This is a genomic window from Pontibacter sp. GD13 (assembly GCF_058216355.1).
In genome coordinates this window covers 1-166,883 of the sequence record NZ_JBYZMQ010000010.1, presented here as the reverse complement: position 1 = coordinate 166,883, position 166,883 = coordinate 1, and the positions used below count along the sequence as shown (strand labels likewise).

The following is a 166,883-nucleotide window of genomic DNA, read 5'->3' as shown; positions in this document are numbered from 1 at the left end:
ATGCTCATCTGTTCAATCTTTTAGCCTGTAAAGACAACAAACAAAAGAAGCATATAAGTCAGGGAACAAAAAAACAGCCCCCATACAAAAAATGGTCGGAATTTCTTCCGACCACTCCTGGTTTTGGCCCCTCTCTTTTTATAAAACTGCAACAGGCGGTTCCCCCTGTTTAAACAGGTACAATGCTTCAGTGCTACTGCGGGTTTTGCTCCAGGAGTTTCAGCAGGAAAGCGTACTCCAGGGCAGTTTCTTTGTAGCGCTCAAATCGGCCGGAGGCGCCGCCGTGGCCTGCTTTCATGTTTGTGTGGAGCAGCAGCAGGTTATCGTCCGTTTTCATGTCGCGTAGCTTGGCTACCCATTTGGCAGGCTCCCAATACTGCACCTGCGAATCGTGTAGGCCGGTGGTTACGAGCATGTTCGGGTATTTTTTGGCCTCCACATTGTCATAAGGAGAGTAGGACAGCATGTAATCATAAGCCGGCTTCTCGGCAGGGTTGCCCCACTCATCAAACTCACCCGTTGTTAACGGAATGCTGGTGTCCAGCATGGTTGTCACCACATCCACAAATGGTACAGCCGCAATTACCCCCTTGTATAGGTCCGGACGCATGTTCACCACAGCGCCCATGAGCAAACCTCCTGCGCTGCCACCCATGGCAAACAGCTTGTCCGGGTTGGTGTAGCCCTGGGCGATCAGGTATTCGGAGGCGTCCACAAAGTCAGTGAAGGTGTTTTTCTTCTTCATCATTTTGCCTTCCTCGTACCATTTGCGTCCCATTTCCTGACCACCTCTAATATGGGCGATGGCATATACAAAACCACGGTCCAGCAGGCTGAGGCGTACCGAACTAAAGCCGGGATTGGTGCTGTATCCATAGGAACCGTAGGCGTACTGCAGGGTAGGGTTGTTGCCGTCCAGCTTTATACCTTTTTTGTAAACCAGCGAAATCGGAATTTTGGTGCCGTCTTTGGCGGTAGCGTAAATGCGCTTGGCTTCGTAGTTCTCCGGGTTAAAGTCACCTACAACCTCCTGGCGTTTTTTCAGCTCCTGCTGCCTGGTGGCCATGTTATAATCGTAGGTAGTGTTCGGGGTGGTCAGCGAGCTGTACTCGTAGCGCAGGGTCTTGCTGTCGAAGTCCGGGTTGGTGCTGATGTTGGCCGTGTAGGCTTCCTCATCGAAGTTGATGTAGTAGTCGGTTTTAGGGTCGTTCCACTTCTTTATCCGGATCTGGGCAAGGCCGTTCTTGCGCTCCTGCAGGGCCAGGTAATCCTTAAATATCTCGATACCCTCCAGCAATACGTCCTCGCGGTGCGGGATCACATCTTTCCAGTTGGCTTTGCCCGGTTTGCTGACAGGGGTCTGCATCAGCTTAAAGTTTGTGGCGCCGTCCTTGTTTGTCACGATATAGAACTTATCGCCAAAATGGTCCACGCTGTACTCCAGGCCCCGCTCACGTGGCTGAATTACCTTAAAAGTGCCGTTCGGGTTATTCGCGTCCAGGTACCTGTACTCGTTAGAAAGTGTGGAGCCCGACCCGATGATAATGTATTTGTCGGACTTGGTTTTGTATACATAGGTGCCAAATGTTTCGTCGGCCTCGTGGTAAACTTCCTTGTCCTGTGAGGAGGGGGTGCCCAGGGTATGCTTAAAGATTTTGTAAGAGCGCAGTGCCGGGTCTTTCATGGTGTAGTATACCGTTTTGTTGTCGTTGGCCCAAACAGCGCTTCCGGTCGTGTTCATGATCCTGTCGGGTAATAATTGCCCTGTGCTCAGGTCCTTGAACCGAATGGTATACTTGCGGCGGCTCACTGTGTCTTCGCCGAAGGCCAGTAAGTTATTGTTGGGGCTCACGTTCATGCCGGCTGCCGCATAATAGGTTTGTCCCTCGGCGCGTTCGTTTGCGTTCACCATTATCTCTTCGGGGGCGGTGAGGGTTCCTTTTTTACGGGCATAGATCGGGTATTCCTTTCCTTCCTCGAAGCGGGTGTAATACCAGTAGCCATCATCCTTGAAAGGAACCGACGCATCGTTTTGCTTGATGCGGCCCACGATCTCCTGATACAGTTCTTGCTGCAGCTCTTCGGTATCGGCGAGCACTTTTTCGGTATAGTCGTTTTCGGCGTTCAGGTACGAAATGACTTCCGGGTCTTCGCGCTGGTTCATCCAGTAGTAATTGTCGGTTCTGGTATCGCCGTGCATGGTGAGCTCCTTTGCTACTTTTTTAGCAACCGGTGGCTGCGGAAGCGCGGAGTTTGTGGGTTCTGCAGTAGCTACGGTAGCAGTCTGTTCTGCGGTAGTAGTGCCGGTATCAGCTGTTTTGCTAGAACTACAGCTTGTGGCCAGCAGCAGCGGCACTGTAACTATGACGGAGGCAAATCCTGTCAGTTTCATTCGTTTTTCCATATGGTTTTATTTTTATACTTGAAAACGCGGACTACATCATCGCAAAGCTAAAATAAGCATTAAATGGGAGAAATAAATTTATAAAAAGTTATGCATGCAGCGTATTGTTTTTTAACTTGATGCATCACCTTTTCACAAACTCAAACTATGGCTACGCAAGAACAATTTGAAAGTGCAGTAGAAAGATCAAAAACTTTAGCAGAGCGTCCTTCTAACGATGTGTTATTACAACTTTACGCCTTGTTTAAACAGGCAACGGAAGGTGACGTGAACACGGAACGCCCGGGAGGATTCGATTTTAAGAACATCGCCAAATGGGACGCCTGGAAAAAGCAGGAAGGCAAGACTGAAGATGAGGCGCGCGATGCATACGTAACGCTGGTGGTGCAACTGGCCGGATAGGCGCGTTAATGAATCTTAAATGGCAGGAAAGCAACGGGTGAAAAGCCTGTTGCTTTTTTTGTGCTTTCGCTTATAACTGCCATCGATTTAGGGGCTTGGTAAAAATGTCTTTGCAAACACTTTTACTACCCTATTTCTTTCGTAGTTCTTTAAACCCTAAACAGCTTCATAGAAAAGAAGCTGTAGGTGCAATAATCAAACTACACAACCAGGCGAGGAGGTATGGAAATGCAAATAAGAATATCTTATATTTTTTATAGAATAGAGCTAAAAAATATATTAATTGTATATGTTATAAAATTATGGCGCAGAACTGTCATTTATTTTGGCCCGGGAAATCTAAATCTTACTTTCTCTGCAGAAAAGTTTTCATTGGAATAGCAGTATCCCACTTAGATCACCTTTTTTGAAACTATTAAAAAATATAAAGTATGAAACCATTAAAATGTATGACTCTGGCCTTGTGCATCCTATCCTTCGTTTCGTCGGGCTGTGAAAAAGAGAATAAGATTCTGGCAACAGAAGTATCGTTGCCAGAAGAGTGCAGATTTGAGCAACGAAAAACGCTGGGAAATCTGAGCGATGAGAAGGGAACTATAACTTTTGTTAAAGACCAAAACCTCTATCTTATTTCCAAAGAGAAGGCTGATAGTTCCATAGCCTTTAGTTCACTGCTGCCATGCAATCTTCCCGAAGATCTTAAAAAGTCTAATCAGAAAATAGTTTTTAGCGGGGAGATAAAAGAAGCATATGCATGGGAAGATTTTGCGGGACAACCTTTTAAGCTTACAAAAATAGCTCCTTCAAACAACTAAACACACCATTCAAGAACTTCAAACTGATCAAAAAACAAACTATTCAGAAGCAGCCGCTCACTAATTTTCTTAAAAACGAAGCGATAAGCATAAGAACTGTTTCGCTCCGCTTTAATAAAGTATAAGACCTGCCTTTGCTGCTTGGCCTGCATTCCTGCATTTTTGCTCCTGTTGCGGCTGTCCTTTGCTTTTCTCAACGCATCGCACGCCCTGGCAGCCTGTCGATTTCTATACCCGTGACCTGTTTTAGAATAGACTTCTTCTTGAGGTATAAATCATGGTTTATCCTTGTTAAAGCTACCTACAGTGCACACAGCCATTTGGCAGAGGTCTTAAAGCCTAAGAATATGTTATAACATCAATTTAATATAAAAAATATTATACAAAATAGATGTTCTCACGTATAAGGGCAATGGTATAAAGCAGCGCCATGGTACTTTCATTCACCATAAACCTTTGATTATGAAAAAAAACTACTCCCTTAGGGTACTCCTCTTCTTAATGATGGTGGTACCCTTTTCTGTTTTTGGGCAAACAACTGTACGGGGTATCGTAACCGATGCAGGCAAGGGCACTCCTTTGCCTGGGGTAAGCGTGGTGGTTGTAGGCACTACACAGGGTACTTCTACCGATGTGAATGGCAGTTACACCATTCAGTTGCCCACCGCTTCGGGCAAGCTCACCTTCTCTTACCTGGGTTATGTTTCGGAAACCTATGATGTGGGGCCGGCTGTGAATGTGCTCAACGTAGAGATGAAAGAGCGGCTTACCAGTTTGAGTGAGGTGGTTATTACAGGTTTGGCTACCACTGTAAAGCGCACCAACGCTGCGAATGCCGTTTCATCGCTCAACACCCGTGAGATTACCGGTATCACAACCCCGCAAACTGTTGATGGGGCCATCAGCGGGAAACTGGTAGGCGCCAACGTGGTGTCTAACTCTGGTGCGCCGGGTGGGGGTATTGCCATGAAGCTAAGGGGCATAACGTCTATTTTCGGAAACGCACAGCCTCTCTTTGTCGTGGACGGCATCATCATAGACAACTCCTCGATTTCGGCTGGCTTGAATGCCATAACGAATGCGGCAGGGGGGGGGAGCTCCTCTAACCAGGACAATGCCTCGAACCGTATTGCGGATCTGAACCCGGCAGACATTGAAAGTATAGAAGTGTTGAAAGGTGCTTCAGCCGCCGCCATCTATGGCTCGTTGGCCTCTGCCGGCGTGGTGCTGATCACAACGAAGCGTGGGGCAGCCGGGAAAACTCTGGTTGATTTCTCGCAGGACATAGGCATCACAACCATCTCTAAAAAGTTAGGGATGCGTACCTTTACCGAAGAACGTGTGCTGAAATCCTTTGGAGCCTCTGCTGTTCCACTTTTTCAGGAGGCACAAAGCCAAAACAGGTTTATTGATTATGAAGAGGAACTGTACGGGAACACCGGCCTGTTGCTAAACTCCCGGCTTAACGTGAGCGGAGGTACTGAAAAGACGCGTTTCTTTGTGGGTGGCCTGATCCAGGATGAGGAAGGCATTGTGAAGCACACAGGTTACGAGAAAAAATCACTGCGCTTTAACCTGGACCACGTGCTCTCAGACAGGTTTGATTTCAGTCTGACCTCTAATTATATCAACTCATCAGCCGACCGCGGCCTGACCAACAACGATAACGCAGGCGTGTCTTTTGGCGTGGCACTTTCATCCACCCCAAGTTTTGTTGACTTGCGGCCCGATGCCAATGGCGTTTATCCGAACAACCCGTTTGCCGCCTCTAATTTCCTGCAAACCCGCGACCTGATCACGAACAATGAATCCACGGATCGCTTTATCGGGGGCATCACCCTGAACACCAAATTGCAAAGCAGCGAGATGAGTAATACCAAACTGGTGATCCGGAGCGGCCTGGACTTCTACAACCTTAGAACGCGGGCCTTTTTCCCCTCCACGCTGCAGTTTCAGTCTAACGGCAACGGTACCAACGGTGCCTCCATCCAGGGCAATACCTTTAACCTGAACACCAACTATGCGGCCTTTGTAGTTAACTACCTGTCGTTGTCGGACAACAACCTGAACCTTACCTCCACAGCAGGGGCCACGCGCGAGAATTTTAACCAGGATAATATCCTAAATGTGGCGACTGAGCTGATCGGGGTGCAGACAAACCTGGACCAATCGGGAGCGGTACAGGTTTCGCAAAACAGGTTGATTGTCAGGAACAAAGGCTTGTTCTTTCAGGAGGAAGCCAACTACAGAGACCAGATCATTGCCACAGCGGGCTTACGACTCGATAAATCTTCTAACAACTCTAACGTTAACGAGTTTCAGACCTTCCCGAAAGCCTCCCTGGCCCTGAACCTGGGTAATTTCGATTTCTGGCAGTGGGAAGCGATCAACTTATTTAAGCTGCGTGTGGCATACGGCGAGTCGGGCGGTTTTCCGCCTTTCGGGGCCAAGTATACTTCGTTTACACCGTTTAACATTGGCGGCGAGCCGGGCCTGATTCCAGCCACCCAGCAGGGTAACAGCGACATTAAGCAGGAGCGGCAAAAAGAACTGGAGGCCGGGCTGGATTTTGCACTGTTAGACAACAAGGTAATCTTTGAAGGAACCGTGTACAAGAAAACTGTAGAGGACCTGATCCTGTTCCGAAACATTGCGGGTTCCTCTGGCTTCTCGACACAGGTAGTGAATGGCGGTGAGCTGCAAAACAAGGGTTTAGAGCTGGCCGTTACCGTAATACCCGTAGAAAGCCCAAATTTTAAGTGGAACTCACGCATCAGCTACTGGTTAAACCGCTCAGAGATCACGAAGCTAAACGACGATGTGCCGCCTTTCCCATTAGGTGCTTTCGGTACAACGCTCGGCACCTTTTTTATTGAAGAAGGCGAGTCTGCCACACAAATTGTAGGCATTCGGGGTGATGAGGGCGTGGTGAAACTGGGCGATGCCAGCCCGGACTTCCAGATGAACTTCCACAACTTTATCACCGTGAAGCAGAACTTCACCTTCTCCTTTTTACTGCACTGGAAAAAGGGTGGCGAGAATATTAACCTGACAGAGCTGTTAACGGATTTAGGCGGAACCTCCCCTGACTTTGACGATGATGACAACGGAGACGGGGTAACCAATGCGCAGGAGCGAATTAATGCCCTGGGCGTTTCTGCCGAGTCTTTTGTGCAGGACGCCTCTTACCTGCGTTTGCGTGAGGTGGGCATGTACTACTCCCTTCCGCAACCTGCCTTACGCAGTATTTTTGGCACCTTGGTGCGGGAGTTAAAGGTTGGGGTGTCGGCCAACAATGTTTTCGTGATCACCGATTACCGCAGCTATGACCCTGAGGTATCTAACTTTGGGGCCAACGGACTCTCCACGGGAGTGGATGTAACCCCCTTCCCAGCCTCCAGGAGAATGTTCTTCCACTTTATGATCGGCTTCTAACTTTAATTAACTGAGATATGAAGAATAACCTAACTATAACAAGATGTAAGCAGGTAATGAGTGTACTAGCGCTGGCACTGTTCCTGCCTGCCTGCGAAATTGATAATATCCCGGATCCCAACAACTCCACTATCGAGTCAGTACTGGAGAATGCATCCAGAGCCGACCTTAATAATCTAGTGGTGGGTACCGAGGCTGCCATGCGCATTGACATCGGTACTTATTACGACGACGTAGGTGTGGTTGGGCGCGAGCACTACCGCTTTTCAGGGGCAGACCCGCGTTTTACTTCCGATCTGTTAGGAGCCGGGAGCGCGACCCTGGATAACAACACCTTCTACACCACACGTCCGTGGAATGCCCGCTACCGTGCCGTGAAGAACGCCAATATCCTGATCGCTGCAGTAAACAACACCTCGCAGGTTTCTGATGAGGTAAAGCAGGGGTACCTGGGGTTTGCAAAAACCATTAAAGCGCACCAGCTGCTCATGAACCTGACCCTAATGAACGAGAACGGAATACGCATTGATGTGGAAGACCCGAATAACCTGGGTCCTATTGTGAGTCGCGAAGTAGCTTTAACCGCTATATCCGGTTTACTGGATGAGGCACAGGTTCATCTGCAAAACGCCGGGAACAGTCTGGCGTTCCCACTGTCAAGCGGCTTTAATGGTTTGATCAGTAACCCGGCTGTTGGCCTGGTGCCATCAGACTTTTTGAAGTTTAACCGGGCACTCGCTGCCCGCGTGGCGGTGTACAGAAATGATTTTAATGCGGCGCTCACTTTCCTGGACAATTCATTTTTTGAGCTTACTAAAAATTTCGACAAAGGGGTTTATTATGTTTTCAGCAACGGACCCGGAGACATACTCAACCCCTTGTTTTTTGCTCCAAATGCGGCAGGGGAGATCCGCCTGGCCCACCCGAGTTTTGTAACGGATGCCACCCCGGGAGATGACCGCTTGTCAAAAGTTTCGTTGCGTACTACGGCGGCTACGCAAAGTGGCTTAACCAGTCAGTACGATGTGGCAGTTTACAAAACAAACCAGGATCCAGTGCCGATCATCCGGAACGAGGAGTTGATCCTGATCTATGCGGAGGCTAAGATTCAAACAGGAGACTTGCCTGCGGCAGTTACTGCGCTCAATTTGATCCGGACGGGCCATGGCCTGCAACCCTATGCAGGGCCGGTAACGATGGATGCGCTGATCACAGAGATGCTACGCCAAAGGCGCTATTCCCTGTTCTTTGAAGGCCACCGCTGGATTGATCTGCGTCGCTACAACAGGCTGGACCAATTACCGATTGACCGGGTGGGTGACGATGTGTTCACCAGCTTCCCAATTCCATTCAATGAGGGAGGGGCTTAAAAAAAGCAAGTAGAGAAAAGTAGTTAAATAGAAGAGGGGCTTTTCAGCCCCTCTTCTATTTAGATTTCCATCGGTATCCGCAGTTGTAGCAGGTATGTTTCCTGCTCAGGAAAGGCAGCGGGAAACCAAGCAGCAGAAAGCTGATGGAAAAAACAGTTTTGTTGAATTTCTCTTCCGCCACATTGTCGGAGGCGCAGGCCGGGCAGGTGATTACTTCGGGGTGGTCCTGCACTGGCGGGGCCAGTTCAATGGTGTCGTAGTCGAACAGGGTATTGCCGTCCTGAATGCTGGAAAGTATGGTACGTGCTTCCAGCACGTCGTTCTCCGTCACTTTCAGCTTCACGCCGCCAATGGCCACAGAATAAAAGGGCTGCGCGCCTATAATGTTCTCATCGCCTAAAAAACACAGAATTCCATCCGCTTCCAGACGCCCTTTTGCTATGTGGGCCTCTGTCGGGTTATTGAATGCGGCAATAGTTATCAGGCGCTCCCCCATGCAGGATAATTATTTTTTAGGAGGAAGGTCAAAAGCCTCCGCTTCATGCTCAAAGTGGCCTTTGTGGGAGCCATCGCAGAAAGGCTTGTTGGCCGATAAGCCGCAGCGGCAGATAGACACCAGCTCGCGGCCGCCTAAACCGTATACATTTCCGTTTTTGTCTACAATCTCAAAGTCGCCTTCTACACGCAGAGAACCATTGTTATTTACCGTAAGCTTCGTTTTTGCCATCTTATATTCTATTAAGTATTAACAAATATACTGAAATTAAAGCATTGGTGCGTGCGGGCAGCCAGCAGAAACTCCGGAAAACAAAACAGGCACCCCGAAAGGTGCCTGTTAAACCAATGTGCTGTGAATGCTTATTTGCTATACACGTAGTTGAATGTTTCGCGGTCGCCGTTTGGTTTTGTAACCGTTTGGCTCACCGGGTATCCATTTTGATCATACTGGTAAGAATACGCATACTTGTATGTTTTTTTGCTGCCATTCACGCTGGTGGAAGCAGCAAGCAAGTTGTTCGGGCTGCTGGCAGTGCCGGGCTCCGCAAACTCATAAAATGGGTTGTGGCTGGCATCAAACGAGAAAGTAGTGGTAGAGAAAAGCTTCTCCTGCCCTTTATCGTCAATTACAAACTGCTGCTCTTGCGTAAAGTTGCCGTTTGGCAGCACCTCATAGGTCGTAAACGACTTGGCTACGCCAGCTGCATCAGCAGATTGCGTGCCTTCAAATACTGTTTTCTTTGCTAGCTTGTTGTCTGAGGTGTACTCGAACTTGTTGTAGGAATTATACTCTACTTTACCGCCGTTAAAGTAAGCGGTGGTGGTGGTGGTTAACAGCCCTTTGTCGTTGTACACAAAAGCTTGCTCTGCTAATACAGCATGGTTGCTGCCTGCGTGTGTGGTGGCTTTGATCAGCTTGCCTTTAGCGTCGCGGGTAAACCTCTCGAAGCTCTCTAACTTGCCCGTTGCCTTGTCGAAATGATTCACCTGGCTAAGTTGTTTCCCTGCAAAATTAAAAGACGACACCTCCGAAGAGTCTGCCAGGATCTGTGAAATAGCGCCTTGCTCAAATTCCGGCTCCAACGATTCCTGCTCCTTTTTATCACAAGAGCTAAAGGCTACCACGCCAAACATCAGCATGGCAGGTAAAAATTTGTTTTTCAATCTCATTTGGCTAAATGTTGAAAAGTTTAAAAAATACAACCTAACAGCCACCTGCTGCTGGTAGGTTGATGTGAAAACGGAGATAGGGGAAGAATAATTGCACTTTGTGAAAAAAAATTAACTGTATGCTAGGGTTGAATTTTAAAAGACAGGGGGTTGTATCCAAATAAAAATTTGAGATTCAGGTGTTTAAGCTTGTAGGTGAAGGGGGTTGAAAAGTTTAAAAAAAAATATTTTATACAAGAATATAGGACTAAATATATTTTAAAGCCTTGTATTGTGTTAATTTAGACTTGCACTTTTAGCGATGTTTAACAACTCATCACCGGCATCTATGTCGTGGCGCAGCTGATCCGAAAAGTTAACCGCAATCCGCAAAGCCTTCAGGCCCTGTACGCCCTGCAGTTCTTCCAGCTCTAATCGCTCTACATGCTTGGCAATGTAGCCCTCAGACTGCAGAAACTCAATGTAACGCATGTATTCTTCCGCCTCCTTTTGTTGCGTATACACTATGGCGATCTTGCCGGGTTGTGTCAGGCGTTCTTCCGTTCCGCGCACCAGCGCCTTATCAATCCGTTTTTTGATGATCTCGTAGCGGATGTTATTTGCGCCTTCCACATCAAACTTTTTCTCATCCAGCCTGAAACGAATAGAGATCGGGTCGCTGTGGATAAGTATCAGCTGCGTTATTTCGAGGGGCAGTTTTAAGTTGGCCCTGAGTTTCTGGATGCGTCGCGCCACTTCACAGGTTAGCATTAGTTGCCACAGACGCATGTTACGCAGGTAAATTGTTTCAAAGTTGCCGTTGTTCAGTAAACTGGCACCAATGTAGATGTTATACTCCAGGCCATCGGTTTTATACTTTTCAAAGTAGTGCGGAAAGGTCTGCTGGGCTTTCTCTTCTTCGCGGTCCAGGAAGGAAGAGATGGTTTCGTTGATCAGGTATAGGCTTTCCTCGTAGGCTTTGCGCTTGTTGTACACCACCTTGTAAGGGTTATTAATGGCAGAACGGTATGCGTCGATAGCGAGGGAGGCAGCCGGATTTTTCTTGCTGAAATGCTCGAACAGGGGCTCTACCTCATGGCGCAGGAAGCTCAGGATAATTCCTTCATCATCAGAGGCCAGCTCATGCATAATGTTTTGTGAGAACTTATCTATTTTATAGATCAGCTCATCCAGAATTGGGAGTGGCAGGCTATCCTTAACAGCCAGTATGACTTCTTTGGCCAGTACTAACTGCTCCAGCAAATCGCCCTGAATTGCCTTGTTACGCTCTGTTGCAGAGCCTCTTATGTCGGAGGCACCATAGAGCGGGTAAATGTCCCTGAAAACAATGGGTTCTATCTCTGGTGCAGCGCTGCGCTCCATCTTCTCTAGAAGGTTGATAGCAGCCTGGGTAAAACGCCACTCCACGATCGGGTGTATGGCGGTATATTTCTCTTTGATCACATTTTGAATACTGCTGCGCAACTCATCCAGGCTTCTGTTCATGGCCAGCGCAAAAAGGGGCAGCACCTCCTTCAGCTTGATGGTGGACAACGCATTCAGTTCTCCCGGAATAGGGGAGGCCAGCTCCATCAGGCCGATGGTTTTGCCCTCATACTCAAGCGGGGCAATGATGAGATTGCGTATGCCTGCCTCCAGCAACTGGTCTTCTATCTGGGTAGGGTTCGGAAAAACCTTCAGGTCCTCTACCACAATGGTATGTCCTCTTCGGATAACAGGCTCGTAAATGGAGCCCCTTAAATCGGCCAGGCGCAGGTCGGAGTTGTGGGTCAGGATAAGCCCGTTCCATATTTTGCGGGCATACGTGGTGTCGAACTCGCGCATGGCAGGGCAAGAAGCGAAACCCAGGCGGATTCCCGGCAGCTCGAAGAGCACCCGTAGTTTTTGCTGCAAACTCTCAAACCCCTCCTCCGTAGACACCGAGTCGCGGTCCAGCAGTTCAAAGCGCAGCGAGGAGATGGTTTCTTCGTTGGTGACTTCCGTGAAGTCGTAAATGGCAAAACCAGAGAACTCGAAGTTTTCCGGGGGCAGCTTCTCCATCCACAGGTCCAGGTTGTTGTAGCGGTTGATCAGAAAATTGATCTCCTGTGCTTTCAGCTTTTTTAGCTCACCCTTGGCCTTTACCTGCATAAACTTCAGGTCGATGCTGAGCTTGTAGTGGCGCTCCAGGTTCGTGAACTTGTCTTTGATCGTAAATATGAAAGGCTCGTCGACGGTGAAGTTTGCGTTGTAAAATTTATCCAGGATGATGGTGTAGGCAGACAGGGTAAGCCGGAACAGGAGCGTTTTGTTATCCAGGTTAAGTTTCTCAGAATAGTTGTTGCCCCCCAGCAGCTTTAATTCTTCCAGGCGTGGGGTGGCATAAAAACTTTCGAAGTGAAAAGGAACCACTACCGCTTTCAGGTCATTCTCCCAAAGAGCGCCCGGAAAAATGTCCTCCATCAAAATATCGATCGTTTCGATGTGCTCCTCGATCAGCGACACATCCTTAATGGAGCCGATCAGTTCGGGCCGCTTACGCAATAAGTCAGCTAACTCCAGCACCCGGGCCACATTACAGCTCGGGTCGGTTTCAACCTTGTCTTCCCAATAGGAAATAAGCGGAGCAAGACTCAATGCGGTTTCGAATGGAAATTCATCCACACTCAGAATAATCTCGTCGTTGTTGGTGATGGAAACGACAGATTCGTGGAAGCTGCCTTTGTGGTGTTTGTTCATACGGGTCTTTAGGCTTTTGCAGGCAACAGGAATAAGCGTCCTGTGTATAGCAGCATGTAAGCGCGCCTGGTTTTCTTAAGCCTATAAACGTAACTTATCCCCAAAAGATAACGAAGGTCGGATTAAGTAAGTATTAAGTTTTTGATATTCTGTTGATTAGGTAAAGGTTCAATGGTTTATACTTTTATTTTCCTGCACTAAATATCTTTGTGGCACAATATTTATAAGAAGTATCGTTGTTGAGCTATGTTAGGATGCCTTAAGATGAAACTAAAAAAGATGAGAAAATGGGCGCTTGCCCTGGCTTTAACCGGGGTAACACTCGGAGCACAGGCACAGGCAGATGCACCCGTGGAGAGGAACCTGGCCGCCTTTCGAGCCTGGGTGCAGCGCACCTCCGCCCAGGCAGACAGCACCATGAAGCGCGAATGGCCTACCGTTAAAAAAGAGTACAAGGAGCTGACCTACTCACTTGATCAGAACACCAAAAGCATGACAGAAAGCTCGCGGCAAGAGTATGCCGACATGAAACAACGCTACAAGGAGTGGGAGGAGCGCAATGAAACCCGAAAGGAAGTATACCTGGAGGGAAAGGAACTGGAGCGTTGGGAGCGTACCCTGACCGGAACCACGCACATTGGCAGAATAAAACCGGCTGCGCTACGCGATGCCTTTGCGCAGGCCATAGCGCATACCCGCCAGGACAGGCGCAACTGGAGCCTGCGTGACTGGGACTATGCAGAGTTTGTGCTAGGTGAATTGCAGACGCGCAAAACAGAAGTGCTGGATAGGTTAAATAACGGCGATAAAATCAAAATAGCAGCCCTCCAGGTGGAGTTCGTTACGCTTAAGAAGAGCCGAGAGGCCAGGGATGCCTATCAGGAGATGCGGGAAGAGAAAAAGTAAAGTATACTTTAAGCAGAAATCCCCGGTAACCTGATGGCTGCCGGGGATTTGTGTTTATATGGCGTTCTGGCCTTTTGTTCCGCCAGATTGGTCTTCGTTTTCATTACGCCCCTGGTCCGGACTCTTATTCTGTTTCTGATCGGTAAGGTGGCGATTCTCTTTTACATCGTTCTTGTCCCGGGCTTCGGGCTTGCTCTGCTTGTTGCGGTCTTGGTTGTGTCCTTTTGTCATAGCTTGGTTTAGTTAATGGTTACTTGTTTGTACGGGGCGTTGGTAATGGGGTTAAATGAATCAGCGAAAAGGCGCCTTTGCCGGGGGCAGTGCCTTGTGGATAACTGGTGGGGAAGTTCTTAGGCAAGCGTCACCTGTTTGTGTTAAAAAAAGCTATTTTTGTAACCGGCTTTTACTAAAAACCTCTTATCACCATGCACATTGCAATTGTAGGCAATATTGGCGCTGGCAAAACAACCCTTGCCACCAAGCTTTCGCAACACTTTAAGTGGGACCTGTACCTGGAAGCGGTAGAGAACAACCCGTACTTAAAGGATTTTTATGACGACATGGAGCGTTGGTCCTTCCACCTGCAGGTATACTTCCTGAACAGCCGTTTTAACCAGGTGCAGGAGATCAAAGCCAATGGGAAGAGCGTGATCCAGGACCGAACCATTTACGAAGACGCGCACATTTTTGCAAAGAACCTGCAGCAGTCAGGTTTAATGAGCACCCGGGACTATGAAAACTACCTGTCCCTGTTTGAGTCGATGATCAAAATGGTGAAAGCCCCTGATCTGATGATCTACCTAAAAGCCGACCTGCCTAAGCTGATCGGGCAGATAGAAAAGCGTAACCGGGATTATGAGAACAACATCCGGATCGATTACCTGCGTAACCTGAATGAGCATTACAATACCTGGATGAGCAACTACGATCAGGGAAAACTGCTTGTGATTGATGTAAATAACATGGATTTTGTCGCCAACCCCGAGGATCTGGGCTTAATTATAGAGAAGGTGCAAGCCGAACTGTTCGGACTGTTTTAATTTTCGAGCAGTTTAACTGAAAGCTATTTGCCCCTACATATGTGTGGCTAAACATCACTAAAACTGATCATAGAAAGAGATGAGGTCCTTGTGGGCTTCATCTCTTTTTTTGTTAGGGCTGCGCTTAAAAGGCGTTCTGCTTTCACTCCAGCCCAAATTTTACTACCTTCAATGCCTGAACCAAACTAACCAAAATGAAATCACGCCATATTCTTTTTGCCTCGGCACTAGCGGCAGCCTCGTTTGGCTGCACCACTACCACAACAGAGGGTGAAACCTCCACTACCGCTGTCCAAACTGACGATACCTTGCAACAGAAACTCGACATGTACACCACTGTGCGGTTAACGGCGGATGTAAGCAGCTTAAGCGCGAATGAGAAAAAGATGATCCCGCTACTGATTGAGGCCGGCGACATTATGAACAAGCTGTTCTGGTACGAGGCCTACGGCCAGCGCGACTCGCTGCTGGCAACCCTGGATAGCGAAGCTACAAAACGCTTCGTGCAGATAAACTATGGCCCCTGGGATCGGCTGAACAACAATGAGCCCTTTATTGCAGGGGTAGGACCCAAGCCGGATGCGGCAAACTTTTACCCGGTCAATATGACGAAGGAAGAGTTTGAGCAGGCCAACCTGAAGGATAAAGCCAGCCAGTATACGTTCCTGCTGCGCGATGCCAGTGGCAAACTGATCACGGTGCCCTACCATGTGCAGTTTAAGGATGAGGTGAAGCGCGCTTCGGACCTTTTAAAGCAGGCTGCGAGTTTAGCGGATGATGCTGGACTGAAGAAATACCTGAACCTGCGTGCCGAAGCCCTTTTAACAGACAATTACCAGCCCAGCGACCTGGCCTGGATGGATATGAAGAACAACAGGGTGGATGTGGTGATCGGCCCCATTGAAACCTATGAGGATAAGTTGTTCGGCTATAAAGCGGCGCACGAGGCCTACGTGTTGATAAAGGACATGGAGTGGAGCGAGCGCCTGGCCAAGTATGCGGCCTTTCTGCCTGAACTGCAACGCGGCTTGCCTGTGCCTGCCAAGTATAAAACAGAAACCCCCGGCACCGATTCTGACCTGAACGCTTACGATGTGGTGTTTTACGCCGGCGACAGCAACGCGGGCAGCAAAACGATTGCCATTAACCTGCCAAACGACGAAGAAGTGCAGCTGAAGAAAGGCACCCGCCGTTTGCAGCTTAAAAATGCGATGCGCGCCAAGTTCGACAAGATCATGGTGCCCATTGCGGAGGAGCTGATCGTGGATGACCAGCAGCAGCACGTAACCTTCGACGCCTTCTTTGCCAACACCATGTTTCATGAGGTGGCGCACGGACTCGGCGTGAAGAATACCGTGAACGGGAAAGGCACGGTTCGCGAGGCACTTAAAGAGCATGCATCTGCCCTGGAAGAGGGAAAGGCAGATATCCTGGGCTTATACATGATCACGCAGTTACATGAGAAAGGCGAAATAGAAGGAAACCTGGAAGATTATTATACTACCTTCCTGGCGGGTATTTTCCGCTCGGTGCGTTTCGGGGCAGCCAGTGCCCACGGCAAGGCGAACATGGTGCGCTTCAACTTCTTTAAAGACAACGGGGCATTTCAGCGCGATGAGCAGACAGGCAAATACAGGGTGGATTATGCCAAAATGCGTGCGGCCATGAACAAGCTGTCGGAAAAGATACTGACGCTGCAGGGCGAGGGGGACTACGCCGGTGTAGGAGATTTGTTGAATCAGCAGGGCCAGGTAAGCCCTACCTTGCAGGCCGACCTGGATCGTTTGTCTAAAGCTAATATCCCGGTAGACATCGTGTTTGAGCAGGGGGCCGATGTGCTCGGGTTGTAAGCCTGTTTAGGAAATTACTAAAATTAGAATCTATATGGTTGTTCAGGCATAAGTTCGTCAAGCCAGGAGTTAACAATTGTGGTAGTTAAACTTGCGGCCAGGCAGCCAGTTTCGCAAAGGTGTTTTGCTTACGCCGGAGGCTTTACTGAAGCTGCTGCTACGATGCTGGAAAGAGTTGGACTTGACCTAAAATTAATATTGAACTCATGGCTAGTCGGCTGATAGTTATATGATTACCCTCATGAGCAGTTAAATAATTTAAAACATTTTTTCATTAGTAAACCAGCCATTCCCTTACGGGGTGGTTGGTTTTTTTTTTAGTTAAGGGAAAGTGGAGATAGGATACCAGGGAAGATTGCAAAAAGTCCGAAAACCTAGGGTTTGGTAAGGGAGTATGATTAATCTTGCGGAATTGATTATAAATCAGTTGTTTAACCTATATTATACTTTTAAACCAACCATGAGAGATTTTTTTGAATTTAACAGGAACAGCCCCGAAGAAAGATTGGAGCGAAATAAATTATATCCGGAACTATCGCGTTTTCACATTGCATTGCGCGAAGAGATGGGGGAGGATGAGTATCAGGCCTATTACCGTGCCGAAGAAGCAGAAACGAAAAACCGCAACGTGATATTATACCAAAATACCAATCAATGGATTCAAAACCTGCCCGGGTAATGCCTTGGGGCAATTACAACTAACAAGGCAAGCAGTATCTCTGTTTGCCTTGTTAGTTACTGCTCATAGCCTTATACGTGCTCTAATACCAGGTTTGCGCCTTCTTCACCTACCAAAGATCCGATGGCCACCCCCATGCCGCCCATGCGCACCGCACAGCTAACCCGCTCCGATACGTGCCTGACAAGCGTAGTTTTTTCACTGCCTACACCCATTATGCCGCTCCAGCGGTGCGCTACCTCAAAGGGCGTGTCCGGAAGAATAACCTGGTGAAGTAACTCCTCCAGCTTTTGCTGCACAAGTTCCGTGAGACCAAGCACAGTAGTTTGTTCTGTTACGAAATCGAGGTTTCGGCCCCCGCCGAACAGCACCCTGTTGCCGATGTTCCGGAAATAATAATAGCCGCAATCGTAATGGAAAGTACCTTTTATTTTTAGCTTGTCGATAGGTTTGGTGATAAGCACCTGCGCCCTGGCGGGCACAACAGAAAGGCCGGGTATCAGTTTGGCTGCGAAGCCATTGGTGGCTACCAGTGCGGCTTTGGCTCGCAACGTGACGCCTTGTTGTGTGGTGGCTGTTATGCCGGTGCTCTCGTCATGCAGCTGCAGTATTTCCAGCCCGTTCAGCACCAGTACACCCATGGCCTGCGCTTTCTGGGTGAGCGCCAGGATCATCTTGCCGGTGTCGATCTGCCCTTCGGCAGTGCTCTCTAGCAAATGGGCAACCTGCCGGAACCCAAAATCAGGAATTTTGCCGTCAGCCTCGCGAAAAACGGCAGGCTCGCCCGTAATGCCCTGCAGCTGTTTGTTTAGATAAGGCAGCTTGTCCAGGCAGGAGTGGTACAGTTCGGCCTGGGTACTCTGGAAAAGCTCATACCCGCCCCAACGGTGGAAGTCGATGGTGATGTCTCCGAGGCGCTGCCGCAAGCGTTCCAAGCCCTTCCAGCGACGCTCTACTAACTTAAACACCTCGTCTTCGGAATGGTGCGCCAAGTCATCAAGCAGCTCTGACGGGCTTCCGAAGCAGGCAAAGCCGGCATTCTTGGAGCTAGCCCCCGTGGGCAGTAAGCCGCGCTCTGCAACCACCACCTTCAAACCGGGCTGGGCACTTTTTAGGTGCAAAGCAGCGCTGAGCCCTACAATGCCGCTGCCAATAATCAGGGCATCTATGTGGCCAAAGTATGTTTCTTTCTCCCAGAAGCTGAATTCCATCATCTAGTTATCGTGGCGGATATAATCGTGGGTGTAATGGCGTGCTGTCTGTTCGTCGAGCATCTCAAAATGGGTCAGCATGATCTCGCGTTCGCCGCTGTTCAGGCCCCTTACAAAAAGCCCTTCAGGTGTTTCGTAAACCGAATAATTATGCCTGCCGAAAGGATAGAGGTTGTTGCTTTTTAAGGTGGTGGCGTGTGTGAGGTCAACCTGCTGTCCGCTGGCCGTGTTCACGATAAATTTATTCTTGTTCGTCATGGGTGCAATCTAATAAAATCCTGCTTAAAATTTGGCTGATCTCCTCGGCCCGGTGTAACACCATCAGGTGCTCCCCCTTGCTTATCTTTATAATGTCTGGCCTGTCGTGGAGCGGCAGCACCAGGTCAGCGGTGCCGTGTATCTGTAGCATGTTGTCAGGAAGCGTATTCTGTGGCCAGTCGAGTAACCGGCCCAACGACCAGCGCAAATACTTTTCGTGTATCCTAAAGAAAACTGATTTCAGCATGCGCCTTTCGTAAGGAGTATGGGCCCCAAAAATGAAGGGCGCCACCGGGTAGGTGTTCTGGAGCAATTTGAAAGGGAGATACCTGTACAGCAGGGTCTTGCCTGCCAGTCGGTAGTACCAGGGCAGGTCCTGGCGAATGGCCAGGCTCGAAATAAGAATTATTTTACGTACAGGTATAAGCTTGGCAATTTCAACTGCCACCGGCCCTCCAAACGAATACCCGACAAGTATGGGTTCAGGGTGCTGGATCTGGGGCAAAAGCCGTTGGGCATAGGCCGTCAGCGATTCCTGCACGTCCAGCGGCTCAATCCATTTTATTTGAAACTGGGGCAGGTGCTCAGGCAATTTTAGAAACTGGAACATGCGCCAGTCGGCCCCCAGCCCGCTAATAAAGTATACCGTGTTCATAGCACTGTACCTACGGATAATGAGGCAAAGGTATAGGCGCCGCTGTAATTTACCCTTCTCCAAACAGCGTACAGGATACAGCTTTCCATACTTTGAGGGCCTTTTTTCATGTCATTTAGTCCTTTTTAATGCTTTCAGCACAGTTTTTTTATGCCCGAAAGATAGATAAAACAGGATTATGCCGTTTATCAGATCTTTTGAGCTGTTCGCGGATAATTTTAAGCAGTTGGTATAAAACAGTAGTAATTAGTGTAACAGTACCTTGCATTACAAAGTACTATAGAGTAAGTTTGTTACATCAATAAATCATTAACCACTAAATAATTACCGTCATGAAAATTATCATCTTATTATTCGCCATTATGTTCGGTTTCGGAGCAACAGTTAAAAAATCCGCTGACGATAGCAAGGAGCTTCAGGCAAGAAAGGAATTAAACGAGTATAAAAACTACCCTAACTTATTGCCGGAAGTAGAAATTGTTGCTGAGAAGCTTTAAGAGACTCCTAAACGAAAAAAAGTTTAATCATCAAAAAATATAAAGCTATGAAAATTTTAGTGTTGTTATTCGCCGCTTTCCTGGGTTTCGGTTTGGCAAGTCAGGAGGCCGTATGTGTACATGCACCCGAAAAATTAATCGCGAATGCAGATCAGGTCTCCAGCTATCAAGCTCCTGTTCTGGATGTGGTTTTAGACACAGTAGAAATTACAGTGCATGCGCCGCGCACTGTAGCAGGTTTGTAACCAGGTCATGCTGAACTTATCTTTCGAGCAGAAGGCAGGCAGTAAAGAAATCATGCCGTATCGTCAGCATAGTCCTGTCTCGTGCGCGCCTCCCGGGCATGGAGTGAATCTGAGTGCCAGAGGGCTTTCCAGCCGCCACCGTAGCTTCCGCTAATTTTACCCTTTACCAGTGCCAGACCTAATACCAGCACTCCCACCGCCATGTCGTTAACAATGGCCGTTGTATCGGAATATCCCAGCACCCAGGGAGCCAGGAGCAGCCAGGCCGCTAGCGGCAAGTTGTAGAGCCTGACCACACGCGTGGGTTCCCACCAGGAGATGACGGCGAACGAAGCTATAACCGGCCCCACGATATGATCATTGTCCGCGATGCTACCCCCGAAGCCAAAGATGCCCGGAGAAGCCATTAACCATATACCCAGTATAGCGTTTATTATTTGTGCCCACATGTTATTTCACTTTTTCTTGTACACTCCTATAACCCCAGAATGCTTTCCAGGTTGATACATCTGAATCTTTTACGCGCTTCATGTATTGCAGGCTGGCCAGCATCTCATCCATGGCCGGGCCAATCATTACAATAGAGATGGCTGCAGAGCAAAGACAAAGGGTACACCAGGCATCATATAACACAGGCTGCAGGATGACGAGCAGGATACTGATAAAGCCTAAAGGCCCGACGGCCAACCCGAACATGATCACGATCCAGGGCATGGTACGCCACCTGCGGGTGCCTCCAACAGCTCCGGTAACGGCATCCAGCAAATAGCCTATGGCGCCAAGGGCGGCATCTGGTATGGGAAGCAGCCTCGATGTGGCAGAGGTGAGGATTTCCGTGCTCCCGTTTCCAAAAAAAGGATCCCAGACATGGGGGAAAACATGCAGCTGGAAAAGCGCCAGGTAACTGGCAATGGCCACACCTACCAAGGCAAGCAGTACAATGGGGATGCGCTGCGACCAGGTGGCAGGGTTATAACTCCAGCCGGGTGGGATGCCTTCTTCTGTCATAAACTTTATTTTATCCTGAAATAAGACCTTTCGAATTTATGAGAAGTAGTACGGCTATTGCTAGCTTGCGTTCAGATGCAGGCGTTTAGCGAGTGTGAAACCACTTTTTTTGTTGAGATATATCCTCTTAAATTAGGTAACCCAAGTTGCGCTCTTTAAGATACTCTGACGGTGTAAACCCACCCCTACCCCTCCGAGGAGGGGAATCGTTCCCGGTTTTTGAAGTCATGCTGTAGCAAAGGTGGCATTAAATTAGGGTGCTATTCTGTGAATTCGTCTGCACATGGATCCATGATCGGTGCTTAGTCTTTATCAAAGTATAATGGCAGCGTAATCAAAGTAGAAGGGCAGCGTGATTCCCCTCCTCGGAGGGGTAGGGGGTGGGTTAATCGCAAGGCAGGTTTTATGATATGCGTTTTTTGTACTTCTTCCTTGTGGGAGAAGACCAGAGGAGGTTTTGACGTTAGCAGGAAAAGCAAGTGCGCAAAATCGTGCTAGTCACAAACCTTGGCGTGCACCGGGCAGGTAGTAAGCCAATGCAAGGCTTCTTTTTTGCTAATGAAGTTTTGGATTTCAAGGTTATGCTCCAGGCGCAGGTAAAGGTCTCGGGCAGACAGCTTACTAAACATATTGTGCGAGTAAACATGCGCAAAGCAGCGGAGCCCGGCTTCCCGGGCTTTGGGTAGCCATTCGTACTCAAGCCAGTCATTGGCCTCCTCCCAGTCCCCGCTTGCCTCCAGCTTGTCGTTCAATAAACGTTGGTTAGAGTGTTTATGCATCAGGTCTAGGTATACCTTAGCACCCGTTATCACGTTGTCAGCTGTGATGTGGCCAAACCACTTAGCCTCGATGTAGGCTTTTTTGTAAGTAAACATCAGGTACACTACACCGTCAGGGTGCTTTAGCAGAATTGGGTGCGGCCAGATGGTGATCAGTTCACGGAATTCTTGATAGTATATTTCCATCACACGGGGCTTTAAAACGACTAAAGCAGTGAAACGCCTGCAGGCTGTATACGTGCTTTTCGTTTGAATGTGGGTGCGAGGGAAGAAGAATTTTACGCCTTAGGCGAGCAGATTTGGATACCGATATATACGCCGTCGTCGCGTAATTCTACGGGGTGTAGCAAAGCATTGCGTGTGCGATACGAACATTCGCGGCCATTGGTAAGGTTAAACCGGTAACTGTGCCAGGGGCAAATCACCTCGTTCAGGTAATTGGTGGTGCCCCGGCTAAGCGAATAACCCAGGTGCGGGCAGGCATCATCCAACGCAAAGAAACCTGTGGGGGTGTGAGCGAAGCAGACAGCGCGCCCCTCCAGTTCAAGCCGAACCAGTTTTCGGAGGGGTACCTGCTCTTTGGCTTCTGCTATAGATCCGAATACCCGATGCCATACATGTGTTGGTTGCGTATCAGACATATGAATAGAACTTTTATAAAGCCTTATCGCTTCCAAACGTTGTTTAACGCTCTCGCAGGCTTGTATCTACCGATTCAGGTATACGGCTACGCTACCCGAAGGATCTTTTCAGCCATTACAGCATTTCGTATACTTTCTTCCGCCTTGTAATGGGAAAGGTAATCGCCACGCTTGGAAACATGCGTGCGCGACTCCTGTATCAGCACCACCTTAGCGCGCTTGCCAACTGTTATGATGCCGATGCCACGGCGCTGGCAAAGCTTCAATAAAAAACTGGCCAGGCTGTTATTCCGGAAGTTCAGACTGCTGGTAGAGATGCCCAGCCATTTTTCATTAGATTTATGTTTCTTCAGCTCGTCCACCAGGCGCTGCACCTTGCGCTTCAGCAGGTTCTTCTCAGCAAAGGAATGAACAAAATACCCCATCAACGCTATTACAAAAGGAAGCACCCACAAGGCAAAAATATTCTCAGTTTGGGCCATGAACAGAAACGTAGTAACCAGCAGCACCAAGGGTGTAAAATACCGCACCTTGCTCAAGCCATTCTTCTTGTAGTTAGTTAGTAAAGTGGCCAGCTCCTGTGTATGCTTGTAAGTAACAGAAGCCAGGAACACAGAACTGTCCCTATCTCTAAAGGCTAAAAGGCCATCCACCAATTCACCGCTTTTAGTTTTATCAGCTTTACTGATCAACACATTCTTCGCACCTTGCTGCGAGGTGTAATAGTTCTGCAGGAATTCAAATGCAAAGTCCTCTATTCTACTTTCTTGAGAGCTGGACATAAATACTAAACGTGAAGTTTTATCCTTATAAAGCCAACAGTGAAGTTACAGGAAAAATCATCGACTCATGTAATAAGTGATAAGTGCTCCGGTTCAAACCAGGCCAAATAAGCATATGAAGTATAAAAATACAGAATTTTCTTAATAGGCTACAAATATACTGTTTATTGAATATAAATGCAATCTATTACAATAATAATCATGCAAAGCAGGGCTGGAAAGGCCTCATAATTCTTTTTACACCACGAAATAATAATTAATAGCGCGGCATTATACCTGGGTGGGGTTGAAGGCTTCTTCAGGCCCGGCTTTTACTGTTTGTCATTTCAAGAAGGCTTTCTGTCAGAAAGGAGAGCGTCAATGAAGGCAATCCGGCTTGATTTTTTTAGCTTTACATACAGCTGTGTAATTGACTGCTGTATCGAGCTGTAAAGAGAAGAAATATTCTATGAAAAGATTTGCTTTATGGATGTGGTGCCTGTTGATGCCAGTTCTGCTATTGCTGCAGACCGGAACCTTACAGGCCCAGTCGCCTGCTAAAACGTCGTCGGCTAAACTATTACAGGACCTTAAAAAGCTGAACGTGCTGGGCTCTGTGCTGTATGTGGCTGCCCATCCGGATGATGAGAATACCCGCCTGATTGCCTTCATGGCTAACGAAAAGCTCTACAACACCGGTTACCTATCTGTAACCCGGGGCGATGGCGGGCAGAACCTGGTGGGGCCGGAGATACGCGAGGGCCTGGGTATTATCAGAACGCAGGAGTTGCTGCAGGCACGCCGGACAGATGGCGGGCACCAGTTCTTTACCCGGGCCAACGACTTTGGCTATTCTAAAAATGCTGAAGAAACCTTCACCATCTGGGACAAACAGAAAGCCCTGGCGGATATGGTGTGGGTGATCCGGAAGTTCAGGCCCGATGTCATGATCACGCGCTTCCCACCCGACGAACGAGCGGGCCATGGGCAGCATACAGCCTCGGCCATATTGGCCGAAGAGGCCTTCTCGGCGGCTGCCGACCCCAAGCGCTTTCCGGAACAGCTCAGGTATGTGGCGGTGTGGCAGCCCAAAAGGATGTTCTGGAACACCGGCGTTTGGTCGTTTGGGAGCCAGGCTGAATTTGAAAAATATGCGGATAAATTACTGAAACTGGATGTGGGCGTGTATAATCCCCTGCTCGGCAAATCGTATGGAGAGATAGCCGCCGAAAGCCGCAGCATGCACAAAAGCCAAGGGTTTGGGGCCTCGGCCTCCAGGGGCACTTCGCCTGAGTATTTCCAGTTCACCAAAGGCGAACCGGCCACCAACGACCTGTTCGAGCACATTAACACCACCTGGAGCCGCGTAAAAGGCGGGGATAAAGTAGAGAAACTCATCAGCCAGGCCATTGCCGCTTATAAACCCGCTGATCCGGCGGCGGTTGTACCCACCCTGTTGGCAGCAAAGAAAGCGCTGGACAAACTACCCGACAGCTACTGGAAGCGCGTGAAGCAGGAAGCGCTCCTGGACGTGATCCAAAATGCCATGGGCTTATACCTCGAGGCCACTGCCGCAGATTTCGCGGCGGCCCCGGGCCAGGCAGTGCGCGTACAGGTCGAGGCGATCAACCGGTCTGCTGTGCCGGTTAGCCTGCAAAGTGTTACCTATGGCTTTGCTTCACAGGATACCAGCCTCAACAAGCAACTGAGAAACAATGAATCGCTTACTTTTAGCAAAACAGTTACCCTACCAGCCGACATGCCGGTCTCCCAGCCGTACTGGCTGTTTCAGCCCGGTACGCTGGGCATGTTCGCCATCCCGGATCAGCAACTAGTCGGGATGCCCGAGAATGCCCCCGCCGCACAGGTTAACTTTCACCTGCTGGTGGCAGGTGAGCCGCTTCAAGTAAAGGTGCCCGTGGTGTACAAGCACACCGATCCGGTAGAGGGCGAGGTATACCGGCCTTTTGTTATCACGCCTCCCGTGTTTGTGAACATCTCGGAGCAGGTGTACATGTTTGCTGATCAGAAACCCAAGCAGGTACAGGCGCGGATAAAAGCTGGAAAAGCAAACATAGCTGGTTCTGTAATGCTGCAAATGCCGGCAGGCTGGCGCTCCGAGCCGGCCTCGCTTGCTTTTAAGCTGGCAACCAAGGGCGCCGAGCAAAACATGGCCTTTACAGTTTATCCGCCGCAGGGGCAACAGGAGGCAGAGCTTCAAGCCATTGTGACGCTCGAAGGCCGCCAGTATTTGCAGGGCCTGAAGGAGATCAGCTACAGCCATATCCCTGCGCAGGCTACTTTCCCGGTAGCCACGGCCAAAATTGTGAAGCTAGACCTCAAAAAGCAGGGGCAGAAGGTGGGTTATGTGATGGGTGCCGGAGATGATGTGCCCGCCAGTTTGCAGCAGATCGGCTTTGACGTAACCCTGCTGAAAAACGAGGACATGCGCCTGAGCTACCTGCAACTGTTCGACGCGGTTATTCTGGGCGTGCGCGCCTACAACACCGTAGAGCGCCTGAAATATCAGCAGCCCGTTTTAATGGAGTATGTCAAGCAGGGGGGCAACCTGATCGTGCAGTACAATACCAACCACAGCCTGGTGGTGGACAATGTGGGCCCTTACCCGCTCAAGCTCTCCCGCGACCGGGTAACAGTAGAAGATGCTGCAGTGCGCCTGCTTCAGCCTGAACACCCCGTGCTGAACACGCCGAATAAAATCACCTCAAAGGATTTTGAAGGTTGGGTGCAGGAACGCGGCTTGTACTTCCCTAACGAGTGGAGCAAGGAGTACGAGGCCATTCTTTCCTCCAACGACCCCGGCGAACCTGCCCGTGACGGCGGCCTGCTGGTGGCAAAGTATGGAAAAGGAAACTACATCTATACAGGCTACTCGTGGTTCAGGGAGCTGCCAGCCGGAGTGCCCGGCGCCTACCGCCTGTTTGCCAATATGATCTCTTTGGGAAAACAAGATGGGGCCACAAGCGGAAAAGGCCGAGATGCCGTGAATTAACCTGTATGCTTCATTTTCAGGACCAGCTGACGGGGCGTAAGCTGGCTAAAAGCAGGAGGTGCTTTTCTCAACTCCTGACCCGTGTCATGCTGGCCTTCTAAAATTACCGTGCCCTTTACAAACAACATGAAAGATAATCTACCTGTGGATGCGGAGGCTCCTATCGAAAAGCCGCCCTTTTTTAAAAGCTGGACCGGTATGTATTGGCTTGTGCTGGGCAACCTGGCTTTCCTGATCCTGTTGTTTTATACCATCACGAAGCTCTACGAATGAGAACTCTGGACTGGATCGTGCTGCTTGGCACCTTGGGCTTTATTGTAAGTTATGGTGTTTGGAAAACCCGGGGCAGTAAGGATATTGAAGGCTACCTGAAAGGCGATAACAGCATGAAATGGTGGACCATCGGCCTCTCCATTATGGCGACACAGGCCAGTGCCATTACCTTTCTTTCTACCCCCGGCCAAGCCTACGAGGACGGAATGCGCTTCGTGCAGTTTTACTTTGGGTTGCCCATTGCGATGGTGATCATCTCCATCACGGTGGTCCCTATCTTCTATCGGCTCAATGTATTCACAGCCTACGAGTTACTCGAGAACCGTTTCGACCTGAAAACCCGTTCGCTGGCGGCTTTGCTCTTCCTGGTGCAGCGGGGGCTGGCCGCCGGCATCACCATCTATGCGCCCGCTATTATCCTATCTACGATGCTGGGCTGGAGCCTGACGATCACGAACCTGGTCATCGGCCTGCTGGTGATCGTGTACACCGTGTCGGGAGGCACCAAAGCGGTGAGCGTAACCCAGAAGCAGCAAATGGCTGTGATGATGGGCGGCATGATCATAGCCGGCATTATGGTGGTGCGTTTCCTGCCCGATAACGTAAGCTTTGGCGATGCCGTGGCCGTGGCCGGTAAAATGGGCAAGATGAACGTGGTAGATTTTTCTTTTGACTGGGACGATCGCTATAACTTCTGGTCAGGGTTAACAGGGGGCTTGTTTCTGGCATTATCCTACTTCGGTACCGACCAGAGCCAGGTGGCGCGTTACCTGGGCGGTAAGTCGGTGGGCGAGAGCCGGCTGGGGCTGATCTTTAACGGACTCCTGAAAATTCCGATGCAGTTCCTGATCCTGTTTATCGGCGTGATGGTTTTTGTTTTTTACCAGTTTAACGAACCCCCGGCGTTCTTCAACGAAGCCGCGAAAAGCAAAGTGCACGGCACTGCCTTTGAGCCCGAGCTCAGAGAGCTCGAAACACAGTATACCGCTGTTTTTAAGCAAAAGCAGGAAGCGGTACAAGGGCTTGTCGCAGCCCTACGAACCGAGAACGATGCCGCAATCTTGGCCGCGGAAGGTAAGGTGACAGCGCTAACAGCCACGGGGAAAGCAGTGCGCGAGAAAGTAAAAGGCGTTATTAAGAAGGCCGTTCCCGAAGCAGAGACCCGCGATACGGATTACGTGTTTATCTCCTTCGTGATGAAGTACATGCCGGTTGGCCTGGTCGGCTTGCTGCTGGCTGTTATCTTCTCGGCGGCCATGTCGTCTACGGCTTCGGAGTTAAACGCTCTGGCTTCCACTACCGTGGTGGATATATACAAGCGCTCTGTTAACCAAAAAGGCGATCCCACACATTACCTGCAGGCCTCTAAGCTATTTACTGTCGGTTGGGGTTTGCTGGCCATACTTTTCGCCACCTATGCCTCCCTGCTCGATAACCTGATACAGGCGGTTAACATCATCGGATCCATTTTCTACGGCACCATCCTGGGTATATTCCTGGTGGCATTCTATTTTAAGCGCATCAAAGGGAATGCCGTGTTCTTTGCCGCCCTGCTTGCGGAATTGGTGGTGCTTTACTGTCACTTTTACACCGAGATCGCCTTCCTGTGGTTCAATGTTATCGGGTGCGGCTGTGTGATCTTGTTTGGGTTTATGCTGCAACCATTTATAGGAAAGCGAGGGGCGGGAAGCTAGTTGTTTAAAGGAGTCGTCGCACCACACCGGCATTCTAAGAAACGATGTAAACGCAAACTTACCTGGGTTTTTGCGCCGCTACAATGTACACCAGGCTGCCTCCCGCCGAAACATATTCCTCGTTTTGCAATTTCTGCTTCAGGGTAATTTTATTGTAGAGCAGGTTTTGCCAGTAGGCATCGAATTTTTCCTTCTGGCCGCCCCCGGCCATGTAGTAGTTCAGGTTGTCCTGGTAGTCGTAGCCCATGGCCTCGGTTTCTATCCACTGCATCATCTGCTCCACGCGCAGCATTTTCTCCTGGGTGTCGTATGGCGGGATAATGGCCAGGGCTTTGTCCGAGATCCATACTTTAACATCCTGCAGGCCGGCCTTCAGAAAAAGATCAGGAATCACGTCGCCCAGCGAGTTAAAACCCTCGCCTAACTGCTTCTTGCCTTTCTCGATGCGCAGCTTTATCTCCAGCACATCCAGCATGCCCTCCACGTTATAATCTGTTTCGCCGTAGCGGTCAAACATCAGGTTGGGTACCAGGTTGTTGGGCTCCAGGGCCACTACCCAGCCGCCGGGCCGGGTTACGCGTATCATCTCCTGTATTACGCGCTGCGGGTTTTTTACATGGATCAGTAGGGTCTGGCAAAGCGTGATATCCGCCAGGTTGTCCGGGAGTGGGATATCTGTGGCGTTGCCAACCTTAAACTCGTACTGAATGCTGTTGCGGCCAAACTCGCTCTGTGCCCGCTGGGTGGCTTCCTGTATGTAACCGGGTTCGTAATCCACGCCGTACACTTTGGCGCCATCGGGCATGTATTTCGAAAACTTGAAGCCCATCATGCCTTTGCCGCAGCCGATATCGACCAGGGTCTGACAATAATCTACATACAGGCGGCGGGCCAGCAACTCCAGGTAGTCCTCGTTCCACCAATATTCCCGGGCCGGGCCCAGGTGTTCTTCTGAATGCTGTTTATCTTCCAAAGGGGGGTGCGCTAAAGTGTCATAAAAAAGCCTCCGAAGTATAACTCCGGAGGCTCCTTTATACGATAAAGGCAAAGGTACCTTTATTTCATCTTTTTCCACTCGGCAATTGCCTTTTCATTCATGCTAACATAATCATCGTTATTGGCTGCCTTTGCCAGCTCCATTGATTTTTCAGCAGTTTTAATGGCCTGCTTGTAGTCCTTCATCTTGGCCTCGATCTTGGCCTGGGCGTGTACGTTCCAGAATTTAGGGTCTGTATCGTTTGCCTTTTTGATCCAGGCATGGGCCTGCTTCAGGTCGCGATTGGTTTCGTAGTAATAGTTGGCGGCGGCAGCGTATAAAGCGGGCTCGGCCTTCGGGTTTTTCACTACCTGCTGGTCAATCTGGCTCATTACTTTGCTGTCCACGTCTGTTTTAACAGTAAAAGGCACAATCACGTTGTCCCACAACAGTTCTACGTCTGTAGCGTCGGCCTTCAGGTTAGTGAAGTTAATCGTGAAAGACTCCACTTTGCGCGAGTTCTGAACGGGCTTCGCCTTAAAGCGCGCCTGGTCTTCTTCCGGCTTGTAGTCTTTGCCGCCATCGCCCCAGTGTTTGGTGTTCTTATGAATGATCACCGTCCATTCGTTTTTACCCGGAATGGTGTAAAGCGCGTACTCACCGGCTGGTATTTTGTTGCCTTCGATGGTTACGTCCTCCGAGAATTTTATTTTGGTAGAGGCATTGGCCCCTGTCCGCCATATTTTATCGTAAGGCACCAGGTTGCCGAAAACCTCGCGGCCTTTCATAGAGGGGCGGGAGTAGTCTACTGCAATAGTAGAGAGGCCCACAGCCTGTTCTACTTTTTGCGAAGGGCTGGGGGCGGGCATCTTAATGCCTTGTGCCTGCAGGGAGCCGGCACCAAGCACAAGCGCTGCCGAAAGTACAAATCCTAAAATTTTATTTTTCATGTTGTTAAATATTTGGGTGTTTAAATGTTGCTATGGTGATGTTTGTTGCTATCATACAAAAGGTGTTGCTGAACACAGCAAAAGGATTAAAAACTTTGCCCTATACTCAGCCCGAACCGCGGCACTAAGGCCAGACCGGGGGTTCTGACATTGCTCTCAGCTGATAAAAAGGGTGTTAAGGCGAACCGGACGATTAAACCGCCCCGCGGTGCCTGGTGCCGGAAGCCTAATCTGCCAAAATACATGTCGTGCAGCAGATCCGGGTCGTCGGTTAACCTGCGGGTATAACCTAAACCGAACTCAAAATGTTTCTTGTTGTTACCTAGCAGGCCCACTGCCTCAATGGGAATAATAGGGTAGATACCCGCCTCCTCCGGGATAAAGAACAGATTAGACCCGATTCCTGCGCGTAAACCTGTTTTAAACCCCAGGCTTTGGTAAATAATGCGCTCATAGTTAACAGAATAAGTATCTCCGTTTCCGCTTAGCTCTACATAAAACGCATTCAGCGCCCTGAAGTTATTTAAAAATTCGTGCTGGGCCGATAGCCTTGGCGGACATATGAAACTGCAAAAGAGGAGCATGGCTAGAGTGCACTGTTTCGTGAAAGGCATGGCAAAGCAGGATGTTAATCAAACATTAGAAATCAAAAAGAGAAATACTGCCAGAGGTTTTAAGTGCCAGCATTATCTTTTACAACTTTAACGCGCATCAACTCAACTCGAACTGGAGTTTTAAGAGGTTCGCGTAAATCCCATCCGGACTAAGCGAAAGCATCTCATGCGAGCCCTCTTCCACTATCTGCCCGCCGTCAATCACCAGAATTTTATCTACCTTACGGATGGTGGCCAGCCGATGCGCGATCACGATGGTGGTTCGGTCTTTCATCAGCACGTCCATGGCCTGTTGCACCAACTGCTCCGATTCAGAGTCGAGGGCGCTGGTGGCTTCATCCAGTATCAGTATCGCCGGGTTCTTTAAGATGGCACGGGCAATGGCCACGCGCTGCCGCTGCCCCCCGGATAATTTAATGCCCCGTTCACCTACCAGGGTCTCCAAGCCCTCCGGGAAAGACATGATGAAGTCGTAGGCGTTGGCTTTCCTAGCAGCTGCTACAATTTCGGCGTGGGTTGCTCCCGGGCGGCCATAGGCGATGTTCTCCCGGATGGTACCCCCGAAAAGCAGGACTTCCTGTGGTACTACGCCAATGTTGGCGCGCAGGGTAGTCAGGTTCATTTCCCGGATATCTTTGCCATCTACGGCAATGCCGCCCGTAGAAACATCGTAAAAACGCATCAGGAGCTGGATGATCGTGGATTTGCCCGCGCCACTAGGGCCAACCAGGGCAACTTTCTCACCGGCCTTTACCCGAAAGTTGATGTTATGCAGCACCTGCAGGTCCGGGCGGGTAGGGTAGGAGAACGCCACATGGTTGTAATGTATATCCCCCTGCACCTTCGGAACCTCATCCAGCGAAGTGATTCGTTTGTCGGTTGGCTCTTCCTGCTCCTGCAGAATTTCCAGGATACGCTCCGTAGCCCCCAGCGAAGCCTGTACCTTGCCATATAACTCGCCCAGGCCACCCACAGAGGCGCCAATGAACACAGTATAAAGCACAAAAGATATCAGGCTGCCAGGCTCAATTTCGCCGTTCGCCACCAGGGTGGCGCCATACCATATAACCAGTATAATGCCCCCGAACAAACCAATAATGATAAAGCTGATAAAGGCACCACGGTAATAGGCAGTAGACAAGGCCGTTTTTACCGCTTTGCCCAGCGTGCCCCTGTAACGGGCCACTTCATACATCTCGTTGGTAAAGGCCTTTACAGTGTTAATAGCCTGCAGGGTCTCTTCTACGATGATGTTGGTATTGGCCAGCTCGTCCTGCGTTTTTTTGGAAAGCCCTTTGATCTTACGGCCAAAAACAAGCGCCAAGGCTACCAAAACCGGGAAAGTAGCCAGCATGAACAGCGACAGCTTGATAGAGACCAGCATGATGATGACCACACCCACGATCAGGGTGGTGGTCTGGCGGAACAACTCAGCCAGTGTGATCGACATGGCATCCTGTACCTGCGCCACATCGGTGGTAATCCGGCTGGTGATCTCGCCAACGCGCCGTTTCTCATAAAAAGAGATGGGTAGCTGCACAAACTTGCTGTACAGGTCGCGCCGGATGTCGGCTACGGCATTCTCGCTTACCTGCGCGAAAAAATATACCCTGAAGAAGGAGAAAATGCCCTGGAAAAGTATAATGGCAAAAAGGCCGATCGCAATCATGTTTATATCCTTCATGATGCCGCTGGCATTGCCCGTAGACGAGTCGAAAAGCTTGCCCACCAGGTAAGGGAAAGCCATGAAGGTAAGGCTGGACAGCACCAGGAAGCCCAGGCCTACGATAAACTTAAACTTATAGGGTAGCACGTAACCAAATATGCGGAGCCCCCGGCGAAAACTCTCTTTCGTAATCTTCTGTCTGCCTTCTTTGTCCTGCTCTCCGTTTAGTCCGAATCCGCGTTTTGCCATTAATGAAAATTGTGCTAGAATACTGTTTGCTGCCTGTTCTGTATAACCATCACTAAAGGTTGCCCGGGCAAGAACTATAGTGTCGGTGCAAGAATGCCACAGCCTTTTAAAATCTTACAAAGGTAAGGATTATGGTGGATAAAATAACGGGATAGGTGGCTATAACCAGTGATAACTGGTAGTTTTAATGCAAGCAGCAAGGAGTTTGGCTGTAACTGTAGTGGAAAACCCGTTATGCACATTTAAAACGATCTATTTCAGGTCCTGCAAAAGAATTGGCTCCCCGATGGCTGGTATCCTGAGGTCCTGTAGCATGCCGGCGGCGGCAATCTCCTGCAGTATCCTTACAGGTTCTCCGGGTGGCTCGTCCGACAGGTCGAAGGTGCCGTAATGCATCGGGATAAAAGTGCCTCCGCGCAATAAGTTAAAGGCTTTTACTGCTTCATGCGGATTCACATGGCTCTTGCTCATCATAAAAGAGGGTTTGTAGGCGCCCACAGGCATCAGGCACAGGTCCATTGGGCCAAAAAGCTGCTCTATTTCCTCGAAGTGTGTATCCATGGCGGTGTCGCCAGCAAAAAAGAGGCTGAACGCAGGTGTTTTTAACAGAAAACTTCCCCAAAGCACTTTGTTAGTGTCCAGCAAACCGCGCCGGTGCCAGTGCGAGGCCGGCAGAAAGAATACTTCCAGCTTATCGGGCACCAGGTCGAACTTCTGATACCATCCGGCCTCCTGGTATGGTAAGCTCGGGCTGATCGTACGCAGCAACTCACCCGCTTTTAAGGGAATCAGGGCTTTTAACTTTGGATTTTGGGCAAAAACTGTTTTGATGGATGGCTCGTCCAGGTGGTCGCGGTGGCCATGCGAGAGGAGCAGAAAATCAATGTGACGTAGTTTCTCCGGCTGGCAGGGTAAATCGGTTTTGCGTTTTATCAAGGGGAGATCGTAGAGCACAGGATCAAGTAGAAACGTGATCCCCTGCAGGCGAACAAAGAAGCTGGCATGCCCCAACCACAACACCATATCCTGATCCGAGTCAATAAAATCGCAGCCATAGTTTACAGCAGGGGCATAGTCATCCTGTTTTTTCTCCTCGCGCTGCGGGTTAGCAGTTAGCCTCCATTTAATCACTTTACTGAAGTCTGGGGCATAAACCGCGTCCCCGTTGGCAAAACGCCCGTTCACGATTTTATTACCCCGGTAATCCGGTTTAATGGTTTCGAGGCGTTCGTTTTTAATATAGCGGATATGCTTCTGTTCTTTCTGCAAAGTATAAGCTTGAAGGTTCTGTAAGTTTAACAGCATCTACCCCTTTAAGGTTAACACAAAAAAAGCGCTTCCCGATGGTTCCGGAAAGCGCTTTCTGGTATAGGTTGTTAGGGCTTAATAGCCAAAACCAACGCGGTTGCTGTTGCCGAAACCCGGCGAACTGAACGGACTGTAGTAAGGCGAAGCGCCATCGGTGTAGCGCATGCCACCGGTTACCGAGAAATGCTCCGTTATCTTATAGGTTGCCCGAAGGTCTATGCCCATGCGGCCGGGGCTATACAGGCCATAGTTTTGGCTGGCAGTCGGCATGTTCGAGAAGTCTCTCCAGATGTTACCGCTCAGGATCAGCCTGTCGCTGGCCAGGTAATCAATGCCCACGCTGCCGATGTACTGGCTGCCGCCGTTGTTGCGGTAAAGCATGGTCGTGCCTTCCGGACCAACAACGCTGGAATTATAAGGCATTACATTCACATACGTCATGCTGGCATTTACCCTGAAGCGGTTGCTGATCTGGTAACGAACCGAGGGCTCAACGTAAGTGGCATTGCCAAACCCGTTACTGAAACTGGCCCCCATGGCCATGCTGTAGCTAAGCTTAGGCCCCGACCAGGCTGGCTTGGCATCAGCTTCTGCCAGTGGTGCTATAGCTGCAGGAGCCACGGTTGTGACAGGGGCAGGCGCGGCATCCAGGTTCGGCTTGGTTTCCTGTGCCACGGCTTGGCCGGCCCAAAGCAGGCTAACGGCGAGTACGGTTCTGAATATATTTTTCACATGAAAATATTGAAGTCCAATTCTTTATACTAAGATAGGGCACCGGTAGTTCAAAAGCAAAAGGCATAATTGGTAAACGGTACAACGACTGCTTAAAAGATTTGTTGTATAGCCTTTATTTCACCTTCGATCCCAGCCACGCCTGCCGGTAAGCCTGCATTTCCGGACTTACCTCTTTTCCGATGGTTTCATAGGGTACTACCTCCAGCGTGGGCACTTCTTCCAGAACCAGCGTGGTGCTACGCGTCTGGCCAAGGCGGTTAAAGGTTACCGGAATGCTGTCGCCGGGCTTGTGCTTGCTTAGTACTTTCTGGAGGTCTTTTTCCTTTCGGATCTTACGTCCGTCCAACGTCAGGATAACGTCTGTGCGATCGAGGCCTGCCTTGTAGGCGGCAGAGTGGATAAAGGTGCCACTCATGAGCGTAGCGCCCTCTTTGCTGTGGTTCAAGGCGACCATTCCGATCGTGGCCTCTCCTGGCTTGGCTTTGCGGAGTTCCAGACCTGCTTTAGCCAGCAGCGGGGCATAGTCTGGCAACTGGCTGCCGTTGATGGTGTTCCTGAAGAAAGCGCTGGCAAAAGCCTTGTCTCCTGATACCTCTGCCAGGGTTTCCTCCAGGTCAGCTAGGGTATAAGGCTTTTCCGGTTGGCCATACTTGCGCCAAAGGGCCTGCATAAAATCATCGAGTGTTTTGTTGTACTGCTGGCGGAGCGTCATGTCCAGGGCCAGGCCGGTCATGCTGCCGTAGGTATAGTAGGAGATGAAGGTGTTGTGGCGGTTCACCGGGTCAACGGAGCGGGCAGCATCCACAAAAGGCGCCTGCATGCTCATCTCCTTTAAACTATGGTACTCCCTGCCCGGCGAAAGCAGTACGTAGTTCAGGTCGCCGGCCAGGTCTGAGGCATATTTTTTAAGATCATAGAGACCAGTGCGGGCCATGGTCAGGTCGCCGTAATAGCTTGTGAAGCCCTCTGCCAGCCAAAGCGCCTCCGACATGTTCGCTTCCTGAAAATTAAATGGCTCCAGGCCCTTTGGCCTGATGCGCTCCACGTTCCAGGAATGGAAATACTCATGCGAAACCGTATTGAGCAGGGCCGCCATTGCATCGGCCAAAGAACGGGAACTGGTGAGCATGGTAGAGTTGCGGTGTTCCATGCCATCGCCCACGGCCTGTGGCATGTAGCAGCCAATAAACGTATAGCGGCCAAAGTCATAAGCGGGCAGTTGGCCGTAAACCGCGCGTTGCTCTGCTACGATCTGCTTTGTTTTGGCCACATACTCCTGAAACTGTGCCTGTGTGCCCTGGTGGTGCAGCGTTACCTGAATCGCTTTTTGCTTCCCGTTGTCATCCACCGTCCACTCGGCCATATCAAAGTTGCTGAGCTCAGTGGGGCTGTCCATCAGGTACTGGAAGTTGGGGGCGAAATAGGTATTGTCTTGTTCCTGCTTCAGCTGGGTGGCTATTTTCCAGTTCTTGTCCTGCGGGATGTTGAACGTGACAAAGGCCGGTGACTGCTCAAAGCCCTGGGCATACATCAGCGTGGCCGGCATGTTGAGGTGGGCATGCGTTTCGTCTACGCCGGCGTACGTGCCATCGGCGTGGTCGGCAAACAAAGTATAGTTGATGGTTACATTTCCCTTATGCCCCAGCACATCCCATTCGCTGGTGTTGGGCCGGAAGATCTGGAGCGGCTTGCCCTGTGCGTCGGTGGCACGCACATTATATACATTTTTAGCGAACTCGTGTATGGCATACCGCCCCGGCGATGTGCGTGGCATCAGTACGTGCAGCGTGTCAGAGGTAACATCAGAAAAATTTACTGTTACCTCGGCCTCGTGGTGCACCGCGTTCGGGAAGGAGAGGTGGTAAGTCACCTTTTGCTGCGCCAGCACGGGCTCTGCCAAAAAGCCAAGAGCCAGGAGACCCAGCAGGCAATAGCGTTTATTTTTCATGGTTTGATTTTATACTTCAAAAACTAAATATATTGATTCTGTGGGCAGTTAGCAAGCAAGCAGCGGGTTTAGTGGCGTACGAACACTTTGGCCTGCACCAGGCCGCCATAAAAGCTGCGGCTATATTTTTCAGTCAGCCCCAGCTGTGCGAAGTGAGTGCCATAGTCCGGCAGCTGCGTTGCTTCCACGCCACTTATGGCACCGAAAAAAGTATACATGCCCCAAATCAAGGCACGTTGCCATAAAACAGGAGTCTTTTGCACAGGCCAGAAGTCGGCAAAGAGCCAGACACCATCCGGCAAAAGGACGCCCAGAAGCCTGTTCATGAGTTGCTGTAGCCGAGCTGGCGGGAAAAGGTCGAGCAGGAAAGGCGTGATAACGGCATCGAAGGTTTCGTGTGGCTGCAAAGTTTGCTCGGTGCCCAGCCTGAAAGTAATGGAGCAGGAAGGGGAGGGGGCAAGCTTTTTATACGTTGCCTGCGCCTTCCGGAGCATGGCAGGCGCGGCATCCAGGTATAAAATATCGAGTGTCTTGCTGCTCTGCAAGAGCTGTTCCAGTAACCAGCCGCTGCCGCCACCTATGAGCAGCACCCGCCCCTGCCGGGGCAGGGAGGGCAGCAAAGCCAGCTGCGCCTGCTGCAGCGCCCTGCCATAAACCAACCGGGCCAGCCCATCATAGAAGGGGGCAGCCCAATGGAAGCCGCTGTCAGGAAGTTGTTTTGGCACAGATCGGTTTTTATGAACAGCTAAGGTACAGGTTTAGCGGTTATAATGCTCGTTCAGGATGCCTTGCAGCTTTACAAAAATATAGTCGACCAACTGCTTTCTGACACGCTCGGGGCTGCCTTTGAAAACTTCACGGAATTCCTCCGCTTTGCCGTCGTACAGAACCGAGACAAACATGGTGCCTACGGGTTTTTCGGGGGTTTCAGAACCTCCTTCTCCTGCCAGTCCTGTGGTGGCAATATTGATATCTGCCCCGATCTGCTTTTTAAGGCCCATCACCATCTCATTTGTCACCTGCTGCGACTCAGGTGTGTAAAGTTCCAGGGTTTCAGGCTTCACGCCCAGGAGCTTCTTTTTAACCTCCGGCTGGTACACCACCATGCTGCCCAGCAGCACGTCGCTGCAGCCTTTGGCCTTCGCAAATTCGGAGGCGAGCAAGCCGGCTGTGCAGCTTTCGGCAAACGCAACCGTCAGCCCTTTATCCTTCAGGCTTATCACTAAGTTTGTCAAATCCGTTTGGTTCATCTTCGCTGGGTTGTAACAAATGTGTTTCTCATACTGATTTTAAATGCCCCGGGTTCTGCCCTAGTTGGTAGGTTTGCAGCACCGAATAAACCGGATGCGGTGCGGCAAGTTCCGATTGCCAGAGTGAGATCGTATCAACCGGCAGGTGCAACGGTTCAGGTAGAGTTGCAGCAGGCAGGTGTTTAGGAGCTGGAACGCCTTTCTTAAACCTGGCCAGCGTAACATGCGGAATGGCTTTTACTGGTGACGGCTTTTCTGAAAGTTGCCGGCTCAGGTCCTGGCTTAGGGCTTCAAAAGCGGCGCTCGGTAAAAACCTGGCCCAGATCAGGCGCGGCCTGTTAGGGTGCGGACCTGGTTCCGTTTGGGCATAGGTCAGGGTGAAGGGGGAGTGGCGCAGTGCGGTTTCCTGTATCGCTTGCTTAATTGATATAAGCGACTCCAACGGCACGTTGCCGATAAAGAAGAGGGTAAGGTGCAGGTTCTGAACAGGTAAATACCGGAGGTGCGGGTGCTGGAAGTTATGTAGTTGCTCCGTTAGCTTTTCTGTGATAAAATCCGGCAAATTTGCCGCTGCAAACAACCTGATATGCTCTTTCATAGTTTTAGTAGTACGCCTGTGCAGGCGTGTAGGCCCAACCTGTTCCGAAAAGGGAAGCAGTTTTTTATTTACGTAAAGCCATAAAATTTATCTGTAAGGTATGATCAGACGAATTTATAAGAGAGTAGTTGCAGCCTTAGCGCTGTTTACCGTGGAATTGTTTATTGTATGGGGCCTTTTCCTGGTCTGCATCGTTGGTTTCCTGATCATTGGCAGCGAGGTGTTGGAAGGAGATCCGATTGGCTTTGATGAGGCCGCTTTCGGGTTTGCAAAAGATATCTCTAACCCGGCACTCAGTCAGTTCATCAAGTTTATTACCTTTTTCGCCTCCCGGCAGTTTCTCACCCCCGTTGCGCTGCTGCTGGTGGCTTATTTCCTATTTGTCCGAAAGCACCACTGGTATTCCCTGAAGGTTCCGGTGGTAGCGTTGGGCAGCATCACACTGAACATTGTGCTGAAGTTCTTTTTTGACAGGGCACGTCCCGGCAACCAGTTAGTGGAGGCATCGGGTTTAAGCTTCCCGAGTGGGCACTCCATGGTGGCGGCTTCGTTTTACGGTCTCCTCATCTACCTGGTGTGGCATAATGTGCGAGACAGGCGTCTGCGGAATGGCCTGGTTGCTTTTCTGGTTGTTTTTGTTTTTCTGATAGGTTTTAGCCGTATTTACCTACGTGTGCACTATGCCACCGATGTATTGGCTGGCTTTGCAGCCGGTTTTCTGTGGGTCGTGGTCGGCATCTGGTCCTTGCGTCGAATCGAGAAGGTGACCCGAAAGGAAATTGCTCCTGTGGTAGAGGAAGAAACGGTTGTTAAGTAAAATATTTTGCGGGAGGTATTGCAGAACTGAAATTCAGTCTTACCTTTGCAATCCCAATGAACAAGGGTTAAAGCGCTTTTTGCTTTTTAACTGATTTACCAGCGCACGTGGCGAAACTGGTAGACGTGCAGGTCTCAGAAGCCTGTGCCTTCGGGTGTGGGAGTTCGAATCTCCCCGTGCGCACACTATTAAAGCAAAAGCGGCTGTTTCTTTCCAGAGACAGCCGCTTTTGCTTTATGGCTAAAGAAGTTTTCGGTTGCTTAAGCAATTGGTTATCCCTATATGCGACAGGGGTATATTTCCAGCCTTGATACCAGGTGAAAAGTGCTGCCTCTCTTAACCCCTCCTGAAAACTGGAGATGGGCCCTCGTATAAAATGGGCTGACTTTATACTTTTTTTCTCCATCAAATCCAGGTTCCGGGCATCGAAAAGTTAATTTTTTTGTTCCTCCTCCCGCTGAGAGGAGGCTAGGAGGAGAGCTTTCACTCCCGCGACCTGCACGAATAACTACCCCTCACCCCAGTCCTCTCCCCAAGGGGAGAGGGAGTTATGTTGCTTGCCCCAGAAGGCGGGAAAATCGCATCCCATTTTAATAGTAGATCCACCATTTGCCCGACTGCTTCTTCCGGGTAAAGTGTTGTAAAAACCATTCCTTCTCTTTCGGGAGTTCATCTTTCAGGATCAGCACGGGTTGCTGTTGCAGTAGCTGTTGCAAGCGGGCAACATCCTCCGCGCGCTCCATTTGCAATAACTCCGCTCTCCAGTTCTCGTCACGCTCAAACTGTACCTCGCGGTCCAGGTTGTTGTTATTGTCCTTTACAGACAGGATGCTGCGGTTCAGCTCGAAGGCCAGCGAGGGGAGCAGTTGATCATATACTAGGATAGGCCGGTTCTGCAGCTGCTCTTGCCGGATAAAGTTGGCAATGGCTCTGCTGCTGTTGATCAGCTTGGGGTTGCTGCCCATAAAGTGCGTGGAGTAGGGGAGCAGCAAAAACGTGAACACCAGCACACTGGTTAAAAGCTTTTGCAGGACCGGCATCTGCATGCGCCAAAGTATAAAAAGGGCGGCAAACATAGCGAGCGGAAAAACCAGCGCCCACCAGGGCAGGGCGAGGCCAAGCGGCAGTATGGGGGCCAGCAGCAGGGCAGTGGCCAGCACCAGCAGGTAAACCATGCTCCAGCGGGTAACCTTTTGCAGGGTCTCCGGTGAAAGCTGGAATAGAAGCCATGCCGTGAGAAGGGCCTGCCCGGCAAAAAGGGGAAGTATGTACAAGATCAGCTTGGAGCTGGAAAAGGAGAAAAACACCAGCGGCACCAACAACCAAAGTATAAACAGCCGCTTCAATGGCCGGGGCAACTCCTTTAACTTTTTATACTTGGCCAAAAGTATAGCAAACCAGGGCAGACTCAGCGCAGGCGCCAGTACCAGGTAAAACCACCACGGCTTAGAGCGTCCGAAGGTCTCTGGGTTTGCATACCGCTGCACCGTGTGCTTGAACAGGAAATAATCCACGAACTGGCTATCCTGTAGCATAAGGTAAGCGTACCACGAGGCACCCACTGCCAAAAAAAGCAACAAAGCAGGCAAGTGATGCCAAGCTGTAAGTGTGGCTTCAGGAGCCGCAGATTTTCTATACCCGATCAGAACCAGCACCGGGAAAATAAGGCCGACGGGGCCTTTTGTGAGAAAAGCCAGGGCCAGCAGCAGGTAGAAAAAGTACAGCCAGGCAGCGTTCGCGTCTTTTTTATACCTGAGCCATGCCCAGATGGCTGCCAACTCAATAGTGGTCAGAAAGGAATCGGTAGTCAGGTTGCGGGCAGCGAGCAGTACGGCCGGGATGGTCAGGAAGACCACGGCGGCCACCAAGGCTTGCTTCTTGTCAGCCAGCACTATTTTGCCGATCAGGTACACCAACCCCACCTGCAGTACAAGCGAGAGCTGCAAAAAGAAACGGGCCCCAAAAGCGTCGGCTCCGAAAATACCCATGCCCAGGGCAGAGAGGATGTAGGTGACCGGGGGTTTGTGAAAGTGCTGAATGCCCAGCAGGCGTGGGTGCAGCCAGCTGCCCGTCTGCCACATTTCGCGGCTTATCTCGGCGTAGCGGGCCTCGCTTGTTTCAATCACGCCCCAGCCGCCCAGGTTATAGATCAAGAATAAGAACAGCAACAGCAGCAGCCAGCTTAACACGCGGCCACTGCGCAGGGGGGTAAGATCGAACATGCGTACTTAGTTTGTTGTAGACTGTTCCTGGGCCGCGCGCTCACGGGTGCCCAGGTAATAGTTGCGGCTGTAGGCCACTACCCCAAAGATCTGGCCCAGGAAAAGGATGGGGTCGAGGCGGAAAACAGCGTAAGAAATGATCATGAGGCTGCCAACCAGGCTGATGATCCAGAAGCCGGGGGGCAGCACCGATTCCTGTGCCTTTTCGGAGTAATACCACTGGTAAACAAACCGCAGCGTAAATACGGCCTGCCCCAGTCCGCCCCAGGCAATCAGCGGGCCCGAGATCTTGCTGTGCTCCATAATATAGCTAAAGCTGTACACATCGCTCCACAGCAGCCAGGCGGCAGCCGCAAAAGGAAACAGCACAGCGGCCCAGCGAACCGGGAAAGAGAGCTGGTCCCACATGTTTTTGAGCTTGATGTTGCGCATATAGATGAAATACGAGATCACCTGCCCGCCAATAATAACGAGGTCATTCCGTAGCGCCCCGTACACCATCAGCAGCACCGAGGCAAGCATGCTGGCCGTCCAGAAAGAGGTGGGGGAGAGTACTTTGCCTGCGCGCTCAGAGGAGATCCACTGCATCAGTATCCTGGCCGAGAACAGGAGCTGCGCCAGCAGCCCGACCCCGTAGATCAAGGCTTCAGATACGTCCATTTACCACAGGCTCGTTTACGAACGCCTCAGCGATTTCGTATTTTATGTAGCGCTTCCGCATCCATCTAAAGGCAAAGGTGTCGGTTAACGGACCCCACAGGCGGTTAAAGAGATGGTATTTGGAATAGCCGGCATACCGTTCAAAGTGCTGTACGGGCAACTGCTTTACACGGCCTCCCTGCAACTGTATGAGGGCGGGCAGGAAACGGTGCATGCCATCAAAGAACGGCACCTGCCTGGCATAGGCGGCATCCATTATCTTGAGGGGGCAACCCGTGTCTTTTATCCCGTCGTTGATCATGTAGCGCCTGAAACCGTTGGCGATTTTAGAGGAGATTTTTTTGATGAAGGTGTCCTTCCGTTTTGCCCGTATGCCGATCACCATGTCGTAATGCGGCAGGTGCTCGAAGAACAGCATAAAATCGAGGGGAGAGGTTTGCAGGTCCGAATCAATGTAGCCGATGTGCGTGGTCTTGATATGGTCTATGCCTGCTTTAATGGCCGTGCTAAGCCCTCTGTTTCGACCAAGTGACAGGAAGCCATACCCGGTTTTGCTGTGGCAGATCTGCCGGATCTGCTCCAGGCTGCCGTCTGTGGAGCCATCGTTGATGAACAGCACCTGCGTAGGCACCGGCGACTGGCTCAAAAAAGCGTCCATAGCCTCCGTAAGCCTGGTCAGGCAACCTTCCTCATTGTACACCGGCACGATGATGGTAAGCGAAAGAGATTCCATACTGCGTTATTTCCCTTTATAGTAATGTATGTGATTTATTGCTTATAGCCTCTTTCCAAAAAATGGGTACAGGCTGTCATTCCGGTGAATGTGCTGAAGCTTTCCCCGCTGGCTCCACTACGTTTGCGGCACCGGTATAGGCCTGGTACCAGGAAACAAACTTGCCAAGGCCGTCTGCCAGCGGCGTGCCCGGGCTGAAGTTAGCCATAGCGATCAGGTCGTCTACATCTGCATACGTTGCCAGCACATCGCCAGGCTGCATGGGGTGAAGGTCCAGGATGGCTTTCTTATTTAGCAGACGCTCCAGGTTGGTGACCAGGTCCAGCAACTGCTCCGGGGTGTTGTTACCGATGTTATAAAGTTTGTAAGCCGCCGTGGAGCCGTTTGTCGCGGCTGCCTGGGGTGGCAGCGTCAGCAACTTCATAATGCTTTCCGTTACGTCATCTATAAAGGTGAAGTCGCGCAGCATGTTGCCGTGGTTGAACAGCTTGATGGTCTGGCCCTTGCTGATGGCTTCTGTAAAGCTATAACAGGCCATGTCCGGACGGCCCCAGGGGCCATACACGGTAAAAAAACGGAGTCCGGTAGTGGGTATGCCATACAAATGCGCATAACTGTGCGCCATTACCTCGTTCGCCTTTTTGGTGGCGGCATACAACGAGATAGGGAAATCTGTGCGGTGATCGGTTTTGAAAGGGGTATTGTCGTTTAAGCCGTACACCGAGCTGGACGAGGCAAACAGGAAATGCTTTACCTGGGCCTGCCGGCAACACTCCAGCAGGTTGGCAAAACCTAACAGGTTGCTGGTGATGTATACTTCGGGCTGCTCTATGCTGTGCCTGACCCCAGCCTGTGCCGCCAGGTTTACCACAATGTCAAACCGTTCCTGCTTAAAGAGCTGCTTCAGTTCCGCGTTGTCGGCCAGGCTCAGCTTTATAAAGTATAGATTCTGGTGTGCTGCGCTTTGTAAAAGAGATCCCGGCTGGATGTGTTGCTTGTCGAAGCCCTGTAGCCTCAGGCGGCTGAACTTAAGTTCGGGATCATAGTAGTCGTTTACATTGTCCAGGCCAACGGCGACATGCCCTGTGGCGGCCAGGGCTATCATGAGGTGATGCCCGATAAAGCCGGCACTGCCGGTAACCAGTATTCGCAATTTTTCTGCCATTTTGGTCAGCTAGTCAACAAACTACGCCACAAAGAGCGGGAGCCCCGCCGATTAAAACTTAAAATTACTGTTAATATTTGTAAATCACTGAATAGGATATAAATTATTCAGAAACCTGCCCCGCCGGGTCCCGGCTTTTATCATTGCCCTGAAGTTTGTAAATTGTAAAGCGAAGAAATTCAGGTGCTAATTTATTGTGTAACAAGGCGCTGTTTTCGGATGCCACGCCCAGAAGCCCACTGAGGCTTTTATTTTTTTAATTTATGATACAGCTATACAAAAAAACAACAGCCTTTATACTGGGCATGCTGTGCCTGCTGCCGGCGCTGGCGCAACACCCGGATAGCACAAAGGCCATACAGCGGCAGCTGGAGCTGGAGCGGCGCCTGGTCATGGCCAATGATCGCCTGGCTCCTGGGGCAAAAGCGGCACGCATGCTCGACCTGGGACTTTGGATGGAGGCGGAGAAGTTGCTTTCGGGGGCAAGACAGACCGCACCGGTTAAGCTGACAAACGTACGGCTGGCGATGCTGCGCAATGAGTACCAGGAAGCAGAGGAGCTCGTAGACGAGGTTTTACAGCAAGATCCGCAGCAGCGGGAGGCACTGCTGCTACGCAGCAAGCTGTATGTGCAGGCCTGGGAACTGGGCAAGGCCATGGCCGCAGCCCAGCAGGTGCTGCGCGCGCACCCACACGACGAGGAGGGGGCCCTGGCGGTAGGCCGGGTGCTGCTGCTGCAGAAAAAGTATGACCAGGCCCTGGAATGGGCAAAAAAGGTGGAAGCATGGAACCCGAAGAACGCCAATGCTTACCTGCTGGAGTCGGATGTCTACTTCTGGAACCAGAAACCGGAACTGGCCGAGCAACCCCTCTTCACCAGCCTTACCCTGAACCCGTTTAACGCCGATGCGCGTTTTAACTACGGGTATGCCATCTGGCGCCGGGTAGATGCCACGCAGCTGAACGCCATGGCGGCACAATGGGAACTGGCCCTGGAGCTTAACCCGCTGCATTATGTTACGCACTGGCATTGGGGCAACGGGCATACCAACCTGACTTACGCCGATTATGCTCAACCCGAGGATGAGCAGGTGCGGCAAGTGCTAAAAACCGCTGATTCGCTGCTGTCAGCGGACAGGATTCAGGAGGCGCTCAGCCAAATTAACCAGGTACAGCAGCAGTACCCCGCTTCGGTGCTCCCCGCCATGCTGCGAGGCTCGGCCTACTACATGGCCTTCGACATGAACCGCGATACGCGGCTGGACTCGGCCCAGGCCATTTCCCTGCGCATCCTGGCCAGGAAGAAGCACTACGGGCCGGCGCACAATGCCCTGGCGGCGGTGATCAAGCAAAAGCAGCTAACTTACCTGCACATGTACGACTCGCTGCAGCAGGTAGTGCAGCACACGCAGGTAAAAGACCCCGTCAATTTTGGTAAGGTGTTCCCGGATGTGCGCTACTACCCGGGCAACGAGGTGCAGAAAATGGTGTGGACACAGCTCTACGAGAGCATCGTTTACTTCCCGTTCCTGTCCAGGCAAAAAGAGAAGTTCGTAATCCCGCCGCTGCACACCGATCTGGCGATTGCCATGGGCTCGCCCTACTTCCGGCAGGCCACCACCTTCGATAACCGGCAATGGATGGATATTCGGGGAGTGGGCAGCGGTGCCGCAGGGATTGAATACGTAATGCGCGGCTCTTACCTGGAACGCAACGTGGTGTTGCACGAGTATGTGCACCTGTTTCATGAAAGCGTTTTTACCGATACCGAGAAGCGGGCAGTACGACGCCTTTATTACAATGCCATGCAGGAAAACCGCACCCTGGATTACTATTCTGCCAACAACGAGCACGAGTACCTGGCCCAGACGTACCCGGCCTACTTCGAGCCGGTAAAGGTGCACCCGCTCAACCACAAATCCATCAACACCACCGCCGACCTGAAAGCCAAGGACCCCGACCTGTATGCTTTTCTGGATAAGCTAGTGCAACGGCAGCGGGCCTACCTAGCCGGCGACACGCAGGCCATGGCCAGCAACTGGGCGCAGGTGTACCTGAACCTGGCAGAGCAGGCGATGCAACAGAAAGCGTTAGCACGGGCCACCACCCTGCTCGATACCGCCCTGCTATGGGACACGAAGTACCAACCTGCCCTGATCGCTTATGCCGCCGTAGCGCAGGAACAGCAGCACTATGGCGCCGCAGCGAAGCGGCTGGAAGAAGCGAAGCTGATCAACCCGGCTTTTGCCCCCCTTTATGTGGCGGAGGCGCAGCTGCAGGAGGCTTTGAGAAAAGACGGCAAGATTTCTGAAAAGGAAGCGATAAAAGCACAGGAGGCCCTTTACCGGAAAGCACAGCGCCTGGAGGATGACCTGATGCTGCGCGCAAACACCAACCAGCTTTTCAGGGAGTTTTACCTCCGTTATGGCCTGGTGCCGCAAGCCAAAGCAGTAGCGGAGGCGTACGCAGCCGAGGCTCCCACTGTATCCACTTACCTGCGCGACCGGCGGGATGAGGCCCTGGCGTTTGCCAACTGGCTGGAAGGCACAGCGGTTAAAAGCGACAAGGCAGTAAGGGAGTTGGCAAAGCTGGTGGCGCTTAAGCCCCAGAACTTTGCGCTGCGCCAGCAATATGCCGATGTGCTGGCCGCCCAGGGCATGTTGCAGGATGCCTACAACACACTGGAGGAGGCACAGCGAATACTGGCCGCAGGCGGAAACCCGCGCCCGGAATACCTGGTGGCGATGGCCCGATACAGCGTGCGCATGGGTGACATGGAAAAGGCAAGGGAGTTGGCACACCCCCTGCTAAAAGAAGAAGTAAAACTGCAGGGCGAACCGTATGCCCTGATCGCATTACTGGCCGAGCTTGGGAAAACCGAAGAAGCCGAAGCACTACTCAAACAACAACCTACGCCAAAAACCAGGTATGCCGCAGCGCAACAGGCCTTTGCCGAGGCCCAACTGTTGGATGCCCGGGGTAAAACCAACAAAGCTATCAAAGCCTACAAAGCAGCGCTGGAAAGTTACCCGTTTCAGCTGGCAGCACGGCAGCGTTTAATTGCATTGCTCAAGCAGAAAGGGAAGGAAAAAGAGGCGGCCAGGTGGATTAATTTGCGAAAAAGCCTCTAACATTGTATCTAGCAACAGAAAAAAGCAACCAGCATTTTTTACCGGTGCCCGAGACGTAAGCGTAACTTTAAGCCGCGCTTTAAAAAGTGAGCCATAAATACCCGCTAATAAAGAGGCCTGCAAGTAATTGCCAAAGCATGAAGACGCGCTCAGCCAATTTATATTTAACTAACCTAACAACATCGTATGAAATTAAAATTACTATCACGCGCCTGGGTGCTGTTGCTTATTTTGTTTGCCGTGGCTTGCCGCAGCATGCCCGCCGTTAATGAGGGTGCCCTGCCCATTGCAGAAGCAGATTCCGGAGGGGTGGCCAATCAGCCGACCACCATTTACCTGGTGCGCCATGCCGAGAAAGATATATCAGACCCTTCGGAGCAGGATCCGGGGTTGACCGAAGCCGGCGAAGCCAGAGCCGAGGCTTTGCGCTTGCTGCTGGAGGGCCAGAAAGTAGACGCTTTGTTCGCCACAAAGTATAAGCGCACCAAAAACACGTTGCTGCCGCTGGCCAACGCGCGCCATCTGAAAGTTACAGAGTATGATGCGCATGATTTTAACGGACTGGAAAGCATGATATTACGCGAGCATGCAGGTCAGACAGTGGTGGTGGCCGGCCATTCCAACACCCTGCTACCCCTCATAGAGGCTTTCGGCGCCAAACGCCCTATGCCCGAGATATCTGATCGCCAGTACAGTTACCTGTTTAAAGTGGTGGTTAGCCCCGACGGAGCCGCAGTTGTGGAGACAGATAGCTTCGGCGCAAAGGGAAACTAATATTTTCAAAAGTATGAATGTGAAGCCCTGCTAATCAGTTAGCAGGGCTTTTTTGTTACTCGTATTCAATTAAGCAAAGCCAAGAAGGGTTTGCTGCGTAGTAATGTGAAAGTTTAAAAAACTATGCGCGAACTAACGATAAAAGTGGCCCGGGGAGAAGGAGAGGGTGTCATGGCAATAGCAAAAAAGCTGGATGGCAAGAACCTGAGCATACAGGATACGCACGAGGGAGAAATGGTGCAGGTGCACCTGAGCAACAAGCGTGTCAGCGATTTTATTGAACGTATTAACTATTTGCCCAAGGCCGAGGTCACGCTCATACCACGCGGGGTGCTGACGCTTTATCCGCCGCTACAGGAGTCGCCTGACCAGGTAACCGACGTGACGTACTGCAGCCCCCTGGAAATATACCTGGGAGGATTGCAGAGTGTAGGATCAAAGTTCGGATTGGTCAGTTATTCGGCGGCGGGTGGCATTCTGGTCTGGATCGGCTTGTACACCAACACGGTTTTCTTGTTGGTGGCCGCCATGCTGGTGGCCCCTTTTGCAGGGCCCGCCATGAACGCCGCCCTGGCTGCCGCGGCTGGCAAAGCGGATCTTTTAAAGCAGAGTCTGGGGCGATATGTTATTGCCATTGGAACCGGCATTGCGGTCTCTTTCGTGCTTTCATTTCTTCTGGGCCAGCACTATGCTACTCCCATGATGGTAGATGTCAGCCAGATTTCGCAGGTTACGCTGTTACTGCCGCTGGTGGCCGGCTTTGCCGGCGGCATCAACCTGGTGCAGTCCGAAAGGAGTAGCCTGGTGGCCGGCGCAGCCGTCGGCATGCTGGTGGCTGCCTCCCTGGCGCCGCCTGCCGGCATCATCGGCATGGCGCTGAACTTTGGCAACTGGCAATTGGTGAGGAGTGGCTTGTTTTTGCTTATACTGCAGCTGGCAGGCATTCAGCTCTCGGCGGCATTGGTGTTCAGGTTTCTGGGTAAAGTAACCATCAAAGGCGTGCGGTTCGCCGATGGCAAGGAGTATATTTTTAACCTTTCCCTTATCATCTCGACATTGGTGCTCGCGGGTTTGCTCTACTGGCAGTTTTACCAGCAACCGGGCTTACAGAAGAGCAGCCTGGCAACTGAGATCACAGACACGATCCGAACAGAACTAAGCACCCTGCAAGATATTGAGACCATAGAGGTAAGCGCCCGCTATACACGGGGCACGCTGCCAGACATAAACCCGGTGATCTGCGAGTTGTACCTCTACAACCGCAACAAATCCCTCTCCGAGGCGCAAGTGAAAAATATGGTGAAGGATATCCTGCGAGACAGGCTAAAATCTAAGAAATGGAATTCTGACCTCATGTATAGTATCACGATGCTTGACTACGAAACCGACCGTAAACCCAACTAATGCGTTACCACCTGTGACTTGGCCAGCCTGTCGTGAAAAGTGATATGAGAAGTATTTGGAATGCCCAGCGCATAGCGGATGAACACGATCACGACAGAGACAGGTTTTACAAAATAACGGATGGAAGCACTTTTAAAGGAAATTCTTTTACCGGAGGTGCTCAGTACCTTTAACCCGACCAGGTATTTGCCCAGTGTGGCTTTACAGGCGCACGTTTCCATGCCGGCAAAGTAGAGCCAGCCCAATAATAAATGAAGAAAACGCTCAGGTTTGAAAAAGTATGCCTGATCGTCGCTGCTGAATGTCAGGTAATCTGTAATGCCAACCAGGGTAAGCAGCAGCAGTACATCCAGGGTAAATGCCAAAACGCGTTTACTCAAATCAGCAAGCTCGACCTTTTTACCTGTCTGCGTATAAATTGCTTGCATAGATTGTATTTCAGGACTTTTTGTCCTTTTCTTATACTTTCTACGCGAAAGTTGGTTACAGATATTAAAAAGTAAATCACCAGGCCATGATTATAAGCTTAAAAAGCCATCCCATTTTTTAAATAGGATGGCTTTTTAAGTATAAATACCTGTCTATCACTTAAATGTGTCCTTGCTCTCTACTATTTTCACCTCCTTCACGTTCAGCTTGTAGTTGGCAATGGCGTCATCCTCGGCCAGTACCTCCTGGGGCAGGCCTTCTTTCACCAGGTTAGAATAGCTCATCGGCGATGGCGTGTTGTTTAGTAAGGCCTGTCTTAAAGGCTCCGCCTCGCTGTCGTCGGTTACAATAGTGATGAACATGTTCTCTGTCTGCCAATATTTCTTCACCGCATTGTTCACATCCGCCACTGTGAGGTTGGCCAGCAAGCTGTCCAGTTCCTGAATGTAATCCTGGCGGCCATAGAACCTGGAATCCATCAGAAAACCCAACTGCTTCTCCTGCGTTTGGATATAAAGCTTGATGTAGGAGCGCAGGAATTTGCGGGTCAGTTCAAACTCGTCCGCTGTCATGCCGTTTTTGATCAGGTTGTCTACCTCGCGGATGGCCAGGCGCAGCGCAAACTGGGCGTGCCCTACATTGATATCGCTTAGCTCAGCGTACTGCTTTTTAAGGCCTTCGGCAATCTGTACCGGCCGAATCCAGAGGGCAAAGTAGTTGGAGCTACGAGGAACCCCCGGATTTGGCAGCTGATAACTGCCACCCTGGTCGTACCATTCAATATATGCGTAATCGCCGTAGTTCATCGAGCGCGTGGTGCGGATCTTGTCGTAAAGCTTGCCGTAGCTTTTGCGGTGCTCCCCTAAAAAGGAGTTGGCTACCATCAGCGCGGCAAAGTCGTCGGCGGAGCGTGTGACCGGCATCGGGGTGCCCGTGAAAATGGCAGAGCCCAGGGCATCATCCTTCTTGATGATTTCCACCTGAATACCGTTTGGCTGGTTCGGTTCCCCGGCTTTGGGCAGGTCTGGTTTCACATTCGACATTTGTGCCACATCGGCTTTCAGTTTGTTGAGGAACGCATCGGTGTAATTGCCGGCAATCCCGATCAACACATTGTTTTGCGTGAAGTAGTTGCGCCAGTGGTTCTTTACATCGTCCAGCGTAATGTTGGGCACACTGGCCGAGGTGCCTTCTACCACATGCTGGTAGTTGGTGCCCCGGAACAACAGGTCCTCCAGCGCCTTCTTGCTGTACTCCTCATCCGACGAAGCCCTGATCACCTGGTCCACGAAGTTCTGCTGGTTCGATTTCACGCGCTTAAAATCCTCTTCGGCAAAAGCCGGGTTCAGCATCAGGCCGCGCAGGATCGGGTAAAACTCGTTCAGAAAATCCTGATGCACGGCAAAGGTGAACACCGTAACCTCTTTATCCACATTGTTATAGTAGTCTGCTGCCCATGGGTAAATCTTATCTTTGATCTGCGTAACAGTCATATCCCTGGTGCCCGACTCGGTGATCATCTGGGCCGTGGTGTAGGTCAGCCCTTCCTTGCCTTTCGGGTCGGACATGGAACCGTTTTTGAACATCAGCTTGATGACCACCTTGTTCGATTCCGGCTGCTTCAGTTCCACCACTTTGCCCGGGCCGAAAGCCAGGTTGGCGTCGTAAGCGCTGTTTGTAGCAGGTGTTGTGGCCGCGGTTGTTTCTGTTTCGGGGGTTTGCTGTGATACCTGTGGCTGCTGGGAGCAAGATGCTACCAGGAAAATCAGGGGCAACACATAGGCAATTATTTTCTTCATACTGTTTATCTTCCTGTCGTTCAACATTTCTTTCCGAACCCCTACTTAACTGGCGATTTGTCAGTCGGGGCAATGGTACCTACGGTCATGGTCTGAGGCGTGAAGTACTTCTTGGCAACGGCCATCAGGTCTTGTGCCGTAATGGTGTCGAATACGCCATAGAGGTTATTCAACGACTCAGGGTCGCCGCTAAGCCAGATGAAATTGGCCAGGGAGTTGGCAATGGCATCCGGACTGTCCATGCCCATGGCAAAGCTATACTTGATGCGCGACTTGGTGTCTTCGATCTTTTTGGCATCGATCGGTTTTGTTTTGGCCTGGTTCAGCGTCTTCATGATCTCGTCTTTCACGTATTGCATGTCTTCAGCTTTCAGGAGCGAGGCCGATACCGATATCAGGTTCGGATCGCGGGAGAACTGCGGGCCACCTGCTATGAAGCGTGCCTTCTGCTCGTTTACCACCAGCTTGCGGTACAGGTCGGAGTTTTCGGCAAAAAGAATGGTAGAGAGTATACTTAGGGCGGGCAGGTCTTTGTCTTTGTCAGAGAAGGCTGGCCCCTTGAAGTTAAGGCTCAGGTAAGGCGGAAAGCCCTGCTGCTTCACGTGGGCGTAGCGCGTTTCGGTCTGCTTCGGCTCTTTCGGGATCTCAGGCTTGTAGGTGCCGCGCTTCCAATCGCCGAAATACTGCTGGGCCAGGCTGTTTACCCGTTCCGGAGTTACATCTCCTACCACCACTATGGTGGTGTACTCGGGGCGGTAAAACCTGTCGAAAAAGGTGAGCGAGTAGTCGTATTGGTTGGGCATGTCCACTACATCCTCAAAAAAGCCCATGGTGGTGTGGGAGTAGGTGTGCTTTTGGAAGGCGGTGCTCACCAGTTTTTCATAGAGCTGCTGGTAGGGGCTGGCCGAGTTCTTGGTGTACTCCCCCTTCACGGCCCCGGCCTCTGTCTTAAAATCATGCACGCTATACTTCAGGTTCTGAAAACGATCAGCCTCCAGCTCAAACATCTTATCGAGCATGTCGGCGTTCCCCGTCATGTGGTACACCGTTCTATCGATAGAGGTGTTGGCATTGGCGGCGGCGCCCATGGCTTTCATGATGTCGCCGTAGTCTTCTGTGGAGTATTTTTCGGTACCCCGGAACATCATGTGCTCAAAAAAGTGCGCAAAACCGGTTTTCCCTTTTTCCACCTCCTCGCGGGAGCCGGCGCGCACCACCAGGTAAAAGGCTGCCAGCCCCGGACTGCTGTAAGGCACCGTAACCACATTGAGGCCGTTCGGTAATTTGTTCTGGTGAATAGGGTAGGGGAGAATTTTTTCTTTCTGGCTGCTTTGCTGTGCTATTGCCGGGTAAATGGCAAAAACGAAAAGGAGCAGCAGCGCTACGCATCTGTTTTTCATAATAAAGGTCTTTTTTGAGGTAGTGTACTGTTAAAGGGCAAATTTATATTCATAAATATACAGAAAATCGCCTTTTTAGGCAAACAAGAAGCGCATGAGCCTTTTAGCATAAATGGCATCATGTGATTTGTGTTGCCCGACAGGCCCTAAACGCAGGATGCCCGGCTTCAGCGGCCGGGCATCCTGTCAAATTGTTTGGTAAGCGTGCGTGCTACACCAGTTCCGGAGTCCGGTCATGCGCTGAGGCGGCATCCGGCAGCAGTGTGTCGTTGTCCGTTTCCACAAGGCCTGTTGCCAGCTCCGGATGAAACTCCCCTTCCCAACGGGCTACCACAGCGGTGGCCAGGCAGTTGCCGGTCACGTTGATGGAGGTGCGGGCCATGTCCATCAGCTCATCAATGCCCAGTATAGCAAACACCGGCCAAACCGGCAGGTTGAAGGAAGCCACGGTGCCTAAGAGTATAACCAGCGAGGCCCTTGGCACGCCGGCCACCCCCTTGCTGGTGAGCATCAGGGTAAACACCATCACCAGCTGCTGCTCCCACGACAGGTCGATGCCTGCGGCTTGGGCCACAAAGACGGAGGCCAGCGCCAGGTACAGTGTGGTGCCATCCAGGTTAAAGCTGTATCCGGTGGGCATCACGAAAGCCACGATCTTGCGCGGTACGCCCAGTTTTTCCATTTCTTCCATGGCGCGTGGCAGGGCGGCTTCCGAGCTGGTGGTGGCAAAGGCAATGGAAACAGGACCGGAAATGGCCTGCAGGAAACGCTTGATCGGAACCCGCGCGATGAGAGCAACCGGCAGCAGCACCAGCACGGCAAAGGCAATCAGGGCAATGTAAAGTGTAGCCAGCAACTGGAACAGGTTAGTTAAAATTCCCAGGCCCATGTGGCCTACCGTATAGGCAATAGCGGCGCCTACGCCTATCGGGGCGAAAAGCATGATGATGTTGGTAAACTTGAACATGGTCTCTGATAGGCTTTCGCAGAAGTCCAGCATGGGCTTGCGCTTTTTCTCGGTAACCATGGCCAGGCCAATGGCGAACAGCACACTGAAGATCACAATTTGCAGAACCTGCCCTTCGGCCACCGATTTGGCGATGTTCTCGGGGAACACATGCAGGATAATGTCGGCAGCCGATTGCTTGGCAGGTGCCTGTATTTCCTCGGTCTGGGCAATGCCTGTCATGTCGATGCCCTTGCCTGCGCCACTGATGTTAATGGCCACCAAGCCGATGAAAAGCGCCAGCGTAGTAACCACCTCAAAGTATAAAATGGCTTTCCAGCCCATGCTGCCCACCTGTTTCAGGTTAGAGTGGCCGGCAATACCCACCACCAGCGTGGCAAAAATAAGCGGCGCGATGATGGTCTTGATCAGTTTAAGGAAGACCTTGCTTAACACATTCAGGTTGGAGGCGAAGGCAGGGAAGTCGTACCCGATCTCGGCACCCACCACCATACTGATAAGGATCCAGGTGGTGAGGGAGCGCTTCTGAAGGCCATAAAGCAGCAGGACGGCAATACCCGCCCAACGCACGGCCATCAGCGCAACAGGCGACAGTGAGATAAATTCATATTGCTGCAGGACGGTAAGCAGCGCAGCCAGCGTGATACTTACCAGGGTTGCCAGCGGTAAAAAGGACTTTTTCATATAACAATTATTGAAGGCAGGTGTTACTTGTAAGAACAACTGCCACAGTAAACGATACCTTTTTTTGAGCCTAGATTAGCAAGGTGAACTGAATCTAAGCCAAAAAAATTTAGCAAATATAAGCTCATTTGCCAGACGGCCAAATAGCCAGCCAGGCATGGGCCAAACTATATTTTCCGGGGGCAGTTTCAGCTACACCAACTCAGGCATAATTAGTGTAGGCAGGTGTATTCAGGCAAATATTTACTTACTTGTGAAACTTTTTTAAATAAACCCTGTTGATATGTTTGTACATTAAATGTATGTACATATATTTGCATCAAGGATCAGAAAAACACACGGCAATGAAGATTGAAGACGAGATAAAACAGCGGGCTTTCAAGAGCACTCATCAAAAGGCGCACATTAACCTGATCTTTACCTCCGGGTGGCTGCAACAACAGCAAGCGGCGCTTTTTAAGCCCTTTGGTGTAACTTTGCCGCAGTATAATATTTTGCGTATCCTGCGGGGGCAGCACCCCAAGCCGGCAACCGTAAGCCTGCTGATAGACAGGATGCTGGACAAGACATCCAACGCCTCGCGGATAGTGGATAAACTGGAAGCCAAGGAACTGGTAACACGCAAGCAGTGCCCAGGCGACCGCCGCACCGTGGATGTGTTGATCACTGATAAGGGCCTTGACCTGCTAGGCAAGATGGATAACATAGAGGGCGGAATAGGCACCGGCATTCAAAACCTGACGAACCAGGAAGCGGAACAGTTGAACGTACTGCTTGATAAGATCAGGGATTAAATCAAACAACAAAAACGACCATAAAATTTAAAAACAGGATAATGAAAAAAATCACAATTCTCGCTTCGCTGGCATGTGCCATGATGTTTTCAGCCGTATCTGCGCATACCGCCAACAGCGCGGCCACAGCTACCACAGCAGCTGCCAAGGCACGCCCTTACAAGATAGACAAAGCTAAAAGCGAGGTGAAATGGCACGCCAAAAAAGTAACCGGCGAGCACATGGGCACAATTGGCGTAAATGAAGGCCAGCTTCAGGTTAACGGAAGCAAGGTGACCGGTGGTACTTTCACCATTGACATGAACTCGATTGCGTGCACTGACATCAAGGATGCCAACTATAACCAAAAACTGATAGGGCATTTGAAGTCTGATGATTTCTTTAGCGTAGAGAAGCATTCCACAGCTACTTTTAACATCACCAACCTGAAGCCAATAGCCAATGCAGCGGCAGGCCAGCCAAATCACACCGTTACCGGCGACCTGACGATCAAGGGCATTACCAAGCCGATCAGTTTCCCGGCCACGATCAGTGTTAAGAACGGCGTGGCAAATGCAATGGCAGACGTGACCATCGACCGCTCTAAGTTCGACATCCGTTATGGCTCTAACAGCTTCTTCGATAACCTGGGCGACAAGGCCATCTATGATGATTTTGTAGTTTCATTTAATGTGACCGCGAAGCAGTAAGCTTTATCATCCATTCGTAAGCGGCCGCTCTTTTCCTGAATACAGGAAAAGAGCGGCCGCTTTTTTTAATACTTCTCTTTATCTTTGAGCAAATTAATCCCTACACCTATGCACCTGACCAGAGCCACTGTATTTCTTTTAATGCTTACTACCGCCTTCTTAGGCTTCAGCTGCTCCACCCAAAAGCAGCCCGATGCGCAGGCTATTGTTGATAGCGCCATCATGGCACATGGGGGTTCAAACCTGGACCAGGCGGTGGTTAGTTTTAAGCTGCGCGACAAACGCTACCGCGCCCTGCGCGACAATGGCGCCTATGTGTACAGCCGCACCTTTACCGACGACTCAACCGGGCAGCAAATCCACGACGTACTCCGCAACAGTGGCTTTACCCGCACCGTGGATGAGGCAGAGGTGGCGTTGCCTCAGGAACGGAAAGATGCTTTTGGGGCTTCGGTCAACTCTGTAGTTTACTTTGCGCTGCTGCCTTATTTTCTGAATGACGCCGCTGTGCAAAAAGCATACCTCGGGGAAGTAAAGATAAAGGGTGAGCCTTATGACAAAGTGAAGGTTACCTTTGCGCAAAATGGCGGCGGCTCCGACCACGAGGACGAGTATGTTTACTGGATCCATAAGGAGCACCACACCATGGATTACCTGGCCTATAATTTTAAAGAAGACGACGGCAGCATCGGTACCCGTTTCCGGGAGGCTGTGAACCCGCGCGAGATCGGGGGAGTACGGTTCCAGGATTACCTTAACTACACATCGGCGACTGCCCTCCCCATCGAAAACTACGACAAAGCCTTTGAGGCAGGCGGCTTAAAGAAAGTGTCGGAGATAAATCTGGAGGAAGTGCGGGTGAGTACTTTGCCTAAAGTATAGCCCGGGGGCGTTCACTTAAGCCACCTCAAACTCCAGAGGCAGGGCTACGGTCAGTTGCTTTTGGCGGGTGTGCATTTGCTGCAGAAAATCGTCTAGTTCCGCTTTGTACTCCAGGTAATAATCCTCGTGCAGGTTTTTTCGGATCAGCGTGATGGTGCGCAGCAGCAGGCGCGCGGTGGCGGTGTAAAAGCTTTTGTAGTAGCCGTCGAACTGTGCGGTGAAATTATCGAAAATTAGGCGTAGCGTGTACAGGTGCAACTCCACCTCTGATTTTGGGTTTTTAGTGACCCGCTTGTAGCGCGCTATTTCTTTTAGTGCCTTCCGCAGGGCTTTTGTCAGCGCCTTGGCCAGACTGCGGCCATTGGCGTTTAGCAGCAGTTCGTGTATTTTATCGGCACTTTGCGCATAAACTTCCTCCAGGGTGGCCTCTTCCAGCTCAAAGCGCAGCAGATCGTATAGCTCCGCATCGCGGCGGGCCGCTTTTACAATAATATCTTCCTTCTCTTTTTCGCTGAGTTGTTTAATGGCTTTGCGGAAGGCCGGGGAAACTGATGGCATAGAAGGCTGGCTAAGGAAGGTTTTGCAGGTCCAGCAGATCTTGTTGCCGTGCCGTGGCCTGTTTGTTTTTCTTCAGGTCGTCCAGGCTTATGAAGTTGGCCATTCCGCCGCCGAAGGGCATCACTGCTTTGTTCGCCCAGCAGTCTGCAAATTCAACGCCGGCAAGACCCGTGGACAGGTCGATGCGGTTGGGCGGGTAGCCCAGCTGCACAACGATCTCTGGGGTAAGTAAATCTTCGAGGTTAACCTCGTTTTCAGTATAGCCATACTTTTGCAGGGCACGAAGAACCCGTTGGGCGTTTTCCGGGGTAGGATTTACCCAAATGTCGATGTCGCCGGTGTAGCGGGGGTAGCCATACAGGGCCACTGCAAAACCGCCCGCAATTAAATACTCAGCTTCGCAGGCGTTGATCTCTTTAATGAATTCCTCAAAATTGTGTGTCAGCTCCATTTGTACTAAAAATCTGTATTGGGCACGCAGCTGTTGCAGCGCTGCCAGGCGCGCGGCTGTTGGCTGAGATAACCAATAGGTAAGGTCGTTGTTGCTGTCCGACAACTTTTTTTTGCTAACCACTCTGCTTGCCGGTGGGGGCAGAGGGGGAGATGCTTTTATTTTCAATGGATGGGTAGGTTAGAAAACCAAAAAGTCTACAACAAAAGCAAGTCATTAAATAGTGTGCTGCCTCGGTGCAGGCAAAGGCAGCACACAAAATTAAAAAAATTATAAGTTTTCGTCAAAGTACTGCGTCACTTTTCGCATTAAATGAACGCGGTCTTTGCCCCTAACATTGTGTGGGTGACCAGGATACACGAAATAATCGAGCAGGATGCCGTTATCTACTGCCGTTTTGATGAACTGCAGGCTGTGCTGCCACACCACCACGTCGTCTACCGTGCCGTGTATCATCAACAGTTTCCCTTTCAGGTTAGGAACATACCCTAGCAGGCTGGCTTTCTCGTAACCTTCGGGGTTTTGTTCAGGCGTGTCCATGTAGCGCTCGGTGTACATGATCTCATAAAACTTCCAGTCGATCACGGGGCCGCCTGCCACGCCTACTTTAAAAACATCCGGTGTGCGCAGCATCAGGGAGGTGGTCATGAACCCGCCGAAGCTCCAGCCATGCACGCCCAATCGGTTTTCGTCTACGTAAGGCAACGACTTCAGGTAATTCGCGCCGCGTATCTGGTCGGCCAGTTCTACAGTACCCAACTGGCGGAAAGTTGCCTGCTCAAAAGCCAGGCCACGGTTGCCGGAGCCGCGCGAGTCCAGGGTGAAAACGATATAGCCTTTCTGCGCCATCAAGTACATCCAGAGGTTGGCGCCTCCAAGCCAGCTGTTGGTCACCAACTGCACATGCGGCCCCCCATACACGTACACCACCACGGGGTATTTTTTAGTCTTATCCATGTTGGGCGGAGTGATCATACGGGTGTACAGGTCGGTGCCATCGTCGGCCTTGATCGGGAAAATGGTGGTCTCGCCCAGTTTGTAACCGGCCAGTGGGTTGGGGGCGTTCAGCAGGGTTTGCGCCACTTTGCCTTCTTTGTTCAGAATCCATATTTTGCGTGGGGTTACCTGGCTGCTGTAATCGTCGATGAGGTACTTGCCGTTGGGGCTAAGCTGGGCGTTGTGCGTGCCACTGCCTTGCGACAGGCGCCTCTCTTTTCCGCTTTTCAGGTTTACCGCGTATACGTGGCGCTCCAGCGGGCTCTCAGCCGTAGAAGTATAGAATAGCTCATCGCCTTTCGGGCTGAAGCCGAGAATGTCCGTCACCATCCAGTCGCCGCTGGTTAGCTGGCGTATTTGCTTGCCGCTAGTGTCGTAAAGGTATAAATGGTCGAAACCAGATCGCTCGCTCACCCACACAAACTGGTCAGGCTTGTTAGGTACAAAGTATAAACCATGCTCAGGCTCTACGTATTTCTCGTTCTTCTCCTCCAGAAGCGTTTTCTCAAACGCGCCTGTCAGGGCATTGTAGCGGTTCAGTTTCAGGTGGTTCTGATCGCGGTTCAGCACAGCCACATAAATGTGCTTCTCATCGGGGCTCCAGGTAAGGTTGGTCAGGTACTGTTCAGCGGGCTCGCCGGTTTTCAGGTAAATGGTTTGCCTGGTGGCAGTGTTGTAAACGCCAATGGTTGCCTGGTGGCTTTTGCCGCCGGCCATTGGGTATTTAATGGCATTTTGCTTGGCGGGCAGCGGGTTAACATCCACCAGCGGGTAATCGGTTACCATACTTTGATCCATGCGGTAAAAGGCCAGTAGGTTGCCAGCCGGCGACCAGAAAGTACCTTTGGTAATGCCAAATTCGGAGCGGTGCGCTGCCTGCCCGTATACGATGGCCACGTTCGCATCCTCCGAAACGGCAACATCCGGAGCGCCGGCAGCCGATACGTACAGGTTGTTTTCTTTGGTGTAGGCCAGGCGCTGCAGGGTGGGGTCCAGTTCGGTGTTCTCTGCCTCGGCGGCAAACGGAGTGATGATGGCTGCCTGGCCAGATTTCAGGTTGTAGCGGTATACTTTGTGCTGCGTTTCAAAAACCAGCGTGTTAGCGTCAGCCCAGTGAAGTTCAGGGAAAGTCTTTAGCTTTTCTGCGCCAACGGCTACCAGGGCATCGCTCAGGGTGCCGAGCTTCAGGATCTCGCTTTGTTTAGAGGAAGAGGCGTTGCCGCGCACCAGTACCTGCTCGGCCTTGTTCTGCCGGAGGTAGGTGAAATCGTCGGTGCCGGGCACCCAGCTTAGCTGGCGCAGAGTCTGGGGCTGCAGTGCCGGGTTAAGGATGGCGTCTTCCATGGTTAGCATCTTGTCCTGGGCCTGCAGTTGCAGCGTAACCGCCGCCAGCACAAAAAGAAGCGTGAACCTTTTGAAGTGAGTGGAAAAGATCATGGATATGGGGTGTATGGGTATGTTTCGCAAAAAGTGTGAAACGCAAGAACGGTTTTATCTGCCTGGATAGCAAAAATAAGGCCTTTAAATGTTAGCAGGGCAGGTGTGCCGGTGGGTGGGCAGTAAACGTGGGTAATAGCAGGCAGGGCGGAATTATACAGGGGCAAGCGTTGTTGCAGACTATACCCCATTGGGTAAACTAAAGGAGCCAAAACAGGTTTATACTTGGCAGGAGACTTCGTTTAATGCATAAAATTTTGTATTTTTGTACTATGAATTGGGAGACAGAAATTTTTCACAAAGAGCAGTTTGAGGTAGAGTTGCTGGAAGAGAGCACGGACCTGCGTAACCTGGTGGTTTTCAACGACGAGGTGAACACCTTCGACCATGTGATCGAAACCCTTATCAAGGTATGTGGCCATACGGCCGAACAGGCAGAGCAATGCACTTTGCTGATACATTACAAGGGAAAGTGTACGGTAAAGGTCGGCTCGTACGAGGAGCTGCAGGGAATGTGCTCGGCCCTGCATGACAAAGACCTGTCAGCAGATATAGAGTAGCAGGGGAGGGCAGATGAATTTTCCGTCGAAACTGATTGAGAATGCTGTCGAGGAGCTGGCAAAGCTCCCCGGCATTGGCAGAAAAACCGCGCTGCGCCTGGCCCTGCACCTCTTGAAGGAGGAAACAGAGGAGACTTTTTCGCTGGCAGAGGCGCTCGTAAAAATGCGCACCGATGTAAAGCACTGCATCGAGTGCCACAACATCTCCGACGCAGAGGTTTGCAGCATTTGCGCCAACCCCTTACGCGACCGCAGCCTGCTTTGTGTGGTCAGTGATATCCGCGATGTGATCGCGATTGAGAATACATCGCAGTACAAGGGGCTGTACCACGTGCTGGGGGGCGTTATTTCGCCCATAGAGGGCATTGGCCCAGCCGATCTGCAAATTGACTCCCTGCTGGAGCGCCTGCCAAAATCAGAAGTGAAAGAGCTGCTGCTGGCCATAAGCCCAACTATGGAAGGCGATACCACCGCTTTTTACCTGACGCGCAAGCTGCGCGACTATCAGGTGCGCATTTCCACCATTGCCCGCGGCGTGCCCGTGGGCGGGGAACTGGAGTATACCGATGAGGTGACGCTGGGGCGAAGTATAGTGGAACGAACAGCCTACGGCAGAGTATAAGGGGCGGCTTTACTTAAGAACGAAAAAAGATACAGTAGACCAACTGTATCTTTTTTCGTTTGCACAGGCCTTGAGCTGTCTTTTTAATAGAAGTAAGGGGATGATTTTTGATGCAAATTAGCGATCAGGGCGAAGCCGTTGGCCGAAGTGCTGGAAAGTCTGTTGCTTTATGAGTAAATTGCCCTCCAAACGCGAATACCTATGCACGAACCAGAAGAAGCGAACACCATACTTTCAGATCGAATTGCTGCCCTATCGGAGTCACAGACCATTGCCATGGCCAAAAAGGCCCGTGAACTGGCTGCCCAGGGGTTTGATGTGATCAACCTGAGCTTCGGCGAGCCTGACTTTCAAACCCCGCAGTATATCAAAGACGCAGCCAAGAAAGCAATAGACGATGGCTTTACATTCTATACACCGGTAGCAGGCTACCCGGAGCTGCGCCAGGAAATCGCCAAAAAGTTCAAGCGTGACAATAACCTGGACTTTCAGCCCGAGAACATCGTGGTATCAACAGGTGCCAAGCAGAGTATTGCCAACGCCGTGCTGTGCCTCACGAACCCCGGCGACGAGGTGATCATTTTTTCGCCTTACTGGGTGTCGTATGAAGAGATCGTGAAACTGGCAGAAGGGGTGCCTGTGCCATTGATGGGGCAGCTGGAAAATGACTATAAAGTAACAGCCAGCCAACTGGATGATGCCATTACCTCCGATACTAAAATCGTGCTGTACTCCTCTCCCTGTAACCCGACAGGCGCTGTATTCAGCGAAGAAGAGCTTTATGCCCTGGCCAAAGTGCTGGAGAAACACCCGCAGGTGTATGTGATAGCCGACGAGATTTATGAGTACATCAATTTTGAAGGCAGGCACGCCAGTATGGCCAGCTTCGACTTTATCCGCGACCGGGTGATCACCATCAACGGTTTTTCGAAAGGCTATGCCATGACGGGCTGGCGCGTTGGGTACCTGGCCGCCCCAAAGCATATTGCCGCTGCCTGCGATAAAATGCAGAGCCAGATCACCTCCGGTACCTGTTCCATCGCCCAGAAGGCGGCCACTGCCGCCTTGCAGGGAGGCAACGCCGCCTCGCTGGAAATGACAGTGGCTTACCACCGGCGCCGGAACCTGGTACTGGATCTGATGAACGACATCCCGGGGTTTCAGACCTACGTGCCGGCAGGCGCTTTTTACATCTTCCCGGATGTAAGCGCTTATTTTGGCAAGCAGTACGCAGGGCAAACCATTCGTACTGCCCTGGACCTGAGTATGTTCCTGCTGACAGACGCCAACGTGGCAGTGGTAAGCGGTGAGGCCTTCGGGGCTCCGCGGTGCATCCGGTTTTCCTATGCCACCTCAGATGAAAAGCTGACAGAGGCACTACGCCGCATAAAAGTTAGCCTGGCCAAACTGCAGTAATGAATCACATAAAAAGTTTAGAGGACCTTTTCGCTGCCTTCGATCAGCTTCGCGTGCTTATAGTGGGCGATGTGATGATCGATTCTTACCTGTGGGGTAAATCCACGCGCATCTCCCCGGAAGCACCTGTGCCCATTGTGAACGTGGTAAAAAGGGAAAAACGCCTGGGGGGAGCCGCTAACGTGGCCCTGAACGTGCAGGCCCTGGGCGCCACGCCGCTATTGTGCTCCGTGATCGGACAGGACCAGGACGGCGCCGACTTCCTGACCCTGCTCCAGGAGAAAGACCTGACTGCCGAAGGAATCGTGCAGAGTTCGGCACGCGTCACCACCATCAAGCACCGGATCATTGCAGGCGCGCAGCAGCTTTTGCGTGTTGACTCAGAGATAGAGCATAACCTGACAGCGGACGAAGAGCAGAATTTAGAGAAACGCTTTAAAGATTTGTTGGAAAAAGCAGATGTGGTGATCTTCGAAGATTACGATAAAGGCGTTTTCTCAGAAAAAAATATCCAGCGGTTTATTGCCTTAGCCAATGCACGCGGTATCCCGAGTGTAGTAGATCCGAAAAAGAATAATTTCCTGAGTTTTACGGGCTGTACCCTCTTCAAACCCAATTTAAAAGAGCTGCGGGAAGGCCTGAAAGTGGACTTTGCGGATGAGAACCTCCCTGCCTTCGAGGGGGCCGTAGGCCTTTTGCAGCGACGGCTACAGGTGCCCCAAGTGCTCGTAACGCTGTCTGAAAGGGGGGTATTTATTGCTGACGGGCATAAAAGCACCTATATTAACGCCCATCGCCGGGCAATCTCAGATGTGTCAGGTGCCGGTGACACGGTTATCAGTATTGCGGCCCTGTGCACAGCACTCCGTACCCCGGCCTCTTTTCTGGCTGGCCTGAGTAATTTAGGGGGCGGCCTGGTGTGTGAGCAGGTAGGGGTGGTGCCGGTAGATAAACAACGCCTATTTAAGGAGGCAAAGCAAATCAGGTTATTCGATACAGATGAATACAGAAACACTTAACAGGGTTTTATACGGCAGCAAGCTGACGGCTTATGCCATCATGCGCCGCACCACCTATCTTCTGGCGCTGTTGGCAGTAGGGCTTCTGGTGTATGCACATGGTGTGGTGGAGAGCCCTGACAGGTTACGGTTGCTATACTATGCCATCGACTTGATCCTGGCCATTTTTGTCATTATCTACTTTGTGCGCATTCTGTATGCCTTCGAACGGGTCAAGTTCCTGCAGCGCACTTGGTTTGAGGGGTTGTTGATGGGCATTGTGCTTATCAACCAGATCGGAACGTATGTGTTTGGCATACCGGTGGTGTATAATGTGTTTGAAAGCATCGGCATTCCATTGTCTGTGGAGCTGTACAGGGTGATCGTGTCCATGTACATGCTGGTGCTGCTTGTCGTGGAGCTGCTGGAGACAAAAGTACACCTTAAAACAGTACAGCTAAAGCCTTCCATTACTTTCATCCTAAGCTTTGTGATGCTAATTTTTGTGGGAGCGGGCCTGTTTATGCTGCCCAAGATGACCAACGCCCCGGAGGGCATGCGCTTTCTGGATGCTTTGTTCATGGCCACCAGCGCCTCCTGTGTAACGGGGCTCGCCGTGGTTGACCCCGGCACTTACTTTACCTTTGCCGGACAGGTGGTGTTGCTGATGCTAATTCAGATGGGTGGTTTGGGTATACTAACCTTTGCCACCTTCTTTGCCTCGATGATGCGCCAGGGCGTTGGAATTAAGCAGCACGTCGCCATGCATGAGCTGCTGGACAGCGAGTCGCTCTATTCTACGAAAGGCTTGCTGCGAAAACTGATCTTCCTGACGCTTACCATAGAGGCGATTGGCGCTGTGGTGATGTTTGTGACCTGGGGCCCCGGTGCGGAGTTCACCAATTTAGGCACTAAGATATTTTTCTCTGTTTTTCATGCCGTCTCAGCATTTTGTAATGCAGGATTCTCGCTGTACCCTGAAGGCCTGTATACAGAGCCTGTGCGCTTTGCCTATGTGCTTCACTTAACGGTGGCCATGCTGATCATATTCGGTGGTATCGGTTTCCCAACCATGCTGGATGTATTGTCTCCTAAAGCAATGCGCTCCAGGTTGCATGCCCCCTGGAAAAACTGGAAAATGCTCTCTCGCGTTACGATCTATACTTCGGTTGCCTTGCTCTTGCTGGGCACGGTGGGCTTCTTTTTGCTGGAGTATTTCAACACGCTTTCCGAACTGAACTTTGTAGAGGCAATGATTACTTCCTTTTTCCAGTCGGTAACCACCCGTACCGCCGGTTTTAACACCGTCGATATTTCGGCGCTGAATGTGCCCACGCTGCTGATGTTTATTTTCCTGATGTTTATCGGCGCCTCGCCTGGCTCTACGGGAGGTGGTATTAAAACGACAACCTTTACCGTGATCCTGATATCGGTGTGGGCGACTATCCGCAATAAACGCAACATGGAAATAGGCCACCGCACTATCCCGCATTCCGTTTCGTACAAGGCGTTTTCTATCTTTACCTTTGCGTCGGTGCTCAACATCATCTTCATTTTTGTGCTTTCCATCACAGATGCGCAATATGATATTCTGAAGCTGGCCTTCGAGCAGGTGTCGGCCTTTGCCACGGTTGGCCTGAGTACAGGCATTACGGCAGGCCTTTCGGATATCGGTAAAATTGTGATCATCCTGTCGATGTACATTGGCAGGGTGGGCACCCTGACACTGGCACTAGCCCTGAGTACCCGCACTACTTCCACCAATTACAGATACCCGGCCACACACCTGGCTGTCGGCTAAGACTCAGGAGCTAAAAATGTGCGGATGTGGGAGAGCATGGTAACAATTGAGCTAAAAAGGAGAGGCCCGCTACAGCAGCGGGCCTCTCCTTTTTTATAGTCTAACAGCAGAAACGGCAGTCTGGTCTTTTGTTAAATCGATAGCTTGGTTGCGATCCTGAAATCTGATAGAGCAGCTTGTATTTTTCCCCTGGGTGCTAACCCAAAAGCATACCAGATCTACCTGTTACTATACGCTTTTACAGTCTGCACAAAGCATTTCACCTTCTCAGGGTCTGTGTCCGGGTATACCCCGTGGCCCAGGTTGGCAATGTGGCGCTGTGGACCAAACGCTTCTAGCATCTTGATGGTTTCTTTCTCGATCGTATCGAAGGAACTGTAGAGCAGGCAGGGGTCCATGTTGCCCTGCAGGGTTTTGTTAGGCCCCACCTGCGCCCGCGCCTTTTTAACCTCCATGTTCCAGTCCAGGCCAATGGTTTCGCAGTTTAACCTGCTGAAATCCTCCAGTGCAAAAAAGGCCCCTTTGGCAAAAACCGTGACCGGCACGTTTTGGATGGCATCGCAGATCTCAGCAATATAAGGCAGCGCAAATTCGCGGTAGTGCGCCGGGGTAAGGATGCCCGCCCAGGAATCAAAGATCTGGATCAGGTTGGTACCTGCCTCCACCTGTGCTTTTAAATAAGCGGTGGTGGTATCGGTGATCATGCGCAGCAGCTGGTGAGCCAGCTTCGGGTTGGTGTACAGCATGCCACGCGCGTGCGAGAACGTTTTGGAGCCGCTTCCTTCTACCATGTAAGCCAGAATGGTCCAGGGGGCGCCGGCAAAGCCGATGAGTGGCACGCGGCCGTTCAAAGCCCTTTTGGTCACCTTAATCGCCTCCAATACATAGTGCAGGTGCTCCTGTGGGTCGGCTATGCGCAATTGCTTCAGGTCTTCTTCCGTGCGGATGGTCCTGGGGAAGAAGGGACCGCGTTTCTCTACCATCTCATAAGTGCAGCCCATCGCCTCAGGCACCACCAGGATATCGGAGAAAATGATGGCCGCGTCCACGTCCAGTATATCGACGGGCTGGATGGTGACCTCTGCGGCCAGTTCTGGCGTTTCGACCAGTTCTTTAAAGCCGCTCAGGCTGTTGCGCACAGCACGGTACTCAGGTAAAATTCGGCCAGCCTGGCGCATCAGCCACACTGGGGTGCGCTCTACAGCCTCGCCCTTGGCAGCTCTTATAAGCAGATCGTTCTTCAATTGCATGCCGCAAAGATAGGGAATATGCAGCTTTACAGAAAGCTGCTCAGCAGTAAAATACTACCCGCGCAATAATGAAAGGATGCCTGTAGAAATAAAATTAACACCAATGGATAAAACTATGAAGCCCATGATCCGCGCCAGTGCCGATAAACCTGCCTTGCCAAGGTAGTTCACCAGTTGGTGAGAGAAAATGAGGATTACAAAAGAGACGGTTGCGACAAGCAGGACAGCAGAAATGATCAGACACATATCAGCCAAAGTGGATGCTGTAGAATACATGCCTATGCAAACGGCGATGGCCCCCGGGCCAGATAGCATCGGCATGGCGAGAGGCGTAAAGGAGATGTCTTCTTTCTGAACCCCTTCTTTCAGTACGCCTTTAGATACCTTTTTACCACGGTGCGCTTTACTGGTAAGCAACTCAAACCCGGCTTTCATGATCATGAGCCCTCCTGCAATACGAATGTCAGATAACCTAATGCCGAAGAAATTGAGCACATACTGGCCTGCAAAGAAAAACACCGATAAAATAAGCGCCATAAAGATGCAAGCCCTTAGAGCCTGCTCGTTGCGATTGGCAACGCTGTCGTCGTGGGTGAGGGTAAGGAACACAGGCATTGCGCCAAAAGGGTTTACCACTGAAAAGAGGGCAGAAAAGGCAGCTAATATCACCTCCATAGTTTTGTTTTTTATGGAAGTAAAAGTATAACAGTGAGATTACCGGGGCATTATGGTACTGTTGCGGATTAGTTAATTGTTTGGCAGTATTTCTTGCGCGGAGGCTAAGTGTAAGGCCTGTCTTTGGCAGCTGTGCCAATTAGAATCTTACCCTTGTTTAACGCTCGGTAAAGAAAAGCGCCGTAAGTGCCGAAACGATAAAATTAACCCCAATAGATAAAACAATGAAACCCATGATGCGCGAGAGTGCCGCCAGTCCGGATTTACCCATGTAGCGGGTTAACTGGTAAGAGAAGCGCAGGATGATGTAAGAGACAATGGCCAGCAGCACAATGCCGATCAGGATCATGACCATGTCCAGGTAAGAGAGCGAAGTAGTGAACAGACCGATGCTGATGGCAATGGCACCAGGGCCCGAAAGCATCGGCATGGCCAGCGGTGTAAACGAAATATCATCTTTCAGCTGGCCCTCTTCTACCACATCTGGTGAGATTTTCTTTTTGTTGGCACCCGGTGTCAGCAGATCGAACCCGGCGCGCATGATCATCAGGCCGCCGGCAATGCGTAGGTCATGGATGCGGATACCGAAGAAGTTAAGCACATACTGCCCGGCCAGAAAAAAGACAGCCAGAATGCCCACCATGTATAAACAAGCCTTCAGTGCCTGCTGGTTACGGCTGTCGGCGGTATCGTCCTGGGTGAGGGTAAGGAACACAGGCATGGCCCCGAACGGGTTAACAACTGAGAAAAGGGCGGAGAAGGTGGCAAGTATGATTTCCATAAACTGATTGTGCGGAGCAAAGTATAGCCTCAAAATTAGGGTTTAATCTAGGCAAAACAAAGCTTTGGCAGTTATGCACGTAATAGGAGGGCTGATTAAAGTATAATCTGTATTTTTGAAAAACGAATACCCCAAACCAGAAACACTATGAAAGGAGAAGTAAAGCTGGGCATACTCGGAGGCGGACAGCTGGGGCGCATGCTGCTGCAGGCCGGGTTAGATTTTAACCTCTACACCCTGGTGTTAGACCCCGACAAAGACGCCCCTTGCAAGGCTATCTGCCACGAGTTTTTTGTAGGAAGCTTCCGCGATTATGACACTGTGTACGCCTTCGGCAAGCGCTGCGACATCCTGACCATCGAGATCGAGCATGTAAACGCAGATGCCCTCGATAAACTGGAGCAGGAAGGGGTGAAGGTTTACCCCGATGCCCGCACCGTGCGCACTATACAGGACAAAGGGGCACAAAAGGAGTTCTTCCGTAAAAACAGCATCCCGACATCCGACTTTTTACTGCTGCAGGAGAAGGCAGAGCTGGCTCAGCACCTGGACTTCCTGCCAGCCTTCCAGAAACTGCGCCGTGAAGGCTACGACGGACGCGGCGTGACGCGCCTTGCCAGCCAAACAGACATGGCCAAGGCATTCGAAGAGCCGTCAGTGCTGGAGAAACTGGTTGATTTCGAAAAAGAAGTAGCCGTGATCGTGGCGCGCAATGCCAGCGGCGAGGTAACCGCTTTCCCGGTGGTGGAGCTCAGCTTTCATCCGGAGCATAATCTGGTAGACTCGCTTTTTGCCCCTGCCAACATCGCCTATAAAACCCAGCGCCTGGCCATTGAGATTGCCACGCGCGTGATCGAGAGCTTTGGCATGGTGGGCATACTGGCTGTGGAAATGTTCCTGACCCAAGACGGGCAGATTCTGGTGAACGAGGTGGCGCCCCGGCCGCACAACAGCGGGCACCATACGATAAAGGCAAACTACACCTCGCAGTACGAACAGCACCTGCGCGCCATACTTAACCTGCCCCTGGGCTCTACCGAAACCCAGAGTGCCGCCGTGATGCTGAACCTGCTGGGCGAGGCTGGTTTTGAGGGGGAGGCAACCTACGAAGGACTGCAGGAGGCGCTGGCCGTGCCGGGTGTTTACATTCATCTGTACGGTAAAAAATACACGCGCCCGGCCCGAAAAATGGGACATATTACCGTACTGGGTAAAGATGTGGCAGAAGCGCAGGAGCGTGCCGGTCAAGTTAAAAACCTAATTAAAGTAAAAGCCTAAACCATGACTGAGGAAACAACAAATGCACAACCCCTGGTGGGTATTATTATGGGTAGCCAGTCAGACCTGCGGGTGATGGCTGCCGCCGCCGAGATACTGGAAAACCTGGGAGTGGCGCATGAGGTCACCATTGTGTCGGCGCACCGCACCCCGCACCGCATGTTCGAGTATGCTGAGAATGCCCGCAAGAAAGGCTTGAAAGTGATCATTGCCGGTGCCGGTGGCGCTGCGCACCTGCCTGGCATGGTTGCGTCGCTCACCACTTTGCCTGTTATCGGCGTACCCGTAAAATCCAGCAACTCCATCGATGGCTGGGACTCCGTGCTTTCTATCTTGCAAATGCCGGGAGGCGTACCGGTGGCCACTGTGGCATTGGACGGCGCACTGAATGCAGGCATTTTGGCCGCTCAGATCATCGGCACTGCCAATGCCGCTGTGGCAGACAGGCTGGAAAAGTATAAAAGAAGCCTGCAGGACAAAGTGATGCGCTCTGTAGAGGAACTAAAGCGCGGCGATCGGGACCTGGATTAACGTGCGGTTTGGGTATGCATACTTTTTTGCCGCACCCACGACAGTGCATTTGGCACGTAAAAGCCTAGAGTGGCGGGGGCATAGGACCTGGTTTATACTTGAGCCCAAACTGTTTTGCTGTGTACTGGCGCTGGAACTCCAGGGTGCGAAGCTTCTCGTTTCTAAATGAGACAATATCCTTAAAGTGGGATTTCATCTTTTTATACTTTCTATAGCTGTGCAGCCGCGATTTTAGAGCCAGGAACTTAAGGAGAAACAGCTTGCCTTTAAGTGATTGCTTCGGAAGCATGGACTTCATCAAAGCAATGGCGATAAATACGTTCAGATTCTTAATAAAACGTTGCAGCAGGCGCAGCTTGAACGAGAAGACCGAATTGCTGCCGTACCTGGTAACGATCTGATAAGGTATAAGAACCTCAAAGCATGCCGAACCTTCCTCGAAGAACTGGATATAGTAGCTCCAGTCTATGCGGTCTTTGGTTATGTAGTGCTTAAAGAGCAGCCTGTCGTCGTACCAAACACTATAGCCGGCTAAGGATAAGGCATAGCACAGCTCATAATCCCCTCCGGAACTCAGGTTAGTCGCCACCCTGTCGGTTAGCAGTGGTTTAAACCCTGCTTTCAGCAGATTATCGTAAGCAGATTTGCGCAGTACAAAGCCGGCACCGTAAACAGCGTTCGAAGGTACCAGTCCTGACTGTTTTGCCTGCTGGCCGTTCGCGAATTTCGGAAACTTCATGACCCAGTAAGGCGGATCTGTTTCATACACCAATTCCCCTTTGCCGCCGAGTACACCGATGTGCTGGTGCTCCATCATCAGGCTGTAGGCAATGTCGATATAATCCTCGTGCAGCCAGTTGTCATCATCGCAGAACAGGATAAACTCATAGCGGGCATTATCCAGCGCCATTTCGCGGGCATATGTTAGCCCTTGCTGGGGTTGGTAGAGCAAGCTGAAGGGGATGCCCTGTTCCTGGTTTTCTAAAATATCTAAAGCCACGGGGGTGGTGTTGTCCGTTGAAGCGTTGTCAATCACAAGTATCTCCCAGGCAAAATTATGCCGCACTTTTTGCTTCAGGATGTGAAAGAGGGTTTCGGGCAGTCTTCCTTCCCCGTTGTAGGTACAGATCACGATAGAGATTCCGGGCTTCATAGGCTGCTGATCAACATTTTAAGGTATAACCTGGTGATTTTCAGGTAGAGCCATGGGCTCATGTAAAGTTGTAAGGCATGCTTGATCTGTGCGTGCACTGCGTTCCGGTCGTGCAGCCGTTCCCATAACTGGTTGGCCGTGCGAATGCCATAGCCAGCATAGTATCTCCTGGACCTTTTTAGTACGGTATGCCGGCTGTTGGCCGGTAAGTGCTGCTGAATACGCGCCATTGTTAGTTCTAGGTCTTGCAGGTTTTGGCCGGTTAGAAACTTGTTGGCGGTAATAGAGGTTTGGTGCTTTCTGTAAGCGGCCAGAACGGAAGGCGAGTAAGCCACTGGAAAATGGCGTGCGATGCGCACCCACATTTCCCAGTCCTCCCCGTACGTGGTGGCATAAAATGCGCCGAGCTGCTCGTATACTTCGCGTTTCACCGTTATAGCCGCATATTGTATCCTGTTGCGTTCGCTGATGCGCTCCAGCCAGTTTGCCAAAATGCCATCCTGTTTGCCTTCATTCTGTTTTACAGAAATGAGTTTACCCGACTCGTCAATAAAATTGTAGCGGCAGAAGGCGGCACCTGCTTCGGGGTGTTGCTCAAAAAGCGTCTCTATCTTGGCGTAGTAGCCTTGCAGCACATGGTCGTCTCCGTGCAGAATATGGACGTATCTGCCCCGTGCCCTGTTCAGGCAAGTCTCAAAGTTACGCAGGTTGCCTACATTGCTTGCTTGCCTGAAGTATAAAATCCGGCCCTTCCCCACGCTCTCAACCAAAGCCTTTACGTCTGTATCGGTGCTGGCGTCGTCCACAACCTCTATCTGCATGTCCTGCTCCGGGATGCCCTGGCAGAGGATACTGTTCAGCGTTTCCTTTAAATAGGTGGCGCAATTATATACCGGTACCATCACCGACCAGCAGGGCTGCTGGCGGTCTGGGAGCAAGGGTTTGATAGTAGGAGGTTGTAGCGGTATCCGGATCATAAGCAGCACAGGTTTCAAGCACAGGACTGACCTGTTGGTATTAAATAAGGTGACTTTATCTTATTCGCTTTTTTTATGTAATTGTTTTGCGTATTTTAATAATTTTAGAAATATTTTATATATTTATATTTATATACCTATTGATATATGATGGATGGCTAAATCTTCCAAATTAAGTATAATGCTAAGCGTTAATTAATCTTCGATCCGAGAAACACCTTGGTGGGTGTTGGCATAGTGTTAACTTCAAATCACCCCGTCAAAAACCTACTTCTCACCTTTCGTGCGCCTTTTCAGTGTTGATTCTCCTGTTGAATGCCTGAGAGGCGGCATAAGCAAACGGACTCTGTAGCATGCCTTGCAGTTCTATCAGGGAAAAGGATCTGGGCAGGTGGCGCGGCGGTTTCACCAGGTTTTTCAGATTCCATTTGGCGAACCAGTTCCATAAAAGGAATTTAGTTATGGCAGAGAGCCCCACAGTTTTATGCTGATAGCAGGTGATCAGGTAGCACCCAAAGCTGCGGCCGTTATCTTTTATCTGCTTTTTAGTGGCTGTCAGCTCCTTTCTGTGCGTGTGCCAAACCAACATGGCCGGCTGATAAACAATGGTGTGGCCATGGGCTAACACGCGGTAAAACATTTCGATGTCGCCGGCGCCGCTGCTTGGCGTGCCAACTTCCAGCGCCGTGTCAAACACATTTACGTGGGCGAACACGTGCCGCCGGAAGGCCATGTTTACGCCAACTCCCATGCTGGCAGCCCGAAGGCGTTGCCGCTCGTTGAGCTTAGCGCCTGCAATCGTCCTGCGCCGGAATCCGTGCCCCATGCCGCCGTAGCCAACCTCAAAAATAAACTGGGCCTTCGTGTGCATCTCGGCAGGGGCAACAAACCCCGATACAGCTGCTATAGTCTCGTCTTGCAGGGTTGTGGCAATGGCCTGCAACCACATCCGGTCCACTTGGGCATCGTCATCTGTAAAGGCAATCAGGTTGTAGCGTGCCTCGCCAATGGCTCTGTTCCGTGCCCTGTTCAAGCCGGGTTGCGCTTCCAGTACATACTTAATGCCCGGGTTTAAACTGCTCAGGCCAGCAACCAATTGATAGGTGTCGTTGTTAGAGGGGGCGTTGTCAACCACGATGATCTCATACACAGGGTAATCTAGCGCCAGCAGTGCTTGCAGGCATTTTGCCAGGTAATCGGTGCGGTTTCGGGTGCATACCACCACGCTTATCCCTTCCGGCGCTGCGCCGGGTTGCGCCTGTGGAGTATACTGGTTCTTGTGTGTGAGGAGCATTAACTGCCAGCCCACCTGTTTATGTATAGCTTCCGAGAGTGCCGCGGCAGCGATGATTTTTTCTCCGGAACAGGGGATGTTCACCCAGCCCACTGGCATGTGGTTCAGCCGAACCAGGATTCGGTAATATTTATAGCCAGCCTCAAGAGGCAGGTCGTTTATTCCCTCCGAGAGTTCAAGTTGTATTACCTTGTTAGCCATGGTAGTGTCTGGTTATAAGTCAGGTGCTGATGGAGTGGAGTCTCTATCCGGAAAGCTGCAGCATCTTTATGCGGAGTGGCTCCTTCTAAAAGCATGGCCTGGTAGAAGGGCCATGCCAATGTTGTTGCCAACTGCCCACGCAAGTGCCTGCCACCAAGCCGCTCGGCTCCTGCCACAGGTGGGATGTTGCCTATAAACTGTTTGCCGTAATACAAAGCCGCCCCTGCCGGGGAGTCTCTGTTTAACCGGGCCTCCGCTTCCGCAATTCCTTTTTTTAGGTCGAGTGTATATAAAGGCGCAACAGGGGTGGGGCGTTGATGCAGCAACTGCTGCAGTTGCTGCCTGGTGTTTACTTGTGCGGCCACCCCTTTCATGTACCAGAAGAACTGTAACTGAAAAGCCAGCTTGTGCCACTGCCCCCGCAACTTAGCCCTTTCCAACACCTTTAGCCATTTTCGGAGCGCCCACGACTGGAAGGAACCCAGTAGAGGGAAGCTGTATACCAGGAACAGCAGCGTGGCTTTGCTGCGGGTATAGGGAGTTTTAAAGGCTGCAAATCGCATGGATGGAAGCAGGTTAGGATGTAGCCTGGCGAGTTGTACATCTGCAATCCCTTCCTGCCTTTTTCGCTCCAGCGACCTTTCGAAATCTGTTGCCTCATCGCAGTGGTAACCCCAGGCATCCCTTGAAAACACAAAGGCTGCACCGGCTTTTAACAAGCGTGCACCCAGTTCATAGTCTTCGCGGCAGGCCAACGATTCATTAAACCCGCGGAGTTCTCCAAAGAAGGAGGCTGAGATGGAAAAATTGCCGCTCAAGAGGTTTTCATAAGTAAAACGGTAGTTACTGTACCGCATGTGGTGGAACTTGTTCTCCCACCAGGCCCTGAGCAGCCCAATGTAAAAACCTGTGAATTTAGGAGACCGATACGGCAGGTAGCCGATCACCACGCTTCTAGGGCCCTGGTGGGCTTTCAGGTGTGCACTGACCAGGCCCGGGGAGGGGGCGATGTCGTCGTCGAGGAACAGGAGCAGGTTACCCGAAGCAATAGCTGCCCCCCGGTTCCGGGCTACTGCCGGCCCCTGGCTGCTTTGTTCGATGTACTTTAGCGTATAGGGTGCCTTAAAGTTCCGGAGCAGTTCTGCGGTTGAAGCATGGCAGCCATCCGCCACCACGATCACTTCCATCAGGTGCTGGGGGAACGTTTGCTGACTTAAACCCAGAAGTAAGGTCTCCAGTGAGCTTACCCGGTTGTGCGTCGGGATGATGACGCTGATGTGCGTGTCCTTCTTCATCAGGCAGGCTGTTTGTGAAGTTTCTTTCTCGACGTATGATAGGCCCATGGGCCATGAAGGCAACCCTGCAGTTCGGCGACCATCAGATGGAAGGGCATGGCACAGGGACGTTTCAGCAGCGCTTTTGCCAGTAGCCGCAGCTGCCCGCGCCAGAACCAGTTAAAGGCCACCCGAAACACACCCCATTCGCCGTTTTGCGTCAGGTGGCGGGTGAACAGGGCATACACGCCCACGCCATAGCCATAAATGGTAGCCCGCAGCTCTGCCATGCTTCTTCTGTGCCGGTGCCAGCTAAGTGCAGCGGGGTCGTAAACAATGGTATAACCGGCCACTAAGATGCGGGTAAAGATATCGTGGTCGCCGCCGGAGTGGGTTGGGGTTCCTGCATCCAGGGCCTCGTCAAAAAAACCAATTTCACTAAACACGCTTTTTCGGAGAGCCATGTTGGCACCGGCCCCAACCCGCCCGGTAGCCAGTGGGTTGGCGGTTTTGTTGGTATGCTCTTTCCTGGCAAATCCCCGACTGAAAGACGCAAACTGTTCGAAACTCTCCTGCGCCTCCGTCTCCAGCTCCAAGGGCATCGTTAAACCGGTTACGCACTGCACCAGGGGGTTGCTGAAATTAATGAGCAGCCCTTGCAGCCAACCCGCATCCGGCGTGGCATCATCGTCCGTAAAGGCCACCACCTCGGTTTGCGCCTCGGCCAGGGCGCGGTTGCGGGCCACGTTCAGGCCAGGGCGCGCTTCGCGCACATAGCGCACGCGGGGGTAATTGGCCACCAAGTGCCGGGTAGCCTCGGTGGTTGGGCAGTTGTCAATCACCAGGTACTCCTGCCCCTGATCTGGCAGTTGCATGAGTGCCTCCAGGCAGCGTTTCAGGTCATCGGTCCGGTCGCGGGTGCAAACGGCTACGGTGGCAGTGGGAGGGAGGTAGCCTGGCACTTGCCGTACGTCCCAGTTTAGGTAATCGTGTACCTGGCTAAGCCACAGTGTTTTGCTGACAGCATCAATGACCGGGTACATATTTTCCGAGATCGACAGATACCCGTCCTTCACCTCAAGCAAAACCCTGCCAATAGGTTTGCCTTTAAACCGCAATAACACAAAAGCCCTGGTGTATTTCGGAAGGGTTGGGACGCCGGGTGGCAGGTTTTCTATATCCAGGTCAAGTACTGCGGTGGCCATGGGTGTTGCGATTAGGGTACGTTGTGTTTAGGAAATGGGATCAGGGATAAAAAGCGTAAGGTTCTAGCGAAGCACCAGGTCGGTTTGCTCCAGGTAAACCGGGAACTGCGGTCGCACCGCCCCCCACCACTTGCCAAACCACGGCAAATCTCCCCTGTAGTCCTCCAGTTCAAAAGAGAGGCACTCATTAAAATCCAGTAAGTGCACCGCTGTGTCTTTTAAAATGTTAAACGAAATATAGTAAGAGCCATCATTCAGAAAGTCGCCCGGTATGGTGCACTCCCCCTCCAGGGTGCCCGACTTATAGCAGTGTACGGACGCAGAAAGTACATTGAAGATGCATTCGCCGTTGTATGAAAAAAGTAGGATACGGGTACTGATGTTCACGCCATCCTGCAGGTTCCAGAACTTGAATTTAACGGTAAGGGAGGTACGAATATCCAGGGCCTGCCCGGGCGTATCAAGGTGCGGCACAATCTCGACGGACTGCATCCGGATCAAATCATTTCCGGGGGCGTTCTCCGGAGTGTCCCAAACCTGCTTCAGGCGATGCTTCTGTATACTCGACACATATTTGTTAACCACATCGGCCGCATTTCCCCACTGTTGCGCCTTTCCTTTGTGTAGCCACAGCGCTTTGTCGCACAGGCTGTTTACTGCCTGCATGCTGTGGCTCACAAAAAGTATGGTGCGGCCGTCGGTCTGTGATATCTTCCGCATTTTGCCCAGGCATTTTTTCTGAAAATCGGTATCTCCCACAGCCAGCACTTCGTCCACGATCAGAATATCAGGCTCCAGGTGTGCTGCCACGGCAAAGGCAAGCCGAACGTACATGCCTGAGGAATAGCGTTTCACAGGCGTATCCAGAAAACGTTCTATGCCTGAGAAATCCACGATTTCATCAAACTTTTCCTTAATCTCGTGGCGGGTCATGCCTAGCACGTAGCCGCTCATGTAAATATTCTCCCGGCCTGTCAGCTCGTTGTGGAAACCGGTGCCTACCTCCAGCAGGCTACTCACCTTGCCGCAGCCTCTTACCACCCCGCGCGTGGGCCGCACAATCCGAGAGATGATTTTAAGGAGCGTCGATTTGCCGGAACCGTTATCCCCGATCACGCCTACTGCCTCTCCTTTCCTAACCTCGAAACTGACATCCTGCAAAGCCCACAAGGCCTCGCCAGCACTGGTATCAGTATTACTGGCCAGAAAAAAGGGGTCTTTCTTTCTGAGTAGTGCCGTGGTCCACCAGCGTTGCATGTCCTGCCGGAATGATCCTGTACCTATTTTGCCTAAATGGTACAGTTTCGATAGATTTTCAACTTCAATAATTACCTCTGCCATAGTGGGTTATACGATATCAATCAGGCTGTCTCCTTTTTTGTTAAACAGGAAAAAGGCTCCAGTAAAAAGAATTGTGGTAAACAACAAAGCGTAAACCAGTGAATAGAAACTCACGACTCCCTCGCCGAGCAGACTCAGCCGGAATAGCTCAAACAAAGGTGTCAGGGGGTTTAACTGTACGATCCAGCGCAGGTCCACGGGCAGCGACGTAACCGGATAGATGACGGGTGTACCGAACATCAGCAGCCGAATACCCAGGTTGACGAAACCGGATATGTCACGGTATTTTGCCGTGAGTACTGAGAACAGAAGTCCTAGACCCAAGCCCATGCCCCCAACAGCAACCAGTGCCACCGGGAAAGCCAAGAACCAGGTATTGAGTGCCAGCGTGAAGTTCTGGAACACCACATAGTACGCAACCATGGCCGCTAACAGGAACAGCTGGATAAACAGCCGAATGAACTGGGTACACATGACTGAGATTGGCACCAGCAGGCGGGGGAAGTATACTTTACTGAAAAGGTGTGCATTATCGCGAAACGTACTGGCTGTGCCCCCAAAAGAATCGGTGAAAAAATTCCACAGGATGATGCCCGAGAAATAAAAGAGCACCGGCGGAAGGGAACCAGTGGATAAGCCAACCAGCCTTCCAAAGATCAGCACATAGGTAAACAAGGTGAGGATCGGCTGTAAAAGCATCCAGGCGGGCCCCAGCACCGTTTGCTGGTAATTCACCAAAAAGTCACGCCTGACAAAGCTGGCCAGCATGTGCCTGTACGACCAAAGCACTGCTAATGGTACGCCCCAATAGCTTGTCTTCGTATTTATCTCCCACTCCCAGTTCTTACCTGCAGTCATATAGTTTCATGTACCAAGTGTATAAAGGATTTACTATGATTACGTAAGCAGTGGGATTTGTATGACTAATTGCTGATTTTTTTACCCTTTTTGCGCATAAAAAATTAAAATATCATATTATAGGAATATTATTAATGATGTTTATCAGTGATTTTAGTATAGAGTACCCTGCGAGGCATAGGAAAAACCCCGGTGAACGCACTACCTGTCAGGAGTAATGGCGGAAAAGAGGGTATGGGGAGCTCGGGTCAGCTTGATAGGGTATAGTTAGCGTCAGCTTGTACTGCAATGAAAGCAAGAAACTATTGAAACCAAAAATCCCCTGCCGAAACCGGCAGGGGATTTTTGGTAGTATATATCTACGGAATTACTTGCTTCCGTCTACTTCTTCGTAATCTACATCGGTTACGCCGCCATCGTTGGCTGCGCCCTGCTCAGCGCCTGGCTGTCCTTGCGGCTGGCCTTCGCCGCCTGGGGCTCCGCCCTGCGTTGCGTTATACATCTCCTGCGAGGCTGCACTCCACGCGTTGTTCAGGTTCTCGATCGCCTTGTCGATTCCGGCTGCGTCTTTCGCGCCATGAGCCGTTTTCAGCTCACCTAAGGCTGCCTCGATGCTGGACTTGTTGCCCTCCGAAAGCTTGTCGCCATACTCTTTCAGCTGCTTCTCTGTCTGGAAGATCATGGAGTCGGCTGCGTTCAGCTTCTCGATCTCTTCCTTCGTTTTCTTATCAGCTTCTGCGTTGGCCTCTGCCTCCTGGCGCATCTTCTCAATTTCCTGTTCGCTAAGGCCGGAAGAAGCCTCAATTCGGATCTTCTGCTCTTTGCCTGTCGCTTTATCCTTGGCTGTTACATGCAGGATACCGTTGGCGTCGATGTCGAATATTACTTCTACCTGCGGGACGCCTCGTGGTGCCGGTGGAATACCATCCAGGTGGAACCTACCGATCGTGCGGTTATCCTTGGCCATTGGGCGCTCACCCTGCAGCACATGGATCTCAACAGACGGCTGGTTATCCGAAGCAGTCGAGAACGTCTCGGATTTTTTTGTCGGGATGGTGGTGTTTGACTCAATCAGCTTGGTCATTACACCGCCCATTGTCTCGATACCCAAAGAAAGCGGGGTTACGTCCAGCAGCAGTACATCCTTTACCTCACCGGTTAACACGCCACCTTGTATGGCCGCACCAACAGCAACTACCTCATCCGGGTTAACACCCTTAGAAGGCTTCTTGCCAAAGAATTTCTCCACTTCTTCCTGTACCTTAGGGATACGGGTAGAACCTCCTACCAGTATCACTTCGTCGATATCAGAAGTAGACAAGCCAGCGTCTTTCAGCGCTTTTTTGCAAGGCTCCATCGAACGACGGATCAGGTCGTCGGCCAACTGCTCAAACTTAGAGCGCGATAATTTTCGAACAAGGTGTTTCGGCACACCATCAACCGGCATAATGTAGGGCAGGTTGATCTCTGTTTCGGTAGAGGAAGAAAGCTCGATCTTCGCTTTTTCGGCAGCTTCTTTCAAACGCTGCAAAGCCATCGGGTCTTTGCGCAGGTCAATGCCCTCGTCCTTCTTAAACTCCTCGGCCAGCCAGTTAATGATCACCTGGTCAAAGTCGTCACCACCAAGGTGGGTATCACCGTTTGTGGAAAGCACTTCGAACACGCCGTCACCCAGCTCAAGTATAGAAATATCGAAAGTACCACCACCTAAGTCAAACACTGCGATCTTCTGATCTTTGTGTTTCTTATCCAATCCGTAGGCAAGCGCTGCCGCCGTAGGCTCGTTGATGATACGCTTTACTTCAAGACCTGCAATCTGTCCGGCTTCTTTCGTTGCCTGGCGCTGCGCATCGTTGAAGTAAGCTGGCACGGTAATTACCGCTTCCGTTACAGTTGTACCCAGGTAATCTTCGGCAGTAGCCTTCATTTTCTGAAGCACCATCGCTGAAATTTCCTGTGGTGTATACTCTCTGTCGCCGATCTGAACACGAACAGTGTTGTTACTGCCCTGCTGTACCTTGTAAGAAACCTGCTTGGCTTCTTCACTCACCTCATTGTAGCTGTGGCCCATGAAGCGCTTGATAGAGGCAATGGTGTTCTGAGGGTTTGTGATTGCCTGGCGCTTTGCCGGGTCACCTACTTTACGCTCGCCGTTTCCGCCATCCAGAAATGCAACAATGGATGGAGTAGTTCTGCGGCCTTCGCTGTTAGGTATAACAACTGGCTCGTTACCTTCCATTACGGCAACGCAAGAGTTGGTTGTACCTAAGTCAATACCAATTATTTTTCCCATTCTATAGTTTTATTATATAGTTCCTATACTTATTTTCTGTTTTCCTCTATTATATCAACCCTTGTGCCAAGGGGGAGTTCGGGGCTTTTACATGCCAATCTGTCACGTAACCCGTACGTACTTTCTGTTTTGTCTGATTTGCTCCCTGCTTACTCTGATGAATGCGACAGAATTTCTTGCCTTTTCTGATTTAGTGACTTCAGTAAAGGAAGCGGGTGTTTGCATGAAGCCGAAATCGGTTTAACAGGTGCCCTGGTGCTTAAAACAAAAAGAGGCAACCCTACAGGCCGCCTCTTTTTATGCGGGAAATTATGGTAAGAGGCTAGCCCCTGGTTCTTTTTTCAGGCGCTTTGATGGTGAACTCCTGCGTTTTCCTGGTGCCGCCGGCAGTCTCAACCTCCACGGTATACTTGCCCGGCTGCAGGTAGATCAACTTGTTCTCGGCCGGCTCCAGCTTAACAGGTTCTGCACCTTCTTTCTTCGCGCCGTTAAGCGCTGCCTCGTAAGCTTTGGCATTGGCCTCGGCTACTGAAAGGTTATACGTCACATAGTTCAAGCCTCGCTCGCTTTGATCTTGCAGTTCCCGCACCACCAGGCCTTTTTCCGTTTTAATGCGGATGGTGGTGGTGCCTGCCGCAGCAGTATAAAAAGGGATACTTAACTCTGCCACCATGGTATCTCCCCAGGCATACCATTTCTGGCCCCAGCGAGGGTTATAGTTTACCTGCTTCAAAGCGAAGATGTGCAGCTGCTGCTGCATCAGCAACGGGGTAAGCTGCTGCAGGTGCTCGGCATTGGCAATGTAAATGGACCGGCCGTGGGTGCCCACCACCAGTTCGTTCTCACGCGGATGCACCACCACATCGTGCACCGACACGGCAGGCATGCCCTTGCTCATGGCGGTAAAGGTTTTACCTCTGTCCAGTGAAATGTACAGACCGTGGTCTGTGCCCACATACAGCAGGTTCTCGTTTTTGGGGTCTTCCTTTACCACATTGATCGCCTCCTGTGGCAGGTTCAGCCCGATGCGTTCCCACTTTTTACCGTTGTCTTCCGACACGTATAAATAAGGCGTGAAATTATCCCAGCGGTACCCGTTCAGCGAAGTATACACTCGGTCCAGTTTATGGGCCGATGCCACCACCGTAGATACCCACAGGTTCTGGGGCAGCTTGTCTGATATTTTGGTCCAGCTATATCCACCGTCCTTCGAAGTATGGATCAGCCCATCGTCAGAGCCCGCGTACAGGTAGCCGAAGCGCACCGGCGACTCGTCTATGCTGGTCAGGGTGCCGTAACCCACGTCGCCTTTGCGGCCGCCCTGCGTAAGGTCGCCGGAGAGGGTTTCCATGTTCTCGCCCCGTTGCAGGGAGCGGTGGAATTTGTTGGACCCAAAGTACAGCACATCCTGGTTGTGGCGGCTCAGGTGAATAGGGGCCTCCCAGTTAAAGCGCAAGGGGCGCTCGCCCAATTTGTGGTTAGGCCGGATGGAGGTACGCTCTCCTGTCTCTTTGTTCAACCTGAAGTACACGCCATACTGCGAGCCCAGGTACACGGTGTTGTTGTCGCGCCAGTCTACCTGCACCTGCATGCCATCGCCACCGCCCAGGCGCTGGTAAGGGTATTTGCCTTCCGCCACCCAGGCGCTGCTTGGTTTGTAGTTGTTGGGGCCAAACCAGGTGCCGTTGTCCTGCAGGCCGCCGTACACATTGTAAGGCTTGGCCATGTCTACGGCCACGGCGTAGAACTGCCCTACCGGAATAGAGTTCACCTTCGTCCAGTGCTTGCCATCGTCATAGGTAATGTTGATGCCACCATCGTTTCCGTTTATCAGGTAGCCAGGCTTATCAGCGCTTACCCACAGGGCCTGGTGGTCGGAGTGCACATTGTCTCCTTCTATGCTGCGGAAAGTCTTTCCCCCATCGTCTGATGCCAGGATAGGCACGCCCAGGATGTAGATCTTATCGGGGTTGAGAGGCGATACGCGTATCACCCCGAAGTAGTAGCCGTAGCTGGAGTACATGTCGTCGATGTAGCTGTCGTGGGTCTTCGCCCAGGTTTTGCCGCCATCGTTGGTGCGGTACACTTCTGCGCCCCGCACCGGCGCGGCGGCGCCTTCCTCTTCGGCAAAAGGGTCTTCCAGGTAATCGGTAATGGCTTCAGGTTTAATAGTTCCCTGGCGTACCATCTCCTTTATACTTTTGGCCGTGTATTCTTTCGGGAAGCGGTTGTCGTCCAGGAACTCATTCAATGTTTTATCGTCCAGCTTCAGAAAATCCTCCGCCGACATGCCCTTGAAGATGTCATTGTCGAGCATGTCCGGCTTCGGCTCTTTCTTTTCCTCGGCCCTGCGTTCCTGGTTGTCGACCAAGGCATAGATCACGTTCGGGTTGCCGGGGTACAGGCTCAGGCCTATGCGGCCCACGCCGTCCGAGTCCGGGAAGCCGTTGGCGGCAGTGCTGATATCGCTCCATGTATTACCGCCGTCCGTCGATTTATAAATGCCGGAGGTTTTGCCGCCTTCCACAAAGTTCCAGGCGCGGCGCTCGCGGTGCCACATGGCGGCGTACACGTTGTTTGGGTTCTTAGGGTCTACCTGCAGGTCGATGGCCCCGGTGTTGTCATCAATGTAAAGCGTCTTTTTCCAGGTTTTTCCGCCATCGGTGGTTTTAAACACCCCACGCTCCTGGTTCGGGGAGTACAGGTGGCCGACTGCCGCCACCCAGGCCGTGTTCGGGTCGGAGGGGTGCACGGTAATCTTGCCAATGTGGTGGGTATCGTTCAGACCCAGGTGCTGCCAGGTTTTCCCGCCGTCGGTGCTTTTGTACACGCCCACGCCGGAGTAGGAGGAGCGGCTGGAGTTGCTCTCGCCGGTACCCACCCATATGGTCTCGTTGTTGTCCCAGTCAATGGCGATGTCGCCGATCGTCATCACGGCCTGCTCATCGAAGAGCGGCTCAAACGACAAGCCGTTGTTGGTTGTCTTCCAGAGGCCACCGGAGGCAAAGGCGGCGTAAAAGATCTTCGGGTCTTTGGGGGATACCTCGATGTCAGTGATGCGGCCGCTCATAACCGTGGGACCCGTGTTGCGGAAGGCCAGGTTGCCCACCGGTGAGTTTTGCTCCAGTTGCTGCCTGTGCTTGAAGCCCTGCAGCCTTTCTTTGGCGGGGGTGTAGGCCGGTTGTCTGCCTGATTTCTGCGCCTGCACAGCGCAGCCGCTCAGGGCTACCAGCAGTGCAACGGAAAGTATACGTTTATGCATGTCTAAGCTTTGTGGTTCAGGGTTGTTTAGGTTAAGTTTCTAAAGCTAAGGATTTATGGGTGATTTTGGAAGCGAACAGGAAAGTGTAAGGCGTTTTGGCTCCTGTTTGCCTGCTTTAACCCTACAAGGGCATGCAACACCAACGTTCTGGCCCGATTCCTGTTCAGGCACATAGGCAATCCATTTGGGTTGGCCTTTAGTATATACCTGAAAACGAACCTATGCAACACTATCTGATCTACTTACTTGCCATGGCCCTGCTCGCCCTGACCGCCTGTAAAAAAGACGCGCCGGCACCGGGTGCTGACCAGCAGGGCAACACTGGCCATGCGTACAGTTACCTGGCCCTGGGCGACTCCTACACCATTGGCGAAAGCGTGCCGGAGGCCGACCGCTGGGGCGTGCAGCTGGCAGGGCTGCTGCGCGCAGATGGCCTGGATGTGGCCGACCCGGTAACCATTGCCCGGACCGGCTGGACTACCTCTGACCTGGCCAAAGCTATTGAGGATGCCAACCCTAAGTCGGATTTTGACCTGGTTTCGCTGCTGATCGGCGTGAACAACCAATACCGGGGGCAGAGTATAAACAACTACCGCACCGAGTTCCGCAATCTCCTCCAGACTTCTGTTCGCCTGGCCAAAGGCGATGCAGATAATGTGATCGTGCTGTCTATCCCGGATTGGGGCGCGACGCCTTTTGGGCAAAGCCGCCATCCGGAGCAAATATCGGCAGAGATAGAGGCCTTTAATGCCGTGGCCAAAGATGAGGCCGAAAAGGCTGGCATTGCCTTCATCAACATTACGCCGCTTACCAGGAAAGCGCAGGGTGATAACACCTACGTAGCCTCCGATGGCCTGCACTACTCCGGTAAAATGCACCTGGAATGGGCGCAGGCAGCGCTCGCAGAAGCCAGAAAAGCGATTTTGTAAGAGCTGCAAAGGGCTGTGAAAAAACGGAGTGGGGGCTATCCCACAGCTTTGTGTGCGCATTAAGGAACATTTGTCCAGGCTCAAAGTATACGTTCAGAACAATATATTTTGAAACTTAGCCCTAAGCGGCACCTGGCAGCATGAAACAGCTTTTCAAACCCATTTCCATTTACCCGCTTATCTATTTCCGGATCCTGTTCGGGTTACTGATGTTTTGCGAGGGCATTGGGGCCGTGTTGATTGGTTGGGTGCAGGAGCATTACATTGAACCTACCTATACTTTCGGCTACATTGGCCTGGAGTGGATCAGGCCTTTACCGGGGCAGGGTATGATCTTCCTGTACCTGCTGATGGCCCTGCTCGGTTTTTTTATCATGGTTGGGTGGCGCTACAAGCTTACTTCCTTCCTGTTTTTCCTGGCCTTTGGTTACAGTTTCTTCTGCGAGAAAACCCATTATCTCAACCACCATTACCTCATCTTTCTGATCAGCGGACTGATGGTGCTGCTGCCGGCGCACCGGAAATTGTCGTGGGATGTGCGCCGTCAGCCGGAACTGGAGCGGGACGTAGCCCCGCAGTGGACACTTTGGCTGTTTCGGGTGCAGATACTGCTGGTTTACTTTTATGCCGGTGTTGCCAAGCTGCAGCCCGACTGGCTGGCAGCCAGGTCGGTGAGCATCTGGATGGCGAATAAAACCCACTTTTATGTGATTGGACCCTACCTGAACACCGATTTCACCATTTGGATGATCGTGTGGGGGGGCGTGCTGTTTGATTTTTCGATTGGCTTTTTACTGCTGTGGCCCCGCACACGCCTGGTGGCTTTCTGGGTAGCTTTTGTGTTTCATGTGTTCAACTCCGCCGTGTTCCATGTGGGGGTATTCCCGTATTTTATGATAGCGGCCAATGTGCTCTTTTTCCGGCCAGACGAGATTGCCCGCTGGTTTTTCAGGGTGCGCGTTACGAAAGAGACAGTGGCAAATGCCGAATTAAAACTACCGGTGCTGCAGCGCCGCTTGGCGGCTGCCTTCTTTTGCATTTACCTGTTTTACCAGTTGGTGTTTCCGCTACGGCACTTTTTTATACCCGGCGATGTGAACTGGACCGAGGAAGGGCACCGCTTCGCGTGGCGCATGATGCTGCGCACCAAGTCGGGGCGGGTAAACTACAGGGTGATAAACCCGGCTACGCACGAGATCTTCTACGCCTGGCCCGGAAAGTATTTAACCGAAGATCAGCAGGGGGAGTTAAGCGACCACCCGGATATGATCTGGCAGTTTGCGCAGTTCATTAAGCAGGAATACGAACGGCAGGGCATCCGGCACCCGGAAGTTTACGCGCATTCCAGCCTAAGCCTGAACGGGTATCCTGCACACCCGCTCGTAGACCCTCATGTTAATCTGGCAGCCATCCCTTACACCTGGGGCGCTAAGCACTGGGTAATGCCAAGGCCCGAGGCCGCTGGCTGGCCCTGGCAAAGGAACCCGCCCCTTAACCCGGAGAAGCAAGCCGCCCAACCGGGCGATGCCCTGAAAAGCGCTCCCTAGAAGTTACCCCGAACCGTCAGCACCAGGTTTCTGCCCGGTGCACTGATGCCGGACGCGAAAACGCGGTAATACCTGTCTGTGATGTTTTCAAGGGCGGCCTGTACTTGCAGGTGCGGCATGAGTTGGTAAGCCGTGCGCAGGTTCAAAGTATACCACGCGGGCATTCCCTGCGGTGTGGCGTATTGCAGGTTATCCTCCCCGTTCGGATTATAGTCTTCCAGTTTTTTTGCGCCGTTGTACAGGGCAAAGAACTCCGCGCGGAGGCGCTTTACCTGCAGGTGAATGCTGGTGCGCCCAAACAGCGGAGGCACATGATCCAGGGGTATGTCACCTTCAGCTTCCTGAATTTGGCCATACGTGTAGTTTAGCGATGAACGCAGGCTCAAGGCATTGGTAACATCTGCTTTCAGGCTGGCGCTGTAACCGTAAACATATGCTTTTCCCGCATTCACATTGGCCGTAACCTGGCTGCGCTGCCCTTCATACAGCACAGAATCCTGACTATTCAGCAAAAAAGGCTGCGTTGTAATAGCATCGCGGTACCAGGTGCGGTAGCCTACCAGTTCCAGGTGCAGGCGCTGCTGTATACTTTTCGATACGCTGGCCTCCAGGTTATAAGTATGCTCCGGGCGCAGGTTCGGGTTGGGCACAATCACGTTGCCCGGCGAGGAGTCGAACACTTTGCTTAGGTCATCTACGTTCGGAACCCGGAAGCCCGTAGAACCCAATACGCTCAGCCGCCAGCCGTTGCCGGGCAAAAGCACTGCGCCTGCATTGCCCGAAAGGGCCTGGTTGCGCTGCTCCAGCCTATCCTCCAGAAAAGGGAAGAAACTCTTGTCGTGGAACCGGGCATCCAAGCCGGTATATGTATAGCGCAGGCCCTGGCTCAGGATCAGCCAGGGTTTCACATCCCAGGTATGGGTAAAATACGCTGCGGCGCTGTGCATGCTGGCGCCGCCATCGGGGTAGCGGGTGCTGCGTGGCTGACTCGCCCCGGTTACGATGTTGAGCGTGTTTGCCTCTGAGTTGACACGGTTATAGGTTGTCTCCATGCCGTACTGCAGGCGGTGCAGGTTCAGGTTTTTGCTTAGGTCCGCGTTCAGGCTAAACACTTGCACCTTCTCTGTTTGGTTGGATAAGGTGCTTTTACCGAAGCGGCGGTTGTGCCTGCTTTCCTCAAGCCATTGGTAAGCGGTAGTCAGGCGGCTCTCGTCGTAGAGGGCTGTGCTGCGGTTGTTTGCAAAAGTATAGGCGGCCAGCAAGCGTTTCTGCGGACCATAGTACCAGGCAGCATACTTCAGCTTATCCCCCGAGAACTCTGTCAGCCGGTCGTAGCGGGGCACGTCGGTACTGGTGCTCAGCTGCAGGTTTAAAGTATGGCTGCTGTAATCGTTTGGTTTGAACAATACCTTTTGCAGCACATCATACTGGGTATAGCCTGTGGGGCGCTGCACGTTGGGGTCAGGATTTACCAGCATGGTATCCCTGCCCGCTATGCTGGCGGCGTAAAAGTTGCGCAGGCCCAGGTCACCGTATTCACTCGGACGGTTATCGCCCTGGCGCAGGTTGCCGAAGTCGGAGGCGGTGATGCTTGTCAGGCTGCCCCACCTCCGGCGCCCATAGTTAAACTGGGCGTGCAGGGTTTTCTCATTCATAGCCGAGCCGTAACGGGCAAAGGCACTGCCGCTTACCTGCTGGCCGGTGTCGCCGGCAGCGAGCGTGGGCTGCAGCGTGTGGAAATGCAGCACGCCCCCCAGCGCATCGGAGCCATAGATGACGGAGGCCGGGCCAAACACCACCTCCATACGCTCCAGCATGCTGTTATCCAGTGTGATGATGTTCTGCAAATGGCCACCCCGGTAAATGGCGTTGTTCAGGCGCACGCCATCCACCACCAGCAGCACCTTGTTGGCCTCAAAGCCGCGCAGGATCGGGCTGCCCCCACCCAACTGGCTTTTTTGCACCAGCACCTGGCCGGTTTGCTGCAGCACCTCGGCAGTGGTGGGCTGGCTCATAAAATGCAGCTCCCTGCGGGTAAGCACCTCCACCTGCTGGGGCACCAGCTGTTGCTGCTCGGCGAATGGGCCTACCGATACCACCACCTCGTTCAGGTTATGGCTCTGCTGGGCCAGCAAGACCTCATACTGCTGCTCGCGCAGCTGCGCCGCTGTCAGGGTGCGGGTCTGATAACCGACAAAACTGAAACGCAGCGGTGCAGCCTGCTGTAGGGTGGCCGGAAGCACCACCTTACCCGAAGCGTCTGTTTGCGTGGTGCCGGTGCTATCTCCGAACGAGACCTGCACCCCGGCCAGAGGGGTAAAGGTGGTTTTATCCAGTACTTTTATGGTTTGCGCCTGTAAAAGGTGGGCAAGGAGAAGTAGGGGGAGTAGTAAACCCAGTCCTTTTTTCATCGTGTTCTTTTGAGGTTATGATCAGTATTTAGAAGTAATCGAACTCTATAAGTGCTGTTTACATCACCCAATTTCTGATAATGCAGCCATATTTCCAATTTAACATACCAGAAGCTGCCAAATTAACGTTTTAACACAAAATTGCACGTTTTTTTGTGCTGACTTGCAACCAAATGCCCTGTTGTGGACTCTAATAAGAAATGCCACCTGTAAACCTGGACCCATGCTAAACTACATATACCCCCTTGCGCTCGCGCTGATGTTTTGGCAATGCGCTGACACAGCCGCACAACTGTCTGATAAAGTGGTGCCGTTTGGGCAGACCTTTCTGCTGGGGCAGCACGAGCAGGTGAAAGTGGTGGGAGAGGGCGAGCCCCTGACCTTAAAGTTTACCGCCCTTACCGACTCGCGCTGCCCGAAAGACGTTACATGCGTTTGGGCTGGCAATGCCACGGTTACATTGCTGGCCTCCAACGCACAGGAAACAGCCCAGGAGTTGCAGCTGTGCCTCGGCGACTGCCGACCTGATCCGTTTCGCAGCGAGCATGCCATCACCACGTCTGTGGGCGGGGTTGCCTACCTCATTACCCTGACAGAGGTAAGACCTTATCCGGCTCAGTCAAAAAGTGATGTAAAGAAAGAGGCGAAGCTAAAGGTGCAGCTCGCCACAGAATAACCCCATCGCCCTGTGAACCAAATGCTCCTGCTTTTTTACCAGTTAATGGATGCCTTGCGCAAACGCTAGCATGGCGCAAGGCGTATGCATGTTTCTGGCACGTCAGGCAAAGCGGTAAAGGGTATAAACAGCAAAAGGCACCTGCTACATCCGTAACAGGTGCCTTTTGCTATACTTTAAATTTTTACTCTACTGAAGATGTTGGCGTGGTCTCAGTTTTTTTATCCCCTTTCTTTTGCACGCTGATAAAGTCAACGCCTTTTTGTTGGATCTGCTTGTTGAGGGCAGGCACTTCCTGCTCTTTCACTTTTTTGAGCGCGTTTAGCTGTGCATCAATCTGCTCTGTGATCTCTTTCTTAAAGGCGTAGGCTTGTTCCGTTGGACGATAGTCGCCGGTACTCACCTGGCCTACCAGGTTGGCCAGCTTATTGTTCAAACGAATCGGAAAATTGAGCGGATCCTGCCCACTGCGGTTTTTTGTCTGGTAGAGCGCTTCCTCGATCTTGGTGATCTTCTGCTCGATGCCGTTGGCCTGCTCGATCAGTTCTTTGTACTCACCCTGGCTTTTCAGATTCCCGGTTAATGTCTTCAGCTGGCCGCGCATAGTGCGGATGTCTTTGATCGCCTCGTGCGTCTCGTCCAGCTTGTTGCGCACGTCCATCAGAAACGTGAACTGTGCCTCTAAATCCGCCTGACTGGTTTTGGTGCGCGGGTCCTGCAGTATCCTGAAGTCCGTTTGCTGGCTTTCTTTGTTCAGGGTCAGCTTAGCGGTATACTTCCCGGGCACGGCTTTAGGCCCCTGTGTGCCGCCTCCCCACAGAATGAGGCCGTCGAATTTACTGGCTTCCGAGTAACGCATATCCCATACAAAGCGATTCAGGCCTTCCTTAGTCTCCAGCTTCTCTTTCTTCTCTTTGGCATTGCTGGTATAGCTACGGATCAGCTTGCCGTTCTGGTCCATGATCTCGAGTTTCAACACCGTGGTCGTGTCCAGCTTGTCGGACAGGTAATAATACACCATCACGCCGCCCGGGTGGTTTTGGCCGGCGGTTTTCGAATCGCCCCTGCTGCCACCGTCCAGTTTATAGCTGTCCTGGGGGGTGTAGAGGTGGAATTTGCTGCTGGCTACTTCCTTGTTCAGCTGGTGTAGCGGCGTCAGGTCGTCTATCAGCCAAAAGCTGCGGCCTTGTGTGGCGGCGATCAGGTTGTCGTTTTTAATGGTCAGATCGGTGATGGGCACAATTGGCAGGTTCAGCTGAAAGGGCTGCCAGCTCTGCCCGTCGTTAAAGGAGATGTACATACCATCCTCTGTGCCTGCATACAGCAAGCCAGGGCGCTTCGGATCGGCCCGCAGCACACGGGTGAAGTGCTCGTCCGGAATGCCATTGGTGATCTTTGTCCAGGTTTTGCCGTAGTCAGTGGTCTTGTACAGGTAGGGCCTGAAGTCGCCGGACTTATACATGGTGGCCGCTAGGTAGGCGCCGCCTTTCAGGGTTGGGTGGGGGTCGATGGAGTTAACCATGATCCACTCAGGCATGTTTTTGGGCGTTACGTTTGTCCAGTTCTTGCCACCATCGCGGGTAACATGCACCAGGCCATCATCCGAGCCTGTCCAGATCACGCCAGGCTCCAGTGCCGATTCGTTAATGGCGAAAATAGTGCCGTAGTACTCTACGCTGGTATTGTCTTTGGTGATGGGGCCACCCGATGGAACAAGCCGGGCCGAGTCGTTTCGTGTCAGGTCCGGGCTAATGGTCTCCCACGACTGCCCTTCGTTTGTGGTAACGTGCAGGTGGTTGGAGGCCGTGTAAAGCTTGTTGGGGTCGTTGGGCGAGAACAGGATCGGGAAGTTCCACTGGAACCTGTACTTCATGGCTGCCGCACCGTGACCCATCGGGTTATCGGGCCACACATTAATAATGCGTTCCTGGCCGTTGCTGTGGTTCACCCTGGACAGGAAGCCCCCGTAGTTGCCGCCATATACAATCTCAGGGTTAAGCGGGTCTACGGCGAGGTGTGCACTTTCAGCGCCGGCGGTCTCCTCCCAGTCGTTGTCGGTAATGGCATAGCTGGCGGAGCGGTGTGCGATGCGCACGGTGGAGTTATCCTGCTGCGCCCCATAAATGCGGTAAGGGAAATGGTTGTCGGTGGTTACGCGGTAAAACTGGCCGGTGGGTTGGTTGTAGTAGGTGCTCCAGTTCATGCCGCCATCCGAGGTCACCTGCGCGCCTCCGTCGTCCGCAATGATCATACGCGACGTGTTTTCCGGGGCAATCCAGAGGTCATGGTGGTCCCCGTGCGGGGCGTTGTCTGCGGTAAAGGTCTTGCCGGCGTCCTTGCTCGTGTGGTACGACACATTCATCACGTAAACCATGTCCTCGTCCTTCGGATCGGCATAGATGCGGGTATAATACCAGGCGCGCTGGCGCAGGTCGCGGTCATCATTCACTTTCTTCCAGGTGGCGCCACTGTCGTCGGAGCGGAAAAGGCCGCCTTCTTCCGCCTCTATCAGGGCATACACCCGTTCGTGCTTCACCGGCGATACGGCGACGCCAATAATGCCCAGGGTGCCTTTAGGCAGGCCCTCGTTCTGCGACAGGTCCTTCCAGTTCTCACCGCTGTCGGTGCTTTTCCAGATGCCGGAGCCCGGGCCCCCGGACAGCAGGCTGTGCGGGGTGCGGCGGATGTTCCAGGTTGTGGCGTACAGGTGTCTGGGGTTTACAGGATCGATGACCAGATCTACGGCCCCGGCATCCTTGCTGACGTAGAGCACCTTTTTCCAGTTCTTCCCGCCATCAACACTTTTAAAAACACCACGCTCCTCGTTCGGTTTGTATAAATTTCCCATGGCAGCCACATACACGACATCGGGGTTGTGGGGGTGAATGCGGATACGGCCTATATGCCTGGAGTCTTCAAGGCCGATGTGTGTCCAGGTTTTACCGGCATCCACAGACTTCCAGATGCCGTGGCCCGAGGATACATTGCCGCGCACGGTGCTCTCTCCCTGGCCTACATAAATCACATTCGGGTCTGCCTCGCTAACGGCCACAGCGCCGATGGAGCCCCCGAAAAAGCCATCAGAAATGTTTTCCCAGGTTGCCCCGCCGTCGGTGGTACGCCATACCCCGCCGCCTGTCGCGCCCATGTAGTATAGGTTTGGCTTGCCCGGCACGCCGGTAACCGAGGCTGAGCGGCCACCACGGTACGGACCGATAGAGCGCCAGGTAAGTCCGTTATAAAGTTTGGCATCGTAGGGGGCGGCGGCTTCCTTTTGCTTGCCACGCGAGCGCTGCTTTTGCGCCATACCTGCCGGCGAGGCCAGTGCCAATGCCAGCAGCAGGCAGGCCAGCGAGGTAGTTCTCTGTAATATCCTGTTCATACTTTCCATTTAAGTAATTCGCCAGTTTGGTTCACTTTAAGGCAAGGAGTTAAGAAGAATTAGCTAGAAATGCAAGTTGTTTAGGATCAGGAGCCAACGGGTACCGCGATGGGGAATAATTTGTAAGACCTCACAGTGGCCGCTCCTTTCGCCGATAGGGGTTAAGGTTGCACCTGCTGTGAGGTCTTATAACCAAACTGGCTCTTGTTCTGTTAATCCTGGCCCTGAGTTAGTGCAAGTGTTTTTTGATAAACTCTACGGCTAATTTGTGTGCTTCCTCGGCAAATTCGGCTTTATACTTGGGGTTGCTTGGGTTAGCGAAGGCATGGTCGGCATCATACATTTTTACTGTTAGCTTCTCACCGGCTTTTTTCATGTTCTGCTCAAACGTTTCCACTACTTTTGGGGTGATCCATTTATCCTGGCTGGCGAATATTCCCAACACCGGTGCGTCCAGCTTTTTCAGGCGATCTACATTTTCCTCGGGCATGCCATAGTACATAACGACTGCCTCTGCTCTGTCGCCGGCCAGCATAGCGGTTTGCAGGGACCACCCGCCGCCAAAGCACCAGCCAATAGTGGCAATGTCGGCATCTTTGCCAGCGCGCGCCAATGCGCCGTTAATTATGGCTTTCGCTCTTTCCTCCGAAACGCCCTGCATGTATTGGCCGGCCTGTTCCTGGGTAGTGGCCACTTTGCCATCGTATAAATCAAGGGCAAGCACATTTACGTTACCGAGTTCCTGCGCCAGCCGCTGGGCTTCTTTCTTGATGTAGTCGTTCAGTCCCCACCACTCATGGATCACGAAAACATAATGATCCGTTTTCTTTTTGGCCTTTATCTCGTAAGCGCTGGCCGTTTTACCGTCAGGGGTTTTATACGTCACCATTTCGCCGGTTTGCCCGTGCAGTCGAAAGGGTAGCGGGTTCTCGTGTTTTTCCTTAAAGGCCTCGTCCTGGCTTAGCGCGGCGAATCTGGCCGTGGACGTTGTGGACTGGGAGGCGTCAGTTGCGGGTTTGGCGCAGCAGGCCATTTTAGTTTGGGCTTTTGTCGTCATGGTAATCAACAAACAAAGTACCACTGAAAGCAGGATTTTTTTCATGATAAGGAGATTTTTTGGTTTCACTGCACGTTATACTTCTGCTTAACCAGCAGGTTTATACTTTGTTTGCCGCCTGCTCCTGGCTCTTCTTTCTGGGTCTGCCCGTTCGGAGCTTCTCTTTTAATTTAACATATACTGCCGATGGGCCTTTGTCATCTTCCTTTCGGATGGTGAACAGGTCTTTTTTTGCCTTGATCAGTTGCAAAAGCTGCCCGTAACCGAAAGTTCTTGGGTCAAAGCTGGGGTCTAGCTGGCGCAGGTTGGTGCCAATGGCCCCCAGGTGCGCCCAGCCATCCTCATCCGCCGACATCACGAAGGCTTCTTTCAGGAGCGGGTTCGGATTTGGCCTGGCAGCACCGTTTTCCACGCCCTTGCCAGCTTCGGCAATCTTGCGTTCATCAATGTCATCAGTCAGGTTCTCGGTAAAGATGAACACGTTACAGGCATTCACAAATGGCTTTGGCGTTTTGCGCTGGCCGATACCCATCACAAAAATGCCTTCCTCCCGTATCCGGGTACCCAGGCGGGTGTAGTCGCTATCCGACGACACGATGCAGAAGCCATCCACGAGCTCACTGTGCAGTAGGTCCATGGCGTCGATGATCAGGGCGCTGTCTGTCGCGTTTTTACCGACGGTGTACCGAAATTGCTGGATAGGCTGTATGGCGTGGTTATTCAGGCAGTCTTTCCAGCCGTTCATCTGTGGGGTGGTCCAGTCGCCGTATATCCTGCGGATGGTGGGGGAGCCATACTTACCTGCCTCTGCCAGTATTTTCACGATCAGGCTGGGCTGTGCATTATCACCATCTATTAGCATGGCCATGCGGGACGGCCTGTTTTCATGTGTTCTGTTTTTCATGTATAAGGGGTTTAATGGGCCGCAGCATCGGCAGCCGGATTCTGGTAGAGGGTTATAACATAGGTATACTGCTATTCTTGCCAGAAGTTATAAATAGGCTCCCCGGTGGGGCTTGGTTTAAACTCTGCTTTTTTATACGTACTTTGTATTACGAAATCTTTTGTATCCAAATTTTACTTTATCAAACTCATATGCAACAATTTAAACTTATACTTTGTGTGATGGTGGCACTGATGGCATGTTCAGGAACGGTGAAGGCGCAGGTGTTTAAGGCAGCCGAGCCTTTGGCGCACACCTATTCTATCGTGGCGCGCGATGCGAAGACCGGCGAAATGGCCGTGGGCGTGCAGAGCCACTGGTTCTCAGTGGGTACTGCCGTGCCCTGGGCCGAGGCCGGGGTGGGGGTTGTGGCCACGCAATCTTTTGTCAATAAATCTTTCGGGCCCCGCGGCCTTGCCCTGCTAAAAGAGGGGAAGACCCCAGAAGAAGCACTGGCTATACTTCTGGCCGATGACGAGGGCCGGGAAGTGCGGCAGGTGTCTATTCTGGATGCACAGGGTCGGGTGGCGACGCACACAGGCAAGCAGTGTATCCGGTACGCCGGGCACATCACTGGCCAGAATTTCTCGGTGCAGGCAAACATGATGCTCTCCGATAAAGTATGGCCGGCCATGGCGGAGTCGTTCAAGAAAAGCGAGGGGCTGCCCCTGGCAGAGCGTGTGCTGATGGCCATGCAGGCGGCCCAGGGGGTGGGCGGCGATATTCGTGGGAAGCAGTCGGCGGCGCTGGTGGTGGTGAAAGGAGAAAAGACAGCCCAGCCCTGGGATGATAAGACCATTGACCTGCGCGTGGACGACAGCGATGCCCCGTTGGAGGAACTGGCCAGACTACTAAAGCTGCACCGGGCTTATGAATACATGAACGAAGGCGACCTGGCCATAGAGAAAGCCGACATGCAGCGAGCCATGGATGCCTATGGCAAAGCCGAGACCATGTTTCCAAACAACCTGGAAATGAAGTACTGGCACGCCATCGGGCTGGCAAACAGCGGGCAGGTGGAGGCCGCTTCCAAAATACTGAAGGAAGTATACCGAAAAGATGCAAACTGGCGGGAGCTAACCAGCCGGCTACCCGAAGTAGGACTATTGAGCGTAAGCAAGCCTGATCTGGATAAATTAATGCGCATGAAATAGTGTTTATGCATGCGGTAAGCACTTTTGGATAGTTTCCTGTGTTCAAACTTCCAGGTGCTTCACTATTTTTTGTATCTTGATGCATCAAAAATTTACATCATTCATACCACACCATTAAACTGCGATAATGCTAACCACTAAAAACCTGCGTAGCCTGTTTGTAGCAGCTGCCACTGTGTTGGCTGTGCCTGCCATGGCCCAGCAAAACTATACTGCCGACTCTGTTACCATCGATAGGATCTATGATAGCGCCCTCACCAGTTTTGAAAGCTATGATAACCTGCGCTACCTGACCAAAAACATAGGTGCCCGCTTAAGCGGATCACCTCAGGCGGCGGCGGCTGTGGAGTGGAGCAGGCAGGTGATGGATAAAATGGGTCTGGACCGCGTTTACCTGCAGCCGGTGATGGTGCCGCATTGGGTACGGGGCGATAAAGAGATCGGACGTATCACGAATTCGAAGCTAATCGGCACAGCAAACGCGCCGATCTGTGCGTTGGGTAGCTCGGTGGGAACCGGAGATCACGGGTTAAGTGCCGAAGTGGTGGAGGTGAAGAGCTTTGAGGAGCTGGAGAAACTCGGAAAAAAGAAGGTACAGGGCAAGATCGTTTTCTTTAACCGCCCCTTCGATAACACGCAGGTACAGACAATGGCCGCCTATGGCGGCGCTGTCGATCAGCGTGGTGGTGGCCCGGTGGCGGCAGCCAAACTGGGCGCTGTGGGGGTGCTGGTGCGCTCCATGACGAACGATTTCCAGGATGTACCGCACACAGGAAACACGCGCTACCAGGAAGGCGTGACCAAGATACCGGCGGCGGCCATTAGCACAAACGGGGCGGAGCAGCTCAGCAAACTGCTGAAGAATGACCCAAATCTGAAGTTTTACATGCGCATGACCTGCGAAACCCTTCCCGATGTGCTGTCCTATAATGTCATTGGCGAGATAAAAGGCACAGAGAAACCAGAGGAGATTATTGTGGTTGGCGGCCACCTCGATTCCTGGGACCTGGCAGAAGGCGCCCATGACGATGGTACCGGCATTGTGCAGTCGATAGAGGTGTTGCGTTTAATGAAAGACCTGAACCTGAAGCCGAAGCGCACGATCCGTGCCGTGATGTTTATGAACGAGGAAAACGGCCTGCGTGGCGGCCTGAAGTATGCCGAGGAGGCCAAAGCAAAAGGGGAGAAGCACATTGCCGCCATTGAGTCTGATGCCGGCGGCTTTACCCCGCGCGGTTTTGGGTTAGAGGCATCGGAGGAGCAGCTGAACAAAGTGCTGAGCTGGAAGCCGCTGCTTGCCCCCTACGGTTTGCACGAGATTGGCCCAGGCCATGGCGGATCTGACATTGGCCCGTTGAAAGGGCAGGGCACCGTGGCTTTGATCGGCCTGCACCCTGATTCCCAGCGTTATTTCGATTACCACCACACGCCAATCGATGTGTTCGAAAATGTGAACCGACGTGAGATGCAGCTGGGCGCGGCCTCCATGGCCTCCCTTATCTACCTGATCTCGGAGTATGGACTGGAGGGAGGCCTTGTAAAGGCAGCAAAGTAAACGGGCTTACTAAGCTCTAAAAGCGGCAGGACTGACAGGAGAAAACTGACAGGCCTGCCGCTTTTTGCATGTACTATAACTATTATGTACAAGGTACTTACCAGATCCAGCTGGGGCAAAGCACTTTTCTGCTGTTGTTCAGCTTTAGCCCCAGCACGACTTCGTGCGTGTTGGCACTCACATTGCTGAGCGTTGAGGTGGTGATGTCGTAAGAGTAGCTGGCATCCAGCATGTGGTTGATGTAGATGCCCACCGCGCCGGACATGGCGTCGTGGTGGCGGTAGGAGGCGGCCACCCAAAAGCGTTGGTCGTAGGTCAGTTTGGTATTAAAATCTACCAGCGCGGTGCCGTTCTCGGGCAATTTCACCATCACGGAAGGGGTAAGCGTAACCATATCAGATGTTTTTATCCGGATGCCGCCTGTTGCATAGTAATGCTGCTGCAGGGCCGCTTTAAATCCGTCTTCCTGCGCTGTGGCTTTGCTGCTGAGCAATTGCATGGCAGAAACCCCGGCATAAAAATTTTTAGCGTATAGCCAGAAGCCCAGCCCCAGGTTGCCCCGGTTGGCATTGCCTATGTCCCCGGCTACAAAAGGGTCGTTGGGGGTGAGCAGGTCCAGGGCATCTTTGTTCAGCCGATACTGGATTAAGCCGGCTGTCAGTCCGCTTGCCAGATTAAGCTGGCTGGTAAGCGGCAAATGATAGGCATAGCTCAGGTTCAGGGAGAAGGTGCTCAACAGGCCGGCCTTATCCATTTGGGCGATGGCTCCAATTCCATGATGGGGTTTCACATAAAAGCGGTTGTTTTTGTTTGCCCCCGACTTAGGGGTTGCTCCTTTGTTGCCCATGCTCAGGCGCGGCGCGTTTCTGTCGTTTTTGTTAATGGAGGAATGAATGCTGGTATAGAAACTGGTGGGCGCCCCCTCCAGCCCCACCCACTGGGTGCGGTAGCCAGCCCGCAGATCCCCATAATTCTCTATGCCTGCCACAGCCGGGTTTAAAAGGAAGTTGTTCTGGATATATTGGGTATGTTGCGGCATTTGCTGCGCCGTGGCCGACCAGGTTATAAAAGACAGTAAGCATAGGATGAGAACCTGCTGCATGGCGACTTATTTTATAAGGGTGATACTACCTGCAACCGGCGCTTTATCCATTCCCAGATCTATCACATAGTAATAGGCAGCCATGGGCAATGGGTTACCTTTGTTGGTTCCGTTCCAGGGCACGGCATAGCCTCTGGACTCGAAAACCAGCGAGCCCCACTTGGTGAAGACCTGCACCCGGCAATTTGGGTAGTACTCGATGTTGCGTATCTGCCAGGTGTCGTTCACATTGTCTCCGTTTAACGTTAGCGCATTGGTTGGGGCGATGCGGGGAATTACGGTTAGCGTTATGTCATCAGTATAGACACAGCCGTTGGCAGACCTAACCGTAACTGTATAGGTAGTGGTTTGTTGCGGCCTGGCAATGGGGTTGGGTATATTGGGGTCTGACAACCCGGTTGCTGGGGACCAGGTATACGTTTTACCGCCCTTTGCGCTGAGCCCCGCCACACTTCCCTGGATCAGGGTCAGGTCTTCGCCAGCAGAGGGCTGAATCAGCTCCTCCAACACTTTTACGGTCTCACTCACGCTTTCATCGCATTTGCCTGATGTTACCCGCCTTCTGTACCAAGCCGTTGTGTGCAGCAGCGGGGGGGTGTAATGCTGTTGGTTGTTTACACCGGAAGCGGGTACGAACATGTCTTTTGCGTTGGAGGTGCACACTTCCCAGGCATACACAAAGGGCCCTCGTCCTCCGGTAGGCACACTGCCGACAAGCGGTTTTGGGCTATCACCCAAGCAAACTACCTGTTCCCCGGAAATCGTGTTATTGGCCACCGGATAGGTTTTGGTGGTTACCTCAAAAAGGGTTGTTCTCGTGATCTGGTTGCCGCAAAAACTTGACGTAACGCTAAACTCAATCTGGTAGGCGTGCTGCTTTACCGTTTCGCAATCTATTTGCCAGGTAAATGCTGCTGTCGCCTGGCCTTTGCCCGAGGTGGAATCAAATTTTATGTTCTGGGAGGCTAGATCAAAGTTTTTACCTTTGGCCGATAGGGTTACCTCATCATTATCCGGGTCTTTGCCGATAACATCAAAACGAAGCACGTCACCCTCCGATACCTCAACCACCTTTGCGGGGCTCGAAAGCGAGATGGAGGGTGGATAATTTGGGGTGGGCTCCACCATCAGGCTTAGCCGGAGCGTGTCCTGGCGGGGGAGGCTGCATCCGTTGTCGCCTTCATCGCTCACGATCAGGTCGAGCAGGTAAATTCCACCTTTGGTGTCAAAACAGGGATCGAGGCAGAGGGTTGCCTCCAACACCTCGTCCTGGTTTCCGGTGTTTACTACGCCGGTTAAGTTTCCTGCTAAACTGAAATAGGGATTATCGAAGTTAACGGGTTTGGCCTGCAGGGAGATTGGCTCCCCTTCATCGGGGTCTGTAAAAGTCACCTTGAGGCAGCGGGCATCGTTAGGGCCGATCCGCAATACCTGGCCCTGCCGGTATAGCTGCGAGCTGCCCGGCACTAAGGCCGACACCTGAGGTGTCTCGTTGCGGTGGCAGGCTTTCACCAATAACTGGAAATCTCTTCTCACCTCTCCAATCTTTATGCCGTTCCGGTACTCCTGGCAGCGCACTCCAAACACAAACAGGCCCAGGCTTTTGGGTCGCACCGTTAGCCTTCCTGTCGTTCGGTCTATGTTTAAGGCGGGTGTGCCCTGTATCTGGTTCAGCCTGTCGTAGCCGGACAGCCACTTAATTTCCGGGTAAGGGGCCGGGGAAGCAGGCGGCACGGCATCCCTGCCTGGTGTGCTATGCCCATTCAGGGGAGTAACCAGGTCATACACCAGTTCGTCCCCGTCGGCATCGGTGCTCCCGAAATCAAAGTAAAAAAGCTCCCCCACACAGGCATAATCGCTGGGAGGGGCGGAGAGGCGAGGAGAAGAGTTTTTGAAGAAAGCACCGTTTTGCCGTACAGCAGGAAACTCCATATAAAAGGTAGTACCCGCATCCCCGGGCGTTTCTATGTTGCTGATAGGCGGATTGCGGCAGCAAATCTCAGAAGTAACATAATAGCCGTTAGGGCTGGTGTAGATGGCAGGGTCCAGGTAAACATCCTCGGAATAGACGATCCTGGAGGTTTTCAGCTCGCTGGTGGTGCAGCCCACATTGGTATAACTGATAGCGGACTCTGAGCGCATCGGCAGAACAAGGGCCTTTATGGAGCGGTTGGTGCCCTTCTCAAAAATACCAACCCGCACCAGCCTGTCTTTCCTTTTAGGGTCGCCGTGGATATCGTCGAAGTATAGGTTGAGCGTAATTCTATAGGTATAGCCCGACAAGTACTGCATCTCGAAGTCGCCGCCCACAATGTGGGTGGCAAAAGCGTTGGAGCACAAACATATTAAAAGGAGCAGGAGAAGTATCGGTCGCTTCATCCGTTACAATGCTAAGAGGATTACCTATTAATATGTGAAACGTAATGAAATGAATCGAGTTTAAGATATTGAATATTTAATATAATTTTTGTTTGAAACTGGACAGGCGAAAGTAATTATAGGCTATGGTAGTAACAGGGAACTGTCTCCGTAGCTTAAAAAACGGTAATCTTGGGCCAGGGCATGTTGGTAAACCGTGCGCCAGCGCTCGCCGATCAGGGCTGATACGAGCAGTAAAAGTGTGCTTTCGGGCTGATGAAAATTAGTGACCAGGCCGTGGCATATCCGGAATGTATAGCCCGGCGCGATAATGATCTGGGTGCTGGCATGCAGGAACTCTGTCTTTTGGTGTGCCATGTAGTCCAGCAAAGCCTGCAGTGCTTCCGGGGGTGTTGGCAGATCGGTCGTCTCATAGGCTTGCCATTGGCTGACGCGCAGCTCCTGCAGGGGCAGGTTTGGTTGTTGCCATACTTTGGTGCCCAGCCAGTAGAGGCTTTCCAGGGAGCGCATGCTGGTGGTGCCCACGGGTATTACCGGCTTGCCCATTTGCGCGAGCAGCTGCTGCAGAAACTGTTTAGAGATAAAGAGCTGCTCGGCATGCATCTCGTGCGCCTCCATGGTGTCGGCTTTTACGGGTTTAAACGTGCCGGCCCCTACATGCAGGGTCAGGTAGGCCGTGGCTATCTGGTGTTCCTGCAGTTTTTGAAGCACGCGTTCGGTAAAATGCAGCCCGGCGGTTGGTGCCGCCACCGCGCCCTGCTGGCTGGCATAAATGGTTTGGTAGCGGGTGTGGTCGTCTGGGGTAAGCTCGCGGTTGAGGTAGGGGGGGAGCGGTAGTTTGCCGCAGCGCTCCAGCACCTCTGCAAAGGTCAGTTCGGCTGGCTGCCAGGTAAAGTCAATCAGAAAGTGCCCCTCTTGTTGCATCTGTCGCTCTGCCTGCAGCAGGCCTCCTTCAAAGTATAACTTCACAGCCCCGGATTTCCAGCGTTTGTTGTTTCCCACCAGGCATTTCCAGGTGCTGCGTCCGGTTTGTTGCATGGCCAGCTGCACCTCTCGGTGCGGCGCGACAGGCTCCAGGCAAAATATCTCTACCATGCCACCTGTCTCTTTCTGGAACAGTAAGCGCGCCTGCACCACCCGGGTATCGTTAAAAACCAGCAGGGAATGGGAGGGCAGCAAGTGGGGCAGGTCCGTGAAAGTATGGTCGGCGATGGTGCCTTGCCGGTACACCAGTAGCTTGGACTGGTCACGCTGGGGCAGGGGGTGCTTGGCAATGCGTTCGTCTGGCAACGCGTACACGAAATCTTTTATGGCCAGTTTTTTCGGGTCAGTCATGGAGGTACAATATTTTACAGCAAAGGTAGGCAGTGCGGCGGGGGAATAAAAACAGCCGACGGCGCAGGCAAAGGCTTTTAGCGCTTCTCTTCCTCCGTTGTCTCTTCCAGGTCGTCCAGTTCCAGGCGCAGGGCGTTTACTGAGATCTGTATTTCGCGCAGCGCCAGCGCCAGGGATACCATGAGCAGGATCAGGCTCAGGCCAAATAAGTATTTTCCAGCGGTAATGTAGCCGGCAAAAAGGATGAACATGCAGCACACGCAACCGAAGATGCTGCTGATGCCGAATGCCTGCATGTTGCGGACCAGCACCAGGCGGGTGCGCAGGTTCTTGATCTGGTTGTAGATTAACTGGCTGTGCGTGGTGGTGTAGCGTTGTTTCAGGCTGCGAATCAGGTTGGCCAGGGCCATAAAGCGGTTGGTGTAAGCCAGCAACAGCAGCGATATTGCCGGAAAAAGCAGGGCGGGGGTGGTCAGGGTTATCTCCATACGTTACAGGCAGGCCAGCGCATGCGTGCGTTAAATGCTCTTCAGAAAATCCTCGTCCAGGGGCTCTATGTCATCCTCGTCCTCCTGGTTTGCCGCCTCCCAGTCCACTTCCTGCAATAGGTCCAGCCCCTCAAATATCAGCTCGTCCAGTTCTTCCCTGGACGCGGCATCCAGGGTGCGCTCAAAAAGTTCTAGAATCTGGTCACGCTGCTCATTCACGAAGATCTCGTGGTAGAGGTGGTCAAAAGAGGCGATTTTCTTCTGGATGATCTTGTCGATCTCTTTTGTGCTTTGCGCTTTTATGGCCTCTTGCAGGGTCTCCAGTACCTCTTTGCTTTTTTCGTTGTTGGCCAGGCGGGTAAATGCTTTTACAAAAGCGATGGCTACCCCGAGCCTCAGCCGCTCAAACCTGAAGTTCAGCTCCTCGGATGGGGTGCCCGCCTTCAGCTGCGACTGTTTGTATGCTGTTTCAAACTGCTCGTACACGCGCACAGCTCCTTCGTCAAAAACAGCAGGGGTTTCCGTATCGAAGGCAGACGCTAGCAATATATCAAAGCTTTTGGCACTCATAGGTGAAGCAGGTTAAAGAAGTAGAAGGTGCAAAGGTAGGGTTTTATACTTTTTATTGGCAAAGTAGTGCATCTATAATCCCTGCAGGGCCTGAACTTTTGGTGCAGTCCCTGCAGGGATTAACAAAGCTTTATTCTTCCTCTGCCCGGGCCGAGTTGCCACTGATGATCTGCCCGAAGAAAATACTGTTCAGGAAAAGTTTGTTGGTGCCGTACCAGAAAGCCCGAAAGTTCGGGTTGTCGGGCATGGCTATAACCTTGCCAGCCCCTACTGCTGAAACGTCCACGGCTGCCGAGCTTTTCACCTTCTGTAAGTTCGGGTTGGAGATGTAGCCTGCCATTAAAGGGTTAGCTGTATACATCACCGGGTTTGCATACGGGCTCTTGGAGCGCTCCATGAACAGCGTGTTGCTCCGGAAGATCGGCATTTGCGCATCGGTATAGCCATAAGCCAGCGGATGCGTCAGGTCGAGGGTGGTTTCGAAAATGGCCCCGCCGATTACCTGCGCCCCATCCGTGTTGTTGAGGTCGGCATAGGGTTTTCGGGGTTTCACGGCACTATTATCCTCTTTTTTGAAGGTGCTGGTGCCGATGCCGTTATCTGCCAGCCATTTGGCCGCATCACCCATGCCAACTACCGTGCCTCCCTGCTGCACCCAGGCACGCAGCTTGTCTTTTGATATGCTGTTATAATTGCCGTCCGCCATCACGATCACGTTATACTTGGTCAGGCCGGTGCGGTTAAAGTTGTCGGTGGTTACCAGCGTTGGTTTCATGTCGAAGCGGTTGTCGAGCAGGTGCCAGGCCTCGCCCACATCATTGCTGTTTACGCCGTTGCCTATCAGCATGAGCACCTTAGGTTGCTGCAGCGACAGCATCATGGGGCTGCCGAGCTTAATGCCCTGGGGCGATAATCCGGTGGACATGGCATGCACGGTGATGCCGTTTTTGAGCGCTACTTCCTGTAAAAGCTGGTACAACTCCTCTGGCTTAAGGGGTTGGCCGGCAACCGGGATAAGGATGGAGCCGTAGTCGAACTGCTTTTTATCGCCGGAGGAGAACTTGTCGGTGGCCACTTTGGCCACGATGCCGCGGTCCATCAGCATGTTCAGGGCGCGGGGCGCATAGTAGCCGTGCCACTCAAACACATAGGCATAAGCGCTTTTGCCACCTAACACCTCGCCAACGGGAAAAGTAAGCTGCGCTACTTTGTTGCCCAACTGGCTGCTCTTAAAGTTTTTTGGAGAAAGGGCCGCATAATCCAGGTCAAAGGCGAGCGGGAAGGTCCAGGCGGAAATATCATAGAACAGGCTGTCCTGGAAAGTGGTGCGCTTCTCGAACATCGCCTCTATTAACCTGTACTGCGGCTGCTCTGTCGGGATGATGTAAGCGTTCTCGGGCGTGTAAGTGATGTTATCGATCTTAAACGATTCCTTTGGGCGGTAGATGTCTATCTGGTGCTGCTTGATGATCTCTGCCAGGTGATAGGCTTTCGCCTTGTCCTGCTCCGAACCGAAAACATACGCTTTCACGGGCGCCTTTCTCGATTCGTTCAGCGCGTTCCTGTAAAAGTCACGCTGATGTGCCAGCAGCTCCAGGCGCATGGCCTGCGCCGCTTCCAGGGTAGAGAGCGTGGTGGTGAACTGGTTGCGGATGGTGAACGGGAACGTCAGGACGCCATTGATGCTCTCCTGCGCGTGGCCCCTGGAGCTGGCCTGCTCAAACAGGATGCCCACAGAGCCGTTCACATCGGGGTAGGTAGAGCCTTTGCCATAATAGAAGTCGTCGTAGCTTTCTTCGGTGTAGTAAAATGAGCCAATCTTATCCAGTGCTTTGGCATGGAAGGTGCCCATTTTCTGCGTGAGCTTGTAGTTGTTTTCCGGCGTTAAGGGATTGTTGCGGCTCGGGATGCCCGGCTGGAAAAAAAATGTGGCGTTGGTGCCCATCTCATGGTGGTCGGTCAGCACGTTGGGCTTCCAGTCATGGAACTTGGCCAGTCTTCCCTTCGACTCCGGGTGCTGCAGCGGCAGCCAGTCGCGGTTCAGGTCGAACCAGTAGTGGTTGGTGCGGCCGCGGGGCCATACTTCGTCAAACTCGGCGCTATTGCTGTCGGTTACCAGGTTTTTGCCCCGGTGCGTGTTTACCCAGCTGGCAAAGCGGTTCAGGCCGTCGGGGTTAATGGAGGGGTCTAGTAAGATCACCGTTTCTTTCAGCAGCTTCTCTATTTCAGGGCCCTGGGCAGCAGCCAGGTGGTAGACTGCCAGCAGGGCGGCGTTGCTTCCGCTGGGCTCGTTGCCATGCACGCTGTAGCCCATCCACACCACGGCAGGCATATCCTGTATGTTCACGCTACCAGCCGCGGCGGGGTCGGTGAGCTTTTTGTGGTTCGCCTTGATGGTCTCGATGTTGCGGAGGTTTTCTGGTGAGGTAATGGTGAGTAAGTATAGCGGGCGGTTTTCGTGGGTGCGGGCATACTCCGTGATCGTCATGCGGTCGGAGGCATCTGCCATAATGCGCATGTACATGGCCAGTTGGTCGTGGCTTACGTGCCATTCTCCCACCTGGTAACCTAAAAGCTCCTGGGGGGTGGGCACATTTTTATCATACTGCACATCCTTTGGTAAATAGTAAGCGAGGTCGGTTTGCTGTGCAATGGTCAAGTGGCTTAAACCAACAAGCAGGGCCAAAGCAAGCGCACGTAGGGTCTTCATATTGTTTTAGGTGTAAAGGGTGATGAAATGGAAATAAACAGGTTAGCTTTTACCGCAATTTGGAACAATGTGAGGTGTTTTCCTAAATTTTTTATGATTGCCTACCGATTGTTTCCCCTGCCCGATGGGCCGCTCAAATTCGTGCTTAACTGCCCGGTAAGTCTTTGCAGCCTTTGCCTTAGGTTAGCACCGGCTTAACTGGTGCATAAAACCCAACACTTTCAGCCTCCCTTGCTTCAGTTTGCTATGCCTGCATGCGGCTGTGCAGGTAACGAGCTTGTATCCTTTTTCAAACGGGTTTCCTAAATTATTCACATTAAAAAGTGCAATTATTTTTTTGTTTGAATCGGGATAAGAGGGTGTGTAAGCGTGTTATGTGGTTTTTTATATAATTACTAAAAAATATAAATGCAATAGAGAGCTATATATTTAGGATGATATGTAACATAAATTAGTTTTTACTGTAAATATCTAGTGTAAAAGTGCCTAAATATACCAAAAATACAATATATATCAATTTTATATTGAATGTATTCGCTAATGGTAAATAGTGTATTTAAAAGATAAGTAAAGCTTGCTGATAAACATTGCAACATATTAATATACTCAAAAAATATAGTATTTACTATTGTTTAGTGACGATTTTGGTGCTTCTGAGGTGTTTTTGCTGCAGAGGTTATACAGAAGCCTAAGTAAGCTTCCTGCGAAGGTATAATATATGTTAAGTTATATATTGTGCCTCCCGATTATATGCCGACCCGATCTAATTAGCGCAAGCTTTTAACCCCTGATTATGAAGAGAAAATTTACGCGTTTAATTGCCGAAGCTAGTAAAGCAAAGCGCTCTTTTATTGGAATTGCCACTTTCCTCCTGCTGTTAGCCAGTGCGGCTTATATGAGGGCGGCAGTAGGTATAACTGTGACAGGAGCGGCGTCTTATACCCTATCCGCCGATTTAGCCGTTACCCCTACTTTTACACCTATTACCAATGTGGTAGTAAAGGAGGGAGTCAGCGATGATTTTGCAAGCTCTGGGAACTATAAAATTGTACTTACTGCTCCTGCAGGATGGGTATTCTCTGGGAACGGAGTAGCAGCCAGTTTAGTTAGTGGGGAAGTTAATTTAAACACAACACCCACCTATATCACAGACGCTGCCGGAGTGAGATCAATTGAATTCACTTTGTCTGCGAAGAGTGGTAATCAGAATAAGATTGATGAGATTAGCGTTACAGGGCTTCGGGTCAAATCTACAAATGGCGTAATAGACCCGACACAGCCTAAGGGAATCAACGTTCAGGTTATTAATACCTCAAACGCTACTACTGTTGTCACTACCTCACCTATTTCACTTGCTCAAGTAGCTGGAGCTGCTAAGTCGTTAAGCTGGTTGACACAACCAGGAAATGTTGAAACAGGTGCTTCTATCACACCGCAAGCCAAAATATTGGATCAGTTTGGAAATACCGTAACCAATGCCAGTAACAGTGTAGCTTTAACAATAGGGGCAAACCCTAGTTCAGGGGTATTAACTGCCGGAACTAGTTCTGTATCGAACGGGGTAGTTTCTTTCGCAGGCTATAGCATTGATAAAGCTGGGGTGAATTATACTTTGGTTGCTACCAGTTCAGGGTTGACAAGTGTGACAAGTAACCCTTTTACTGTCAGCAACAAGAAGCCAGTAGTAACCGGTGTCTCTCCTTGTCTCTCAGAGAAGGATCCATCTACTACAGTCACTATTACAGGTTTGAACTTTGTTTCAGGTGCAACAGTACTTGTGAATGGAGCCTCCAGAAGTGCTTCTGTGAACAGTTCCACATCTTTAACAACCAGTATAAATGCCAGCGAGTTATCTGCAGGGGGCACTTTGTCTGTTATAGTTAAAAACCCAACTCCAGTAACGGATAACGGCGAATCGGATGCTTTTGCTGTTACTGTTAACAGTTTGTTGACTCCGGGTACAATAACCGGTGCTCCAGCAGTTTGTGTGGGCACAACCGGGAGTTCTTATAGTATAGCTGCTGTAACCGGCGCAACTTCATACCAATGGACAGTTACTGGTGATGCAACTATAACAAATGCGACGAACTCAACTGGTGTTACCATAAATTTCGGTAATACTGCAGGAGATGTACGACTGGATGTACTGGCCTTAAACAAGTGTGGTAAACCCGGAGCAGCTTCAAGCTTAACTGTTAAAGTAAATGCTTACCCCTCAGCTCAGGTTTCAGCGCCCAATGGCTTAGAAGCTTGCCAGGGAAACTCCGTTGCATTAAATGCTACAGCAGTAACGGGTGCTACTTATCAATGGCAGATGAATAACAGCAATGTGCCTAATCCAAGTACTGATGCTACAGTTTTCAATGCAAATACCACAGGGGAATACCGTGTAATAGTCACACAGAATAATTGTACCTCCACCTCTGCTTCGGTATCGGTTGTGATCAACACCCCACCCACTGCTACTATTACAGGAGATGCCACCCTTTGTGATGGCGAAACGAAAACACTCACCGCCAACACCGACAAAGGAACAGCCTATGTGTGGTTTAAGGATGGGCAACAACAGCCAGGGAATACGGCGGCTACCTTGTCAGTATCTGAGGGCGGAAGCTATACTGTGCAAATTACAGATGCCAACGGCTGTGCAACAACCTCGAGTGCCTTTGCGGTAACCAAGAACGCTTTGCCGGATGCAACCATCACAGCATCGGGTCCTACCACTTTCTGCCTTGGCGGCTCTGTTGTGCTCAGTGCGCCACCGCTTTCAGGGTATACTTATGTATGGTTCAGGGATGGGGCCCAGGTTGGCACGCAGCAGCAGTACACTGCCACCGCCGCGGGTAACTATAGGGTGCAGGTAACTAACAGCGCAACCGGCTGTACCTTTACTACCCCTGCTGCCACTACAGTCACTGTAAATCCGCAGCCAACTGTGGCGGCATCAGCGGCTATTACGGCTAAATGCGTGGGCGCCAACAATACCACTACCTTCGACCTGACCGGTACCGCCACCAATGGCAGTCCGTTGTGGGAGTATGTAACCAGCACCGGCACGATCACGCAGGGCGGCACGAACTTCAGCGCCCCAACTTCCGGCAACACGCAAGTAACGCTTAACGGCACCGGCACGGTAACCGTGCGCCTTACATCTGGCAGTCCGGAAGCTGCTTGTGCGCCCGCTTCCAAAGAAATCACCCTCACCGTTAACCCGCAACCTGTGGCCACGGCTGCAGCAACTATGCCGGAGCAGTGCGTGGGCGCCAACAATACTACTGTTTTCAGCCTGACCGGAACGGCTACGAACGGTGCCCCTGCCTGGTCTTTTGTGTCGGCTACGGGCACGGCAACTGTAACGGGCTTTAGCAGTGCGAGCTCCGAAAACACGCAGGTAACCGTGAGCGGCAACGGTACGGTAACGGTGCGCCTGACCTCCAGCAGTCCGGTTACCGGATGCTCATCGGCTACGGCAGATGTGACCCTGACCGTAAACCCGCTTCCGGCAGCCACCATTACCCCAACAGGACCAACAAATTTTTGCGAGGGCAATTCTGTCACGCTTAACGCGCCAGCAGGTGCTGGCTTTGGCTACCAATGGACTGTGGATGGCGTGGTGGTGCCAGGTGAGACAGATGCAGACATCGTTGTAACCACTTCGGGCAGTTATGTAGTGAAAGTAACCTCAGACAAAGGCTGCTCCACTACTTCGGTGGCCACTGTGGTAAAAGTAGAAAAGCCCGCTGCCGCAACTATTGTGTATACCGGCGTGACCGAGTTTTGCGAAGGGGGCTCTATCTTCTTTCAGGCATCCAAGGCGCCGGCCGGGCAAACCTATACATACCAGTGGCAGCGCAGCCCGCTAGGCACCAATGTATGGGAGAACATCGCAGGAGCTACCGGGCAGACATACACCGCCAATGCAACGGCAGATTACCGTGTGGAAGTAACCAATGTGGTGACGGCCCCCGATGTTAGCTGTAGTAAAATATCCGAGATAGTAGCTGTTAATGTGCTGCCACAGCCTGTGGCTAGTATCACCAGTAACAATGCGCCACAATGCGTGGGTGCTGGCAACAGCAACACATTTTCTATAACGGGAGATTTTTCAGGCGGAACGCCGCAGTGGCTGTCGTCCAATGCAAGCTTTGTAATCCAGAACCCGAACTACAACTCGGCAACCGGAAAGGCAACCGCAACCGTGGTATCTACCGGTACAGGAACCACTACGATCACCTTACAAACCACCAACTCTACATCGGCCTGTAACACCGCCTCCAGCGTCACCACACTTACCGTGAATCCGCTGCCGGATGCCACGATCACCGTAGGAGGGCCTGCCACTTTTTGCCTTGGCGGCGCGGTGCTGCTCAGTGCCCCGACTAACGCAGACTATGATTATCAATGGATCAGGAACGGAACAAATATTACAGCAACAGGAGGTACTGACAGGGAATATAGCGCCACTACCGCTGGCGATTATAAAGTAAGGGTAACCAACAGGGTAACCGGTTGCACGTTTACCACTGCCACCGCCACCACGGTCACGGTAAATCCGCAGCCAGTGGTGAGTACGGCCTCGGCAGCGAAAGCTGCGCAGTGCGTGGGCGACAACAATACCACCGTTTTCGACCTGACAGGAGCCGTGGCCAACGGTACACCGGAATGGAGCCTTGTAGGCAGCACCGGAACGGCAACGCTCAGCAGTTTCAGCAGCCCCAATACGGTTAACACACAGGCAACCATAACCGGCATAGGCACCATAACCGTGCAACTGAAAGCCAGCAGCAGCGTAGCCGACTGTAACGACGCCCTGCGACAGGTAACGCTTACCGTAAACCCATATCCTACCGCAGATGCCGGTCCGGACCAGGTGCTGTGTGTGGGCAATAATAATGTAACCAGGTTTAGCCGCGCGGGCACCGGCAACGGCAGCGAGGGTGCCAACCAGGTAGCCTGGACGGTGAAAAGCGTAGATGGTGTGACAGTAACTAATTTAGCTTACCCTTTCCTGTACAACAACTTTGTGGATGTAACCGGCATCGGAACAGCCGTGCTAACGCTAACGGTAACGACAAACGGTTGCTCCACTTCCGACGACGTAGTATTAACCGTGAAGCCGCGCCCTGCCCTTGCTGTTGTAGATAACAGGATACACTGCAACGGGGAGGCAGGGGCCGCCATCAATTTTAGCAGTTCCTTAACAGGCTCCACCTATGCCTGGACATCTAACAGAGACATAGGTTTTGGCACCAGCGGATCCGGTAATATCCCGGCTTACACCGCCACCAACCCGGGTACCGCGCCGGTTACCGCCACTGTAACGGTGCGTGGAACCGCCGATGCCTGCGAGGGTGCGCCGCAGGTTTTCACCATCACCGTAAATCCAACGCCTGTTCTAAACTCTACGCTTGCGCCGTCAGCCATTTGCAGCGGAAACGTGTTCAGCTACACCCCCAACAGTGCAACGCAAAATGCCACCTTTGCCTGGTCCCGCGCTGCTGTAACCGGTATCAGCACCTCGGCCAATAGCGGCGATGGCCCAATAAGCGAAACATTGGTAAACACTACTGATGCACAAATAAAAGTAACTTACGTGCTCATTACATCTGCCAACAACTGCAGCGGGCCGCCGCAGAACGTGGAGGTAACCGTTAACCCAAGGCCAGCTTTAAGCAGTACCTTAACGCCTACGGCCATCTGCTCAGGCACTACCTTCAACTACACCCCAACCAGCGCTACTGCAGGGGCCACCTATACCTGGACGCGCGTTGCTGTGGCGGGGATAAACGGCGGGGTCGCATCAAATGGATCCGGCCCTGTAAATCAGACATTAACTAACTCAACAGCTTTTCCGATTGATGTAGTATACCAGTTTGCTACCACTGCAAATGGTTGCAGCGGCAACACCACTCAGGATGTGGTAGTACGCGTGAACCCGACGCCAGCACTCAGCAGCACGCTGGCGCCAGCAGCAGTATGCAGCGGCGATGCCTTTAGTTATTCGCCGGCAAGCGCTACGGGCAATGCTGCGTTCTCCTGGACGCGCGCTGCGGTGGTCGGAATCAGTAATGCGGCTGTGACTACTCCTGTGAATGGAAGTATAAACGAGACACTGGTAAATACCACGGCCAATACGATAAACGTAACCTACATTTATACCACTACTGCCAACGGTTGCACCGGCCCGGTACAGAGTGTGGTAGTGAAGGTTAATCCGAAGCCAACCCTAACCAGTTCTCTAACGCCTGCTGCTGTGTGTAGCGAAACGGCGTTTAACTACAGCCCTGCAAGTGCAACAACAGGTACTTCCTTTACCTGGACGCGCGCGGCAGTAAACGGCATCACTCCCGCTACAAATAGTAGTACTGGTGCAATAAGCGAAACCTTGATAAACACAACTAACACAGATAAGGTGGTTACCTATGTGTATACCCTCTTAGCCAACGGTTGCACGAATACGCAAAATGTGGTGGTGACGATCAAGGCCAAACCGCAACCCAACATCACCAACATTACAGAAGGGCAGGTGTTTTACTCCGGCGATAACAGTATTGCCTTAACTGCCACACCTGCAGGAGGAACTTTCTCAGGCACAGGTGTGGCTGGCACCACTTTTTCTCCGTGTAACGCCTTTAAAACCGTTCCGGCGGGCACCACCGAAATGAATGTGGCCATTACCTACACAGTCACAGTCAACGGTTGCGCGAACAGTGTTGTCCGGAATGTGAAGATCAAAAAATCACAGTACCGGGTTATTATCACGGCAAAACCGCATCCATTCTGTAGAGGAGAAAATGTGACCTATGAGACTTTTGTATACCGGGATGCGACCATTGTTTATCCGTACCTGGTAAATGCGAAGGGTGAACCCGTAGACAAGCAGGGCAACCTGATCCCGAAAGGTTCAGGCCAGTTCCCAATTGCAAACCCGAACTACCCCTACCCGGCAGGAACCCCTGAAATTGTAAAGGCACAGGCTTTCAGGTTCTTCCAACCTATTGTAACCGGCGGAACCAGGCTTGACAAAGACCTATTTACTTATCAGTGGACGAAAAACGAGTCGAACCAGCGTAAGAATGATGCATATATCAACTCTGATGCCGGCCTTTCGTCACAGGATTATTATGGGGTGTATGTGAAGTCGAACAGCGGGGCAATTTGTGATGATGCCCTCAATGACCAGTTCTCCTATAGAATGTACAGCGCAGAACTGCCTGACTATGCCGTTACGTTGGCTGTCAGTCCGAACCCGATGTGCCAAAGCGGACCGATTACGCTTACGGCTACGCTAAATGGCGCATTTGAATTCTGGGCAATCGCCAACCTGCAGCTGGAGTTCGTGCTGACCAGGGGCGCCCAGACCTTCTCGCTTGGCACATTCCCGTACAGTGCGTCAAATACCATACAACTTACCACAGAGCTGGCGGGCGGCTACAAAAACGGGGATCAGGTAAAGGTGTTGTTCTCTTCTGATATAGATCCTTACAGGGCTAGTACAAAATGTGCGGGCAAAGAGGTGTCTAACGTGATCACGCTGGTGGTGGAGCAGCCAGTCACCATCACCACCAACCTGCCAGGCACTACAGAAGAGCGTTGCGAAGGCAGCAGCGTAACGTATTCGGCCAGTGGCTCGGGTACCGGTTTAACTTTTACCTGGTACAAGGGAGCAGCAGTGGTTACGGCAACAGCCGATAACAGGATAACCATTGCAAACACCACCGCGAACGGGATAACCACCAGTAAGCTTACCATAAATAACCTAACCACGGCAGATGCAGGCAATTACTCCGTTAAACTGGAAAATAAGGGTACATCTGCTTGCCTAACCACCTTAAGCTCGCAAACAAATACGTTGATTATAAACCCTTTGCCGTTGGCACGCACCGTTGTCGGGGGTGCATATTGCCCGCTGTACCAAAGCAGCGCCGCCATTGCGCTCGAGAATTCGCAATCAGGGGTTGTGTATGAACTGAAGCAGGGTGGAATGTCTTTGAACCCGGCCGTTACCAGAACCGGCAACGGTGGGACCATTAACTTCGGAAACTTCGGCGAAGGCCAGTACACCGTGTCAGCAGCCTACACAGGCACAAGCTGTGGTAACAGTAATGTGGGTAGCGCCCAGGTAACCATGACCCAGGTGCCGAATGTAAACGGAGAGTTAGAGGTATACTGGCGAGATGACATGACCCGCTGGGAAGTAACGGCGCTATCGGACCACCTGGCTAAAGGGGTCGACCTGACAGGATATACTTATGAGTGGTACACCGGAGCTGACGAGAATAGTGCCACCTTGTACACCACCACTACCTATCCAAACACAATGATCTCTATTCCCAATCCGGATCCGGGACTTTATGTAAGGTGCGTTATCAAAACCCCTGCGGGTGTTTGTGTGCCGGATGTTCAAATGGACAACCAGAGCATTATTCCGCTTCCTGTGGAGATCATCTACCTCACAGCCGAAAAGCAGGGCAACGACGTGGTATTGAAATGGGCCACGGCCATGGAAAAAGACAATGCCGGATTTGAAGTGCAGGTGTCGCATGATGGGGTTAACTTCCGAACGCTCACCTTTGTGCCTACCAGGAACGGGAACGCCACGGTAAAGCAGGTGTACGAATACACAGATAAGGAGAACGGAAAGTATGGCACACGCTATTACCGACTGAAACAGACCGATACAGATGGCACCACGGCATACTTCGGGCCGAAGGTGGTTGAATTCGGGAGCGTGCATAACAAGATCATGGTGTACCCGAACCCTTTCAAAGATGTAGTAGAACTGAGCGTGGAAGCGGAGCAGAATGGGGAACTGGAAATAACGATTACGAACGCCATTGGCAGAAAACTGCTTGTAACCACTGTGGATGTGAAGCAGGGCTTGAACACGGAGCGACTGCGCGTTGATACTAACTTGCCGCGGGGCGTATACTTTGTGACCACACGCTTAAACGGTGTCACGACATATTTCAAATTGTTGAAACAATAAACTAATTAGGGTTTAAAGCTGAAAGAGCCGGGTGTTTCACCCGGCTCTTTTGCTTTTAGACAAATGCGTTGCTTGATAGCGAGAGAGCAAAGGTGCCCTTGATGTGCAGCTGCAGGAGATAGCATGCACTTTGATCAGCGCAAATGCCGCATCACCGCGAAGGGCAGTGGAGCCCACCAGGCTGCTTCCAGTCCCGTGGCCTTTAATGCGTTATTTACCCAGTTGTTGCAGTTTTTAAACAGGTAAAATTTGCCTCTGGCTTCGTAAAAGGTGTCGTGGGCACCATAACCAGAGCCTGCAATATGCCGGAAAGCCCCGTTCTGCTGCTGAAATGAACCGGAGATGTACCGGATAAGCTTTTGATATTGCCCAGGCGTGAGGCGCACAGGCTGTTGCCGTTTGGTGGGTGCGAGGGCTCCATTAATGTACTCGACGTGCATAGCAGTTCGGGTAGGCCACAAGACTGCCGTAACTGCCACTTCCGGTGTCAGGTCACGCCATTGGGGAGTCTGCATGTAGAAGCGCCTGTCGCCCCACCCAAAGCCAAGGTAAGCAAAGCTGCTGTCTGCTGCTGAAAAGTGCTGGAGCGGGAAATAGTTGCGCCAGTTCATGTAAGGCGTAACCACAGGAACCACAATGTCGGTATGCACGCCGTTAGAGGTTACAAATATCTCGATGGCCTGCTCGTCGGTTGTCTGGGCAAAACCGCTGTTCACCGGGATGCTGCTCAGCAGGAAAGCGGCTGTAAAAAACAGCGCTGTTACACCCAGCACCGAACCCAGCGCCCAATACAAGTTGATCAAGCATCTTTTTACCCATTGCCGCATTTTAATGCATACGGAATGTGTTTCGGGAAGAGCCGAAAAAACAAAACCCGGGACAAAGTCCCGGGTCTGAATATAAGTTTAGTTAATTTAGTTTCTGTTCTGGATTGGCCCGACCCGTCAGTAAAAATGCAGGGGGCTGAAAAACTATTTCGATTCTCGCTCTTTCCTTAATTTCCTGAAGTTTTCATCGGAGCAACGGGCAGCCTGCAAGTTCGGGAAGTATACTTTTATGTTGGTTCCTGCTGCTTGCGGGTGCAAAAGTACGAAAATTAATTGAGTTCGGTGCCAGCCTGGCAACTTATACTTTTGAGTTGATCAAACGCATTTCAGGGCCAGACACGTATAAGCTGCATCAGCTTGTTTAAACCAGCTTTATTACGCAACTTGTCTCTCCATTTATCCGCTAAACAGCATCAAACTAATAAGAACATTATGAGGAATATCCTGAAGCACTTCAGTGCTTTTGCGTTGCTGCTCCTGTGCGCGCACGTAACCATGGCGCAGCAAAAACTGCAGTCGCCCGAGCAGTTTCTGGGCTACCAGCTTGGCAAGCAGTTCACCACCCACGCCCGCATCGTAGACTATGTGAACTACCTGGCCACACAGGCTCCGAACAGAATGAAGGTAGAGGAGTATGGCCGCACGTACGAGAACAGGCCGCTGCTACTGGCCTACGTGGCCTCTGATGCGAATTTGCCTCGCCTGGAGCAGATACGCGAGAACAACATGAAGCAGGCCGGGCTGGTTGATGGCCAGCCACAGGGGGAGCAACCCGCCATTGTGTGGCTCAGCTACAACATCCACGGAAATGAGTCGGTGAGCGCCGAAGCGGTGATGGAAGTGCTCTATGATCTGGTAAACCCGGACAACACGCAAGCAAAGCAATGGCTGCAGAACACGGTGGTGATACTGGACCCAACCGTAAACCCCGACGGCCGCGAGCGCTATGTGCAGTGGTACAAACAAACCTCTAACCAGGGCGGCAACGCCTCGCCCTACGCCTGGGAGCACTGGGAGCCCTGGCCAGGTGGCCGGCCAAACCATTATTACTTTGACCTGAACCGCGACTGGGCCTGGCAAACACAAATAGAATCGAAGCGACGCCTGGCCAGGTATAATAACTGGCTGCCGCAGGTGCATGCCGATTTTCACGAAATGGGACCTGAGTCGCCTTATTATTTCTCGCCGGCAGCAAAGCCCTTCCACGAAAGTATAACTCCCTGGCAACGCCAGTTCCAGAACACGATCGGGGATTACAACCGCGCGTACTTCGACAAAAACAACTGGCTATACTTTACCCGCGAGAACTTCGACCTTTTTTACCCGAGCTACGGCGATACCTGGCCTACCTTTAACGGCGCCATCGGGATGACTTATGAGCAGGGCGGTTCCGGACGCGCAGGCCTGGCTTATCAGAAACAGGATGGGGATACGCTGACCCTGGTGGACAGAATAGCCCACCACGTGGCGGCCAGCAAAGCCACCATTCAGGCCACTTCTGAAAAAGCTACCCAGCTTAAACTAGAGTTTAGAAACTATTACGAAACCAGCCGCAAAAACCCGGTAGGCAACTATAAAGCCTTTGTTATAAGAGCAGACCAGCAGGGCAGGGGCAACCTGCAGGCATTAACCGACTACCTCGATAAGCAGGACATCAGGTATGGCTATGCCGGCAAAAACACCTCCGGGAAAGGGTTTAACTACAGCACTGGCAAAGAGGAACGGGTAAAAGTGACGCAGCAGGACCTGGTAATCAGCATGTACCAGCCTAAATCAACCTTGGTTAAGGTGCTTTTTGAACCTAATGCGCGCCTCGAGGATTCGCTGACCTATGACATCACTTCCTGGTCTCTGCCTTATGCCTATGGCGTGCAGGCCTATGCGCTAAAAGACAAGCTGGACGTAAATACGGGTAAGGCGCCCGCACCTACTGCTACAAGTATAAACATCGCAAAACCCTACGCGTACCTGGCCCGCTGGAACAGTGTGCAGGACCTGAAATTTCTGACGGAACTGATGAAGCAGGATGTAAAGGTGCGCATGTCGGAGCGTTCCTTTGAAACAGACGGACAGCAGTATGCCCCTGGAACACTGATTATTACACGCACCGGCAACGAGCGCATGGGGGATAAGCTGGATGCAACCGTGCGGGAACTGGCCAGCAGGTTCAACGTGGACCTAAGTGCCACCGGTACGGGCTTTGTGAGCAGCGGCGCCGACTTCGGCTCGGGTAACGTGCGCTATCTTAAAAAACCCAAAGTGGCGGTTATGTCCGGAGAGGGCGTTTCGCCTTACGGGTTCGGGGAAGTATGGCATTACTTTGAGCAGCAGATAGGCTACCCCGTAACGGTGCTGAACACGTCATACTTCAGCACCATCCCACTGCACGAGTTTGATGTGCTGATTCTGCCCACCGGCTCTTACGGCGATGTGTTGAACGAGAAGACCCTGGAGCAGGTAAAGACCTGGGTGCGCGCAGGGGGCAAGCTGATTGCCATGGAGAGCGCGGCGGGTTTCCTGGCCGGCAAAAAAGACTTCAACCTGAAAAAGAAGGAAACCAAGGAGGAGAGTGGCAAAGAGCAAAAAGACAAGAAACAACCGCAAGACCCCTACGAGCACCTGCGCGCTTACGGCAACCGGGAGCGCGAAGCCCTGCAGGAGGAAGTGCAAGGCAGTGTTTTCAGGGTAGACCTGGACAAAACGCACCCGCTGGCCTTTGGCTACGGCGACACCTACTTTGCACTGGTCCGTTCTGCCGACACATTTCAGTTTATGGAAGATGGCTGGAATGTGGGCGTACTCAAAAAGGATAACTATGCCACGGGTTTTGTAGGTGCCGACATCAAAGAGAAGCTGAAAGACGCCCTGATTCTGGGAACCCAGGAAATGGGTCGTGGAGAGGTCGTATACCTGGCGGATAACCCGCTGTTCCGGGGCTTCTGGCAAAGCGGCAAACTGATGTTCGGCAATGCTGTTTTCCTGGTGGGGCAATAGTTGTAGCCCTAAAAGGTAAACTTTGATAAGGCTTTAAGGGCGCTACAGCACAAACAACTGCAGCGCCCTTTCTATTTTGATTGATTCGCTATGGGTGAAATGTTTACCTTCGTGTTTTCTTAGCAACTTACCCTACACACATGGCCATGCCTATCAGTTATCCGAAGCAGGAAGAATACAGTGGCTTTTATGCCAATTACATACACGAGGCACAGGCCGAGGACCTGCTGGAAGGTCTTACCGCCAGTTACGCTTACATTGCCGGCATGATGCAGGGCCTCTCGAACGAGCAGCTTTTGCACCGTTATGCCGAGGGCAAATGGAGCATCAAAGAGCTGCTGGTGCACATGCTGGATGCCGAACGCATTTTCTCTTACCGTGCCCTGCGCTTTGCTCGTCAGGATAAAACATCACTGCCCGGATTTGAGGAAGGCCAGTACGTTGGGCCCTCAAAAGCCGACACCCGTGACATTAACTCTATCTTAGCCGAGTACACGGCCGTGCGCACTGCTACTATCGAGTTGTTTAAAAGCTTCGACCAGGAAGCACTGGAGCAGAGAGGCATCGGGAGCGGAGTTGAGATCAGCGTTCGTGCCATCGGGTTCACCATCCTAGGGCATGAGATTCACCACCTGAAGGTGATCCGGGAGCGTTACCTGGAAAAAGCTATCTAAGCGCAGGTTTAGCCAAGGCATTTGATCTTTAACCTACTTATTCAGTTTTAAAAGCATGCAAAACCGAAGAACGTATCGCATCGTCATGACCATCGCCTGCTTTGTGTTTGCAGGCTTTAACGGGTACAAAATATGGAAGGAGGGCTATAACACCATAGATGTGTTTCTACTGGTTGTTTTTCTGGCCTTCGGGAGCATTTATGCTGTGATTTTGTACCGGGGCAGAAAGGATGCGTAAGGAATAGGGTAGAAAGGAAAAACCTGAAAGTCTATATTATCTTGGGAGATGAATAAGACTTTCAGGTTCTCAACTTTTAGCCAAAGGTATCTATATATACGGGAGCGGCCTGAAATGGGTTGTAGGGAACAGGAAATTTTTTTTAGTTTATTTTGGCGCCCCGCTTTCAGTAAAAATAAGTGCTGGTTTACCCTGATTTTTTCCTCGCCCGCCTTAAACCGGATCCACATCCGCAACTATTCTAATGCCCTTAAAATCAGGCAAGAGCTTCAGGTTGAATAGGGCCTGTGCGATGACCGTTTTTGCCCCTTTCAGATTGGTGGAGTCACGGGAAAGCTTGATGTGGATCTCGTTCAAAAACAGGTTTCTGATCTTAAAGATATAAGGCACTTCCGGACCCAGCACCTGTTGTTTGCCCAGGCGGTCAGTCAGGTCTTTGGCTAACACAATGGCTGCATTCTCCGATACTTTCTCCTCGGCGTGCTTCACAGTGATCCGGATCATGCGCACAAACGGCGGGTAACTGAAGCGCATGCGTTCCTCTATCTCATGTGCGTACAGGCTCTGGTAATCATTATGGCGCACCTTGTTAAAGATGGGCTGTAAAGGATCGCGTGTCTGGATGATCACGGAGCCGGTTTTGCCCCGGCGCCCTGCCCGGCCACTTACCTGCACAAACAGCTGGTAGGCCCGCTCATGTGCCCTGAAATCAGGGAAATTGATAATAGTATCGGCGTTCAGGATGCCCACCAGGCTTACATTCTCAAAGTCGAGCCCTTTGGTTACCATTTGGGTACCGACCAATACGTTGGTTTTACCACTCTCGAACTCTGATATAATCTGTTGGTAACTGTTCTTCTTCTTGGTCGTGTCCAGGTCCATGCGCTGGACATCCGCGCTTGGCAGGAGCAGTTTTAGCTCATCCTCCACTTTCTCGGTTCCGAAGCCCATGCTTTTGAGGGTGGTGGCCCCGCAGGCAGGGCAATCGTTGGGCTTGCGCTCGTGGTAGCCGCAATAATGGCAGCGCAGTTCGTTGTTATACTTGTGGTACGAGAGGCTTACCGCGCAGCAGTTGCATTTGGGTATCCAGGAGCACTCATCGCAACTGATGAAAGGGGCATAGCCCCTGCGGTTCTGGAAAAGTATGACCTGCTCTTTTATCCTCAGCCTCTCTTCGATGGCCGTAAGCAGTTTGCCCGAGAAATGGCTGTGCATGTTCTTGCGTTGCTGCGCATCGCGGGTATCAACCAACTCAATTTCGGGCAACTGCGCCTCCCCGAAACGCTTCGACATAGTAACCAGGCCCCAACGGCCGGTTTTGCAGTTATAGTAGGTCTCGATAGAGGGGGTGGCAGAGCCGAGCAGAGTTTTTGCGCCTTGCAAATGGGCCATCATTAAGGCTGTTTCGCGCGCATTGTAGCGTGGGGCCGGGTCGTACTGCTTGTAACTGGCCTCATGCTCCTCATCAATGATCACCAGCGAGAGGTCGTGGAAGGGCAGAAAGATGGAGGAGCGCACCCCCACCACCACCTGGAACCGGCCCGCCAGGATTCCCTGCCATACTTCGGCCCGCTCGTTGTCGGAGAACTTGGAGTGGTAAACCCCCAGCTTTTCCCCGAAAACCTTCATCAGGCGCGTAACGATCTGGGCGGTGAGCGCAATCTCGGGCAGCAGGTACAACACCTGGCCGCCTCCCTCCAGGGCGTGCTCGATGAGATCGATGTATACTTCGGTTTTGCCGCTGCCTGTTACACCATGCAGCAAAACCGTATCTTTTTCCTTAAAAAGGCCCAGTACCTCATCTTTTGCCTGCTTTTGGTGCTCGGAAAGGGAGATGGGCAACAGCTTTTGACTGTAATCAACCGGGAACCGCGACACGATCTGGTCGAACTGCTCCAGCACCCCTTTTTTGATCAACGTGTTGATGGAGGAGGCCGAGAGGTGTGCCGCGCTGGTCAGTTCGCTTTTCTCAATCCCTTTAAAGTTGAGGTGCGTGTTTTGGTGCACAGGCACGCGCTGGAGGTAGTTCAGCAGCACGTCCAGTTGTTTGGGGTACGGCGTCAGCTGGTTGAACAGCTCTTCCAGCAAGCCCTCCTCCTGCACAAAATGCTCGGAGATGCGCACCTTCTTTACCACCTTGGGCGCGTATTTATCACTTACCTGCTCATAAATGATCACGCACTCCTTCTGAATAAGGGACTTGATGAACTTATGGTAGCTTTTAAGTTGCAGCAGGTTGCCTACCTCGGTAAAGGTGAGGGCCTGGTTGCTTTGCAGCGCAAAAATGATCTTCTCCTCCTGTGCCGACAACGGAATATCGTCCTCCTCGGGGTTGTAGTGCGGGTGCAGCTGTAACCGCGACTCACTGCTGAGCTTGAGGGCGGAGGGCAGGGCAGCGTTTATTACCTCTCCCAGCGTGCACATGTAGTAGTCGGCTATCCACTTAAAGAGTTTAAGCTGCGGCGTTGTGATGATGGGCTTGTCGTCCAGGAAATCGAGGATATACTTTGCCTGGTAGCTGGCGGGGGCTGTTTCGTGAATCTCAGCCACAATACAGCTCAATACCTTTTTCGACCCGAACTGCACAATCACGCGCGCACCCACCAACACATCGTCGTTCATCTCGAACGGAATGCGGTAGGTGTAGAGCTTCGGGAGGGGGAGGGGCAGGATAACGTCGGCAAACAGCGTGACGCGCTCCACCGCCTGCTCCGGCGGATAATTGAAATTGAGTAGTTCGGACAAGGGCTAAAAGTATGGGTGCTGCGTACAAAGGTCGTAAAAATCGGGTAATTGTTCCGGGTTAAATTCAATTTGCCTTTCCCTTTCCAACCCGTATCAGCAAGGGCGTGTCTTAACTGGTTTACAAACTTTACCTGCTAAAGGGCGGGGAACCTGGGGCTGTTCTGATCGTTTTGCAGCTGCTTCAGGGCTTCGGCGGCCGTGTGCACCGGCATTTGGCAGGATTTGTCGTAACAAACATACACCGTGGTTTTGCCCTGCTGCGCCACTTTATCCTGCAGCAAAGGGAGCTGGCTGCTGTGGGCTGTGCCAAGCAGCAGCATGTTTGGCTGGTAAAAAGAACTTATCTCTGCCCGCATCTCCGCGGCTTCCGGTCCTATAATGGCCACTTCGGCCACTGGCGTTGCCATATAATAGTATAGGATGGCCCAGTTACTTAAGTGGGATGGCTCTTTGAGCAGCAAACCTTGCATCTTGCCCATCATACTTTCTGATAAGGAGGTATAAGCCTCGTTGTCGAAGTATAAACCCAGGAAATGGAGGTTAATGGCCATGACGGAGTTGGAAGAGGGGATCACATTGTCGAACAATTCCTTTTTACGCGCAATCAGTTGTGCCGCGTTTTTATCCTTGAAGTAAAACAAGCCCTCCTGCTCATCCAGGAAATTTTCCAGAGCGTAGTCGGTCAGTTCCTTGGCCTGGTACAGCCACTGCTCATCAAAGGTAACCTCGTATAACCGGATGAAAGCCGCGGCCAGCAATGCGTAATCGTCCAGAAAGCCGTCTATGGTAGCCTTGCCTCCTTTGTAAGTATGATACAGCTTGTCAGTTTTTTTCAGTTGCCGCAGTAGAAACTGCGCGTTCCGGAGGGCCAGGTCCAGGAAGTGTTTGTTGCCAAAGGTATAGTAAGCGTCGGCCAGTCCTTTCAGCATCAGAGCGTTCCAGGAGCAAAGTATTTTGTCATCCAGGTTAGGCCTGATGCGCTTGGCGCGTGCCTGCATAAGCTTGTTTTTCCAGTGCTGCACCATTTCCTGAAGCACCTCTACCTCCAGCTCATTTTCTGCGGCAAACTGCTCATCGCTGATCTTGCGGCGCAGAATGTTACGCCCGTGCTCAAAGTTTCCGGCAGCAGTGGCATGGTAATACTTCGAGAAAAGGGGTTCTTCTGAAGAGAGGATCTTGATGAGCTCGTTTTTTGTAAAAGTATAGAATTTGCCTTCTTCCCCCTCGCTGTCGGCATCCAGGGAAGAATAGAATCCGTCTTCCGGACTCATCAGCTCACGCTCTATAAAGGCAATGGTGTCGTATACCACATCGTGATACAATGTTTCACGTGTAGCCTGGTATGCTTCGGCATACAATGACACCAGCTGCCCATTGTCGTAAAGCATCTTCTCGAAGTGCGGCACCAGCCACTCCTCATCCACCGCATAACGGGCAAATCCGCCCCCGATCTGGTCGTAAATACCGCCGTAGGCCATTTCGCGCAAGGTAAGATGCAGGTGCCGGAGCGCTTTTTCATCCTTGGAGTAATGATAATAGCGCAACAGCCAGAGGTAATTGGTGGGCATCGGGAATTTTGGAGCCGGCAACAGGCCTCCCTGGTTTTTATCGAAACGCGCGCTTAGCCCATTAAAGATCTGGCCCAGGCCTTCTTCACTTAGTGTTGAGGTGTTTTGGTTCAGACCATACTTTTCCAGTACGCTACGGTTGAGGTGGGCAACAAACTGATCGGCGGAGGCTTCCAGCTCCTGCCGGTTCTTCTGGTAGGTTTCGGCTATGTTCAGCAGCAGGCCAACCCATTGCTGAGGCGGGAAGTACGTGCCGCCGTAAAACGGTTTTGCATCGGCGTTCAGAAACACGTTAAGCGGCCACCCTCCCTGCAGACCCATGGCCTGAAGGGCATCCATGTACACCGCGTCAACGTCAGGGCGCTCTTCCCGGTCTACTTTGATACAGATAAAATACTGGTTCATCACCTCGGCCACCTTCGGGTTCTCGAAGGATTGTTGCTCCATCACATGGCACCAGTGGCAGGCTGCGTACCCGATACTGACAAGGATGGGCTTATCCTCCTGCCTGGCGATCGCCAGCGCCTCTTCCCCCCACGGAAACCAATCGACGGGGTTGTAGGCGTGCTGCAGCAAGTAGGGGCTGCTTTCATGAATAAGTTTGTTGGATGTCTTTTTTACCTGGGTCATAGTTTTCCTGAGATTCTGCCTTGGCACATACTTTAAGTACGGGCGTGGCAGGCAAAAGTAAAAGGAGCAGCTATAGGAGGAGGAGGCGAAAAGGCTAGTTGCCGTTTCTGAACTGTTTTTGAAGCAGGTGCAGTTCGGGCGTAACATCCACATTGTACTTCTGCGCAATTTGCTTTATTTGTGCCTCTGTGCTTAACAGGAAGCGCCGGTGTGCATCGGATTCCGGGTGAAAAGCCTTGTGCGCTAAGGCTTTTTTTGCTTTGCCCCATTCCGGTAAGAACTGCTGAAACTGCGCGTTGTAGTAGGCATGCACGAATTTCTGCCAGATATAGTCTTCAGCCATGCCGGTGGGATGCAGCAGGTCATCCTTGTAGAACCTATAATCGCGCAAATCGTCCTGCATGATCTCGAAAGCAGGAAAATACTGTACCTGCTGGTGGCTTTGCCCGACATGGTGACATACAACCCGCAACAGCGATTTACTGACACTGTTCAGGAGCAGGGTTTCCTTTAGGTGGCGCACCGGGCTTACCGTGAGCAGGACCGTCAGTCCAGGGTTTATTTCCTGAAGCGTGGTGAGCAACTGGTCAAAGGCCAGCATGATCTCGTGTTGGCTGAGCAATCCTTTGCTAAAGTTTTTGGCGGGGAGTTTATGGCAGTTAGCCACCAGGTTACCGGAATCAGCAAGTCTGTAGGCCACGGAGGTGCCTAAGGTAATTACAAGCAGGCTGGCTTCCTGCAGGTAAGCCTGCGTTTGGCGCGCGCGCGCGTGCAGCTGTGCCAGCAGCCCGGCTTTGTCAGGCGATGAAAGCGACGAGTGGGCATCGTAGCTGTACCAGATGCCATGCTGTTGCACCAGGTGCGGTTCAAAGTCATAGGCGGTGCCGGCGGCGGCCTGCAGCAGACGGCATACCGAAACCGGGTTAAAGATAGTGCCGAACGGGTTCACCAGCGCATCCACTTTGTGTCGCTTTAACTTCGCACCGATCACTTCAGCAAAGCAGGAACCCATGGTCATCACTTTATCCTGCAGGGAGAGGGCCAGGCCAGTGGGCGGAACATCAACTTCAGTCCGGAACATAGGTTTAGGGGTTTTTAAAGGGCGTTAGACCGGAGTAGGCTTATGTTGTTTTTTACGGTGCGTACAGCCGGGCAGGCTGCGCAAAAGTATAAAACTATTTACAGCGAGCGAAGCCGACAGGGGCAAGAGCATAAAAAAAGCGCTCCGCTTAAGGCGGAACGCTTTTTTTAAGTGTTTAAGTGCTGCTATTCAGCAACTACGTTGAAACGTACCTGGTGCTTCACTTCCTTGTGCAGGTTTAGTGTAGCAGTATACTCGCCGGCTGTTTTAACATCCTGATCAAAAGAAATACGCTTACGATCTACATCGTAGCCTTTCGCTTTTAAGGCCTCGGAAAGCTGGTTTGTTGTTACAGATCCGAAGATCTTGCCTGTCTCGCCTACTTTTGCAGGGATTTCCAGGGTCACGTCGCCGATGCTGTTTGCCAGCTCCTGTGCGTCGTTCTGGATTTTCTCAGCTTTGTGCGCTGCCTGTCGGATATTTTCAGCGACCACTTTTTTGTTGGCAACGCTAGCGTTAACTGCCAGACCCTGTGGGATCAGGTAGTTACGGCCATATCCTGGCTTTACGTTTACTGTATCGTTCTTGTAGCCTAAGCCCTTCACGTCATCTTTAAGTATTACTTCCATCGTTTGCCCTCCTTATTTTAAAGAATCTGTTACATAAGGTAAAATAGCAAGGTGTCTTGCTCTGGCAACAGCCTGAGATACTTTGCGCTGAAACTTCAGGCTGGTACCGGTTAATCTCCTCGGAAGGATCTTGCCCTGCTCGTTCACAAACTTAAGCAGGAAGTTGCCGTCCTTGTAGTCGATATACTTGATGCCACTCTTCTTGAAACGGCAGTATTTCTGACGATTTTCTTGCTTGTGGATTCTTTCGTTTACTAAGCTCATTATCCTTTAACCTCCTCTTTTTTAGCTTGTGATTTGAACTCTCCGTTTCTTCTGCGCGCGTTATAAGCAACAGCGTGCTTGTCGAGTACAGTTGTTAAAAAACGTACAACTTTTTCATCACGGCGATAAGCCAGTTCAAGCGCATCCACAACATTACCTGTTGCGTTGAATTCCACGAGGTGATAGAAACCAGTCGACTTCTTCTGGATTGGGTAAGCCAGTTTACGAAGACCCCAGTTCTCTTCATGAATAATGTCGGCGCCATTTTCCTTAAGCACCTGTCTGAACTTCTCGACCGTTTCTTGCATCTGAACTTCGTTTAAAAGCGGAGTCAGGATGAAGACCGTTTCGTAATTTCTCAATTCCATTCGGTTCGATTTATTAAATTTTATTTAAGCGTGCAAAGATAGGGGGAGTTCGGGTTAAATGCAAGCAACTGTAATAGTATTGTGGCTATCATGGCTAAATGCCTTGTAAAACCTGTTGGGGCAGGCGGTAAAGTATACACTATTATATATAGCGTGCCTAAACTAGCTTTAAAAAACGCCTTCAATAAAGGCGTTCCGGACAGAGTTTTTGTACATAAAATGGTGCTGCGGACAAACATACTCCGGGGAGCCTTGTTGTTGTAATGCAATGATGAAGTATGATAAAATTAAGAGCATTATACGGCTATGGATCAGGTTTTTATTTAAAACAATTCTAAATAAAAATGCCCTGCTATAATCAGGAAGAGGTTTTGCCTCAGTGTTAGAGTGCTGTGGTTACGGGTTTGGGAGGGTGTCCAAAAATAAGCTTATTCTGTTTGATTAATGGAATTCCGGTGGTAGATTTGTGGCCGTAAAGTAAATTCACCATTATACTAAACACACACAAGTGATCTTGGCTATGATTAGCTGTATACTCAAAGCAAAATCCAAAGTATTTGTTGCCTTCTTGTTTGCATTGGTCGTTTCTTTTGGTGCTTCGGCCCAGCAGGCCAGCGAGCAGGCAGAGATAGCGACAAAAGGAGTAGAGCCCGGTGCTACGCAAGGCGCAACCACTGACGCAACCCCTGCAGGTGACCCTGCAGTGATTGATGCAGGCGAATCCCTGTTCAAAAATAACTGTGCTGTCTGCCACTCGGCAGGTTCTGACGTTATTGTAGGTCCCGGACTTCAGGGCGTAACGGAAAGAAGAAACGAAGCCTGGTTGCTGAAATGGGTGAAAAACTCGCAGGCGCTCATCCAATCCGGAGATGCTGAAGCCGTAGCTATATACAATGAGTTCAACAAGCAGGCGATGCCTTCCTTTGCATTCTCAGATGACGAGATAAAGTCTATCCTGGCTTATGTGAGTTCTGGGAAAGGTGTTGTGTCTGCCCCGGTTGCAGGTCCTGAAGGCGCCGTAGCCGGAGAAAATGTGGGCACTGACGCTATTGGCGCCGTGGGAGGCTACCTGGATATCATCCTGGTGGTGCTGATCGTGGTGCTGATCGTGCTGGTTATCACCCTCTTGCTGATCACGTCGCTGCTGAAGAACTACCTGAACAAGAGCCGTACGCTGGATGCTTACGACAATGAGGTGGTGAACCAGCGCTTTGACTTTTCTAAAATATACAAATCAAACGCCGTGCGCACCCTGGTGGTGCTTATCTTTGTGGTTGTGCTGCTGGACCTGACCTTGGATAAGGTAATGGGTATTGGCATTCAGCAAGGCTATAAGCCCAAGCAGCCGATTGCCTTTTCGCACAAGCTGCATGCCGGCGAGAACCAGATCAACTGTAACTATTGCCACACAACTGTTTACAAAGGTAAAAGCGCCAGCATTCCTTCTGCAAACATCTGTATGAACTGCCACAGCCAGATCAAAACGGAGTCTCCTGAGATTCAGAAGATTTACAGGGCGATCGAGCGTAACAGACCTATTGAATGGGTGCGCATCCATAACCTTCCCGATCTTGCATATTTTAACCACTCGCAGCACACGCAGGTGGCGGGTGTAGAATGCCAGACGTGCCACGGACCGATCCAGGAGATGGATGTGGTGTACCAGTATTCCCCGTTAACCATGGGCTGGTGTATCGACTGTCACCGCGAGACGCCTTTGAACACAGAAGGAAACGGCTATTATGACAGACTGGTAGAGCTGCATGATGAGGCCTCTAAGGGTGCCTTCACCGTTGCTTCGAATGGTGGTACGGAGTGTTCTAAGTGTCACTACTAATTCAATCTTATTACAATTAAGTATTCGAGTTTTCTAGATATATTATGCAAGACAGAATAAAATACTGGAAAGGAATTGAGGAGTTAGAGAACACTCCGGAATTCGCACAGCATGCTCAAAATGAGTTTCCAGAATTCCTGCCAGTAAATAGTGAAGCGGGTAGGGAAGGTGCTTCGGGGACTGGTAAAACAGCCCGACGTGACTTCTTAAAGCTGTTGGGTTTCAGCATGGCAGCTGTTTCTCTGGCTTCCTGCGAGGCGCCTGTAAGGAAAGCTATCCCTTACTTGAACAAGCCGGTGGATGTGGAGCCGGGCATTGCCAACTGGTATGCCTCCACGTATTTCCAGAACGGAGATTACAACAGCATTTTGGTGAAGACGCGCGAAGGCCGTCCGATTAAGATCGAGCCTAACCCTAGCTCCGGCTTAACGCCAACTGGTACAAGCCCGAGGGCACAGGCATCATTGCTGGGGCTGTACGACAACAACCGCCTGCGTTTCCCGCTCATTAAGGGCAAAGAGGCGACATGGGAGGAAGTAGACAAGCAGATGGCAGCCAGGCTGGCCAATGTAAACGGCAAAGTGGCCTTTGTTTCCTCTACCATCATCAGTCCATCCACCCTTAAACTGATCAAAGAATTTGGCGCCCACTTTGCCAACTTTGAGCACGTTACCTATGATGCCAACTCATCGTCTGGCCTGCTGCAGGCAAATGGCGGCGTGGTTCCTGGCTATGATTTTAGCAAGGCCAATGTGATCGTGGGCATTAACGCTGATTTCCTGGGTACCTGGGTAGCACCAGTTCCTTTTGCGAAGCAGTACATCAAAACAAGAAAAGTAAACCCGGATAATCCGGCTATGTCCCGGCACTTCCAGTTCGAGACGATATACTCCCTGACCGGCGCTAACGCGGATGTTCGCGTGCCGATCAGGCCATCTGAAGAGGCTGCAGTTGTTTCTGCGCTTTACAGTGCTATCACGGGCCAGGGCGCAGCAACCGGCGCAGTGGCAGATGCAGCAACGTTAAAAGCTGCTATCAAAGAATTGCAGGCAAATAGAGGCAAAGCCCTTGTGGTGTCTGGTTCAAACGACCCAGGCATTCAGGCCATGGTGAAAGCGATCAACAGCGCCCTGGGTGCTGAAGGAACCACCATTGATGCGGCCTCACCATACTTTGTGAAGCAGGGTAACGATGCGCAGATGATACGCCTGGTAAATGAGATGAATGCAGGCACGGTAGGTGCGGTGTTCTTCCATAATGCCAACCCGGTATATAACCACCCGCTTTCTGCCAAGGTGGTGAGCGGCCTGAAAAAAGTAGGCCTAAAAGTTTCCTTTGCGGACAGAGTAGAGGAGACGTCGGCTTTCGCTGACTTTTTAACCCCGGATCATCATTACCTGGAGTCGTGGAACGACTTTGAGGCGAAAAAAGGCTTCTTAAGCCTTTCCCAGCCGGCCATCAGCCCGATCTTTACCACCCGCCAGATGCAGGACAGCTTGCTGACCTGGAACAAGAGCAACACCAACTTTTATGAGTACCTGCGCAATAACTGGAGATCAGTAGCGACAGGCGACTTTAACAAGTTCTGGGAGCAGGTAGTGCATGACGGCGTACTGGAAAATGGCACCAGCATGCTGGCCCTTACCCCAAGCACGGCCACAGCTTCTCCTTCTGTTCGGAAAATTAATACAGCCGCCATAGAAGCAGTTGTTTACGAGAAAGTAAGCATCGGAAACGGTGACCTGGCAGGTAACCCCTGGTTGCAGGAGTTGCCAGATCCTATCTCTAAAGCCACATGGGGTAACTATGTAGCCATGCCACGCAAGATGGCTGAAGAGATGGAAGTGGTGCAGGGAGATGTGCTGTTAGTAACGATGGCAAACGGCGCTACCTTCGAGCTTCCGGCCTTGATGCAACCAGGTCAGGCAAATGGCACGGTTGGTATCGCAATGGGTTACGGACGCAATGTAGAAGCCATGCCGGTAGCAAAAGGCCTGGGCGCGAATGCGTATCCTATTGCAACTGTTGCTGACAACGTGATTTTGTACACGGGTGCGGTAACACTAGCGAAGACAAGTGCTGTTTCTCCGATTGCCCAAACGCAGACACACCATACCATTATGGATCGTTTGGTTGTGCAGGCAAACACCTTAGCCAACTATAAAGCAAATCCGAAAGAAGTAACGGAGTATATCCGCATTGCCACACCGGAAGGAAAGGCAAAACCAGCAACGGTTTCGCTTTGGGATGACTACGAATACAAGAACCACCATTGGGGAATGGTGATCGACCTGAACTCCTGCATTGGTTGCGGAGCCTGTACCATGAGCTGTAATGTGGAAAATAACATTCCGGTTGTAGGTAAGGCTGAGGTGCTCAACCGTCGTGAAATGCACTGGATGCGCATCGACCGATACTACGGTGCAGTGGAGCATGAGGAAAAGGATTACGCCACGATGGAAGATCCTGCCGAGAACCCATCGGTTATTTTCCAGCCGATGTTGTGCCAGCACTGCAACCACGCCCCGTGTGAAACGGTTTGCCCGGTGGCAGCTACCATGCACAGTTCCGAGGGTATCAACCAGATGGTGTACAACCGCTGCGTAGGTACACGTTACTGCGCAAACAACTGCCCGTATAAGGTGCGTCGTTTTAACTGGTTCGCCTACGCCAACAACGATAAGTTCGATTTCAACGAGCCGATGAACAGTGATCTGGGCAAGATGGTGTTAAACCCGGATGTGACCGTGCGAGCAAGAGGTGTGATGGAGAAGTGCTCCTTCTGTGTGCAGCGTGTGCAGCTGGGTAAGCTGGAGGCGAAGCGCGAAAACAGAAGACCGAAAGACGGTGAAATTGTTACAGCCTGTGCGCAGTCCTGCCCTACAGAAGCTATTGTTTTCGGTGATATGAAGGATGCAGATAGCCGCATTTCGCAGATACTGGCCCGGCAGCAGGGTGAGCGTGCCTTCCACGTACTGGAAGAGCTAAACGTGCAACCGAACGTGACATACTTGACTAAAATTAGAAACTTAGCTTAACATTTAATTTAAAAAGCGTTATGCAGCACGTATCTCCGATTAGGGAGCCTCTTGTAACGGGGGGTAAAACATACCACGACATCACCGACGATGTCTGCAGACAGGTGGAGGCCAAGCCCAACATCCGCTGGGCCGCAGCCCTTGCTGTTGCTTTAGTCGGATTGGCTATATTCTTCTATTCCGTTTACCGCACACTTTGGTTTGGTATAGGAGAGTGGGGATTGAACAAAACGGTTGGCTGGGCATGGGACATCACCAACTTCGTGTGGTGGGTAGGTATCGGCCACGCTGGTACACTTATCTCCGCTATCCTCCTACTGTTTCGCCAGAAATGGAGAACTTCGATCAACCGCGCAGCGGAGGCCATGACCATCTTTGCCGTAATCTGCGCTGCCATGTTCCCTGTGCTTCACATGGGCCGTCCGTGGCTGGCTTATTGGGTGCTTCCGCTACCAAACACGTTTGGTTCACTGTGGGTGAACTTTAACTCCCCCCTTTTATGGGATGTGTTTGCCATCTCCACCTACTTCTCTGTATCGCTTGTGTTCTGGTACATTGGCCTGATTCCTGACTTTGCCACCATCCGTGACAGAGCCGTGGGGCCGATCGCCAGAAGAGCTTATGCCGCCCTGTCCTTTGGCTGGACGGGATCAGCCAAAGCTTGGTCGCGTTACGAGACGGTATCTCTGATCCTGGCAGGTCTTGCCACGCCGCTGGTACTGTCGGTGCACACCATTGTATCCATGGACTTTGCCACCTCGGTTATACCGGGCTGGCACACAACAATCTTCCCGCCATACTTTGTGGCAGGTGCGATTTTCTCGGGTTTCGCCATGGTGTTAACCCTGATGATCATCACGCGAAAAGTTTTCCATCTGGAAGACTACATCACGCTGGAGCACGTGGAATCCATGAACAAGGTAATTATCCTGACGGGTTCTATTGTTGGTATAGCCTATACAACCGAGTTTTTCATTGCCTGGTACTCCGGTGTGGAGTATGAGCAGTACGCGTTTATCAACCGCGCCTTTGGTCCATACTTCTGGGCATACTGGTCCATGATGACCTGTAATGTGATCACCCCGCAGCTGTTCTGGTTCCGCAAGATTCGACGAAGCCTCACCGCCACTTTCATCATCTCAATATTTGTGAACATCGGTATGTGGTTCGAGCGTTTCGTGATCATCGTAACCTCTCTTCACAGAGATTACCTGCCATCCTCTTGGGCAATGTTTTCTCCAACAAGAATCGATGTCGGCATCTATGTAGGTACCATCGGACTGTTCTTTACTCTGTTCCTGCTTTTTGCGAAGTTCTTCCCTGTGGTGAACATGGCAGAGGTAAAGGCCATATTGAAGTCCTCGTCAGGTGTAAAGCACGGCGGCCATGCCGAAACGATGCACGCTACAGAAAAGGAATTGAATACTCATACACACCGCAACAATGAATAAGAAGTTTGTTCTAGGGATCTACGATGATGAAGATGTGCTGTTGACAGCCATTGAAAATATCCGCGCTGCCGGTACTAAAATATACGATGTATTTTCACCTTATCCTGTTCACGGGATTGATGATGTACTGGATATCAAGCGTTCAAGACTTCCGATAGTGGCTTTTTTCTGTGGTCTTTTTGGTACCTCGTTTGCCCTTTGGATGCAGATATGGATGCTGGGCTTTGACTGGCCCATGATCATCGGTGGTAAGCCACACATCTCTTTGCCATCATTCATACCGGTAACCTTTGAGTTAACCGTGCTTTGCGCTGCATTCGGAATGGTGATCACCTTCTTTATTGTGAGCAAGTTAAAGCCATCCTTGAGGGTAAACGTGTTCGATAAGCGCTCTACAGATGATAAATTTGTGATGGCGATTGAAATCAAAGATGGTGAAACGGATCTATCGGCACTTAATAACCTGCTTCGGTCTAACGGCGCGATTGAAGTTAATGAGAAGGAGGTCATAAAATAATGAAAAGATTTACGAAAATAGGTTTCAAAGCCTCTGCAGTACTTTTTTCCTCTGCATTGATATTCGCCTGCAGCAATGAGCAGGATCCAGGCCTGGAATACGCCCCAGATATGTACCATTCAATTCCGCTTGATCCATACTCTCAGATCAAAGAGAATAAGTTTAACCCGGGCGGGATGAACATGCGTGAGCCGGCGAAAGGCACAGTTCCACGTGGCAAGCAGGGCTATAACCTTTATCTTTCTGCTGATACGGCAGAAGTTGCCGGTGTAGAGTTGCAAAACCCGTTAGCAGATACACAGCAGAACCTGGCGGAAGGAAAGGTGCTTTATAGCCGTTTCTGTGCCCATTGCCACGGTGAAAAAGGCGATGGACAGGGGCTGGTAGGCATCAAATTCAAAGGGGTGCCCTCTTATAGCGCCGGCCGTGTAGCCGAGCTACCAGCAGGACATATCTACTATGTGATCACCAACGGAAGGGGACGTATGATGCCACATGGCTCACAAGTGAACCCGACAGAACGATGGAAGATCGTGCTATACGTGCAGCAACTACAGCAAGGCATCACAGATGTAGCCGCTGGCGCTGAAGCTGAGAACGAAGCAGGTGGCGAGGCCATTACGGATAATCCTGTTACAGGCACTCCGGAAGGAACTCCAAAGAAAGAAACCCCTAAAAACTAAGTCTAAAAAGGCATAATTTAACAGGATAATGACAGAAGAAAGACTCATCATTTCCAGAAAAACTACAAACAGGTTTTTCTTAATGATAGCTATAGGTGTAGTGTTGCTTATAGCAGGCATCATCTTCATGGCCGCAGGCGGAGGGGCAGCGCATGAGGCTGCAGAAGGACATGGAGAAGCCGCAGCAGCGGGTCATGAGGCAGCCACATGGGCAAAGCGTTTGTTTCTGAACCTTTGGCTGAACAACGTTTACTTTACAGGTATTGCACTCATCGGAACGTTTTTCGTAGCCGTTCAGTACGTAGCCTATGCCGGATGGTCGGTTTTGATCAAGCGTATTCCGGAAGCACTCAGCTATTACCTGCCGATCGGTGGGGTGATCATGCTGCTGGTTTACCTGTTCGGTTCTCATGACATTTTTCACTGGACACATGAGTACCTGTACGATATCAATGACCCGCGCTATGACCCGATCATTGCCGGTAAGTCAGGTTATCTGAACACATTCTTCTTCCTGGCCAGGATGGTGGTTTTCTTTGCCTTGTGGATCATTTTCTTCTACTGGCTGAGAAAGATCTCGATCGATGAGGATTTGCATGGTGGTACAAGCTATTTTCACAAAAGCATCCGTGTGTCTGCCATGTTTCTGGTTGTGTTCGGAGTTTCTTCTTCCATGTCCGCCTGGGATTGGGTGTTATCGATTGACACACACTGGTTCTCTACCATGTTCGGTTGGTATGTGTTTGCCAGCTGGTTTGTAGCTGGACTAGCCGCAACTACACTTACTGTTATTATTCTGAAGCAGAAAGGCTACCTGAAACTCGTAAATGCCAACCACCTGCACGATCTGGGTAAATTCTGTTTCGCTTTCTCCATTTTCTGGACCTACATCTGGTTCTCTCAGTTCTTACTGGTTTGGTATGCCAACATACCGGAAGAGTCCATCTATTTTCTGGAGCGTTTAGACAACCATTACACCTGGATATTCTTTGTTAACCTTTTGATAAACTTTGCCTTCCCTTTCCTTGTTCTGATGACAAGAGATGCGAAACGGCAGATGATCATGCTGAAGATTGTAACCATAGCTATACTTGTAGGCCACTGGTTGGATTTTTACCTGATGATGATGCCTGGCACGATGGGAGAAGAGGCTGGTATTGGCTTCATTGAAATTGGAACAACCTTGATCTTTTTGGGAATATTCTTGATCACGTTTACGAAAGGTCTGACGAAGGCATCTCTTGTGCCTGTTAACCACCCGTTCCTGGAGGAAAGTGTTCACCATCATGTTTAGAGATTTTACTAAAAGCGTTATATAATGATTACGTTCGCGATAGGTTTATCCATAGTTTTATTATTTGTAGTCTTGTTCCTTCTTTTCAGGATCGGAACGCTGGCTTCTATTTTCAGGGGCTCGTCTCAGCGTGCAGCCGGAACAACCAAAACAAGTAACCGCGTAAACAGCAGCCTTTTCCTGTTATTCCTGATAGGGGGAGGAGCTGCATTTATCTGGTCTTTCTCCGATTCATGGGATACGATGAACCTGCCAATTGCCTCCGTACATGGCGAATGGACAGATAATCTGTTCTGGACGACGATGATTGTGATCGGAATTGTGTTTGTGATCACACAGGTACTGTTGTTTTATTACTCTTTCAAGTACCAGCACAGAGACGATAAAAAGGCATATTACTATCCCCACAACAATAAGCTGGAGATTGTCTGGACCATGATACCTGCTGTGGTGATGGCCTTACTGGTTTTTGGAGGTTGGAAGACCTGGACAAAGATCACAAGCGCTGCGCCAGAGGAGGCAGTGGTGATCGAGGTAATGGGTAAGCAGTTCAACTGGATGGTGCGCTATCCAGGCGCCGATGGGAAGCTGGGCGTTGCCAAGCATACCCTGATCGATGCGACCAATGAATTCGGAATCGACTTCAGCGACGTAAACTCGCTGGATGATTTTATGCCGATGGAACTGCATGTGCCCAAGGGAAAGCCGGTTCTGCTAAAGATCAGGTCCAGGGATGTGATCCACAGTGTGTTCATGCCGCATTTCCGTTTGAAGATGGATGCCGTGCCAGGTATGCCTACCAAATTCTGGTTTGTACCTACAAAAACTACTTATGAAATGCAGAATGAGACCGGCAACCCTGACTTCAAGTATGAGCTTGCTTGTACGGAGGTTTGTGGACGCGGTCACTTTGCCATGCGTTTCATTGTAGTAGTGGATGATCCGGATGATTATGAAGAGTGGTTGGCAGCTCAGAAACCATTTGCGGAACTAAACCCGGGAGTGGTGGCTAAATTTCAGCCGGCTGGTGCCAAGCAACTGACCGCTGAAAACAGAACGGAAGTAGTTGCAGAAGAGGTTAAATCAGAATTATAGCATTTAAATATTATTGAAAATGTCTAGTACAGATATCTCTATCCATCCAGATGTACACCATGCACACGAGGCGCATGAGGAGCATCACGATCAGAATTTCTTTGAAAAATACGTATTCAGTCAGGATCATAAAGTAATTGCCAAACAATTCCTGATCACAGGTATGGCCTGGGCTTTTCTCGGAGGCTTTTTGTCTATACTTTTCCGTTTGCAGTTAGGCTGGCCGGAGGCCACGTTCACTTTCCTGGAGCCCATTCTGGGCGGATGGGTTGAGAATGGAAAGCTAAACCCGGAGTTTTACCTGGCATTGGTTACCATGCACGGCACGATCATGGTATTCTTCGTACTGACAGCAGGCTTGAGCGGAACGTTCAGTAACTTCCTGATCCCGCTTCAGATCGGGGCCCGCGACATGGCATCCGGCTTTATGAACATGCTATCTTACTGGATTTTCTTCCTGTCGAGTATTGTTATGTTTACCTCTATCTTTATAGAGACAGGTCCGGCCGCCGGTGGCTGGACGGTTTACCCGCCACTGAGTGCATTGCCGCAAGCCATATCAGGATCCGGTATGGGGATGACGCTTTGGTTAGTGGCCATGGCCTTGTTTATTGTATCTACTCTGCTTGGCGGTGTAAACTATATCACCACCATTATAAATTTACGCACCAAAGGCATGTCTATGTCTAAGCTGCCGCTTACCATTTGGGCGTTTTTTTTAACAGCTATACTGGGCTTGCTGTCGTTTCCTGTGTTGTTTTCAGCAGCATTGCTCCTAATATTCGATAGAAGCTTTGGCACGAGTTTCTACCTGTCTGATATTTACATTGCCGGAGAGGCCCTGTCGAATACGGGCGGTAGCCCGATTCTGTTCCAGCACCTTTTCTGGTTCCTGGGGCACCCGGAGGTTTATATCGTGATCCTGCCAGCTTTCGGTATCGTTTCAGAGGTAATTGCCACTAACTCACGCAAGCCGATCTTTGGTTACAGAGCGATGATCGGTTCCCTGATCGGTATCTCAGTTCTCTCGTTCGTAGTGTGGGCGCACCATATGTTCGTAACCGGTATGAACCCCTTCCTGGGTTCCGTGTTCATGTTCCTGACCCTTATCATTGCAGTGCCTTCTGCGGTAAAAGTGTTTAACTGGATCGCCACGCTTTGGAGAGGTAACATCAGGTTTACGACAGGCATGTTGTTTGCCGTTGGTTTTGTTTCCCTGTTTATCTCTGGAGGTCTTACAGGTATCGTATTGGGTAACTCCTCCCTTGATATTCAGTTGCACGACACATACTTTGTAGTGGCGCACTTCCACCTTGTAATGGGTGCGGCGGCTTTCTTTGGTATGTTTACAGGGGTTTACCATTGGTTCCCGAAAATGTTCGGTAGAATGATGGATGAGAAGCTTGGCGCAGTACACTTCTGGCTTACGTTTATCTCGGTTTACCTGGTGTTTATGCCAATGCACTACATTGGTATAGCTGGCTTCCCGAGAAGGTATTACAACTGGACTGGCTTCGAGACATTCAACATCTTTACTGACCTGAATACTTTTATCAGTATTGCGGCTATACTTGGTTTCACAGCGCAGTTTGTGTTCCTTTTTAACTTTATTTATAGCATCTTCAGAGGCCGAAAAGCCACGGAGAACCCATGGCATTCTAACACCATGGAATGGACGACTCCTGTGTTACCGGGACACGGTAACTGGCCTGGCGAAATTCCATCGGTATACAGATGGCCTTACGATTATAGCAAGCCGGGAGCCACAGAAGACTTTATACCTCAAACAGTACCTTTCTCAGAAACGCAGTCTTCTAACCTGCCGCATGAGAAAGACTTTGAATAAGTTCATACTCAATGGCGATTAAATCTTTTCAGTATAAAAGGTTTAGGAATATAGGGGTACTCACAGTGCTGGCTGTGTACTTTTTAATATTGGTCGGTGGGATCGTTCGAAGCACTGGTTCAGGAATGGGTTGCCCTGACTGGCCTAAATGCTTCGGAAGCTGGGTTCCTCCGACTGATGTTCGCCAATTACCAGCTGATTACCTGGAAGTGTACCAGGCGAAGCGCATTGAGAAGAATAAGAAACTGGCAGGGATGCTGGATAGGTTAGGCTTTGAAGAGCTATCAGTCTCAATTTTTTCGCATCCTAGCCAGTATATTGAAACAGAGTTTACTCTATCCAAAACGTGGATAGAGTACTTAAACCGCCTGGTTGGCGTATTAATCGGGATTTTTATTTTCCTGACTGTCTTGTTTGCGGTTCCATACTTAAAAACAGATAGAAAGATATTTTACCTGTCATTAGGGTGCCTGGTGTTGGTAGGTTTGCAGGGTTGGCTAGGCTCCATTGTTGTCTCCACTAATCTGCTGCCTGTAACTGTTACCATACACATGGCGCTTGCGCTGGTGTTGGTAGCTATTTTACAGTATACCGTGTTAAGAGCACAGCGTAGTGAGTGGCTTGAAAGGTTTAAGTTTGAAGCTGGCATAAACGGACTTTTATGGGTGGTAGCTTTGGCTACATTCGGCCAGATACTGTTGGGTACGCAGGTGCGGGAGGAGGTTGACCTTATAGCCTTTATGATGAATGGCTTAGAAAGAGCGGCATGGATAGAAAAGTTGGGGATCAACTTTGTCATTCACCGGTCTTTCTCCATCGTGATCCTGGCCTTACACCTGTTACTAGCCGCCAGGCTTTACAGGTTGAAAGATCGGGTAGTCAGGAGATTGACACATGTACTGCTTTTTATCGTCGCTTGTGAAATAGTTTTTGGTGTTTTGATGGCTTATTTTGCTATACCCGCTGTCTTACAGCCCTTGCATTTGACGTTTGCGGCACTCCTGTTTGGCGTGCAGTTTCAATTAATTGTTGTTTACCATTATGCCTCTAGAAAGGCGCTTAAAAATACTGTAGCAGTTTCTATCTAATGTTATTATCCGGACAAGAATCGCTATCGTTACAATCCTTTATGACGCATAAAGCATCTGCATATTTTAAACTTCTTAAGTTCAGATTAAGCTTTACTGTCGCTTTTTCCAGTGCTATTGGTTTTATTTTAGGTTACCCCGGCGCCTCCTACATCGACATCATGTTGGTAATGCTGGGCGGTTTATTGGTTACGGGCTCTGCGAACATCATTAACCAGATAATCGAGAAAGACCTTGACAAACTGATGAAGCGGACAGCTAAGCGTCCGTTGCCCACGGGGCAGGTTAGTGTAACGGAGGCTGTGGTTTTTTGTATGTTTCTAGGCATATCAGGCACCGCTTTGCTGGGTTTATACTTCAACCCACTGGCTGCAGCCTTGTCGTTGGTGTCGCTTGTTTTGTATGGCTTTATTTATACGCCGTTAAAACGCATTAATCCAATATGTGTTTTTGTCGGCGCCATCCCAGGCGGCATGCCTCCCCTGATCGGATGGGTAGCGGCAACCGGAGCCATCGAAATTGAGGCCATCATATTATTTGGTATTCAATTTTTCTGGCAGTTCCCACACTTCTGGGCCATTGCATGGGTGCTGGACGATGATTATAAGAAGGCCGGCTTTAAGATGTTACCTACCGCTGGTGGCAAAAACTTAAAAACGGCGATTCAGATCATGATCTATACCTTGGTGCTGATACCGTTGAGTCTGTTGCCCCTTCAGTTTGGCATGACGGGTGCTACCTCTGCCATGATAGCCGTGGTTTGCGGCGTGTTGTTTTTAGCCCAAACGTTTTACCTCATGCGCACCTGCACTAAAAAGGCTGCGATGAATATTATGTTTGGTTCTTTTTTATATCTGCCCATTGTGCAGATAGCCTTTGTGTTAGATAAAGTTAATCTATAGTTATGGTTGACAACAGAGTAGAAGAGAGTACCTCCACGGCCGGCGTTCATCCGCTTAAGTTTGCGCTGTGGTTGATCATCATTAGCATTATTATGATGTTTGCAGCCTTCACTAGCGCTTACATTGTAAGAAGAGAGGAGGGGAATTGGCTGGAGTATGATCTGCCAACGATTATGTTGCTGAATACGCTCGTTATCATTGCCAGTAGTTTTACCATGCAGTGGGCGTATGTCTCCGCCAGAAAAGACAACCTGCAGCGTTTAAAACTGGCGCTTATTTTAACTGCTACTCTGGGTATCGCGTTCTTAATTGGGCAATGGAACGGTTGGGCAGCCTTGGTGCGCGATAATATTTACTTTGGGGGAGCACAGGCAAACCCTGCCGGTTCGTTTCTGTATGTGTTAACGGGTGTACATGGCTTTCACCTCATCACAGGACTGATCTTTTTAGGCATCACTTTAATGAGCAGCCTGAAGTATAAAGTGCATTCTAAAAATCTGTTGCGTATACAGTTGTGCACGCTATACTGGCACTTTTTAGGGGCACTTTGGCTATATTTGTATATCTTTTTAAGAATTAATCACTAATCACGTTTTTTCAATACATAAACTATGTCTACTTCAACTACGCTGGAAGCACCTAAAACAGGTACATGGGACGGTGGTAACGAGCCATTTAAAGCGAGCTACGGAAAACTAATGATGTGGTTTTTCCTGCTCTCGGATGCGTTTACATTTGGCGCATTCCTGATTGTATATGGTTTGTCCCGTCATAAGCATTTGCCTTATACCGGCGAAGCGGAAGCGTTTACTTTTTCAACACAGTGGTGGCCCATCCCTGAGAAAGTCTTCAACGCCTTTCCTGGTTTTCATGGGGTAGATCTGCCGCTTGCGTTTGTGGCCCTCATGACGATGATCCTTATTCTTAGCTCCGTAACAATGGTACTGGCGGTAGAAGCCGGGCACCGCATGGACAAGAACGATGTGCAGAAGTGGTTGCTGTGGACAATTCTTTTTGGAAGTACTTTCTTAGGCTGCCAGGCCTGGGAGTGGAGTCATTTTATAACAGGAACAGAAGACGGCATGATGCTGGCAGACGGCACACGCGTATTAGGCGCTAACCTTGTCATCAATCAGTATGGTCCTCCGTTGTTTGCCGATCTGTTCTTTTTCATCACCGGTTTTCACGGAACGCACGTTCTTTCTGGCGTTATCTTGTTGATTATGATCTTTATAAACACCGTGAATGGAGTTTATCACAAGCGTGGCCATTACGAGATGGTTGAAAAAGTAGGCCTTTACTGGCACTTTGTAGATTTAGTGTGGGTGTTTGTATTTACATTCTTCTACCTGATCTAAGTAAGTATAACATATTAAATAACTGTAATATACCTGCTCCTTACCGGAAAGCAGGTTCAATATTAGCTACAGAAATTATGGCAATGCATCACGACAATGAATTTCAGCAGGCAGGTGAAATTCCAAAACCACAGACGAAGGCAATCTGGAGAACCTTTATTATACTGGTGGCGCTCACAGCGCTTGAATTCGTCTTCGCTTTCTTTATGGAACCTGGAACGGTTAGAAATGCGATTTTCATCATACTTACTATTTTCAAGGCTTTTTACATTGTAGGTGAATTTATGCACTTGAAGCATGAAACCAAAGCTCTCATCTGGACGATTATGATCCCAATGGCTTTGATCGTGTGGCTGATGGTGGCCTTGATTTCAGAAGGCAGCTATTACTTCGAGTCGGTTACGAATTACTTTAACTAACACCTACACGATGAGTAATATAAAGGCACTAATATTAGGTATCCTACTATTAGTGCCTCTTTTGGTTTTTATATTCATCTCTACGTTCGGAGAACATCACTTTTCGCTTCAAACTTTTTTTCCTGAAGTGACTGATGCCGGAGAGCTTGTACTTACAGCGCAGGGAGATACGGTTTTCCACACAATTCCTGACTTTCAGTTTACCTCACAGCAGGGCAATGTTGTTTCACAGTCAGGCACCTTGTCTGATGATATTTATGTGGCCGATTTCTTTTTTGCCACATGCCCCGGCGTCTGTAAAAAAATGTCATCTCAGTTTTCCAGGGTACAGGAAGCTTATAAAAATCACCCGACCGTAAAACTTGTCTCTTTTAGCGTTAACCCTGAACATGATTCCGTAGAAGTGCTGAAAGACTACGCAGCGCAATACGGTGCTGTACCAGGTAAATGGTTCTTACTTACCGGTTCACGTTCGAACATCTATGACCTTGCGGAAAGGGGCTTTCACCTGCCTGTGCAGAAAATACAAGGGCAGCAGGACTTTATCCATAGCGAGAAATTTATGCTTGTGGATAAGGAACGCCATGTACGCGGCATTTATGATGGAACTGATCCTGATGAAGTGGATCGACTTATTTTAGAAATTAACGTGTTGTTGGATGAATATAGTAAAAGAAAATAACGGCCAACTAACAGGCAGCAAAGACAAAAAGGTGCTGACCCTAATTGCCGTGCTATCTATCGCTATACCTGTAGTGGTCGCCATTCTTTTTTTCTTGCCCAAATCCGGACAGTCTGATCTGGATGTGTCCTTTCTTCCGGCGCTGCATGCCATTCTGAACTCTCTGACGGCGGTGTCCCTGGTGGTAGGTTATTTCAATATTAAACGAAAAAACGTAAAAGCACACCGAGCCGCCATGCTCACCGCTTTTGGGCTTTCGTCTGTTTTCCTGGTGTCGTATGTCACCTATCATTTTTTAGGACAACGAACCATATACGGCGGAGACGGTGCACTGAAAATCTTCTATTATTTTATCCTACTCACACACATCGTGCTGGCTATCGCCATTGTTCCGCTGGTACTGCTTTCTGTTTACTACGGCATCATGAACCAGTTGGAAAAGCACCGGCATATCTCTAAGTGGACTTTCCCGATCTGGCTGTATGTAGCCGTTACAGGGGTATTGGTCTATTTCCTGATTTCCCCCTATTATACTTGAAACCTCTCCGCATACTTAACTGTTTTATAGTTATGAAGCTCAAAGTATATAAAGTGCTCACCTTGATTGGCCTCGTGCTGCTGATGACTTTTGCTGTTACAGATGCCTTTAGTCAATGCGCAATGTGTCGTGCCACTGTGGAATCTAATGTAGGTACTGGCAGTAAAAATCCGGAGTCTGAGGTAGGGTCAGGTTTGAATACGGGTATATTATACCTGATGGTAGTGCCTTATGTACTTATTGGTGCTGTAGGGTTACTATGGTACAAGTATAGCAGAAAGAAAACTGAGTAGCCGAATGTATACAGGCGCAGTTTTTGCTTTTTGATGCCTGTGTAGTTGAGAAGAGGAACGTTTTTATTGCTCCTTTTATTCAGTCTGCGCAAGTTTGACCGTAGACACAAACGTTGACCGGTATGCGACCTGTACTTGTAGCAGCGAAAGGTATTTTCTGGGGAGCCCTGTATAGCAGTGAAGTTATCGGTTAGTTTAGTGCTGGCGTTTGGGCTGGTGCTTTTTTGCCTAGCATACTAACTGCGCACCTGGGCTTATATAAGGGCTGAGGCAAGCAGCATTATTATGTCTACACCGCTATTATTCAGGTATGCCCCATACTGATGCTGTATTTTGCAGGTGTAAAGTATGGCCCCTTTTATAGTAAGCGCTAATTTACGTTTGAATCTATAGCGGTTATCTTGCGTTTTTGTTTAAATTCGTAGATAATCGGTTATTTTGAAACGGAAGTTAATCCCATTCCTCTTGTTCTTTCTGGCGGTACTGTGCTTTCTGGCAACAGCGGCCCTTTATTTCAACATATTCTTCGTAAGTACTCAGGTTGATACTACGCAGCAGGTGGCCATGCTCACCAGCCGTACCAAAAAGTGTATAGAAAAGGCCAGAAACGAAGCCTTTGGTCTGGGAAAGTATTTAAGTACGCATGCGCCTTCCTTTTCGAGGCTTCTTAAAGAAACCTCTTACCCTACCTTTATCTATCAAAATGGGCAACTGGTTTTCTGGTCAGACCATGCCATTGTACCTGACCTGGAGCTTATGCATGACAAGAAAAGGAATAGTGTAGTGCCCAGCCAATATGGTTCTTTTATAGTAGTGCCCAGCCGGAGTAACGAAAATGAGATATACGTTTGTGTTCCACTACAAGTGGATCTTCAGGAAAAGTCAAGCCAAATTTACCCTAGGCTACAAGATGAGCTACTAGCAGGCGTCAATGCTAAACTTGTTTTAGAACCCGATTCTAGATTCCCTGAAATCAGAGATCAGGATAATACCTTCCTGTATGCCGTAGATTTTGAAGGTAACCAGGAGCAAAGAACATCCAGGCGTTTACAATTCATGTTACTGGTGCTGGGTGTTTGTTTTTACATAGCTGCCTGCATTGCGCTTTTGTTAAATTTCGCCCATCGAAGCGCGCACGGGAAAGGCATTGTGCTGCTGCTGTTTTTGTTGGTGTTGCTCAGGTTTTTTCTCCTGGTGCTCGATCTTCCGTTTGCGCTCACGGAGTGGGAGCTGTTTGATCCACGCCTGTATGCCGCATCATTCTGGTCGCCTTCGCTAGGGGATATGGCCCTGAATATGATCTTGCTGGCTACCGTGGCTGGTTGTGGGCTCTATCTTTTCCGCAAGAACCGCATGCTGGTGCAGCTGCAACTATTGCCCAGACGGAAGGCACGCGTTTACATGCTGTTCAGTTTGTTAAGCTTTTATTTGCTGCTGGCCGTACTGTACCAATTTTACCACGGTATTTACCATAACTCCCCCCTGGTGCTCGACATCACCGAGTCCCTGGCGTTCACAAAGTACAAAGTGATCATTTTTGTAGTGATGACGATCCATACACTGGCACTGTGCCTCTTTACTTACATGCTCAGCACGGTGGTAACGGTGTTGCTAAGAAAGGAAAGGAAGGTATGGCCCTATCAGGTATTAGGGGTTTGTACCATCTTCTTAATTGTATTGTTCCTGTTTGCCAGGCCCGAACTGATGACTGTGGTGATCATCGGTACCTTATTTTGGCTGGTTGTTTTTCTGTCAGCGCTTAGCAATCAGGCAGTTAGCTTTCCTTACCGTACCTACTTATTCTTTTTCCTGGTGATCATGGTCAGCGCATCTGTGGGCGCGTTTGCCCTGTATGCCCATTATCAGAATGAATTGAAGGTGTACAAACAGAAGTTCGCGTTTAACCTGCTCCAGGATAATGATGTGCTGGGCGAGTACCTGCTGGAGGATGTGGCTGATAAAATCGCGGGGGATGCGCTGATTCAACGGAAAATGATGGGACCTTACGTGGATGCTGGGTTTATCAAACGCAAAATAACAAAACAGTACCTAAAGGATTACTTTGATAAGTATGAAACCAATGTGTTGCTGTTTGACCAGCAGGGCCACACCCTGGAGAGTGCGGATACGACTGCGGCAACACTGCATGAGCTACTGGAAAAGTATGATACGCCCCAAACACGTACAGAACGCCCAAACCTGTTCTTGGTAAAGGACCCCACCCGCTACAATGCCCGCACCTACTTTAAACTGATACAGGTGCCCATCAGCCATTCGCAGCGCGGTACTATTGTGTTGCAGCTCACCCTCAAAAAAATGCTGCCCAACAGTGTGGTGCCCGAGATTCTGGTAGATCAGAAGTACTCCAATACGTTCCGAACGGATATGTTGAGTTATGCCATTTACAAAAGTGGCAAGCTCTGGTACAGCGAAGGTGAGTACGACTATGCCACTAATTTCAACAAAAAGCTGATCAGGTACAAAGAACTGTTCGGGCAGGGAACGCGACAAGGCAATTTCCACCATTTCGGCGTTCGGGATGGCAACGGGCATGTATTGGTAGTAACGACGGAGAAGTATGGCGCTCAGGAAGTCTTGTCAAATTTTTCTTTTCTGTTTCTTGTTTTCACGGCTGGCCTAATCCTGATCGGGTTGTTGTACCTGATACTTCAGCGGCGGCAATTGCAGGAGTTCAGTCCTAACTTTAGCACCAAGATCCAGCTTTTCCTGAACTTTGGCATTTTATTGCCCTTGTTACTGGTAAGCATTGCAACGGCAGGCTTAGTGACGGCATCCTATAAAAAGGACCTGATGACAACCTATGAACAGCGGGGAGAGGCCATCCAGGAAAACTTGAGTAAGCTAGTGGATTCCGGTATGCTGGAGGATGGTAAGGGTTTACGAAGAAAGATAACTGAGATCGCCGCCTTGTCGGAGGCCGATGTAAACGTATATGACCAAACCGGAAAGCTGGTGGTGACAAGCCAGCCCCTGATTTTTGAAACAGGTTTGCTTTCAAAGTTGATCAACCCCGAAGCATTTGCTGCTATCTCCGAAAGGCAGGCCCTACGGGTCTTGCTGCAGGAACAGGCTGGCCAACTGGCTTTTAACGCAGTGTATTTACCGCTACGGAGCAACGTGAAGCAAAATGAGTTGATGGGATTTATCGGTATACCCTTCTTTGACTCTGAAAAGGAGCTGGACCTGAAGCTGATCGAGTTGATCACGACTACGATGAATATTTTTACCGTGATGTTTATCATGTTTATGGTGCTCACGTTCTTTGCCTCCCGCGCCCTGACTGTGCCACTGCGCATGCTGGCCGGCAAGCTTAAGCATACTTCGCTTACGGGTAAAAACGAGATGCTGGCCTACGAGGGTGCTGATGAGATCGGGATGCTGGTAAACGAGTATAACCGCATGCTGCTCACGCTGGAGCAGAACAAGGAAGACCTGGCCATGCAGGAGAAGGAAGCCGCCTGGCGCGAGATGGCCAGGCAGGTGGCCCACGAAATAAAGAACCCGCTCACACCCATGAAGTTGTCGCTGCAATACCTGCAGAAGGCCATTGAAGAAAAGAAGCCGAACACAGAACAGCTCATCGGTAAAATATCCCATACCCTCATCACTCAGATCAACATCCTGAGCGACATTGCCACGTCCTTTTCTAATTTTACGGCGATGCCCGAACCGAAGCAGGAGCGCATCAACATCGCCGGGGCCCTGCGCAAGTCCGCTGACCTGCACAACGACCCGGCCACAGCGGTGGTGCAAACCAGCATAGCCGTGGAGGAGGCGATGGTGATGGCAGATGAGAGCCTGATGGTGCGCACCTTCAACAACCTTTTGCTCAATGCTATACAGGCCGTTCCGGCCAGCCGCAAGCCGCACATCAAAATTTCCCTGTCCATTCAGGATGGAGCGGCCGTGCTGATCGCAATAAAAGACAACGGAAGCGGCATACCGGATGAGATCAAAGGGAAAGTGTTTATCCCGAATTTCAGTACCAAGTACAGCGGCTCGGGCATAGGCCTTGCCGTAGCCAAGAAAGGGATTGAAAACGCTGGAGGTCGCATTTGGTTCGAGTCGGAGGGAGGCAAGGGCACCACGTTCTATATTTCTTTACCGTTGGCCGGCGCATGACAAAAAAGGGGCTTTATCTGCTGTTGCTGCTGTTTTGGCTAAGCATGCCGCTGGTAGCCCAGTCCTCGTTTAGCAACCAGCGCTGCAAATGGATACCGGTTGACCCAGCGCCGCAGCAACTCGACTCCCTGACATTAGCTCCCTCCACTGTTACGTTCGTTCATCCACGCAAAGAGCAGTTTCGCTTCGACTACAACTACAGCCGCAACGAATTTGTGCTGACCGCTTTTCCGGCCCCTGACTCTGTGAGTATAGATACCCTGGGTACCCAAGCACCCGTGCCCGACTCGGTGCTGGTCTGTTTTCGGGTGCTGCCCTTTAACCTGACCAAACCCGCTTTCAGACGCGACATCACCAAACTGGAAATGAGCTCCTTTCAGAAAGGGTTTTACCAGGAGGACATTAGTACCAAAGAAGAGATATTCAGTACGCCGGGGCTCAGCAAAACAGGCAGCATATCGCGCGGTATCTCGTTCGGGAATACGCAGAACGTGTTCGTGAACTCTGCCCTTAATCTGCAGCTGGACGGCAAGTTAACCGACGACATCAGTATAACCGCAGCCATTACCGACCAGAACATTCCTTTCCAGCCCGAGGGCAACACGCAACAGTTGCAGGAGTTCGATAAAGTATACATCACACTCGATCATAAACGCTGGCAGCTTACCGCCGGCGATGTGGTGCTGCGCAGCAAGCCATCCTACTTTTTACAGTACTACAAAAATGTACAGGGCGGTGCCTTTGAAACCGTGTTCGGCAAAAAACCCGAAAACCAGGGGGTAACGGCGTTGGCTGCCTCGGTATCGAAGGGCAAGTTTGCCTCCCAAACGATTCAGGCCCTGGAGGGCGTGCTCGGACCCTACCGGTTGCGCGGCCCCAACAACGAGCGCTTTATCATTGTGCTGGCAAACTCGGAGCGTGTTTTTTTAGATGGCAAACTGCTTGTTCGGGGCTACGACTACGATTACGTGATCGATTATAACCAGGCCGAGGTTACGTTTACCACCCGCCACATCATCACCAAAAACACCCGCATTAAAATAGACTTCGAGTACTCGGACCAGAACTATAGCCGGGGGATTTACACGCTGAACCACTACCAGAACCTGGGCAAGCTGAAAGTATACGGCAATTATTACAACGAATCGGACAACCCGAACAACCTCATCAACCTGGATTTGCAGGAGGAGCAAAAACGCCTGCTGGTCGGCATCGGCGACAGCCTGAACCTGGCCGTTATTCCTGGTGCTGACAGCGTGGCCTTTGATGCGAGCCAGATCCTGTATGCTAAAAAAGACACACTATACAATGGCGGGCAAAGTATAGCCACTATTTTTGTGTACTCCACAAACCCGGATGCCGCTTTTTATAATGTGCGCTTTACAGAAGTGGGGCAGGGGCAAGGAGACTATGTGGCAGCCAACGATGCCGTGAATGGCCGTGTTTTCAAGTGGGTGGCTCCCGTGGATGGCGCCTCGCAGGGCAGTTACGCCCCATTACGCGTACTGCCCACGCCCCGAAAAAAGCAGTTGGTTACCGTTGGCAGCAGCTATGAGGTACAAAAGGGCCTGAATGTGTTTGTGGAAGGCGCCTTTTCAGAGAATGACCTGAACCGTTTTTCCAGGCTAGATGCACAGGACGACAGGGGCAAGGCCCTGCGGGTAGGGTACAGCCTACTAAATAGGGAGCTAAAACTGCTCGGCAACTACAAACTGAACAGCACGCTGAACTATGAATACACGGATCAGTATTTTACTCCCATTGATCGGTACCGGCCCATTGAATTCGACCGCGACTGGAGTTTGCCTGCGGTGGTAGCCCAGGCAAATGATCAGATATTTAATTTTTCGGTAGGAGCCGCAAAAGACGCCGAAAACTTTTTTAACTACCGCATCAGTCGCCGCCACCGCAACCAGCAGCTAGATGGGGTGCAGCATTACCTGGACGCCTGGAAAAAGCTGGGCCATGTGGAGCTTCGTAATAACTTTTTTATACTCAACAGTGAGCAGGGGCTGCGGAAATCGGAATGGTACCGCGGCGATGTGGGTGTAAAGTATAACTTCCGGCATTTTTCGCCAGGGTATATTTATCGGTTCGACAAGAACAAGATCAGGGCGCTGGCCACGGATTCCATAACGGGTTCAGCGATGTATTTTGAGGAGCACCTGGTGTATGTGGAAAGCAGCGACACGGCCCGCACCCGGTTCCGGGTTGACTACAGCAACCGCCGGGACCTCAGGCCAACAGGAAACGGAACGCTGGGCTTACCAGAAATCGGCCAGACGTACAACGCCATCCTGCAGACCATACTGGGGCCCGAGAGCGACCTGGCAGTGCAGGCCACTTACCGGAAACTGGAGCTGGCAAAGGGCAAGAACGAAGAGACTGTGCAGTCGCGGGTAGACTGGAATGCCGCTTTTCTGGATGGCAGTTTTAGGTCGGAGCTGAGTTATGCCGTAGGGACGGGGCGCGAACTGAAGCGCGTGTTTATATTCAGGGAAACCTTGCCCGGACAGGGCACGCATTACCTGCGCGAGGGCGGCAACACCAACGACCTGAATGATTATCTGGAGGCCCAAACCGTAGACCAAAGGCGCTACATCAAGATATTCCTGCCCACTGATGCGTATGTGAATGCCTTCACAAACCGTTTTACTTACCGCCTCAACAGCACCACGCCCCGCAGCTGGCACGGAAAAGAGGGAATGAAGGGCCTGGCTTCCAAATTCTCGATGCTAAGTTTTGTGAGTATCGATAAGAAAACCACCGACGACAATCTGGCCAACCGCTTCAACCCCTTTAGTGAGGATTTTGAGGATGAGTTTCTGATCTCACTGGCCAAGTCGTTGCGCAACACTGTTTACTACAATCGCAGTAACCCGCAGTACGGGGTAGAATACACCTGGCAACAGAACCAGCAAAAGTCGCTGCTTGCTAACGGCACCGAAACGCGCAACATCGGAAGCCACACCGCAGTGGGCAGGTTAAATTTAAATGAGGTGCTTAGCACACAGTTGCAGGCCGTGTATGGTGTGCGGGAGCACCGCTCCAATTTCCTGACATCTAAAAATTTTCAGATTGTATCGCAGGAGCTTACCCCAGAGCTTTCGTACCAGCCCAACACGAAACTGCGCTTTACCGGCTCCTACCAACTGGCCCTGCGCCAAAACGAGCTGGCCCCTACCGACGAAGAGCAGCTGGCCACTTTTAATGAGCTGGGCCTGGAGGCCAAACTGAGCCAGGTGGGCAAGCGCACTGTTTCGGGCAACTTCCGGTTTGTCAACATCAACTATACCGGCGAGCTAAACTCGTATGTGGGCTATGAAATTCTGAATGCCCTGCGCCCCGGCAATAACCTAACATGGTCGTTGAACCTGCAGCAGCGCCTGAGCAACGGCCTAAACGTTTCTCTGAATTACGATGGGCGCAAAGCCAACGGGATAGGGGCGGTGCATACCGGGCGCACGCAGGTGTCTGTGCTTTTCTAACCTGCCTTCCTCACTTACAATTGTAACCAGTTGCCTTTAACTTTTCTTGCATAGCAAAGTATAAATAGTTGATTAAAGCTGATACTGTAAGTAGCAAGCTTGTAAGAGTAATGGCTAAGAGAAAAGTGACAGATAAAAGCAAGCATCACCAGGAGGCGCCTGTTCCGAAAGGCCGCCTGCTGGTTATTGGAGGTCATGAGAGCAAGGGCAAAGGTAAGCTTAAGGATGAGCAGAAACGCAACGTGGATTTTGAGAGTGAGGAAATCCTGAAGTTCTTCGTCTCAAAACTGAGTGGTAAAAACGCGATGCTGGCCGTTGTGCCAACCGCCTCTGACATTCCGGAAAAAATGGCCAAAAATTATGTAGCTACCTTCAAAGAGCTAGGGTTAAACCATGTAGAGGTGCTTGACATTCGCTCGCGCGAAGACACCGAAAGCGAGCGGAACTATGAGGTTGTGAAGCAGGCAGCAGGAATCTTCTTTACAGGCGGAGACCAACTTCAACTAACCTCCATCTTAGGAGGTACCACGCTGCTGCAACTAATAAAGGAACGCTTCACGTATGAGGATATGCTGGTTGCAGGAACCAGTGCCGGGGCCACGGCACTCTCCACCCCCATGATATATGAGGTAATGACGCACGGTGGGTTCTTGAAGGGCGATGTACGCATTACTACCGGTCTGGAGTTTCTGAAAAACGTAGCCATAGACACCCACTTCATTGAGCGGGGTCGCATCGTGCGGATGGCGCAGTGCATCGTCACGAACCCAGGCTGCATTGGTTTAGGACTGGAAGAAGACACGGCCGCTTATATAACAGAAGGAAGAGAGGTGGAAGTAATCGGCAGCGGCCTGATGACGGTTGTGGATGGGATGCAGATGGAATGCACCGACATTTACCAGATCGGCACCAACGAACCTTTCTCTGTTCGGGGCCTGCGCGTGGACCTGCTTGCAAATAAGGAGAAGTACACCATCCCCACCTTCGACCAGCTGCACCTGTAGCAGAGCACTATAGTCTATGCCGTAATATTAAACAAAATGCTGCCCCGGTTAGACCCAACTTCCCAAGGCAGCATCAGAGTATAATAGATTGCTCAAGAAAACATTCCCCCCATCAGATAGTGCTGTACATAATCCTGCACGCCCTCCTCTAAAGTATAAAAAGGCTTATCGTAACCGATAGCGCGCAGCTTGCTCATGTTGGCTTCCGTAAAATACTGGTAATTGTCGCGAATGGCTTCGGGGGTATCCATAAAATCGATGTCGGGGGTTACGCCCATCGCCTCGAAGGTACTCATGGCCAGCGCCATAAAGGTGCGTGCCGTGCCGGAGCCCAGGTTGTAAATGCCGGAATTTCTGCGGTGGTGCATCAGGAACAGACACACTTCCACTACATCCTTCACGTAAACGAAATCGCGCATTTGCTCGCCATCTGCATAGTTGGGGTTGTGCGAGCGGAAAAGCGTCATGCGGCCTTTCTCCTTGATCTGGTTATAAGTATGGAAAACAACCGATGCCATCTTGCCCTTGTGGTATTCATTTGGCCCGTACACGTTAAAGAATTTTAAGCCAGCCCAGAAAAAAGGCTTCGCTGTTTGCTCCAGTGCCCAGATATCGAAATCGTTCTTAGATTCGCCGTAGGGGTTCAGCGGTTTCAGGAGCGGAATGGTGGCTTCATCGTCATCATACCCTAGGGTTCCGGCGCCGTAAGTGGCCGCCGAGGAAGCGTATACCAGCGGAATCTGGTACTCGCAGCAAGCGTTCCATACTTTTTTGGAGTAATTCAGGTTCAACAGGTCGAACACATCCTTGTTAAACTCCGTGGTATCGGTGCGGGCCCCGAGGTGGAAGATGAACTCTACTTCTTCGTAATGGGTATCGAGCCACTCAAAAAAGTTGTCGCGGTCTACGAACTCCTTTATCTTTTTCCCTTTCAGGTTTTGCTCTTTTTTAGCGACGGAGAAATTATCCACCACAACAATATCATTAAAATTGGCCTGATTTAGTCTGCTTACAAGGCAGCTAGCTATAAAACCGGCGGCACCAGTTACTACGATCATACTTTGTATTTAAAACTGTAACAGAATTGCGCTAAATTTACAAAAATAAACAACGCTACTTTGGCAATACGCAGCTATACTTTGAAAAGAGAACGACCGGTTGATTTAATTATAGCCATTGCGTCGTTTTTCTTTTGCCTGTTGCTAGGCGCCTGTACAGGCAAAGAACAAAAGGACGCACGGCAGGCGCTTGTGTTGCACGATGACCTGGGTAGAGAAATAAGGCTGGCAAAGCAACCGGAGCGTGTTTTCGCCCTGGCCTCCTCCATGACCGAGATGCTGTACGCGGTATTGGATACGGGCAGTATCGTTGCCCGCACCCCACACGATAATTTTCCAGCCAGTGTACTAACCAAACCAGTGGTCAGCAATTACCCCGTAGATTATGAGCAGGTACTGCGTCTGAAGCCAGACCTGATCTTTACTGTGGAAGGCATAACGCCGTTGGAGGTGGCTGCACGGCTGCAGGAACTGGGCGTGCCGGTGTATTATCAAAAGTATACTGCTGTGGAAGATGTTTTTACAGGCTTAACGGATATCGGTAAGATCATGGGCCGCCAAAGGCAGGCGCAGCACCTCGTGGACTCCCTGCGCCAGGAGGTGCTGCGGATCCGGCGGCGGCACAGTGCAACAGCGCAGCCGCTGCAGGTATTGGCCATCACCTGGACAGACCCGATCTACGTTTACGGGCAAAACACCATCTTTACTGACAAGCTACGCTTATTGGGAGCCGAAAACGCTGTAAAGGAAGAATTTGAGCAGCCGTATCCCGCCCTGACGAGGGAGTATATCCTGAAGATGAACCCGGATGTTTTGCTGGGAGGCACGAAAGAGAAGCTGGAGGGGAGCTTTTTTAGCCAATACCCTGAGTTGCGCAGGATCAATGCCTATCAGCAAAGCCGTATCTATGCACCAACCGACGACCTGATGTCGAGGCCGGGGCCGCGCGTGGTGGAATCGTTAAAAGAGCTGGAAGGCTTCCTGTACAACTAATGCACCGGACGGCCTACTTTATACTTGCCCTGTTCCTGATTCTGGCGGTGTTACTGCTGGGTTTGCAGGTAGGTTCTTTTACGTCGGGTATGGGCACTATTCTGGAGGCACTTTTTAACTATAACGCAGCTAACAACACGCATTACGCTATTGTGTATCTGCGCTTGCCCCGCCTGATCCTGGCCTTGGTTGTGGGAGCCTCGCTGGCTTTTTGTGGCTACCTGATGCAGGCGATGGTAAACAATGGCCTGGCCGACCCTTATTTGCTGGGCACGGCCTCGGGTGCCTCGCTGGGCGCTGTGCTTGTTTTTTTTGGGTTTATAGACATAACCGTGGCGGGCTTTTACATGCCGCCGGTGTTCGCTTTGCTGGGTGCGTTTGTGGTTACGCTGGTTGTGGTGGCCTTGGGTTACCGAAAGCGGCAACTAATTCCGGCGCAACTGCTGTTGGCGGGCATTGCCATCAGCTCGCTGGTGGCTTCCATGGTGGGTTTGCTCACCTTTCTGTCTGATTCTGAGGGAAAGCTGAAGTCGGTTATTTTCTGGTCGATGGGTAGTTTTGAGCGGGCCAGCTGGCGGCTGGTGCCTTACCCGGCGGTTGTGCTGTTGCTTGCCTTGCTGCTTTTTGCCTTTTACCAGAAACAGCTGAACATTCTGTTGCTGGGGGAGGAGCGGGCACAGGCCCTGGGGGTGCGGGTAGCCCGCACGCGTTGGGTCATACTGGCCACGGTGTCGGTGGTAACGGGCTTTGCGGTGGCCACCTCGGGCCCCATTGGGTTTGTTGGGCTGATCATTCCGCATGTTACCCGTGGTTTATTGGGGGCTACCGGCAAATCGAACCTGCTTTTCTGCGCATTTGTGGGGGGCTTGTTTATGCTGCTCTGCGATCTGCTCTCCCGTATCCTCTATCCGCCGGCAGGGTTGCCAATTGGAATCATTACTTCGTTCTTTGGTGTTCCTTTCTTTGTATATTTGCTGTTCAAAAAGAATTACAATTTTAGAGGTTAAATGATTTACGTAAGCAGGTTAGAGCACTTTAACGCAGCGCACAAGCTGTATAACCCGAATTGGTCGCTGGCTAAGAATAAAGAAGTGTTCGGCCCTTGTGCCAACGTGAACTGGCATGGCCATAATTACGAGTTGGTTACAACGGTTAAAGGAAAACCAGACCCCGACACAGGCTTTGTGATCGACTTAAAACAACTCAGTCTGCTGATCAGGAAGCACATTATAGAGAAGGTAGACCACAAGAACCTGAACATGGATGTGCCTTTTATGGAAGGCAAACTGGCCAGCACCGAGGTACTGATCATAGAGTTCTGGCAAATTCTAGCGCCTCATATTTCAGAAGTTTCAACTGGTCGTGCAAAATTACATAGTCTGAAGCTATACGAAACTCCCCGAAACTACGTAGAGTATTTTGGCGAAGCGTAAGCCCATTCAGCCATCAATTCCCAATCTTATTTTTTTTTGCCTTTACAGGTAGTTCAGAACGGATACGTACTGCATGAAATATTACATTATAGCTGGCGAGCGATCCGGTGACCTACATGCTGCCAACCTCATAAAGCAACTCCGCAAACAGGACCCGTCAGCCGAGATTCGCGGCTGGGGCGGCGACATGATGCAGGAGGCGGGCATGGAACTGGTGCACCATTACCAGGAAATGGCCTTTATGGGTTTTGCCGAGGTGTTAACAAGCCTGCGGAAAATCCTAAGCTTGCTAAAAGAATGCAAAGCTGACATCAGATCCTGGCAGCCGGATGTGGTGATCCTGGTAGATTATGCCGGGTTTAACATGCGCATTGCCAAGTTTGCGAAGAACCAGAGCTTTAAGGTGTTTTACTACATCTCCCCGAAGATCTGGGCCTGGAACCAGGGCCGCGTGCACAAGATAAAGAAGGCGGTGGATAAGATGTTTGTGATCATGCCTTTTGAGGAAGAGTTTTACGGGCGCTTCGGCTATAAGGTAGATTATGTGGGCAACCCGGTCAATGATTCTGTCACGGATCATGTGGCTACTTCAGACTTCAGGTCCAAGAACAAGCTGTACAACAACAAGCCCATCATCGCGATACTGCCCGGAAGCCGGAAACAGGAAATAGAGAACATGCTGCACGTAATGCTTAGCGTGCTGCCCTCGTTCCGCGACTACCAGTTTGTAGTGGCAGGGGTTTCAAATTTTTCCAAAGCCTACTACGAGCAGTACAACAAGGATCCCAATATCAAGGTTATCTACGACCAGACCTACGATTTACTGGCCCACGCCAAGGCGGCCCTTGTAACCTCGGGCACAGCTACGCTCGAGACTGCCTTGTTTAACGTGCCGCAGGTGGTGTGCTATAAAACCAGTGCCGTATCGTATTCGATCGGTAAAATGGTGATCAAGGTGCCTTATATTTCGCTTGTGAACCTGATTGCCGATAAGCCCATCGTTGTGGAGTTGATTCAGGAAGATTTCACGCCTAAAAAAATTGTGGCGGAGCTTAAAGAAGTGCTCTTCGATAAGTACTTTATAAAAAAGCAGTTAGAGGGTTATAATACGGTTCGCGCTAAAATTGGCAACTACCGTACGGCTGAGCGCGCTGCCGAGTTAATGGTGGGTTACCTGAATGAAGAGAAGTTATAAAGCAACAGCATACGTATAAAAGCAGCGTGGCCTGGTAGATAGCTACCAGGCCGCGCTGCTTTTATACTTTATAACTAACCTAGGCTACTTTTAGCTGCTTAAGCGTTGACTTGTCAAATTTTTCGCGGGCATAGTCGCCTGTTATCAGCAGTTCCTTGGTTCCTTCCTCAGAGGGCAATTCAAACATGGCATCCGTCATGATGCCTTCACAAATAGAACGCAGGCCGCGTGCCCCTAGCTTAAACTCTGCCGCTTTCTCCACAATGTATTCAAGTGCGCTGTCGTCGAAACGGAGGTTGATGTCCTCCATCTCGAACAGGCGCTTGTACTGCTTCACGATAGAGTTCTTTGGCTCGATCAAAATGAGGCGAAGGGTTTCCTTATCGAGCGGGTCCAGGTGGGTAACTACTGGCAATCGGCCAATAAGTTCAGGTATCAGGCCAAAGTTTTTCAGATCCTGTGCCGAAAGGTAACGCAGGAAGTTCTCGCTTTCATCGTTGTCATCCTGCTTGGACTTCGAGAAGCCTATTGGGCGGGTGTTCAGGCGGTTCTTGATTAACCTATCAATGCCCACAAAGGCGCCGCCGCAAATAAACAGGATGTTTTCCGTGTTTACGGTGATCATTTTCTGCTCCGGGTGCTTACGGCCACCTTGCGGCGGTACATTTACTACGGTGCCTTCCAGTAATTTAAGCAAGGCCTGCTGCACGCCCTCGCCGCTTACATCGCGGGTAATGGAAGGATTGTCGCTTTTGCGGGCAATTTTGTCGATCTCATCAATGTAAACGATGCCCCGCTCCGCCGACTCAACATTATAATCTGCTGCCTGTAACAAGCGTGTCAAGATGCTCTCCACGTCTTCTCCCACATAACCTGCCTCTGTCAACACCGTGGCATCTGCAATGCAGAAGGGTACCTGTAGTATGCCGGCCATCATGCGCGCCAGGTAAGTTTTACCGGTTCCTGTTTCGCCAACCATGATGATGTTCGACTTCTCGATCACAACCTCGTCATTATTTTCAGAGGGTTGCATCAGGCGCTTGTAATGGTTGTACACTGCCACAGCCATTACTTTTTTCGCGTCGTCCTGGCCTACCACAAACTGATCGAGATACGTTTTCATTTCCTTCGGCTTCATCAGGTTGAATTTCGGAGTACGGCTATTGGCCCGTATCTTATTCTCCTCGTTCAGGATCTGCTGCGCCTGTCCGATACAACGGTCACAGATGTGGGCGTTAATACCTGAAATCATCACAGATACATCTTTCTTGTTTTTGCCGCAAAATGAGCACGTTATTTCAGCCATACGTAACGATTGATCCAAATAAAGTAGCCGCTGGTATTCAACGCCTAAAACAAAGGTACAAAATTGAAAAGTTATACGTACATAATTTCTTAAATGCAAATTATGCTATAATACTGAAAACAAGGCTTACATTTTAGAATAGATATGTAACTATTTTAATTTATGTGATTGAGCGTTAGATCGTTGAGTGTTTACGATATCCACAGTACTGTGTTGATAATTTTTCTGATTTTGCAGTTGTTTCGCCTTTTTGCAACGGGCCGAGCCAGCTTTTAATGCGTAGAAAGGCAAAGAAAAACCCGCCATGGCACAGCCATGGCGGGTTTAAAGTACAGTTATGGTAAGCTATACTTAGACCTTCTTGCGGGTTAACACCTCGTCAATCAGTCCATACTCTTTCGCTTCCTCGGCCTTCATCCAGTAATCACGATCAGAGTTGTCGTACACTTCCTGGTACGATTTGCCCGAGTGCTGCGCCAGTATCTCATACAGTTCTTTCTTCAGCTTCAGGATCTCCCTTGCCGTGATCTCAATATCAGATGCCTGCCCTTGTGCACCGCCCATTGGCTGGTGAATCATGACACGGGCATGCGGCAAAGCAGAACGCTTGTTGGCTGCCCCGCCTGCCAGCAGCACAGCACCCATCGAAGCGGCAAGCCCTGTACAGATCGTGGCCACATCCGGGTTTACATACTGCATGGTGTCATAAATGCCCAATCCGGCGTACACCGAACCACCAGGGCTGTTGATGTACAGCAAAATGTCTTTCTTGGCATCCGCTGACTCCAGGAACAACAACTGTGCTGTGATGATGTTGGCAATAAAATCATCTACCTGTGTACCCAGGAAAATAATGCGGTCCATGATCAAACGTGAGAACACGTCGATCTCGCGGAAGTTGGTAGGGCGTTCCTCAATCACGGAGCGTGTCATACTTTCAATGGTATGCATGGCCCGGCCTTCCACGTGGTTTATATATTGGTCTACGCCCAGGCCGCTCATGCCCTGGCCTTTTACGGCAAATTTCCGGAACTCGTCTTTGTTAAACATCATGTTGTTTAGGTTTACGGTTTTCTCAAAAATAAAAAAAGGTCCTTAAAAAAGGACCTTTTATGTAATATAGTTTTATGCGTTCTTATTCAAACGACATATTTCTGAAGTCCTCAGCAGTAACTGTCTTCTCAACAACAGTCATTTGTTCTTTAAGTTTAGCGAGCACCTTCTCGGCTAGCAATTGCTCGTACTCCTGAATGTAGTTACGGCCATTGTCCTGCTGTAGATGCTGCGTAGCATAATTATTCATGCTTTCTGCCAGCTCCTCCGGTATCTCAGGCATGTTGAACTGCGCCAGCATCTTATCCTTTGTGCTCTGTACAACTTCTTCGTTGCTCACTTTCAGCTCGTTGGCCTCTACAACCTTGTTTTTGATCATAGACCACTTCAGCTCACGCAGATACTTATCAAAGTTCTCTTCAATTTGCTCTGCTGTAAGTTTGCCTTCGTTGGTTACTTCCAGCCAGCGCTTGAAGAATGCAGTAGGTAGTTCTACGTTAACATTGTCAACAAGCGTGTCAATTATATTGCGGTACAGCAGGTTGTCTGCCTCGCGGTCGTAATTTTCCTTGATCGTCTCGCGGATCTTGGCATCAAACTCCTCTTCCGTTTTAACTTCGTCTTTACCGAAAAGCTTATCGAAAAGCTCCTGGTTTAACTCAGCTGCCTCGGTGCGGTTAATCTTGTCCACGGTGAACTCAAACTCACCGTTCAGGTCAGCCACTACCTCTTTGCTCAAGCCTGTCACGTGCGCAAGTGCTGCGTTATCGTCGCCAAACGTCTTGCGCAGGTCGAAACGGATCACATCGCCTTCTTTCACGCCGATAAACTGATCCTGCCCTTCTACAATGCGACTTGTCGGGATCAGTGTCTTAGAAAGAAAGTCGCCTTCCAGCTGCTTCAGTTCTCCTGAAATAAAGTCGCCTTGGGCTGAAGTCTCCGGGTTCACTGTTTTGCCGAACTGGCGCTTCAGGTTCTCGTAGGCTTCGTCTGTCGTTTTCTGATCTATTTCTACTGCGTACCCCTCTACGCTTTTATCCAGCGGAAGGTTGATTTCTGGCAGCAGGCCAACGGCATAGGTAAATTCAAACTCCTTCTGGTTGTCCCAGTCGATATCGGCCTGGTTGGGCTCCGGAAGCGGCTCCCCTAAAAGCTTCACATCATTCTCCTTCAGGTATTTGGAGATCTCCTCCTGAAGCAACTTGTTGATCTGCTCTACCAGGATGCTTTTGCCATACATTTTCTTTACAAGCCCGGCAGGCACTTTACCAGGTCTGAAACCCTTGATCTGGGCTTTTTTGCTGTACTCTTTAACCTGCTGGTCTACTTTTGGAGCGTAATCGGCCTCTTCCAGTACCACCTTCAGTTGTGCGTTGGTGCTGTCGGTTTGATTTAATGTAATATTCAAGGCGTTTAAAATTTAATTTTGAAATATCTACTAAAAACAAACCCCCAACAAAGCTGTTGAGGGTTCATGTTATGTGCGGATGGAGGGACTCGAACCCCCATGCCTCGCAGCGCTAGATCCTAAGTCTAGTGCGTCTACCAATTTCGCCACATCCGCTTGAAGTGTGCTTGTTTGTATTAACGATGCAAAGGTAAGCATCGTAATTTTAAATGCAATACCCGCTCTTAAATTTTTTCTAATATTTTTTAATCGCGATATAGAGAAAGGTGCATCATGGCTTTGGGAAAGGTGTCTATTGGTTGCAGTTTATAATCAGTTATATTTGAAACTTATAAAGCCTCTACCTACTTATACATATATAAGCGCCTGGCCGTAATATAGCCAGCCGCTTACATGAATAGCATATGGTTACAACGATCGATCCGGAAGCAGAACGCAAAGAGATCCTACGACACTACAGAAGAATACTTCGGTACGCAAAGCCTTTCCTGAAGGACAACGATGCCAAGATCATTAAAAAAGCTTTTAATACTTCGGTGGAAGCGCACAAGGATATGCGCCGTAAATCCGGGGAGCCTTACATATTCCACCCACTGGCCGTGGCCCAGATTGCCGTAGAGGAGATCGGGCTGGGCACCACCTCCATTGTGGCCGCCCTGCTGCACGATGTGGTGGAAGACACAGAAATGGAAATCACCGACATTGAGCGCGAGTTTGGACCCGGCGTGGCACGCATCATTGAGGGGCTCACCAAGATATCAGGCGTTTTTGACTACGGCACGTCGCAGCAGGCGGAGAACTTCCGTAAAATGCTGCTCACGCTCAGCGACGATGTGCGCGTGATCCTGATCAAGCTGGCCGACCGTTTGCACAACATGCGCACCCTTGACAGCATGCCCCGCCATAAGCAGCTTAAAATAGCCTCTGAAACCATGTACCTCTACGCCCCGCTGGCCCACCGGCTTGGCCTGTACGCCATTAAGTCTGAGCTGGAGGATCTGTACCTGAAGTACACCGACACGGAGACCTATAAAGACATCTCGAACAAGATACGCCAGACGCGCAGTGCCCGGAGCAAGTTCATCAAAGACTTCATTTCCCCAATCGAGGAGGAGCTCTACAATTACGGGTTTAAATTCAATATCAAAGGCCGTCCGAAATCCATTTACTCTATCCTTAAAAAGATAAAGAAACAGAACATCACCTTCGACGAGATCTACGATCTGTTTGCCATCCGTATTATTCTGGATGTGCCCCTCGAGAACGAGAAGGCCGCCTGCTGGCAGGTGTACTCTATTATAACAGACTTTTACCAACCCAACCCGGACCGCCTCCGCGACTGGGTGAACACCCCCAAGGCCAATGGCTACGAATCGTTGCACACTACCGTCATGAGCAAATCCGGACAGTGGGTGGAGGTGCAGATTCGTACCAAGCGCATGGATGAGATTGCCGAGCGCGGCTATGCCGCCCATTGGAAGTATAAAACCGAGGCAGGCATCAGCTCTGAGTATGGCCTGGAGGTATGGATTAACAAGGTGCGCGACATGCTGGAGAACAACACGGCCAACGCCCTGGAGTTTATGGATGAGTTTCGGAAGAACCTGTTTGTGGAGGAAGTCTTCGTGTTTACTCCCAAAGGCGAACTGATCATATTGCCGGATAAGGCCACTGCCCTCGATTTTGCCTTTGAGATTCATAGCCAGATAGGCTTGCAGTGCCTGGGTGCCAAGGTGAACCAGAAGCTGGTGCCCCTGAGCTATAAACTTAAAAACGGCGACCAGGTTGAGATCCTGACCTCTCAGAAACAGAAACCGAACGAGGAGTGGCTGCAGTACGTGGTTACCTCCCGGGCAAGGTCCAGGATAAAGGAGGCCTTGCGCGAGGAGCGTAAAAGCCACTCGGAGCAGGGCAAGGAGATACTGGACCGTCGCATGTTGCAGCTGGGGGTGCCCGACACGCAGGGCAACCTAAACAAGCTGATGGCCTTTTTTAATGTGCCCACCATGCAGGACTTGTATTACCGGGTTGCCACCGGGCACATCGATATCAAGAACATAAAGGAGGTAATCTTTACAGCCGCTTTGGACAAAGCGAATTCCATGCTCGAGCCTAAAACGTTCGACAGGGAAGTGCAGAAGATACGGGGCGTGAACTCTGATATGCTGGTTATTGGGGAGAAGACCTCTAACATGGAATACCGGGTGGCCAAATGCTGCAACCCCATACCCGGCGATGACGTGTTCGGCTTCCAGACCGAGGACGATGAAATAGAGATACACCGGACCAACTGTAAGAAAGGCATCGAGCTGATGTCTAACTATGGCAACCGGGTGATCAAGGCAAAGTGGACGGACCAAAAGGAACTGGCTTTCCTGGCGGGCATCCGGATAAAAGGCACCGATAGGGTGGGGCTGGTGAATGACCTAACAAAAGTTATCTCAACCAGTTTAAAGGTAAACATGCGCTCCATCACCATCGATTCTAACGATGGTATATTTGAGGGTAACATCATGGTGTTTGTAAACGACACCAGCCACCTGGAGAAGCTGATACAGCGCATGAGCAAAGTGAACGGGGTGCTTACAGTGGAGCGTTTCGAGTAAGGCGTTTTACCCCAGTATAGTATAAGGATAAGATCATGGCATTGAATCATACAAAATTCGAGCAAGTAAAAAAGATATTCACCGCTTACCTGGAGAGCAAAGGCCTGCGGAAAACACCGGAGCGCTATGCCATTCTGGAAGAGATCTACTCCCGTGACGGACATTTTGATGTAGAGTCGCTCTACATCAGCATGAAAAACAAAAACTACCGCGTAAGCAGGGCCACGGTATACAACACCCTCGATCTGTTAGTAGAAAACGACCTGGTGAGCAAGCACCAGTTTGGCCGTAATTTGGCGCAGTACGAGAAATCTTACGGTTTTAGGCAGCATGACCACGTGATCTGTACCGAGTGCCATAAGGTGGTGGAGTTTTGTGATCCCCGAATCCATAATATACAAACCATGGTAGGCGACCTGTTAAATTTTCATATCTTGCACCATTCCCTGAACCTATACGGTGTTTGCGGCGATTGCCGCGCCAAAAACGCAACTGAGGAACAACGCCATGAAGTATCTGACAGAGCAGAAGGATGATATCCTTTTTATAAGGCTGGAAGGCGACCTGATTGCCGGTACCGACACACAGCGATTGATGGAGGATGTGGATGAGGTACAGGAGGGCAAGCTGATGCTTTGCGCCGTCGACCTGTCGAATGTGCGGTTCATGGACAGCAGTGGCATGGGTATTCTGGTGTCGCTGCTTACAAAGTTTCGTAACAGAGGAGGCGAGCTGGTACTTATCAAGCCCTCCGATCATATCCGCAAATTGCTTATCGTTACCAAACTCAACGCAATTTTTACCATCGCGGAAAATGATAACTTTGCGGCGCAATTCTTAAAGGAATCAATTTATTAAAGTATAGATGGCAGTTGATATTTTATTGGGTCTCCAATGGGGCGATGAGGGTAAAGGAAAAATCGTTGATGTGCTGGCCCCGACCTATGACATTGTAGCCCGTTTTCAGGGCGGCCCAAATGCTGGGCACACGTTAGAGTTTGAAGGCACTAAACATGTGCTCCACCAGATACCCTCTGGTATATTTCACCCGCATATTCAGAACATCATTGGCAATGGCGTGGTGCTGGACCCAATTGTGTTTAAAATTGAAATGCAGAAACTGACAGACCGTGGGGTAGATGCTGCCCGCAACCTGTTTATTTCTAAAAAAGCCTCGCTTATACTTCCCTCTCATAAAATACTGGACAAAGTATCGGAAGAGGCATTGGGTAGCGGCAAAATAGGATCTACGCTTAAAGGCATCGGCCCGACCTACCAGGATAAAATAGGGCGGGTAGGCCTGCGTGTCGGCGATATACTGGCTGATGATTTTGAGGAGCGCTACAAGAAACTGGTGAGCCGCCACCGAAAGATGGTGGAATTCTACGGCCAACAACTGGATTTAGGAGATCAGGAGCAAGTGTTCTTTGATGCCGTGCATTACCTGCGAACACTCAAACTGGTAGATAGCGAGTACATGATCAATGAGGCCATCCGGAATGGGAAACGCATATTGGCGGAAGGGGCCCAGGGGTCGTTGCTGGATGTGGATTTTGGAACGTACCCTTATGTTACCTCATCCACTACTATGGTAGCGGGCGCTTGCACAGGCCTTGGGGTAGCCCCGAAACACATAGGAGAAGTATACGGCATTTTTAAAGCCTACTGTACAAGAGTGGGCAGTGGCCCGTTCCCGACTGAACTGCACGATAAAATAGGGGAGGAGCTCAGGGTAGCTGGTAACGAGTTTGGTTCCACCACGGGTAGGCCACGCCGCTGTGGCTGGGTAGATCTGCCAAGCCTGAAGTACTCTATTATGTTGAACGGTGTTACGCAGCTTAATATGATGAAGGCGGATGTGCTAACAGAGTTTGACACCATTAGTATCTGCACACATTATAAGTTAGAATCTGGCGAGATGACGGATCATGTGCCGCACTCAATGGAGGAAGGAAGCTTTGAGCCTGTATATATAGCACTGCCGGGATGGAAAGTGGATTTGAATCAGATTGATTCCGTTGATGCGCTTCCGGAGGCTTTTAAAAACTACCTGTCGTTTATTGAAGGGCATTTGAAAGTGCCGATTACGATTGTGTCGGTAGGGCCTGATAGGAAAAGCACCTTGAAGCTTGAAAGCGTGCAGGTAAACTAAACGCAAAGACAAATAAAGTATGAAGAGTCCGGTTGTATAAACCGGACTCTTTGCTTTTAAGCCACTAGCAAACAGGAACAAAATGTAGAGAGGCAAAAGTAAAATAAAGTAGGACATAGAGTGGAACAAGCGCTAAAAAGAAAGGAGTTAAAACCTAATGCGTTGGCCAATTAGAAATTTTGCAAATAATTGTACACAAAATCAGGTGCTTACGAAATTTCGAAACATTTTCTCCTGCCACCCCTTGCGGTTGCCGCCATTTTGCTTACCTTTGCATCCCGGTTCAGCAGGGACGGGTTAAGCGGGGAGGATAGGGCGGCGAGAGCGGCCCGCGGGCGGCGGCAGGGCCTTTTCAGGCGGGCTTTAGGCCCCGGAAAAAA

132 protein-coding genes, 2 tRNA genes and 1 pseudogene are annotated in these 166,883 nt (G+C 51.0%); 65 read left to right on the top strand and 70 right to left on the bottom strand.

Annotated elements, in window-relative coordinates; genetic code table 11:
- Window positions 1-193: 193 nt before the first annotated feature.
- Window positions 194-2,404, bottom strand: coding sequence for a S9 family peptidase (locus tag AC4BAN_RS14170; protein WP_490565064.1), 2,211 nt, complete (start codon window positions 2,402-2,404; stop codon window positions 194-196).
- Between the two features lie 147 nt (window positions 2,405-2,551).
- On the opposite strand from AC4BAN_RS14170, the gene AC4BAN_RS14165 reads away from it, so the two are divergent.
- The 4 genes from AC4BAN_RS14165 (at window position 2,552) to AC4BAN_RS14150 (ending at window position 8,426) form a co-directional block, all read left to right on the top strand.
- Window positions 2,552-2,806 carry an acyl-CoA-binding protein gene (locus AC4BAN_RS14165; RefSeq protein WP_490565063.1) on the top strand — a complete coding sequence of 85 codons (255 nt, stop codon included), beginning with the start codon at window positions 2,552-2,554 and terminating at the stop codon, window positions 2,804-2,806.
- Window positions 2,807-3,237: 431 nt separating this feature from the next.
- Window positions 3,238-3,621, top strand: coding sequence for a hypothetical protein (locus tag AC4BAN_RS14160; protein ID WP_490565062.1), 384 nt, complete (start codon window positions 3,238-3,240; stop codon window positions 3,619-3,621).
- Between the two features lie 462 nt (window positions 3,622-4,083).
- On the top strand, window positions 4,084-7,056 hold the full coding sequence (locus tag AC4BAN_RS14155) for a SusC/RagA family TonB-linked outer membrane protein (protein WP_490565061.1): 2,973 nt from the start codon (window positions 4,084-4,086) through the stop codon (window positions 7,054-7,056).
- A gap of 56 nt (window positions 7,057-7,112) precedes the next feature.
- On the top strand, window positions 7,113-8,426 hold the full coding sequence (locus AC4BAN_RS14150) for a RagB/SusD family nutrient uptake outer membrane protein (RefSeq protein WP_490565060.1): 1,314 nt from the start codon (window positions 7,113-7,115) through the stop codon (window positions 8,424-8,426).
- A 55-nt stretch (window positions 8,427-8,481) separates the two neighbouring features.
- Here AC4BAN_RS14150 and AC4BAN_RS14145 read toward each other — a convergent pair whose 3' ends face one another.
- The 4 genes from AC4BAN_RS14145 to AC4BAN_RS14130 all read right to left on the bottom strand — a co-directional run bounded on the left by AC4BAN_RS14145 (window position 8,482) and on the right by AC4BAN_RS14130 (window position 12,812).
- A complete protein-coding gene (locus tag AC4BAN_RS14145; protein WP_490565059.1) occupies window positions 8,482-8,922 on the bottom strand; it encodes a putative signal transducing protein in 441 nt (146 codons plus the stop codon).
- A 9-nt stretch (window positions 8,923-8,931) separates the two neighbouring features.
- Window positions 8,932-9,153 (bottom strand): CDGSH iron-sulfur domain-containing protein, encoded by a 222-nt coding sequence (locus tag AC4BAN_RS14140; protein WP_490565058.1) that lies wholly within the window; start codon window positions 9,151-9,153, stop codon window positions 8,932-8,934.
- Window positions 9,154-9,284: 131 nt separating this feature from the next.
- A complete protein-coding gene (locus AC4BAN_RS14135) occupies window positions 9,285-10,088 on the bottom strand; it encodes a hypothetical protein (protein WP_490565057.1) in 804 nt (267 codons plus the stop codon).
- 282 nt (window positions 10,089-10,370) lie between these two features.
- Window positions 10,371-12,812, bottom strand: coding sequence for a GAF domain-containing protein (locus AC4BAN_RS14130; RefSeq protein WP_490565056.1), 2,442 nt, complete (start codon window positions 12,810-12,812; stop codon window positions 10,371-10,373).
- A gap of 279 nt (window positions 12,813-13,091) precedes the next feature.
- On the opposite strand from AC4BAN_RS14130, the gene AC4BAN_RS14125 reads away from it, so the two are divergent.
- A complete protein-coding gene (locus AC4BAN_RS14125; RefSeq protein ID WP_490565055.1) occupies window positions 13,092-13,718 on the top strand; it encodes a hypothetical protein in 627 nt (208 codons plus the stop codon).
- 54 nt (window positions 13,719-13,772) lie between these two features.
- On the opposite strand, the gene AC4BAN_RS14120 is transcribed toward AC4BAN_RS14125, so the two are convergent.
- A complete protein-coding gene (locus tag AC4BAN_RS14120) occupies window positions 13,773-13,949 on the bottom strand; it encodes a hypothetical protein (RefSeq protein ID WP_490565054.1) in 177 nt (58 codons plus the stop codon).
- 194 nt (window positions 13,950-14,143) lie between these two features.
- Here AC4BAN_RS14120 and AC4BAN_RS14115 point away from each other — a divergent pair, with 194 nt between their 5' ends.
- The 3 genes from AC4BAN_RS14115 (at window position 14,144) to AC4BAN_RS14105 (ending at window position 17,287) form a co-directional block, all read left to right on the top strand.
- Window positions 14,144-14,758, top strand: coding sequence for a deoxynucleoside kinase (locus AC4BAN_RS14115; protein ID WP_490565053.1), 615 nt, complete (start codon window positions 14,144-14,146; stop codon window positions 14,756-14,758).
- 194 nt (window positions 14,759-14,952) lie between these two features.
- Window positions 14,953-16,608: a DUF8614 domain-containing protein gene (locus AC4BAN_RS14110; RefSeq protein WP_490565052.1), complete on the top strand. Its 1,656-nt coding sequence runs from the start codon at window positions 14,953-14,955 to the stop codon at window positions 16,606-16,608.
- Window positions 16,609-17,068: 460 nt separating this feature from the next.
- Window positions 17,069-17,287 carry a hypothetical protein gene (locus AC4BAN_RS14105; RefSeq protein WP_490565051.1) on the top strand — a complete coding sequence of 73 codons (219 nt, stop codon included), beginning with the start codon at window positions 17,069-17,071 and terminating at the stop codon, window positions 17,285-17,287.
- A gap of 71 nt (window positions 17,288-17,358) precedes the next feature.
- Here AC4BAN_RS14105 and AC4BAN_RS14100 read toward each other — a convergent pair whose 3' ends face one another.
- The 3 genes from AC4BAN_RS14100 to AC4BAN_RS14090 are packed head-to-tail and all read right to left on the bottom strand — an operon-like array spanning window position 17,359 to window position 19,411.
- Window positions 17,359-18,501, bottom strand: coding sequence for an NAD(P)/FAD-dependent oxidoreductase (locus tag AC4BAN_RS14100; RefSeq protein ID WP_490565050.1), 1,143 nt, complete (start codon window positions 18,499-18,501; stop codon window positions 17,359-17,361).
- Complete coding sequence (locus tag AC4BAN_RS14095; protein WP_490565049.1) at window positions 18,502-18,756, bottom strand: hypothetical protein; 255 nt, start codon at window positions 18,754-18,756, stop codon at window positions 18,502-18,504.
- On the bottom strand, window positions 18,740-19,411 hold the full coding sequence (locus tag AC4BAN_RS14090) for an alpha/beta hydrolase (protein WP_490565048.1): 672 nt from the start codon (window positions 19,409-19,411) through the stop codon (window positions 18,740-18,742). Before AC4BAN_RS14090 ends, AC4BAN_RS14095 begins: the two co-directional genes overlap by 17 nt.
- Before the next feature lie 332 nt (window positions 19,412-19,743).
- Here AC4BAN_RS14090 and AC4BAN_RS14085 point away from each other — a divergent pair, with 332 nt between their 5' ends.
- Both AC4BAN_RS14085 and AC4BAN_RS14080 read left to right on the top strand, forming a co-directional pair.
- Complete coding sequence (locus tag AC4BAN_RS14085; protein WP_490565047.1) at window positions 19,744-19,908, top strand: hypothetical protein; 165 nt, start codon at window positions 19,744-19,746, stop codon at window positions 19,906-19,908.
- 47 nt (window positions 19,909-19,955) lie between these two features.
- Window positions 19,956-20,153 carry a hypothetical protein gene (locus tag AC4BAN_RS14080; RefSeq protein ID WP_490565046.1) on the top strand — a complete coding sequence of 66 codons (198 nt, stop codon included), beginning with the start codon at window positions 19,956-19,958 and terminating at the stop codon, window positions 20,151-20,153.
- Between the two features lie 50 nt (window positions 20,154-20,203).
- On the opposite strand, the gene AC4BAN_RS14075 is transcribed toward AC4BAN_RS14080, so the two are convergent.
- From AC4BAN_RS14075 to AC4BAN_RS14055, 5 genes are all read right to left on the bottom strand, one after another.
- The gene (locus tag AC4BAN_RS14075; RefSeq protein ID WP_490565045.1) at window positions 20,204-20,602 is read right to left on the bottom strand and encodes an SPW repeat domain-containing protein; all 399 of its coding nucleotides are present in this window, start codon (window positions 20,600-20,602) and stop codon (window positions 20,204-20,206) included.
- A gap of 1 nt (window position 20,603) precedes the next feature.
- A complete protein-coding gene (locus AC4BAN_RS14070; protein WP_490565044.1) occupies window positions 20,604-21,161 on the bottom strand; it encodes a vitamin K epoxide reductase family protein in 558 nt (185 codons plus the stop codon).
- 494 nt (window positions 21,162-21,655) lie between these two features.
- The gene (locus AC4BAN_RS14065) at window positions 21,656-22,126 is read right to left on the bottom strand and encodes a hypothetical protein (protein ID WP_490565043.1); all 471 of its coding nucleotides are present in this window, start codon (window positions 22,124-22,126) and stop codon (window positions 21,656-21,658) included.
- A 92-nt stretch (window positions 22,127-22,218) separates the two neighbouring features.
- A complete protein-coding gene (locus AC4BAN_RS14060) occupies window positions 22,219-22,581 on the bottom strand; it encodes a Rieske (2Fe-2S) protein (RefSeq protein ID WP_490565042.1) in 363 nt (120 codons plus the stop codon).
- A gap of 86 nt (window positions 22,582-22,667) precedes the next feature.
- A complete protein-coding gene (locus AC4BAN_RS14055) occupies window positions 22,668-23,363 on the bottom strand; it encodes a hypothetical protein (RefSeq protein WP_490565041.1) in 696 nt (231 codons plus the stop codon).
- A 448-nt stretch (window positions 23,364-23,811) separates the two neighbouring features.
- On the opposite strand from AC4BAN_RS14055, the gene AC4BAN_RS14050 reads away from it, so the two are divergent.
- From AC4BAN_RS14050 to AC4BAN_RS14040, 3 genes are all read left to right on the top strand, one after another.
- The gene (locus AC4BAN_RS14050) at window positions 23,812-26,355 is read left to right on the top strand and encodes a PIG-L deacetylase family protein (RefSeq protein WP_490565040.1); all 2,544 of its coding nucleotides are present in this window, start codon (window positions 23,812-23,814) and stop codon (window positions 26,353-26,355) included.
- A 126-nt stretch (window positions 26,356-26,481) separates the two neighbouring features.
- A complete protein-coding gene (locus tag AC4BAN_RS14045; RefSeq protein ID WP_490565039.1) occupies window positions 26,482-26,628 on the top strand; it encodes a hypothetical protein in 147 nt (48 codons plus the stop codon).
- Window positions 26,625-28,322 carry a sodium:solute symporter family protein gene (locus tag AC4BAN_RS14040; RefSeq protein WP_490565038.1) on the top strand — a complete coding sequence of 566 codons (1,698 nt, stop codon included), beginning with the start codon at window positions 26,625-26,627 and terminating at the stop codon, window positions 28,320-28,322. Before AC4BAN_RS14045 ends, AC4BAN_RS14040 begins: the two co-directional genes overlap by 4 nt.
- Before the next feature lie 58 nt (window positions 28,323-28,380).
- Here AC4BAN_RS14040 and AC4BAN_RS14035 read toward each other — a convergent pair whose 3' ends face one another.
- The 10 genes from AC4BAN_RS14035 to thpR all read right to left on the bottom strand — a co-directional run bounded on the left by AC4BAN_RS14035 (window position 28,381) and on the right by thpR (window position 38,616).
- Window positions 28,381-29,295, bottom strand: a complete 915-nt coding sequence (locus AC4BAN_RS14035; protein ID WP_490565037.1) for a class I SAM-dependent methyltransferase — start codon at window positions 29,293-29,295, stop codon at window positions 28,381-28,383.
- Between the two features lie 83 nt (window positions 29,296-29,378).
- Entirely contained in the window at window positions 29,379-30,248 is an 870-nt protein-coding gene (locus tag AC4BAN_RS14030) for a DUF2911 domain-containing protein (protein ID WP_490565036.1), read from the bottom strand.
- 86 nt (window positions 30,249-30,334) lie between these two features.
- Window positions 30,335-30,862, bottom strand: coding sequence for a hypothetical protein (locus AC4BAN_RS14025; protein ID WP_490565035.1), 528 nt, complete (start codon window positions 30,860-30,862; stop codon window positions 30,335-30,337).
- A gap of 97 nt (window positions 30,863-30,959) precedes the next feature.
- Window positions 30,960-32,777: an ABC transporter ATP-binding protein gene (locus tag AC4BAN_RS14020; protein WP_490565034.1), complete on the bottom strand. Its 1,818-nt coding sequence runs from the start codon at window positions 32,775-32,777 to the stop codon at window positions 30,960-30,962.
- 252 nt (window positions 32,778-33,029) lie between these two features.
- The gene (locus AC4BAN_RS14015) at window positions 33,030-34,082 is read right to left on the bottom strand and encodes an MBL fold metallo-hydrolase (RefSeq protein WP_490565033.1); all 1,053 of its coding nucleotides are present in this window, start codon (window positions 34,080-34,082) and stop codon (window positions 33,030-33,032) included.
- Between the two features lie 78 nt (window positions 34,083-34,160).
- Window positions 34,161-34,817, bottom strand: a complete 657-nt coding sequence (locus AC4BAN_RS14010; RefSeq protein WP_490565032.1) for a hypothetical protein — start codon at window positions 34,815-34,817, stop codon at window positions 34,161-34,163.
- Between the two features lie 115 nt (window positions 34,818-34,932).
- Window positions 34,933-36,768, bottom strand: coding sequence for a M61 family metallopeptidase (locus AC4BAN_RS14005; RefSeq protein WP_490565031.1), 1,836 nt, complete (start codon window positions 36,766-36,768; stop codon window positions 34,933-34,935).
- A 68-nt stretch (window positions 36,769-36,836) separates the two neighbouring features.
- The gene (locus AC4BAN_RS14000) at window positions 36,837-37,493 is read right to left on the bottom strand and encodes a class I SAM-dependent methyltransferase (protein WP_490565030.1); all 657 of its coding nucleotides are present in this window, start codon (window positions 37,491-37,493) and stop codon (window positions 36,837-36,839) included.
- Window positions 37,494-37,526: 33 nt separating this feature from the next.
- The gene (locus AC4BAN_RS13995) at window positions 37,527-38,018 is read right to left on the bottom strand and encodes a CinA family protein (RefSeq protein WP_490565029.1); all 492 of its coding nucleotides are present in this window, start codon (window positions 38,016-38,018) and stop codon (window positions 37,527-37,529) included.
- 28 nt (window positions 38,019-38,046) lie between these two features.
- Window positions 38,047-38,616: an RNA 2',3'-cyclic phosphodiesterase gene (gene thpR / locus AC4BAN_RS13990; protein ID WP_490565028.1), complete on the bottom strand. Its 570-nt coding sequence runs from the start codon at window positions 38,614-38,616 to the stop codon at window positions 38,047-38,049.
- 100 nt (window positions 38,617-38,716) lie between these two features.
- Between thpR and AC4BAN_RS13985 the strand changes: the two genes are divergently transcribed.
- Both AC4BAN_RS13985 and AC4BAN_RS13980 read left to right on the top strand, forming a co-directional pair.
- On the top strand, window positions 38,717-39,433 hold the full coding sequence (locus tag AC4BAN_RS13985) for a phosphatase PAP2 family protein (RefSeq protein WP_490565027.1): 717 nt from the start codon (window positions 38,717-38,719) through the stop codon (window positions 39,431-39,433).
- 101 nt (window positions 39,434-39,534) lie between these two features.
- Window positions 39,535-39,616, top strand: a tRNA-Leu gene (locus tag AC4BAN_RS13980).
- Between the two features lie 407 nt (window positions 39,617-40,023).
- Here the strand turns inward: AC4BAN_RS13980 and AC4BAN_RS13975 are convergent.
- From AC4BAN_RS13975 to AC4BAN_RS13960, 4 genes are all read right to left on the bottom strand, one after another.
- Window positions 40,024-41,655 carry an ArnT family glycosyltransferase gene (locus AC4BAN_RS13975; RefSeq protein ID WP_490565026.1) on the bottom strand — a complete coding sequence of 544 codons (1,632 nt, stop codon included), beginning with the start codon at window positions 41,653-41,655 and terminating at the stop codon, window positions 40,024-40,026.
- Between the two features lie 6 nt (window positions 41,656-41,661).
- Window positions 41,662-42,315, bottom strand: coding sequence for a lipid-A-disaccharide synthase N-terminal domain-containing protein (locus AC4BAN_RS13970; RefSeq protein ID WP_490565025.1), 654 nt, complete (start codon window positions 42,313-42,315; stop codon window positions 41,662-41,664).
- Window positions 42,302-43,048, bottom strand: a complete 747-nt coding sequence (locus AC4BAN_RS13965) for a glycosyltransferase (protein ID WP_490565024.1) — start codon at window positions 43,046-43,048, stop codon at window positions 42,302-42,304. Before AC4BAN_RS13965 ends, AC4BAN_RS13970 begins: the two co-directional genes overlap by 14 nt.
- 76 nt (window positions 43,049-43,124) lie before the next feature.
- A complete protein-coding gene (locus tag AC4BAN_RS13960) occupies window positions 43,125-44,213 on the bottom strand; it encodes an NAD-dependent epimerase/dehydratase family protein (protein ID WP_490565023.1) in 1,089 nt (362 codons plus the stop codon).
- Window positions 44,214-44,476: 263 nt separating this feature from the next.
- Here AC4BAN_RS13960 and AC4BAN_RS13955 point away from each other — a divergent pair, with 263 nt between their 5' ends.
- From AC4BAN_RS13955 to AC4BAN_RS13945, 3 genes are all read left to right on the top strand, one after another.
- Entirely contained in the window at window positions 44,477-47,344 is a 2,868-nt protein-coding gene (locus tag AC4BAN_RS13955) for a tetratricopeptide repeat protein (protein ID WP_490565022.1), read from the top strand.
- Window positions 47,345-47,530: 186 nt separating this feature from the next.
- Complete coding sequence (locus AC4BAN_RS13950; protein WP_490565021.1) at window positions 47,531-48,118, top strand: phosphoglycerate mutase family protein; 588 nt, start codon at window positions 47,531-47,533, stop codon at window positions 48,116-48,118.
- A 123-nt stretch (window positions 48,119-48,241) separates the two neighbouring features.
- Entirely contained in the window at window positions 48,242-49,522 is a 1,281-nt protein-coding gene (locus AC4BAN_RS13945) for a DUF389 domain-containing protein (protein ID WP_490565020.1), read from the top strand.
- On the opposite strand, the gene AC4BAN_RS13940 is transcribed toward AC4BAN_RS13945, so the two are convergent.
- From AC4BAN_RS13940 to AC4BAN_RS13925, 4 genes are all read right to left on the bottom strand, one after another.
- Window positions 49,519-49,950 (bottom strand): RDD family protein, encoded by a 432-nt coding sequence (locus tag AC4BAN_RS13940; RefSeq protein WP_490565019.1) that lies wholly within the window; start codon window positions 49,948-49,950, stop codon window positions 49,519-49,521. The genes AC4BAN_RS13945 and AC4BAN_RS13940 overlap by 4 nt on opposite strands.
- A gap of 156 nt (window positions 49,951-50,106) precedes the next feature.
- Window positions 50,107-51,750, bottom strand: coding sequence for a M16 family metallopeptidase (locus AC4BAN_RS13935; protein WP_490565018.1), 1,644 nt, complete (start codon window positions 51,748-51,750; stop codon window positions 50,107-50,109).
- Between the two features lie 41 nt (window positions 51,751-51,791).
- Entirely contained in the window at window positions 51,792-53,150 is a 1,359-nt protein-coding gene (locus tag AC4BAN_RS13930; protein ID WP_490565017.1) for a M16 family metallopeptidase, read from the bottom strand.
- 211 nt (window positions 53,151-53,361) lie between these two features.
- Window positions 53,362-54,801: a dicarboxylate/amino acid:cation symporter gene (locus tag AC4BAN_RS13925; protein WP_490565016.1), complete on the bottom strand. Its 1,440-nt coding sequence runs from the start codon at window positions 54,799-54,801 to the stop codon at window positions 53,362-53,364.
- A 344-nt stretch (window positions 54,802-55,145) separates the two neighbouring features.
- On the opposite strand from AC4BAN_RS13925, the gene AC4BAN_RS13920 reads away from it, so the two are divergent.
- The 3 genes from AC4BAN_RS13920 (at window position 55,146) to AC4BAN_RS13910 (ending at window position 57,166) form a co-directional block, all read left to right on the top strand.
- Window positions 55,146-55,595 (top strand): MarR family winged helix-turn-helix transcriptional regulator, encoded by a 450-nt coding sequence (locus AC4BAN_RS13920; RefSeq protein ID WP_490565015.1) that lies wholly within the window; start codon window positions 55,146-55,148, stop codon window positions 55,593-55,595.
- Window positions 55,596-55,636: 41 nt separating this feature from the next.
- Window positions 55,637-56,284, top strand: coding sequence for a YceI family protein (locus AC4BAN_RS13915; RefSeq protein WP_490565014.1), 648 nt, complete (start codon window positions 55,637-55,639; stop codon window positions 56,282-56,284).
- Between the two features lie 108 nt (window positions 56,285-56,392).
- A complete protein-coding gene (locus tag AC4BAN_RS13910) occupies window positions 56,393-57,166 on the top strand; it encodes a DUF6503 family protein (RefSeq protein WP_490565013.1) in 774 nt (257 codons plus the stop codon).
- A 15-nt stretch (window positions 57,167-57,181) separates the two neighbouring features.
- Here the strand turns inward: AC4BAN_RS13910 and AC4BAN_RS13905 are convergent, their stop codons facing one another.
- The 3 genes from AC4BAN_RS13905 to AC4BAN_RS13895 all read right to left on the bottom strand — a co-directional run bounded on the left by AC4BAN_RS13905 (window position 57,182) and on the right by AC4BAN_RS13895 (window position 60,608).
- Window positions 57,182-57,724: a hypothetical protein gene (locus tag AC4BAN_RS13905; protein WP_490565012.1), complete on the bottom strand. Its 543-nt coding sequence runs from the start codon at window positions 57,722-57,724 to the stop codon at window positions 57,182-57,184.
- Between the two features lie 10 nt (window positions 57,725-57,734).
- Window positions 57,735-58,280, bottom strand: coding sequence for a nucleotidyltransferase domain-containing protein (locus AC4BAN_RS13900; RefSeq protein WP_490565011.1), 546 nt, complete (start codon window positions 58,278-58,280; stop codon window positions 57,735-57,737).
- Window positions 58,281-58,445: 165 nt separating this feature from the next.
- Window positions 58,446-60,608, bottom strand: coding sequence for a S9 family peptidase (locus AC4BAN_RS13895; protein ID WP_490565010.1), 2,163 nt, complete (start codon window positions 60,606-60,608; stop codon window positions 58,446-58,448).
- Window positions 60,609-60,880: 272 nt separating this feature from the next.
- On the opposite strand from AC4BAN_RS13895, the gene AC4BAN_RS13890 reads away from it, so the two are divergent.
- From AC4BAN_RS13890 to AC4BAN_RS13870, 5 genes are all read left to right on the top strand, one after another.
- Entirely contained in the window at window positions 60,881-61,168 is a 288-nt protein-coding gene (locus AC4BAN_RS13890) for an ATP-dependent Clp protease adaptor ClpS (protein ID WP_490565009.1), read from the top strand.
- A 13-nt stretch (window positions 61,169-61,181) separates the two neighbouring features.
- Window positions 61,182-61,790, top strand: a complete 609-nt coding sequence (recR, locus tag AC4BAN_RS13885) for a recombination mediator RecR (RefSeq protein ID WP_490565008.1) — start codon at window positions 61,182-61,184, stop codon at window positions 61,788-61,790.
- Window positions 61,791-61,991: 201 nt separating this feature from the next.
- Window positions 61,992-63,206, top strand: coding sequence for a pyridoxal phosphate-dependent aminotransferase (locus AC4BAN_RS13880; protein WP_490565007.1), 1,215 nt, complete (start codon window positions 61,992-61,994; stop codon window positions 63,204-63,206).
- Complete coding sequence (locus AC4BAN_RS13875) at window positions 63,206-64,225, top strand: bifunctional heptose 7-phosphate kinase/heptose 1-phosphate adenyltransferase (protein ID WP_490565006.1); 1,020 nt, start codon at window positions 63,206-63,208, stop codon at window positions 64,223-64,225. Before AC4BAN_RS13880 ends, AC4BAN_RS13875 begins: the two co-directional genes overlap by 1 nt.
- The gene (locus AC4BAN_RS13870) at window positions 64,206-66,005 is read left to right on the top strand and encodes a TrkH family potassium uptake protein (RefSeq protein WP_490565005.1); all 1,800 of its coding nucleotides are present in this window, start codon (window positions 64,206-64,208) and stop codon (window positions 66,003-66,005) included. Before AC4BAN_RS13875 ends, AC4BAN_RS13870 begins: the two co-directional genes overlap by 20 nt.
- A 218-nt stretch (window positions 66,006-66,223) precedes the next feature.
- Here the strand turns inward: AC4BAN_RS13870 and hemE are convergent, their stop codons facing one another.
- The 3 genes from hemE to AC4BAN_RS13855 all read right to left on the bottom strand — a co-directional run bounded on the left by hemE (window position 66,224) and on the right by AC4BAN_RS13855 (window position 68,711).
- Window positions 66,224-67,255, bottom strand: a complete 1,032-nt coding sequence (gene hemE, locus AC4BAN_RS13865) for a uroporphyrinogen decarboxylase (protein ID WP_490565004.1) — start codon at window positions 67,253-67,255, stop codon at window positions 66,224-66,226.
- A gap of 54 nt (window positions 67,256-67,309) precedes the next feature.
- Entirely contained in the window at window positions 67,310-67,930 is a 621-nt protein-coding gene (locus tag AC4BAN_RS13860; RefSeq protein ID WP_490565003.1) for a MarC family NAAT transporter, read from the bottom strand.
- 157 nt (window positions 67,931-68,087) lie between these two features.
- Window positions 68,088-68,711 (bottom strand): MarC family NAAT transporter, encoded by a 624-nt coding sequence (locus AC4BAN_RS13855; protein WP_490565002.1) that lies wholly within the window; start codon window positions 68,709-68,711, stop codon window positions 68,088-68,090.
- 147 nt (window positions 68,712-68,858) lie between these two features.
- Between AC4BAN_RS13855 and AC4BAN_RS13850 the strand changes: the two genes are divergently transcribed.
- The gene (locus AC4BAN_RS13850) at window positions 68,859-69,989 is read left to right on the top strand and encodes a 5-(carboxyamino)imidazole ribonucleotide synthase (protein ID WP_490565001.1); all 1,131 of its coding nucleotides are present in this window, start codon (window positions 68,859-68,861) and stop codon (window positions 69,987-69,989) included.
- Between the two features lie 3 nt (window positions 69,990-69,992).
- Window positions 69,993-70,520, top strand: a complete 528-nt coding sequence (purE, locus tag AC4BAN_RS13845) for a 5-(carboxyamino)imidazole ribonucleotide mutase (protein WP_490565000.1) — start codon at window positions 69,993-69,995, stop codon at window positions 70,518-70,520.
- A gap of 64 nt (window positions 70,521-70,584) precedes the next feature.
- On the opposite strand, the gene AC4BAN_RS13840 is transcribed toward purE, so the two are convergent.
- From AC4BAN_RS13840 to AC4BAN_RS13800, 9 genes are all read right to left on the bottom strand, one after another.
- Window positions 70,585-71,673, bottom strand: a complete 1,089-nt coding sequence (locus tag AC4BAN_RS13840) for a glycosyltransferase (protein ID WP_490564999.1) — start codon at window positions 71,671-71,673, stop codon at window positions 70,585-70,587.
- Window positions 71,670-72,650, bottom strand: a complete 981-nt coding sequence (locus AC4BAN_RS13835; RefSeq protein ID WP_490564998.1) for a glycosyltransferase family 2 protein — start codon at window positions 72,648-72,650, stop codon at window positions 71,670-71,672. Before AC4BAN_RS13835 ends, AC4BAN_RS13840 begins: the two co-directional genes overlap by 4 nt.
- A gap of 274 nt (window positions 72,651-72,924) precedes the next feature.
- The gene (locus AC4BAN_RS13830) at window positions 72,925-74,145 is read right to left on the bottom strand and encodes a glycosyltransferase family 2 protein (protein WP_490564997.1); all 1,221 of its coding nucleotides are present in this window, start codon (window positions 74,143-74,145) and stop codon (window positions 72,925-72,927) included.
- Complete coding sequence (locus AC4BAN_RS13825) at window positions 74,130-75,440, bottom strand: glycosyltransferase family 2 protein (protein WP_490564996.1); 1,311 nt, start codon at window positions 75,438-75,440, stop codon at window positions 74,130-74,132. The genes AC4BAN_RS13830 and AC4BAN_RS13825 overlap by 16 nt, the downstream gene beginning before the upstream one ends.
- Complete coding sequence (locus AC4BAN_RS13820; RefSeq protein ID WP_490564995.1) at window positions 75,440-76,624, bottom strand: glycosyltransferase family 2 protein; 1,185 nt, start codon at window positions 76,622-76,624, stop codon at window positions 75,440-75,442. Before AC4BAN_RS13820 ends, AC4BAN_RS13825 begins: the two co-directional genes overlap by 1 nt.
- A gap of 63 nt (window positions 76,625-76,687) precedes the next feature.
- Window positions 76,688-77,965, bottom strand: coding sequence for an ABC transporter ATP-binding protein (locus AC4BAN_RS13815; protein WP_490564994.1), 1,278 nt, complete (start codon window positions 77,963-77,965; stop codon window positions 76,688-76,690).
- A 6-nt stretch (window positions 77,966-77,971) separates the two neighbouring features.
- Window positions 77,972-78,823: an ABC transporter permease gene (locus AC4BAN_RS13810; protein WP_490564993.1), complete on the bottom strand. Its 852-nt coding sequence runs from the start codon at window positions 78,821-78,823 to the stop codon at window positions 77,972-77,974.
- Window positions 78,824-79,190: 367 nt separating this feature from the next.
- Window positions 79,191-81,116, bottom strand: coding sequence for a molecular chaperone DnaK (gene dnaK / locus AC4BAN_RS13805; RefSeq protein ID WP_490564992.1), 1,926 nt, complete (start codon window positions 81,114-81,116; stop codon window positions 79,191-79,193).
- A gap of 322 nt (window positions 81,117-81,438) precedes the next feature.
- Window positions 81,439-84,378, bottom strand: coding sequence for a WD40/YVTN/BNR-like repeat-containing protein (locus tag AC4BAN_RS13800; RefSeq protein WP_490564991.1), 2,940 nt, complete (start codon window positions 84,376-84,378; stop codon window positions 81,439-81,441).
- A 221-nt stretch (window positions 84,379-84,599) separates the two neighbouring features.
- On the opposite strand from AC4BAN_RS13800, the gene AC4BAN_RS13795 reads away from it, so the two are divergent.
- Window positions 84,600-85,307 (top strand): SGNH/GDSL hydrolase family protein, encoded by a 708-nt coding sequence (locus tag AC4BAN_RS13795; RefSeq protein WP_490564990.1) that lies wholly within the window; start codon window positions 84,600-84,602, stop codon window positions 85,305-85,307.
- Window positions 85,308-85,447: 140 nt separating this feature from the next.
- Window positions 85,448-86,854, top strand: a complete 1,407-nt coding sequence (locus tag AC4BAN_RS13790) for an HTTM domain-containing protein (RefSeq protein WP_490564989.1) — start codon at window positions 85,448-85,450, stop codon at window positions 86,852-86,854.
- Here AC4BAN_RS13790 and AC4BAN_RS13785 read toward each other — a convergent pair.
- Window positions 86,851-89,265: a TonB-dependent receptor gene (locus tag AC4BAN_RS13785; protein ID WP_490564988.1), complete on the bottom strand. Its 2,415-nt coding sequence runs from the start codon at window positions 89,263-89,265 to the stop codon at window positions 86,851-86,853. The genes AC4BAN_RS13790 and AC4BAN_RS13785 overlap by 4 nt on opposite strands.
- Window positions 89,266-89,488: 223 nt before the next feature.
- Here AC4BAN_RS13785 and AC4BAN_RS13780 point away from each other — a divergent pair, with 223 nt between their 5' ends.
- Window positions 89,489-89,941, top strand: coding sequence for a hypothetical protein (locus tag AC4BAN_RS13780; RefSeq protein ID WP_490564987.1), 453 nt, complete (start codon window positions 89,489-89,491; stop codon window positions 89,939-89,941).
- 184 nt (window positions 89,942-90,125) lie between these two features.
- On the opposite strand, the gene AC4BAN_RS13775 is transcribed toward AC4BAN_RS13780, so the two are convergent.
- From AC4BAN_RS13775 to AC4BAN_RS13765, 3 genes are all read right to left on the bottom strand, one after another.
- Window positions 90,126-93,323 (bottom strand): VPS10 domain-containing protein, encoded by a 3,198-nt coding sequence (locus AC4BAN_RS13775; protein ID WP_490564986.1) that lies wholly within the window; start codon window positions 93,321-93,323, stop codon window positions 90,126-90,128.
- A gap of 229 nt (window positions 93,324-93,552) precedes the next feature.
- Window positions 93,553-94,425, bottom strand: a complete 873-nt coding sequence (locus AC4BAN_RS13770) for a dienelactone hydrolase family protein (protein WP_490564985.1) — start codon at window positions 94,423-94,425, stop codon at window positions 93,553-93,555.
- Between the two features lie 55 nt (window positions 94,426-94,480).
- Window positions 94,481-95,284 (bottom strand): NYN domain-containing protein, encoded by an 804-nt coding sequence (locus tag AC4BAN_RS13765; RefSeq protein ID WP_490564984.1) that lies wholly within the window; start codon window positions 95,282-95,284, stop codon window positions 94,481-94,483.
- A gap of 221 nt (window positions 95,285-95,505) precedes the next feature.
- On the opposite strand from AC4BAN_RS13765, the gene AC4BAN_RS13760 reads away from it, so the two are divergent.
- Window positions 95,506-96,477, top strand: coding sequence for a DUF1028 domain-containing protein (locus tag AC4BAN_RS13760; RefSeq protein ID WP_490565067.1), 972 nt, complete (start codon window positions 95,506-95,508; stop codon window positions 96,475-96,477).
- Between the two features lie 127 nt (window positions 96,478-96,604).
- The gene (locus tag AC4BAN_RS13755) at window positions 96,605-98,032 is read left to right on the top strand and encodes a M20/M25/M40 family metallo-hydrolase (protein WP_490564983.1); all 1,428 of its coding nucleotides are present in this window, start codon (window positions 96,605-96,607) and stop codon (window positions 98,030-98,032) included.
- 97 nt (window positions 98,033-98,129) lie between these two features.
- On the opposite strand, the gene AC4BAN_RS13750 is transcribed toward AC4BAN_RS13755, so the two are convergent.
- From AC4BAN_RS13750 to AC4BAN_RS13720, 7 genes are all read right to left on the bottom strand, one after another.
- Window positions 98,130-99,134, bottom strand: coding sequence for a PorP/SprF family type IX secretion system membrane protein (locus AC4BAN_RS13750; protein ID WP_490564982.1), 1,005 nt, complete (start codon window positions 99,132-99,134; stop codon window positions 98,130-98,132).
- A gap of 6 nt (window positions 99,135-99,140) precedes the next feature.
- Window positions 99,141-101,513, bottom strand: coding sequence for a T9SS type B sorting domain-containing protein (locus AC4BAN_RS13745; protein ID WP_490564981.1), 2,373 nt, complete (start codon window positions 101,511-101,513; stop codon window positions 99,141-99,143).
- 123 nt (window positions 101,514-101,636) lie between these two features.
- Window positions 101,637-102,848, bottom strand: coding sequence for an S-adenosylmethionine:tRNA ribosyltransferase-isomerase (locus tag AC4BAN_RS13740; RefSeq protein ID WP_490564980.1), 1,212 nt, complete (start codon window positions 102,846-102,848; stop codon window positions 101,637-101,639).
- Between the two features lie 77 nt (window positions 102,849-102,925).
- Window positions 102,926-103,336, bottom strand: a complete 411-nt coding sequence (locus AC4BAN_RS13735; RefSeq protein ID WP_490564979.1) for a DUF2721 domain-containing protein — start codon at window positions 103,334-103,336, stop codon at window positions 102,926-102,928.
- A gap of 30 nt (window positions 103,337-103,366) precedes the next feature.
- The gene (locus tag AC4BAN_RS13730) at window positions 103,367-103,906 is read right to left on the bottom strand and encodes a hypothetical protein (RefSeq protein WP_490564978.1); all 540 of its coding nucleotides are present in this window, start codon (window positions 103,904-103,906) and stop codon (window positions 103,367-103,369) included.
- Window positions 103,907-104,036: 130 nt separating this feature from the next.
- A complete protein-coding gene (locus AC4BAN_RS13725; protein ID WP_490564977.1) occupies window positions 104,037-106,616 on the bottom strand; it encodes a M14 family metallopeptidase in 2,580 nt (859 codons plus the stop codon).
- Between the two features lie 1,605 nt (window positions 106,617-108,221).
- On the bottom strand, window positions 108,222-108,611 hold the full coding sequence (locus AC4BAN_RS13720) for a hypothetical protein (protein ID WP_490564976.1): 390 nt from the start codon (window positions 108,609-108,611) through the stop codon (window positions 108,222-108,224).
- Here AC4BAN_RS13720 and AC4BAN_RS13715 point away from each other — a divergent pair.
- Both AC4BAN_RS13715 and AC4BAN_RS13710 read left to right on the top strand, forming a co-directional pair.
- Window positions 108,604-108,753, top strand: a pseudogene (locus tag AC4BAN_RS13715) (hypothetical protein); the annotation flags it as partial. The gene AC4BAN_RS13720 and the pseudogene AC4BAN_RS13715 sit on opposite strands and share 8 nt — an antisense overlap.
- Window positions 108,754-108,930: 177 nt before the next feature.
- Window positions 108,931-115,605: a PKD-like domain-containing protein gene (locus AC4BAN_RS13710; protein WP_490565066.1), complete on the top strand. Its 6,675-nt coding sequence runs from the start codon at window positions 108,931-108,933 to the stop codon at window positions 115,603-115,605.
- A gap of 134 nt (window positions 115,606-115,739) precedes the next feature.
- Here the strand turns inward: AC4BAN_RS13710 and AC4BAN_RS13705 are convergent, their stop codons facing one another.
- Complete coding sequence (locus tag AC4BAN_RS13705; protein ID WP_490564975.1) at window positions 115,740-116,408, bottom strand: TIGR02117 family protein; 669 nt, start codon at window positions 116,406-116,408, stop codon at window positions 115,740-115,742.
- Between the two features lie 456 nt (window positions 116,409-116,864).
- On the opposite strand from AC4BAN_RS13705, the gene AC4BAN_RS13700 reads away from it, so the two are divergent.
- From AC4BAN_RS13700 to AC4BAN_RS13690, 3 genes are all read left to right on the top strand, one after another.
- On the top strand, window positions 116,865-119,426 hold the full coding sequence (locus tag AC4BAN_RS13700; RefSeq protein WP_490564974.1) for a M14 family metallopeptidase: 2,562 nt from the start codon (window positions 116,865-116,867) through the stop codon (window positions 119,424-119,426).
- A 140-nt stretch (window positions 119,427-119,566) separates the two neighbouring features.
- A complete protein-coding gene (locus AC4BAN_RS13695) occupies window positions 119,567-120,100 on the top strand; it encodes a DinB family protein (RefSeq protein WP_490564973.1) in 534 nt (177 codons plus the stop codon).
- Window positions 120,101-120,155: 55 nt separating this feature from the next.
- On the top strand, window positions 120,156-120,338 hold the full coding sequence (locus AC4BAN_RS13690) for a hypothetical protein (protein WP_490564972.1): 183 nt from the start codon (window positions 120,156-120,158) through the stop codon (window positions 120,336-120,338).
- Window positions 120,339-120,551: 213 nt separating this feature from the next.
- On the opposite strand, the gene priA is transcribed toward AC4BAN_RS13690, so the two are convergent.
- From priA to rpsF, 6 genes are all read right to left on the bottom strand, one after another.
- Window positions 120,552-123,083, bottom strand: a complete 2,532-nt coding sequence (priA, locus tag AC4BAN_RS13685) for a replication restart helicase PriA (RefSeq protein WP_490564971.1) — start codon at window positions 123,081-123,083, stop codon at window positions 120,552-120,554.
- Window positions 123,084-123,217: 134 nt separating this feature from the next.
- Window positions 123,218-125,281 (bottom strand): thioredoxin domain-containing protein, encoded by a 2,064-nt coding sequence (locus AC4BAN_RS13680; RefSeq protein WP_490564970.1) that lies wholly within the window; start codon window positions 125,279-125,281, stop codon window positions 123,218-123,220.
- 94 nt (window positions 125,282-125,375) lie between these two features.
- Window positions 125,376-126,362: a GSCFA domain-containing protein gene (locus AC4BAN_RS13675; RefSeq protein ID WP_490564969.1), complete on the bottom strand. Its 987-nt coding sequence runs from the start codon at window positions 126,360-126,362 to the stop codon at window positions 125,376-125,378.
- Window positions 126,363-126,547: 185 nt separating this feature from the next.
- Window positions 126,548-126,991 (bottom strand): 50S ribosomal protein L9, encoded by a 444-nt coding sequence (rplI, locus tag AC4BAN_RS13670; protein WP_490564968.1) that lies wholly within the window; start codon window positions 126,989-126,991, stop codon window positions 126,548-126,550.
- A gap of 12 nt (window positions 126,992-127,003) precedes the next feature.
- On the bottom strand, window positions 127,004-127,255 hold the full coding sequence (rpsR, locus tag AC4BAN_RS13665) for a 30S ribosomal protein S18 (protein WP_377506629.1): 252 nt from the start codon (window positions 127,253-127,255) through the stop codon (window positions 127,004-127,006).
- The gene (gene rpsF / locus AC4BAN_RS13660; protein ID WP_490564967.1) at window positions 127,255-127,623 is read right to left on the bottom strand and encodes a 30S ribosomal protein S6; all 369 of its coding nucleotides are present in this window, start codon (window positions 127,621-127,623) and stop codon (window positions 127,255-127,257) included. The genes rpsR and rpsF overlap by 1 nt, the downstream gene beginning before the upstream one ends.
- 520 nt (window positions 127,624-128,143) lie before the next feature.
- Here rpsF and AC4BAN_RS13655 point away from each other — a divergent pair.
- From AC4BAN_RS13655 to AC4BAN_RS13565, 19 genes are all read left to right on the top strand, one after another.
- Window positions 128,144-129,460: a c-type cytochrome gene (locus AC4BAN_RS13655; protein ID WP_490564966.1), complete on the top strand. Its 1,317-nt coding sequence runs from the start codon at window positions 128,144-128,146 to the stop codon at window positions 129,458-129,460.
- Window positions 129,461-129,504: 44 nt separating this feature from the next.
- Window positions 129,505-132,498, top strand: a complete 2,994-nt coding sequence (locus AC4BAN_RS13650; protein WP_490564965.1) for a TAT-variant-translocated molybdopterin oxidoreductase — start codon at window positions 129,505-129,507, stop codon at window positions 132,496-132,498.
- Between the two features lie 20 nt (window positions 132,499-132,518).
- Window positions 132,519-133,949 (top strand): NrfD/PsrC family molybdoenzyme membrane anchor subunit, encoded by a 1,431-nt coding sequence (gene nrfD / locus AC4BAN_RS13645; RefSeq protein ID WP_490564964.1) that lies wholly within the window; start codon window positions 132,519-132,521, stop codon window positions 133,947-133,949.
- Window positions 133,942-134,466 (top strand): DUF3341 domain-containing protein, encoded by a 525-nt coding sequence (locus AC4BAN_RS13640; protein WP_490564963.1) that lies wholly within the window; start codon window positions 133,942-133,944, stop codon window positions 134,464-134,466. The genes nrfD and AC4BAN_RS13640 overlap by 8 nt, the downstream gene beginning before the upstream one ends.
- 110 nt (window positions 134,467-134,576) lie before the next feature.
- Complete coding sequence (locus AC4BAN_RS13635) at window positions 134,577-135,149, top strand: c-type cytochrome (protein WP_490564962.1); 573 nt, start codon at window positions 134,577-134,579, stop codon at window positions 135,147-135,149.
- Window positions 135,150-135,177: 28 nt separating this feature from the next.
- Window positions 135,178-136,443: a quinol:cytochrome C oxidoreductase gene (locus AC4BAN_RS13630; RefSeq protein WP_490564961.1), complete on the top strand. Its 1,266-nt coding sequence runs from the start codon at window positions 135,178-135,180 to the stop codon at window positions 136,441-136,443.
- Window positions 136,444-136,467: 24 nt separating this feature from the next.
- Complete coding sequence (locus AC4BAN_RS13625; RefSeq protein ID WP_490564960.1) at window positions 136,468-137,538, top strand: cytochrome c oxidase subunit II; 1,071 nt, start codon at window positions 136,468-136,470, stop codon at window positions 137,536-137,538.
- Between the two features lie 19 nt (window positions 137,539-137,557).
- Window positions 137,558-139,384, top strand: a complete 1,827-nt coding sequence (locus AC4BAN_RS13620; protein ID WP_490564959.1) for a cytochrome c oxidase subunit I — start codon at window positions 137,558-137,560, stop codon at window positions 139,382-139,384.
- Window positions 139,385-139,395: 11 nt separating this feature from the next.
- Window positions 139,396-140,472, top strand: coding sequence for a COX15/CtaA family protein (locus AC4BAN_RS13615; RefSeq protein ID WP_490564958.1), 1,077 nt, complete (start codon window positions 139,396-139,398; stop codon window positions 140,470-140,472).
- Between the two features lie 41 nt (window positions 140,473-140,513).
- Window positions 140,514-141,374 (top strand): heme o synthase, encoded by an 861-nt coding sequence (gene cyoE, locus AC4BAN_RS13610; protein ID WP_490564957.1) that lies wholly within the window; start codon window positions 140,514-140,516, stop codon window positions 141,372-141,374.
- A gap of 2 nt (window positions 141,375-141,376) precedes the next feature.
- A complete protein-coding gene (locus tag AC4BAN_RS13605; RefSeq protein ID WP_490564956.1) occupies window positions 141,377-141,961 on the top strand; it encodes a cytochrome c oxidase subunit 3 in 585 nt (194 codons plus the stop codon).
- Window positions 141,962-141,985: 24 nt separating this feature from the next.
- A complete protein-coding gene (locus AC4BAN_RS13600) occupies window positions 141,986-142,732 on the top strand; it encodes a cytochrome c oxidase subunit 3 (protein WP_490564955.1) in 747 nt (248 codons plus the stop codon).
- Window positions 142,733-142,809: 77 nt separating this feature from the next.
- On the top strand, window positions 142,810-143,151 hold the full coding sequence (locus tag AC4BAN_RS13595) for a cytochrome C oxidase subunit IV family protein (protein ID WP_490564954.1): 342 nt from the start codon (window positions 142,810-142,812) through the stop codon (window positions 143,149-143,151).
- Window positions 143,152-143,161: 10 nt separating this feature from the next.
- Window positions 143,162-143,833, top strand: a complete 672-nt coding sequence (locus AC4BAN_RS13590) for an SCO family protein (RefSeq protein ID WP_490564953.1) — start codon at window positions 143,162-143,164, stop codon at window positions 143,831-143,833.
- Complete coding sequence (locus tag AC4BAN_RS13585) at window positions 143,811-144,371, top strand: DUF420 domain-containing protein (RefSeq protein WP_490564952.1); 561 nt, start codon at window positions 143,811-143,813, stop codon at window positions 144,369-144,371. Before AC4BAN_RS13590 ends, AC4BAN_RS13585 begins: the two co-directional genes overlap by 23 nt.
- A 32-nt stretch (window positions 144,372-144,403) precedes the next feature.
- Window positions 144,404-144,664, top strand: a complete 261-nt coding sequence (locus AC4BAN_RS13580; protein ID WP_490564951.1) for a hypothetical protein — start codon at window positions 144,404-144,406, stop codon at window positions 144,662-144,664.
- Between the two features lie 438 nt (window positions 144,665-145,102).
- Entirely contained in the window at window positions 145,103-148,807 is a 3,705-nt protein-coding gene (locus AC4BAN_RS13575; protein ID WP_490564950.1) for a sensor histidine kinase, read from the top strand.
- Window positions 148,804-152,295 carry a DUF8818 domain-containing protein gene (locus tag AC4BAN_RS13570; RefSeq protein WP_490564949.1) on the top strand — a complete coding sequence of 1,164 codons (3,492 nt, stop codon included), beginning with the start codon at window positions 148,804-148,806 and terminating at the stop codon, window positions 152,293-152,295. Before AC4BAN_RS13575 ends, AC4BAN_RS13570 begins: the two co-directional genes overlap by 4 nt.
- A 110-nt stretch (window positions 152,296-152,405) precedes the next feature.
- Window positions 152,406-153,299, top strand: coding sequence for a cyanophycinase (locus AC4BAN_RS13565; protein WP_490564948.1), 894 nt, complete (start codon window positions 152,406-152,408; stop codon window positions 153,297-153,299).
- Between the two features lie 92 nt (window positions 153,300-153,391).
- On the opposite strand, the gene rfaD is transcribed toward AC4BAN_RS13565, so the two are convergent.
- Window positions 153,392-154,357 (bottom strand): ADP-glyceromanno-heptose 6-epimerase, encoded by a 966-nt coding sequence (rfaD, locus tag AC4BAN_RS13560; RefSeq protein ID WP_490564947.1) that lies wholly within the window; start codon window positions 154,355-154,357, stop codon window positions 153,392-153,394.
- Between the two features lie 81 nt (window positions 154,358-154,438).
- On the opposite strand from rfaD, the gene AC4BAN_RS13555 reads away from it, so the two are divergent.
- From AC4BAN_RS13555 to lpxB, 4 genes are all read left to right on the top strand, one after another.
- Window positions 154,439-155,350, top strand: coding sequence for an ABC transporter substrate-binding protein (locus AC4BAN_RS13555; RefSeq protein WP_490564946.1), 912 nt, complete (start codon window positions 154,439-154,441; stop codon window positions 155,348-155,350).
- A complete protein-coding gene (locus AC4BAN_RS13550) occupies window positions 155,350-156,357 on the top strand; it encodes a FecCD family ABC transporter permease (RefSeq protein WP_490564945.1) in 1,008 nt (335 codons plus the stop codon). The genes AC4BAN_RS13555 and AC4BAN_RS13550 overlap by 1 nt, the downstream gene beginning before the upstream one ends.
- A complete protein-coding gene (locus tag AC4BAN_RS13545; RefSeq protein ID WP_490564944.1) occupies window positions 156,358-156,783 on the top strand; it encodes a 6-pyruvoyl trahydropterin synthase family protein in 426 nt (141 codons plus the stop codon).
- A gap of 73 nt (window positions 156,784-156,856) precedes the next feature.
- Window positions 156,857-157,978 carry a lipid-A-disaccharide synthase gene (gene lpxB, locus AC4BAN_RS13540; RefSeq protein WP_490564943.1) on the top strand — a complete coding sequence of 374 codons (1,122 nt, stop codon included), beginning with the start codon at window positions 156,857-156,859 and terminating at the stop codon, window positions 157,976-157,978.
- A 79-nt stretch (window positions 157,979-158,057) separates the two neighbouring features.
- Here lpxB and clpX read toward each other — a convergent pair whose 3' ends face one another.
- The 4 genes from clpX to AC4BAN_RS13520 form a co-directional block, all read right to left on the bottom strand.
- Window positions 158,058-159,284 carry an ATP-dependent Clp protease ATP-binding subunit ClpX gene (gene clpX / locus AC4BAN_RS13535; RefSeq protein ID WP_490564942.1) on the bottom strand — a complete coding sequence of 409 codons (1,227 nt, stop codon included), beginning with the start codon at window positions 159,282-159,284 and terminating at the stop codon, window positions 158,058-158,060.
- Between the two features lie 351 nt (window positions 159,285-159,635).
- A complete protein-coding gene (locus tag AC4BAN_RS13530) occupies window positions 159,636-160,334 on the bottom strand; it encodes a ClpP family protease (RefSeq protein ID WP_490565065.1) in 699 nt (232 codons plus the stop codon).
- Between the two features lie 85 nt (window positions 160,335-160,419).
- Window positions 160,420-161,745, bottom strand: a complete 1,326-nt coding sequence (gene tig, locus AC4BAN_RS13525; protein WP_490564941.1) for a trigger factor — start codon at window positions 161,743-161,745, stop codon at window positions 160,420-160,422.
- 74 nt (window positions 161,746-161,819) lie between these two features.
- Window positions 161,820-161,901 (bottom strand) — tRNA-Leu (locus AC4BAN_RS13520).
- A gap of 248 nt (window positions 161,902-162,149) precedes the next feature.
- Between AC4BAN_RS13520 and AC4BAN_RS13515 the strand changes: the two genes are divergently transcribed.
- Genes AC4BAN_RS13515 through AC4BAN_RS13500 form a run of 4 tightly spaced genes read left to right on the top strand, consistent with a single transcriptional unit; the run spans window position 162,150 to window position 166,503 of the window.
- On the top strand, window positions 162,150-164,351 hold the full coding sequence (locus AC4BAN_RS13515; protein ID WP_490564940.1) for a RelA/SpoT family protein: 2,202 nt from the start codon (window positions 162,150-162,152) through the stop codon (window positions 164,349-164,351).
- A 35-nt stretch (window positions 164,352-164,386) separates the two neighbouring features.
- Entirely contained in the window at window positions 164,387-164,887 is a 501-nt protein-coding gene (locus AC4BAN_RS13510; protein WP_490564939.1) for a Fur family transcriptional regulator, read from the top strand.
- The gene (locus AC4BAN_RS13505; protein ID WP_490564938.1) at window positions 164,859-165,209 is read left to right on the top strand and encodes an STAS domain-containing protein; all 351 of its coding nucleotides are present in this window, start codon (window positions 164,859-164,861) and stop codon (window positions 165,207-165,209) included. The genes AC4BAN_RS13510 and AC4BAN_RS13505 overlap by 29 nt, the downstream gene beginning before the upstream one ends.
- 7 nt (window positions 165,210-165,216) lie before the next feature.
- Complete coding sequence (locus AC4BAN_RS13500) at window positions 165,217-166,503, top strand: adenylosuccinate synthase (protein ID WP_490564937.1); 1,287 nt, start codon at window positions 165,217-165,219, stop codon at window positions 166,501-166,503.
- Window positions 166,504-166,883: the final 380 nt, after the last annotated feature.

Excerpts from the sequence above, each read along its gene's own strand:
- AC4BAN_RS14170 (WP_490565064.1), bottom strand. The coding sequence starts at position 2,404 with ATGGAAAAACGAATGAAACTGACAGGATTTGCCTCCGTCATAGTTACA.
- AC4BAN_RS14165 (WP_490565063.1), top strand. The coding sequence starts at position 2,552 with ATGGCTACGCAAGAACAATTTGAAAGTGCAGTAGAAAGATCAAAAACT.
- AC4BAN_RS14160 (WP_490565062.1), top strand. The coding sequence starts at position 3,238 with ATGAAACCATTAAAATGTATGACTCTGGCCTTGTGCATCCTATCCTTC.
- AC4BAN_RS14155 (WP_490565061.1), top strand. The coding sequence starts at position 4,084 with ATGAAAAAAAACTACTCCCTTAGGGTACTCCTCTTCTTAATGATGGTG.
- AC4BAN_RS14150 (WP_490565060.1), top strand. The coding sequence starts at position 7,113 with ATGAGTGTACTAGCGCTGGCACTGTTCCTGCCTGCCTGCGAAATTGAT.
- AC4BAN_RS14145 (WP_490565059.1), bottom strand. The coding sequence starts at position 8,922 with ATGGGGGAGCGCCTGATAACTATTGCCGCATTCAATAACCCGACAGAG.
- AC4BAN_RS14140 (WP_490565058.1), bottom strand. The coding sequence starts at position 9,153 with ATGGCAAAAACGAAGCTTACGGTAAATAACAATGGTTCTCTGCGTGTA.
- AC4BAN_RS14130 (WP_490565056.1), bottom strand. The coding sequence starts at position 12,812 with ATGAACAAACACCACAAAGGCAGCTTCCACGAATCTGTCGTTTCCATC.
- AC4BAN_RS14125 (WP_490565055.1), top strand. The coding sequence starts at position 13,092 with ATGAGAAAATGGGCGCTTGCCCTGGCTTTAACCGGGGTAACACTCGGA.
- AC4BAN_RS14120 (WP_490565054.1), bottom strand. The coding sequence starts at position 13,949 with ATGACAAAAGGACACAACCAAGACCGCAACAAGCAGAGCAAGCCCGAA.
- AC4BAN_RS14115 (WP_490565053.1), top strand. The coding sequence starts at position 14,144 with ATGCACATTGCAATTGTAGGCAATATTGGCGCTGGCAAAACAACCCTT.
- AC4BAN_RS14110 (WP_490565052.1), top strand. The coding sequence starts at position 14,953 with ATGAAATCACGCCATATTCTTTTTGCCTCGGCACTAGCGGCAGCCTCG.
- AC4BAN_RS14105 (WP_490565051.1), top strand. The coding sequence starts at position 17,069 with ATGAGAGATTTTTTTGAATTTAACAGGAACAGCCCCGAAGAAAGATTG.
- AC4BAN_RS14100 (WP_490565050.1), bottom strand. The coding sequence starts at position 18,501 with ATGATGGAATTCAGCTTCTGGGAGAAAGAAACATACTTTGGCCACATA.
- AC4BAN_RS14095 (WP_490565049.1), bottom strand. The coding sequence starts at position 18,756 with ATGACGAACAAGAATAAATTTATCGTGAACACGGCCAGCGGACAGCAG.
- AC4BAN_RS14090 (WP_490565048.1), bottom strand. The coding sequence starts at position 19,411 with ATGAACACGGTATACTTTATTAGCGGGCTGGGGGCCGACTGGCGCATG.
- AC4BAN_RS14085 (WP_490565047.1), top strand. The coding sequence starts at position 19,744 with ATGAAAATTATCATCTTATTATTCGCCATTATGTTCGGTTTCGGAGCA.
- AC4BAN_RS14080 (WP_490565046.1), top strand. The coding sequence starts at position 19,956 with ATGAAAATTTTAGTGTTGTTATTCGCCGCTTTCCTGGGTTTCGGTTTG.
- AC4BAN_RS14075 (WP_490565045.1), bottom strand. The coding sequence starts at position 20,602 with ATGTGGGCACAAATAATAAACGCTATACTGGGTATATGGTTAATGGCT.
- AC4BAN_RS14070 (WP_490565044.1), bottom strand. The coding sequence starts at position 21,161 with ATGACAGAAGAAGGCATCCCACCCGGCTGGAGTTATAACCCTGCCACC.
- AC4BAN_RS14065 (WP_490565043.1), bottom strand. The coding sequence starts at position 22,126 with ATGGAAATATACTATCAAGAATTCCGTGAACTGATCACCATCTGGCCG.
- AC4BAN_RS14060 (WP_490565042.1), bottom strand. The coding sequence starts at position 22,581 with ATGTCTGATACGCAACCAACACATGTATGGCATCGGGTATTCGGATCT.
- AC4BAN_RS14055 (WP_490565041.1), bottom strand. The coding sequence starts at position 23,363 with ATGTCCAGCTCTCAAGAAAGTAGAATAGAGGACTTTGCATTTGAATTC.
- AC4BAN_RS14050 (WP_490565040.1), top strand. The coding sequence starts at position 23,812 with ATGAAAAGATTTGCTTTATGGATGTGGTGCCTGTTGATGCCAGTTCTG.
- AC4BAN_RS14045 (WP_490565039.1), top strand. The coding sequence starts at position 26,482 with ATGAAAGATAATCTACCTGTGGATGCGGAGGCTCCTATCGAAAAGCCG.
- AC4BAN_RS14040 (WP_490565038.1), top strand. The coding sequence starts at position 26,625 with ATGAGAACTCTGGACTGGATCGTGCTGCTTGGCACCTTGGGCTTTATT.
- AC4BAN_RS14030 (WP_490565036.1), bottom strand. The coding sequence starts at position 30,248 with ATGAAAAATAAAATTTTAGGATTTGTACTTTCGGCAGCGCTTGTGCTT.
- AC4BAN_RS14025 (WP_490565035.1), bottom strand. The coding sequence starts at position 30,862 with ATGCCTTTCACGAAACAGTGCACTCTAGCCATGCTCCTCTTTTGCAGT.
- AC4BAN_RS14020 (WP_490565034.1), bottom strand. The coding sequence starts at position 32,777 with ATGGCAAAACGCGGATTCGGACTAAACGGAGAGCAGGACAAAGAAGGC.
- AC4BAN_RS14015 (WP_490565033.1), bottom strand. The coding sequence starts at position 34,082 with ATGCTGTTAAACTTACAGAACCTTCAAGCTTATACTTTGCAGAAAGAA.
- AC4BAN_RS14005 (WP_490565031.1), bottom strand. The coding sequence starts at position 36,768 with ATGAAAAATAAACGCTATTGCCTGCTGGGTCTCCTGGCTCTTGGCTTT.
- AC4BAN_RS13995 (WP_490565029.1), bottom strand. The coding sequence starts at position 38,018 with ATGAACCAAACGGATTTGACAAACTTAGTGATAAGCCTGAAGGATAAA.
- thpR (WP_490565028.1), bottom strand. The coding sequence starts at position 38,616 with ATGAAAGAGCATATCAGGTTGTTTGCAGCGGCAAATTTGCCGGATTTT.
- AC4BAN_RS13985 (WP_490565027.1), top strand. The coding sequence starts at position 38,717 with ATGATCAGACGAATTTATAAGAGAGTAGTTGCAGCCTTAGCGCTGTTT.
- AC4BAN_RS13975 (WP_490565026.1), bottom strand. The coding sequence starts at position 41,655 with ATGTTCGATCTTACCCCCCTGCGCAGTGGCCGCGTGTTAAGCTGGCTG.
- AC4BAN_RS13970 (WP_490565025.1), bottom strand. The coding sequence starts at position 42,315 with ATGGACGTATCTGAAGCCTTGATCTACGGGGTCGGGCTGCTGGCGCAG.
- AC4BAN_RS13965 (WP_490565024.1), bottom strand. The coding sequence starts at position 43,048 with ATGGAATCTCTTTCGCTTACCATCATCGTGCCGGTGTACAATGAGGAA.
- AC4BAN_RS13960 (WP_490565023.1), bottom strand. The coding sequence starts at position 44,213 with ATGGCAGAAAAATTGCGAATACTGGTTACCGGCAGTGCCGGCTTTATC.
- AC4BAN_RS13955 (WP_490565022.1), top strand. The coding sequence starts at position 44,477 with ATGATACAGCTATACAAAAAAACAACAGCCTTTATACTGGGCATGCTG.
- AC4BAN_RS13950 (WP_490565021.1), top strand. The coding sequence starts at position 47,531 with ATGAAATTAAAATTACTATCACGCGCCTGGGTGCTGTTGCTTATTTTG.
- AC4BAN_RS13945 (WP_490565020.1), top strand. The coding sequence starts at position 48,242 with ATGCGCGAACTAACGATAAAAGTGGCCCGGGGAGAAGGAGAGGGTGTC.
- AC4BAN_RS13940 (WP_490565019.1), bottom strand. The coding sequence starts at position 49,950 with ATGCAAGCAATTTATACGCAGACAGGTAAAAAGGTCGAGCTTGCTGAT.
- AC4BAN_RS13935 (WP_490565018.1), bottom strand. The coding sequence starts at position 51,750 with ATGAAGAAAATAATTGCCTATGTGTTGCCCCTGATTTTCCTGGTAGCA.
- AC4BAN_RS13930 (WP_490565017.1), bottom strand. The coding sequence starts at position 53,150 with ATGAAAAACAGATGCGTAGCGCTGCTGCTCCTTTTCGTTTTTGCCATT.
- AC4BAN_RS13925 (WP_490565016.1), bottom strand. The coding sequence starts at position 54,801 with ATGAAAAAGTCCTTTTTACCGCTGGCAACCCTGGTAAGTATCACGCTG.
- AC4BAN_RS13920 (WP_490565015.1), top strand. The coding sequence starts at position 55,146 with ATGAAGATTGAAGACGAGATAAAACAGCGGGCTTTCAAGAGCACTCAT.
- AC4BAN_RS13915 (WP_490565014.1), top strand. The coding sequence starts at position 55,637 with ATGAAAAAAATCACAATTCTCGCTTCGCTGGCATGTGCCATGATGTTT.
- AC4BAN_RS13910 (WP_490565013.1), top strand. The coding sequence starts at position 56,393 with ATGCACCTGACCAGAGCCACTGTATTTCTTTTAATGCTTACTACCGCC.
- AC4BAN_RS13905 (WP_490565012.1), bottom strand. The coding sequence starts at position 57,724 with ATGCCATCAGTTTCCCCGGCCTTCCGCAAAGCCATTAAACAACTCAGC.
- AC4BAN_RS13895 (WP_490565010.1), bottom strand. The coding sequence starts at position 60,608 with ATGATCTTTTCCACTCACTTCAAAAGGTTCACGCTTCTTTTTGTGCTG.
- AC4BAN_RS13890 (WP_490565009.1), top strand. The coding sequence starts at position 60,881 with ATGAATTGGGAGACAGAAATTTTTCACAAAGAGCAGTTTGAGGTAGAG.
- recR (WP_490565008.1), top strand. The coding sequence starts at position 61,182 with ATGAATTTTCCGTCGAAACTGATTGAGAATGCTGTCGAGGAGCTGGCA.
- AC4BAN_RS13880 (WP_490565007.1), top strand. The coding sequence starts at position 61,992 with ATGCACGAACCAGAAGAAGCGAACACCATACTTTCAGATCGAATTGCT.
- AC4BAN_RS13875 (WP_490565006.1), top strand. The coding sequence starts at position 63,206 with ATGAATCACATAAAAAGTTTAGAGGACCTTTTCGCTGCCTTCGATCAG.
- AC4BAN_RS13870 (WP_490565005.1), top strand. The coding sequence starts at position 64,206 with ATGAATACAGAAACACTTAACAGGGTTTTATACGGCAGCAAGCTGACG.
- hemE (WP_490565004.1), bottom strand. The coding sequence starts at position 67,255 with ATGCAATTGAAGAACGATCTGCTTATAAGAGCTGCCAAGGGCGAGGCT.
- AC4BAN_RS13860 (WP_490565003.1), bottom strand. The coding sequence starts at position 67,930 with ATGGAGGTGATATTAGCTGCCTTTTCTGCCCTCTTTTCAGTGGTAAAC.
- AC4BAN_RS13855 (WP_490565002.1), bottom strand. The coding sequence starts at position 68,711 with ATGGAAATCATACTTGCCACCTTCTCCGCCCTTTTCTCAGTTGTTAAC.
- AC4BAN_RS13850 (WP_490565001.1), top strand. The coding sequence starts at position 68,859 with ATGAAAGGAGAAGTAAAGCTGGGCATACTCGGAGGCGGACAGCTGGGG.
- purE (WP_490565000.1), top strand. The coding sequence starts at position 69,993 with ATGACTGAGGAAACAACAAATGCACAACCCCTGGTGGGTATTATTATG.
- AC4BAN_RS13840 (WP_490564999.1), bottom strand. The coding sequence starts at position 71,673 with ATGAAGCCCGGAATCTCTATCGTGATCTGTACCTACAACGGGGAAGGA.
- AC4BAN_RS13835 (WP_490564998.1), bottom strand. The coding sequence starts at position 72,650 with ATGATCCGGATACCGCTACAACCTCCTACTATCAAACCCTTGCTCCCA.
- AC4BAN_RS13830 (WP_490564997.1), bottom strand. The coding sequence starts at position 74,145 with ATGGCTAACAAGGTAATACAACTTGAACTCTCGGAGGGAATAAACGAC.
- AC4BAN_RS13825 (WP_490564996.1), bottom strand. The coding sequence starts at position 75,440 with ATGAAGAAGGACACGCACATCAGCGTCATCATCCCGACGCACAACCGG.
- AC4BAN_RS13820 (WP_490564995.1), bottom strand. The coding sequence starts at position 76,624 with ATGGCCACCGCAGTACTTGACCTGGATATAGAAAACCTGCCACCCGGC.
- AC4BAN_RS13815 (WP_490564994.1), bottom strand. The coding sequence starts at position 77,965 with ATGGCAGAGGTAATTATTGAAGTTGAAAATCTATCGAAACTGTACCAT.
- AC4BAN_RS13810 (WP_490564993.1), bottom strand. The coding sequence starts at position 78,823 with ATGACTGCAGGTAAGAACTGGGAGTGGGAGATAAATACGAAGACAAGC.
- dnaK (WP_490564992.1), bottom strand. The coding sequence starts at position 81,116 with ATGGGAAAAATAATTGGTATTGACTTAGGTACAACCAACTCTTGCGTT.
- AC4BAN_RS13800 (WP_490564991.1), bottom strand. The coding sequence starts at position 84,378 with ATGCATAAACGTATACTTTCCGTTGCACTGCTGGTAGCCCTGAGCGGC.
- AC4BAN_RS13795 (WP_490564990.1), top strand. The coding sequence starts at position 84,600 with ATGCAACACTATCTGATCTACTTACTTGCCATGGCCCTGCTCGCCCTG.
- AC4BAN_RS13790 (WP_490564989.1), top strand. The coding sequence starts at position 85,448 with ATGAAACAGCTTTTCAAACCCATTTCCATTTACCCGCTTATCTATTTC.
- AC4BAN_RS13785 (WP_490564988.1), bottom strand. The coding sequence starts at position 89,265 with ATGAAAAAAGGACTGGGTTTACTACTCCCCCTACTTCTCCTTGCCCAC.
- AC4BAN_RS13780 (WP_490564987.1), top strand. The coding sequence starts at position 89,489 with ATGCTAAACTACATATACCCCCTTGCGCTCGCGCTGATGTTTTGGCAA.
- AC4BAN_RS13775 (WP_490564986.1), bottom strand. The coding sequence starts at position 93,323 with ATGAACAGGATATTACAGAGAACTACCTCGCTGGCCTGCCTGCTGCTG.
- AC4BAN_RS13770 (WP_490564985.1), bottom strand. The coding sequence starts at position 94,425 with ATGAAAAAAATCCTGCTTTCAGTGGTACTTTGTTTGTTGATTACCATG.
- AC4BAN_RS13765 (WP_490564984.1), bottom strand. The coding sequence starts at position 95,284 with ATGAAAAACAGAACACATGAAAACAGGCCGTCCCGCATGGCCATGCTA.
- AC4BAN_RS13760 (WP_490565067.1), top strand. The coding sequence starts at position 95,506 with ATGGTGGCACTGATGGCATGTTCAGGAACGGTGAAGGCGCAGGTGTTT.
- AC4BAN_RS13755 (WP_490564983.1), top strand. The coding sequence starts at position 96,605 with ATGCTAACCACTAAAAACCTGCGTAGCCTGTTTGTAGCAGCTGCCACT.
- AC4BAN_RS13750 (WP_490564982.1), bottom strand. The coding sequence starts at position 99,134 with ATGCAGCAGGTTCTCATCCTATGCTTACTGTCTTTTATAACCTGGTCG.
- AC4BAN_RS13745 (WP_490564981.1), bottom strand. The coding sequence starts at position 101,513 with ATGAAGCGACCGATACTTCTCCTGCTCCTTTTAATATGTTTGTGCTCC.
- AC4BAN_RS13740 (WP_490564980.1), bottom strand. The coding sequence starts at position 102,848 with ATGACTGACCCGAAAAAACTGGCCATAAAAGATTTCGTGTACGCGTTG.
- AC4BAN_RS13735 (WP_490564979.1), bottom strand. The coding sequence starts at position 103,336 with ATGGAGATAACCCTGACCACCCCCGCCCTGCTTTTTCCGGCAATATCG.
- AC4BAN_RS13730 (WP_490564978.1), bottom strand. The coding sequence starts at position 103,906 with ATGAGTGCCAAAAGCTTTGATATATTGCTAGCGTCTGCCTTCGATACG.
- AC4BAN_RS13725 (WP_490564977.1), bottom strand. The coding sequence starts at position 106,616 with ATGAAGACCCTACGTGCGCTTGCTTTGGCCCTGCTTGTTGGTTTAAGC.
- AC4BAN_RS13710 (WP_490565066.1), top strand. The coding sequence starts at position 108,931 with ATGAATAACAGCAATGTGCCTAATCCAAGTACTGATGCTACAGTTTTC.
- AC4BAN_RS13700 (WP_490564974.1), top strand. The coding sequence starts at position 116,865 with ATGAGGAATATCCTGAAGCACTTCAGTGCTTTTGCGTTGCTGCTCCTG.
- AC4BAN_RS13695 (WP_490564973.1), top strand. The coding sequence starts at position 119,567 with ATGGCCATGCCTATCAGTTATCCGAAGCAGGAAGAATACAGTGGCTTT.
- AC4BAN_RS13690 (WP_490564972.1), top strand. The coding sequence starts at position 120,156 with ATGCAAAACCGAAGAACGTATCGCATCGTCATGACCATCGCCTGCTTT.
- AC4BAN_RS13680 (WP_490564970.1), bottom strand. The coding sequence starts at position 125,281 with ATGACCCAGGTAAAAAAGACATCCAACAAACTTATTCATGAAAGCAGC.
- AC4BAN_RS13675 (WP_490564969.1), bottom strand. The coding sequence starts at position 126,362 with ATGTTCCGGACTGAAGTTGATGTTCCGCCCACTGGCCTGGCCCTCTCC.
- rplI (WP_490564968.1), bottom strand. The coding sequence starts at position 126,991 with ATGGAAGTAATACTTAAAGATGACGTGAAGGGCTTAGGCTACAAGAAC.
- rpsR (WP_377506629.1), bottom strand. The coding sequence starts at position 127,255 with ATGAGCTTAGTAAACGAAAGAATCCACAAGCAAGAAAATCGTCAGAAA.
- rpsF (WP_490564967.1), bottom strand. The coding sequence starts at position 127,623 with ATGGAATTGAGAAATTACGAAACGGTCTTCATCCTGACTCCGCTTTTA.
- AC4BAN_RS13655 (WP_490564966.1), top strand. The coding sequence starts at position 128,144 with ATGATTAGCTGTATACTCAAAGCAAAATCCAAAGTATTTGTTGCCTTC.
- AC4BAN_RS13650 (WP_490564965.1), top strand. The coding sequence starts at position 129,505 with ATGCAAGACAGAATAAAATACTGGAAAGGAATTGAGGAGTTAGAGAAC.
- nrfD (WP_490564964.1), top strand. The coding sequence starts at position 132,519 with ATGCAGCACGTATCTCCGATTAGGGAGCCTCTTGTAACGGGGGGTAAA.
- AC4BAN_RS13640 (WP_490564963.1), top strand. The coding sequence starts at position 133,942 with ATGAATAAGAAGTTTGTTCTAGGGATCTACGATGATGAAGATGTGCTG.
- AC4BAN_RS13635 (WP_490564962.1), top strand. The coding sequence starts at position 134,577 with ATGTACCATTCAATTCCGCTTGATCCATACTCTCAGATCAAAGAGAAT.
- AC4BAN_RS13630 (WP_490564961.1), top strand. The coding sequence starts at position 135,178 with ATGACAGAAGAAAGACTCATCATTTCCAGAAAAACTACAAACAGGTTT.
- AC4BAN_RS13625 (WP_490564960.1), top strand. The coding sequence starts at position 136,468 with ATGATTACGTTCGCGATAGGTTTATCCATAGTTTTATTATTTGTAGTC.
- AC4BAN_RS13620 (WP_490564959.1), top strand. The coding sequence starts at position 137,558 with ATGTCTAGTACAGATATCTCTATCCATCCAGATGTACACCATGCACAC.
- AC4BAN_RS13615 (WP_490564958.1), top strand. The coding sequence starts at position 139,396 with ATGGCGATTAAATCTTTTCAGTATAAAAGGTTTAGGAATATAGGGGTA.
- cyoE (WP_490564957.1), top strand. The coding sequence starts at position 140,514 with ATGACGCATAAAGCATCTGCATATTTTAAACTTCTTAAGTTCAGATTA.
- AC4BAN_RS13605 (WP_490564956.1), top strand. The coding sequence starts at position 141,377 with ATGGTTGACAACAGAGTAGAAGAGAGTACCTCCACGGCCGGCGTTCAT.
- AC4BAN_RS13600 (WP_490564955.1), top strand. The coding sequence starts at position 141,986 with ATGTCTACTTCAACTACGCTGGAAGCACCTAAAACAGGTACATGGGAC.
- AC4BAN_RS13595 (WP_490564954.1), top strand. The coding sequence starts at position 142,810 with ATGGCAATGCATCACGACAATGAATTTCAGCAGGCAGGTGAAATTCCA.
- AC4BAN_RS13590 (WP_490564953.1), top strand. The coding sequence starts at position 143,162 with ATGAGTAATATAAAGGCACTAATATTAGGTATCCTACTATTAGTGCCT.
- AC4BAN_RS13585 (WP_490564952.1), top strand. The coding sequence starts at position 143,811 with ATGAATATAGTAAAAGAAAATAACGGCCAACTAACAGGCAGCAAAGAC.
- AC4BAN_RS13580 (WP_490564951.1), top strand. The coding sequence starts at position 144,404 with ATGAAGCTCAAAGTATATAAAGTGCTCACCTTGATTGGCCTCGTGCTG.
- AC4BAN_RS13570 (WP_490564949.1), top strand. The coding sequence starts at position 148,804 with ATGACAAAAAAGGGGCTTTATCTGCTGTTGCTGCTGTTTTGGCTAAGC.
- AC4BAN_RS13565 (WP_490564948.1), top strand. The coding sequence starts at position 152,406 with ATGGCTAAGAGAAAAGTGACAGATAAAAGCAAGCATCACCAGGAGGCG.
- rfaD (WP_490564947.1), bottom strand. The coding sequence starts at position 154,357 with ATGATCGTAGTAACTGGTGCCGCCGGTTTTATAGCTAGCTGCCTTGTA.
- AC4BAN_RS13550 (WP_490564945.1), top strand. The coding sequence starts at position 155,350 with ATGCACCGGACGGCCTACTTTATACTTGCCCTGTTCCTGATTCTGGCG.
- AC4BAN_RS13545 (WP_490564944.1), top strand. The coding sequence starts at position 156,358 with ATGATTTACGTAAGCAGGTTAGAGCACTTTAACGCAGCGCACAAGCTG.
- lpxB (WP_490564943.1), top strand. The coding sequence starts at position 156,857 with ATGAAATATTACATTATAGCTGGCGAGCGATCCGGTGACCTACATGCT.
- clpX (WP_490564942.1), bottom strand. The coding sequence starts at position 159,284 with ATGGCTGAAATAACGTGCTCATTTTGCGGCAAAAACAAGAAAGATGTA.
- AC4BAN_RS13530 (WP_490565065.1), bottom strand. The coding sequence starts at position 160,334 with ATGTTTAACAAAGACGAGTTCCGGAAATTTGCCGTAAAAGGCCAGGGC.
- AC4BAN_RS13515 (WP_490564940.1), top strand. The coding sequence starts at position 162,150 with ATGGTTACAACGATCGATCCGGAAGCAGAACGCAAAGAGATCCTACGA.
- AC4BAN_RS13510 (WP_490564939.1), top strand. The coding sequence starts at position 164,387 with ATGGCATTGAATCATACAAAATTCGAGCAAGTAAAAAAGATATTCACC.
- AC4BAN_RS13505 (WP_490564938.1), top strand. The coding sequence starts at position 164,859 with ATGAAGTATCTGACAGAGCAGAAGGATGATATCCTTTTTATAAGGCTG.
- AC4BAN_RS13500 (WP_490564937.1), top strand. The coding sequence starts at position 165,217 with ATGGCAGTTGATATTTTATTGGGTCTCCAATGGGGCGATGAGGGTAAA.